The 224,504-nt window shown below is 72.2% G+C and carries 190 protein-coding genes, 7 pseudogenes and 1 riboswitch; of the genes and pseudogenes, 95 read left to right on the forward strand and 102 right to left on the reverse strand.

Translation table 11 applies throughout. The features are described 5' to 3' along the window. Positions 1-100 precede the first annotated feature (100 nt). From ABZ887_RS21080 to rhaI, 6 genes and pseudogenes are all read right to left on the reverse strand, one after another. Positions 101-724, reverse strand: a pseudogene (locus tag ABZ887_RS21080) (LUD domain-containing protein); the annotation flags it as partial. Further along, on the reverse strand, positions 721-2,199 hold the full coding sequence (locus ABZ887_RS21085; RefSeq protein WP_361291585.1) for a LutB/LldF family L-lactate oxidation iron-sulfur protein: 1,479 nt from the start codon (positions 2,197-2,199) through the stop codon (positions 721-723). The pseudogene ABZ887_RS21080 and the gene ABZ887_RS21085, both read right to left, overlap by 4 nt. Further along, positions 2,196-2,951, reverse strand: coding sequence for a (Fe-S)-binding protein (locus tag ABZ887_RS21090; RefSeq protein ID WP_361291587.1), 756 nt, complete (start codon positions 2,949-2,951; stop codon positions 2,196-2,198). The genes ABZ887_RS21085 and ABZ887_RS21090 overlap by 4 nt, the downstream gene beginning before the upstream one ends. A 120-nt stretch (positions 2,952-3,071) precedes the next feature. Continuing rightward, positions 3,072-4,532 carry a rhamnulokinase family protein gene (locus ABZ887_RS21095; RefSeq protein ID WP_361291589.1) on the reverse strand — a complete coding sequence of 487 codons (1,461 nt, stop codon included), beginning with the start codon at positions 4,530-4,532 and terminating at the stop codon, positions 3,072-3,074. Continuing rightward, positions 4,529-6,568 carry a bifunctional aldolase/short-chain dehydrogenase gene (locus tag ABZ887_RS21100; RefSeq protein ID WP_361291591.1) on the reverse strand — a complete coding sequence of 680 codons (2,040 nt, stop codon included), beginning with the start codon at positions 6,566-6,568 and terminating at the stop codon, positions 4,529-4,531. Before ABZ887_RS21100 ends, ABZ887_RS21095 begins: the two co-directional genes overlap by 4 nt. Positions 6,569-6,687: 119 nt before the next feature. After that, positions 6,688-7,848 carry an L-rhamnose isomerase gene (rhaI, locus tag ABZ887_RS21105; protein WP_361291593.1) on the reverse strand — a complete coding sequence of 387 codons (1,161 nt, stop codon included), beginning with the start codon at positions 7,846-7,848 and terminating at the stop codon, positions 6,688-6,690. Between the two features lie 254 nt (positions 7,849-8,102). On the opposite strand from rhaI, the gene ABZ887_RS21110 reads away from it, so the two are divergent. The 9 genes from ABZ887_RS21110 (at position 8,103) to sigJ (ABZ887_RS21150) (ending at position 18,114) form a co-directional block, all read left to right on the forward strand. Then, positions 8,103-9,620 (forward strand): sugar ABC transporter ATP-binding protein, encoded by a 1,518-nt coding sequence (locus tag ABZ887_RS21110; protein WP_361291595.1) that lies wholly within the window; start codon positions 8,103-8,105, stop codon positions 9,618-9,620. Next, positions 9,617-10,657, forward strand: coding sequence for an ABC transporter permease (locus ABZ887_RS21115; protein ID WP_361291597.1), 1,041 nt, complete (start codon positions 9,617-9,619; stop codon positions 10,655-10,657). The genes ABZ887_RS21110 and ABZ887_RS21115 overlap by 4 nt, the downstream gene beginning before the upstream one ends. Continuing rightward, positions 10,650-11,627 (forward strand): ABC transporter permease, encoded by a 978-nt coding sequence (locus tag ABZ887_RS21120; protein ID WP_361291599.1) that lies wholly within the window; start codon positions 10,650-10,652, stop codon positions 11,625-11,627. Before ABZ887_RS21115 ends, ABZ887_RS21120 begins: the two co-directional genes overlap by 8 nt. Before the next feature lie 126 nt (positions 11,628-11,753). Continuing rightward, positions 11,754-12,836, forward strand: a complete 1,083-nt coding sequence (gene rhaS, locus ABZ887_RS21125; protein WP_361291601.1) for a rhamnose ABC transporter substrate-binding protein — start codon at positions 11,754-11,756, stop codon at positions 12,834-12,836. A 17-nt stretch (positions 12,837-12,853) separates the two neighbouring features. Then, entirely contained in the window at positions 12,854-13,174 is a 321-nt protein-coding gene (locus ABZ887_RS21130; protein ID WP_361291603.1) for an L-rhamnose mutarotase, read from the forward strand. A 26-nt stretch (positions 13,175-13,200) separates the two neighbouring features. Further along, positions 13,201-14,625 carry a BNR repeat-containing protein gene (locus tag ABZ887_RS21135; protein WP_361291605.1) on the forward strand — a complete coding sequence of 475 codons (1,425 nt, stop codon included), beginning with the start codon at positions 13,201-13,203 and terminating at the stop codon, positions 14,623-14,625. Between the two features lie 99 nt (positions 14,626-14,724). Next, a complete protein-coding gene (locus ABZ887_RS21140; RefSeq protein ID WP_361291607.1) occupies positions 14,725-15,750 on the forward strand; it encodes a LacI family DNA-binding transcriptional regulator in 1,026 nt (341 codons plus the stop codon). A gap of 97 nt (positions 15,751-15,847) precedes the next feature. Continuing rightward, positions 15,848-17,149: an alpha/beta fold hydrolase gene (locus tag ABZ887_RS21145; protein WP_361291609.1), complete on the forward strand. Its 1,302-nt coding sequence runs from the start codon at positions 15,848-15,850 to the stop codon at positions 17,147-17,149. Positions 17,150-17,217: 68 nt separating this feature from the next. Further along, the gene (gene sigJ, locus ABZ887_RS21150) at positions 17,218-18,114 is read left to right on the forward strand and encodes an RNA polymerase sigma factor SigJ (protein WP_361291935.1); all 897 of its coding nucleotides are present in this window, start codon (positions 17,218-17,220) and stop codon (positions 18,112-18,114) included. On the opposite strand, the gene ABZ887_RS21155 is transcribed toward sigJ (ABZ887_RS21150), so the two are convergent. After that, entirely contained in the window at positions 18,095-18,313 is a 219-nt protein-coding gene (locus ABZ887_RS21155; RefSeq protein ID WP_361291611.1) for a DUF5999 family protein, read from the reverse strand. The two genes, sigJ (ABZ887_RS21150) and ABZ887_RS21155, sit on opposite strands and share 20 nt — an antisense overlap. Positions 18,314-18,548: 235 nt before the next feature. On the opposite strand from ABZ887_RS21155, the gene ABZ887_RS21160 reads away from it, so the two are divergent. Genes ABZ887_RS21160 through sigJ (ABZ887_RS21170) form a run of 3 tightly spaced genes read left to right on the forward strand, consistent with a single transcriptional unit; the run spans position 18,549 to position 20,426 of the window. Then, positions 18,549-19,280, forward strand: a complete 732-nt coding sequence (locus ABZ887_RS21160; protein WP_361291613.1) for an NAD(P)H-binding protein — start codon at positions 18,549-18,551, stop codon at positions 19,278-19,280. Next, positions 19,273-19,449 (forward strand): hypothetical protein, encoded by a 177-nt coding sequence (locus tag ABZ887_RS21165; protein ID WP_361291615.1) that lies wholly within the window; start codon positions 19,273-19,275, stop codon positions 19,447-19,449. Before ABZ887_RS21160 ends, ABZ887_RS21165 begins: the two co-directional genes overlap by 8 nt. Continuing rightward, complete coding sequence (gene sigJ, locus ABZ887_RS21170) at positions 19,446-20,426, forward strand: RNA polymerase sigma factor SigJ (protein ID WP_361291617.1); 981 nt, start codon at positions 19,446-19,448, stop codon at positions 20,424-20,426. Before ABZ887_RS21165 ends, sigJ (ABZ887_RS21170) begins: the two co-directional genes overlap by 4 nt. Here the strand turns inward: sigJ (ABZ887_RS21170) and ABZ887_RS21175 are convergent. Beyond that, positions 20,420-21,502, reverse strand: coding sequence for an aldo/keto reductase (locus ABZ887_RS21175; protein ID WP_361291619.1), 1,083 nt, complete (start codon positions 21,500-21,502; stop codon positions 20,420-20,422). The two genes, sigJ (ABZ887_RS21170) and ABZ887_RS21175, sit on opposite strands and share 7 nt — an antisense overlap. Before the next feature lie 182 nt (positions 21,503-21,684). On the opposite strand from ABZ887_RS21175, the gene ABZ887_RS21180 reads away from it, so the two are divergent. Together ABZ887_RS21180 and ABZ887_RS21185 are read left to right on the forward strand one after the other, a co-directional pair. Continuing rightward, the gene (locus ABZ887_RS21180) at positions 21,685-22,599 is read left to right on the forward strand and encodes an AraC family transcriptional regulator (protein WP_361291621.1); all 915 of its coding nucleotides are present in this window, start codon (positions 21,685-21,687) and stop codon (positions 22,597-22,599) included. Positions 22,600-22,608: 9 nt separating this feature from the next. Further along, entirely contained in the window at positions 22,609-23,445 is an 837-nt protein-coding gene (locus tag ABZ887_RS21185; RefSeq protein WP_361291623.1) for a pentapeptide repeat-containing protein, read from the forward strand. Here ABZ887_RS21185 and ABZ887_RS21190 read toward each other — a convergent pair. Continuing rightward, the gene (locus tag ABZ887_RS21190) at positions 23,401-24,942 is read right to left on the reverse strand and encodes a cytochrome P450 (protein WP_361291625.1); all 1,542 of its coding nucleotides are present in this window, start codon (positions 24,940-24,942) and stop codon (positions 23,401-23,403) included. The genes ABZ887_RS21185 and ABZ887_RS21190 overlap by 45 nt on opposite strands. A gap of 109 nt (positions 24,943-25,051) precedes the next feature. Here ABZ887_RS21190 and ABZ887_RS21195 point away from each other — a divergent pair, with 109 nt between their 5' ends. Beyond that, the gene (locus ABZ887_RS21195; RefSeq protein ID WP_361291627.1) at positions 25,052-25,657 is read left to right on the forward strand and encodes a TetR/AcrR family transcriptional regulator; all 606 of its coding nucleotides are present in this window, start codon (positions 25,052-25,054) and stop codon (positions 25,655-25,657) included. Positions 25,658-25,769: 112 nt separating this feature from the next. Continuing rightward, positions 25,770-26,501, forward strand: a complete 732-nt coding sequence (locus ABZ887_RS21200) for a DUF2470 domain-containing protein (RefSeq protein WP_361291630.1) — start codon at positions 25,770-25,772, stop codon at positions 26,499-26,501. On the opposite strand, the gene ABZ887_RS21205 is transcribed toward ABZ887_RS21200, so the two are convergent. The 3 genes from ABZ887_RS21205 to ABZ887_RS21215 form a co-directional block, all read right to left on the reverse strand. Continuing rightward, positions 26,469-27,686 carry a lactonase family protein gene (locus ABZ887_RS21205; protein WP_361291632.1) on the reverse strand — a complete coding sequence of 406 codons (1,218 nt, stop codon included), beginning with the start codon at positions 27,684-27,686 and terminating at the stop codon, positions 26,469-26,471. The genes ABZ887_RS21200 and ABZ887_RS21205 overlap by 33 nt on opposite strands. A gap of 112 nt (positions 27,687-27,798) precedes the next feature. Further along, positions 27,799-28,833, reverse strand: a complete 1,035-nt coding sequence (locus tag ABZ887_RS21210; protein ID WP_361291634.1) for a hypothetical protein — start codon at positions 28,831-28,833, stop codon at positions 27,799-27,801. Beyond that, entirely contained in the window at positions 28,830-30,110 is a 1,281-nt protein-coding gene (locus tag ABZ887_RS21215) for an FUSC family protein (RefSeq protein ID WP_361291636.1), read from the reverse strand. Before ABZ887_RS21215 ends, ABZ887_RS21210 begins: the two co-directional genes overlap by 4 nt. A gap of 210 nt (positions 30,111-30,320) precedes the next feature. On the opposite strand from ABZ887_RS21215, the gene ABZ887_RS21220 reads away from it, so the two are divergent. From ABZ887_RS21220 to ABZ887_RS21235, 4 genes and pseudogenes are all read left to right on the forward strand, one after another. Continuing rightward, positions 30,321-30,719, forward strand: coding sequence for a DUF3592 domain-containing protein (locus ABZ887_RS21220; RefSeq protein WP_361291638.1), 399 nt, complete (start codon positions 30,321-30,323; stop codon positions 30,717-30,719). A 9-nt stretch (positions 30,720-30,728) separates the two neighbouring features. Beyond that, positions 30,729-31,277, forward strand: a pseudogene (locus ABZ887_RS21225) (reductase); the annotation flags it as partial. A gap of 245 nt (positions 31,278-31,522) precedes the next feature. Next, a complete protein-coding gene (locus ABZ887_RS21230; protein ID WP_361291640.1) occupies positions 31,523-32,812 on the forward strand; it encodes an ROK family transcriptional regulator in 1,290 nt (429 codons plus the stop codon). A 69-nt stretch (positions 32,813-32,881) separates the two neighbouring features. Then, positions 32,882-33,100: a hypothetical protein gene (locus tag ABZ887_RS21235; protein ID WP_361291642.1), complete on the forward strand. Its 219-nt coding sequence runs from the start codon at positions 32,882-32,884 to the stop codon at positions 33,098-33,100. Between the two features lie 7 nt (positions 33,101-33,107). On the opposite strand, the gene ABZ887_RS21240 is transcribed toward ABZ887_RS21235, so the two are convergent. Beyond that, the gene (locus tag ABZ887_RS21240; RefSeq protein WP_361291644.1) at positions 33,108-34,070 is read right to left on the reverse strand and encodes an SDR family NAD(P)-dependent oxidoreductase; all 963 of its coding nucleotides are present in this window, start codon (positions 34,068-34,070) and stop codon (positions 33,108-33,110) included. Between the two features lie 433 nt (positions 34,071-34,503). Between ABZ887_RS21240 and ABZ887_RS21245 the strand changes: the two genes are divergently transcribed. Beyond that, positions 34,504-34,761 carry a hypothetical protein gene (locus ABZ887_RS21245; RefSeq protein ID WP_361291646.1) on the forward strand — a complete coding sequence of 86 codons (258 nt, stop codon included), beginning with the start codon at positions 34,504-34,506 and terminating at the stop codon, positions 34,759-34,761. 19 nt (positions 34,762-34,780) lie between these two features. Here the strand turns inward: ABZ887_RS21245 and ABZ887_RS21250 are convergent, their stop codons facing one another. From ABZ887_RS21250 to ABZ887_RS21265, 4 genes and pseudogenes are all read right to left on the reverse strand, one after another. After that, positions 34,781-36,022: a family 16 glycosylhydrolase gene (locus ABZ887_RS21250; RefSeq protein ID WP_361291648.1), complete on the reverse strand. Its 1,242-nt coding sequence runs from the start codon at positions 36,020-36,022 to the stop codon at positions 34,781-34,783. Positions 36,023-36,188: 166 nt separating this feature from the next. Beyond that, a complete protein-coding gene (locus ABZ887_RS21255; protein WP_361291937.1) occupies positions 36,189-36,875 on the reverse strand; it encodes a VanZ family protein in 687 nt (228 codons plus the stop codon). 270 nt (positions 36,876-37,145) lie between these two features. Next, the gene (locus ABZ887_RS21260) at positions 37,146-37,778 is read right to left on the reverse strand and encodes a DUF4230 domain-containing protein (RefSeq protein WP_361291939.1); all 633 of its coding nucleotides are present in this window, start codon (positions 37,776-37,778) and stop codon (positions 37,146-37,148) included. A gap of 216 nt (positions 37,779-37,994) precedes the next feature. Continuing rightward, a pseudogene (locus tag ABZ887_RS21265) lies at positions 37,995-38,162 on the reverse strand (transcriptional regulator); the annotation flags it as partial. A 9-nt stretch (positions 38,163-38,171) separates the two neighbouring features. On the opposite strand from ABZ887_RS21265, the pseudogene ABZ887_RS21270 reads away from it, so the two are divergent. From ABZ887_RS21270 to tuf, 3 genes and pseudogenes are all read left to right on the forward strand, one after another. After that, positions 38,172-38,699: pseudogene (locus ABZ887_RS21270) on the forward strand (SDR family NAD(P)-dependent oxidoreductase); the annotation flags it as partial. Between the two features lie 59 nt (positions 38,700-38,758). Beyond that, a complete protein-coding gene (locus tag ABZ887_RS21275; RefSeq protein WP_361291650.1) occupies positions 38,759-39,715 on the forward strand; it encodes a ribose-phosphate pyrophosphokinase in 957 nt (318 codons plus the stop codon). A gap of 65 nt (positions 39,716-39,780) precedes the next feature. Further along, positions 39,781-40,974 (forward strand): elongation factor Tu, encoded by a 1,194-nt coding sequence (gene tuf / locus ABZ887_RS21280; protein ID WP_361291652.1) that lies wholly within the window; start codon positions 39,781-39,783, stop codon positions 40,972-40,974. A gap of 32 nt (positions 40,975-41,006) precedes the next feature. On the opposite strand, the gene ABZ887_RS21285 is transcribed toward tuf, so the two are convergent. Beyond that, positions 41,007-41,399: an anti-sigma factor antagonist gene (locus ABZ887_RS21285; RefSeq protein WP_361291654.1), complete on the reverse strand. Its 393-nt coding sequence runs from the start codon at positions 41,397-41,399 to the stop codon at positions 41,007-41,009. A 174-nt stretch (positions 41,400-41,573) separates the two neighbouring features. Continuing rightward, entirely contained in the window at positions 41,574-42,002 is a 429-nt protein-coding gene (locus ABZ887_RS21290) for a MarR family transcriptional regulator (protein ID WP_089103412.1), read from the reverse strand. A 144-nt stretch (positions 42,003-42,146) separates the two neighbouring features. Here ABZ887_RS21290 and ABZ887_RS21295 point away from each other — a divergent pair, with 144 nt between their 5' ends. Beyond that, positions 42,147-43,604 (forward strand): aldehyde dehydrogenase family protein, encoded by a 1,458-nt coding sequence (locus tag ABZ887_RS21295; protein ID WP_361291657.1) that lies wholly within the window; start codon positions 42,147-42,149, stop codon positions 43,602-43,604. Between the two features lie 25 nt (positions 43,605-43,629). Next, complete coding sequence (locus ABZ887_RS21300) at positions 43,630-44,736, forward strand: NAD(P)-dependent alcohol dehydrogenase (protein ID WP_361291659.1); 1,107 nt, start codon at positions 43,630-43,632, stop codon at positions 44,734-44,736. Positions 44,737-44,745: 9 nt separating this feature from the next. On the opposite strand, the pseudogene ABZ887_RS21305 reads toward ABZ887_RS21300, so the two are convergent. Further along, positions 44,746-45,444: pseudogene (locus tag ABZ887_RS21305) on the reverse strand (NADP-dependent oxidoreductase); the annotation flags it as partial. Between the two features lie 373 nt (positions 45,445-45,817). Between ABZ887_RS21305 and ABZ887_RS21310 the strand changes: the two are divergent. Then, positions 45,818-46,666, forward strand: a complete 849-nt coding sequence (locus ABZ887_RS21310; protein WP_361291661.1) for a hypothetical protein — start codon at positions 45,818-45,820, stop codon at positions 46,664-46,666. A 4-nt stretch (positions 46,667-46,670) separates the two neighbouring features. Here ABZ887_RS21310 and ABZ887_RS21315 read toward each other — a convergent pair whose 3' ends face one another. After that, on the reverse strand, positions 46,671-47,237 hold the full coding sequence (locus tag ABZ887_RS21315; RefSeq protein ID WP_361291663.1) for a TetR family transcriptional regulator: 567 nt from the start codon (positions 47,235-47,237) through the stop codon (positions 46,671-46,673). Beyond that, positions 47,234-47,596 (reverse strand): DUF1304 family protein, encoded by a 363-nt coding sequence (locus tag ABZ887_RS21320; RefSeq protein WP_361291665.1) that lies wholly within the window; start codon positions 47,594-47,596, stop codon positions 47,234-47,236. Before ABZ887_RS21320 ends, ABZ887_RS21315 begins: the two co-directional genes overlap by 4 nt. A gap of 348 nt (positions 47,597-47,944) precedes the next feature. Here ABZ887_RS21320 and ABZ887_RS21325 point away from each other — a divergent pair, with 348 nt between their 5' ends. Genes ABZ887_RS21325 through ABZ887_RS21345 form a run of 5 tightly spaced genes read left to right on the forward strand, consistent with a single transcriptional unit; the run spans position 47,945 to position 52,379 of the window. Then, on the forward strand, positions 47,945-49,765 hold the full coding sequence (locus tag ABZ887_RS21325; RefSeq protein ID WP_361291667.1) for an ATP-binding protein: 1,821 nt from the start codon (positions 47,945-47,947) through the stop codon (positions 49,763-49,765). A gap of 5 nt (positions 49,766-49,770) precedes the next feature. Continuing rightward, positions 49,771-50,181 (forward strand): roadblock/LC7 domain-containing protein, encoded by a 411-nt coding sequence (locus ABZ887_RS21330; RefSeq protein ID WP_046733906.1) that lies wholly within the window; start codon positions 49,771-49,773, stop codon positions 50,179-50,181. Then, the gene (locus ABZ887_RS21335; protein WP_361291670.1) at positions 50,178-50,549 is read left to right on the forward strand and encodes a DUF742 domain-containing protein; all 372 of its coding nucleotides are present in this window, start codon (positions 50,178-50,180) and stop codon (positions 50,547-50,549) included. The genes ABZ887_RS21330 and ABZ887_RS21335 overlap by 4 nt, the downstream gene beginning before the upstream one ends. Further along, on the forward strand, positions 50,530-51,135 hold the full coding sequence (locus tag ABZ887_RS21340; protein WP_361291672.1) for an ATP/GTP-binding protein: 606 nt from the start codon (positions 50,530-50,532) through the stop codon (positions 51,133-51,135). The genes ABZ887_RS21335 and ABZ887_RS21340 overlap by 20 nt, the downstream gene beginning before the upstream one ends. Continuing rightward, positions 51,132-52,379 (forward strand): cytochrome P450, encoded by a 1,248-nt coding sequence (locus ABZ887_RS21345; protein ID WP_361291674.1) that lies wholly within the window; start codon positions 51,132-51,134, stop codon positions 52,377-52,379. Before ABZ887_RS21340 ends, ABZ887_RS21345 begins: the two co-directional genes overlap by 4 nt. A 72-nt stretch (positions 52,380-52,451) precedes the next feature. On the opposite strand, the gene ABZ887_RS21350 is transcribed toward ABZ887_RS21345, so the two are convergent. After that, complete coding sequence (locus ABZ887_RS21350; protein WP_361291676.1) at positions 52,452-54,182, reverse strand: hypothetical protein; 1,731 nt, start codon at positions 54,180-54,182, stop codon at positions 52,452-52,454. A 173-nt stretch (positions 54,183-54,355) separates the two neighbouring features. Between ABZ887_RS21350 and ABZ887_RS21355 the strand changes: the two genes are divergently transcribed. Next, positions 54,356-54,535 (forward strand): hypothetical protein, encoded by a 180-nt coding sequence (locus ABZ887_RS21355; protein ID WP_361291678.1) that lies wholly within the window; start codon positions 54,356-54,358, stop codon positions 54,533-54,535. A gap of 30 nt (positions 54,536-54,565) precedes the next feature. Here ABZ887_RS21355 and ABZ887_RS21360 read toward each other — a convergent pair whose 3' ends face one another. The 3 genes from ABZ887_RS21360 to ABZ887_RS21370 all read right to left on the reverse strand — a co-directional run bounded on the left by ABZ887_RS21360 (position 54,566) and on the right by ABZ887_RS21370 (position 58,083). Further along, positions 54,566-54,766, reverse strand: coding sequence for a hypothetical protein (locus ABZ887_RS21360; protein WP_361291680.1), 201 nt, complete (start codon positions 54,764-54,766; stop codon positions 54,566-54,568). A 177-nt stretch (positions 54,767-54,943) separates the two neighbouring features. Beyond that, on the reverse strand, positions 54,944-56,578 hold the full coding sequence (locus tag ABZ887_RS21365; protein ID WP_361291682.1) for an amidohydrolase: 1,635 nt from the start codon (positions 56,576-56,578) through the stop codon (positions 54,944-54,946). A gap of 11 nt (positions 56,579-56,589) precedes the next feature. Further along, a complete protein-coding gene (locus tag ABZ887_RS21370; RefSeq protein WP_361291684.1) occupies positions 56,590-58,083 on the reverse strand; it encodes an APC family permease in 1,494 nt (497 codons plus the stop codon). Between the two features lie 149 nt (positions 58,084-58,232). Between ABZ887_RS21370 and ABZ887_RS21375 the strand changes: the two genes are divergently transcribed. Further along, positions 58,233-58,961: a TetR/AcrR family transcriptional regulator gene (locus ABZ887_RS21375; protein ID WP_361291686.1), complete on the forward strand. Its 729-nt coding sequence runs from the start codon at positions 58,233-58,235 to the stop codon at positions 58,959-58,961. 75 nt (positions 58,962-59,036) lie between these two features. On the opposite strand, the gene ABZ887_RS21380 is transcribed toward ABZ887_RS21375, so the two are convergent. From ABZ887_RS21380 to ABZ887_RS21395, 4 genes are all read right to left on the reverse strand, one after another. Further along, on the reverse strand, positions 59,037-59,378 hold the full coding sequence (locus ABZ887_RS21380) for a DUF4235 domain-containing protein (protein WP_361291688.1): 342 nt from the start codon (positions 59,376-59,378) through the stop codon (positions 59,037-59,039). Between the two features lie 16 nt (positions 59,379-59,394). Continuing rightward, positions 59,395-60,411 carry a glutathione S-transferase C-terminal domain-containing protein gene (locus ABZ887_RS21385; protein ID WP_361291690.1) on the reverse strand — a complete coding sequence of 339 codons (1,017 nt, stop codon included), beginning with the start codon at positions 60,409-60,411 and terminating at the stop codon, positions 59,395-59,397. 298 nt (positions 60,412-60,709) lie between these two features. Continuing rightward, the gene (locus ABZ887_RS21390) at positions 60,710-61,150 is read right to left on the reverse strand and encodes a nitroreductase family deazaflavin-dependent oxidoreductase (RefSeq protein WP_361291692.1); all 441 of its coding nucleotides are present in this window, start codon (positions 61,148-61,150) and stop codon (positions 60,710-60,712) included. A 130-nt stretch (positions 61,151-61,280) separates the two neighbouring features. Beyond that, positions 61,281-61,913, reverse strand: a complete 633-nt coding sequence (locus ABZ887_RS21395) for a LysE family transporter (RefSeq protein WP_361291694.1) — start codon at positions 61,911-61,913, stop codon at positions 61,281-61,283. A 293-nt stretch (positions 61,914-62,206) separates the two neighbouring features. Between ABZ887_RS21395 and ABZ887_RS21400 the strand changes: the two genes are divergently transcribed. Continuing rightward, positions 62,207-63,448: a cytochrome P450 gene (locus ABZ887_RS21400; protein ID WP_361291696.1), complete on the forward strand. Its 1,242-nt coding sequence runs from the start codon at positions 62,207-62,209 to the stop codon at positions 63,446-63,448. 12 nt (positions 63,449-63,460) lie between these two features. Beyond that, positions 63,461-63,661 carry a ferredoxin gene (locus ABZ887_RS21405; protein ID WP_361291698.1) on the forward strand — a complete coding sequence of 67 codons (201 nt, stop codon included), beginning with the start codon at positions 63,461-63,463 and terminating at the stop codon, positions 63,659-63,661. Here the strand turns inward: ABZ887_RS21405 and ABZ887_RS21410 are convergent. Continuing rightward, positions 63,658-63,822, reverse strand: coding sequence for a hypothetical protein (locus tag ABZ887_RS21410; protein WP_361291700.1), 165 nt, complete (start codon positions 63,820-63,822; stop codon positions 63,658-63,660). The genes ABZ887_RS21405 and ABZ887_RS21410 overlap by 4 nt on opposite strands. Before the next feature lie 93 nt (positions 63,823-63,915). Beyond that, positions 63,916-64,467: a TetR/AcrR family transcriptional regulator gene (locus ABZ887_RS21415; RefSeq protein WP_361291702.1), complete on the reverse strand. Its 552-nt coding sequence runs from the start codon at positions 64,465-64,467 to the stop codon at positions 63,916-63,918. 88 nt (positions 64,468-64,555) lie between these two features. Between ABZ887_RS21415 and ABZ887_RS21420 the strand changes: the two genes are divergently transcribed. The 3 genes from ABZ887_RS21420 (at position 64,556) to ABZ887_RS21430 (ending at position 66,632) form a co-directional block, all read left to right on the forward strand. Next, positions 64,556-65,014, forward strand: a complete 459-nt coding sequence (locus tag ABZ887_RS21420) for a nuclear transport factor 2 family protein (protein ID WP_361291704.1) — start codon at positions 64,556-64,558, stop codon at positions 65,012-65,014. A gap of 20 nt (positions 65,015-65,034) precedes the next feature. Next, positions 65,035-65,568, forward strand: a complete 534-nt coding sequence (locus tag ABZ887_RS21425; protein ID WP_361291706.1) for a flavoprotein — start codon at positions 65,035-65,037, stop codon at positions 65,566-65,568. Between the two features lie 95 nt (positions 65,569-65,663). Continuing rightward, positions 65,664-66,632, forward strand: a complete 969-nt coding sequence (locus ABZ887_RS21430) for an aldo/keto reductase (protein ID WP_361291708.1) — start codon at positions 65,664-65,666, stop codon at positions 66,630-66,632. Between the two features lie 63 nt (positions 66,633-66,695). Here the strand turns inward: ABZ887_RS21430 and ABZ887_RS21435 are convergent, their stop codons facing one another. Further along, positions 66,696-67,475, reverse strand: a complete 780-nt coding sequence (locus ABZ887_RS21435) for a phytanoyl-CoA dioxygenase family protein (protein WP_361291710.1) — start codon at positions 67,473-67,475, stop codon at positions 66,696-66,698. A gap of 617 nt (positions 67,476-68,092) precedes the next feature. On the opposite strand from ABZ887_RS21435, the gene ABZ887_RS21440 reads away from it, so the two are divergent. Further along, the gene (locus tag ABZ887_RS21440) at positions 68,093-69,934 is read left to right on the forward strand and encodes an RICIN domain-containing protein (protein ID WP_361291712.1); all 1,842 of its coding nucleotides are present in this window, start codon (positions 68,093-68,095) and stop codon (positions 69,932-69,934) included. 12 nt (positions 69,935-69,946) lie between these two features. On the opposite strand, the gene ABZ887_RS21445 is transcribed toward ABZ887_RS21440, so the two are convergent. The 5 genes from ABZ887_RS21445 to ABZ887_RS21465 form a co-directional block, all read right to left on the reverse strand. Further along, a complete protein-coding gene (locus tag ABZ887_RS21445; RefSeq protein ID WP_361291941.1) occupies positions 69,947-70,435 on the reverse strand; it encodes a universal stress protein in 489 nt (162 codons plus the stop codon). A 166-nt stretch (positions 70,436-70,601) separates the two neighbouring features. After that, entirely contained in the window at positions 70,602-71,861 is a 1,260-nt protein-coding gene (locus ABZ887_RS21450) for an arsenic transporter (RefSeq protein ID WP_361291943.1), read from the reverse strand. A 69-nt stretch (positions 71,862-71,930) separates the two neighbouring features. Further along, on the reverse strand, positions 71,931-73,187 hold the full coding sequence (locus ABZ887_RS21455; RefSeq protein ID WP_361291714.1) for a hypothetical protein: 1,257 nt from the start codon (positions 73,185-73,187) through the stop codon (positions 71,931-71,933). 191 nt (positions 73,188-73,378) lie between these two features. Further along, positions 73,379-74,089 carry a DUF4232 domain-containing protein gene (locus ABZ887_RS21460; RefSeq protein WP_361291716.1) on the reverse strand — a complete coding sequence of 237 codons (711 nt, stop codon included), beginning with the start codon at positions 74,087-74,089 and terminating at the stop codon, positions 73,379-73,381. 126 nt (positions 74,090-74,215) lie between these two features. Continuing rightward, positions 74,216-75,613, reverse strand: coding sequence for a serine/threonine-protein kinase (locus tag ABZ887_RS21465; protein WP_361291718.1), 1,398 nt, complete (start codon positions 75,611-75,613; stop codon positions 74,216-74,218). Positions 75,614-75,659: 46 nt separating this feature from the next. On the opposite strand from ABZ887_RS21465, the gene ABZ887_RS21470 reads away from it, so the two are divergent. From ABZ887_RS21470 to helR, 3 genes are all read left to right on the forward strand, one after another. Next, a complete protein-coding gene (locus ABZ887_RS21470; protein ID WP_361291720.1) occupies positions 75,660-76,208 on the forward strand; it encodes a sigma-70 family RNA polymerase sigma factor in 549 nt (182 codons plus the stop codon). 171 nt (positions 76,209-76,379) lie between these two features. Next, entirely contained in the window at positions 76,380-77,582 is a 1,203-nt protein-coding gene (locus ABZ887_RS21475) for a glycosyltransferase (RefSeq protein WP_361291722.1), read from the forward strand. A gap of 290 nt (positions 77,583-77,872) precedes the next feature. Further along, a complete protein-coding gene (gene helR, locus ABZ887_RS21480; protein ID WP_361291724.1) occupies positions 77,873-80,041 on the forward strand; it encodes an RNA polymerase recycling motor ATPase HelR in 2,169 nt (722 codons plus the stop codon). Between the two features lie 64 nt (positions 80,042-80,105). Here the strand turns inward: helR and ABZ887_RS21485 are convergent, their stop codons facing one another. After that, positions 80,106-82,490 (reverse strand): SpoIIE family protein phosphatase, encoded by a 2,385-nt coding sequence (locus tag ABZ887_RS21485; RefSeq protein WP_361291726.1) that lies wholly within the window; start codon positions 82,488-82,490, stop codon positions 80,106-80,108. Between the two features lie 272 nt (positions 82,491-82,762). Between ABZ887_RS21485 and ABZ887_RS21490 the strand changes: the two genes are divergently transcribed. The 4 genes from ABZ887_RS21490 (at position 82,763) to ABZ887_RS21505 (ending at position 88,701) form a co-directional block, all read left to right on the forward strand. Beyond that, positions 82,763-85,864, forward strand: a complete 3,102-nt coding sequence (locus ABZ887_RS21490; protein WP_361291728.1) for a glycoside hydrolase family 2 TIM barrel-domain containing protein — start codon at positions 82,763-82,765, stop codon at positions 85,862-85,864. A 102-nt stretch (positions 85,865-85,966) separates the two neighbouring features. Then, positions 85,967-86,206, forward strand: a complete 240-nt coding sequence (locus ABZ887_RS21495) for a hypothetical protein (protein WP_089103774.1) — start codon at positions 85,967-85,969, stop codon at positions 86,204-86,206. 3 nt (positions 86,207-86,209) lie between these two features. Continuing rightward, entirely contained in the window at positions 86,210-86,587 is a 378-nt protein-coding gene (locus tag ABZ887_RS21500; RefSeq protein WP_361291730.1) for a toxin Doc, read from the forward strand. Positions 86,588-87,054: 467 nt separating this feature from the next. Continuing rightward, complete coding sequence (locus ABZ887_RS21505) at positions 87,055-88,701, forward strand: RICIN domain-containing protein (protein ID WP_361291732.1); 1,647 nt, start codon at positions 87,055-87,057, stop codon at positions 88,699-88,701. A gap of 92 nt (positions 88,702-88,793) precedes the next feature. Here the strand turns inward: ABZ887_RS21505 and ABZ887_RS21510 are convergent, their stop codons facing one another. Next, positions 88,794-89,324 (reverse strand): hypothetical protein, encoded by a 531-nt coding sequence (locus ABZ887_RS21510; RefSeq protein ID WP_361291734.1) that lies wholly within the window; start codon positions 89,322-89,324, stop codon positions 88,794-88,796. Between the two features lie 323 nt (positions 89,325-89,647). On the opposite strand from ABZ887_RS21510, the gene ABZ887_RS21515 reads away from it, so the two are divergent. After that, the gene (locus ABZ887_RS21515; RefSeq protein ID WP_361291736.1) at positions 89,648-90,070 is read left to right on the forward strand and encodes a subtilase-type protease inhibitor; all 423 of its coding nucleotides are present in this window, start codon (positions 89,648-89,650) and stop codon (positions 90,068-90,070) included. Positions 90,071-90,204: 134 nt separating this feature from the next. Here the strand turns inward: ABZ887_RS21515 and ABZ887_RS21520 are convergent, their stop codons facing one another. Further along, complete coding sequence (locus ABZ887_RS21520; RefSeq protein ID WP_361291738.1) at positions 90,205-90,588, reverse strand: STAS domain-containing protein; 384 nt, start codon at positions 90,586-90,588, stop codon at positions 90,205-90,207. Positions 90,589-90,954: 366 nt separating this feature from the next. Then, the gene (locus ABZ887_RS21525) at positions 90,955-92,460 is read right to left on the reverse strand and encodes an MFS transporter (RefSeq protein ID WP_361291740.1); all 1,506 of its coding nucleotides are present in this window, start codon (positions 92,458-92,460) and stop codon (positions 90,955-90,957) included. 124 nt (positions 92,461-92,584) lie between these two features. Here ABZ887_RS21525 and ABZ887_RS21530 point away from each other — a divergent pair, with 124 nt between their 5' ends. The 3 genes from ABZ887_RS21530 (at position 92,585) to ABZ887_RS21540 (ending at position 94,422) form a co-directional block, all read left to right on the forward strand. Further along, positions 92,585-93,409 (forward strand): alpha/beta fold hydrolase, encoded by an 825-nt coding sequence (locus ABZ887_RS21530; RefSeq protein WP_361291742.1) that lies wholly within the window; start codon positions 92,585-92,587, stop codon positions 93,407-93,409. Between the two features lie 135 nt (positions 93,410-93,544). Next, a complete protein-coding gene (locus ABZ887_RS21535; RefSeq protein WP_361291744.1) occupies positions 93,545-93,892 on the forward strand; it encodes a metalloregulator ArsR/SmtB family transcription factor in 348 nt (115 codons plus the stop codon). Positions 93,893-93,897: 5 nt separating this feature from the next. Beyond that, positions 93,898-94,422, forward strand: coding sequence for an SRPBCC family protein (locus ABZ887_RS21540; RefSeq protein ID WP_361291746.1), 525 nt, complete (start codon positions 93,898-93,900; stop codon positions 94,420-94,422). Between the two features lie 4 nt (positions 94,423-94,426). Here ABZ887_RS21540 and ABZ887_RS21545 read toward each other — a convergent pair whose 3' ends face one another. From ABZ887_RS21545 to ABZ887_RS21565, 5 genes are all read right to left on the reverse strand, one after another. Continuing rightward, positions 94,427-97,243 (reverse strand): NHLP bacteriocin export ABC transporter permease/ATPase subunit, encoded by a 2,817-nt coding sequence (locus ABZ887_RS21545; protein WP_361291748.1) that lies wholly within the window; start codon positions 97,241-97,243, stop codon positions 94,427-94,429. A 1-nt stretch (position 97,244) separates the two neighbouring features. Beyond that, positions 97,245-99,467 (reverse strand): NHLP family bacteriocin export ABC transporter peptidase/permease/ATPase subunit, encoded by a 2,223-nt coding sequence (locus tag ABZ887_RS21550; protein ID WP_361291750.1) that lies wholly within the window; start codon positions 99,465-99,467, stop codon positions 97,245-97,247. Then, on the reverse strand, positions 99,464-100,270 hold the full coding sequence (locus ABZ887_RS21555) for an HlyD family efflux transporter periplasmic adaptor subunit (protein ID WP_361291752.1): 807 nt from the start codon (positions 100,268-100,270) through the stop codon (positions 99,464-99,466). Before ABZ887_RS21555 ends, ABZ887_RS21550 begins: the two co-directional genes overlap by 4 nt. Positions 100,271-100,385: 115 nt before the next feature. Beyond that, the gene (locus tag ABZ887_RS21560) at positions 100,386-100,601 is read right to left on the reverse strand and encodes a type A2 lantipeptide (protein WP_351711832.1); all 216 of its coding nucleotides are present in this window, start codon (positions 100,599-100,601) and stop codon (positions 100,386-100,388) included. Between the two features lie 490 nt (positions 100,602-101,091). Further along, positions 101,092-101,505, reverse strand: a complete 414-nt coding sequence (locus tag ABZ887_RS21565) for a PaaI family thioesterase (RefSeq protein ID WP_361291754.1) — start codon at positions 101,503-101,505, stop codon at positions 101,092-101,094. Positions 101,506-101,712: 207 nt separating this feature from the next. Between ABZ887_RS21565 and ABZ887_RS21570 the strand changes: the two genes are divergently transcribed. Continuing rightward, a complete protein-coding gene (locus ABZ887_RS21570) occupies positions 101,713-103,110 on the forward strand; it encodes a S1 family peptidase (protein ID WP_361291756.1) in 1,398 nt (465 codons plus the stop codon). 102 nt (positions 103,111-103,212) lie between these two features. Here the strand turns inward: ABZ887_RS21570 and ABZ887_RS21575 are convergent, their stop codons facing one another. Next, positions 103,213-105,369, reverse strand: coding sequence for a SpoIIE family protein phosphatase (locus tag ABZ887_RS21575; RefSeq protein ID WP_361291945.1), 2,157 nt, complete (start codon positions 105,367-105,369; stop codon positions 103,213-103,215). A 305-nt stretch (positions 105,370-105,674) separates the two neighbouring features. Between ABZ887_RS21575 and ABZ887_RS21580 the strand changes: the two genes are divergently transcribed. The 6 genes from ABZ887_RS21580 (at position 105,675) to ABZ887_RS21605 (ending at position 112,559) form a co-directional block, all read left to right on the forward strand. Next, complete coding sequence (locus ABZ887_RS21580) at positions 105,675-108,119, forward strand: SpoIIE family protein phosphatase (RefSeq protein WP_361291758.1); 2,445 nt, start codon at positions 105,675-105,677, stop codon at positions 108,117-108,119. A gap of 59 nt (positions 108,120-108,178) precedes the next feature. Further along, the gene (locus tag ABZ887_RS21585) at positions 108,179-108,454 is read left to right on the forward strand and encodes a hypothetical protein (RefSeq protein WP_361291761.1); all 276 of its coding nucleotides are present in this window, start codon (positions 108,179-108,181) and stop codon (positions 108,452-108,454) included. A gap of 152 nt (positions 108,455-108,606) precedes the next feature. Further along, positions 108,607-109,674, forward strand: coding sequence for a glucose-1-phosphate thymidylyltransferase (locus ABZ887_RS21590; protein WP_361291763.1), 1,068 nt, complete (start codon positions 108,607-108,609; stop codon positions 109,672-109,674). After that, positions 109,671-110,669 (forward strand): dTDP-glucose 4,6-dehydratase, encoded by a 999-nt coding sequence (rfbB, locus tag ABZ887_RS21595; RefSeq protein ID WP_361291765.1) that lies wholly within the window; start codon positions 109,671-109,673, stop codon positions 110,667-110,669. Before ABZ887_RS21590 ends, rfbB begins: the two co-directional genes overlap by 4 nt. Further along, positions 110,669-111,550 carry a dTDP-4-dehydrorhamnose reductase gene (rfbD, locus tag ABZ887_RS21600; RefSeq protein ID WP_361291767.1) on the forward strand — a complete coding sequence of 294 codons (882 nt, stop codon included), beginning with the start codon at positions 110,669-110,671 and terminating at the stop codon, positions 111,548-111,550. The genes rfbB and rfbD overlap by 1 nt, the downstream gene beginning before the upstream one ends. A gap of 196 nt (positions 111,551-111,746) precedes the next feature. Then, a complete protein-coding gene (locus ABZ887_RS21605; protein WP_361291769.1) occupies positions 111,747-112,559 on the forward strand; it encodes a class I SAM-dependent methyltransferase in 813 nt (270 codons plus the stop codon). A gap of 54 nt (positions 112,560-112,613) precedes the next feature. Here ABZ887_RS21605 and rfbC read toward each other — a convergent pair whose 3' ends face one another. From rfbC to ABZ887_RS21625, 4 genes are all read right to left on the reverse strand, one after another. Then, positions 112,614-113,207, reverse strand: a complete 594-nt coding sequence (gene rfbC, locus ABZ887_RS21610; protein WP_361291771.1) for a dTDP-4-dehydrorhamnose 3,5-epimerase — start codon at positions 113,205-113,207, stop codon at positions 112,614-112,616. Positions 113,208-113,212: 5 nt separating this feature from the next. Beyond that, positions 113,213-115,234 carry a glycosyltransferase family A protein gene (locus ABZ887_RS21615; RefSeq protein ID WP_361291773.1) on the reverse strand — a complete coding sequence of 674 codons (2,022 nt, stop codon included), beginning with the start codon at positions 115,232-115,234 and terminating at the stop codon, positions 113,213-113,215. 184 nt (positions 115,235-115,418) lie between these two features. Continuing rightward, positions 115,419-116,003, reverse strand: coding sequence for a hydrolase (locus ABZ887_RS21620; protein WP_361291775.1), 585 nt, complete (start codon positions 116,001-116,003; stop codon positions 115,419-115,421). Positions 116,004-116,120: 117 nt separating this feature from the next. Further along, entirely contained in the window at positions 116,121-116,558 is a 438-nt protein-coding gene (locus ABZ887_RS21625) for a MarR family transcriptional regulator (RefSeq protein WP_361291777.1), read from the reverse strand. A 110-nt stretch (positions 116,559-116,668) separates the two neighbouring features. On the opposite strand from ABZ887_RS21625, the gene ABZ887_RS21630 reads away from it, so the two are divergent. Further along, the gene (locus ABZ887_RS21630; RefSeq protein ID WP_361291779.1) at positions 116,669-117,169 is read left to right on the forward strand and encodes a metallophosphoesterase; all 501 of its coding nucleotides are present in this window, start codon (positions 116,669-116,671) and stop codon (positions 117,167-117,169) included. A gap of 9 nt (positions 117,170-117,178) precedes the next feature. Here ABZ887_RS21630 and ABZ887_RS21635 read toward each other — a convergent pair whose 3' ends face one another. From ABZ887_RS21635 to ABZ887_RS21670, 8 genes are all read right to left on the reverse strand, one after another. Continuing rightward, a complete protein-coding gene (locus ABZ887_RS21635; protein WP_361291947.1) occupies positions 117,179-118,573 on the reverse strand; it encodes a DUF6351 family protein in 1,395 nt (464 codons plus the stop codon). 180 nt (positions 118,574-118,753) lie between these two features. Continuing rightward, positions 118,754-119,401, reverse strand: a complete 648-nt coding sequence (locus ABZ887_RS21640; RefSeq protein WP_361291781.1) for an SRPBCC family protein — start codon at positions 119,399-119,401, stop codon at positions 118,754-118,756. A 28-nt stretch (positions 119,402-119,429) separates the two neighbouring features. Next, positions 119,430-120,536: an XdhC family protein gene (locus ABZ887_RS21645; RefSeq protein ID WP_361291783.1), complete on the reverse strand. Its 1,107-nt coding sequence runs from the start codon at positions 120,534-120,536 to the stop codon at positions 119,430-119,432. Next, positions 120,529-121,704 carry a VWA domain-containing protein gene (locus ABZ887_RS21650; RefSeq protein WP_361291785.1) on the reverse strand — a complete coding sequence of 392 codons (1,176 nt, stop codon included), beginning with the start codon at positions 121,702-121,704 and terminating at the stop codon, positions 120,529-120,531. The genes ABZ887_RS21645 and ABZ887_RS21650 overlap by 8 nt, the downstream gene beginning before the upstream one ends. A gap of 6 nt (positions 121,705-121,710) precedes the next feature. Then, positions 121,711-122,586, reverse strand: coding sequence for a MoxR family ATPase (locus tag ABZ887_RS21655; protein ID WP_361291787.1), 876 nt, complete (start codon positions 122,584-122,586; stop codon positions 121,711-121,713). A gap of 15 nt (positions 122,587-122,601) precedes the next feature. Further along, positions 122,602-123,456: a xanthine dehydrogenase family protein subunit M gene (locus tag ABZ887_RS21660; protein ID WP_361291789.1), complete on the reverse strand. Its 855-nt coding sequence runs from the start codon at positions 123,454-123,456 to the stop codon at positions 122,602-122,604. After that, a complete protein-coding gene (locus ABZ887_RS21665; RefSeq protein WP_361291791.1) occupies positions 123,453-125,825 on the reverse strand; it encodes a xanthine dehydrogenase family protein molybdopterin-binding subunit in 2,373 nt (790 codons plus the stop codon). Before ABZ887_RS21665 ends, ABZ887_RS21660 begins: the two co-directional genes overlap by 4 nt. Then, positions 125,822-126,346, reverse strand: a complete 525-nt coding sequence (locus tag ABZ887_RS21670) for a (2Fe-2S)-binding protein (protein WP_361291793.1) — start codon at positions 126,344-126,346, stop codon at positions 125,822-125,824. Before ABZ887_RS21670 ends, ABZ887_RS21665 begins: the two co-directional genes overlap by 4 nt. Before the next feature lie 277 nt (positions 126,347-126,623). On the opposite strand from ABZ887_RS21670, the gene ABZ887_RS21675 reads away from it, so the two are divergent. Both ABZ887_RS21675 and ABZ887_RS21680 read left to right on the forward strand, forming a co-directional pair. Next, positions 126,624-128,654, forward strand: a complete 2,031-nt coding sequence (locus ABZ887_RS21675; protein ID WP_361291795.1) for a translation factor GTPase family protein — start codon at positions 126,624-126,626, stop codon at positions 128,652-128,654. A gap of 67 nt (positions 128,655-128,721) precedes the next feature. Further along, positions 128,722-130,578 (forward strand): cellulase family glycosylhydrolase, encoded by a 1,857-nt coding sequence (locus tag ABZ887_RS21680; protein WP_361291797.1) that lies wholly within the window; start codon positions 128,722-128,724, stop codon positions 130,576-130,578. A 59-nt stretch (positions 130,579-130,637) separates the two neighbouring features. Here ABZ887_RS21680 and ABZ887_RS21685 read toward each other — a convergent pair whose 3' ends face one another. Further along, the gene (locus tag ABZ887_RS21685) at positions 130,638-131,885 is read right to left on the reverse strand and encodes a YncE family protein (protein WP_361291799.1); all 1,248 of its coding nucleotides are present in this window, start codon (positions 131,883-131,885) and stop codon (positions 130,638-130,640) included. A gap of 182 nt (positions 131,886-132,067) precedes the next feature. On the opposite strand from ABZ887_RS21685, the gene ABZ887_RS21690 reads away from it, so the two are divergent. Continuing rightward, a complete protein-coding gene (locus tag ABZ887_RS21690; protein ID WP_361291801.1) occupies positions 132,068-132,733 on the forward strand; it encodes a TetR/AcrR family transcriptional regulator in 666 nt (221 codons plus the stop codon). A gap of 75 nt (positions 132,734-132,808) precedes the next feature. Here the strand turns inward: ABZ887_RS21690 and ABZ887_RS21695 are convergent, their stop codons facing one another. Further along, positions 132,809-134,038, reverse strand: coding sequence for a glycosyltransferase (locus tag ABZ887_RS21695; protein ID WP_361291949.1), 1,230 nt, complete (start codon positions 134,036-134,038; stop codon positions 132,809-132,811). 238 nt (positions 134,039-134,276) lie between these two features. On the opposite strand from ABZ887_RS21695, the gene ABZ887_RS21700 reads away from it, so the two are divergent. Next, positions 134,277-136,256 carry a ricin-type beta-trefoil lectin domain protein gene (locus ABZ887_RS21700; RefSeq protein WP_361291803.1) on the forward strand — a complete coding sequence of 660 codons (1,980 nt, stop codon included), beginning with the start codon at positions 134,277-134,279 and terminating at the stop codon, positions 136,254-136,256. A 102-nt stretch (positions 136,257-136,358) separates the two neighbouring features. On the opposite strand, the gene ABZ887_RS21705 is transcribed toward ABZ887_RS21700, so the two are convergent. Both ABZ887_RS21705 and ctaD read right to left on the reverse strand, forming a co-directional pair. Next, positions 136,359-136,694: a hypothetical protein gene (locus ABZ887_RS21705; RefSeq protein WP_361291805.1), complete on the reverse strand. Its 336-nt coding sequence runs from the start codon at positions 136,692-136,694 to the stop codon at positions 136,359-136,361. After that, the gene (ctaD, locus tag ABZ887_RS21710) at positions 136,691-138,289 is read right to left on the reverse strand and encodes a cytochrome c oxidase subunit I (RefSeq protein ID WP_361291807.1); all 1,599 of its coding nucleotides are present in this window, start codon (positions 138,287-138,289) and stop codon (positions 136,691-136,693) included. The genes ABZ887_RS21705 and ctaD overlap by 4 nt, the downstream gene beginning before the upstream one ends. A gap of 105 nt (positions 138,290-138,394) precedes the next feature. Between ctaD and ABZ887_RS21715 the strand changes: the two genes are divergently transcribed. Next, the gene (locus ABZ887_RS21715; protein WP_361291809.1) at positions 138,395-138,937 is read left to right on the forward strand and encodes a sigma-70 family RNA polymerase sigma factor; all 543 of its coding nucleotides are present in this window, start codon (positions 138,395-138,397) and stop codon (positions 138,935-138,937) included. Continuing rightward, on the forward strand, positions 138,930-139,904 hold the full coding sequence (locus ABZ887_RS21720) for a CU044_5270 family protein (protein ID WP_361291811.1): 975 nt from the start codon (positions 138,930-138,932) through the stop codon (positions 139,902-139,904). Before ABZ887_RS21715 ends, ABZ887_RS21720 begins: the two co-directional genes overlap by 8 nt. A gap of 123 nt (positions 139,905-140,027) precedes the next feature. On the opposite strand, the gene ABZ887_RS21725 is transcribed toward ABZ887_RS21720, so the two are convergent. Further along, entirely contained in the window at positions 140,028-140,195 is a 168-nt protein-coding gene (locus ABZ887_RS21725) for a hypothetical protein (protein WP_361291813.1), read from the reverse strand. Then, positions 140,183-140,548 (reverse strand): nuclear transport factor 2 family protein, encoded by a 366-nt coding sequence (locus tag ABZ887_RS21730; protein WP_361291815.1) that lies wholly within the window; start codon positions 140,546-140,548, stop codon positions 140,183-140,185. Before ABZ887_RS21730 ends, ABZ887_RS21725 begins: the two co-directional genes overlap by 13 nt. Positions 140,549-140,721: 173 nt before the next feature. Between ABZ887_RS21730 and ABZ887_RS21735 the strand changes: the two genes are divergently transcribed. Further along, entirely contained in the window at positions 140,722-141,018 is a 297-nt protein-coding gene (locus ABZ887_RS21735; RefSeq protein WP_361291817.1) for a hypothetical protein, read from the forward strand. Between the two features lie 103 nt (positions 141,019-141,121). On the opposite strand, the gene ABZ887_RS21740 is transcribed toward ABZ887_RS21735, so the two are convergent. After that, positions 141,122-142,891, reverse strand: a complete 1,770-nt coding sequence (locus tag ABZ887_RS21740) for an ABC transporter ATP-binding protein (protein ID WP_361291819.1) — start codon at positions 142,889-142,891, stop codon at positions 141,122-141,124. Positions 142,892-142,970: 79 nt separating this feature from the next. Continuing rightward, positions 142,971-143,561 carry a rhodanese-like domain-containing protein gene (locus ABZ887_RS21745; RefSeq protein ID WP_361291821.1) on the reverse strand — a complete coding sequence of 197 codons (591 nt, stop codon included), beginning with the start codon at positions 143,559-143,561 and terminating at the stop codon, positions 142,971-142,973. A 71-nt stretch (positions 143,562-143,632) separates the two neighbouring features. On the opposite strand from ABZ887_RS21745, the gene ABZ887_RS21750 reads away from it, so the two are divergent. Beyond that, positions 143,633-143,920: a metal-sensitive transcriptional regulator gene (locus ABZ887_RS21750; RefSeq protein WP_361291823.1), complete on the forward strand. Its 288-nt coding sequence runs from the start codon at positions 143,633-143,635 to the stop codon at positions 143,918-143,920. 104 nt (positions 143,921-144,024) lie between these two features. Here the strand turns inward: ABZ887_RS21750 and ABZ887_RS21755 are convergent, their stop codons facing one another. From ABZ887_RS21755 to ABZ887_RS21765, 3 genes and pseudogenes are all read right to left on the reverse strand, one after another. Further along, the gene (locus ABZ887_RS21755; protein ID WP_361291825.1) at positions 144,025-144,789 is read right to left on the reverse strand and encodes a sulfite exporter TauE/SafE family protein; all 765 of its coding nucleotides are present in this window, start codon (positions 144,787-144,789) and stop codon (positions 144,025-144,027) included. Then, positions 144,786-145,181, reverse strand: coding sequence for a rhodanese-like domain-containing protein (locus ABZ887_RS21760; protein ID WP_361291951.1), 396 nt, complete (start codon positions 145,179-145,181; stop codon positions 144,786-144,788). The genes ABZ887_RS21755 and ABZ887_RS21760 overlap by 4 nt, the downstream gene beginning before the upstream one ends. Next, positions 145,179-146,525 (reverse strand): annotated as a pseudogene (locus ABZ887_RS21765) (MBL fold metallo-hydrolase); the annotation flags it as partial. The pseudogene ABZ887_RS21765 and the gene ABZ887_RS21760, both read right to left, overlap by 3 nt. Before the next feature lie 215 nt (positions 146,526-146,740). On the opposite strand from ABZ887_RS21765, the gene ABZ887_RS21770 reads away from it, so the two are divergent. Together ABZ887_RS21770 and ABZ887_RS21775 are read left to right on the forward strand one after the other, a co-directional pair. Beyond that, complete coding sequence (locus ABZ887_RS21770; protein WP_361291827.1) at positions 146,741-147,829, forward strand: S-(hydroxymethyl)mycothiol dehydrogenase; 1,089 nt, start codon at positions 146,741-146,743, stop codon at positions 147,827-147,829. Continuing rightward, positions 147,829-148,458, forward strand: a complete 630-nt coding sequence (locus ABZ887_RS21775) for an MBL fold metallo-hydrolase (RefSeq protein ID WP_361291829.1) — start codon at positions 147,829-147,831, stop codon at positions 148,456-148,458. The genes ABZ887_RS21770 and ABZ887_RS21775 overlap by 1 nt, the downstream gene beginning before the upstream one ends. A 64-nt stretch (positions 148,459-148,522) precedes the next feature. Here the strand turns inward: ABZ887_RS21775 and ABZ887_RS21780 are convergent, their stop codons facing one another. Beyond that, the gene (locus ABZ887_RS21780; RefSeq protein ID WP_361291831.1) at positions 148,523-149,059 is read right to left on the reverse strand and encodes a hypothetical protein; all 537 of its coding nucleotides are present in this window, start codon (positions 149,057-149,059) and stop codon (positions 148,523-148,525) included. Positions 149,060-149,109: 50 nt separating this feature from the next. Between ABZ887_RS21780 and ABZ887_RS21785 the strand changes: the two genes are divergently transcribed. Next, a complete protein-coding gene (locus ABZ887_RS21785) occupies positions 149,110-149,928 on the forward strand; it encodes an SDR family NAD(P)-dependent oxidoreductase (RefSeq protein WP_361291833.1) in 819 nt (272 codons plus the stop codon). Here ABZ887_RS21785 and ABZ887_RS21790 read toward each other — a convergent pair. Continuing rightward, positions 149,914-151,308: a pyridoxal-dependent decarboxylase gene (locus ABZ887_RS21790; RefSeq protein WP_361291835.1), complete on the reverse strand. Its 1,395-nt coding sequence runs from the start codon at positions 151,306-151,308 to the stop codon at positions 149,914-149,916. The two genes, ABZ887_RS21785 and ABZ887_RS21790, sit on opposite strands and share 15 nt — an antisense overlap. 193 nt (positions 151,309-151,501) lie before the next feature. Between ABZ887_RS21790 and ABZ887_RS21795 the strand changes: the two genes are divergently transcribed. Then, positions 151,502-152,197 (forward strand): L,D-transpeptidase, encoded by a 696-nt coding sequence (locus ABZ887_RS21795; protein ID WP_361291837.1) that lies wholly within the window; start codon positions 151,502-151,504, stop codon positions 152,195-152,197. A 48-nt stretch (positions 152,198-152,245) separates the two neighbouring features. Here ABZ887_RS21795 and ABZ887_RS21800 read toward each other — a convergent pair whose 3' ends face one another. Then, complete coding sequence (locus tag ABZ887_RS21800) at positions 152,246-153,445, reverse strand: Gfo/Idh/MocA family oxidoreductase (protein ID WP_361291839.1); 1,200 nt, start codon at positions 153,443-153,445, stop codon at positions 152,246-152,248. A gap of 178 nt (positions 153,446-153,623) precedes the next feature. On the opposite strand from ABZ887_RS21800, the gene ABZ887_RS21805 reads away from it, so the two are divergent. After that, positions 153,624-154,781 (forward strand): ROK family transcriptional regulator, encoded by a 1,158-nt coding sequence (locus ABZ887_RS21805; protein ID WP_361291841.1) that lies wholly within the window; start codon positions 153,624-153,626, stop codon positions 154,779-154,781. Positions 154,782-154,934: 153 nt separating this feature from the next. Continuing rightward, on the forward strand, positions 154,935-155,090 hold the full coding sequence (locus ABZ887_RS21810) for a hypothetical protein (protein WP_167450010.1): 156 nt from the start codon (positions 154,935-154,937) through the stop codon (positions 155,088-155,090). A 105-nt stretch (positions 155,091-155,195) separates the two neighbouring features. On the opposite strand, the gene ABZ887_RS21815 is transcribed toward ABZ887_RS21810, so the two are convergent. Next, the gene (locus ABZ887_RS21815; protein WP_361291843.1) at positions 155,196-156,572 is read right to left on the reverse strand and encodes a S1 family peptidase; all 1,377 of its coding nucleotides are present in this window, start codon (positions 156,570-156,572) and stop codon (positions 155,196-155,198) included. A gap of 189 nt (positions 156,573-156,761) precedes the next feature. Here ABZ887_RS21815 and ABZ887_RS21820 point away from each other — a divergent pair, with 189 nt between their 5' ends. The 3 genes from ABZ887_RS21820 to ABZ887_RS21830 all read left to right on the forward strand — a co-directional run bounded on the left by ABZ887_RS21820 (position 156,762) and on the right by ABZ887_RS21830 (position 159,221). Next, complete coding sequence (locus ABZ887_RS21820) at positions 156,762-157,934, forward strand: aminotransferase class I/II-fold pyridoxal phosphate-dependent enzyme (protein WP_361291845.1); 1,173 nt, start codon at positions 156,762-156,764, stop codon at positions 157,932-157,934. 31 nt (positions 157,935-157,965) lie between these two features. Beyond that, positions 157,966-158,724: a type 1 glutamine amidotransferase domain-containing protein gene (locus tag ABZ887_RS21825; protein ID WP_361291847.1), complete on the forward strand. Its 759-nt coding sequence runs from the start codon at positions 157,966-157,968 to the stop codon at positions 158,722-158,724. Between the two features lie 101 nt (positions 158,725-158,825). After that, positions 158,826-159,221, forward strand: a complete 396-nt coding sequence (locus ABZ887_RS21830; protein ID WP_361291849.1) for a PPOX class F420-dependent oxidoreductase — start codon at positions 158,826-158,828, stop codon at positions 159,219-159,221. A 49-nt stretch (positions 159,222-159,270) separates the two neighbouring features. On the opposite strand, the gene ABZ887_RS21835 is transcribed toward ABZ887_RS21830, so the two are convergent. From ABZ887_RS21835 to ABZ887_RS21850, 4 genes are all read right to left on the reverse strand, one after another. Then, positions 159,271-162,057, reverse strand: a complete 2,787-nt coding sequence (locus tag ABZ887_RS21835; protein WP_361291851.1) for a hypothetical protein — start codon at positions 162,055-162,057, stop codon at positions 159,271-159,273. 133 nt (positions 162,058-162,190) lie between these two features. Continuing rightward, complete coding sequence (locus tag ABZ887_RS21840) at positions 162,191-163,201, reverse strand: FAD-dependent oxidoreductase (protein WP_361291853.1); 1,011 nt, start codon at positions 163,199-163,201, stop codon at positions 162,191-162,193. Between the two features lie 166 nt (positions 163,202-163,367). Further along, positions 163,368-163,787, reverse strand: coding sequence for a zinc ribbon domain-containing protein (locus tag ABZ887_RS21845; protein ID WP_361291953.1), 420 nt, complete (start codon positions 163,785-163,787; stop codon positions 163,368-163,370). 162 nt (positions 163,788-163,949) lie between these two features. Then, positions 163,950-164,720, reverse strand: a complete 771-nt coding sequence (locus ABZ887_RS21850) for a TetR family transcriptional regulator (RefSeq protein WP_361291855.1) — start codon at positions 164,718-164,720, stop codon at positions 163,950-163,952. A 186-nt stretch (positions 164,721-164,906) separates the two neighbouring features. Between ABZ887_RS21850 and ABZ887_RS21855 the strand changes: the two genes are divergently transcribed. After that, positions 164,907-165,653 (forward strand): peptidoglycan-binding protein, encoded by a 747-nt coding sequence (locus ABZ887_RS21855; protein ID WP_361291857.1) that lies wholly within the window; start codon positions 164,907-164,909, stop codon positions 165,651-165,653. Positions 165,654-165,740: 87 nt separating this feature from the next. Here ABZ887_RS21855 and ABZ887_RS21860 read toward each other — a convergent pair whose 3' ends face one another. From ABZ887_RS21860 to ABZ887_RS21880, 5 genes are all read right to left on the reverse strand, one after another. Further along, complete coding sequence (locus tag ABZ887_RS21860; protein ID WP_361291859.1) at positions 165,741-166,124, reverse strand: hypothetical protein; 384 nt, start codon at positions 166,122-166,124, stop codon at positions 165,741-165,743. Between the two features lie 440 nt (positions 166,125-166,564). Then, positions 166,565-167,488, reverse strand: a complete 924-nt coding sequence (locus tag ABZ887_RS21865; RefSeq protein ID WP_361291861.1) for a MurR/RpiR family transcriptional regulator — start codon at positions 167,486-167,488, stop codon at positions 166,565-166,567. Between the two features lie 186 nt (positions 167,489-167,674). Next, a complete protein-coding gene (locus ABZ887_RS21870; protein ID WP_361291863.1) occupies positions 167,675-169,378 on the reverse strand; it encodes a phospholipid carrier-dependent glycosyltransferase in 1,704 nt (567 codons plus the stop codon). Positions 169,379-169,472: 94 nt separating this feature from the next. Then, positions 169,473-171,404 carry a phosphatase PAP2 family protein gene (locus tag ABZ887_RS21875; RefSeq protein WP_361291865.1) on the reverse strand — a complete coding sequence of 644 codons (1,932 nt, stop codon included), beginning with the start codon at positions 171,402-171,404 and terminating at the stop codon, positions 169,473-169,475. A gap of 276 nt (positions 171,405-171,680) precedes the next feature. Beyond that, on the reverse strand, positions 171,681-172,586 hold the full coding sequence (locus ABZ887_RS21880) for a BadF/BadG/BcrA/BcrD ATPase family protein (protein WP_361291867.1): 906 nt from the start codon (positions 172,584-172,586) through the stop codon (positions 171,681-171,683). A gap of 327 nt (positions 172,587-172,913) precedes the next feature. Here ABZ887_RS21880 and ABZ887_RS21885 point away from each other — a divergent pair, with 327 nt between their 5' ends. The 6 genes from ABZ887_RS21885 to ABZ887_RS21910 all read left to right on the forward strand — a co-directional run bounded on the left by ABZ887_RS21885 (position 172,914) and on the right by ABZ887_RS21910 (position 181,173). Then, positions 172,914-174,047: an ROK family transcriptional regulator gene (locus ABZ887_RS21885; protein WP_361291869.1), complete on the forward strand. Its 1,134-nt coding sequence runs from the start codon at positions 172,914-172,916 to the stop codon at positions 174,045-174,047. Positions 174,048-174,321: 274 nt separating this feature from the next. After that, on the forward strand, positions 174,322-175,644 hold the full coding sequence (locus ABZ887_RS21890) for a sugar ABC transporter substrate-binding protein (RefSeq protein WP_361291871.1): 1,323 nt from the start codon (positions 174,322-174,324) through the stop codon (positions 175,642-175,644). A gap of 123 nt (positions 175,645-175,767) precedes the next feature. Beyond that, a complete protein-coding gene (locus ABZ887_RS21895) occupies positions 175,768-176,679 on the forward strand; it encodes a sugar ABC transporter permease (protein ID WP_361291873.1) in 912 nt (303 codons plus the stop codon). Next, positions 176,676-177,578 (forward strand): carbohydrate ABC transporter permease, encoded by a 903-nt coding sequence (locus ABZ887_RS21900; protein ID WP_361291875.1) that lies wholly within the window; start codon positions 176,676-176,678, stop codon positions 177,576-177,578. The genes ABZ887_RS21895 and ABZ887_RS21900 overlap by 4 nt, the downstream gene beginning before the upstream one ends. Before the next feature lie 2 nt (positions 177,579-177,580). Next, a complete protein-coding gene (locus tag ABZ887_RS21905) occupies positions 177,581-179,338 on the forward strand; it encodes a hypothetical protein (protein WP_361291877.1) in 1,758 nt (585 codons plus the stop codon). Positions 179,339-179,355: 17 nt separating this feature from the next. Next, a complete protein-coding gene (locus tag ABZ887_RS21910) occupies positions 179,356-181,173 on the forward strand; it encodes a hypothetical protein (protein WP_361291879.1) in 1,818 nt (605 codons plus the stop codon). An 88-nt stretch (positions 181,174-181,261) separates the two neighbouring features. On the opposite strand, the gene ABZ887_RS21915 is transcribed toward ABZ887_RS21910, so the two are convergent. Next, the gene (locus ABZ887_RS21915) at positions 181,262-181,912 is read right to left on the reverse strand and encodes a nucleoside/nucleotide kinase family protein (protein ID WP_361291881.1); all 651 of its coding nucleotides are present in this window, start codon (positions 181,910-181,912) and stop codon (positions 181,262-181,264) included. 77 nt (positions 181,913-181,989) lie between these two features. On the opposite strand from ABZ887_RS21915, the gene ABZ887_RS21920 reads away from it, so the two are divergent. Together ABZ887_RS21920 and ABZ887_RS21925 are read left to right on the forward strand one after the other, a co-directional pair. Beyond that, the gene (locus ABZ887_RS21920; RefSeq protein WP_361291883.1) at positions 181,990-182,724 is read left to right on the forward strand and encodes a beta-phosphoglucomutase family hydrolase; all 735 of its coding nucleotides are present in this window, start codon (positions 181,990-181,992) and stop codon (positions 182,722-182,724) included. Further along, entirely contained in the window at positions 182,721-185,066 is a 2,346-nt protein-coding gene (locus ABZ887_RS21925; RefSeq protein WP_361291885.1) for a glycosyl hydrolase family 65 protein, read from the forward strand. The genes ABZ887_RS21920 and ABZ887_RS21925 overlap by 4 nt, the downstream gene beginning before the upstream one ends. A 229-nt stretch (positions 185,067-185,295) precedes the next feature. Here the strand turns inward: ABZ887_RS21925 and ABZ887_RS21930 are convergent, their stop codons facing one another. Together ABZ887_RS21930 and ABZ887_RS21935 are read right to left on the reverse strand one after the other, a co-directional pair. Beyond that, positions 185,296-186,147 (reverse strand): SDR family NAD(P)-dependent oxidoreductase, encoded by an 852-nt coding sequence (locus ABZ887_RS21930; RefSeq protein WP_361291887.1) that lies wholly within the window; start codon positions 186,145-186,147, stop codon positions 185,296-185,298. A gap of 44 nt (positions 186,148-186,191) precedes the next feature. Then, positions 186,192-186,548, reverse strand: a complete 357-nt coding sequence (locus ABZ887_RS21935) for a nuclear transport factor 2 family protein (protein ID WP_361291889.1) — start codon at positions 186,546-186,548, stop codon at positions 186,192-186,194. Positions 186,549-186,718: 170 nt separating this feature from the next. Here ABZ887_RS21935 and ABZ887_RS21940 point away from each other — a divergent pair, with 170 nt between their 5' ends. Then, positions 186,719-187,537, forward strand: a complete 819-nt coding sequence (locus ABZ887_RS21940; protein ID WP_361291891.1) for a MerR family transcriptional regulator — start codon at positions 186,719-186,721, stop codon at positions 187,535-187,537. Between the two features lie 107 nt (positions 187,538-187,644). Here the strand turns inward: ABZ887_RS21940 and ABZ887_RS21945 are convergent, their stop codons facing one another. Further along, on the reverse strand, positions 187,645-188,541 hold the full coding sequence (locus ABZ887_RS21945; RefSeq protein ID WP_361291893.1) for a M56 family metallopeptidase: 897 nt from the start codon (positions 188,539-188,541) through the stop codon (positions 187,645-187,647). Beyond that, complete coding sequence (locus ABZ887_RS21950; protein WP_361291895.1) at positions 188,538-188,921, reverse strand: BlaI/MecI/CopY family transcriptional regulator; 384 nt, start codon at positions 188,919-188,921, stop codon at positions 188,538-188,540. Before ABZ887_RS21950 ends, ABZ887_RS21945 begins: the two co-directional genes overlap by 4 nt. 145 nt (positions 188,922-189,066) lie before the next feature. Here ABZ887_RS21950 and ABZ887_RS21955 point away from each other — a divergent pair, with 145 nt between their 5' ends. Then, entirely contained in the window at positions 189,067-190,014 is a 948-nt protein-coding gene (locus tag ABZ887_RS21955; protein WP_361291897.1) for a lysylphosphatidylglycerol synthase domain-containing protein, read from the forward strand. Positions 190,015-190,086: 72 nt separating this feature from the next. Then, entirely contained in the window at positions 190,087-190,941 is an 855-nt protein-coding gene (prcB, locus tag ABZ887_RS21960) for a proteasome subunit beta (RefSeq protein WP_361291899.1), read from the forward strand. A gap of 1 nt (position 190,942) precedes the next feature. Here the strand turns inward: prcB and ABZ887_RS21965 are convergent, their stop codons facing one another. After that, the gene (locus ABZ887_RS21965; protein WP_361291901.1) at positions 190,943-191,626 is read right to left on the reverse strand and encodes a phosphatase PAP2 family protein; all 684 of its coding nucleotides are present in this window, start codon (positions 191,624-191,626) and stop codon (positions 190,943-190,945) included. 277 nt (positions 191,627-191,903) lie between these two features. On the opposite strand from ABZ887_RS21965, the gene efeU reads away from it, so the two are divergent. The 3 genes from efeU (at position 191,904) to ABZ887_RS21980 (ending at position 196,694) form a co-directional block, all read left to right on the forward strand. Then, the gene (gene efeU / locus ABZ887_RS21970; RefSeq protein ID WP_361291903.1) at positions 191,904-194,066 is read left to right on the forward strand and encodes an iron uptake transporter permease EfeU; all 2,163 of its coding nucleotides are present in this window, start codon (positions 191,904-191,906) and stop codon (positions 194,064-194,066) included. A 47-nt stretch (positions 194,067-194,113) separates the two neighbouring features. After that, the gene (efeB, locus tag ABZ887_RS21975; RefSeq protein WP_361291905.1) at positions 194,114-195,388 is read left to right on the forward strand and encodes an iron uptake transporter deferrochelatase/peroxidase subunit; all 1,275 of its coding nucleotides are present in this window, start codon (positions 194,114-194,116) and stop codon (positions 195,386-195,388) included. Positions 195,389-195,536: 148 nt separating this feature from the next. Further along, the gene (locus ABZ887_RS21980) at positions 195,537-196,694 is read left to right on the forward strand and encodes a HoxN/HupN/NixA family nickel/cobalt transporter (protein ID WP_361291907.1); all 1,158 of its coding nucleotides are present in this window, start codon (positions 195,537-195,539) and stop codon (positions 196,692-196,694) included. Positions 196,695-196,722: 28 nt separating this feature from the next. Here ABZ887_RS21980 and ABZ887_RS21985 read toward each other — a convergent pair whose 3' ends face one another. Continuing rightward, a complete protein-coding gene (locus ABZ887_RS21985) occupies positions 196,723-199,854 on the reverse strand; it encodes a tetratricopeptide repeat protein (RefSeq protein WP_361291909.1) in 3,132 nt (1,043 codons plus the stop codon). A gap of 311 nt (positions 199,855-200,165) precedes the next feature. Between ABZ887_RS21985 and ABZ887_RS21990 the strand changes: the two genes are divergently transcribed. Beyond that, positions 200,166-202,040, forward strand: coding sequence for a hypothetical protein (locus ABZ887_RS21990; protein WP_361291911.1), 1,875 nt, complete (start codon positions 200,166-200,168; stop codon positions 202,038-202,040). A 215-nt stretch (positions 202,041-202,255) separates the two neighbouring features. Here ABZ887_RS21990 and ABZ887_RS21995 read toward each other — a convergent pair whose 3' ends face one another. From ABZ887_RS21995 to ABZ887_RS22015, 5 genes are all read right to left on the reverse strand, one after another. Further along, the gene (locus tag ABZ887_RS21995; RefSeq protein ID WP_361291913.1) at positions 202,256-203,215 is read right to left on the reverse strand and encodes a hypothetical protein; all 960 of its coding nucleotides are present in this window, start codon (positions 203,213-203,215) and stop codon (positions 202,256-202,258) included. A gap of 12 nt (positions 203,216-203,227) precedes the next feature. Further along, the gene (locus ABZ887_RS22000) at positions 203,228-204,700 is read right to left on the reverse strand and encodes an APC family permease (RefSeq protein ID WP_361291915.1); all 1,473 of its coding nucleotides are present in this window, start codon (positions 204,698-204,700) and stop codon (positions 203,228-203,230) included. Between the two features lie 296 nt (positions 204,701-204,996). Continuing rightward, positions 204,997-206,400: a Si-specific NAD(P)(+) transhydrogenase gene (gene sthA / locus ABZ887_RS22005; RefSeq protein WP_361291917.1), complete on the reverse strand. Its 1,404-nt coding sequence runs from the start codon at positions 206,398-206,400 to the stop codon at positions 204,997-204,999. A 116-nt stretch (positions 206,401-206,516) separates the two neighbouring features. Further along, the gene (locus ABZ887_RS22010) at positions 206,517-207,140 is read right to left on the reverse strand and encodes a nucleoside deaminase (RefSeq protein WP_361291919.1); all 624 of its coding nucleotides are present in this window, start codon (positions 207,138-207,140) and stop codon (positions 206,517-206,519) included. A 19-nt stretch (positions 207,141-207,159) separates the two neighbouring features. After that, positions 207,160-207,366: a hypothetical protein gene (locus ABZ887_RS22015; RefSeq protein WP_361291921.1), complete on the reverse strand. Its 207-nt coding sequence runs from the start codon at positions 207,364-207,366 to the stop codon at positions 207,160-207,162. Positions 207,367-207,536: 170 nt separating this feature from the next. On the opposite strand from ABZ887_RS22015, the gene ABZ887_RS22020 reads away from it, so the two are divergent. Beyond that, positions 207,537-209,381: a glycoside hydrolase family 15 protein gene (locus tag ABZ887_RS22020; RefSeq protein WP_361291923.1), complete on the forward strand. Its 1,845-nt coding sequence runs from the start codon at positions 207,537-207,539 to the stop codon at positions 209,379-209,381. Positions 209,382-209,384: 3 nt separating this feature from the next. Here the strand turns inward: ABZ887_RS22020 and ABZ887_RS22025 are convergent, their stop codons facing one another. The 5 genes from ABZ887_RS22025 to ABZ887_RS22045 form a co-directional block, all read right to left on the reverse strand. After that, positions 209,385-212,132 (reverse strand): SpoIIE family protein phosphatase, encoded by a 2,748-nt coding sequence (locus tag ABZ887_RS22025; RefSeq protein ID WP_361291925.1) that lies wholly within the window; start codon positions 212,130-212,132, stop codon positions 209,385-209,387. An 81-nt stretch (positions 212,133-212,213) separates the two neighbouring features. Further along, entirely contained in the window at positions 212,214-214,772 is a 2,559-nt protein-coding gene (locus tag ABZ887_RS22030; protein ID WP_361291927.1) for a SpoIIE family protein phosphatase, read from the reverse strand. A gap of 232 nt (positions 214,773-215,004) precedes the next feature. Further along, positions 215,005-215,286 carry a YkvA family protein gene (locus ABZ887_RS22035; RefSeq protein WP_089103535.1) on the reverse strand — a complete coding sequence of 94 codons (282 nt, stop codon included), beginning with the start codon at positions 215,284-215,286 and terminating at the stop codon, positions 215,005-215,007. Positions 215,287-215,326: 40 nt separating this feature from the next. Continuing rightward, a complete protein-coding gene (locus ABZ887_RS22040; protein ID WP_361291929.1) occupies positions 215,327-216,475 on the reverse strand; it encodes a hypothetical protein in 1,149 nt (382 codons plus the stop codon). A gap of 240 nt (positions 216,476-216,715) precedes the next feature. Beyond that, complete coding sequence (locus ABZ887_RS22045) at positions 216,716-218,080, reverse strand: FAD-dependent oxidoreductase (RefSeq protein WP_361291931.1); 1,365 nt, start codon at positions 218,078-218,080, stop codon at positions 216,716-216,718. 268 nt (positions 218,081-218,348) lie between these two features. Here ABZ887_RS22045 and ABZ887_RS22050 point away from each other — a divergent pair, with 268 nt between their 5' ends. After that, on the forward strand, positions 218,349-219,407 hold the full coding sequence (locus ABZ887_RS22050; RefSeq protein WP_361291933.1) for an NAD-dependent epimerase/dehydratase family protein: 1,059 nt from the start codon (positions 218,349-218,351) through the stop codon (positions 219,405-219,407). A 32-nt stretch (positions 219,408-219,439) separates the two neighbouring features. On the opposite strand, the pseudogene ABZ887_RS22055 reads toward ABZ887_RS22050, so the two are convergent. Next, positions 219,440-219,793, reverse strand: a pseudogene (locus ABZ887_RS22055) (C40 family peptidase); the annotation flags it as partial. 2,011 nt (positions 219,794-221,804) lie between these two features. After that, positions 221,805-221,981: riboswitch (cyclic di-AMP (ydaO/yuaA leader) on the reverse strand. A 417-nt stretch (positions 221,982-222,398) separates the two neighbouring features. Here ABZ887_RS22055 and ABZ887_RS22060 point away from each other — a divergent pair. After that, the gene (locus ABZ887_RS22060; RefSeq protein WP_361291955.1) at positions 222,399-224,372 is read left to right on the forward strand and encodes a DUF1996 domain-containing protein; all 1,974 of its coding nucleotides are present in this window, start codon (positions 222,399-222,401) and stop codon (positions 224,370-224,372) included. Positions 224,373-224,504 lie beyond the last annotated feature (132 nt).

Here is a 224,504-nt window from a genome sequence, read left to right on the forward strand (position 1 = left end):
TCTGTGGGTGACCGGCCCGACCGGCATCTTTCCCCCCGGCCCCCCGGGGGTGTCGCCGCCCGCCGGCCGGGGGGCCCCGCCGGGCCGGCCGGTCGTCGCCGACGAGGATCACCTCGAGGGTGCGTGGGCCGTGTACGCCCTCGACCCGGTCCAGTTCGATGTCGCTGGTGGCCGAAGGGCCGGAGATCCAGGTCAACGGGCGGGCCGGGTCGAGTCGTTCGAGGGCCTGGGGTACGGAGGAGACGACCTGGTCGGGGACCCGTACGACGCAGATGTGGTGGTCGGGGATCAGGGTGATCCGGCGGCGGCCCTGGTCCGGGCCGCCGTCCAGCACGATCGTCCCGGTCTCGGCGACGGCGACCGCGCACGCGGTGACCACGCTGGTGACCTGGTCGAGTTCGTGCGGGGTGCTCCCGGCGCTGTCCGTGACCTGCTCGGCCTCGGTCGCCGCCAGCCACTGCGGGGGGAGTCCGGTGGGTACGGCCACCGACCTCGAACCGCGCTCGGCGACCAGCCGCCCGATCGTGGCGGCCAGTTCGTCCTGGGTGCACCGGTGCACGAGCGCCCGGTAGTCCGCCAGGTTCTCGGCCAGCAGGTCGACCGTCTCGGCGGCACTGCGCGTACCGTGCTCGCGCAGATACGTCCGCTCGACGGGCCTGTCCTGGTCCCGTACCCCGTCCAGCGCCCGCCGTACCCGGCCCAGGATCTGTTCCCTGCTGTTCACTTCGCGCCGTCCTTTGTGCCGCCGGTCCGCTGCCACCAGTCCCTGAACGGCTCCGCCGGTACGGCGGGCAGGTCCCGGGTCCCGCTCCACGCCCGGCCGGGGCCCGGCAGCGTACGGGGATGCAGGCGGCGGCTGCGGGACGCGAGCCGCTGGCCGGTGCGCAGGGCGGCCGGGTGGGAGAGGGCCCAGCGGGCCGCGCGCATCGCCGCCCGCTCGGCCGCGTGTCCCTTGGCCGGCTTGAGCAGCACCTTGTTGCCGTTGCGGACCGCCTCGCCGCCCTGAACGACCCGCTCGCGCAGGTGCACCAGTACCTCGGGGATGTCGATGGCGACCGGGCAGACCTCGTAGCAGGCCCCGCACAGCGACGACGCGTACGGCAGGGAGGCGTCGATCTCGCTTGCGGTGCCCCGCAGCTGGGGGCTGAGGATGGCGCCGATCGGGCCCGGGTAGACCGAGCCGTAGGCGTGGCCGCCCGCCCGCTCGTAGACCGGGCAGACGTTGAGGCAGGCCGAGCAGCGGATGCAGCGCAGGGCCTGGCGGCCGACCTCGTCGGCGAGGGTGTCGGTGCGGCCGTTGTCCAGGAGCACCAGGTGGAAGGTCTGCGGTCCGTCCCCGTCGGTGGTGCCCGTCCAGGTCGAGGTGTACGGGTTCATGCGCTCGGCGGTGGAGGAGCGGGGGAGGGTCTGCAGGAAGACCTCCAGGTCCTGCCAGGTCGGCACGATCTTCTCGATGCCGACGACCGAGATCAGCGTCTCGGGGAGGGTGAGGCACATCCGCCCGTTGCCCTCGGACTCGACGACGACCAGGGTGCCGGTCTCGGCGACCATGAAGTTGGCGCCGGAGATGCCGACCTTCGCGCGCAGGAACTTCTCGCGGAGGTGGAGCCGGGCCGCCTCGGCGAGTTCGGCCGGGGTGTCGGTGAGGCCCTCGGGCGCCGGGCGCCCCCACGCGCCCATCTCCTGGCGGAAGATGTCCCTGATCTCGCCCCGGTTGCGGTGGATGGCGGGGACGAGGATGTGCGAGGGCCGGTCGTGGCCCAACTGCACGATCAGCTCGGCGAGATCGGTCTCGTAGGCCCGGATGCCCGCGGCCTGGAGCGCCTCGTTCAGCCCGATCTCCTGGGTGGCCATCGACTTGACCTTCACGACCTCCGACTCACCGGTCGCCTCGATGAGTTCGGTGACGATCCGGTTCGCCTCGTCGGCGTCGGCGGCCCAGTGGACCGTACCGCCCGCCGCCGTCACCGCCTCCTCCAACTGGACCAGATAGCGGTCGAGATGACGGAGCGTGTGGTCCTTGATCTGCTTGCCCGCCTCGCGCAGGGCGGCCCAGTCGGACACCTCGGCGACCGCCTTGGCCCGCTTGGCGCGGATGGTGTGCGTGGCGTGGCGCAGGTTCCCGCGCAGGGTGGGGTTGTTGACGGCCTCGTGCGCGGCCTTCGGAAAGGCCGGCATTCCGACGAACGTTCCGCTCATGCGGCCGGGTCCTCCTTGGTGCTCGCCAGGATCTCCGCGATGTGCACCGGCCGCAGCCCGCTGCCGAGCCGGGTCATGGTGCCGCCGATGTGCATCAGACAGGAGTTGTCGGCCGCGCACAGCACCTCGGCGCCGGTCGACTCGGCGTTGCGCACCTTGTCGGTGCCCATCGCCGCCGAGACGTCCGCGTTCTTCAGCGCGAACGTGCCGCCGAAACCGCAGCACTCCTCGGCGCCCGGCAGCTCCACCAGCTCCAGGCCCTTGACGGCCTGGAGGAGGCGGCGGGGGCGGTCGGCGAGGCCCAGACTCCGCAACCCGTGGCAGGTCGGGTGGTATGTGACATAGTGCGGATAATATGCCCCGACGTCCGTCACCCCCAGGACGTCCACCAGGAACTCCGTCAGCTCGTACGTCTTCGGCACCACCGGCGCCAGCGCCGCCGCCAGCCCGCTCCCGCGTCCCTCCGCCCGCGCCCGCTCGCCCATCCTCGGGTACAGCTCCCGCACCATCGCCCCGCAGGACCCGGACGGGGTCACGATCGCCTCGTAGCCTCCGAAGACATCGGAGAAATGCTGAGCAAGCGGTTCCGCCTCATGGCGGTAGCCGGTGTTGTAGTGGGCCTGTCCGCAGCAGGTCTGCGCCATCGGGAAATCGACCTCGACGCCCAGCCTGGTCAGGAGTTTCACCACGGCACGGCCGGTGTCCGGATAGAGCGTGTCGTTGACGCAGGTCAGGAAAAGAGCGACACGCATCGCGGCTCCTCGAGGTCGATCATCGGATGAGTGCAGCGTAATGGGCCGGTGCTATCAGCGGGAGACCCGGTTGCGGTGCGGCGAGTCGGGAGCCGTCACCGGGTGACCGGTGCGGCCCGGTCACCGGGCGGTCAGCCGTGCCTCGGCCGCCGCCCAGCGGGCGGTGCCGCCGCGTGGCGCGTACCGGGTCAGCGGCTGGGAGCGGACGAGCAGCCGCCGCATGCCGGCGAGATCACCGACCAGACCGTGCGCACGGGCCTGGACCAGCACGTTCCCCAGAGCCGCCGCCTCCGTCGGGCCCGCCACCACCGGCAGCCCGCAGGCGTCTGCGGTGAGCTGGCAGAGCAGCGCGTTGCGGGTGCCACCGCCCACCACGTACACCGTGTCCACCGGATGGTCCGCGAGCCGCTGCGCCTCCGCGACCGCCCGCCGGTGGGCGAGCGCCAGGGAGTCGAGAATGCACCGGGTGATCTCACCGGGCGTCCCGGGCACCGGCTGCCCCGAGGCCCGGCACGCCTCGGCGATCCGCTCCGGCATCCGGCCGGGGGCCAGGAACGCGGCGTCCCCCGCGTCCACCACCGACCGCAGCGCCGGCACGCCGGCCGCCTCCCGCAGCAGCCCGCCCAACTCCGGCTCGCCCCAGGCCCGTACGCACTCCTGGAGCAGCCACAGCCCCATGATGTTGCGGAGATAGCGGACCGTGCCGTCGAGCCCCAGTTCGTTGGTGAAGTTGGCGGCCCGGCTCTCCTCGGTCAGCACCGGGGCGGTGAGTTCGAGACCGGCCAGCGACCAGGTGCCGGTGCAGATGTAGGCGAACCGCTCCCCGTCCGCCGGTACGGCGGCCACCGCGGACGCGGTGTCGTGCGAGCCGACGGCGGTCACCGGCACCGGCCCGGTCAGCCCCGTCTCCTCCAGCACCCCGGGCCGCAGCACCCCGGCCGGATCCCCGGGCCGCCGCAGCGGCGCGAACAGCCCGAGGTCGATCCCCAAGCGGTCCGCGACCTCGTACGACCAGTCGCGTGTCCGGGGATCGATCAGCTGGGTGGTGGAGGCATTGGTCAGCTCGGTGCCCTGCTCGCCGGTGAGCCAGTAGGAGAGCAGATCCGGGATCAGCAACAGGCGCCCGGCCAGGGCGAACTGGGCGTCCGACCGGGCGGCCGCCAGCTGGTACAGGGTGTTGAAGGGCGCGTACTGCAGGCCCGTACGGGCGTACAGCTCCGGCGCGGGCAGCGTCGCCCACACCTGCTCGGCGACGCCCTCGGTGCGGGCGTCCCGGTAGTGCACCGGGTTGCCCAGCAGCGCGCCGTCGCCGTCCAGCAGCCCGTAGTCCACGGCCCAGCTGTCGATGCCGACGGAGTCGAGCCGTCCACCGCAGTGGGCACCTGCGGCCCGCAACCCCTCCAACACCCCGGCGTACAGGGCGAGTACGTCCCAGCGCAGCCCCTCCGGCACCCGCACCGGCCGGTTCGCGAACCGGTGTGCCTCGGTGAGCTTCAGCGAGTCCGGGCCCACCCGGCCGACCATCACCCGCCCGCTGGACGCGCCCAGGTCGACCGCCGCATACGACTTCGGGGAGCTCATCGCAGGAACGCGGCCGCCACACCCGCGTCGACGGGCACGTGCAGCCCGGTGGTGTGGGTGAGTTCGCCACCGGTCAGCGCGAACACGGCGTTCGCCACGTGCTCGGGCAGCACCTCGCGCTTGAGGATGGTCCGCTGGGCGTAGAACTCGCCCAGCTTCGCCTCCTCCACCCCGTACACGGCGGCCCGCTGAGCCCCCCACCCCCCGGCGAAGATCCCGGATCCCCGCACCACACCGTCCGGGTTCACCCCGTTGACCCGGATCCCGTGCTCACCCAACTCGGCGGCGAGCAGCCGCACCTGATGCGCCTGATCCGCCTTCGTCGCCGAATAGGCGATGTTGTTCGGACCGGCGAACACGCCGTTCTTCGACGCGATGTAGACGATGTCACCGCCGATCCCCTGCGCGATCATCACCCGGGCGGCCTCCCGCGACACCAGGAAGGATCCGCGGGCCATGATGTCGTGCTGCAGGTCCCAGTCCCGCGCCGAAGTCTCCAGCAGCGGCTTGGAGATGGAGATCCCGGCGTTGTTGACGACGAGGTCGACCCCGCCGAAGGCCAGCGCGGCGGCCCGGAAGGCGGCGGCGATCTGCTCCTCGTCCGTCACGTCGACGGTGACCGCGACCGCCTTGTCGGCCCCGCCCAGCTCCTCCGCGACGGCAGCGGCCCCCTCGGCATTGAGATCGGCGACCACGACACACGCCCCCTCGGCCGCCAGCCGGTGCGCGATCGCCTTCCCGATCCCGCTGCCGGCCCCGGTCACCAGCGCCACCCGGGTCGCCAGCGCCTTCGGCCTCGGCAGCCGCCGGAGCTTGGCCTCCTCCAGCGCCCAGTACTCGATCCGGAACTTCTCCGACTCCTCGATCGGTGCGTACGCCGACACGGCCTCGGCCCCGCGCATCACGTTGATCGCGTTCACATAGAACTCACCCGCGACGCGGGCGGTCTGCTTGTCCTTGCCGAAACTGAACATGCCGACGCCGGGCACCAGCACGACCGCCGGGTCGGCGCCGCGCATGGCGGGGGAGTCGGGCAGGGCGTGCCGCCGGTAGTAGGCGGCGTACTCCTCCCGGTACGCGGCGTGCAGCTCGCGCAGCCGCGCGACCGCCTCGTCCAGCCGGGCGGTGGCCGGAAGATCGAGCACGAGGGGCCGTACCTTCGTCCGCAGGAAGTGATCCGGACACGACGTCCCGAGCGCCGCGAGCCGTGGATGCTCGGCCCGCGCCAGGAAGTCGAGGACGACCTCGGAGTCGGTGAAGTGGCCGACCTGCGGCCTGTCCTGGGAGGCGATCGCCCGGACGTACGGCGCGAGCGCGGCGGCCCGCTCCCTCCGCTCGCCCTCGGGCAGCGCGCCGTACCCCTCGACCACGGGCCCGAAGGGCTCGGGCCTGCCGCGCTCGGCGAGGAACGCCTCGGCGGTGCGGATGATGTGCAGCGAGTTCCGCTCGCACTCCTCGGAGCTGTCGCCCCAGGCGGTGATCCCGTGCCCGCCGAGGACGCATCCCACGGCCCGTGGGTTGGCGGCCTTGACGGCGGCGATGTCCAGGCCGAGCTGGAACCCGGGCCGGCGCCACGGCACCCACACCACGGTGTCCCCGAAACACTCGGCGGTGAGCTTCTCCCCGTCCGCCGCACACGCCAGCGCGATCCCGGAGTCCGGGTGCAGATGATCCACGTGCGCGGCCTCCACCAGCCCGTGCATGGCGGTGTCGATGGAGGGCGCTGCCCCGCCCCTGCCGTGCAGGCAGTAGTCGAAGGCGGCGACCATCTCGTCCTCGCGCTCGACGCCCGGATAGACACCGGCCAGCGCCCGGAGCCGGTCGATCCGCAGCACGGCGAGCCCGCCCTCGGTGAGCGTCCCGAGGTCCCCGCCGGACCCCTTCACCCACATCAGCTCGACCTCACCACCGGTGACGGGGTCGGTGGCGGTGCCCTTGGCGGACGTGTTCCCGCCGGCGTAGTTGGTGTTGCGGGGGTCGGCACCGAGGCGATGGGACCGGGAGAGGAGGGCGGAGGCTTCGGGATGGGTGGTCACAAGAATTCCTGATTCGTTGAAGGAGCGGGACTGCAACGCGCCCCTTCAGGGGCGCGGGGAACTGCGCGACCAGCCACATCCGGCCCGCAGTCCGCGACGAAACAGTTCAGGGCAGACGCTTACGCACCCCAACCAGCCTGCTGTCCTCCAACTCGCTCAGCGACAATTCTCTCGGCCCACCCGGACCGGCGGTACGCCCCCAGCGGGTCGGGGTCCAACCCCATCTCGCCCCGCACCTCCCTGAGCAACGGCCGCACATCCGTGTCATATGCATCCATCAGCACCGCATTCGCCCCCAGCACATCCCCGGCGGCCTGCGCCTGCGCCAACGCCCCCCGGTCCACCAGCAACGCCTTCGCCGTCGCCTCCTGCACGTTCATCACCGACCGGATGATCGCCGGGATCTTCGCCTCGATGTTGTGGCACTGGTCGAGCATGAAGGCCACCTCCGCGGTGAGCCCGCCCCCGCGCGCCACCTCGTACATGATCCGGAACAGCTGGAACGGGTCCGCGGCGCCCACCATGAGATCGTCGTCCGCGTAGAACCGCGAGTTGAAGTCGAAGCCGCCGAGCTTCCCCTCCCGCAGCAGCGTGGCCACGATGAACTCGATGTTGGTGCCCGGCGCATGGTGGCCGGTGTCCACCACCACCTGTGCCTTCGGCCCCAGCTTCAGACAGTGGGCGTAGGCCGTCCCCCAGTCCGGAACGTCGGTCGTGTAGAAGGACGGCTCGAAGAGCTTGTACTCCAGCAGCATCCGCTGCCCCTCGCCCAGCCGGTCGTACACCTCGGCCAGCCCCTCGGCGAGCCGGTCCTGGCGTGCCCGGATGTCGTCCTGCCCCGGGTAGTTGGTGCCGTCGGCGAACCACAGCTTCAGGTCCGTCGACCCGGTCGCGTCCATGATGTCGACGCACTCCAGCAGATGGTCGACGGCCTTGCGGCGCACCGCCGCCTCCGGGTGGCAGATGCTGCCCAGCCGGTAGTCGTCGTCCTGGAAGGTGTTGGAGTTGATCGCGCCCAGCTCCAGCCCCCGCTCCTCGGCGTGCTTGGCAAGGTCCGCGTAGTCGTCGACTTTGTCCCACGGGATGTGCAACGCGACCGTGGGCGCGACCCCGGTCACGGCGTGCACCTGCGCCGCGTCGTCCAGCTTCTCCTTCGGCGAGCGCGGTACGCCCTGCTGGGCGAACACCTTGAAACGGGTCCCCGAGTTTCCGTACGCCCATGACGGCGTCTCGACGGCCTGGGTCTTCAGTGCGGCCTTCACCGCGACGAGGTCGGTCACTTAGGGGCTCCCGGAGTGAATGATGAAACGATTCAGAACGGCAAAGTATGAGTCCGCCGAAAGGGTGTCAAGCACTCCGGTCAACCCCGTTCTCCGTGACTCCGCCGTGACCTTAGGCTATCGAAATTTTTTCGATACGGACCCATTGACGTGACATGCCCGTGGTGCCTACGGTCCCGGCAATCCAGTTGAAACCTTTCACGACGCGGTGAGGGCGGCCAGAGCCGTCCCGCCGGTGTCGTCGAGGAGCCCCCATGACCCACCCGTCCGACACGGGACCGGCCCCGGTGCTGGCGCTGAAGGACGTCTCCAAGTCCTTCGGTGCCGTCCGCGCCCTGCGGGACGTCTCCCTGGAGCTGTTCCCCGGCGAGGTGCACGCCCTCGCCGGGGAGAACGGCGCGGGCAAGTCGACGTTGATCAAGACCCTCGCCGGAGTGCACCGGCCGGACGCCGGCCAGGTGCTGCTCGACGGCGAGCCCGTCGTCTTCCACGGCCCCGGCGACGCCCGCGACGCCGGAATCGCCGTGATCTACCAGGAACCCACGCTCTTCCCCGACCTGTCGATCGCCGAGAACATCTTCATGGGCCGGCAGCCCCGGCGTGCCCTCGGCCGGATCGACCACAAGGCCACCCGCGCGGCCACCACCGCCCTGATGAAGCGGCTCGGTGTCGCCCTCGACCCCGACCGCCCCGCCCGCGGCCTGTCCATCGCCGACCAGCAGATCGTCGAGATCGCCAAGGCACTCTCCTTCGACGCCCGGGTCCTGATCATGGACGAGCCGACGGCGGCCCTGACCGGCAGCGAGGTCGCCCGCCTCTTCGGCGTCGTCCGCACCCTGCGCGACCAGGGCGCCGCGGTGCTCTTCATCTCGCACCGACTCGAGGAGATCTTCCAGATCTGCCGGCGCGTCACCACCCTCAGGGACGGCGCCTGGATCGCCAGCGAGCTCGTCGACGGCATGACCGAGGACGACCTCGTACGCCGGATGGTCGGCCGGGACCTGGCCGAGCTGTATCCCAAGCAGGACGTCCGCCCCGGCGAAGTCGCCCTGAGCGTGCGGCGGTTGACCCGTGAAGGGGTCTTCACCGACGTCTCCTTCGAGGTGCGGTCCGGCGAGATCGTCGGCCTCGCCGGACTGGTCGGCGCCGGCCGGACCGAGGTCGCCCGTGCCGTGTTCGGCGTCGACCGCTGGGACGCCGGCGAAGTCGAGGTCAGGGGACGGAGACTGACCAGCGGCGCACCCTCCGTCGCGATGTCCGCGGGCCTCGCCCTCGTCCCCGAGGACCGGCGCGCACAGGGCCTCGTGATGGACATGTCCATCGAGCGCAACATCGGCCTGACCGGGCTGCGTACGACCGTCAGGGCGGGCCTCGTCGACCGGGGCGCCGAACGCAGCAGGTCCCTCGACTGGGCGGTCCGGCTCCAGGTGAAGTACGCCCGGATCGCCGACGCCGTCTCCACCCTCTCCGGCGGCAACCAGCAGAAGGTCGTCCTCGCCAAATGGCTCGCGACCGGGCCCAAGGTGCTGATCGTCGACGAACCGACCCGGGGCATCGACGTCGGCACCAAGGCCGAAGTCCACCGCCTCCTCGGCGAGTTGGCCGCCGACGGGGTCGCCGTCCTGATGATCTCCTCCGACCTGCCCGAGATCCTCGGCATGGCCGACCGCGTGCTGGTGATGCACGAGGGCCGGATCACCGCCGAGATCCCGCGCTCCGAAGCCAGCGAGGAAACCGTGATGGCCGCAGCCACGGGGAGGGCCGCCGCATGACGGTGACCACCTCCGAACCGACCCCCGTCGCCGAGACGCCCGAGTCCGCCGGGACCCGGCTCGTCGACCGGGTGTTCAAGATGCGCGAACTCGCCATCCTCGTCGTCTTCCTGGTGATGATCGCCGTCACCCAGGCCGGCAACAGCGAGTTCCTCTCCGAGCAGGGCATCAAGGACCTGCTGCTCAACGCCACCATCCTGGTGCTGGTCGCCACCGGCCAGTCCCTGGTGGTGATCACCCGGAACGTCGACCTGTCCGTCGGCTCCACCCTCGGCATCACCGCCTTCGCCGCCGGCGACTACCTGCACGGCGGCGGCAGCACGGTCGTCGCGATCGTCCTCGCCGTCCTGCTCGGCATCGGCTGCGGACTGCTCAACGGCCTGCTCGTCAGCCTCGGACAGGTCCCCGCGCTCGTCGTCACCCTCGGCACGCTGTACATCATCCGGGGCGTCGACTCCATCTGGGTCGGCTCCCGGCAGATCACGGCCGGCGACCTGCCCGGCTCCTTCGTCGACTTCGGCTCCGGCGGCCTGTCGGCCGTCCCCTGGCTGGCCCTGATCGCCCTCGCCGTCCTCGTCGCCACCGCCTACTACCTCAAACACTTCGGCAGCGGACGGGAGTTGTACGCCCTCGGCTCCAACCCGGAGGCCGCACGGCTGGCCGGCATCCCGGTCCGCAGGCGGATCCTCACCGCCTACACCTTCTGCGGCGCCCTCGCCGGGCTCGCCGGGGCCATGTACCTGGCCCGGTTCGGGAACGTCGACTCCAGCACCGGCAACGGCTACGAACTCACCGTCGTGAGCGCCGTGGTGGTCGGCGGCGTGGTATTCACCGGCGGCTCCGGGAGCGTGTACGGCGCCGCGCTGGGCGCGCTGCTGCTCACCTCCGTCAACAGCGTGCTCCCGGCCCTCGGGGTCAGCTCCGTGTGGGTCCTCGCCATCAACGGCTTCCTGCTGCTGCTCGCCATCGCCGTCGACCGGATCGTCGCGTCGCGGGTGGCCTCCGCCCTGAAGAAGAGGAACGCCCGCCATGCCTGACTCCCTGACACGCGCGGTCCGCTGGGACACGGTCGTCGGTGCGCTGCTGATCGTCCTCCTGCTGCTGTCGTTCGGTTTCGTCGACGGCTTCGGGAACTCGCTCAACCTGTCCTTCCTGATCGGCAACACGCTGCCCATCGCGCTGATCGCCCTGCCGATGACGCTGCTGGTCGTTGCCGGCGAGATCGACCTCTCGGTCGCGTCGACCGCCGGACTCTCGGGCGCCGTCATGGGCAAGCTCTGGAACGAGGGCATGGCGATCGAGACGATCATCCCGCTGTGCCTGCTGCTGGGTGTGGTCTGCGGGCTGGTCAACGGACTGCTGGTGACCCGGCTGGGACTGCCCTCGCTCGCCGTCACCATCGGCACGCTCGCGGCCTACCGGGGCATCGCGCAGATCGTCCTCGGCTCCGACGCGGTGACCGACTTCCCCACCCAGTACCTGGACTTCGCGGCGGGGCGGCTCGGCGGCACGTTCCTGCCACGTGCCTTCCTGCCGTTCCTGGTGCTGCTGGTGATCGCCGTGGTGGTGCTGCACGCCACGCCGTTCGGGCGGTCGCTGTTCGCCGTGGGGGCGAGCGAGGAGGCGGCGCGGTTCGCGGGTATCCGCGTCAGGCGCAACAAGCTGATCCTGTTCGTCGCCACCGGCTTCATGGCCTCGCTCACCGGGATCTTCTGGGCGCTGCACTACGCGAGTGCGCGGTACGACAACGCGACCGGGCTCGAACTGAGCGTTGTGGCGGCCGTGTTGCTCGGTGGCATCGACTTCGACGGGGGCCGGGGGACGCTGGGCGGGGCGATTGCCGGGGTGTTCCTGCTCGGGGCGTTGCAGAACGTGATGAGTCTGCTGAACGTGTCCGCGCAGTCCCAGATCGTGGTGACCGGTGTGTTGCTTGTTGTCTCGGTGCTTGGGCCGAGGGTTGCCCGGCAGATCTCTCTTGCAAGGCACAGGGCGGCCAAGACCGTCTGAATGCTGCGGGCCGTATGTGGCTGGTCGCGCAGTTCCTCCCCCAGCCTTCGGCCGGGGGTACCCCCAGCGCCCCTGAAGGAAGAAGAAGGGGCGCTTCCAGAGCCGTTACTTCAGAAGGAACCCGTCATGCGTAAGTCGTCCCTCCGGCGTGCCTGTGTGGCACTCGCCGCCGTGTCCTCCCTCGCCCTCGCCGCCACCGCCTGTGGTGGTACGACCAAGAACAACTCCGGCAGCGACGAGTCGGCGGCGGCCACCTCCACCGCCAAGGCCGACCCGAACGCGGCGCTGAAGAAGGGCCTCACCGTCGGGTTCCTGCCCAAGCAGGTCAACAACCCCTACTTCACCTCCGCCGACAAGGGCGGCGAGACGGCGCTCACCGAACTGGGCAGCAAGTACAAGGAGGTCGGGCCCTCCAGCGCGACCGACACCTCCGGGCAGGTCTCGTACGTCAACACCCTGACCCAGCAGCAGGTGAACGCCATGGCCGTGTCCGCGCAGGACCCCGGCGCCCTGTGCACCGCCCTCAAGCAGGCCATGAGCAACGGCATCAAGGTCGTCACCTACGACTCCGACACCAACGCCGGCTGCCGCGACGCCTTCGTCTCGCAGGCCAGCGCCGAGGACCTCGGCCGTACCGAGGTGCAGCTGCTCGCCGAGCAGATCGGGTACAAGGGCCAGATCGCGATCCTCAGCGCCGCGCAGACCGCGACCAACCAGAACACCTGGATCGGGTACATGAAGGAGGAGCTGAAGGACCCGAAGTACAAGAACGTCAAGCTGGTCAAGATCGCCTACGGCAACGACGACGCCCAGCAGTCCTTCCAGCAGACCCAGGGCCTGCTCCAGCAGTACCCGGACCTCAAGGGGATCATCTCCCCGACCACCGTCGGCATCAAGGCGGCCGCCCAGTACCTGTCCGGCTCCAAGTACAAGGGGAAGGTCAAGCTGACCGGTCTCGGCACGCCCAACGACATGCGCCAGTACGTCAAGAACGGCACCGTCGAGGGCTTCGAACTGTGGGACCCGGCCAAGCTCGGCGACCTGGCCGCCCGTACCGCCGTCGCGCTCGTCTCCGGGCAGATCACCGGCAAGGAGGGCGAGACCTTCAAGGCCGGCGACACGACCTACACCATCGGCAAGGACGGTGTGATCAACCTCGGCAAGCCGACCGTGTTCGACGCGAAGAACATCGACCAGTTCAACTTCTAGCAGCCGGGCGGTACTTCATGCAGCGCGTCTGTTTCCTCCTCAAGGTCCGGCAGGACCGCCTCGCCGAGTACCGCGAACGCCACGCCGCCGTGTGGCCGGAGATGCGTGCGGCGCTCTCCGCCACCGGCTGGAACAACTACTCGCTCTTCCTGCGCGACGACGGCCTGCTGGTCGGCTATCTGGAGACCGAGGACTTCGAGGCCGCCCGCGCCGGTATGGAGGCCACCGAGGTCAACTCCCGCTGGCAGACCGAGATGGGCCCCTTCTTCGAAGCCCTCGACGGCGCCCGTCCCGACGAGGCGATGAAACCGCTCACCGAGGTGTTCCACCTCGCCTGACCCGTCCCCCCTTCCAGGAGCCGCTCGTGAAGAGACGTACCGTGCTGGGTGCCGCCCTCGTCGGAGCCGTGGCCACCCCCGCACTCGCCGCCGGCACCGCCCGCGCGGCCGACCCAGGACCGTCGGTGAACAAGCAGCAGAGCACCCAACTGGACGCCCAGGCCGTCTTCTTCGTCTCCTACGACGGCCTGGTCAACAACAACTCCTTCCAGAAGAACGGCCTGTTCACGTACAAGGGCTACCAGTACGCCGGCTGGTACACCTCGACCGGCTACGCGGTGATCGGACGCCGGGTGCTGGGCGGGTCGTCCTGGTCCACCGTCACCCTCGCCCACCAGCTCAAGTCCAGCGACTCGCACAACGTCATCTCCATGGGCGTGTCGAAGACCGACGGCCGGCTCCACCTCAACATGGACTCGCACAGCGACGGCTTCTTCTACGTGAAGTCGGTGGCCGCACTGCTCGACAACCCCGGCTCCACCGCTTGGACCTCGGCCGTCTTCGGCGCCGTACAGACGTCTCTGGACGGTGTCTCGCTCACCTCCCAGTTCACCTACCCACAGTTCGTCTCCACCCCCGAGGGAAAGCTCCAGCTCAGCTACCGGGTGGGGGTCTCCGGGAACGGCCGCAACGCCCTCGCGGAGTACGACGGTTCGAATTGGACCGCGCTGGGGGAGTGGAGCAGCTCCACCGGGACGTACACGAGCGAGCACGGTTCGTCGACCGCCCGCAACATGTACCTGCACGGCATCGACTACGACGTCAACGGGCGGCTGCACGCCTTCTTCACCTGGCGCGAGCAGAACGCCGCCGTGATGTGCAACAGCGGCGGCATCACCAACCACGACACCGGCTACGTCTACTCCACGGACCGCGGCCGGACCTGGCGCAACGACGCCGGGACCCTGGTCGCCACCACCGGCAGTTCGGACACCGTCGCCGTCACCGACTCCGGGCTGGTCGTCGACTCCCTCAACCCCGACCACTCCCTGATGAACCAGGAGAGCCAGTGGACCGACTCCACCGGACTCCCGCACGCGATCATCAGCTACGTCCCCGGCCGCTTCGGCCAGTGCACCACCGACTACGTCGCCGACCGCACCGCGAACGGGCGCGCCTTCCACGTCCGCAAGAACGCCTCCGGCACCTGGCAGAAGACCGAGATCCCGGTCGCCCTGAACTCCAGCCAGCGCACCAAGCTGGTCCTGGACAAGTACGACAACGCCTACGCCGTGTTCCCCCACGGCCGGATCGCCGGCGCGTCCAAGGCCTCCGGGTACTCCGACTGGGCACTCCTGCACGACGGCAGCGACCTGAACGCCTTCGGCGAGGTGGTGATCGACGAGCTGCGCGTCAAGGCCGACAACGTGCTGTCGTTCATGTATCAGGAGACATCGAGCGGTACGACACCCTCCGCGCTCCATGTCGTCGACTTCGCCCTGCCCGCCTGACCCGGACCGGTGTGCGAGTCATGTCGTAATGTGAAGCCCTTCCCGATGTGCCCTTCCGCGTGGTGAAGGCGCCGTCCATGTTCCTGGAGGTCTCGCCCGATGGTCCAGTCGGTGGGTATCAAGGACGTCGCCCGTGCCGCCGGAGTCTCGGTGGGTACGGTCTCGAACGTCATCAACCGTCCGGACACCGTCGCCGGCGAGACCCGGGCGCGGGTGCAGTCGGCGATCGACCGGCTCGGCTACGTCCGCAGCGAGTCCGCCCGCCAGCTGCGCGCGGGCCGCAGCCGGATCATGGGCCTGCTCGTCCTCGACATGGGCAACCCCTTCTTCGTGGACGTGGCCCGGGGCGCCGAGCGGGCGGCCCGGGACGCCGGGCTCGGCGTGATGGTCTGCAACAGCGCGCAGAACGCCGGCGAGGAGGCCGAGTACCTGTCGCTCTTCGCCGAGCAGCGGGTGCGCGGCGTCCTGCTCACCCCGGCGGACGCCACCGGCCGCAACATCGAGTCCTTCCGCCGGCACGGCATCCCCTTCGTCCTGGTCGACCGGGTCGCCGAGGGCACCACCGAGTGCTCGGTCAGCGTCGACGACGTGGCGGGCGGCGCGCTGGCCGTGCGCCATCTCGTCGACGCCGGGCATCGCTCGATCGCGTACGTCAGCGGCCCGCCCGGCTTCAACCAGGTCCGTGACCGCCGCACCGGCGCCCTGAACGCCCTCGCCGAGGCCGGACTCGGCCCCGAGGCGCTGCGCGAGCTGCCGACCGAGCGGCTCGACGTGGCCGCCGGCCGGGACGCGGGCGCCCGCCTCCTCGGCCTCGCCGACCGGCCCACCGCCGTGTTCTGCGCCAACGACCTCCTGGCCCTCGGCGTCCTGCAGGCCATGTACGCGGCCGGGGTGGTCGTCCCGGACGACCTCGCCATCGTCGGTTACGACGACATCGAGTTCGCCGCCGCGGCCGCCGTACCGCTGACCTCGGTCCGCCAGCCCGCCGTCACCATGGGGGCGATGGCCGCCGACCTCCTCCTGGAGGAGACCGAGGACCGGGAGGGCCGGGCACCGCACGAGCACCGCCGGGTGGTCCTCCAGCCGGAACTGGTGGTGCGCCGCTCCAGCCTCGCCGCCCGCTGATCGGGTATTCAGTAACGATTTCATGATCCCGGGGGTGGACCGTCCCAGGACGTGTGCTGAACTGGGGCGCGACCATCCGTCCGTCCCGGGAGAACCGTTGAGCCTCAGCTACCGCCAGCCCGGCGTCGTCCTCACCGACCGCCACTTCACCGTCCCCCTCGACCACGCGGACCCGGACGGCGAGACCATCGAGCTGTACGCACGGGAGGCGGTCGCGAGCGACAAGGCGGACCGGGAGCTGCCCTGGCTGCTGTATCTGCAGGGTGGACCCGGTTTCGGGGCGAATCGTTTTGTCGGGCGCCAGGCCTGGCTCGACCGGGCCCTGCAGGAGTACCGCGTGCTGCTCCTCGACCAGCGCGGCACCGGCCGCTCCACCCCGGTCAACCGGCAGACGCTGCCGCTGCGCGGCGGCCCGGCCGCCCAGGCCGACCACCTGGCCCGGTTCCGCTCCGACTCGATCGTCCGGGACTGCGAGGCGATCCGGCCCCAGGTCACCGGGGGCGCCCCGTGGACGACTCTCGGGCAGAGCTTCGGCGGCTTCTGCACGGTGACGTACCTGTCGTTCTTCCCGGAGGGCCTCAGGACCTCCGTGATCACCGGTGGCCTGCCGTCCCTCGACGCGCACGCCGACGACGTGTACCGCGCCGCCTACCCGCGCATCGAGCGCAAGGTCGCCGCGCACTACGACCGCTACCCGATGGACGTCGAGCGGGTCCGGCGGATCGCCGAACACCTCCTCGACCGCGAGGTGCTGCTGCCGGGCGGCTACCGGCTCACCGTCGAGGCCTTCCAGTCCCTCGGCCTGATGCTGGGCACGAGCGACGGCAGCCACCGCCTGCACTTCCTCCTGGAGGACGCCTTCGTCCGCACCCCGTCCGGCCCCGAACTCTCCGACGCCTTCCAGGAGCAGGCCCTGGGCCTGCTGTCGTACGCGAGCAACCCGCTGTACGCCCTGGTCCACGAGCCGATCTACGGCCAGGACGCCCGCCCCACCGCCTGGGCGGCCGAGCGGGTCCGCGCCGAGTTCCCGCAGTTCGACGCGGCGAAGGCGCTCACGGACGACGCCCCGGTGCTGTTCACGGGCGAGACCGTGCACCCCTGGACGTTCGAGAGCGACCCGTCCCTGCGCCCGCTGAAGGAGGCGGCGGAGCTGCTCGCCGCCCGCACCGACTGGCAGCCGCTGTACGACCCGGCCCGCCTCGCCGCCAACGAGGTCCCGGTCGCAGCCGCCGTCTACCACGACGACATGTACGTCGACGCCGGGCACTCGCTGGCGACCGCACGGGCCGTCCGGGGCCTGCGCACCTGGGTCACCGACGAGTTCGAGCACGACGGGCTGCGCACCGGCGCGCCGCGGGTCCTGGACCGGCTGCTGAAACTCGCCCGCGACGAGGCGTGACGTCCCGCAAAAGAGGTTGCGGGCGTGGCGGGTCCGCATAGTCTGCGGCCGTGGCGAAACGGGGGGACATGACCATGGACGCGGAACTGCTGGCCGGCCGTTTCCAGGAACACCGCGGTCAACTGCGCGCGGTGGCCTACCGGATGCTCGGCTCGCTCGCCGAGGCCGAGGACGCGGTCCAGGAGGCCTGGCTCAGGCTCGGACGGACCGACGCGGACGAGATCAGGAACCTGGGGGGCTGGCTGACCACGGTGGTCGGCCGGGTCTGCCTCGACATGCTGCGCTCCCGTACGGCGCGCCGCGAGCAGCCGATCGACGAGACGTTCGTCCCGGACCCGGTGATCCGGCCGCTGTCGGGCGTCGACCCCGAACAGGAGGTGCTGGAGGCGGACTCCGTCGGGCTAGCCCTCCTCATCGTCCTGGAGACGCTGGAACCCGCCGAGCGGCTGGCGTTCGTCCTGCACGACATGTTCGCGGTGCCCTTCGACGACATCGCGACGGTCGTGGAGCGCAGTGCGGCGGCCACCCGGCAGCTGGCCAGCCGGGCCCACCGCCGGGTCCAGGGGGCCACGCCCGCCGCCGACCCCGACCTCGGGCGGCAGCGCCAGGTGCTGGAGGCCTTCCTGGCCGCCTCCCGGGGCGGTGACTTCGAGGCGCTCGTCGCCGTGCTGCACCCCGATGTGGTGCTGCGTGTCGACTCGGGGGCGCTGGTGCGCGGCGCCGCCGCGTCCAAGGTGCTGCGCGGTGCCCGGGCGGTGGCCGAAGGCGCGTTCACCTTCCGGCAGTTCGCGGGCTGGGCGCGGCTCGCGCTGGTCAACGGTGCCGTCGGCATGGTCACCGCGCCCGAGGGACGCCCGCTCTCCGTCATGGCGGTCACCATCGCCGACGGCCGGATCACCGAGATGTACATCCTGGCCGACCCCGAGCGGCTCGACCGCCTGGACTTCACCGCCGAGGAGGACTGACAGCCACTCGGACGGCGGCGGCCGGGGGCCGATGAGGGCTCACGGTCCGTCCGTCGGGCAGGAGTTCACCGGTGTCGTCGAAGACGATCGTGCCGTCGCACAGCAGGCTCCAGCCCTGTTCGGGATGGGCCGAGACGACGACGGCCGGGTGGCTGCCGGGGTGGTCGGCGCCGGGGCACGGGGGCTGATGCCTGCACATGGTCCGTCTCCTGTCCTGCGGGTTCCTGCCTCTGTGGTAGCCGACTTTGTTTTCCGCCGGATGAAGAGGACCCCCACCGGGCCGGAAACTCCGTGGTGAGTTCTGCTCGTGTGGTTCACGTCTCACCCCAGAGCGGGGTGTCACACTCGGCGCCCCCGGACCCCTCCCAGTGACAGAAGCGGCTTGGCCGACGCCGTCGTGCGCACACCCAAGCCCGGCAGGAGAGGGGAAGTACGTGAAACTCGTGATATTCGGCGCCAACGGGCCGACCGGGCGGCAGGTCACCGCGCAGGGGATCGCCGAAGGGCACACGGTCACCGCCGTCACCCGCCGCCCCGAGGCGTTCCCGCCGAGCGGCCCGCGGCTGCGGGTGGCCGGTGCGGACGTGCTCGACCCGGCCGCCGTGGCACGTGTCGTGGCCGGTCAGGACGCGGTGATCTCGACGCTCGGCGTGCCGTACGGCCGAAACCCCGTCACCGTGTACTCGCAGGGCATCACCCACATCACGCGGGCCATGACGGAACACGGCGTGCGGCGCCTGGTGTGCGTGTCCTCGACCGTGCTCTTCGGCGTGCCGGCGCCCGGCGAGACCTTCCTCTTCCGGAAGGTGCTCGAACCCCTCATCGCGCGCACGATGGGGCGCACCGTGTACGAGGACATGCGGCGGATGGAGGAGATCGTGCGCGACGGCGACCGCCGGTGGACCGTCGTCCGTCCTGCCGGCCTCTTCGACACGGCTGCCGTCAGCGCCTACCAGGTCGGCACTTCGCGCCTGCCCGGCCGGTTCACCTCGCGGGCGGATCTGGGAAACGTGCTGCTGCGCGAGGCGGTCGGTGACGGCCACGTGCGCGCCTTCGTCGACGTCCGCACCACGGAGGGCGCTCCGAGCCTCCTCGACGTCATCCGGAAAGAGGCGTTCGGCGGCAGGAAGCCCACACCGGGCGAGAAGGAGCGCGCGCGTGCCTGAAGACCGTTTCATCCTGCCGGCACCGGAGGCCACCAGGCCCGGCCGGATTCCGCTGCCGCCCGCGTTCGCGGTCAAGGCGACGACCGACGACACCGAGGGGCGCCTGGATCCCGCCAGGATCAATCCCGTCGCGGCCACGTACCACATCACCTACGAGGAACAGGGATGAGCACGTCACCCGGCACCGAAAACACGTTCCCCGGTACCGGAGACCGGCAGGACAGCCCCGAGCACACCGCGACCTGGCTCTTCACCGACCACCGCGAGCTGCTGTTCTCCGTCGTCTACAACATGCTCGGCAGCGTCGCCGACACGGAGGACGTGCTCCAGGAGACCTGGCTGTCCTGGTCCGGCAAGAACCGCCGGGCGCCGCTGGCGGAGATCGGCAACCCGCGCGCCTACCTCGTCCGGATCGCGGTGAACCACGCCCTCGTCCGGCAGACGGCCATCGCCTCCCGCCGTGAGACGTACGTGGGTCCGTGGCTGCCCGAACCCCTGGTCACCGACGCCGGCACCGGCCTCGCCCCGGACACCGCCGACCGCACGGTCCGCAACGACTCGGTCTCCCTGGCGATGCTGGTGGTCCTGGAGACCCTCACCCCGCTGGAGCGGGCGGTGTTCGTCCTCCACGAGGTGTTCGGCTATCCCCACACCGAGATCGCCGCAATGCTCGACCGCAGCCCCGCCGCCGTCCGTCAGGTCGCCCACCGGGCCCGCGCCCATGTACACGCCCGCCGCCCCCGCTACCGGGCCCGTCCCCGGGTCCGGCGGGAGGCGACCGAACGGTTCGTCGAGGCCGCCCTCGGCGGCGATCTGCAGGCGCTCCTGGAGATCCTCGCCCCGGACGTGACGGTCTGGATCGACGGCGGCGGCGCCCGGCAGGGGGCCGGGCTGCGACCGGTCCACGGCCGGGAGAAGGCCGCCCGCATGCTGGCCGGCTACGCCTCCCGGCGCGCCGGGGACCTGGAGGTCCGCTACCGCGGTGTCAACGGCGACGACGCGGCGGTGCTGTTCTCGGGCGACTCCCCGTACGCCGTGATGGTCATGGACCTCACCCCGGACGGCGACCAGGTCTCCGGTGTCTACGTCGTCACCAACCCGGCCAAGCTCACCCACATACGGTCGGACGACGACCCTGATCAGTAGCGGGCCGTGCTCTCCAGCAGCGGCGGATACACCGCGCTCGGCACGCCGTCGACCGTGGCGCCCGCGTACTGGAGCATGGTGCCGACGCGGCGGTTGAGGTCGTGGGGGAAGTTGAGGGCCGGGGCCGACACCTCGTCCAGCCGGGCCGTCTGCTCCGGCGTCAGGCGGACGTCGAGGGCCGCGACGTTGGACTCCAGGTGGCCGAGGGTGCGCGGGCCGATGAGGGTGGAGGTGACGCCGGCGCGGTTCTGCACCCAGGACAGCGCCACGGCGGCCGAACCGGTGCCGATCTCCTCGGCGACGGCGGCGAGCGCCTCGATCACGGTGAACTCGGCCTCGTCGGGCTGCCCGAGGACGGCGGCCCGCGGGGCGTCGGCGGGCGCGCCCCGCCCCTTGCGGTACTTCCCGGACAGGAAGCCGCTCCTGAGCGGGGACCAGGGCAGCAGCCCCATCCCCGCGTCCTGGGCGAGCGGGATCAGCTCGCCCTCGATGGTGCGCTCCAGCAGCGAGTACTCCATCTGCAGCGCCGTCACCGGCGTCCAGCCGCGCAGCAGCGCCATGGTGTGGGCCTTGGCGGTGAACCAGGCCGGGGTGTCCGAGAAGCCCACGTACCGGATCTTGCCGGCCGTCACCAGGTCGTCGAGCGTCCGCAGGGTCTCCTCGACCGGGGTGGACCGGTCGTGGTTGTGCAGCCAGTACACGTCGATGTGGTCGGTGCGCAGCCGGCGCAGCGAGTCCTCCAGCTGGCCGACGATCGCCTTGCGCCCGGCGCCGCCGCCGTTGGGGTCGCCGAGGTGCAGGTTGCCGAAGAACTTGGTGGCCAGCACCAGGCGGTCGCGGCGGCCGGGGCGGGCGGCGAGGAAGTCGCCGAGGATCGCCTCCGAGTGGCCGTTGGTGTAGAAGTTGGCGGTGTCGACGAAGTTGCCGCCGAGGTCGAGATAGGTCTGGAGGATCTTCTCCGACTCCTCGACCGAGCAGCCGAAGCCGCCGTCCTCGCCGAAGTTCATCGCGCCGAGGCAGAAGGGGCTCACCTTGAGCCCGGACCGGCCGAGACCGACGTACGAGTCGAGTGCCATGAAGTGCTCCGTGAAGGTCGCGGTGGAAGTCGCCGGGGGATCCGGTTCTTCGAGCAAACCAGTCTGAGCTGCGGGAACGTTAGGGCGATCGCACCGGAGGCTTGCACGATCCTGCCGAGTTTCCGGGGGAGGGGGAGGGGAGGGCGTTGCGGACGTCCCCGGCCGGCGTTTGAATCGGGAGCGTGTCCCTCGACGAACTGCGCTCCCTGATCGACCGGCACGCCCCGCGCGACGCCGACGCCGTCCCCGCGATCGACGGCCTCATGCTGACCCGTGCCGAACGGCCCACCGGGCCGCGCTCGGGCATCGTGGACCCCGTCCTCGCCCTGGTCGCCCAGGGCGCCAAACGGCTGACGCTGGGCGGCCGGATCTACGACTACGAGGTCGGCCAGTACCTGGTCGTCTCGGTCGACCTGCCGGTCAGCGGGCAGTGCACCCGGGCCACCAGCGAGACGCCGTTCCTGGGGTTCGGCTTCCGGCTGCGCCCCGCGCGCATCGCCGCGCTGCTCCTGGAGACCGGAACCGACCCGCACGCGGGCGGTGTGCGCCGCCGCACCGACCTGCCCGCGCTCGCGGTCGGCGACGCGCCCGCCGACCTGGTCGACGCCGCCCTCCGGATGGTGCGGCTGCTCGACCGGCCCGCCGACATCCCGGTGCTCGCTCCGATGATCGAGCGGGAGATCCTGTGGCGGCTGATCACCGGCGAGCAGGGCGCGCTCGTCCGGCAGATCGGGCTCGCCGACAGCCGGCTCACCCAGATCGGCCGGGCCGTCCGCTTCATCCGTGAGCACTACCCCGACCCGCTGCGCATCGAGGACCTCGCACGGCTCGCCGGGATGAGCGCCTCGCCGTTCCACCGGTACTTCCGGGCGGTCACCGCGATGACCCCGATCCAGTACCAGAAGCACATCCGTCTCCAGGAGGCCCGGCTGCGCCTGATGAGCAGCACCGACGACGTGGCCGACGTGGGGTACGCGGTCGGCTACGACAGCGCCTCGCAGTTCAGCCGCGAGTACCGGCGGCAGTTCGGCCGGCCGCCGGGGGCGGACGCGGCCCGGCTGAGAAATGCGGACGAGGAGGTCCTCGCCGGTCAGTAGGCTGACCGGGTGCCAGAACAGATATCCGAACGGGCCCGGCTGAGCGGCGACTGCGCGCGCTGTTTCGGGCTGTGCTGTGTAGCCCTGCCGTTCACCGCCTCGGCGGACTTCGCGGTCGACAAGCCCGCCGGAAAGCCCTGCGGCAACCTCCGCGGCGACCACCGCTGCGGCATCCACGCCGAGCTGCGGCAGAAGGGGTTCGGCGGCTGCACGGTCTACGACTGCTTCGGCGCCGGCCAGCAGGTCTCGCAGGTGATCTTCGGCGGGCAGGACTGGCGCACCGGCTCCCCGGAGCACGCCCGCCGGATGTTCGAGACCTTCCCGGTCGTACGGCAGCTGCACGAACTGCTCCGCTACCTCACCGAGGCGCTGGACCTGCCCGCCGCCCGCCCGGTCCGCACCGAACTGGGCAGGCTCCTCGAGGACACCGAGGAACTCACCCGGGGGACGCCCGGGGAACTCGCCGCCCTGGACGTCGCCGCGCACCGGGAGAAGGTCAACGTCCTGCTGCTGCGCACCAGCGAGCTGGCCCGCGCCGGAGTCCGCGGCCGGAAGAAGGACCGCCGGGGCGCGGACCTGGTCGGCGCCCGCCTCAGGAACGCCGGCCTGCGCGGGGTGAGCCTGCGCGGGGCCTGCCTGATCGCCGCCGACCTCACCGGCGCCGACCTGCGGTACACCGACCTGATCGGCGCCGACCTGCGGGCCGCCGACCTCACCGACGCGGACCTGACCGGCGCGATCTTCCTGACCCAGCCGCAGGTCGACGCGGCCCGGGGCAGTGCCGGCACCCGGCTGCCGGCGTCAGTCGCCCGTCCCGTGCACTGGACAGCCCCCGCCGCTCCCTGACGCGGGCGCCTCCGGCACGGTCACCGGCGCCGGGGCGGGGGTGCGGCGCTGCAGCCGCAGCCGCAGGCCGTCCGGCATCAGCGTGAGCCGCTCGGTCACCCGCAGCCGGTAGTCCGGGTCGGCCCCGAGGCCGTAGCGGCGCAGCAGCAGGCCGAGGACCAGGGTGGCCTCGTGCAGCGCGAACTGGCGGCCGATGCAGGCGCGCGCGCCGGTGCCGAACGGCTTGAAGGTGTGCGGGGCCCGGCCGCGGGCCGCCTTCGCGTCGAACCGGTCCGGGTCGAAGCTCTCGGCGTCCGGTCCCCACACCTCGGGGTCCCGGTGCAGCATCGGGGTCAGCACCAGCGCCCAGGCGCCCCGCCGCATCGGGTACCGCCCGGCCAGCACGGTGTCCTCACGGGCCTCGCGGGCGAAGGCGGGCGCCGTCGGCCACAGCCGCAGCGACTCGTCAAGGACCCGGCGGACATAACGGAGCTTTGCCACCTGGTCGTAGCCCGGCGCGGGTGTGTCGCCCCAGACGCGGTCCACCTCGGCGGCCGCCCGGGCGGCGATCTCCGGGTGCAGGGCGAGGTAGTGCAGGGCGAAGGAGAGCGCGCCCGAGGTGGTCTCGTGGCCGGCCACCAGGAAGGTGATCACCTGCCGTCGCACGTTCTCGGCGGACAGCCGTTCGCCGGTCTCCGGATGGGCCGTCTCCAGCATCCGGTCGAGCAGGTCGCCGTCCCCGCGGCCGGTCCTGCGCCGCTCGGCGACGAGGTCGTCGACCGTGCGGTTGAGGTGGTCGATGTCGGCCGCGTTGCGCCGGGAGGCCTGCCGCAGCATCAGCGGGGCCAGCGGCCCGGGCACGCTGTTCAGCCGCTGCGCATAGGTGAGCGTGCCGATCATCGAGGTCACGAAGGGATGCGGCCGGTCCCGCTCGAACGAGCCGAAGTCGTGCCCGAACCCGGTGCGGGCGATCGTCTCCAGGGTCAGCTTGGTCATGTCGCCGGGCACGTCCACCCAGCGGTCGGCGGCCAGTTCGCGGTCCCAGTGGTCGGTCAGCCGCCCGGCCACCGCCAGCATCATCGCGTGGTAGCCCTCCATGGCCTCCCGGCTGAAGCCCGGGGCCAGGACGTCGTGCGCCAGCTGCCAGTTCGGCTCGTGGTTGTACGCCGTGAACAGGCCGTCCCCGGCGACCGGGCGCAGATTGGCGACCCCGAGGCCCACATGCTTGGCGAACCGTGACTCGTCGGCCATGTCGGCGGCCAGTTCGGCACCCCACACGAACACGAACTCGTTGCCGAACGCCCTGCGCCGGAAGATCGGGCCCAGCTGCCCGCCGATCCGCATCGAGTCCTGGAGCGGGGTGCGCCGGTCGACGCCCAGGACGTCGCCGAGGAGCGGCAGCCGGCGCGGCGGGTGCGGGATGCGGTGCAGCTCCGGCCAGCCCTGCTCGGCGCCCCGGAACCCCTTCGGCAGCGGGCCGTCCGGCCCCGTCCCAGGCTGCGTGACCGTCTCCGCCATGACGCGATCTCCCTCGATGCTGCGGCACGTCGATCTAGTTGTACGTGGGTTCAATAGGCCGGTTTCAGTCTCGTCCCGTTGTTGAACCCACGTCAAGTAAAGTGCGGACATGGTCCCGAACCAGGGTGAGCGCAGCCGCCGCAGGCTCAGCACCACGGCCCGCCGTGAGCAGCTCCTCTCGGTCGGGGCCAGGCTCTTCTCCGAGAGCCCGTACGACGAGGTGTGGATCGAGCAGGTCGCGGAGATCGCGGGTGTCTCCCGAGGTCTGCTGTACCACTATTTTCCGACGAAACGTGATTTCTTCGCGGCGGTCGTGGAGCGGGAGAGCGAGCGGATGCTGCGGATGACGGCGGCCGAGCCCGGGGTGCCCGCCCGTGAACAGCTCACCGCGGGCCTCGACATCTACCTCGACTACGTCCACACCCATGCGCACGGCTTCCGGGCCTTCCATCGCGCGGAGGCCTCCGGCGACCAGGCCGTGCGCCGCGTCTACCGGCAGGCCCAGGCCGCCCAGGAGCGCCAGATCCTCGCCACCCTCGCCGCCGACCCCGAGTTCGGCCCCGCCCTCGGGGAGCGCCCCGACACCAGGCTCGCGGTGCGCGGCTGGCTCGCCTTCACCACCCACGTCTGCCTGGAGTGGCTGCGCACCGAGGAACTGACGCGGGAACAGGTGCGGGACCTGTGCGCGCGGGCCCTGCTGGGCGTCATCTCCTGACCGCCCCGGCTGCTTTGCTCACCCTGTTCTTCACCTGTGTGACGCGCTCCGTACTTGGCGTACTCCCCGATCTTCGATAAGTTAGGTGAGCCTTACCTAAGGAGGATGCGGGATGGGTGACGAACAGGCAGCCTGGGCGGCCGGACCCGGTGCGGCGGAGCAGGCCCGGTCCCTGCTGGCCGTCGCGTGGTCGTGCATGGTGACCGCGGACGGCGGACGCGAGGAGTACGTCGGCGCGCACGCCGTCGCCGACGACGGCCGGGTGCTGCTGCACGTGCCCGAGGACAGCGCCCTGCTCACGGCCGCGATCTGCGCCCCGCGCGGTGAGCCGTCCGCGGTGCTGGAGTTCGCCGACGTGGCGCCCGTCCCGGTGCGGGGCCGGATCCGGGCCCGGCTCTGGATGGCCGGCTGGTTCGCCCCCGTCGACGAGCACCTCGTCTTCCACCCCACCCGGGTGGTGCTGCGCCGGCCCTCCGGCGCGGTGGTCGTCGATCTCGACGAGTTCGCCGTCGCGCAACCGGACCCGCTGGCCGGCGCCGAGGCCAAACTCCTGACCCACCTGGCCGACTCCCACCCGGACGCCGTCGAGCGGCTCACCCGGCTCGTCGAACCCGAGAGCCTGCACGCCGCGACCCGCGTTCAGCCCCTCGCCGTGGACCGGCACGGACTGACCCTGCGCATCGAACGCACCCGCGCCCACGGCGACGTACGGCTCGCCTTCCACGCGCCCGCCGACGACATCGCCCAGCTCACCGAGCGCATGCACGTGCTGCTGGCCCAGGCGAGCGCCGCCGCCTCCTGCCCGCGGACGCTACAGCGGCAGCGCGCAGACGGCGACCGGTGACGCGAACGGCTCGCCGGCGAGCCGGAGTTCACCACTGTCCGGGGCGACGGTGAAGACGCTCACGGTGCCGGACCGCTGGTTCGCCGCGAACAGCAGCCGGCCGTCCGGGGAGAAGGCGATCTGACGGGGGAAGTCCCCGTGCACCGGCACCGTGTCCAGCAGCCGCAGCCGGGCCCCGTCGGCCTCGATCGCGTACCGTGCGAGCGTGTTGTCGCCCCGGTTGGCCAGATAGGCGTAGGAGCCGTCCGCGGTGACCAGGAACTGGGCCGGGTAGTTGGTGGTGCCGGCCGTGCTGCCGGAGGACTGCGGCGCGCCGATCGTCAGCCGGCCGGTGGCCGGGTCGTAGGCGCAGACCGCGACCGTGTCGCCCACCTCGTCGGCCAGGTACGCGTGGCGTCCGCCGGGGTGGAAGGTCAGATGGCGCGGGCCCGCCCCCGGCTTCGTGTGCGCCTGGGCGACCTCGGTGAGCGTGCCCCGCGCGGGATCGAGGCGGTAGCTGTAGACCGTGTCGGTGCCCAGGTCCACGGCGAGGACGTGGCCGCCGTCCGGGCTGGTGATGAACTGGTGGGCGTGCGGGCCCTGCTGGCCGGGCCCGGGCGCCGGACTGGAGTGCGTCACCAGGGCCGTGCGCTCGCCGAGGGCGCCGGTGGCGTCGATCGGGTGCACGGCCACGGTGCCCGAGCTGTAGTCGGCGCTCAGCAGCCAGCGGCCGGTGGGATGGACCGAGAGGTGACAGGGGCCCGCCCCGCCCGTGCTCCGGCTGCCCAGGATCCTGCGGTCCGCCAGGCGTACGGCGGTCACGCTCCCGTCCGCACGCTCGTTCACCGCGTACAGCGTGCGGACGTCCGGGTGGACGGCCAGGTACGACGGGTCGGCGACCCCCGTGATCGTGCCGGTGCCGGTGATCCGGCCGGTCGCCGGGTCGTAGGTGGCGAGGCCGATGCCGGTGCCGCCGCCGTCCACGGAGGTGTACGTGCCGAGGTAGAGCGGGCGGGGAGCCGAGGGGGTCTTCGCCGGGGTGGTGGCAGCCGGGCGCGCCGCCGGGGCCGACCGCTCCGCGGACGGTGCCGCCGAGGGCGGTGCCGCCGGGGCCGGGACCGCGACCACCGCGGCCGCGCCCGCCAGCGCACCGACGAACCGGCGCCTGCTCCAGCCGCCGCGCGTCCCTTCCGTACCACTGCCCATGCCACGCACCTCAGGTCGTGAATCACCCCGGACCTGACACACCTTGACGTGGAGCGAGGGGGCAGCGCAAGAAAAGCAACGCCTGTTGCATCCAGTGCAATGGCGCTTGCTATCAGTCGCCGTCCTCCACCGGTTCGCCCGCCGCGTCCTTCAGGGGGACCACCTGCCCCGGGGACGGCTGCTGCCACGGCTCCAGGTCGTCGCCGAGCCAGTCGCCGACCGGCTTGACCGACTCCAGGGCGTCCGTGGGGGCGAGATCCCGGGCGTCCTGGTCGTAGTAGTCGTACCAGGGCAGCCTCGCGCGGGTGTACGCCGCCCGGTCCACCGGCGACGGCGGGGGCGCCTCGCCCGTGATGCGGTGCCACTGCGGGGGCGTGACCAGGTGCACGAAGACGCGCCCGGCCGGGGCCTCGGCCCAGTCGCCCAGCGGTCGGTCGTCCTCGTACACCTCCTGGCGCATCGAGCCGCCGACTCCGAGGCCCATCCCGGCCGACCTGGCCGGCGGGGCCGCGCCGGGTGCGGCCGGTGCGGCGGCCATCATCGGCAGGGCCGCGCCGTAGCCGCCGCCCAGCGGTTCCGCCGTGCGCCGCTGCAACTGCCGCAGCCGCTGCCGGCGGCGCCACTGCGCCAGCGGCTCGTCCTTGAGCCCGAAGGACTCCAACTGCACCCCGCCCCACACCTCCTCGCCGGTGACCTGCCCCTCCACCGTCGCACCCAGCCCGAGCGGCACTGCCACGAACTGGCGGACCGTGCCCTTTCCGGAGTTGATGCCGTCCAGCCACGGCTGCCGGGGGAGGACCAGGTAGTTCTGCGGCTTCCGGGACAGCCGGTCGCGCCACGGCTCGCCGGACACCGCGCACACCTTGCCGACGCCGACCTGGAGCGCGGCCGGCTCCGTCGTGCCCGCGAAGCTCAGCCACATCGCCTCGCGCAGGTACACCGGCAGCATCACCCCGCCCCGCGCCCGCCACTCGGCCGGAACCGTGTCCGGGTAGTCGCCCACTCGCCGGACCGGGAACTCGCCCAGCCCCGGCGGCAGCGGATGCGTGCCCGTCTCCGGCAGCCGCAGCGTGCGCACGAACCGCACCGCCACCCCGCCCGGCAGCCGCAGTGTGTTCCCGTCGATCCGTACCGCCGCGTCCGTCATCGGCGTTCCCCTTTCCCCGTCCCGGAGGGAGAACGCACCGCACCACCGGCCCGGTTCCGCCGCAGCCGCTCCGGTACGCCCACCCGCTCCCGCAGCCAGGTCAGCCGGGGCAGCCTGGCGCGCTGTTCGCCGGAGACCCGGTCCAGCTCCTCCAGCAGACGGCGCGTGCGGTGCTCGGTGTCCAGCTCGTCGAGGAGCCGGTTGACCTCGGTCAGGACGGCGCCGAGCAGCTGCCAGTTCCGGTCGTCGCGGCGGATCTCCTGCTGGAGCAGATCGGCGAGCTTGTCGCGGGTGCCGCGAGCCGTGTGCAGCTCGGCGGCGAGCCGGGCCTCGGCCGACTCGGCGCTCTCGCTGATGCTGGTGGTCACCAGTACCGCGAAGCTGACCACGGCGTCGGCGATCTGGGACAGCAGCTGCTCGACGGCCGCGCCCGCGTCCGGTGCGAACAACGGTTCGGGTTCGCGGGCCTTGGCCAGGTCGGTGAATGTCCGGGCCAGCACCCGCAGCACGACCGTGCAGATCTCCAGCGTGTCCAGGCCGGTGCGCAGCACCACCCGGTGCAGCAGGCCCTCCCTGACCCGCGGATTGAGCCGCAGGCTGTCCTCCGCCTGCCGCAGCGCCGCGTCCACCTCGACGATGGCGTGGTCCAGGCGGCGGGCCTCGTGCAGCCGGGCGGCGGCCTGCTGCCAGGGCATGACCTCCGCCGCCTCCTCGCCCATCCGCAGCATGAGCTGCCGCAGCCGGCGGGCCAGGCCCTCGATCGACTCGCCGGCCTCGTCCACCCACACCGGGGGCGGGAGCAGGAGGTTGCAGCCCATGCCGACGACCGCGCCGATCAGGGTCTCCACGATCCGCGCCCACGCGGTGCTGCTGATGGTGGTGACCCCGAGCACCAGCATGGCGCTGATCGCCACCTCGGGGATGTACTCGTCGACGCGGACCAGATGCCCCACCGCCAGTGAGGCCACGATCAGCAGGGCGAGACTCCACCAGGTCAGCCCCACCAGCTGGCTGAAGGCGATGGCGACCAGCACGCCGGCCACCACCGAGTTGACCCGGCGGAAGCCGTTGGTCAGGGTGGCGTACAGGGTCACCTGGACGACCAGCAGCGCGGTCAGCGGTGCGGTGAGCGGCGCCGGTTCCGGGCTCAGATGGAGCGCGAGGACGTAGGCGATCGTGGCCGCGGTGGCCGACCGCAGCGTCTGGACGACCACCGGGTCCCGATGCCGCCGCAGCAGTCCCGACAGTCCCTCGGCCCACTTCCGTACGTGTTGCATCCCTTGGCCTGTTCCCACTCGCGTGTCACGTCGAACGTATTGTCCACAGATCGCTCGCGCGCGCTAGTGGCTGGTTGACCAGAGTTGATTACGGAGCGTCCCCGAAGTGCCGGCGGAGCCGGGGCGCGGCCCCGGAAACCGAACGCCGGGCCGACGCGTCTTCTGCACCCGAGGTGCCGAACGGTCGGGCAGGGCAGAAGGGTTGGGACATTGAACATCGGCGCGGTGCTGTGCACGGTGGCCGGCCTGGGGCTGTTCGTGGCCGCGGCGCACGAGGGCAGGGTGGTGCACCGGTTGCGGCGGCACGGGGTGCACGCCCGGGGACTCGTCGTGGACAACGTGCGCACCACCGACAGCGACGGGCCGAAATGGGTCCCGGTCATCGCCTTCACGGACCGCCTGGGCTACCGGGTGGAGTTCTCGCCGCGGGTCCAGGGGTCCGGCATGGGGCTCGCGACGGGACGGCAGGTGGAGGTCGTCTACCTGGCCCAGAACCCGCAGGTCGCCCGGGTGCGCATGTGGCGGCACGTCGTGGGGCCGGTGGTGCTCCTGACTCTCGGCGCGCTGGTCTTCCTGGGGGTCGGAGTGCTCATCGCCGTCACGAGCTGACCCCGCATCTACCGGGGCACCGGCTCCGGCCACCTGACCGCCCTGCGTCCCGGCGACACGGTCCACGCCCGTGTCCAGCCCTGCCGGGAGGCCTTCCGCATCGACGGCACCGCACCGGTCGTCATGATCGCCGCCGGCACCGGCCTGGCCCCCTTCCGGGGCGCCGTCGCCGACCGCACGGCAGCGCTCGCGGCAGGCGCCGAACTCCCGCCCGCCCTCTGCTACTTCGGATGCGACGCAGCCGACGCCGACTACCTGCACGCCGAGGAGCTGCGAGCCGCCGAGAAGGCTGGCGCGGTCTCCCTCCGCCCCGCCTTCAGCACCGCGGGCACCTTCGTCCAGCACCGCATCGCGGCCGAGGCCGACGAGGTGTGGGAGCTGCTGACCGCGGGCGCCCGGGTGTACGTGTGCGGCGACGGCGCCCGCATGGCACCAGGCGTACGGGAGGCGTTCCGCACGATGTTCCGTGACCGCGTCCCCGAGGGAAATCCCGACGAATGGCTGAACTCCCTGGTGGCGGACGGCCGTTTTGTGGAGGATGTATACGCGTCGAGCTGATTGACGCCGCCGCCTGCAGCGCCCCGTCAGGGGCGCGGGGCTGTACTGGTATGCGGCTCCGCCGCGTGGGCGCGAGCAACCACGACGAGCCGTTCGCCCGGGTGCGTCCCCACCCCGATGGCGCGACCCGGTATCAACCCCTCCTTAGCTCACAGCGTGAACTAAGGGTTGGGAAAATATCGCTTCCGGCCCCCCGAAGGAGTATGTTGCAGGTCGGGCAGGGTTCGTGAAGGGAGCGGAGCCACATGGCGGGGCGGAACGGGCGCACGGTACGCGACCTCAGGAGGGCCAACCGCACGGCCGTACTGCAGCGGCTCTACTTCGACGGCCCCCTGAGCCGCTTCGAGCTGGGCCCGGCGACGGGCCTGAGCTCCGGATCGGTGAGCAACGTGGTCGCGGACCTGGTCGCCGACGGCCTGGTCGAGGAGGCCGGCAGCGTCGACTCCGACGGCGGCCGCCCCCGCACCCTGCTGCGTGTCGCCCCGCACAGCGGTCACATGATCGGCGTGGACGTCGGCGAGACCCGGGTCCGGGTCGAGCTGTTCGACCTCAACCTGACCGAACTGGCCCGTGTCGAGCGGCCGTTGGAGCAGCAGGGCTACGACGTCGAGGTGATCGTCGGCCACATCCGGGACGGTATCGACGAGGTCCTGGCCATCGACGGAGGTTCGCCCGAGCTGCTGCTCGGCGTCGGTGTCGGCGTCCCCGGCATCATCGAGCACACCGAGGACCGGGGTGCCGTCGTGCACGGCCAGACCATCGGCTGGGACGCCGTCCCCCTGGAGGAGCTCCTCCGCTCCGGCTGCCGGCTCCCGGACTCCGTGCGGTACTTCATCGACAACGGCGCCAAGACCCTCGGCCAGGCCGAGATGTGGTTCGGCGCCGGGCGCGGCGCGGACAACGCGGTCGTGGTGCTGTTCGGCTCCGGCGTCGGCGCCTGCCTGGTCTCCGCCGAGGTGGAGCACGGCCGGGCCGTCGAATGGGGACATCTCACCGTACGGGTACGGGGCCGCCGCTGCCGTTGCGGCGCGCTCGGCTGCCTGGAGGCGTACGCCGGTGCCGAGTCGCTGCTCGCCCGCTGGCGCGAGGAGGGCGGCCGCCCGGCCGAGGGCCTCGACGAGGAGACCGCGCTCACCGCGATGCTCGCCGCCGCCTACCCGCCCGAGGGCAGCGAGCCCGACCCGGTCGCGCTCGCCGTCCTGGAGGAGACCGCCGAGTACCTGGGCGCCGGCCTCTCCGACCTGATCAACCTCTTCCAGCCCGAGCGGATCCTGATCGGCGGCTGGGCCGGGCTACAGCTCGGCGCCCGGTTCCTGCCCGCTGTACGCCGGTATGCGACCACCTACGCGCTGCGCCACCCCGCCGAGCAGGTCACCATCGACCTCGGCCGGCTGGGCCCGGACGCGGTCACCGTCGGCGCCGCGATCCTGCCCCTCGCCGACTTCTTCAGCCGCGGCGGCCGCCGCGCGGAACCGGCGACCGAGGACCGGCTCCCCGCGTGGCGCAGGGCCCTGGAGGAGCGCAGCCCGCGCTGACCCGCGTGTTTCGCCGCGTGCGGGCGAGGTACTCGCCTGACGCTCGGAACGACGCGAGGGGAGTGTGCCGTGGACGAGAAGCAGGGCGGCAAGCCGGTCCCCAGGGACCTGCCGGACCAGCAGGCCGGGTCCGGCCGGGACCCCTGGGAGGCGGCGGAGATCCGCCCGCCGCAGGACCGCGACGAGGACCTCCCCGACCCCGACGAGGCCGGCGCGGGCCCCCGGGGAGCACCGCGCTCGGGGGCGGTGCACCCCGAGGACCCGGTGCCCGACGAGCCGTCGGCCTGAGCACGGCTCAGGCGAACGCGTCGACGCCCGTCAGCTCCGCCGACAGGTCCCACAGCCGGGCGGCCTGCTCCGGGTCGACCGCCCAGGCCTTCACCCCGGTCGGCTCGCCCTCCGCGGCGGGCTCGGCGATGTCGCAGTCCTCCAGGTACACCCCGCCCATGCCGTCCAGCTGCGGGGAGGTGGCCGCCCAGGTCTGGGTGGCCGCACCCTGCTCCGGCGTCTTCAGGCCCGCGACCTCCAGCAGGTTCCCCTGCTCGTCCGCCCAGCCGCGCTCGATCTTCTCCGCGAGGGGGATGTGCCGCTGCAGCGGGGTCATGATGCCGCCTGGGTGCAGCGCGAGGGCCCGTACGCCGGAGTCCCGGCCGAGCCGGTCGAGGTGCACGGCGAACAGCACGTTCGCCGTCTTGGCCTGGCCGTACGCCTCCCACTTGTCGTAGCCGTGCCGCCGCTGGACGTCGTCCCAGCGCATCCCGGAGAAGTGGTGGGCACGCGAGGAGACCGACACGACCCGCGCGCCGCCGGGCTCGACGGCCGGCCAGAGCCGGTTGACCAGGGCGAAGTGACCGAGGTGGTTGGTGGCGAACTGGGCCTCCCAGCCGGGCCCGACCCGGGTCTCCGGGCAGGCCATGATCCCCGCGCTGTCGATCATGAAGTCGACGGTCCGGCCGGAGGCCAGGAACCGCTCGGCGAAGCCGCGCACGCTCTCCAGGTCGCCGAGGTCCAGCTCGTCCACCTCGACCCCGTCGAGGCCTGCCAGCGCCTCGCGGGCGGCCTCGACGCGCCGTGCGGGGACGACGACGCGGGCGCCCGCCCCGGTGAGGGCCCTGGTGGTCTCCAGGCCCAGCCCGGAGTAGCCGCCGGTGACGATCGCGAGCCGGCCGCCGAGGTCGAGGCCCGCCAGGACCTCGTCGGCCGTGCTGCCCGCGCCGAAACCGGAACCGATCTTGTGCTGAGGTGTCGTAGCGCTCATGACTCGAACGCTACGAAATGGAGTGCTCTCGAAGTCAAGCGGACCTCCCTGACCGTCCCGAGCGGTCGAGAGCGGTCGCGAACGGTCCCGAACAGCGGAAAGCCCCGGTCGCGACGGGGGATTCGCGGCCGGGGCGGCCAGATGGTGGGCACGGATGGCGGTCGCCTCTCGGCGAAGTGCTCCACAGGGCTTCAGCCGAACGATCGTCCCTGTGGGCGAATGGTGAGGCCCGGGGACACTGTCCCATCCGCACCCACGGCTGGTTCAACGGACAACTACCTCGGGGTGTTCCGAGCCTGTGAGTGATGCGCGTCACCTCATCCCCAAGTGTGTGCAAACGTCCGGGCAAATCCCCGGCCGACGGCCCCTCGGACGGCCGGGCCGAGCGACTCAAACCGGTCACTTCCGCCCGGACGGATCTACCCTCGATTGCATGACCGAGATAGCGAGCCCGTTCATCTCCCAGCCACGGATCCTGGTGCTCGGGGTCATGCCCGGCAAGCCCGGCACCCCGCCCTTCCGCATCGTGGAGATCGACGGTGAGGTGGTCTGCCAGGCGCGCACCGTCACGGATGTGCTGGAGGTCGCCGCGTCCTACGGCATCAAGGTCCACGACCTGGACGACCCGAACGTGGTCTGCTGGGTGGGCGGGGACAAGTTCACCTGGACGCCCCGCCCGGCGCGCCGCTAGCCCGCGGCACGCCCTGTGCTCAGCCGACCGTCCACTTCTGGTTGGCGCCGCCCGTGCAGGTCCAGATCTGCAGCCGGGTGCCGTTGGCCGAGTTGTTGCCCGTGACGTCCAGGCACTTGTTCGCCTGTGGGTTCACGATGTCGTTCGCCGACGAGACGGCCCACTTCTGGGCGGCGGTGCCGTTGCAGTCGTAGAGCTGGACCGTCGTGCCGTCCGCCGTGCCGCCACCGGTGACGTCCAGGCACTTGCCCAGGGCGCGGACGGTGCCGTCGCTGCCGACCGTCCACTGCTGCGCGGCGGTGCCGTTGCAGTCGTAGAGGTCGACGGGCGTGCCGTTGGCGGTGTTCGCCCCGGCCACGTCCACGCACTTGCCGGCCAGGCCCTTGATCGCGACCCCGGTCGCGCTGTCACTGGTGGTCACCGACACGGAGTCCACGACCAGCTGCGCCGGGAAGACGGTCGAGCTGTTCGGGTCGCCCGGCCAGTCGCCGCCCACGGCCAGGTTGAGGATCAGGAAGAACGGCTTGTTGAAGGCCCAGGTGTTGCTGCCCACGTCGGCGGGGGTGCGCGTCTGGTAGACCACGCCGTCGACCGACCACTTGATCGAGTTGGGCGCCCAGTCGACGGCGAACGTGTGGAAGGCGTCCGCGAAGGCCTGCCCGTTCGACAGCGAGTAGGCGGCGCCTATCCCGTTGGAGCCGGAGTAGCCGGGGCCGTGGATGGTGCCGTGGATGGTGGAGGGCTCGTAGCCGACGTTCTCCATGACGTCGATCTCACCGGAGTTCGGCCAGCCGACCGACCCGATGTCCGTGCCGAGCATCCAGAACGCCGGCCACATGCCCTGCCCGCGCGGGATCTTCATCCGGGCCTCGACGTGTCCGTACTGCGCGCTGAACTTCCCGGAGGTGTTCATCCGGGCCGAGGTGTACTGGCAGGTGCCGTACCAGCACTGGTAGTTGGCGGGGTTCTCCTTCTTGGCCGTGATGACCAGGTGACCCTGGCCGTCGAGGGCCGCGTTGTTGGTGCCGGAGGTGTAGTACTCCCGCTCGTGGTTGTTGACGTTGTCACCGGTCTCCAGCGTCCACTTCGAGGAGTTGACCGCCGAACCGGCGGCCCCGTCGAAGGTGTCGGAGAAGGTGACGGCGTCCGCGCTCGCGCCGGCGGCCTCGGCCCGGTGTGCGGGACCGAACGCGACGGACCCGACCAGCGCGGCGGACAGGGCGGCGAAGAGACATCTGCGGAGCAGTCGTGGGGAGGCCATGGCGCTCCCTTCCGTACGGCGGCCGGGCGCGGGGAGGCGTCCGGCCGGGGTGGGGGGTAAGGGCGATGCCTCTTGACTTAAGGAGTGAGATAAGGGACGCGTCAATACTTTGGTACGGACCAGTACAGGACGATCTGATGGCTGGTTCCGGCCGCCCTTCCGGCTGTCACACCTTGCGCTTGCGGGCGTGCACCGCGCGGCCCAGCCGCCGGCCCAGCAGCAGCCAACCGACCAGCGCCCCCGTGGTGTTGAGGATGACGTCGTCCACGTCGAACGCCCGGCCGGCGACCAGCGCGCCCTGCGCCATCTCCACCAGCAGCATCACGATCGCGGTGAGCAGCAGCACCCGCAGGACGCCCCGGGCGCCGGGCGCGAGGACCGGCACGAGGATCCCGAAGGGGACGCCGAGCAGGACGTTCCCGCCGATCTGTTTCACGGCGTCACGGAACGCGGGCTGGTCCAGATAGATCCTGAGAGTGGCGCCGGGGTGCAGATTGGTGTGGGCGATCGACACCGACGCGGGGGACGGGTCGAGCGTCAGCTGGGCCAGTACGACGGCGAACGCCACCATGGCGACGAAGGCGCACGTCATGGCCAGCAGCCGCAGCGGGAGCGGCAGCGGCCGGCGCTCGACACCGCCGGGCTTGGCGGTGGGCTTGGTGGAGGGCTTGGTGGAGGCTTTGGCCGCGGCCTTGCCGGGAGCCTTTCCGGGGCCGGTCGCCTTGCCGGCGGTGCCCTTCTTGGCGGCGCTCTTCCTGACGGCGCCTGCGGGCTTTGTGGCGCCTCCCTTCTTCGCGGTGGACCCGGGCGCGGTGGGGCGGGCCTTGACCAGGCGTGCGGCCTTGGTGAACAGCCCGGCGCCCCGGCCGGTGCCCTCGTCCTTCTTCGTCCCCTCGTTCGGGTCGCCCTTGGCGGTGCGCGGGCGCGAGGCGGCGCTGGCCATGAGGTCCTCCACTCGTCAATTCGGCGGCGTGGTAACGCTGTTACCCGCCGAGCGCCGGGAGATGCCGACCTCTTTGCCGACACCCGCGCCCGACAGGTCGGGCGACGGGAAGGCAGCGGACCCCGGTCGCCCTCCACCGGGGAGCGACCGGGGTCCTGCCGGGCTGTCACCCGGTGTCGATCAGACCGTCCCGTAGGACACGTGCACCTCCGTGAAGCCGAGGGAGTGCAGCAGGCCCTCCAGCATGTCGGTGGTGTTGGTCTCGGCGCGGGTGGTCAGCCCGCTGTCCTTGGCCGCGGCCGAGATGTGCTTCACCGCCAGCTTCTGCACCGCCTGCTCGCTGTTCGGGTTGTCCGAGAACAGGTCGCCGATCCGGTCGAGCAGACCGCGCTGCTTGGAGACGGCGTACGAGTGGTCGGCGTCGAGGGTGGCCTTGCCCAGCTGCGCGTGCGGCAGCCGGATGGTGGCCTCGGTCCGGTCGTCGTTGACCGTCACGTCCTTCTGGGCGATCCTGCCGAGGTCGACATAGGAGTCGACGGTGCCCGCGCCGACGTACAGGGTGCGGGTGCCGCGGATCGCGCTGGGCAGGTACTTGGCGTCCTTCTCCAGGTCCACGACGACCTGGAAGTTGCCGGAGGCCGCGTCGTAACGGCTCATGTCCTGGATGGACTTGAGCAGCGCCGGGCCGGTGTTGTCGCGGGTCTCCGTGCCGAACAGGTCCTTGATCCCCGGCAGCACCGCCAGTTTGATGCCGGCGAACAGCACCACGAGCACCAGCACCAACCCGGTGACCAGTTTCGCCCAGCCGGGCATGCGCCGGGGCCGGGCCGTGACGGGAGCCTCCTGCGTGGAGCTCGCCTTGCTCTCCTTGGTGGAACTCGCCATGTGACGGTCCTCCTTTCCAACGACACGAATGCCCGCCAAAAGCCTTGTCAGACCGTGTTGTCGGCGGATTGAGACAGCTGAGGCGGGACTGATACATGCGATGCCTCAGCGCGATCTTCGCAGCTTCTCCGTCCGGGGGAACGGTCAGGCCCGGGCGGCCAGTTCCGCGATCCGGCGCGCCGACGCCGAACCCGGATCCGCGGTGACGAGGACGACCTCCTGGTCGTCCTCCGGCACCAGCAGGACGTCGCAGTTCAGCCGCAGGCGTCCCAGCTCCGGATGGTCGAGGACCTTGGTGCGATGCCCCGGTGCCCCGGCAGCATCGAGCGGGCCGCCGCCTCCGTCGACCGCCTCGACGTCCTGGTCAACAACGCGGGCGTCCAGCCGGTGACCGGCACCCCGTCTGAAACCGGCGTCGAGGGCTTCCGGCAGACCTACGAGACCAACGTCTTCGGCGTCATCGCGGTCACCAACGCCTTCCTGTCGGCCCTGCGCCGCTCCGCCCGCCCGCGCGTCGTGAACGTCTCCAGCGGCACCGCGTCCCTCGCCTGGAGTACCGGACCGAATCCGCAGTTCACCGAGGGTGTCCCCAGGTCCGCCGCCTACCGCTCCGCCAAGGCCGCGCTGAACGCGCTGACCGTCCTGTACGCCCAGGAGCTGGCCGGGGACGGGATCAAGGTGAACGCCCTCGCCCCCGGGCGGCGCGCCACCGACCTGGTGCCCGGTGCCGCCGTCGGGGGCGGCGATCCGGCCGAGGGCGCGCGGGGTGCCGTACGGCTGGCGCTGCTGCCCGACGACGGGCCCACCGGCGGGTTCTTCTCCTTTGACGGCACACCCGTGCCGTGGTGAGAGCCGCCCGGTCCGTAGCATGAGCCCGTAGCCCGTATTGATCATGCGAGGAGCGGATCGTGCGAGACATCGCCGTCTTCAGCGGCAGCGCCCACCCCCAGCTGTCCGAGGAGGTCTGCGCGCACCTCGGGGTGCCGCTCAGCCCGACCCGGGTCAGCCGGTTCGCCAACGACTGCCTGGAGGTTCAGCTCCAGGCCAACTGCCGGGAGCGGGACGTCTTCCTGATCCAGCCCCTGGTCCGGCCGGTGCAGGAGCACCTGGTGGAGCTGCTGCTGATGTGCGACGCGGCCCGGGGCGCCTCCGCCGGCCGGATCACCGTCGTCATGCCGCACTACTCCTACGCCCGCTCCGACAAGAAGGACGCCCCGCGCATCTCGCTCGGCGGCCGCCTCGTCGCCGACCTGCTGGTGGCCGCCGGCGCGAGCCGGGTCCTCGCCATGACCCTGCACGCCCCGCAGGTGCACGGCTTCTTCTCGGTGCCGGTCGACCACCTGCACGCGCTGCGCGAGCTGGCGGCGCACTTCCGGCGGTACGACCTGTCGCGCACCACCGTCGTCTCGCCCGACCTCGGCAACGCCAAGGAGGCCGCCGCCTTCGCCCGGCTGATCGGCGCCCAGGTGGCGGCCGGCGCCAAGCAGCGGTATCCGGACGACCGGGTCACCATCAGCTCGGTGATCGGCGAGGTGGCCGACCGGGACGTCATCGTGCTCGACGACGAGATCGCCAAGGGCAGCACGGTCATCGAACTCCTTGAACGGCTAAGGGAGTTGGGGCCGCCCCGGTCGATCCGGATAGCCTGTACCCACGGGCTGTTCGCGGCCGGGGCGCTCAAGCGGCTGAGCGAGCAGCCCGACGTGCTGGAGATCGTCTGCACCAACACCGTGCCGGTGCCCGCCGAGGAGCACACCGACAAGCTGCGGATCCTGTCCATCGCCCCGGCGCTGGCGGAGGCCGTACGCCGTATTCACAACGGTGAGTCCGTGAGCGCCCTGTTCGACGAGCCGCGCAACCTTTAGACAGGAAGGAGGAGTTGTAGCGCTGAACCGCGCTCGGCGGCACCGACGCGATCAGGAGGCCCCCAGTGGCGAAGGCCAGGTTCGAGCGGACGAAACCACATGTGAACATCGGCACCATCGGGCACATCGACCACGGCAAGACCACACTCACCGCGGCGATCACCAAGGTGCTGCACGACAAGTTCCCCCAGCTCAACCCCTTCACCCCGTTCGACCAGATCGACAAGGCACCCGAGGAGCGGCAGCGCGGCATCACCATCTCCATCGCGCACGTCGAGTACCAGACGGAGCGCCGGCACTACGCGCATGTCGACTGTCCCGGCCACGCCGACTACATCAAGAACATGATCACCGGGGCCGCCCAGATGGACGGGGCGATCCTGGTGGTCGCCGCCACCGACGGGCCGATGCCGCAGACCAAGGAACACGTGCTGCTGGCCCGCCAGGTGGGCGTGCCGTACATCGTCGTCGCGCTCAACAAGACCGACATGGTCGACGACGAGGAGATCCTGGAACTGGTGGAGCTGGAGGTGCGCGAACTGCTCACCGAGTACGAGTTCCCCGGCGACGACATCCCGGTGGTCCAGGTCTCCGCGCTCAGGGCCCTGGAGGGTGACCCCCGGTGGACCGCGGCGCTGCTCGAACTCCTCGACGCCGTCGACGAGTTCGTGCCCGAGCCGGTGCGGGACGTGGACCGGCCGTTCCTGATGCCGATCGAGGACGTCTTCACCATCACCGGCCGGGGGACCGTCGTCACCGGCCGGATCGAGCGCGGCGTGCTGCGGGTCAACAGCGAGGTCGAGATCATCGGCATCCACCCGCAGAAGACGCGGACCACGGTCACCGGCGTCGAGATGTTCCGCAAGCTGCTCGACGAGGGCCGGGCCGGGGAGAACGTCGGACTGCTGCTGCGCGGGGTGAAACGGGACGACGTCGAGCGCGGCCAGGTCGTCATCAAACCCGGAACGGTCACCCCGCACACGGAGTTCGAGGCCCGCGCCTACATCCTCTCCAAGGACGAGGGCGGCCGGCACACCCCGTTCTTCGAGAACTACCGCCCCCAGTTCTACTTCCGCACCACCGACGTGACCGGGGTGGTCACCCTGCCCCCGGGCTCCGAGATGGTGATGCCGGGCGACAACACCACGATGCACGTCCAGCTGATCCAGCCGATCGCGATGGAGGAGGGCCTGAAGTTCGCGATCCGCGAGGGCGGGCGGACCGTCGGCGCGGGTCAGGTGACGAGGATCATCACCTAGCCGATCCGGGAGCGAGCAGGGTGGCAACGGTGTCATAAGGTGCCGGACGTGGCCTCGGGCTGCCCCAGGGCCGCGTCCAGCGTCGCCCTGGGCGGCAGCAGCCGCGACAGGCCGGTCACCTTCAGCACGCGCAGGGTCAGCGGGTGCGCGCAGACCAGCTGGAGCTGTCCGCCGCGCTCCAGCACCCTGCTGCGCGCGCGGTAGAGCAGCCGCAGCCCCGAGCAGTCGAAGAACTCGACGTGCAGCAGGTCGATCACCACCCGGGCGTTCTCCCGGGCGGTCACCCGGTCCAGGTAGGGCATGATCTCCGTCGCCGCCGCGATGTCGATCTCGCCCCGCAGCTCCAGCACCGTGTGGCCGCGATCCTGGTGGACGCGCAGGTGCCGGGAGAGCGGCGCGGGATCCTGCCGGGAGTCCTGGCGCACGGCGACATCACCTCCCACCCCTGCCGGTTCAATTCCGTTCCCCGCCTTGCAAGTTACCCTCGATGGAGGGAATTTGAGCATGTTCGATTGACATATGTCTGCTGCTTCGGCTCGCCATTTTCTGTGGCGTGCGCGACAGTCGGGGAACGGGCACGTGAGAGCCCTGACGCACGGCTAGGACAGCGCGTGCCACGCCTTGCTCAGCGCCTGGCGGAACTGCTCCTCCTGATGCGCGGTGAGCTCGCGGACCATCCGCTCCTCCAGCTCCCGCACCGGCCCGGCGACCCCGGCGAGCAGCTCGCGCGCGGCGTCGGTCAGCAGGATCAGCAGCTCCCGCCGGTTGCGCGGATTGCGCTCCCGTCGGATGAGCCCGCGCGTCTCCAGGGACCGTACGAGGTCGGCCATCGACTGGGCGGTGACGAACGAGTCCCGGGCCAGCTGGGCCGCCGACAGGCCGTCGTGGCGCTCCAGGACGGTCAGGGCCGTGTACTGCAGCGCGGTGATCCCGGCGGGCTTCACCAGCTCGTCGAGATGGGAGCGCACCACCAGCTCCACCTGCTTGACCATGTACAGCAGCGAGGGGCCTGTCTTTGTACCGACCATGCGTTCACCCTAGCCCATTGACAGGAATCCTGTCTGTAATCAGACTGCGGACCAGATGCTCTACCAACAGGAATCCTGTTTGTTGAAAACTTGGCGGCCAAGGTGCTCCGCGCCGGCCGCGCCATCGACGCTGGGGAGTGGGCAATGACGACCACCTTCGAGAACGGACCGGGGCAGCTGTTCATCGGCGGCCAGTGGCGGGAGGCCGCCGACGGGGCCCGGACGGAGGTGACCGACCCGGCCACCGGCCAGGTGGTCACCACCGTCGCGGAGGCCGGGGCCGCCGACGTCGACGCCGCCGTGCGCGCCGCCCGCGAGACCTTCGACGCGGGGGACTGGTCCGGACTCAGCGGCCGGGAGCGCGGCCGGGTGCTGCACCGCGTCGCCGAGCTGATCCGGGAGAACGCCGAGGAGATAGCCGCCCTGGAGAGCCTGGACGTCGGCAAGCCCATCACGCTCGCCGGAGCCGTCGACGTCACCAACGCGGCCAACGACTACGAGCACTTCGCGGCCCTCGCCCACTCCCTGGACGGCGCCGTCCGCGACATCCCGCTCAACGCCCTCGCCTACACCCGGCGCGAGCCGATCGGCGTGGTCGCCGCCATCACCCCGTTCAACTTCCCCCTCATCCTGGCCGGTTCGAAGATCGGCCCGGCCCTCGCCGCCGGCAACACGGTCGTCCACAAGCCCGCGGACGAGACCCCGCTCAGCGCTCTTTACATGGCACGCCTGTTCCAGCAGGCGGGGGTTCCGGACGGTGTCGTGAACGTCGTCACCGGCGCCGGGCCGGTCGCGGGCGAGGCGCTGCTGCGCCACCCGGGCGTCGACAAGGTCGCCTTCACCGGCTCCACCGCCATCGGGCGGCACGTGGCGAGCACGGCCGGGGAGGCGCTCAAGCCGGTCACCATGGAACTCGGCGGCAACGCGGCCCACCTGGTCTTCGAGGACGCCGACCTGGAGAAGGCCGTCGGCGCGGTCATCAAGGCCTTCGTCTTCAACACCGGCCAGTTCTGCATGGGCGGCCCCCGGCTCCTGGTCGCCCGCCCGGTCTACGCCACCCTGCTCGGCATCCTCGCCGAGGCCGTCCCCGGCGTCCCGGTCGGCGACCCGCGCGACCCGGCCACCGTGGTCGGCCCGATGGCGGGGGAGAAGCACCTGCGCAAGGTCGAGGAGTACGTCGAACTCGCCCGCAAGGAAGGTGCCCGCATCGTCTGCGGCGGCGAACGCCTCGACCTGGACGGCGGGTTCTACTACCGGCCGACCGTCGTCGCCGACCTGCCCAACGACTCCCGGGTGATCCAGGACGAGATCTTCGGCCCGGTCCTCACCGTGCAGCCCTTCGACTCCGAGGACGAGGCCGTCGCCCTCGCCAACTCCACGCCGTACGGCCTGGCTTCGGGCATCCAGACCGGCAGCCTGGCCCGCGCGCACCGGGTCGCCGCGCGCCTGCAGGCCGGGATCGTCTGGGTCAACGACTGGGCGATGCTCGACCCCGCGGTCCCCTTCGGCGGCGTCAAGGCCTCCGGCTTCGGCCGCGAGTACGGCCCGGAGTCCCTCGCCGCCTACACCAAGGTCAAGTCCGTCGTCGTCTCGCTCGACTGAGCCCCGCAGACCAGGAGTTCCTACGATGTCCCTCACCACCCGAGCCGCCGTGGTCGAGTCCGGCGGCGCCTCCTTCACCCTCAGCGACGTCGAACTCGACGCGCCGGGGCCCTACGAGGTGCTCGTCCGCATGGTGGCCACCGGTCTGTGCCACACCGACCTCAGCGTGGCGAGCGGCGGACTTCCCTTCCCGCTGCCCGGAGTCCTGGGCCACGAGGGCGCCGGCGTCGTCGAGGCCGTCGGCTCCGCCGTCACCGGCGTGGCCCCCGGCGACCACGTCGTGCTGTCCTTCACCTCGTGCGGCACCTGCCGCAACTGCAACGGCGGCCACCCCGCCTACTGCACCACCTGGCTGCCGCTGAACCTGATCGGCGGCCGGCGCGCCGACGGCACGGCCACCGTCAGCCGCGGCGGCGAACCGCTCGGCGGCCACTTCTTCGGCCAGTCCTCCTTCGCCGAGCGGGCGCTGGTGGACGAGCGCAGCCTGGTCAAGGTCGACCCGGACGTGCCGCTGGAGTCGATCGCCCCGCTCGGCTGCGGGGTGCAGACCGGCGTCGGCGCCGTGTGGAACGTCCTGGAGCCGACCACGGGCAGCACGATCGTCGTCCTCGGCGCCGGAGCGGTCGGCCTGTCGGCCGTGATGGCCGCCGCGCTCACCCCCGCCACCACGATCGTCGCCGTCGACCGGGTGGCCGAACGCCTCGAACTGGCGAGGGAGGTGGGCGCCACCCACACCGTCGACGCCACCCGGGAAGACGTGGGGGAGGCCCTTGGGCGCATCTCGGGCGGAGCCGGCGCCGACGGCATCGTGGAGACGACCGGCAGCGTCGCCGTCCTCCGCCAGGGCGTCGACGCGCTCGCCGCCCGCGGCACCCTGGTCGTGGTCGGCGCCCCGCCCTTCGGCACCGAGGTCCCGCTGGACGTCAACGGGTTGCTGGCCGGCAAGCGGATCGTCGGCCTGACCCTCGGCGACAGCGAGACCCAGGCCTTCATCCCGGCCCTGGTCCGGCTGGTCCGCGAGGGACGGCTGCCGCTGCACCGGCTGATCAGCACCTACCCGTTCGCCGAGATCGACCGGGCCGTGCAGGACATGAGCACGGGCAAGGTGATCAAGCCCGTGCTCACCTTCTGACCGCGCAGGTCAGTCGACGACCAGGACCAGCTTCCCGGTGGTCCGGCCGGTGCCGCCCAGCTCGTGCGCCTTGGCGGCATCGGCCAGCGGGAAGGTCCCCGCGACGGTCGCCCGCAGCTTCCCCGCCTCCACCAGCTCCGCGATCGCCCGCATCCCCGCCCGGTCGGCGTCCACCAGCATCCGCACCGCCCGCACGCCCAGCCGCTCGGCCTCCTCGTGGAACCGCGGGCCGCCCACGGGCAGGATCGACACCACGACCCCGCCCGGCCGCAGCACCCGCAGCGAGGCAACCGAGGTGTCGCCGCCGATCGTGTCCAGGACGACGTCGACGTCCCGTACCGTCTCCGTGACGTCCACGGACTGGTAGTCCACCGGCTCGTCCACGCCGATCTCCCGCAGGAAGCCGTGCTTGGCGGCGCTCGCCGTGCCGATCACGTACGCGCCGCGCGCCTTGGCGATCTGCACCGCCACATGCCCCACCCCGCCGGCCGCCGCGTGGATCAGCACCCGCTGCCCCGCCTGTACGTCGGCGTTCTCCACCAGCGCCTGCCAGGCCGTCAGCGACACCAGCGGCAGCGCGGCCGCCTGCACATGGTCGATCCCGGCCGGCTTCGGCACCAGGGCGCGGGCGGGGAGGGTCACGTACTCGGCGTGCGTGCCGTGCCCGTACGGGTAGGACGCCATGCCGAAGACCTCGTCGCCGGGCCGGATCACGAAACTGGGTTCCGGTGTCGCTACTTTGAGTTAGACTCGGTTTCAGCGCGTTGCGAGAGCCAAGCGCGCGCTGTTTGCCGACGCTCACGTCAACCGGGCTGGTTCCAACCCGGCTGGTGCTGATCGTGTAAGACTCGGCCGTTCGCTGAGCGGTCAAGCTGCGTGAGCCAGGAATCCCCCTTCCGTGGTTGGGGGAGGGTTCAAGTCGTTCATGGTCACCCAGTTCGTCTGGGCGTACCCGCTGGGGAAAGGGCACGATTCCCAATAGCCCGTGGAATCGTGCCAGCCCCTTCTTCTGACGAGCCTGAACGTTCCGGCCCGCTCCGCCGTCCAAGGACGGCAACGGTGACGAGCGGCGGGGGTTGGCATGCGCAGAGGGCTGGCGGCGGGGACGGTGCTGGTGGCGGCCGTGGCGGTGGGGTGCGACGGCGCGGGCGGGCCGGCCGTCGTGGTCGAGGGGACGCCGCCGGCGACGCCGTACCGCGGGTCGCTGGACATCCCCACGAAGGAGGTCGACGAGAGCACCCCGCAGGCCATGCGCACCGCCTCCGGCGCGGCCGGCCGCGCGCTGGAGTGCGACGGAGAGATCTACTGGGGCAGCGGGCCCGACGGCTGGAACGAGAGCGACGGCGGCGACTCGCCCGAGGACGGCCTGCGGCTCTTCTTCCACATGTTCGACCCGGAGGCGCCGCGCAGCGGCTACCGCGTGGAGCGCCGGGAAGCGGACCGGGTGCTCTACTCCTACGACGTCGGCGGGCGCACGAAAGTGGCCGTCGTGGTCGCCAAGGACCAGAAGGGCAGGCCCGGCTGGGGGCCGGAGACCGACGCCAGCTGCGATCCGTCCGAACTCCCGGCGCGTGTGACGACGGGAGCGGGATGGCCCGAGATCTGGAGCGACGCGCAGGGCCGCCGGGTCCCGGTCTCGAAGATCACCAGCTCCTCCGGCTCCGAGCACTGCGGCTGGCAGTCGGCACACTTCCTGACGGTCGGCGGCAGGACCTACGTCCGTGATCCGCACGGGGTGTTCGCCGGGGGCTCCGAACTCGTCGGACGCTACGTCGGTGACACCATGATGCCAGCCGACGCGCACGACACCGGCTACCGCTTCCGCGACCGGCGGCTGTGGCTGACGGACGACGGCGGCACGGCCTACGTCCGCACCTCGCACGGCGTGGAGGCCTGGCCCGGGGAGCGGCGCGGCTTCGCCTGTGCCTGACCGCTCAGCGGCTCATGTGCAGGGCGACCAGCAACTGCCAGACCTGGTCCGCCACTTCGTCCGGACCGGCGTCGAGCAGGCCGTGCAGCCAGTCGGCCAGCACCCCGGCGAAGGTGGCGGCCACCGCCGAGGCCACCAGCGGGGCGTCCGCCGCGCCCACCAGCTCCCGCTCGGCCAGGCTGCGCGCCCGCAGGTCCCGGTGCAGCACCCGGCCCAGCGGACCCCCGCCGCCGGGTGCGAGCAACTCCCGGTACAGGGCCGCGTGCGGGACCAGCCCGGCGAAGAACTCCGGCAGCGCCGGCGGTGCATGCACCGGGTCCGGCCGGCCGCGCCAGGCGTGCAGCGCGTCCACGGCCTCCCGGACGACGTCCGCGCAGGCGTCGACCGCCAGCGCCTCCAGGCCGTCGTAGTGGACGTAGAAGGTGGCCCGGCCCACCCCGGCCCGGCGCGCCACCGCGGCCACCCCGGCCTCGGCGAGCGGTCGTTCGGCGCACTCGTCGAGCAGGGCCTGCCGCAGTCGCGCCCGGGTGCGGGCGGCCCGTGGGTCCTCGGCGGCCGGGCGGCCGGTCACCGGGCGGCGAGGACGGCGGCCAGTGCGAGCGCGCCGGGCAGCGCCTGAGCGAACAGGATCCGCCGGTTGGCCGTGACCGCGCCGTACACCCCCGCCACCACCACGCACGACAGGAAGAACACCTGGGCCCGGAAACCCGTCGGATCGGCCGCGACCAGCCCCCACACCAGGCCCGCCGCCAGGAAGCCGTTGTAGAGCCCCTGGTTGGCGGCGAGCGGCGCGGTCCGGCGGGCCAGTTCCGCGTCGAAGCCGTGGAAGCGCATCCCCGGGCCCTTCTGCCACAGGAACATCTCCATCACCAGGATGTACGCGTGCAGCGCGGCCACCAGCCCGACCAGCACGTTCGCCAGAATTTCCATGATCGGCGGATCCTCCCCATCTCTTGAACAGGTGTCCACTATAGCTGGACAGGTGTCCATGAGATCTCGGGTCGGTGTGGGATCCGATTGAGGGGTACATGTCGGGAAGTCGCAGCCAGGAATGGGTATTTGTTGATTTGCCGCCAACTGGCGGAGCGTGACGGAACCCTCACTTCCTCTGCTTGTCGAGGTTGATCCTTTGGGGTTCAAACCCGATAAGCTCCCTTCCGTCACAGCGAGTTGACGCACCCTTCGGTGGGTCCGTCCTGCCGTGTGCACTCATGAGTGCGGCCCTCGCGCACTGCCCCTGTTCGTTGCTGTTCGATTGTGTTGCTTCTAAGGATGCAGATGGAACTCGCCACTCCGCCGCCGGCGGCGCGGGCCCCTGTCGCCTGGTACAGCTGGTGGCTGATGCCGCTGGCCTTAGGGGGAGGGACAGTCGCCGCCACGTTCATGAGCTCCGAGCGAATAACCGCCGCCGTCGCCGGCGCCGCGGCCACCGTCGCGAGCTCTGTGTGCGTGCGGCTCCTGATTCGCTCGCAGCGTCAACTGCGCAGCTCCGAAGGGTCGTTCCGCAGCTCGCAGGCCGAGCACTCCCAGCAGTGGCAGCAGCATGTCTCGGGCCTGGAGCGCAAGTTCTCCGCCGAGCGCGCCACGCTGGAGGCCCAGCTCAACGAGCAGTCGGCCACGTTCGACGCCCAGCTCGGTGAGCAGACGTCCGCCTTCGAGGCCCGGCTCACCGACCGGACCGCCCACTACGACGCCCAACTGGCCGAGCAGGCACGGGCGTACGAGGAGCGGCTCGGCGACCAGCTGAAGTCCTCCGAGGCGCAGCTCGCCGACCAGGCCGAGGTCTGGCAGGAGCAGCTCACGCACCAGCGGGCCGCGATCTCCCGGCTCGCCGACGAGCAGCTGCCCGACGGACTGAAGCGGCTGCGGGACGGCGACGCCATCGACGACCTGCTGCCCGTCACCGACCAGTGCGCCAAGGTGGACAAGGACGTCCAGGCCGACCTGCGCCGGATCCTGCGCACCGCGCTGATCGGCGTGGAGGAGGAGTTCAACCGCTCCACCTCCGCCGAGCAGGCCGTGATCAGCGTCGGCAACCGGATCCACGTCCTGACCAGCAAGCTGCGCGGCCGCCTGCACGAGATGCAGGGCGAGCACGGCCGGCTGCCCGCCGTGGCCCGCGGTCTGATGGAGCTCGACCAGGAGCTCGGCCCCGCCGACTCGCTCGCCGGCAGTATCGGCGTGCTCGGCGGCTCGGACCGCCCCGGCCGCCAGTGGCAGGAGCCCCAGCGCCTGCTCAGCGTGGTGCGCGGCGGCATCGGCCGGATCAAGGACTTCCACCGCGTCGAGGTCCGGCACCTGCCCGAACTCGGCGTCGACGGCGGTCTGGTGGACCATCTCACGCTGATCTTCGCCCACCTGCTGGACAACGCGGCCCGCTATTCGCCGCCCACCGAGCCGGTCGTCGTCTCCGGCAAGGAGGTACCCAACGGCGTCGGCATCGAGATCCAGGACTCCGGCAAGGGCCTGAGCGAGGAGAAGAAGCGCGAGGCCGAGCACTCCCTGGCGGGCACCGACGTCGGACCCGGTATCGGGGGCATCTCCGAGGACGCCAACATCGGCCTGCGGGTCGTCGGCATCCTCGCCCGCCGCTACGGCATCCGGGTCACCTTCGCGGACTCGCCCTGGCTCGGCACCTCGGTGGTGGTCGTGGTCCCGCACAAGTTCTTCAGCCCGCTGCCCGCGGCCCCCGCCGCTCCGGCCCCCGTGACGGCCGCACCCGCCGCCGCGTCCCCGGTGCAGGCGCACGGCCCGGTCGCCGTCGAAACCGTCACTCAGCCGGAGTCCGGCGAGGCCCAGGACACCACCCCGGGCGGACTGCCCCGGCGGCGCAGCCGGCGCCGCGAGGAGGAGCAGCCCGAGGAGCGCACCGCGCGCACGGAGGGCGCCGCGTTCCCCGCGGTCCCGCCCGAGGAGTCCTTCGCCGGCCTGGCCGCCTTCGCCACCGCGGGCCGCGCGCCCGTCGCGGACGAAGCGGCGGACAGCGAGGCCGAGTTGACCGGAGACGAAGACGACGCGGCACTCGCGACCCCGGCCGGCGCCGATGACGCCGCCGCCGGGCGCGAGTCCGCCGAGCACCGCACTGAAGAGAGCGACTAGTCCACATGACGCAACAGGGAACCGACGTGAGCTGGGCGCTCCGTGATCTGGTGGAGAGTATCCCGGAGATCCGTTTCGCCCTCGTGGCCTCCAGCGACGGCAAGGCCATCACCTCCTTTGGTGCCGAGGACCCCGACGACGTGGACCGCTTCGCGGCCGTGGTGGCGGGGCTGCAGGCCCTGGCCCAGCCGGTCGCCGAGCAGTTCCCCAAGTACGCGGGGCAGCTGCGGCTGGCGATGATCGAGGTCGACGGCGGTCATCTCTTCGTCGTACGGGCCGGTGTGGAGACGTATCTCGGGGTCCTCGCCCGCGAAGGGCTCGACCAGGGGCTGCTCGGTCACCAGATGAGGGACCTGTCACGGCGGATGGGCGAGCTGCTCGGCACCTCTCCGCGCCTGGAGGAGCACTCTGGATGAGTGCTCCCCACCGGCCCACGGATCCGTCCGGTCTCGAGCGCTATTACGTCCTCACCGGGGGACGCAGCGGACCGGGCGGGTCGGCGTCGAGCCTCGACGTGGCCACCCTCGTCGTCTCCCGCACCGCCCCGGTCCCGGGGATGCAGCACGAGTACGAGGAGATAGTCCGGCGCTGCCGTGATCCGCTGTCGGTGGCCGAACTCACCGCCCATCTCGGATTGCCCTTCAACATTCTCGCGGTGCTGTTGGCGGATCTGCTGGACGCAGGCCGTATTGAAGCCCGTGATCCCATTCCGGCGCACCACGCCGGACGCGGGCCTGACCTCGCGCTCCTCCAGGAGGTACTCAGTGGACTTGAAAGGCTTTGACCATCCCGGCGACCCCGGTGCCGGGGGGACCCGCTCGGTCAAGGTGATGATCGCCGGGGGGTTCGGCACCGGGAAGACCACCATGGTCCGCTCCGTCAGCGACATCAAGCCGCTCACCACCGAGGAGACCCTCACCCAGGCGACCGTCGGCGTCGACAACCTCATCGGCGTCGCGGACAAGACCGAGACCACGGTCAGCCTCGACTTCGGCAAGATCAGCCTCAACGAGAACCTGATGCTGTACCTGTTCGGCACCCCCGGACAGGAACGGTTCTGGTTCCTGTGGAACGGCCTGTTCAAGGGCGCGCTCGGCGCGATCGTCCTGGTGGACACCCGAAGACTGGCCTCCAGCTTCCGGGCGATCGAGGAGATGGAGCGGCAGAACGTGCCCTTCGTCATCGCCCTGAACGTCTTCCCCGACTGCAAGGAACACCCCGTCGAGGAGATCCGGGACGCCCTCGACATCTCCCCGCACACCCCGATCGTGGCCTGTGACGCCCGGGACCGGGCCTCCAGCCGCGACGTACTGATCGCCCTGATACGTCATTTGAAGGAACGCTCCGCCGTCGCACTGGAGCCCCGATGAACGACCAGAGCCTCGACAGTCCCGACGCCCCCCGCGGCTGCCCGGTCGCGCACGGTTCGCCCGAGCTGGCCCGGCTGTACGGGCCGGAGGCGGCGACCGACCCGCACGACATCTACGAGCGGCTGCGCAAGGAACACGGCTCCGTCGCGCCGGTGCTGCTGGAGGGCGACATCAACGCCTGGCTGGTGCTGGGCTACCGGGACAGCCGGCGGGTGCTCGACAACCCCAGCCAGTTCCCACGGGACGCGCGGACCTGGCGGGACTACCGGGAGGGACGGGTCCAGGAGACCTCTGCCCTGATCCCGATGCTCGCCTGGCGTCCCGACTGCGTGTCCCAGGACGGTGAGCCGCACCGCAGGCTGCGCGGCGCCGTCAACGACGTGCTGCAGGCCGCCGTCAGCCGTGGTACCCGGCGCCACGCCACGCACTTCGCCAACAAGCAGATCGACCGGTTCGCGGCCGTCGGCCGCGCCGATCTGGTGGCGGACTACGCCGACTTCGTGCCGATGCTCGTGATGAGCCGCGTTCTCGGGCTCGCCGAGGTGGAGGGGCGCCGGCTGGTCGAGTCCTGCGCCGAGCTGCTCAAGGGCGGCGAGGACGCCGTGATGCACGACGGCAGGATCAGGGAGATCTTCGGCGAGCTCGTCGAGCGCAGGCGGACCGAACCCGGCTCCGACCTCGCCACCGACCTCCTGGACCATCACGCGGCTCTCGACCACGACGAGGTCGTCGACCACCTGCGCATGGTGATGATCGCCGCGGCTGTCACGACCAACCTGCTGGCCCGGGTGCTGCGGCTGGTCCTGACCGACGCCTCCCGGCTCTCCGGGCTGACCAGCGGGCAGCTGAACATCTCGGCGGTGATGGAGGAGGCCATGTGGAACTCCCCGCCGCTGACCGTCCTGCCGGGACGCTTCGCCGCCAGCGACGTCGAACTGGGCGGGCATCTCATCGGTGCGGGCGACCTGCTCGTGCTCGGTCTCGCCCCGGGCAACCTCGACCCCGAGGTCCGGCCCGACCCGGATGTCTCGGTGGAGGGCAACCAGGCGCACCTGGCGTTCGGCGCGGGCCCTCACGAGTGCCCCGGGCAGAGTATGGGTCAGTCCATGATCGAGATCGCGGTGGACGTCCTCCTGCACCGGCTGCCGGGCCTGCGGCTGGCCGTGCCGGCGGACGAGCTCACCTCGACGGCCTCCACCTGGGAGTCCCGGCTGGACAGGCTGCCGGTCGAGTTCCCGGTCTGAGCACGCTGCTGCCCGGCCGGAGGACCGGCCGGGCAGCAGCGTCGTCGGCGGTTCCGGAACAGGATCGAGGCGTCAGCCGTCGAGCCAGTCGCCGGTGACGGTCGTGGGCTGGTGTCCCGTGGCGTTCCAGATGAAATGCGGGTGGGCGCAGCCGAACATGTAGGAGAGCAGTGCGGTGTCCTCCCTCCCGGTCCGAGGGTCGTACAGGGTGTAGAACTTTTCGGATCCGACTGCGCCGGCGTCCTGTTGGATCTGCCGGGCGCGGTCCGGGGACGGTGCGTCCATGGATGCCTCCACGGCGGCGACGTAGGTGCGTCGCAGGATCTCCCAGGTGCTGTCGATGTTGCCCTGCCAGGGGCCGTGCAGTGCTTCGAAGGCATGGAGCTCGGCGTCGAAGAGGGCCCATGTCCGGGGGAACTGGGCTCGGCAGAGCGCGGACAGCTCGGCGGTCCGGGAGCTCAGTGCCGGTGCGGTGGGGCGCGGGCCGATGGTGAGGGTGGTGCCGTGGGTGAGGATGCCGGTGCACGGGTTGGGCTGCAGGTCGCACAGCGGGCAGTCCTCGGCCGGGGGGAGGCCCTCGGTGATGCCGTCGAACCACAGGGCGTGGCGGCCCGTGAGTCCCATCCAGACGATGGTGCTGCTCATCAACCAGGTGTTCCACATCGGCTCATGCGCCTCGGGCAGGCAGCCGTACTTGATGAGGGCGATCGTGCAGGCGGCGTAGAGGGCCTTGGTGTGGGTGGGCAGGTCGGCGAGCCAGAAGTTGCTGATCTCGCCGGTGAGGGAGTCGACCCGTACGTCGCCCATGTCGTCGATGACGCGACACAGCAGCAGGGCGGCGAGGTGTTCCTCCTGCCAGAGTTCGGTGTCGGGCGAGACGTGCCAGAACAGGCAGTCCAGCATCTGCAGGGCCGAGTAGGTGTTGTGGTCGAGCGGGTTGGTCTGGGGAAGCGTGACGCCGCCCGCGTGGTGCTGCTGGAGCCAGTACTCGTCGGCGGATCGCTTGTGGGCCGCGTAGAGTCCGCAGACCAGGGCGCGGGCGCTGTTGACACTGAAACTCTCGGCCAGGCGGCCTTCGACGAGTTGGGTGACGTGCGTGGTGTCGATGGTGTCGATCACGCGCTTGTACTCGTGGAAGACGAGGATGTCGTCCTCGAAGCGGTGGCGGAGGCCAAGATCTCGTTCCAGGTCGTTCAACTGCCGGACCCAGATCCATCCGGCGGTCAGGACGCTGTCGAGTTCCGGGCGGTAGGGCCAGGCCTTGACGGTGAGGGGACGACCGGCGCTCTGCCGCCAGCTGTAGTCGGCCAGCGTGCGTGCGGGGGGCGTGGGCAGCCGACGGCACAGTGGGCAGCCGCAGGCGGTTGCCGGTTCCTCCTCGCGCGGCGGGGCGAGTGCCCGGCTCCGCCACGCCCCCTCCAGCATCGCGCAGGTCAGTCGGCAGAGCTCGACATCGGTGCTGACCTGGGGGAAGGCAGCCTCGATCAGGCGCAGGCCGGTGTCGAGCCGTTTCAGCCGGGCGTAGCCCTCCTCGTCGGGAGGGAGGAACGCGCGCGGCACCAGCTGGAGGGCTCCCTCCACATGCAGCGTGGTACCGGCGCGGGGGGAACCGAGTGCGTCCAGCCGCTCCTGGGCGGCGTCCTGGCACCTGCGGTGCTCCTCCGTGCGCCCGTCGACGCGTTCCAGCAGGAGGCGGGCCAGGGCGTTCGCCGCCTCCGCGGGCTGGAACTGGGCACTTGGCTGCGCCGGGAGCAGGCTGTCGGCGGACGCCTTCGGAGCAGCGCCTACGACTCGATAATTCACACCGGTCTCCTTCGAACTGTGGTCCTGGCAACCGGAATTGACCGGCCGTGGTCGTCGGCCGGTGGTGTCCGGGAATCTGCTGTCCCCGCCGCGACGGCCTCGCCGGACAGCCGGACTCACGCGACCGGATCCGGCTCCTGCCGCGAACGACCGCGAGGGGCACGACTGCTGTGTTGACGGCGGAGGAAGCGGCGCGGGCAGCCGACCAGCCCTACGAGGACCGGTCCTGCGAGGACTGGCCCGACGAGGTCCGGCCCTACGAGGGCGTGCTGCCTCGTGTCCGCTCGGTTCTCGAACGCGGCGAGCCGCCCGCCCACGGCGGATTCATCCTCGACGCCGCCGGCCTTCCATGAACGGGGCCCGCCCTTGCCGAAGCGCCCTTGCTACAGGACGAGCACCTGTGTCGCCGACTCGGCTGTGCCGATCAGAAAGCACGCGCGGCCCGTCGGGCGCGGCGCGACCGCCGGATCCGGGGTGCGCGGACAGGCCCGGGCCGCGGCCTGCGACAGGTCCCGCGACGTGTGCTCCGGATGCTCGATGACGGGGGTCTCGAAGGGCAGGTCGAACGTGACGTCCTGAGGCATGTGTTTCCTTTCGGGCGACAGTGCGCAGAGCCCCCCGTCTCTGCGAACGGGTGGCCTGTCGGCCACCCGTGCACTCGAACTGGCCTTCGTGGCTCGAAAGTTGAGCCGTGAGGCGCTACGAGGCTGCCCAGAGCGTAAATGATCTACGCGTGACCTGGCCGTGACGTGTGTTACTGCTCAGGCCTCCTGAGCTGAGTACACTCGCGCGCCCCCCACGTAGGTGTGCGCGACGCGTGTGTCCGCGATGCGCTCGGGGGGCCCGGCGAACGGATCCCCGTCCAGGACCACCAGATCCGCGAGCGCCCCGACCGCCACCCGCCCGGTGTCGTCGAGGTGGTTCAGGTAGGCCGAACCGGCCGTGTACGCCGTGACCGCCGCCGCCAGGCTCAACCGCTCCGCGGGCAGGAACACCGGCGCGTCGCCGCCCGGTTCGACCCGGTTCACGGCGACATGGATGCCCTGGAGCGGGTCGGGACTGCTCACCGGCCAGTCACTGCCGGCCGCGAGGCGTGCCCCGGACCGCAGCAGCGCCCCGAACGGGTACTGCCACCCGGCCCTTTCGGACCCCAGGAAGGGGATCGTCAGCTCGTCCATCTGCGGCTCGTGCGCGGCCCACAGCGTCTGGATGTTGGCGGTGGCGCCCAGTTGGGCGAATCGCGGCACGTCGGCGGGGTGCACGACCTGGAGATGCGCCAGGTGGGGCCGCGTGTCGCTCATCCCGTTGGCCGCCCGCGCCGCCTCGACCGCGTCCAGCGCGTCCCGTACGGCCCGGTCCCCGAGCGCGTGGAAATGGCACTGGAAGCCGAGCGAGTCCAACTCGGTGACATACGCCGGAAGGTGCTTCGGATCGATGAAGCTCTTGCCCCGATTGCCCGTCGCGCAGCCGCACTTGTCCAGGTAGGGATCGAGCAGCGCGGCCGTGCCGTTCTCGGCCACCCCGTCCAGCATCAGCTTCACCGTGCCCGCCCGGAACCGGCCATGGCTCAACGCGGCCCGCTTCTCGACGAGTTCGGGAACCTGCTCGGCGCCACGCTCCCGGTCCCACCACAGGGCCCCGACCACCCGTGCGGTCAGCGATCCGTCCCGGGCCGCCGTCAGATACGCCTGCGACGGGTCGTCCATGCCGAGGAACTCCCCGACCAGCGCGTCCTGCCAGGCCGTGATGCCGAGCGCGTGCAGATGCCGCTGGGCGTGCAGCAGCGCCGCCAGCCGGTCCGCCGGGCCGGCCGGCGGCGCGAGCCGGCCGACCAGCTGCATCGCCCCCTCCTGGAGTGTGCCGCTCGGCGCGCCGGAGGCGTCCCGCTCGATCCGCCCGTCGGCCGGGTCGGGCGTGTCGCGGCCGATCCCGGCCAGCTCCAGCGCCCGGCTGTTGACCCACGCCCCGTGATGGTCCCGGTTGGGCAGGTACACCGGCCGGTCCGGTACCACGGCGTCCAGCAGCTCCTTCGTCGGCGTGCCGCCCGCGAACGCCTCCATGGACCAGCCGCCACCCTGGATCCACGCCCGTTCCGGATGCGCCTCGGCGTAGGCGCGTACAGCGGCCACGGTCTCCTCGGCGGTCCGCAGCCCGGTCAGGTCGCACTGGGTCAGTTCGAGGCCGGCCGGCACCGGATGGATGTGCGCGTCCTGGAACCCGGGCAGCAGCAGCCGCCCGGCCAGGTCGACCACCTCCGTGCGCGGCCCGGCGAGCTCCCGCACCTCCTCGGCGGGGCCGACGGCGGTGATGCGCTCACCGGTGACGGCGACGGCGGCGTCGGCGGGGCCCGCGGGGGTGAGGACGGGGCCGCCGGTGAAGAGCAGATCTGCGTGCATGTTTCCTGTTCCTAGTTGGAGGTCGTGAGCAGCTGGGGCGCGTCGGCGTCCGTACCCTCGCCGGTGCGGAAGTACGGCGAGCGGCGCACGTACTTCGCCCACCCGGCCGCGACGAACCCGGACGCGATCATCACCAGCGGGGTGGTCAGCAGGAACCAGCCGTTGTCCGCGCTGACCTCGAAGTGGTCGGTGGACGTGTAGAAGGACCAGCCGAGGTAGCCGCCGAGGCCCAGCAGGGCGAGGGCGCTGAGCGCCGGGAGCACCACGGCCCGGACGCCCTGCCGCCAGTCCTCCCGGAGCAGGGCGCGGAAGCGTGCGGCGGCGGCGAGCGCGGTGAGCGCGTAGGACAGGGCGACGACGATGCCGACGGCGTTCACCGTCGCCATGATCATGTCGGCGAGCCGCGGGATCACCAGGGCGAGCGCGGCGACCGCCGTGGCCAGTGCGCCGATCAGCAGCGTGCCGGCCGCCGGGGTGCCGTACCGGGCGCTGACCCTGGACCACACCGGCCCGAGGGTACGGTCCCGGCTCATCGCGAACATCCCCCGGGCCGTCGGGATCACCCCGGCCTGGAGCGAGGCCACCGCCGAGAACATCAGCGCCACCAGCGGCAGCGCGGCCCACGGCTGCGCGGCCAGCCGGTCGCCGAAGAACGCCAGCCCCTCGGCCCCGTGCCCGGCCAGCTCCTTCTCCGACAGCACCCGCTGGAACGCCACCGAGCCGAGCAGGAACAGTCCCAGCATGGTCACCAGGGTGATCAGCCCGGCCCGGGAGGCGTCCCGGGGGTCGCGGACCTCCTCGTTGACGCTGAACGCGGCCTCGAAACCCCAGTAGCAGAACACCGAAAGGAGCAGGCCCTGCGCCAGCGCCGTCGGCGACGGGATCGCGAACGGGTCGAACCAGCTGAGGCTGAAGGGGTGCGGTCCGGTGACGATGCCGTAGCCGCAGAACCCGAGCAGCACGACGTACTCGAAGACGAGCAGTCCGGTCTGGAGGCGGGCGGCGGTTCGGATGCCGGTCACGGCGGTCAGGGTGACGGCGACCAGGACGATGATGCCGACGGCCGTGGTCTGCGCGGTGGAGCCGGGGTCGAGGGCGAGCGAGCCGATCCGGTGCACTCCGGCCTCGCCCGCCAGCTGCAGGATCGCGGAGCCCGTGACCGCCGTGGTGTACGCGAGGAACGCCACCGTCGCGACGATGTTCACCCAGCCGACCATGAAACCGAGCCACGGATTGAGCGAACGGCCCACCCACACATAGCCGTTGCCCGCGTTGGGCTCCACCTTGTTCAGCCGGGAGTAGGCGCCCGCGATGCCGAGGACCGGCAGGAACGCCAGCAGCATGACGGCCGGCAGATGCAGCCCGACCACCCCGGCCGTCACCCCCAGACCGATGCCGATGCTGGTCGTGGCGGCCGTACTCGACGCGGCGACCGCGATGCCGTCGAGGACGCCGAGGGATCTGCGCAACTCAGGGGGGTCTGCTGTGTAGGGCTGGTCGGTCATGGCCGGCACACTCCGCTCGCACCTGGGGGCCGGACTGGTCGGCCCCGGTGACGGGACATGAAACTGCCGGTGCCCTTCACAGGTCAACGGTGTTGTCATAAGGTGCCGGCACGGCCCGGCACGGCCCGGCACACCGCGAGGGAGGTTCCGTGAGCGAACGCGTCGTACCGGCCGCCGCCCGGCAGCGCCGGCGCCCCACCAGACAGGGCGTGGTCCTCTCCGAGGAGCTGATCGTCGGGACCGCGATGCGGCTGATCGAGGAGCACGGCGCCGACGCCCTGTCCGTACGCCGCCTCGGCCGCGCCCTGGGCGCCGACCCCAGCTCCCTGTACCGCTACTTCCGGCACACCGACGACCTGATGCTCGCCATCGCCGACGAGCTGATCGGCCGTACCCTGCGGGTCTGGCGGTCCACCGGCGACTGGCGTGCCGACCTGCGCGACCTCGGCCTGCGCATGCACGCCGGTGCCCTCGCCCACCCCCGGGCGGCGGTGCTCAGTGCCCACCGGGTGACCGGGCGGACGTACGAGATCCGGGCCGTCGAGACCATCCTCGGGGTGCTGCGGAACGCCGGTTTCCCGGATCCCGAGGCGGTCCGCGTCTACCACGCCTTCGTCGACCAGGCCCTGGCGTACGGCGCCCTCGACTCCGCCAACACCGCCCTGCCCAAGGCCGCCCGGGACGCCGAGGCGGACGTGTGGCGGGACACCTACGCCCGGCTGCCCGCCACCAGCCACCCGAACATCGCGGCCACCGCCCGCCACCTCGTGGCCTCGATGCGAGGCAGCTCCTACCCGGCCGCCCTCGACCTGCTGCTGACGGCGGCCGAGGCCCGGCTCGCGCAGCTGCGCGCCGGGAAGCGCCCGGCGGGCGGCTGAATCCGCCGACCGGGGAGAGGCGCCCGGCCTGGCCGTACCAGGAGCGCGGTCACACCGGCCCGGCCGGGCGCTCCGTCACACCGCGTCGGGCCCCGCCCCCGGAGGGCCCACCTGGTCCCGGCCGCCCTTGCCGGCCGTCGGCCACACCCCGGTGGAGCGCTCTATGGCCGTCGCGCCGGTGCGGTCCACGGCGCTGCGCACCACCGCGAAGACCGCGCCCTGGACCGCCGCGGCCAGCAGCACCTCGCCCCAGCCGCGGTTCCGGTCCAGGGCGTCCGGAGCGTCCTCCTCACCGCGCAGCGCCAGCCAGGTCCTGCGGAAGGCCAGTGCGCCCAGCGCCCCGCCGGCCCAGCTCAGCACCAGGCCGACGGGTGCGTAGACGAGCGGGAGTTTCAGCTTCTTCGTGCGCTTGGCCATGCCTGCCTCCGCGTTCTCAGGGCCGCCCCGCGACCGCGACCTCCTCGTCCGCCGGCACCGGGCCGGGCGGCGTCCCGTCCCCGAAGGGCCGGCCGCCGAGCTCCTCCCGGTGATGGGGCGTCAGCCACCCGGCGAGATCCGGGCCGAGGGGCACGATACGGGTCGGGTTGATCCCGGTGTGGACCTGGTAGTAGTGCCGCTTGATGTGGTCGAAGTCGACGGTGTCACCGAATCCCGGCGTCTGGTAGAGGTCCCTCGCGTAAGCCCACAGCACCGGGTTCTCGGTGAGCTTGAAGCGGTTGCACTTGAAGTGGCCGTGGTAGACGGCGTCGAACCGCACCAGCGTGGTGAACAGCCGGATGTCGGCCTCCGTGAGGGTGTCCCCGACCAGGTAGCGCCGCCCGGCCAGCCGCCCGGCGAGCAGCTCCAGCCGCCGGAACACCCCCGCGCACGCCTCCTCGTACTTCTCCTGCCCGTGGGCGAACCCGGCCCGGTACACCCCGTTGTTGACGTCCTCGTACACCTCCGCCATGACCGTGTCGATCTCGTCCCGGTGCCGCGCCGGATAGAGCTCCGGCGCGCCGTCCCGGTGCAGTGCCGTCCACTCGGTGGCCAGGTCCAGGGTCAGCCGCTGGTAGTCGTTGGTGACCAGCCGCCCGCTCGGCACGTCCACGACGGCGGGCACGCTCACCCCGCCCGGGTAGTAGGTCTCCCGGCGGTCGTAGGCCTCGCTCAGGTACCGGATGCCGAGTACCGGGTCACGGCCGTCGGGGTCGAGGGTGAAGCGCCAGCTGCGGTCGTCCTGGATCGGGTCGGTGACGGCGAGCGACAGGGCGTCCTCCAGGCCGAGCAGCCGCCGGGAGATCACCGCCCGGCTCGCCCACGGGCAGGCGCGGCTGACCACCAGCCGGTAGCGTCCGGCCGCCACCGGCCAGCCGTTCCGCCCGTCCGTGGTGATCCGGTCCGTGAAGTGGCTGGGGGACCGGCTGAACGCCTTGTGTCCCAGCTCGCTGTTGCCGTCGCCGCCGCTCATGCGTCCTCCTTGCCCGGGAGCCGCCCGTGGTCGACCGGGGGCTCTGCGGAATGCGTTCCCGCATTTCCGCTTCTCGCACGGAGTGATCGGCCCCTGTCGGCGCGAACGGGGGGTTCGTGGCGCTCGGACAGCAGGAAGCAGACGAAGGTACATGAAAGCCCCGCCGCGACGGGGGAACGCGGCGGGGCCTGTTATTCGGCTGCCCGGCCCGAAGCCGGTTCATGCCCTCCGGAAACAGATTTTTCTAAATTCCGACGGTCCCCGGCCGGAATGGATTCCCGGAATCGTCAGTTCCCCGTTACTGCGCCTCCAGTACGAACACCGGGATCTCCCGGCTCGTCTTCTTCTGGTAGTCGGCGTACGGCGGGTACGCCGCGACGGCCCGCTCCCACCACTGGGCCTTCTCCGCACCGGTGACCTCACGGGCGGTCATGTCCTGCTTGGCCGGCCCGTCCTGGAGCTCGACGACCGGGTGCGACTTGACGTTGAAGTACCAGACCGGGTGCTTGGGCGCACCGCCCTGGGAGGCGACCACGGCGTACTTCCCGTCGTGCTCCACCCGCATCAGCGGCGTCTTGCGGATCTTCCCGCTCCTGACGCCCAGAGTGGTGAGCAGGATGACGGGCATCCCGGTGTCCATCAGGGTGGTGCCCTCCTTCCCGCCCGAGCTCTCGTACAGCTCGACCTGCTCGCGCACCCAGGCGGTCGGGCTGGGCTCGTACTCGCCCTCAAGAGGCATGAGGTCCGTCCCCTCTTCGCTTCCATGACTGACGGCATGATTCAACACCGGGAGCGCTCCCGATCATCCCTACGACACCGGTCCCGTGACGGGATCCCGCCCGTACCCCGAGCCCCGGGCGCACGGCCGGTCAGCCCGGTGACAGCGCCATCCGGGCCGCCAGCCCCAGCATCACGCAGCTCGACAGCAGCGCCGTGACCAGGCGGCCCCGGTGGCCGGTCAGCCCCCGGCCGAGGAGCGCGCCGCCGCCCGCCAGCAGCAGCTGCCAGCTCGCCGAGGCGGCGAAGGCCGCGAGGACGAAGACGCCCTGCTCCAGCGGCCGTACCGGATCGGCGGACCGCGTGCCGACCACCAGGGCCGCGAAGTAGATCACCGTCGTCGGGTTGAGCAGCGTGATCCCGAGCAGGCCGAGATACGCCCGCCCGGGGCCGGGTACCGGCCGCTCCTCCCTGGTCGTGAGCCGCCGCTCCCGGAACTGGCGCAGCGCGACCGTCGCACCGCGCACGGCGAGCCCCACCAGCACCAGCGCCGACACCAGCCGCAGCGGCCCGAGCACCGGCAGCAGGGCCGCCGCCAGCGCGGCCCCGCCGACCGCGGCGAGCAGGGCGTACAGGCCGTCGGCACTCGCGACGCCGAGCGCGGCGCAGGCGCCGGTCCGCAGTGACGTGCGGGCCGTGAGGGACACTAGATATGTGCCGACCGCACCGACCGGGACGGCGATCCCGTACCCGGCAAGCAGGCCGGCGACGAGCGCGGCCGTCACGCGCGTGCGGGCTCGGGCCTCCGGGGACGCCCGGGCTGCTGCTGGACCCGCACCCGACGGACGGTCGCGGTGGTCAGCGGCACAACGGCGTCAGGAGTGTTCATGCGCAGATCCTGGGGCCCGCGTCGCCGCACCGGCAAGCGAATTTCGGCGCGGAACCGTCCCCCGACCGCGTGCGGTTCGGCCAGATCACCCGATTCACCGATCTGGCTGAACTTGCGATCGTCCCATGGGTGCCCCGGGCATCTAATGAAGATCGGCACGACGTACGACATTCGTCTGCGAGGTCTTCCATGAACGAACTGACGGGCGTGACGGAACCCACCGATCCTGTCCACCCGGCCGAACCTGTGGCCTGGCCGCAGGACCGCACGTGCCCCTACCACCCACCCACCGGCTACGACCCGCTGCGGGACGGCAACCCGCTGGCCCGCATCCGTCTCTACGACGGCCGCACCGCCTGGGCGGTGACCGGCCACGGCGCGGCCCGCGCGCTGCTCTCCGACCCCCGGCTCTCCAGCGACCGCCGGCGGGAGGACTTCCCGATGCCGAACGCCCGGTTCGCGGCGGCCCGGGAGCGCCGCCAGGTCGCCCTGCTCGGCCTCGACGATCCCGAGCACCAGACCCAGCGCCGCATGCTGATCCCGGACTTCACCCTCAAACGGGCGACCGGGATGCGGCCCGCCATCCAGCGGATCGTCGACGAGCTGCTCGACAAGATGATCGCCGAGGGACCGCCCGCCGACCTGGTGAGCTCCTTCGCCCTGCCCGTGCCGTCCATGGTCATCTGCGACCTGCTCGGTGTGCCCTACGCGGACCACGAGTTCTTCGAGGCGCAGTCCCGGCGGCTGCTGCGCGGTCCGGAGCCCGCCGACTCCCTGGACGCGCGGGAGAAGCTGGAGGCCTACCTGGGCGACCTGGCCGACCTGAAGAGCCGGGACGCGGCCCCCGGCGACGGCGTCCTCGACGTCCTCGTCCACCAACGACTGCGCGACGGTGCCCTCGACCGTGCCGAGGTCGTCTCGCTCGCCCTCATCCTGCTGGTCGCCGGGCACGAGACCACCGCCAACATGATCTCGCTCGGCACCTTCACCCTGCTCCAGCAGCCCGAGCGGCTCGCCGAACTGCGTGCCGACCCCACCCTGGTGCCGGCCGCCGTCGAGGAACTCATGCGGATGCTGTCCATCGCCGACGGGCTGCTGCGCGTCGCCCTGGAGGACATCGAGGTGGCCGGCACCACCATCCGCAAGGGCGACGGCGTGCTCTTCGCGACCTCCGTCATCAACCGCGACGAGTCCGTGTACGACGACCCCGACACCCTCGACTGGAACCGCCCGGCCCGCCACCACGTGGCCTTCGGCTTCGGCATCCACCAGTGCCTGGGCCAGAACCTGGCCCGCACCGAGCTGGAGATCGCCCTGCGCACCCTGTGGGAGCGGCTCCCGGACCTGCGGCTCGCCGCACCGCCGGAGGAGATCCCCTTCAAACCCGGCGACACGATCCAGGGGATGCTGGAACTCCCCGTGACCTGGTAAGAGGCTCCTGCCATGCACATCGAGATCGACCAGGACGTCTGCATCGGCGCCGGCCAGTGCGCCCTGACCGCCCCGAACGTCTTCACCCAGGACGACGACGGCTTCAGCACCCTGCTCCCCGGCATGGAAGACGGCGGCGGCGACCCGCTGGTCAGGGAGGCGGCCCGGGCCTGCCCGGTGCACGCCATCACGATGAAGGAGCCGACGGGCTAGGCAGCCACCGGCACATCTGGCACCGCCAGTTCCAGCCCGCGCAGTCGTGCCGGGTCGGCGACCACCTCGTAGGCCGCCCCCCGGTCACCCTCGACGGTGACCCGCAGGACGTACCGCAGCCGTCCCCGCGGGGCGACGACGAGGCCGACCCGGCCGTCCACCAGGGCCGGTACGGCGAACCGGGGGGAGGAGGTCGCGGCCTCCCTCGCCGAGGCACGCGCCAGGGTCGCGCGGCTCGTCGCCGTCGGCTGACCTCACCCGGCGCGCAACAGCACCCGGGCCGCCGCGCGGGCCTCCGCCGCGGCCTCCGTGCTCCCGGTGATGCCCGCGGTGACCATCGCCCCCTCGGCGAGCAGGAAGAGCGGCCCGGTGAGCGCGGCGTCCAGTCCGGCGTCGGCCACCAGCTCGGCGAGGTAGTCCCGGAAGGCCTGCTTGTGACCCCGTACCCGGTCCACCACCCGTGGGGAGGTGGCGCCGAGCTCGCCGTACGCGTTGATCCACGCGCACCCCCGGAAGTCCGCCTCCCCGAACCACCCCTCCAGCCAGTCGAAGACCGCGAGCAGCCGCTCCCGGGGGTCCTCGTGCCGCCGGACGTGCTCGGCGAGCCGCTGCCGCCAGCGCACGTCCCGCCGCTCCAGATAGGCCGCGACGAGCTCCTCCTTCGCGGGGAAGAGCTGGTAGAGCCGCTTGAGGGAGACGCCGGAGGCGCCGCGTATGTCGTCCATGCCGACGGACTGCACCCCGCGCCCGTAGAACAGCCGCTCGGCGGCGTCCAGAGCCTGTTCACGCGCCACCGCGCTGTCCATGGGCCACTCCTTGACGAGAGAACGTGCGTTCTCCTACGGTAGCAGCGACCGGGAGAACGCACGTTCTCCCTTCATCGAGGAGGAGACCATGGCCGACCGTCCGCCCCTGCCGCCCTTCACCCGGGAGACCGCCGTCCAGAAGGTCCAGGCCGCCGAGGACGCCTGGAACACCCGCGATCCCGAACGGGTGGCGCTCGCCTACTCCGAGGACTCGGTCTGGCGCAACCGCGACACCTTCGTCACCGGCCGCGCCGCCATCGTCGAGCTCCTCACCGCCAAGTGGGCCCGGGAACTCGACTACGCGCTCCGCAAGGACCTGTGGGCCTTCGACGGCAACCGGATCGCCGTCCGCTTCCAGTACGAGTGCCGCGACGCGGACGGCCGGTGGTGGCGGTCGTACGGCAACGAGCTGTGGGAGTTCGACGGGCACGGACTCATGACCCGGCGCGAGGCCAGCATCAACGACGTGCCGATCGAGGAGCACGAGCGCCGGATCCACGGTCCGCGCCCGGAGTCCGAGCGGGGCCTGTCCTTCCCGCTCCGGTAGTGCCCGCATAGGGTTCCCGGATGACCGATGAGCCCCGCAAGCCCTTCCTCTATCTGGTCGTCTGTGCCGCCGGCATCGCCGCGGACGTCGGCAGGCTCATCACCGCGGCCCGGGGGCGCGGCTGGGAGGTCGGGGTCATCGCCACGCCCGTCGCCATGAACGGCTTCTTCGACACGGCCGACGCCGAGGCGCGCACCGGACGCCCGATCCGGTCGGCCTGGCGCCGGCCCTCCGACCCGCGCCCCTTTCCCGCGCCGGACGCCGTCGTGGTCGCCCCCGCCACCTTCAACACCGTCAACAAGTGGGCCGCCGGGCTCGCCGACACCCTGGCCGTCGGCACCCTCTGCGAGGCCCTGGGGCTCGGCGTCCCGATCGCCGTCCTGCCCTGCGTCGCCGGCGCGCTGGCCGCCCACCCCGCCTACCAGGAGAGCCTGACCCGGCTGCGCGCGCTCGGCGTCCGCTTCGGCGGCCCCTACGCCGGTGCGGCCGAAGCGGACGGCCCCCGCCCCGAGTTCGCCTGGGAATGCGCGCTGGACCTGCTGGAGCGGCCCTGACGGCGTCCGATAACCACCGTCACGACAGGAGGCCGGGCGGACGCCCGACGTACGCTCGCCTCTGTACGACGTGATCTCGACGGTGGGAGACAACGATGGAGTACGTGAAGCTCGGCCGCACCGGTCTGGACGTGTCCAGGATCTGCCTGGGCTGCATGACCTACGGCCTGCCCGACCGCGGCACCCACGAGTGGACCCTCGACGAGGAGGCGTCCCGCCCGCTGATCCGGCAGGCGCTGGAGGCCGGCATCAACTTCTTCGACACCGCCAACGTCTACTCGGACGGCACCAGCGAGGAGATCGTCGGCAAGGCGCTGCGCGACTTCGCCCGGCGCGACGAGATCGTCCTCGCCACCAAGGTGCACGGCCGGATGCGCCCCGGCCCCAACGGAGGCGGTCTGTCCCGCAAGGCGATCCTCTCCGAGATCGACCACAGCCTCGGCCGACTCGGCACCGACCACGTCGACCTCTACCAGATCCACCGCTACGACCACGCCACTCCGATCGAGGAGACGATGGAGGCGCTGCACGACGTCGTCAAGGCGGGCAAGGCCCGCTACATCGGGGCGAGTTCGATGTACGCCTGGGAGTTCTCCAAGGCCCAGTACACGGCCGAGCGGAACGGCTGGACGAAGTTCGTCTCCATGCAGAACCACTACAACCTCCTCTACCGCGAGGAGGAGCGCGAGATGCTGCCGCTCTGCGCCGACCAGGGCGTGGGCGTGCTGCCGTGGAGCCCGCTGGCCCGGGGCCGCCTCACCCGCGACTGGGGCACGGTCACCGAGCGCAGCGCCAACGACAACTTCGGCAACCGCCTCTACCAGGAGGGCGACCGCGCGATCGTCGAGGCGGTCACCCGCATCGCCGACGACCGTGGCGTCCCGCGCGCCCAGGTGGCCCTGTCCTGGCTCCTCCACCAGAACACGGTGACGGCCCCGATCATCGGAGCGTCGAAGCAGAGCCACATCGAAGACGCGGTGGCGGCAGTGGAACTGGAGCTCAGCGACAAGGAGTTGGAGGAGCTGGAGCAGCCCTACAGCCCCCATCCGATCTCCGGCCACTGAAAGTGCCCCGTAAGGGGCGCGGGGAACTGCGCGCTCAACCCCCACTCACCCGCACTCGAACAACTACCGCTCCGTACCGCACGGACCAGCCCCCTTACTCTCCAGCAAAGGAACCCTTTCCCCACCCATGCTCAACGTCCGGTAGAACTCCCCGATCCGCACCGCCGACCGCCCCACGTAGTGCCCGATGAACGACCGCCGGAACCGCCCGGCGGAGCGATTCGGCTGCGACCCGTGCACCAGACTCCCGTTGAAGAACAGCACATCCCCCGCCGCCATATCGACCGGCACCGCCGTGAGCCCCTCCGGCGGTGCCACGTACTCCCGCGCGAACGACAGCTCCGCATCCGACTCCTCCGGGCAGAACAGATCCATCCGATGCGTCCCGGGCACCACCTCCAGGCCGCCGTTCTCCCGGTCGATCGCCTCACAGGCGACCCACGCCGCGACGCACGTCCCCGGCTCGACCCGCAGATAGAAGTTGTCCTGATGCAGCGCCTGCCCCCGGGCCCCCGGCGGCTTGAAGTAGAACATGCTCTGCGCGGCCAGCACCTCCTCCCCGAACAGCGCCTCCAGGATCACCCGAAGCCGCGGGTCCAGCAGGAGCCGCAACGCGAGCGCGCTGATCTCGTGGGGCTGCATCACCCGGGGATACCGGTGCAGCGGATCCGCCGTCGGCTTCGGCTCGAAGTGCCCCGGCACCACCCGCCCCGCCGCGTGCAGCGCCGCGAACTCCGCGCACAGCCGGTCGATCTCGTCGTGCCCGAACAGGCCCCGTACGACGGTGAAGCCGTCCTCCTCGAACTGCCGCAGGTTGGTGCTGTCGATGCCCGTGGCCGTCATGCCCGCCCTCCTCGGTCCGGTGTCCTGGACCTGGCACGCTCACCCGGTCCGCGCGTTCGCCGTCGCGTCCGGAATTCCCTGCCCGTTCCACTTCAACCGGGTTTTCCGAGAAGGACACGGTGTCCCGCCCGCCGGCCACCGCTCCGGTGGGCGTCTCTAATGTCCGCGGTTATTGGTTTCACGGGAGCCGGTGGCCGGGCCGCCTGTGCAGGTCGGGCCGTGGTTCAATGGTTGGTGTCGATACCGGGGCGGTCGGCCCCGAATCCTCGCGCCAATTGCGATGTCGATACAGCGACATAGCGCGGACTCCCTCATTGACGTTTCGTCAAATTACCGCAACCTCCGGGCAATGCGCAAAACCCCGAGATCCCTTGTTCTGCCCTGCTGGCCTGTGCAAAGGTGTGCCGTGTCGGCATGCGGACAATTATTTTCACCGCCGCATGCGCGAGGCCGCTCCCGTACGCCCCCCACGCTTCAAAAGAGCTGCCGACGGCGGACGTCCGCGTCCCGAACCCCCCAACAAGCCCATCCGACCTCGGTGTCGGCCGGGTTGTATACCGGTCGCATACCAGACGGTATGGGCCGAATCCCGCGTTGCGTCTGGAAGGAATGCAGCCGTGAATGACGCAGGCCTGGGGAATTCCCCTACCCCCGCCCGGCCGTTCGACGTCACCGACGAGCAGCTCAGCGCCGAGCTCAAGCAGTGGACGGGCACCGCCCCCGCCCTCCACCCCGTCGGTGAACTTCTCGACCGGCACTGGGAAGCGGCCTTCGCCTACGCCCGTCTGTGCACCGACGGGACGCGCGGCGCGGGAATGCTCACCACCGCCGCATTCACCAGACTCTTCGGTGAATCCCTCCGCCAGGCCGGCCCGACCGCCGCCTGGCGCCCCCAGCTCCTTGTCACCGTCCGCCGTATCGCCGCGGAATGGGACAACGACGGCCGCGGCGAACTGCTCCACCCCCAGCTGCGCGTCGGCAAGGGCGAGCGGGCCGCCTCCCGGCTGCTCCCGCCCGCGAACCGGCGGCTGCTCTCCCGCGCCTTCCAGCGGCTGACCCCGTCCTCGCGGACCGTGTTGTGGCACACCGAGGTCGAGTCGGAGCCCCTGGCGGCCCCCGCCGCACTGCTGGGCCTGGACGAGCAGGACGCGCGTGTCGAACTGCGCCGGGCCCGCGAGCGGATGCGCGAGGAGTGCCTCCAGGTGCACCGCGAACTCGCCCACGAGGACGAGTGCCAGCGCTACGTCCGGATGATCGACGTGACCTTCCGGCGCGGCGGGGTCGACATCGACCGGGACCTCCAGCAGCACCTGAACGGCTGCAAGCACTGCCGGTACACCGCCGACCAGCTCCAGCAGTTCAACGGCGGACTTGGCATCGCCCTCGCCGAGGCCGTGCTCGGCTGGGGCGCCCGCGCCTACATGGAGTCCCGGGCCGCCGGCCCGGCCGAGCAGCCGGCCGAGCCCGCGACCGCGCCCACCGCGGGTTTCACGGGCGGCGAGGCGTTCGTGCGGCCGGCCGCCCCGGGCAAGGACATGGTCGTGCACCCCGTCGCCTCCCGCCGCGCCCAGCAGCGGGCCGCCCGCCGGGTACGGCGCCGCAACCTGACCGTGGCCGTGGCCACCGTGAGCGGTCTGGTCGTGCTGCCGCTGGTGCTGTGGTCGGTGCTCGGCTCCGGCGACGGCGGCACCTCGGCCGGCGCCAAGCCGTCCGCCACGCCGGCCGGCAAAGCCACCTCGGGCCCGTCCTGGATCGGCACCAGCCGGACCACGCAGGGCACCCTGCGCGGCCGGCTGCACAACATCGCCTCCGGCCTCTGTATCGGCGTGGTCGGCAAGAAGGCCGTCAAGGGCGCCGAGACCGAGCTCGCCGAGTGCTCCTCGGTCGCCAGCCAGCAGTGGACGTACGAGGGCGACGGACTGCTGCGCAACGCCGCCGCACCCGACCTGTGCCTCGACTCGCACCTGGGCTACTCCGTGCAGCTCGCCCCGTGCACGGCCACGACCGGGTCCAAGGCCGGCAAGAGCGTCCACTACGACTTCACCCTCCAGGGCGCGCTGGTGCCCCGCTGGGACCAGGACCTGGCGCTCGCACCGGCCGCCACCGACGGCGGCGGTGCCCTCGTGGTCAAGACCCGGGCGAACGTCAGCTCGCAGCGCTGGGTGATGGACACCTCCCAGCCCGACCTGCAGATGCAGATCGTCAACTGGGACGCCGACACCACCCCGACGCCGACCGCGGCCGCCACCCCGACCACCAAGGCCGCGAAGCCCACGCCGACGCCCACCCCGTCGGCGTCGAAGACGACCGCGCAGCCGACGCCGTCGAGCAGCTCCAGCTACGACCCGTGCGTCGAGTACCCGGGCTACTGCTACGGCCCGGGGGACGGCGGCGGCTACGGCGGCGGTTACGGCGGCGGTTACGACGGCGGGGGCGGCGGCCACCACGGCGGTCGCTGAGCCCGCGCGGGCTCAGGGGTGCGGCGGCGCAGGCGGCATCGTCGTCAGGTCCGGCGCACCCTCCGGCCACACCAGCAGCACCGGGCAGGGCGCGTGGTCGACGACGAACCGCGCGGCCTTGCCCAGGCTGTGCGGCCCGAGCCGGGACCGGTCGCCGTCGCGAGCCAGGACCAGCAGGCCGGCGTCGCCGGCGGCGGCCACCACCTCCCGTTCGACCCGGCCGACCCGCTCCAGCCGGGTGCACGGCCGCCCCAGCCGGGCCTCGGCCGCCGCCAGCAGCTCCGCCCCCGACGCCCCGCCGAGTTCCACGAGCCGCCGCTCCGGGTCCGGTTCCGAGCCGGCCCGGCCCAGCAGCCCCGAGAAGGCGCCGTGCGCGAGCCCGGCCACCCCCGGCTCGGCCACGTGCAGCAGCACCACCTCGGACGCGTCCCGCGTGTAGCCGCGCGCCGTGTCCACACAGGCCGGCCAGGTCCCCTCGACCAGCCAGACGATCACCCGCATGTCCATGGCCTCCCAGCTGTTTCCCGACTACGCGCTCCGCTTGAAGTGCCGCGACCTGCCGCAGGCCGACTGCGGCGCCGTCGTGGCTGGTCGCGCAGTTCCTCCCCCAGCCTTCGGCCGGGGGTACCCCCCGCGCCCCTTACGGGGCGCTTTCGCCCGGACCCGTTCACACCCCGACCACCTGGAGCGCCCCCCACAGTGCCACCACCGCACCGCACAGCGCGGTCGGCACGGCGAGCAGCCCCAGCCGGGTGAACTCCCCGAGGTCGACCCCGTGGTCGTGCTGGTGCACGATCCTGCGCCACAGCAGCGTCGCGAGCGACCCGGCGTAGGTGAGGTTCGGTCCGATGTTCACCCCGAGCAGCACCGCCAGCACCGCGCCCGGCCCGGCCGGCGCGGCCAGCGGCAGCAGCACCAGCACCGCAGGCAGGTTGTTCACGATGTTCGCCAGGACGGCGGCCAGCGCGGCGATGCCGAGCAGTGCCGGCAGGCCGGTCCCGTCCGGCAGCACATGGCCGAGGGCGTCCGCGAGCCCGTTGTCGACGACCGCCCGCACCACGATCCCGAGCGCCAGCACGAACGCCAGGAACGCGGGCGCGGCCGCCTTCACCACCGTCAGCGGGGTCGCCTGCCGCCGTAGCAGCGCCCGCCCGGCCAGGACCAGGGCGCCCGCGCACGCCGCCCACGCCGGGTCGATGCCGACCGCCGAGGTGAGCACGAACCCGGCGAGGGTGCAGGCCACCGTCACCAGCGCGAACACCGGCAGCCGGGGCGGCTCGCCGGGATCCGCGGAGCCCGGGGCCGCCGAGGACAGGTCACGGGCGAAGAACCGCCGGAACACCAGGTACTCGGCGCCGATCGCCACCAGCCAGGGCAGCACCATCAGCGCCGCGAACCGGGTGAAGCCCAGCCCGCTCGCCGCGAACGCCAGCAGGTTCGTCAGATTGGACACCGGCAGCAGCAGCGAGGCCGTGTTGGACAGGTGTGTGCAGGCGTAGACGTGCGGTTTGGCCCGCACCCCGGACCGGGCCGCCGTCGCGAACACCACCGGCGTCAGCAGCACCACCGTCGCGTCCAGGCTGAGTACGGCCGTGATCACCGACGCCAGCGCGAACACCGCGGTCAGCAGGCGCACCGGCCGCCCGCCCGACCACCGGGCCATCCACGCCCCGCAGGCCTGGAACAGGCCCTCCACGTCGCAGAAGTGGGCCAGCACCAGGACGGCGGCGAGGAAACCGACGACCGGGCCCAGCTGCTCGGCCTCCGCCCGCGCGTGGTCGAGGGAGATCGCGCCGGTCGCGACGACGATCCCCGCCGCCGGTACGGCCAGCACCGCCTCCGGCCAGCCGCGCGGCCGGATCACGGCCCAGGCGAGAACGGCGGCGAGCAGGAGGACGGACAGGGTCTCGGCGAGCGGGGTGTTCAGGGCGCGTTCCTCGGAGGTGTGATCAAGTACGGCCCGCCCATGAAAGCAGATGACGGCGGACGGACCCGGTTACGAGGTCCGGGTACCCGCCGCGCCCAGGAACTCTCCCCAGCCGCCCACCGGCTCCTGCCCCGGGTTCAGGGTGCGCAGCTTCCGGATCACCGCCGGGTCCTGCGCCTCCAGCCACGCCACCAGCTGCTTGAAGGAGACGAAGCGCACGTCGTCGTACTCGGCCATCTTTCCGATCGCCTCCTCGACGGCGTCCATGTAGATGCCGCCGTTCCAGCGCTCGAAGTGGTTGCCGATGAAGAACGGCGCCCGGTTGGTGGAGTACGCCCGCTCGAAGCCGGCCACGTAGGTGTCGCGGGCCTGGGTGCGCCAGGCGTCGTACTGGGTCTTGTCGCCCAGCGGGTTGCCGGCGGACTGGTTGTACATCATGTTGTAGTCCATCGACAGGACCTGGAAGGAGTGCCCGGAGAACGGTATGGACTGCAGCGGGAAGTCCCAGATGCGGTTGCCCTGCACCTTGGTCGGCCAGATCTGCAGGCCGCCGGGGGAGCTGGCGTCGTACTTCCAGCCGAGCGCGGCGGCCGTGGGCAGCAGGTTGGCCTGGCCCTCCAGGCACGGGGTGCGGCCGCCGATCAGCTCCTTGCTGTAGTCGAAGGGCAGCGGCTCCAGGTCGGTGAAGCCGGTGTTCGTCTTCCACTTGGTGACGAAGTCCATGGCCTGGTCGATCTCACTGCGCCACTCGGCGGGGGACCAGTTGCGCACGCCGTCGGAGCCGCAGAAGTGCCCGTTGAAGTGGGTGCCGATCTCGTGGCCCTCCAGCCAGGCGGCACGCACCTGCTGGAGCGTGTTGTGGATGTGCCGGTCGGAGAGGTAGCCGATCGCGGAGGCGCCGACCTGGTGCTGCGGCGGGTGGTAGAGGTCCTTCTTGGACTCGGGCAGGGTGTAGATGCCGGAGAGGAAGAACGTCATCCTCGCGCCGTGGTCCGCGGCCACCTTCCGGAACCGGGAGAACAGCTGGTTGCTGAGCTCGCCCGCGCCGTCCCAGGAGAAGACCACGAACTGCGGCGGCTTGCTGCCGGCCGCCATCCGGGTCGCCTTCGGCTGGTGCGGCTGTGCGCCGGTGTCGGCGGTGGAGCCGTCGCCGATGAGCTTCAGCGGCTTGGCCGGCGCGCCGCCGCCCGCGCCGCCGTCCTTGACGCCGTCGCCCGAACTGCTGCCGCCCAGCGTCCAGTTGCCGTTCGAGCAGGCGGAGAGCGCACTCAGGGCCCCCGCCGTCGCGCCCGCCGTCAGCACCCGCCTGCGAGAGATGCCGCTCATGTCCGTCCCCGATTCCGTCGTCCCGGCCCCTCGTGGAGCCCTGTTGCTGTGTGGTCGACGGGTTCGATGAGCGGTCCGGCGAAAAAGATCGGAGCCGGCCGTGCGTGTTGCACGCCTGTGACAGTCGTGGCCCGGACATGACGAACCCCGCTGCCCGGGGGAGTGGGCAGCGGGGTCCGGTCAGGGGGTGGTCAGACGCCGGTACCGGCGCTGAACACGTTCAGGCGCACCGAGGAGGCGTTCCCGGACACCGGGACCGCGCCGTTGTTCCAGGTGACCTTCAGCGAGTCCTTCTCGTCCGGCGGGGTGACCAGCAGGGCGGCCGGCGTCGTGGTCTTGGCGCCGCTGATCTCCGGGTTGGAGAAGGTCAGCCCCGCCCAGGCGCTCCGGCCCGGCTCGAGGGTGACCGTGGTGGCCGTGGTGCCCGACTCGCGCTGCGGGTCGGGGCCGAGCTGGGTGCCGGCGGCGTTCACGAAGGCGGCGCCCGGGTAGCCGCGCACGGTGCAGGTGCGGCCCGACTTGTTGGTGAGCACGATCGGGAAGTTCTCCTGACCGGCCCCCGGATTGTCGGCGCCCACCGAGGCGGTCAGCTCCGAGGTGTGGCAGCGGGTGCCGGCCGCGGCGGCGGTGCCGGTCGTGGTGCCCCCGGTCGACGAACCGCCGCCCGTGGCCGAGGCACCCGTCTGCGACGCCGGCGAGGACCCGTCGCCGGACGGGACGGCGGAGGTGCCCGCGCTGTCCGCACTCGACGCGTTGCCGGTCGCGGGCGCGGCCGTGCCCGACACCGACTCCGGGGACTTGCCCTGACCGCCGTTGCCGCAGGCGGTCAGGAGGCCCAGAGCGGCGACCGTGCTCGCGAGCAGGGCCGCCCCGCGCCGCAAGGACTGGGACGTGTGCGCCATGTGGATCAACACTCCTGGATGTCGTGGCACGCGTGCCGGGTGTGCCCGAGGCGCTCCGTGCGCCGTCACTCCCATCCGATGCGAGAAACGGCGGAAAAGTTCGGGGGCACGCCGAAACTCACCGGGTCAGGTGACCCGAAGGGAGCGCAGGATGCCGTCCGTGGCGGTCTTGTCGACGGCGCCCTTCTGCCGCACCTGCACGTACACCTGCGGCTGGCTGTCCCCGCCGGCCGGGGCGAGGGCCGCCTCCTGGATCGAGCCGCCCGCTCCGGAGCAGTCGCTCCAGCTGCGGACCCGGCCCTTCCACTCGGTGCCGGTGAAGGCGCGGCTGCCGTCGTAGTGGCAGCCGGTGTGGGACAGGGCCTTCACCTTGGCGGCGACGTCCCCGTGCTCGCTCACCCCGATGAACACGCCGTTCACCGCGGCCGTCAGGTCCTGCCACTCCGACACGTCGTCGGCGACCTCCAGACCCGGCTCGTGCGCGGAGGCCAGCCCCAGGGCCTGCGGGTTCCAGCCGGAGTTGCGCAGCTCGCCCGCCCATCCGGACGGCACCTCGGCCACCACCCGGCCGGTGGAGTCGGAGACCTTCGTCTCCGCGCTCGTCGTCCCGTCCCGGTGCGCCAGCGTGACCGCGAGGGCCGTGCCGCCGGCCGCCAGGACCGCGGCGAGGGTGAGCGTGACGATGTTGAGCCGCCGGCGGACGCCGTCGAGCCGCCGCGGCCGGCGGGCCGCCGCGGCCGCCGCCAGCCGGTCCAGCTCGTCCGCGAAGGCCTGCGCCGTCGGCCAGCGCCGCTGCCGGTCCGGCTCCAGGGCCCGCATCAGCGCCCGCTGCACGTCGTCCCCGAGATCCGGCCGCAGCCGCTCCGGCCGGACGACCTGCCCGGGCGCCGCCGGCACCGTGCCGGTGACCAGTTCGTAGCCCACCGCGCCCAGCGCGTAGACGTCGGCGCGGGCGTCGATGCCCTCGCCGGGCTGGGCCTGCTCCGGCGGCTGGTATCCCGCCGAACCGGCGGCCAGGGTCAGCCCCGAGGCCTGCGCCAGGCTCTTGGCCAGCCCCAGGTCGGCCAGCAGCACCCGCCGGGTGCCGTCCGGCGCGGTGCGCAGCAGCACGTTGGTCGGCTTGATGTCCCGGTGCACGATCCCCGCCCCGTGCAGGTCCGCCGCGCCGCGCGCCGCCAGCGCGGTCAGCCGCAGCGCGTCGGGGACCGGGAGCGGGCCGCCGCCGAGCAGGTCGGCGAGGGTGCCCGCGTCGGCGTACTCCATCACGAAGTACGGCCGCCCGTCCGGGAGTTCGCCGATGTCGTAGACCTGCACCACCCGCTTCGAGTCGGCCCGCCGCAGCAGCCGCGCCTCGGACAGGAAGCGGTCGTGGATGTCGAGCCGGTGGGACCAGTTGTCGGCGAGCACCTTCACCGCCACCGGGGCGTCCAGCTGGTCGTCGTAAGCGAGCCAGACCGTCCCGAAGGCACCGGTGCCCAGGCGCCGTTCGAGGCGATAGCGGCCGATCCGCTCCAGGGGTTGCATACGACTATCATGCCTGTCCTGAGATCGACTTCGAGGGGGACCTCCCGTGCCGGACGCCGCGCTGACCGAAGACCTCGCCAGGCGGGCCGCCGCCAGCGACCAGGTGGCCCTGAACCAGCTGCTGTCCGCGGTCTGGCCCGACGTCGTACGACGCTGCGGGCGGTTCCTGCCGTGCCGGGAGGACGCCGAGGAGGCGGCCCAGGACGTACTGCTCCAGATCTCCCGGAAGATCTCCACGTTCGAGGGCCGCAGCCGCTTCAGCACCTGGCTGTACACGGTCGTCGCCAACTGCTCCCGGCAGAAGTACCGGGACCTGAAGCGGCGGGCGGCGGAGCAGCCGGCGACCATCGAACCGACCGAGCACGTCGACCCGCGCACGACGAGCGTGATCGCCGGGTCCCGGATCGATCTGCTCGAGGCGCTGGACCGGCTGGAGCGGGAGCACCCGCAGCTGGTCGCGCCGCTCGTCTACCGGGACATCTGCCAGCTGGACTACGCCGAGGTCGCCGAGCGGGTGGGCATCCCGCTGGGCACGCTCAAGTCCCGGCTGCACGAGGCACGCAAGCAGGTCCGCCCCTGGCTGAGCGCGCCGTAAGGGGAAGAGGCGCCGGGCATGCGTGCCCGGCCAAAAAAATAGGGCGAGGAGTTCACCCACTCCTTGCCACTCTCAACTTATAGCGCACTGGGGGGCTTGCGGCAAGGCCCCCCTCGTCCCGCAGAATCGCAGGCCGAAGCCAGGAACCGCGGTATTTGGGGGATCTGCTACATGCGTGTGCTTTTGATGGGATACGGGTCGCGCGGAGACGTCGAGCCGCTCGCGGGACTCGGGGCGGCGCTGCGCTCGCTCGGGGCCGAGGTGCGGGTGTGCGCACCGCCGGACGCGGAGTTCACCGAGCTGCTGGCCCGCGCGGGACTCCCGCATGTGTCGTTCGGGCCGTCCGTACGCGCGCTGGTGACCAGGCCGAAGCCGTCGCCCGAGGACGCCTTCAGGCTCGCGCCCGAGCTGGTCGCCGCGCACTTCGACACGGTCGGCCCGGCGGCCGAGGGGTGCGACGCGCTGGTGGCGAGCGGCCTGATGCCGGCCGGCGCCCGGTCGGTGACGGAGCAGCTCGGCATCCGCTACGTGTTCGCCTGCCCGCATCCGTTCGGCATGCCGTCCCCGTACTTCCCGCCGGCGGGGCGCCCGGGCCGTCCGGCCCCACCGGACGCCGACCTGCGGACGCTGTGGAAGGTGGACGGCGAGCGGGTGAACGCGCTGTACGGCGAGGCCCTCAACAGCCGCCGGGCGGCGCTCGGCCTGCCGCCCGTCGACAACGTCCGCGACCATGTCCTCACCGGCCGGGCATGGCTGGCGGCCGACCCGGTCCTGGGCCCGTGGCAGGACCTCACGGACCTCGACCTCGTGCAGACCGGGGCGTGGATCGTGCCGGACGAACGGCCGCTGCCCGACGACCTGTCCGCGTTTCTGGCCGCCGGTGAGCCGCCGGTGTACGTCGGTTTCGGCAGCATGGCGCTGCGCGGCGCGCCGGACGCCGCCCGGACGGCCGTCGAGGCGGTGCGCGCCCAGGGGCGTCGGGTACTCGTCGGGCACGGCTGGGCGGAACTGGCACCGTCCGACGACAAGGACGACTGCTTCACGATCGGCGAGGTCAACCACCAGGCGCTGTTCCGCCGGGTGGCGGCCGTCGTGCACCACGGCGGGGCGGGCACCACGACGACCGCCGCCCTGGCCGGCGCGCCGCAGGTGATCGTCCCCCAGATCGTCGACCAGCCGCACTGGGCCGCCCGGGTGGCCGAACTGGGCATCGGCGCGGCCCACGACGGCCCGGTGCCGTCCGTCGACTCCCTGTCGGCCGCGCTCGCGGCCGCCCTCAACCCCGAGACCCGCACCCGTGCGGCCGCCGTGGCCGGCGTGATGCGCACCGACGGAGCGGTGACCGCGGCCAGGCTGCTCCTGGACGAGGCCTGAACATGGCGCGACGTACCGCCTGACGGCCACTGCGGCGCCCCGCTCAGGGGCGCGGGGCCGTATCCATATGCGGCTCCGCCGTGTGGGCGCGACCGGCCACGACGGCCCCGCGGTCTCCCACGCACCGCAACCTGCCATGAGCTCCGGATCACCATCGCCAGCCCCGCGCCCCCGCCCTCCAAGTTCATCCCGCCCTCCAAGTCCATCCCACCTTTCGGGCCCTTCCGGCCCTTCCGGACACCCTGCCGTACGCGCCCCCGGCCGCCCGGCCTCCCCACGGAGCTGATGCCTTGACCCCCCTGACCACCCGCGCCTTCGACCTGCCCGAACGGCTCGCCGCCAAGGCCGACCCCGCCCTGATCGCCGGCGACGAGCGGCACCTCGCCGCCGTGGCCGAATGCCTCGCACAGTCGATCGCCGAGCTGTCCGACCGCCTCGACGCCGAGCTCAGGGCACCGGGCGGCACCGGCCGGGCCGCGATGGACCGGGACAACGAGGTCCACCGGCTGACCGGACGGCTGCGCACCCTGCGCCGCTTCGGCCTGGACCTCTGCCTGGGACGCATGGTCGGTACCGACGACCCCGAGCCCGTGTACATCGGCCGTCTCGGCCTCACCGACAGCACGGGCCGCAGGCTGCTGATCGACTGGCGGTCACCCGCGGCCGAACCGTTCTTCGCCGCGACCCACGCCGACCCCATGGGGCTGCGCAGCCGCCGCCGGTACCGCTGGACGGACGGCCGGATCGGCGACTACTGGGACGAGGTGTTCACCGCCGACGGCCTCGACGGGCACGCCGCGCTGGACGACCAGTCCGCGTTCATCGCCAGCCTGGGCGCCGACCGGTCGGAGCGGATGCGCGACGTGCTCGCCACCATCCAGGCCGACCAGGACGCCATCATCCGCGCGGGCTCCCGCGGCGCCCTCGTCGTCGACGGCGGCCCGGGCACCGGCAAGACGGTCGTCGCCCTGCACCGCACGGCCCACCTCCTCTACTCCGACCCGCGACTCGGCCACCGCCGGGGCGGGGTGCTGTTCGTCGGCCCGCACCGGCCCTACCTGAACTACGTCTCCGACGTCCTCCCGAGCCTCGGTGAGGAGGGCGTGCAGACCTGCGTCCTGCGGGACCTCGTCGAGGAGGGAGCCGCCGCGACGGCCGAGGCCGACCCGGAGGCGGCCCGTCTCAAGTCGTCCGCGGACATGGTCCGGGCGATCGAGACGGCCGTCCGCTTCTACGAGGAGCCGCCCGCCGCGGGGATGACGGTCACGACCGACTGGGCCGACCTCCGGCTGACCGCCGACGACTGGGCCGACGCGTTCCGGGCCCCGGCCCCCGGCACCCCGCACAACGAGGCACGCGACCAGATCTGGGCGGAACTGGCCGCCATCCTCCTGGACAAGTACGCCGGCGACGACGTCACGCCCGAGGAGTTCGGCAGGTCGCTGCGGCAGGACCGCGACCTGGTCGACGGCCTCGACCGCGCCTGGCCGCTGCTGGAGGCGACCGACCTGGTCGGGGACCTCTGGACGGTCCCCGCCTATCTGCGGCTGTGCGCCCCCTGGCTCGGCCGCGACGACGTGCGCAGGCTCCAGCGCGCCGACGCCCAGGCCTGGACGGTGTCCGACCTGCCGCTCCTGGACGCGGCCCGGCAGCGGCTCGGCGACCCGGAGGCGGACCGGCGCATGCGGCGGCAGGAGGCCGTCCTCGCGGCCCAGCGCGAGCGCATGGCGCAGGTCGTCGACAACCTGATCGGGGCCGCCGCCGACTCCGGCGCCGACGGTGACGACGGCGAGGGCCTGGTGATCATGCTCCGCGGCGAGGACGCCAAGGTCAGCCTGGTCGACGAGTCCGAACTGCCCACCCTCGCCCCGGACCTGCTGGCCGGCCCGTTCGCGCACATCGTCGTCGACGAGGCCCAGGAACTCACCGACGCCGAATGGCAGATGCTGCTGCTGCGCTGCCCGTCCCGGAGCTTCACCATCGTCGGGGACCGCGCCCAGGCCCGGCGCGGGTTCCCGGAGACCTGGCGGGAACGCCTGGCCCGGGTCGGCTTCGACCGCGTCGACCTGGCCTCGCTCAGCATCAACTACCGCACCCCGGAAGAGATCAGGACGGAGGCCGAACCGGTCATCCGGGCCGTGCTCCCGGACGCCAACGTGCCGACCTCGATCCGGAGCAGCGGCCTTCCCGTGGTCCACGGATCCGTGGCGGAGCTGGACGAGATCCTCGGGACCTGGCTCGCCGCCCACGCCGAGGGCGTCGCCTGCGTCATCGGCGACCCCCGCTTCGCCCCGTCCTCACGGGTCGCCTCGCTCACCCCCGAGCTGTCGAAGGGACTCGAATTCGACCTGGTCGTCCTCGTCGGCCCGGAGGACTTCGGCACCGGCGTCGAGGGCGGCGTGGACCGCTATGTCGCGATGACCCGCGCGACCCGTCAGCTGGTGGTCCTGACCGGCTGACCGGCGGCGGCCGGGGCCGGGGCCGGGATTGGGGCCGCCGGGACCGGACAGGCCCTAGCGTGCCCTAGACGATGTCGTCCTCGAGGAGGGACAGCTCGGCCCAGATCGTCTTGCCCTCCGCGGTGTGCCGGGTGCCCCAGCGCTGGGTCAGCTGGGCCACCAGCAGCAGGCCGCGGCCGCCCTCGTCCCAGGTCTTTGCCCGGCGCAGGTGCGGGGCCGTGTGGCTGGAGTCGGAGACCTCGCAGATCAGGGTCGTCGTGTCGTGGATCAGGCGGAGCCGGATGGGGTGGGCGCCGTAGCGGATGGCGTTGGTGACCAGCTCGCTGACCACCAGCTCCGCCGTGAAGGCGGCCATGCTCAGGTTCCACACGTCGAGCTGTTCCACGGCCTGCTTGCGGATCGGCGCGACCAGGGCGGGGTCGGCGGGGACGTCCCAGGACGCCACCCGGGACGGCGGCAGGCCCTGGGTGCGGGCCAGCAGCAGGGCCACGTCGTCGACCGCGCCGCCCGGCGGCAGCAGGGCGTGCAGGATCCGGTCGCAGATCTCGTCCAGGGAGTCGCTGTACGCCGCCAGCGCCTCGTGCAGGAGCCGGCGGCCGGTGTCCGGGTCCCGGTGCCGGGAGGTGATCAGCCCGTCCGTGAACATCGCGAGGACCGTGCCCTCGTCCAGCGTCACCTCGGCCGACTCGAACGGAAGCCCGCCAAGCCCCAGCGGGGGACCGGCGGGCAGGTCGAGGCGGTGGGGGCGGTGGCCGGGCCGGAGCAGGACGGGCGGCGGATGCCCGGCGCGGGCGAGTGTGCAGCGCCGGGAGACCGGGTCGTAGACGGCGTACAGACAGGTCGCGCCGACCTCGCCGGGGCTGCCCTCGCCGCCGTGCTCCGCCGAGAGCCGGAGCACCAGGTCGTCGAGGTGGGTGAGCAGCTCGTCGGGGGCCAGGTCGATGTCGGCCAGGGTGCGTACGGCGGTCCGCAGCCGGCCCATGGTCGCCGAGGCCTGCACACCGTGGCCGACGACGTCCCCGACGACCATGGCGACCCGCAGCCCGGACAGCGGGATCACGTCGAACCAGTCGCCGCCCACCCCGGCCCGCGCCGCCGGCAGATAGCGGGAGGCGGCCTGCAGTGCGGCGGTGCGGGGCAGCGTCCGGGGCAGCAGGCTGCGCTGCAGGGCCAGGGCGGTCTCGCGTTCGCGCGAGTACCGGCGGGCGTTGTCGATGCAGACGGCGGCCCGGGCCGTGATCTCCTCGGCGAGCAGCACGTCGTCCGGGCCGAACGGGTCGAGCCGCCGGTGCCGCCTGAACACCGCGACCCCCAGGGTGGTGCCGCGGGCCTGGATCGGCACCGACATCGACGAGTGCACGCCGAACTCGCGCACCCGCTCCCCGCGGGCCTTGTTCCAGGACAGCCACTGGTCCAGCGCGCCGGACGCCACCGAGACCACGATCGTGTGCCCCGCGGTCAGCGAGTCGGCCTGCGGCGAGGAGGCCGGGTAGACCTCGGTCTGCCCGGGCTTGAGGACCGCCTCGGGAATGCCGGGCAGCACGGACTGGTGCGCGGTGCGGCGCAGGGTGACCGGCGCGGCCAGCCGCGCCGGGAGGTCGCCGCCGTGCTCCGGCGGGTCCAGCAGGTCGACGGTGACCAGGTCCGCGAGCGCGGGGACGCAGACGTCCGCCAGCTCCTGAGCCGTACGGATGACGTCGAGCGTGCTGCCGATGCGCACGCTCGCCGCGTTGACCAGCTGGAGTCGCTCGCGGGCGAGGTAGTTCTCGGTGAAGTCGTGGGCGGCCAGGCTCACGCCCCGGACGCGTCCGCCGGCGTCGGTGATCGGTGCCATCCGGGCCAGCCAGGCGTGCGCCCGGTCCTCGCCGCCGGTGCGCATGTACGTCTGCACGTCCAGCGGGCGGCCCGAGGCCAGCACCCGGAGCATGTTCCGTTCCAGGTCCGCGCTCTCCGGCTTGCCGCCGATCTCGGTGACCCTGAGCCCCTGGATCCGCTCCTCGGGCAGCCCGATGACCTCGGCCATCGCGTCGTTCACCCGGCGCAGCCTGAGCTGGTCGTCGTAGACCGCGATGGCACACGGCGACTGCGTCAGCGCGGCCGTCGCCAGCGGGTCGTCCGGGGTCCGCGGCCCGCCGCCTTCCAGGGGGCAGACCACCAGCCAGTGACCGGGCTGTTCGTCCCGCGCCGTGCTGTGGTGCGCGAGCAGCCAGACCGGGACCGTACGGCCGTCCCGGTGGCGGAGTTCGATGGTGCCGTCCCAGCGGGTGCCGACGGGAGCGCGCGGTGCGACGTCCCCGGCGAGCAGCAGCGCCGCGGACCGGCCCACGACCTCCTCCGCCGGGTGGCCGAGGAGCCGTTGCGCGCCCTCGTTCCACTCGGTCAGTGTGCCGTCCTCGCCGATGACAGCCCGGGCCGTCGCCGCATCGTCGAACGGATAGACCCGGCTCATCTCGCCACTCCCAAGCGCACACTCACAGTCAACAGGTGCACCACTCGTGTTAAGCGTAGTGCTTCGGACTCTCTCCTGACCGGCAAGCGACGACGGTCGGCCGGTCGGAATCGGGGCCCGTCCGGGGTGCCGAACACGGACCGGCCGACGGGACGAAAAGGGTGGGCGGCGGCCTCCGGACCCTTGACGGACACAAGTGTCACCCCGTCAGAATCTGTTTGTTCACGATCAGTTGTGAGTAGTTCTGGGCCCTGATGAGGGAGAGCCGCACCATGACGGTCACTCGCAGATCGGTTCTGGCAGCCGCCACGGCGGCCCCGACGGCCGGCGCCCTGCTGGGCGCCCCGGGCGCCTGGGCGGCCCCGGAGGCAGGTACGTCCCCGCAGGTCACCGGCCGCCGCACGGTCGCCCTGCGGGACGGCTGGCGGTTCGTGCTGGTCAACCCGGGCGGGATCACCGACCCGACCGGCGCCTACGCGGCCGCCGCCGACCCCGGGTACGACGACTCGGCCTGGCGGCAGGTCGCCGTACCGCACGACTGGAGCATCGAACAGACCCCCACCACCGAGAACGGCACCACGAGCGGCACCGGCTTCTTCCCGGGCGGTCTCGGCTGGTACCGGCTCGCCTTCACCCTGCCGCCCGGCTGCGCCGGCCGGCGGATCTCGGTGGAGTTCGACGGCGTCTACATGGACTCGTACGTCTACTGCAACGGCACCGAGGTCGGCCGCCATCCCTACGGGTACACCGGCTTCGCCTTCGACCTCACCGACCTGCTGCACACCGACGGCGCCACCGCGAACGTCCTCGCGGTCAAGGTGCAGAACCGGCTGCCCAGCAGCCGCTGGTACTCGGGCAGCGGCGTCTACCGCGAGGCCCGGCTGGTGGTGACCGACCCCGTGCACGTGGCGCGCTGGGGGACGTACGTCACCACCCCGGACGTCACCGACGAGCGCGCCGTGGTCCGGGTGCGCACGGCCGTCGTCGACGAGTCCGGCGCGGGCTTGGACGTGACGGTCCTGTCCCGCATCGCCGACCCCGACGGCCGCACGGTCGCCCGTACCTCCTCCACGGTCACCGTCACCGGCCCCGGCGGGACCACCGCGACCCAGGAACTGACCGTCGGGAAGCCGAGGTTGTGGGACACCGACGCCCCGCACCGCTACACCCTGCACACCGAACTCCGGGTCGGCGGCACCACCACCGACACCCTCCGCACGGTCTTCGGCATCCGCACCTACCGCTTCGACCCCGACGAGGGCTTCTCCCTCAACGGCGTGCCCACCAAGATCAGGGGCGTCGACCTCCACCACGACCAGGGCGCCCTCGGCGCGGCGATCAGCGCCGGCGCGGTGCGCAGGCAGATGACCCTCATGAAGTCGATGGGCGTCAACGCCTTCCGCACCTCGCACAACCCGCCCTCACCGCAGATGATCGAGGTCTGCGAGGAACTCGGCATCGTGATGATGGTGGAGGCCTTCGACTGCTGGAAGACCGGCAAGACCAGGTACGACTACGGCCGTTTCTTCGACGAGTGGTGCGAGAGCGACGCCACCGAGATGGTCCTCGCCGCCCGGAACTCGCCCGCCGTCGTGCTGTGGTCGATCGGCAACGAGATCCCCGACTCCACCTCCACGGCCGGCCTCGCCATGGCCGACCGGATCATCGCCGCCATCAGGGCCGCCGACGACACCCGCCCCCTGGTCATCGGCTCCGACAAGTACCGCAGCGTGCCGAAGGCGGGCTCCGCCGCCGACCTGATGCTCGCCAAGCTCGACGGACTCGGCCTCAACTACAACACCGCCAGGTCCGTGGACGCCCTGCACGCGGCCTACCCGCACCTGTTCCTCTTCGAGTCCGAGTCCTCCTCGGAGACCTCGACCCGCGGCACCTACCAGGAGCCGGAGCACCTCAACACCGGGGAGAACCACACCCCCGGCCGCCGGGCCACCTCGTCCTACGACAACAACCTGTCCTCCTGGACGATGAGCGGCGAGTACGGCCACAAGAAGGACCGGGACCGGAAGTGGTTCGCGGGCCAGTTCCTGTGGTCGGGCATCGACTACATCGGCGAGCCGACGCCGTACGACGTGTTCCCGGTGAAGGCGTCCTTCTTCGGCGCGGTCGACACGGCCGGGTTCCCCAAGGACATGTACCACCTCTTCCGCAGCCAGTGGGTGAGCGAGCCGATGGTGCACCTGCTGCCGATGAGCTGGAACCACGAGGAGGGGGAGACGGTCGAGGTGTGGGCGTACGCCAACGTGCCCGCGGTCGAGCTGTTCCTGAACGGAGAGTCCCTGGGGGTGCGGGAGTTCGACACCAAGACGACCACCGACGGCCGCACCTACCTGGAGACCACCGAGGCCACCGGCGACGACAAGACCTTCACCTCCGGCCCCTACCCCGGCAGTTACACCAGCCCCAACGGCAGCGCGGGCAAACTGCATCTGACCTGGAAAGTGCCCTACCGGCCGGGCGAGTTGAAGGCGGTGGCCCGGCGCGCGGGCCGGGTGGTCGCGACCGACGTCCTGCGCACCGCCGCCGCCCCGCACGCCGTACGCCTCACCGCCGACCGCAGGTCCCTCCCCGCGGACGGGCGTTCACTTGTCTTCGTCACCGTGGAGATCGTCGACGCGCACGGCGTGATGGTGCCCGACGCCGAGCACCTGATCTCCTTCGCCGTGGCCGGCGGCTCGCTCGCCGGGCTCGACAGTGGCCGTGAGGAGAGCGCCGAGCGCTACCAGGCGAGCACCCGAACGGCCTTTCACGGCAAGGCACTCGCCATCGTCCGCTCCGGTACGGAGCCGGGCGCCCTCAGGCTGAGCGCCCGGGTGGACGGGCTGCGCGGGGACACCGTCACCGTGCACACCACCCCCGCCCGCTCGGTGGCGAGCACCCCCGCCCCCGACTTCGGCCCGGACCACCCGTCCCCGCCGGACTACCCGCACGCGGACGCCGGTTACTCCGGCCGTCCGGACACCCTCCCGGCCGCCATGCTCGACGGCGACCCGGCCACCGGCTGGTCCAACGCGTTCGCCAAGTCGGCCACCGCCCTGCTGCCCGCGTTCGGCGGCGCCCGGACCGCGGACTGGGTGTCGGTCGACCACGGGCGCGCCCGCACCTTCGACCGGGTGGAGGTCTCCTTCACCGTGGACGCGACCCACGCCCTCCCCGCGTCGGTCGAGGTGGCCGTCTGGGACGGCACGGCGTACCGGGCGGTGCGGGACACGGCGGTCGACTGGGCCACCGCCTCGGACACCCCGACCGTCGTCACCTTCACCCCGGCCCGTGGCTCCCGGATCCGGCTCACCCTGACCGGCGCCCACCCGGGGGAGACCACGGGCGCGGTACGGATCAGCCGCCTTGACACGTGAGGCCCGGGCGACGTCTCGGTCCGTCCCTGTCGGGTACCTGGGCAAGATGGTCTTGACCTGCGGGTATTTACGGTGGAGTACCCGCGCGGTACCGTGAAGGGCATGCCAGCTCTCAACGTGGAGTTCAGCGACCGCGAACTTGAGGACCTGAGGCAGATAGCCAAGGAACGCGGTACGTCCATGAAGGCCCTCGTCCGTGACGCGGCGGCCGCCGACATCGCGCGCCACCGGGCCCTGCAGGAGGGGGCGGAGGAATTCCGCCGTTTCTTCGCGGCCCATGCCGCCGAGTTCGCCGCCGCGTTCCCCGACGACGAGCCGCCCGCGAAGGGCGAGGCCGCCTGAGCCATGCCGCCGGTCATTCATATCGACGTGCCCTGGCTGCTCCAGCGCCATGAGGAAGTCATGCCGGAGCAGCCCACCATCAACGACTTCTCCGCGCTGGTCGCCGCGGTCGCCCGGCACCGGGTCGATCCGCCCCGGCTCGGCGTGGACTCCGACCCGGCCTGGCGGGCCGCCGCCCTGCTGCACACCCTCGCCCTGCTCAAGCCGCTGCCCTCGGCCAACGCCCGGTTCGCCTGCGCGACCGCCGTGTCCTACATGTACGTCAGCGGCGCCGGCATGGACCCGCCCTACGGCGCCCTCGTCGATCTCGCCCGCGACCTGATGAGCGGCAAGGCCGACGTCTACGCCGCGGCGGACCGGCTCCGTTCCTGGCAGCTCTGACACCTGCCCGGACGTGCAGGTGAGAGAGCTGCCCCGGCTCCTCGGGGCCGCCGGCCGAGGGCGGGAGGAACGGGGCCGGCGGCCTGTTTCGCGTGGAAGAGCCGCCGTTCCGCGCGGGGCCTCTTGAGGAGGGCCGGTCATCAGTGGACCACCCGTGCGGACGGGCCGGGACCGTGCGCGCGGGGCCGCCGCGTGCGCACGGTTCACACGGGGCGCGTGGAAAGGTGAATGGGGCCATGCAGGGGCAATAGCCACCAGCGCCTTTCTGACTTTCTGTCAATGCTGTCGATGTTGTACGGGTGCCTTGTTGCTTGTGTGAGACTTGTGCGAGGGTGAATGCCCGCGCGGGGGGAATGGCCGGGTCCAATTCGACAGTTGAGGAACGCGACCGTCACCGCGTCGGCGAATTCCCGCTCCCGCAGGCGCACCGAAGAGGTACGCACCACCGCACCAAAGGAATCCGCTCCGTGCCCACCCCCCACCCGCCTCGCCCTCCGTTTCCGCCGCCGGGCGGTGGTGCGGGGGAGTCCGACGAGTCCCTCGCCGCCCCGCTGCGAGCCGGATCCGACATCGAGGCCTCACGCTCCGCCGCGCTGCTCATGGCCCGGCACTGGCGGCCCGTTCAGGAATACGCGGTCATCTGCCTGGCCGCCTCCGGGCCCGTCGCGCACATGGTCGCGGCCGCCGCCTTCCACCAGGTCCTCGACCGGGTGGCTCTCGGCGAGACGGCCGACGCGATCCGGCCGCGCCTGCTGGTCTCCGTCCGCGACACGGTCGCCAACTGGTCCGCGGAGGACCGAATAGCGGAGGTTCTCCCCGACCTCGGGAAACCGGCCGGCGGCCGCGGTATGCGCGCCACGAAGTCCCTGACACCGGAAAACCGCACCCTCGCGGAGCGTTCATTCCTGGGCCTTCCGGCGCTCGCCCAGAGCCTGCTCTGGCATGCCGAGGTGGAGGCGGAACCGATAACCGTACCGGCCGGTCTGTTGGGCATGGACACGGCAACTGCATCGGCGGCTCTCGAGGACGCCCGGGAGAAATTCCGCGAGGGCTGTGTCCGCGCGCACCGGGATCTCGCGCCGTCCCAGGAGTGCCGCTACTACAACCGGCTGCTCGACGTGCCGATCCGCCGCGGCGGCGCCCTGCTGCCGGACGTCCAGGAGCACCTGGCGGAGTGCCCGTACTGCCGGGCCGCCGCCGAACAACTCGGCCATGTCGAGGGCGGATTGGGCGTGCTGCTGGTCGAGGCGGTGCTCGGCTGGGGGGCCCGGCGCTACCTCGACACGCGCCCGGGGCGCAAGGGCACCGTGGAGGCCCCCCTCACCCGCGCCGCCGCCCGGCGCGCCGGAGGAGGCGGGCGCCGGCGTGCGGCCGCCCGGACCCGGATCCTCGCCCGCATCCCCGTGCCGGTGCGCCGCCCGCCCGGCTCCTGGTCGTCGAAGACGCTGCTCACCAGCGTCGGCGTGGCCGGCGCGGGACTGCTCGCCTCCGTCCTCGCCGTCAGCACGCTCTCCGGCGGCGGTGACGGCAGCGACGCCGTCGCCACCGCGGGCCTGGTCCCCGGCGACACCGAGCCCGACGCGACGCCCACCTCCGGCACGCCCACCTCCGGCACCGCCGGGCTGCCGGCCGCCGACCACACGACCCGGCTGCGCAACGCCGCCGCGCAGCTCTGCCTCGACATCAACGGCGAGCCCAAGGCCGGGGCGACCGTCGTGCTCGCGGCGTGCTCCTCGGCCTCGACCCAGCAGTGGACGTACGAGAGCGACGGCGAGCTGCGCAGCGCGGCCGGCACGGATCTGTGCCTGGACTCGCACGCGGACGCCGGGGTGGTCATCGTCGGCGTCTGCGCGGACGAAGGCGCCGAGCGCGGCGAGGACGTGCGCTACGACCTCACCGTCCAGGGCGAGCTGCTGCCCCGCTGGGACGAGACCCTCGCGCTCGCCACGGGGGGTGTCGACCCCGGCTCCGACATCGTGGTCAAGGTCCGCGACCACACCAGCGGCCAGCACTGGCTGACCGACAACCCGGCGCCGTCCCAGAGCCGTGGCTCGCTCTCCATCGCCGGGACGGGCGGCCCGTCGGCGCAGCCGGCGGAACTGGCCGGCCACTAGGCGCTGCGCGGGAAGGGCCGCAGTGTGTCGTCGTTCGGCTGCGGCGCCGTCGTGGCTGGGCGCGCAGTTCCCCGCGCCCCTTTGGGGCGCGTTCAGCCCTGGTCAGTGTCCGGGCCCTGGGCCCGGACGCGTTCCACGTGTTCCAGGGAGTCGCGGAGTTCGGTCAGCCAGTCGTCGGTGTGCCGCTGGACCAGCCGCACGCACCAGGCCAGCGCCTCGCTGCGGCTGCGCGCCACCCCGCCGGCGATCAGCGTGTCCAGCACCTGGCGCTCGGGCTGGCGCAGCCGGGTCATCACCGGCGCGGCCACATGCGTGAACAGCGCCCGCTGCCCTGCGCACTCCACGCCCCAGGAGACCTTGTGCCGGAACCGGTGCTCGGCCTCGCGGGCCACCGCCATCCGGGTCTCCCGGGTGCGCTCCCGGAACTCCTGGATCCGGCCCTGCACGGCCGCCTCCCGCTCGGCGTCCGACGCGTCGTCCGCCAGCTTGGGTCCGGGGATGCGCCCGATGACGGTGACCTCCTCGCGGTCGGCCGTCACCTCGACCAGTTCCTCGAAGAGGTCGTCGGGCAGGCGGCCGGCGAACCAGCCGCGGAGCTTGTCTCGTTGCTCTTGAGTAATCATGTAATGACGATTACTCCGTTGCAGCGCGAAGGCAAGGGCTTGCGGGGAAGTCCGCCGACAGCGGAAGCGGAATGTTTCAGGACGATTAACGAGGCGGTGAGATCCGGCCATCCGGCCGCTTCGGACGATCAAGAACCGCTCCGTTGAGCGGTCGACGCGTTCGAACTCCGTGACTTCACGCCACTGATTCAATACGCAAGGTTACTGAAACCTGTGGGTTCGATGTGTGTTTCGGCGCCGGACTCGGCAGAGTGGCGCCCGCCGCCCCGGCACCCACCGGGCCGAGGGCGGCACCCGTCGAATCGAGCGGAAGGATGCACACAATGCGAACCACCGCGCGCTGGGCAGCGGCCCTCGGCCTTACGGCCGCCGCCGTCTGCGGACCCCTGACGGGGGCCGCCGTCGCCGCCCCGAGCTCGCTCTACGCCCCCTCGGCCCTGGTGCTCACCACCGGCCACGGCACAGCGGCGGCCACCGCCACGCCCGAGCGCGCCGTCACCCTGAACTGCGCTCCGAGCGCCTCCGGCACCCACCCGGCCGCCGTCGAGGCCTGCGCCGAACTGCGCGGCGCCGGCGGCGACTTCGACGCCCTCGCGCCCAGAAGCGACGTGTGGTGTACCAAGCTCTACGATCCCGTCGTGGTCACGGTCGAGGGCGTCTGGCAGGGCAAGCGCGTCTCCTATGAGCACACCTTCGGCAACCAGTGCATGAGGGACGCCTACGGGACGAGCGTCTTCGCCTTCTGAGCCCGGGATCGCACGGTCCTCGTGACTGCCGGACAGGTCCGCAACTGGGGAGTGCGGCCCCTGGAACGGGGAACCTGCGATCTCGCACCGGGGGGCGGACGGGTGGTGTGGGGCTGCCCGTCCGACCCCCGGCATCACCGCCGCTCTCCGGCGTTCCCGTCCCGGGGAAGGCCGGGGAGCGGCGGAAAACGTCCCATCAGCCCCGAGGCCCGTAACAGCCGCGGAATCCGGGGCCCCTCGCACACCAGCCGCAGCCGACCGCCCCGCTCCCTGGCGCGCGCCTCGGCCCGGCACAGCACCCGCAGCCCCGAACAGTCCAGAAAGTCCAGCCGCCGCAGATCGACGAGCACATCGGGCTCGGCTCCGGCGGTCACCGCCAGCAGATGCTCGGCGAGCAGCTCCTCGGTGGCGATGTCGACCTCGCCGAAGACCTCGACGACGAGGTACGTCCCGCTGCGGCGGGTGCGCGCACAGGAGTTGGCGGCGGGCAGCCAGGGGTCCACGGCTTCCGACGTCATCTCGGCGCTCCACCTCGCTCGGGCGGACAGGGGCCCGGTTGTTACCCGTTGGGAGCGCCTGCCATCCCTGACGCGGGCGACGCAAGATCAGGTTCACTCGACGGTGTGAACTTTCAGGAAGTGGCTTGACCTTGCGCCCTGATGGCGGCGCGGCGGCTGTTCGGCCGACGGCCGGTGGGGGCTGGCCGCGCAGTTCCCCGCGCCCCTTCGGGGGCGTCACGGCAACGTGCCCCGAAGGGGCGCGGGGAACTGCGCGAGCAACCACGACGCACCCGCAGACGACAGCGGCGACGGACGGCAACGGTGAGGGGCCACCGCCTCCCTGCTGGCGATGACCCCTCGGTCCCTGCGGCTCTGCGACGGCAGTTACATGTGAACAACCGGCGCCGCGTTCGCGTCCTGCTGCGGCACCCCCTTGCGGAACAGCAGGAAGGCGATGACCGCGCCGGCCGCGAACATTCCGGCCGACCACCAGAACGCGGTCGTGTAGCTCTCGATCGTCGCCTGCGCCTGCACCAGCTTGCTGGTCGCGTCCTTCCCGGCCAGGTAGTCCGTCGCCGCGCTCGCCGCGAGCGTGTTGAGCAGCGCCGTACCGATCGAACCGCCCACCTGCTGCATGGCGTTGACCGTCGCCGAGGCGACACCGGCCTCGTCGGCCGTCACCCCGCCCGTGCCCATCTGCATGGCGGCCGGCATGACCAGGCCGAGGCCGAGGCCGGTGATGATCAGCTGCGGCAGCACCGCGCTGAGGTAGCTGGAGCCGACGCCGATATCGGTCAGCCAGGCCATGCCGGCCGCGGAGACCGCGAAGCCCAGCGGGATGACCACCTTCGGTCCGAACCGTGGCACCAGGATCTGGGTACCGATCTGTGCCGTCACCATCAGCCCGCCGATCATCGGCAGGAACGCCACACCGGTCTTCGTCGGGCTGAAGCCGAGGTTCAACTGCAGGTAGTAGGTGAGGAAGAGGAACACGCCGAACATGCCGCCGGCGGAGATCAGTACGGCGAGGAACGAGGCCGCGCGGTTGCGGTCCATCAGGATGCCCAGCGGCAGCAGCGGGTACTTGGCCTTGGTCTGCCACCAGGCGAAGGCCGCCAGGAGCGCGACGCCGGCGATCAGGAAGCCCCAGGTCAGCGGCGAACCCCAGTCGTGCGTCTCGGCGTTGGAGAAGCCGTAGACCAGCGAGAAGAGACCGGCGGCGACCAGGACCGTGCCCGGCACGTCCAGCTTGGCGTTCCCGGCGTCACGGTGGTTGTGCAGCAGCGCCATACCGCCCGCGAAGGCGACGACGGCGATCGCGACGTTCACGTACAGGGTCGAGCGCCAGTCGAACGTGTCGGTGAGGACGCCGCCGAGCAGCAGGCCCACCGCACCGCCGGCACCGGCGATGGCGCCGTAGACACTGAACGCCCGGGCCCGCTCACGGGCGTCGGTGAACGTGGTGTTGAGCAGCGAGAGCGCGGTCGGGGCGAGCAGCGCGCCGAAGGCACCCTGCAGGGCACGCGCCGTGACCAGCATCCCGAAGCCGTTCGCGGCACCGCCCAGCGCCGACACGGCGGCGAAGCCGACGACTCCTATGAGGAAGGCGGTCTTGCGGCCGAACAGGTCGGCGATCCGTCCGCCGAGCAGCAGCAGGGACGCGAAGCTGAGGGCGTACGCGGTGACGATCCACTGCCGGTTGCCGTCGGAGAACCCGAGGTCGGCCTGGGCGGACGGGAGGGCGATGTTCACGATGGTGGCGTCGAGCACCACCATCAGCTGGGCGACGGCGATGACCGCGAGGATCCACCACCGCTTCGAGGAGGCGGCGGCCGGAGGTGCCTCCGCGGCACCGACGCGGGCGTCGTCGGTCAGAGTCTTCTCAGACATGGGGGAACCACTCCAGGGAAGTCGTTCGGGATTTGCGGAGCCGCGAACGAAACGGTTTCGTACACATCGAGACTAGAGCACTTTCAGCGAAACGGCAACGTTTCGCTGGGGACGGAGACCGATCATGACCGACGGCATGCTCGCGGTGACCGGCGCGAACCTCTACTACGAGGTGCGGGGCGCCGGTCCGGCCCTCCTGATGATCAGTGGCGCGGGCGGCGACGCGGGCTACTACTCGACGGTCGCCGAGGACCTCGCGGACGCCTTCACCGTGATCACCTACGACCGGCGTGGCAACTCGCGCAGTACGGGCCGGAGCGGCACCCCGACGACCCTCGGTGAACAGGCGGCGGACGCCCGCGCGGTCGTCGAGGGCCTCGTCGGCGGCCGGGCGCTGGTGTTCGGCAGCAGTGCGGGCGCGATCATCGGCCTCGCCCTGGCCGCCCGGCATCCGGAGGCGGTGTCGGGGCTCATCGCCCATGAACCCCCGGCCGTGAACGTCCTGCCCGAGGGCGACCGGGCCCGCGACTTCTTCCCGGAGCTGGCCGCGGCCTACGCCGAAGGCGGCGCACCGGCGGCCGGCCGCCGCTTCGCGCAGGGGGTGCGCGGCGAGGGGACCTACCGCTGGCCGGACGACCTCTGGAAGCGGTTCCTCGGCAACCAGGACCACCTCTTCATCGCCGAGTGGCCTGCCCTGGCCGCCTTCCTCCCCGACGAGGAGGCCCTGCGCTCGGCCCCGTTCCCGATCGTGCTGGGAGCGGGCAGCGAGGACAGGGGCACGTACTACGCCCGCCCGTCGATCGAGATCGCCCGCCGGATCGGCGCGCAATGGGCGGAGTTCCCCGGGATCCACATGGAGTACCTGCGCGATCCGGCGAGGTTCGCGGCGGCGGTCCGGGTGCTGGTCACGATCCTGCACTGGAAGGAAGAGGCAAGCGCATCTGCCTAGGGGGCGGGGCTGTGTGCATATGCGGCTCCGCCGCGTGTGCGCGACCAGCCCCCACCGGTCTCAAGTGTTCGTGCAAGCCGTCGCACCTCTTTGTATTCCTTGACAGGAATATAGCTTGCTGGGCATATTAAACCCATGGCCACCGACACCCTCTGGGCCGCCCTCGCCGACCCCCACCGCCGCGCCATGGTCGGCCTCCTCCTCGCCCGCCCCCGGCCCGTCGGCGAGATCGTGGACGCCTGCGGCCTCAGCCAGCCGAGTACCTCCAAACACCTCAAGGTGCTGCGCGAGGCGGGCCTGGTCCGGGTACGACAGGACGCGCAGCGCCGCGTCTACGCCCTCGACCCGGCCCCCATCGCCGAGCTGGACGCCTGGCTGGCCCCCTACCGCCGGCTGTGGACCAGCAGCCTGGACGCGCTCGGACGCCGCCTCGACGAGACGGCGGACGACCCGGAAGAAACCTCCTCGAAGGCGAAGGACTGATCCCCGTGTCCGCCGAACTCACCGGTACCTACGTCACCCTCGACGACGGCCGCCCCGCCGTCCGCTTCAGCCGCGTCTACGGCCATCCGATCGACCGGGTCTGGCACTTCGTCACCGACCCCGACGAACTCGCCGCGTGGTTCCCCTCCCGCGCCGAGATCGACCTGCGCCCCGGCGGCGGCATCACGTTCACCGGCGACCCGAACATGCCCGGGTCGACCGGCACGGTCCTGGCCGTCGACCCGCCCCGGCACCTGTCCTTCGACTGGGGCGGCGACGAACTCCGCTTCGACCTCGCACCGGACGGCGAAGAGCACACCCGTTTCACCCTCACCCACGTCCTGGGCGAGGAGAACACCGCCGCCCGCAACAGCGCCGGCTGGGAGGTCTGCCTCTCCGCCCTCGACGCCAAGGCCCGCGGCGAGCGTCTCCAGGGCCCGCATGCCGGCGTCACCGCGCCCTGGAAGGAGTACTACCAGGGCTATCTGGACGCCGGCCTGCCTTCCGGCGCCCCGATTCCCGGCGCCTGACCCGTCACGCCAGCTGGCGTCGCACCAGCTCGTGCAGCCGCCCGCCGGTGTCGGCGAGCAGCTGGGCCGGCGGGCCCTGCTGGGCGACCTTGCCGTCCTCCATCACGATCACCCGGTCGGCGTCCATGACCGTCGACAGCCGGTGGGCGATCACGATCCGGGTGGCGTTCAGCTTGCGCGTGCTCTCGATGACCGTGCGCTGGGTGTCGTTGTCCAGGGCGCTCGTCGCCTCGTCGAAGAAGAGGATGCGGGGGCGCCGGATCAGCGCCTGGGAGATCATCAGCCGCTGCCGCTGGCCGCCCGAGATCGCGCCGCTCCCGGCGACGATCGTGTGCAGTCCCATCGGCATCCGTCTGATGTCCTCGGCCAGGCCCGCCATCTCGGCGGCCGCCATCGCCTCCTCCGGCGTGTACGGCTCGGTGCCGCAGATGACGTCCAGGATCGAGCCGGTGAACGGCTGGGCGTGCTGGAGCACCACGCCGCACTGGCGGCGGACCGCCGACTGGTCGAGGGCGCCCAGGTCCTGGCCGTCGTAGAGGACGCTTCCCGAGACCGGCTTGTCGAAGCCGATCAGCAGGCGCAGCAGCGTCGACTTGCCGCAGCCGCTGGGGCCGACGACCGCCACGAACTCGCCGGGGCGGATGTCGAAGGAGACGTCGTCCAGGACCAGGGGACCGTCGTCCGTGTACCGGAAGGAGAGGCGCCGGGCCTCGACGGCGCCGGACAGCGGGCCGGGGCGGGTGCTGGCGGTGCGGACCTCGGGGGCGGCCTCCAGGACCGGCTTGATCTCCTCGAACAGGGGGAGCGCGGCCACCGCCGACACGAAGGAGCCGGTCAGCTGGGTGACCGAGGTGAGCAGCATCGTCACCGACGTGTTGAAGGTGAGGAAGGCCGCCGCGTCCATGGCGCCCCGCGCCGGGCCGGCGAGCAGCATGAACATCAGGAGGGTGCAGACCGGGAGGTAGACCGAACCCAGCACGCTGGTGAGGTTCTTGATCCGGCCCACCTTCTGCTGGAGCTCCCGGCTGCGCGCGAACTCGCCCGCCCAGGCGGCGTACGCGTAGTTCTCGGCCGCCGCCACCCGCAGCTTGGGCAGGCCCCGCAGGGTCTGGAAGGCCTGGTTGTTCAGCTTGTTGCCGAGCATCACGAGCTTGCGCTGCCAGCGCACCTGCCACAGCCCGAGCCCCAGGAACAGGGCGGCGATGACGACCAGCATGCCCAGGGCCGCGAGCGCCATCGGCACGCTGTACCAGAACAGCAGGCCCAGGTTCATCGCCCCGACGGTCACCGACTGGGCGACCACCGGGCCGACCCCCGCCAGTAGCCGGCGGATCGCGCTGACACCCATCGCCGCGCTGGCCAGCTCACCGGTCGAGCGCTGGGTGAAGAACTTCGTCGGCAGCCTCAGCAGCCGGTCCCAGACGGCCGGTTGCAGGGTCGCCTCGATACGGCCCTCCAGGCGGAGGATGGTGAGGTTCTCCAGGAGGGTGAACGCGGCCGACACCACGGCGCTGATCATCACGGCCAGGCAGACCTGCACGATCAGGTCCGTCTGGGCCTTCGGCACGTAGTCGCCCAGCACCTTGCCGGTCGCGATCGGCACCAGCGAGCCGATCGCCACGGTCACCAGCCCGGCCAGCAGCAGACCGCCGAGGTCGCCGCGGGTGCCGCGCATGCTGAACCGGAGCAGGCCGAGCGGGCTGAGCGCCTTGTCGGGCAGCGGCCGGTAGAACATCACCGCGCGCGGCTCGAACTCCGCCGCGTTCGCCTTCTCGATCGGTGTCTCCCGGCCGGTCGCCGGGTGGACGGCCACATAGCCGCCGCGCCGCCACAGCAGCGCGACGGGAGCGCCGGACAGGGCGCGGTGCCCGACCAGCGGGCCGACGTTGTCGTGCCACCAGCGGCCGTCGAGGCGTACCGCCCGGGTCCGCACCCGGGAGGCGAGGGCCACCCGTTCGACCGGGTCGATGCGGTCGCTCTCGGTGCCGCTCTGCGCGGGCTCCGCGAGGGTGATGCCCGCGGCCTCGGCGACCAGTCTGCAGGCCGCGTAGGAGGCGTCGGCGTCGGCGGCCGTGGTGCGTTTGGCCGCCTTGCCGATGGACGCGAGGAGGGTCCGGTCGGCCTGCGCGCGGACCGCCTCACCGGCCTTGATGCCGGCCGCTGTTCGGGACTCGTGGGTGCGCTCCAGCTGCTCGATCCACCGGTCCAGGGTGGTCAGCAGCCGGTACTGCTGGTCGACCATGCTCTGCCACAGCGCCGGGTCCATCAGCAGGTCGGCGGCGGCCTCCGCGCCGTACAGCGAGCCGTACTGCACACTGCCCGGCGGCACCTGCATCCAGAAGACGTCGTCGTCGGTCGGGGCCGCGGCCCGCTCACTGGCGGTCATCGGGGCCTGGAAGAGGATGGACAGGCCGCGGCCGACGCCGAGGGCGAGGGCGTACTCCAGGGGGCTGGTGGCCGGCGGGACGTACTGGGGGTTGCCGTACGCGTCGTAGGACCAGGTCTGGGTGGGGGCGGGCTGGTGGAGCTCGCGCAGGCCGATGCGGTGCACCACGCAGTCCCGCAACGGGCGTGCCACCAGGGTGTGTTGCGGTCCCGCGACCGGGCCGAGCAGGAGCGAGCCCGCCTCCAGGCGGCCCAGGTGGTGCCAGTGGCCCTGCTGTTCGGCGTCCACCGCGAACAGGTCCAGGGCGCCGGACGCCACCAGCCACAGCGTCTGCGGGCCTTCGAGGTCGAGGCGGTTGATGCCGGCGCAGTCGATCCGGGCGCCCAGCGAGCCGAACGCGCCGAGTACGAGGTCGCCTTGGTCCACGGTCGTCATCTCATCGCTCCCTGACCAGCGCGGCGTACGCCCCGCCGTGTGCCACCAGCTCGTCGTGCCGCCCGCGTTCCACGACCGTGCCGTGCTGGAGCACCACGATCTCGTCGCTGTCGCGCACCGTGCTCAGCCGGTGCGCGATGACGACACAGGCGCAGCCGCGGCGGCGCAGGTTGTCCATGACGGTCAGCTCGGTCTCGGCGTCCAGGGCGCTGGTCACCTCGTCGAGGACCAGGATGCTGGGGCGGCGCACCAACGCCCGGGCGATCTCCAGGCGTTGGCGCTGGCCGCCGGAGAAGTTGCGGCCGTCCTGCTCGACCCTGCTGTGGATGCCGCCGGGCCGGCGCGCCACCACGTCGTACAGGGCCGCGTCCCGCAGCGCCTCTTCCACCGCCTCGTCCGGGATGGACGGGTCCCACAGCGCCACGTTGTCGCGTACCGACCCCTCGAAGAGGAAGACGTCCTGGTCGACGAAGGAGACGGAGGCGGCGAGGGCGCCGCGCGGGATGTCCTCCAGGCGCTGTCCGTCGATGCGGATCACGCCCTCCCAGGGGGAGTACAGGCCCGAGATCAGCCGGGAGACCGTGGACTTGCCGCTGCCCGAGCCGCCCACCAGGGCGACCTGGCGGCCGGGTCCGACGGTGAGGTCGAAGCCGGTGAGCAGCGGCTTGTCCAGCGGGCTGTAGCCGAAGGAGATGTTCTCCAGCTCGACGTGGCCCTGCAGTCGCCGGGTGGAGTCCCCGGCGCCGGGGCGGGCGTAGACCGGGTCCGCCTGGAAGTTCTCCACGTCCTTGAGGCGGGCCACGTCGGCCGCGAAGTCCTGGATACGGCCCGCGACGCCGTTGAGCCGGGTCAGCGGGGCGGTGAAGCGGGTGACCAGGGACTGGAAGGCGACCAGGAGACCGACCGAGATGCCGCCCTCGACCGCCCGCATACCGCCGATCCACAGGATCAGCGCGCTGTTGAGGGTCGCGAGCGTCGGGGCCACCACGCCCAGCCAGGCGCTCGGCACGCCGAGCCGCTGCTGCTCCTCCAGCGTGCTCGCGTGCTGTCCGGCCCACCTGCGGAAGTAGCCGTCCTCGCCGCCGGTGGCCTTCATCGTCTCGATCAACTGCAGGCCGGTGTAGGAGGTGTTGGTGAGCCGGGCGGTGTCCGCGCGCAGCTTGGCGGTCCGGGTCGCGCGCAGCCGTACGACGAGCCGCATCGCCACGATGTTCAGCAGGGCCACGCCGATGCCGAGGAAGGTGAGCTGTGCGTCGTAGGTGTAGAGGAGCACCGCGTAGAGGACGACGACCACCGCGTCCACGCCGGCCGCGGCGAGGTCGCGGGCCAGGGTCTCGGCGACCTGGTCGTTGGACTGCAGGCGCTGCACCAGGTCGGCCGGGCTGCGCTGGGCGAAGAAGGTCACCGGCAGCCGCAGCAGGTGGCGCAGGAAGCGGGCGCTGGAGAGGGTGGAGGAGACGATCCGGCCGTGCAGCAGGTTCGCCTGCTGCAGCCAGGTCAGCACCAGGGTGAGCAGGACGCAGGTGCCCATCGCGGCGAACAGCACGGTGAGCAGCGAGGTCTGGCCGCCGATGAGGAACAGGTCGATGTACTGGCGGCTGAGCGCGGGCACCGCCGCGCCCACCAGCACCAGCAGCAGGCTGGCCAGGACGGCGGCGGGCATGGTGCCTGCGGTGCCGCGCAGCCGGGCCGGCATCGCGCCCAGGACGCCCGGCCGCCGGCCGCCCCGCTCGAAGCCGTCGCCCGGCTCCAGGGTCAGCACGACTCCGGTGAAGCTGCCGTCGAACTCCTCCATGGGCACGAACCGGCGCCCCTTGGCGGGGTCGTTGACGTAGACGCCCCGGCGGCCGAACCGGCGGCCCATGCCGTCGTAGACGACGTAGTGGTTGAACTCCCAGAACAGGATCGCCGGCCCCTGCACGTCGGCGAGGGCGGCCAGGTCCATCTGCATGCCCTTGGCGGTGAGGCCGTAACTGCGGGCCGCCTTCAGCAGGTTGCTGGCGCGCGAGCCGTCGCGCGAGACACCGCAGGCGATGCGCAGCTCCTCCAGCGGGACATGCCGGCCGTAGTGGCCGAGGACCATGGAGAGGGAGGCGGCGCCGCACTCGACGGCCTCCATCTGGAGCACGGTGGGCGTGCGGACCGTCCGGCCGCGGCCCTTGGGGACCGGTCGCTTGGGCGGGGCGGCACGCCGGCGGCCGCGGGTCTCCTGGGCGGTGGTCACGGGAGCAGCCAATCGACGGGACGCTGGTCGGCCAGCCGGATCGAACCCGAGGCCAGGGTCATGGAGTCGAGCCGGAACGGCGGCCCGTCCGCCGAGGACCACTTGTAGCCGCTCTTCGTGCTGCTCGACGTGTCCAGCCGGACCAGGACGGCCACCGGGCGGCCCTTCTTGGTGAACTGCTCGCCCAGCTGGCTGTCCCCGAGGAACGCGGCGATCGACTGGGCCGACTGGGCGGAGCGGTCCACCGACTTCACATGGCCGCGCAGCACGCCGTACTCCTGCGTCGACACCGACGACACGGTCAGGTCGACCCGGGCGTCGGCCGGTATGGAGGAGGCGTTCTCGGCGGGGACGTAGACCGTCGCGTACAGCGGGTCCGAGGCGTGGGCGATCTTCTCCACGGCGGCGACGTTCGCGCCGGTCTGGATGATCTGCCCGATGGTCGCGGCGAGCGCGCTGATCCGGCCCGCGGCGACCGTGCGCACGACCGAGTCGCCCTCGCTGGTGTGCACCTTGAGGACGGGGGAGTTCGCCGGCAGGCGTTCACCCTGTTCGGCGAGGACCGCCGTGACCTGCCCGGCGACCGGGCTCTGCAGGATGTAACTGCCCTGCCCGTGGGTGAGGATGGCCTGCGCGCCCACCGTGGAGGCGACCGAGCCGGTCACCGCCCACACCGAGGCCGCCGCGATCACGACGACCGAGACGGACAGCGCGAGCCAGCCCTGCGGACGGGCGAAACGTACGGGGAGATCGAGCTCCTCCGGTGACTGGAGCTTGGCGAGGGCCTGTTGGCGGAACTGCACGGAACTTCCCTCACCTAGGGGAGAGGCGCTGGAGTTTCAGGGGATGCCCCTGGGCATCCGAGAGTCCCGGAGCAGCCGGGTTGCGGCTCCGGGACTCAACGGCAACGAGGTGCGATCAGAGACCGGCGACCAGGTTGGTGACCGGCTGGGTGTTCAGGCCGGTGACACCCTCGACGGTGCCGACGACCGTGTTGACCAGGCCGGAAACCGGGGCGACGCCGTCCACCAGGCCGGTGACGGTGCCGAGGGCGTTGAGGGACAGGCCGCCGGAGACGTTGTCGAGCTCGGCGTCGGAGATCTCGACGGTCTCGACCTGGGGGGTGGAGTTCATGATGGAACTTCCCTTCATATGGATATTCACAAGGGGGGAGCGGCCCCCCGACGCCCTTCAGGGACGAACAACGGCCCTTGGGGGACGAGCGGACGGCCGTGACCGCGGGCGCCGGACGCCCGTTTCCGGGAGCCTCGGCGGCCCCTGCGGTGCGATGGATCAAAGCACGCCCGCGGTCCGTGCTTCCAATCAACCAGGCGCCTCACCAGGGAACTTGGGCCGCAGAAGGGCTCATCCGTGCAGGCGCGCGCACCGCTTGTCGGCGACTCCTTCACAAGCCGCACGACTTCGCCCCTGCCGCACGGCTTGCCTGCCCCGCGGCGAATCCGGCACTCCGGGCCAAGGGCACGGCAGGGGGCGCGCGGTTGTGCAGATCCGCCACTCCCCGTGCCTTGCTTGGGTATGGGATGTGCAGATTCCCTGAAGCAAGGATTCCGGTCCGTGATCGCAACGGACCGTCATTGACCGGTTGCTGAACGTGTCGGTTCGGTCAGCCCAGAAGTGCGTAGACCGTGCTCGCCCGGGCCGCGAGCGCACCCGACCTGTGATCGCTCATCGTGATGTCGGCGAACGCCATCCGGCGGCCCAGTTTCGTCAGCACCGCTTCGATCAGGACATCCGAACCGGTCACCGCACGCTGGAACGAGGTCGACTGCTGCACGGTCGTCATGGGGACGAAGCCGCCCCGGGCCGCCGAGACCGCGATCACCGTCGCCGTGTCGGCCGCCGCCATCAGCGCCTGCCCCGACAGCCCGCCGCCCTCCCTGGACAGCCGCTCCGACCAGGGCAGACGCAGAGTCGCCCGGTCCTCGCCCAGCGCCTCGACGGCCAGTTGGAGGTCGAGCACCCAGGGGGCGAAGTTGGCGGAGAGGATCTTGTCGGCTTCGGCGGTGGTCATCGTCATATGGGGGATTGTTCCCGCGTCGGCGCCCCGGCACGCGGACCTGGTCCGCCACGGGCGCGCCATGGCCGATTCATCACCGGGTCAAGGAAGTTGGCAAACGGAATTGAACGCACCACGTGACCCGCCCGTACCTATGGCCATCCAGGCGCCGCTCACGAACGACTGCCCCGCAACGGCAGACACTCCGTCCCTTGGAGGTCGAGAAGTTTGAGTCACAAGCGAATTCCGAAGCGCAAGGCCGCTATCGCGGTGGGCGGTGTCGCGGCGCTCGGCGCTGCGGCGTTTCTGCTGCCGATGGCCAACGCGTCTCAGGACAACGCCTCCGGCGCCACCACCGCTGCCCCCAAGACCCTGAAGGCGACCGACGCCTCGGACCTTGCCTCGCAGCTGCAGGACCTGCTGGGCCAGGCCTTCGCCGGGTCCTACTACGACAGCGGCAAGCAGCAGCTCGTCGTCAACGTCATCAGCGGCGACAACAACATCGTCGTCCAGGCCGAGCAGGCCGGCGCGGTCGTGCGCCAGGTGCAGAACAGCACCTCCGAACTGGCGGCCGTCGCCCAGACCCTGAAGACCAAGGCGACCATCCCGGGCACCGCCTGGGCCGTCGACCCGAAGACCAACAAGGTCGTGGTCACCGCCGACTCCACCGTCACCGGCTCCAACTGGGACACGCTGGAGTCGACGGTCCAGAGCCTCGGCTCGAACATGGCGACCCTCAAGAAGTCGTCGGGCACCTTCAAGACCCTCGTCTCCGGCGGCGACGCGATCTTCTCCCAGGTGCAGGACGGCACCGTCCGCTGCTCCCTCGGCTTCAACGTCACCGCCTCGGACGGCACCCCCGCCTTCCTGACGGCCGGTCACTGCGGGGTCGCGGCCAAGGACTGGTCCGACTCCGAGACCGGCCAGCCGATCGCCACCGTGGACCAGGCCCAGTTCCCGGGCGCCGGTGACTTCTCGCTCGTCAAGTACAACGACCCCACCACCCAGACGACGAGCGACGTCAACATAGGCAACGGCCAGACCGTCGCCATCAACCAGGCCGTCGACGCCACCGTCGGCGAGACCGTGTTCCGGATGGGCTCCACCACCGGGCTGCACGACGGCCAGGTCACCGGCCTCGACGCCACCGTCAACTTCCAGAGCGAGACCGACCCCAACGGTGTCGACACCGTCACCGGTCTCATCCAGACCAACGTCTGCGCCGAGGCCGGCGACAGCGGCGGCTCGCTGTTCACCCAGGACGGCGGCGCGGTCGGCATGACCTCCGGCGGCAGCGGCGACTGCACCTCCGGCGGCGAGACCTTCTTCCAGCCGGTGACCACCGCCCTCCAGGCGACCGGCGCGACCCTCGGCGACGCGGGCGCGGGCGCCGGTGACGCCGGTGCCACGGCCGACCCGTCCGCCACCGCCGGTGACGAGACCGGCGCCGGCGACCAGGCCGGCGGCGACCAGATCGGCGGCACCGCCGACCCGTCCGCCACGGCCGGCGACCAGACCGGCACGGGTGACGAGACCGGTACCGGCGACGAGACCGGCACGGGTGACGAGACGGGCACGGGCGACCTGTCCGGGACCGGCGCGGACGGCACCACGTCGTCCAACTGACCCATCGCGCGGCCAACCAGCGGTTCCGGCCGACGGTGGACGGTCCGGCCCTCCGGCGGGAGGGCCGGACCGAATCGCGTCCGGCTCGGGGCCGGGCGAGGTTCAGCCGTCGGCCTCCGCCCGCAGCAACAGCACCGCGACATCGTCGACACGCTCCTGCGCCGCCGCACTGTGCCGCACGAGCGTGTCGGCGAGCTTGTCCAGCGGCTGGTCGCCGCTCTCCGAGAGCAGTTCCCCCAGGTCGACCAGCGCGTCCTCGATGTCCACACCGGGGGACTCGACCAGCCCGTCGGTGTAGAGGGCGAGCACCGAGCCCGGCGCCAGCGACACCTCGGTCGTCGGGTACGTCGCCTCCGCGTCGATGCCCAGCAGCGGGCCCCCGGCCAGGTCGAGGACCCGTACCCGCCCGTCCGGACGCCTCAGCAGCGGCGGCGGGTGCCCCGCCCGGGCCATCACCGCACGCCCCTGCTCCGGGTCCAGCCGCAGGTACAGACAGCTCGCGAACAGATCGGCGCCGGAGTCGATCAGCAGCCGGTTGGTGCTGCGCATCACCTCCGCCGGCGTCTGCCCGACACTCGTGAACGCCCGTACGCCGGTACGGATCTGGCCCATCAGCCCGGCCGCCGTCACGTTGTGCCCCTGTACGTCCCCGATCACCGCCGCTGCCTGCGGCCGGGTGGGCACCAGGTCGTAGAAGTCGCCGCCGATCTCCATGCCGTGCATGGCCGGCAGATAACGGGCGGCCGCCTCGATACCCGACGGCGGAGCCAGCGAGTGCGGCAGCAGGGCCGCCTGGAGACCGTGGGCCAGCTGGTTCTTCGCGTCGTAGAGCAGGGCCCGCTCCAGCGCCTGCGCGATCAGCCCGCCGAGGCTGGTGAGCACGGCACGCTCGTCGGCGGGGAAGGCGTGCGGCTCGGCGTAGGCGAGGACACAGGTGCCCACCGGCCGGCCCGACGCGATCAGTGGCAGATACGCCCAGGCCGCGAACCCGTCCGGGGTCTCGGGCCGGTCCGGATACAGCCGCTCCAGCTGCTGCCTCGACTCGAAGAACGCCGGCACGCCGGTGTTCAGGACATGGGTGCCGGGCGTCCGCTCGGCCAGCGGAAGGCCGTCGAAGCGCTCCACGATCCGCGGATCCTCGTACCCGCGATGCCCCAGCACGTGCAGCCGCCCACCGCGTGACCCGAGGATCACCAGGGCCTGGCTGCCGACGGCCGGGGCGACCTCGTCCGCCACCAGCTGCACCACGTCCTGCACCCCGACGGCCTCGGTCAGCGCCCCGGCCAGGCTCAGCACCTGGGAGATGGTGACCAGCCGGGGGGACGGCGTCGCATCCGCGCGCGGCGCCGCGCCCACCATCTCGGCGACCGCCCGGGCCCGGCTGATCCGGGTGGTCAGCCCGGTCGTGCTCGGATACATCCGGAACGACAGCCAGTCGCCCGGCGGCTTCAGTGCCACGAACGACGTCACATGCTGGCTGATCAGCGCCGCCCGGTAACGGTCCTCGTACATCGGGTCGTTCAGCCACGGCACCGAGACCCACGGCTGGGTGCCGAGCAGATCGTCGACGTGCACGCCGAGCAGCTCGCCCGCCGCCTCGTTGGCGAAGGCGACCCGCCCGTGCAGATCGAGCGAGGCCAGCCCGTACGGCAGCCGCCCGACCATCCGCGCCGCCTCCACCGTGCCCAGCGTGCCCGCCACGCCGGACGGCGGCGCCGCCAGCAGATCGGGCTCGGTACGCAGCAGCCGGTTCTCCCGCGCGGCCCGCTCCAGCCGCACCGCCAGCCGGCCGCACCCCGCGGTCAGCGACGCCCGCTCCCGGTCGGACAGCACCGTCGGATGGGCGCCGGGCCAGGTCACGTACACCGCCCCGTACACCGTGTCCGCCGTCGCCACGGGCAGCGCGGCCAGCGCGAACGCGTACGGCAGCACCACCGCGATGCGCGGGTACCGGCGCGCCATGTCCTCCTCGCCGCCCACCCACACCAGCCGCCGCTCCCGCACCGCCTCCGCGACCGGGATCGGGGAGGTCAGCCCGACCCGCTCCCAGGGCGCCACGAACGCCCGGGGCAGACCCGCCGTCACCGCCATCTCCAGGACCGGCTCGTCGGCCGCCAGCAGATAGACCGCGCCGGAGTGCGCCTGGACCTCCTCCATCATCGAGGCCAGCGCCAGCGACAACAGCGGCCGGCCGGAGCCGGTGCCGGCGGCCGCAGGCACCTCGACGCCCGGCCCCGCTCCCGCCGGAGGCGCCCCCATCCCGTCGGACACGCCCGACCACCTCCTCGTCCGGCCGCGCGTCGCGTCCTCGGGATCAAGGCTCCCTCGTGGCGGCGACCGGCGCACGGCGAGCGGGACGGAGACGCACGCGCCGGGCCACCCGCGGGTACCCCCGTTCGCCCCGGCACATTCCCGCACGGCCGCAGTCACGTCCGGGACGCAGGCGCCGCGCGGGGCGCCCGGGGCACGACATGTTCGGTGCGTTTCGGGCGCACTCGCCCCCCGCCCTCCACGGAACGGTCACAGGGGCTGCGCAGACGCCTCATAAGCGCTGTAATGGCGGCGTGGTCAGTGAGGGCGCTGCGGTACGCGGAACGAGAACCGATCGCGCCGAAATCGCCCTCGAAACGCTCACTGGCGATCCCGGCGCACCCGATCGGCTCCGGCGCGTTCTCGAACAGGCACTGGTGTTCGCCGGCGCGGCCTTCGCCGGGGCGTACGCGCCCGGCGACGACGGCACCGTGCTGCGCCTCGCCGAGTCGGCGGGCCTGCCCCGCACCCTCTACGGACTGCGCGACGCCTACCCGGCCGTCGGGCGGTCCCCGGCGGCCGAGGCGTACGGCACCGGGCGGCCCGTCCTGCTCGGCCCCGACGAGCTGGCCGACTGCCCGGAGGCGCGACGCACCCCGTCCCAGGAGTTCTGGCTGGCCGTCGTCCCGCTGCCCGGCGGCACCGGACTCCTCGTCGCCGTCAGCGAGCGGGACGACGGCTTCGGCCCCGAGGACCGGGCCTGCCTGGACCTGGTCGCCGGGGCGGTCGCCCTGCCCGCTCCGCTCCCCTCGGCCACGGACACCGGCGAACTGCCCGCCGACGCCTTCAGCCTCGCCATGGACACCGGCCGGATCGCCGTCGGCGACGGCATCCTCGACCTGTTCCGGATGGGCCGGGACGAGTTCGACGGCAAGGTCGAGACGCTGCTGGGCCGTACCGTGCCCGAGGACCTGCCCGCCCTCATGTCCGTCGTCGAGGCCGACCACATGTCCATCGGCGACCGCGAGCTGGAGTTCCGGATCCTGCAGCCCTCGGGCCCGCCCAAGTGGCTGCGGCTGCGCGGCCGGCTGGTCCCCGGCGGCGAGGGGCGCCCGGCCCGGCTGGCCGGCACCGTCGCCGACGCCTCCACGCTCCGCTCGGACGTCACCGACGTGGCCCGCGTGCAGCAGCTGGCCGCCGCCCTGGCCACCGCCGGCACCGTCAAGGACGTCAGCCAGGCCGTGGTCACCGCCCTGCGCGCGCCGCTCAAGGCGGACCGGATCGCCCTGGCCGAGCTGGAGAACGAGCGCCTGGTCGTCATCGTCCTCGACCCGCCCGACGCCGAGTGCTGGCCCGAACTCTGGCGCAGGGAGTGGCGCACCGAATGGCCCGACGCACCCGTGCGCGCCATGCCCACCCTCGCCACCGCACTGCGCGAGGGCCGGGCCCAGATCTGGCCCGCGGGCGCCGCCCTGGAACCCGCGCTCGCCGAGGTCGGCCCCGGCGGCCTCGCCATCCTTCCGCTGCCCGCCGGCGGCCGGATGGCCGGCGCCTGCCTGATCGGCTGGGACAGCCCGCACGACTTCGGCCCCGACGAACGCGCCCTGCTCACCGCCTCCGCCGGCCTCGCCGGCGAGGCCCTGATGCGCGCCCACTCCTTCGACGCCGAGCACGAGCTCGTCGGGATGCTCCAGCGCGCCCTCCTGCCGCGCCGGCTGCCCGACCTGCCCGGCGGCGAGGCCGTCGCCCGCTACCTGCCCACCACCGTCGGCCTGGAGGTCGGCGGCGACTGGTACGACGTGATCCCGCTGACCGACAACCACGTGGCCCTCGTCATCGGCGACGTCCAGGGCCACAACGCGAGCGCCGCCGCCCTGATGGGCCAGATGCGCACCGCCCTGCGCGCCTACGCCGCCGAGGGCCACACCCCCGACGTCGTCGTCTCGCACGCCAACCGGCTCCTCCTGGACATGGAGAGCGACCTCTTCGCCACCTGCTGCTACGTCGACGTCGACATGGAGGACGGCACCGCCTGGTGCGTGCGCGCCGGACACCTGCCGCCCGTCCTGCGCCACCCGGACGGCGCCACGCTGATCACCGAGACCGAGGGCGGCCCCCCGCTCGGCGTGCTCGGCCAGACCGAGTTCCCGATGACCCAGCTCAGCCTGCGCCCCGGCACCGTGCTCGCGCTCACCACCGACGGCATGGTCGAGTCACCCGACGCCGACATCGACGACGGCATGGAGCGCTTCGCCCGCGACCTCGCCGGCACCGACCCCGCCCAGCTGGGCCTGGCCGCCGACGCTCTGCTCGGCAACGCACACCGCGCCGACGACGTCGCCCTGCTGCTGATGCGCTACGACGGGATGGCCGTCCGCCCGCTGCGCGAGAGCTGGACGGTGTGGCGGGTCCCCGAGGCCGCCCGGCACGCCCGCCGCTTCAGCCGCCGGGTGCTGCGCTCCTGGGGTGTGACCGACGAGTCGATGGACACCGCCCTGCTGGTGGTCTCCGAACTCGTCACCAACGCCCTCATCCACACCGACGGACCGGTCCGGCTCGACCTGACCCTGGTCGACCACCGGCTGCGGATCGCCGTCGCCGACGCCTCGCCGCGCAGCCCGGTGAAGCCCACCAACATCGGCTGGGAGGCCACCGGCGGGCGCGGCATCCTCCTGGTGGAGGCCATGGCGGTGGCCTGGGGGACGGTGCCGGCCAGCGGCGGCAAGCAGGTGTGGGCGGACCTCGTGCTGGAGGACTGAACCCCGCCGGCCCCCGCTCTCGACAGGCGGCGCGGGCCGACCCTCCTTAGTGTCCTTACGTGGCACACACCTTCGAAGAACTCGTGGCGAAGCACCGCGCGGCCGACGCGGCCCACGACACGGTCCTGGAACTGCGGGACACCTACGGGCCACCGGCCCGGCAGCAGCCCGGCGGCGCCCAGTCGGAGACCTACGAGACCGCCCTGCGCGCCTGGCGCGACCTGGCCCGCGACGAACTGACCGCGGTGAACGAGTACGCCCGGGACGAGGGCCGGTCGCGGGCCGAGATCGAGGCGGCGGTGGAACGCGCGGCGGCCCGGCCGGAGAGCTCTTGAACCATTCCTTAACCATGGGACAAACCGGGCTGGATGCCCACTGCAGGGGCACCTCGCGGTCATGTGGCGTCCGCATCAGAGCCATACTGTCGTAACCCATCAGGAAAACAGAAGAACGTCTCAATCGGATGTTCACCTATAAGGTGTAGCGAATGAAGGCTTTGGTGCTCTCCGGCGGTGCCGGAACCCGGCTGCGGCCGATCACCCACACATCGGCGAAACAGCTCGTACCGGTGGCGAACAAACCCGTGCTGTTCTACGGGCTCGAATCCCTTGCCGCCGCGGGCGTCACCGAGGTCGGGATGATCGTCGGCGACACCGCCGCCGAGATCGAGGAGGCGGTCGGCGACGGGTCGAAGTTCGGCCTGGACGTCACCTACATCCCGCAGGAGCGCCCGCTGGGCCTGGCCCACGCGGTCCTGATCGCGCACGAGTTCCTCGGCGACGACGACTTCGTCATGTACCTCGGCGACAACTTCATCGTCGGCGGCATCAGCGGACTGGTCGACGAGTTCCGCGAGACCCGCCCCGACGCCCAGATCCTCCTCACCCACGTGCCCAACCCGCGCGCCTTCGGTGTCGCCGAGCTGGACGCCGACGGCCAGGTGGTCGGCCTGGAGGAGAAGCCGCAGGAGCCCAAGAGCGACCTCGCCCTGGTCGGCGTCTACCTCTTCACGCCCGCCATCCACGACGCCGTGCGCGCCATCAAGCCGTCCTGGCGCGGCGAGCTGGAGATCACCCACGCCATCCAGCACCTCATCGACCAGCGCGCCGACGTGCGCTCCACGGTGATTAAGGGCTACTGGAAGGACACCGGCAACGTCGTCGACATGCTGGAGGTCAACCGGACCGTCCTGGAGGCCCAGGAGCCGCGCATCGACGGCGAGGTCGACGAGACCAGCCAGATCGTCGGCCGCGTGGTCGTCGAGGCCGGTGCGCGCGTCAGCAACTCCCGGATCGTCGGCCCGGTCGTGATCGGCGCCGGGACCGTCGTCGGCGACTCCTACGTGGGCCCCTTCACGTCGATCGCCGAGAACTGCCGGATCACCGAGAGCGAGCTGGAGTTCTCCATAGTGCTGCGGGACTCCTCCATCGACGGGGTGGGCAGGATCGAGTCCTCGCTGATCGGCCGGCATGTCGAGGTGACCCCGGCGACCGGCACCCCCAGCGCCCACCGCCTCGTTCTCGGAGACCACAGCAAGGTGCAGATCCGTTCATGAACCTCCTCGTCACCGGCGCCGCCGGCTTCATCGGCTCCACGTACGTCCGCGGCCTGCTCGCCGCCGACGCGCCCGACGCGCCGCACATCACCGTGCTGGACAAGCTCACCTACGCGGGCACGCTGACGAACCTGCCCGCGTCGCACCCCCGCCTGACCTTCGTGCAGGGCGACATCTGCGACGCCGAGCTGGTCGACAGGCTCATGGCGGAGGCCGACCAGGTCGTGCACTTCGCGGCAGAGTCGCACGTCGACCGCTCCATCGACGGCGCCGGCGCGTTCGTCCGCACCAACGTGGTCGGCACCCAGACCCTCCTGGACGCGGCCCTGCGGCACGGTGTCGGACCGTTCGTGCACGTCTCCACCGACGAGGTCTACGGCTCCATCGAGACCGGCTCCTGGCCCGAGAGCCACCCGCTCCAGCCGAACTCGCCGTACTCCGCCTCCAAGGCCTCCTCGGACCTGCTCGCGCTGGCCTTCCACCGCACCCACGGCCTGGACGTCCGCGTCACCCGCTGCTCCAACAACTACGGGCCGCACCAGTTCCCCGAGAAGGTCATCCCGCTCTTCGTGAGCAACCTCCTCGACGGCAGGAACGTGCCCCTGTACGGCGACGGCAGCAACGTCCGCGACTGGCTGCACGTCGAGGACCACTGCCAGGGCATCGACCTGGTCCGCACCGGCGGCCGTCCCGGCGAGGTCTACAACATCGGCGGCGGCACCGAGCTCAGCAACAAGGAGCTCACCGGGCTGCTCCTGGACGCCTGCGGCGCCGACTGGGACCGCGTCGACCGCGTCGCCGATCGCAAGGGCCACGACCAGCGCTACTCCGTCGACTGGAGCAAGATCCACGACGAGCTGGGCTACACCCCCAAGCACGACTTCACCTCCGGCCTCGCCGACACCGTCGCCTGGTACCGCGACAACCGGGACTGGTGGGAGCCGCTCAAGGAGCGCGCCGCCCTGGAGTCCCGCAAGGAGCAGGGGAAGCACTGATGAAGTGGCTCGTCGCCGGAGCGGGCGGCATGCTCGGCCACGACGTGGTCGAGGAACTCACCCGCCGGGGTGCGGAGGTCGTGGCCCTCGGCCGCGCCGACCTCGACATCACCAGCGCCGACTCGGTGGAGTCCGCAGTCGCCGGGCACCAGCCCGACCTGGTGGTGAACTGCGCCGCGTACACGGCCGTCGACGACGCCGAGACCGACGAGGAGCGGGCTCTGCTGATCAACGGCGAGGGGCCGCGCCTGCTGGCCCGTGCCGCCGCCCGGCACGGCGCCCGCCTCGTCCACGTCTCGACGGACTACGTCTTCGACGGCGCGGCCCGCACCAGCCCGTATCCCGAGGACCATCCGACGGACCCGCGCACCGCCTACGGGCGCACCAAGCTCGCGGGCGAGCGGGCCGTCCTGGCGGAGCTGCCGGGCGCCAGCGCGGTGGTCCGCACGGCCTGGCTGTACGGCACGCACGGGAAGAACTTCGTGCGCACGATGATCGAGCTGGAGTCCCGCCGGGACACCCTCGACGTCGTCGACGACCAGCGCGGCCAGCCCACCTGGAGCGCCGACCTGGCCGCCCGGATCGCCGACCTGGGCCCCCGCCTCGGCCGGGACGGGCGCGCGCACGGCGTGTTCCACGGCACCAACTCCGGTGCGGCCACCTGGTGCGAGCTGGCCCGGGAGGTGTTCCGGCTGCTCGGCGCCGACCCGGAGCGGGTGCGCCCCACCACCAGCGAGGCGTTCGTCCGCCCGGCACCCCGCCCCGCCTACAGCGCCCTCGGGCACGACCGGTGGGCCGAGGTGGGTCTGGAGCCGCTGCGGGACTGGCGGCAGGCCCTTGAGGAGGGGCTGCCGCTCATCCGCAAGGAGATACCCGCATAAGGCACTTCGCACCGATGCGCCGCAGGGCGGCCGACCGCTCACCGAGCAGGTCGGCCGCCCTGCGGCGTTCGGAAATACCGGAGCCCGCCGGTCTTTTTCACAGGACGCCGTGTTCGCCCCTTGTGGAGTGCCCCACGTCACTACGATGATGCTTTGAATGTCTTGTGGGTCGGGTAGGGAAAGGATTTGTCCCGCGATGTCGATGCGAGCGACCGTGAAGTCCGTACTGGGTGAGAAGAATGTGCGGGTCCTGCGACGACTGAAGCGGCGGTTGTCCGCGCGGCCGGCCCAGCCGGCCAAGCCGACAGGGCTGGACGCGATCTCCGGCGATCTCAACAAACTCGCCCAGCACTTCAAGACGGACAAGTGGGGAATACACCGCTACACCCAGCACTACCAGCGCCACCTCGGACACCTGAGGAACGAGTCCTTCAACCTGCTGGAAATCGGCATCGGCGGCTACAACAGGCCAGGTCAGGGTGGTGCTTCCCTGCGGATGTGGAAGCAGTTCTTCCCGAAGGCGCAGATTTTCGGAATGGACATCCAGGACAAGTCATTTGTCGACGAGGACCGCATCACGACGTTCATCGGTGACCAGTCGGACCCGTCGTCGCTGAACTCGATCGCCGACAAGATCGGTGAGCTGGACGTCATCATCGACGACGGAAGTCACCGCAGTCCGCATGTGCTCACGACCTTCGCCACGCTCTTCCCGCGTCTCAAGGACGGTGGCATCTACATCGTCGAGGACACGCAGTCCTCGTACTGGCCCGAATGGCAGGGCAGCGAGGACCTCGACGCCGCGCACACCAGTATGGGGATGCTGAAGCGGCTGACGGACGGGCTGAATTACGAGGAATTCGTGACCGAGAACTACCAGCCGTCGTACACGGACCTCAATGTCGTCGGCGTGCACTTCTACCACAACCTGGTGATCATCGAAAAAGGCCGGAATGCCGAGGGCAGCAACAAGCGCAGCGCACTGAAGCAGCGCTACGCGAAGTCCTGACACCGCACCACCCACCGGGGAGCCGGGCCACGGCCCGGCTCCCCGGCGCGGTCGTCAGCCGCGCAACTGCTCGTAGTAGGCCACGCAGTCCGCGTACGACGGCAGCAGCCCGGACTCCGCCGCCTCGGCCAGCGACGGCGCCTCGGCGTCCTTCTCGGACAGCACCGGCTCCAGGCCCTCGGGCCACTCGATGCCGAGGGCGGGGTCGAGCGGGTTGATCCCGTGCTCACGGCCGGGCGCGTACCCGGCCGAGCACAGGTACACCACGGTGGCGTCGTCGGTCAGCGCCATGAACGCGTGGCCCAGGCCCTCCGACAGGAACACGGCGTGCCGGTTCTCGTCGTCCAGCCGCACCGCCTCCCAGTTGCCGAACGTGGGGGAGCCGACCCGGATGTCCACGATCACGTCCAGCACGGCCCCGCGCACGCACTTGACGTACTTGGACTGGCTCGGCGGCACGTCGGCGAAGTGGATGCCACGCAGCACACCGCGCCGGGAGACCGAGCAGTTGGCCTGCGCGAGGTCGAGGTCGTAGCCGAGGGCCTCACGGAACTCCCCGGCCCTGAACCACTCGTGGAAGCTGCCCCGGTCGTCGGGGAAGACCTTGGGCTCCTGGACCCAGGCGCCTTCGATGCTCAGCGGTCGCACGGTTCTTACTTGCCTTCCTGTCGTGCGGGCTTCCGGCCCCTGACCAGCGCCCTGACCAGCGCGCGGCGCACCGGCAGCGGGAGCTTGCGGGCCAGGCGGCGGGCGATACCCGGCCGCGGCTTCGGCCGGGGTGCGGCGGCGGCCCTGGGCTTCTTCGGGGTCGGCTTGGCGACCTTCAGGCCCTCGGGGGAGTTGCGGACGACGAGCGGCAGCGTGAAGAAGCGCGGCTCGGTGGCGTCCGCGACCAGGCACAGGGCGAGACGCCAGCCGCCCTGCTGCAGCGACCGCACCGGCAGCGGGGCGTCCAGCACGGCGTGGCCGCCCTCGGCGGGCGACAGCGTGGCCGGCACCTCCAGCACCTCGGCGGCGGGCTTCGGACCGGTCAGCCGGACCGCCGCCTTCACGTCGCCGGTGACGTGGAACGGCAGCACCGCGCGCAACCGGTCGCCGGCGACGGTGAAGTCCGCGGGCTTGAACTCGCCGAAGCCGAGCCGCTTGCCCGCCTGGTCGATGTCCAGGGCGAAGTTGTTCTTGACCGTCCAGTACGGCAGCACCCGGTGGCCGCCGACGACGCCCGGGACGGGCAGTGCGGGCAGCGGGTCCTTCGACACCGGGAACAGCCGGTGCTCCCGGGTCCAGCCGCCGATCGTCAGGCGGACGAACGCGTCCCACAGCCCGGGCGGCAGCGGGGCGCCGCTGGCGGCGGTGGCCGGGTCCACGGTGGCGGTGGCGTTCACGACCAGGCGGACGCGGTCCGGCTCGCCCTCGACGGGGAGGGTCTCGCGGGTGAACTCGACCGGCTGGAAGAACTGGGCGTGCGTCTCGCGCTCGCGCATCATCAGGTCGACCCTGGCGCGCGCGAAGCGGGCGGCGGTGCCGCGCTCCAGCCGGGCGATCGCGTCCGCGGCCGAGGCGGCCGGGCCCTCGGGCTCGGCGCCCGAGGTGTCGGCCGGGTAGGTCTTGGGCGCGCCGTCGACGGCGTACTCGGCGCTGAACCCGATCTTCAGGGCGTCGCCGTCCCAGGTGACGCTCCCCGCGGCCGTCGAGGGGGCGATGGCCGCCTCCCACTCGGCGACGGCGAGCACGTCCTCGTAGCGGCCGGCGCCGGCCAGCTCGGTGACCACCCGGTGGGCCGGCTCAAGGAGGGCGAACACGGAGGGGCCCATGCGCTCGGCGATCACCTTGTGGATCTCGTCGAAGAGCTCCCTGCGGTAGTCGTCCGGCAGCTTCAGGAACCGCTTGCCGCGCAGCCGCTCGCCCATCTCGCTGCGCAGCCAGCGGCGGAACATCAGGTCGCGGGTGTGGCCGGGTTCGGTGTAGCGCTCGACGATGTCGAGGGCCTCACGGAGGTTCCCGAAGTAGCCGACCGGGTCGAAGCGCTGGAAACCGGCGTTGGAGGCGTCGTCCCGCTTGAGGTGGTAGTAGCAGACGTAGTCGCTGAGCACGGAGATGTTCGACGCGCGCAGGTACGCCTCGGCGACGAAGACGTGGTCCTCCAGCCGCCTGCGGCCCTCGGGGAAGCGCAGCCCGATGCGGTCCAGGAAGGACCGGCGCAGCATCTTGTGCGGGGTCAGGCTGTCCATCAGCGGGGCGTTCTCGACGGTGGCCCGCGGGTGGTTGCGGCGGAACAGCTCGACCGGCACCGGGCGGCCCTTGCCGGCCATCTTGCCGATGATCAGGTCGGCCTCGTTCTCGACGCCGTAGTTGTACATCCGCTCCAGGGCCTCGTCGCCCAGGAAGTCGTCGTTGTCGACGAACATCACGAACTCGCCCTTGGACGCGGCGATGCCCACGTTGCGGGGCTTGCCGGACCAGCCGGAGGGCTCCTGGTGGATGACGTGCACGTGCGGGTGCTCGGCGGCGACCGCGTCGAGCCGGGCCGGTGTCTCGTCGCTGGACCCGTCGTCCACGAAGATCACTTCGTACTCGTCGCGCGGCAGCGACTGCCGCAGCACCGAGGCGATGCAGTCCTCGATATAGGGCCCCGGGTTGTACACAGGGACGACAACACTGACTTTGACCGGCATCCGGTTTCCTAGCCCCCTGGATAAGCCGCCCATTTGCCTGGACGGCACCTACTTGTGGCCGAATGCTAACCCGGCCCTGTCCACAGGCGTGTCCCACCTCCGGGTAAGACCGGGTTGTGAAGAGTCATCCGTGCATCAGAAGGGCTGGTCGGACGTAGTGTGCGCGGTGGCCTCGGCGGTGGCCTCAGCCGTGGGTCCTGGCGAGCAGCTCAAGAACCTCCGCCGTGCTGCCGGACTCGCCGAGCCGCGGGAAGATCCGCTCGACGCTGCCCCGGTGGGCCTCGGGGTCGGCGTCGGCCATGGCGTCGGTGGCGAGGGTCACGTGGTAGCCGTGCGCATAGGCGTCGCGGGCGGTGGACTCCACGCCGACGCTGGTGGCGATGCCGGTCAGCACGATCTGGGTGACGCCCCGGCGGCGCAGCTGGACGTCGAGACCGGTGCCGTGGAAGGCGCTCCAGTTGTGCTTGGTGACATGGATGTCGCCGTCGTGGCCGGAGAGCTCGTCGACGACCACGTCCCAGCCCTCCGGGAAGGCGAGGCCGCGCGCCTGGCGCTCGGTGCGGCCCGGGACGGCGTCGGCGAAGTCGGCGGCGAAGGAGACCCGGACCAGGACCACCGGCAGGTCCTGGGCGCGGAAGGCGTCGGCGAGCTCCACCGCGCGGGCCACCACCTCGGGGCCGGTGTACGGCTGGGTGGGCATGGCCACGATGCCCTGCTGGAGATCGATGACGACAAGGGCGGTGCGCGGGTCGAGCGTGCTCAGGGACATGGGATGGATCAGGCCTTTCGGGGGGGCTTGACGGGATTCCGGGGTGAGCCGGGCCGGGGAGCGGCCGGGCAGGGGCCGCGCGGGTGTCCTCGCGGGGGTCCGCGGCGACCCTCGGTGTCACGGGCGCGACAGCCGTTCCAGCAGCTCGATCGCGGTGAGGAGGACCTGGCGCTCGTCCTCGGTGTACCGCTCCTGGAAGGCGCGGGCCAGCCACTCGTCGCGTGCCTGCCGGTTGCCCTCGACGCGGGCCTGGCCGGCCTCGGTCAGGGTGACCAGCTGGCGGCGGCCGTCGGTCGGGTCGGGGCTGCGGCGGATCAGGCCCTGCTGGTCGAGCGCGGCCAGGGTGGCCGCCATCGACTGCGGCCGCACCCCTTCGGCGGAGGCCAGCGCACTGGCCGTGGCCGCGCCGTGCTTCGACACCAGGGTGAGGGCCGACTCCTGCGACGGGGTGAGGTCCGCGTCCTGGGCGACCTCCCGGATACGGCGGCGCATCCTGCTGAACATCACGCGCAGGTCGCGTGCCGTGCGGGTCGCGGAGTCGGAGATCTCTGCCATGCGCCCACCGTAGAACCGTCAGCCGAGACTGTCCAGTCGAGACTGCTCAGTCAAGACTGTTAAGTCTGGGCTGAGGATCTCGGCGGGGTCAGCTGGCCTACGCTGGCCGGGTGCGCCTGCTCCTGATCTCCGACACGCACCTCCCGCTGCGCGCCAAGCGGCTCCCGGACCGGCTCCTCGCCGAGCTGCCGCGCGCGGACGTCGTCCTGCACGCCGGCGACTGGGTCGACGAGGCCACCCTCGACCTGCTGGAGAGCCGCAGCCGTCGCCTCATCGGGGTGTACGGCAACAACGACGGCCCCGGCCTGCGCGCCCGGCTTCCCGAGGTGGCCTACGCGAACCTGGGCGGCCTGCGCTTCGGGGTGATCCACGAGACCGGCCCCGCCCAGGGCCGCGAGGTCCGCTGTGCCGCCCGCTTCCCGGACCTGGACGTCCTGGTCTTCGGGCACAGCCACATCCCGTGGGACACCACGGCCCCGGGCGGCCTGCGGCTGCTCAACCCCGGCTCCCCGACCGACCGCCGCCGCCAGCCCCACTGCACCTACCTCACCGCGACCGCCGCGGACGGCGCGCTCACCGAGGTGACCCTGCACCGGCTGCCGCCACGCTGAGGCGTTCCGTCAGGGCGCGATCCCGACCCCGGCGATCCTGCTCCACCGCTTCTCCTGCGCCGCCGTCATGGCGGGCCAGTGCAGCCCGCCCGGCCGCGGCCGGACCCGGGAGGCATAGGAGGCGGGGTGGAAGTCCGGGTCGTAGAAGCAGCCCGTGGCGTAGGTCCGGTCGAACGCGGCGCACGAGTCCGCGATCGTCCCGGGCGTCGGCTTCCGGCCCGTGCGCACCCAACCATCCAGTGCCGCAATGGAGTCGGCGTACTCCGCGTCGCTCAGCGCACTGTGCTCGGACTCGTGGGTGAACGTCTGCACGAGGTACCGGTCCTGGTGCGCGCCGCGCAGGGTGGCCCGGTAGGCCGCCTCGTGCTCCACGAACGCCGTCGGATCGTCGATCGCGTGCAGCGTGAGCACCGGGATCGACACCTTGCCGGTGAGATCGCTGTCGTAGGACAGGTCGCGCACCGCCGTCGGATCGGCGCCGAACCGCTCGACCCCGGCGTTGAGCGCCGCGTCGTCGTGCGACCCCGAGTACCGGACACCCAGGTTCGAGAACGGGTTACGACCGCTGAGCCGGCCGATCACGATGTCCCGGAACGTGAAGACCGCGAACCGCAGATGCGACTCCAGGGTGCGCTCGGGGACGCCGGTGACGGCGAGGATGTCGTCGAGGTTGCGCTGCTGGAGGGCGGTGCGGTCCTGCGGGGCCGAGGCGTAGCCCGTGCACTCCTGGAGCCGGGCGCGCAGTCCGGCCGTCGTCAGCGTCGAGTCCGCGCGCAGCCCCTGCCACAGCGGGTACTGGGGTTCGGTCGGCCGGGGCATGTTCTGGCAGTAGTACTGGTAGACGACGCGGAGGTCGACGCGGTAGTCGTACCCCCGGGACCCGCCGCCGAGGACACCGCTGGTGAGCAGCGCCCCGTCGTACGGTCCGCCCCGCCTGCCGTACACCTCGACGACCTTGGCGGCGACGTCCCCGCCCCAGGACTGGCCGTGCACATAAGTCCGCCGCGGCTTCCCGAAGTTCGCGACGAACAGCCGGCGCACGTTCTCGGTGTCCTCGGCGGCCATGCGGGTGCCGTAACCGCCCCTGCGGTACGACGAACCGGCCCAGGCGTACCCCTCCTTCACCATCACCGACCAGCGGGCCAGGTCGTCGACGCTGCGGGCCGGGTCCGAGCCGGTGCCGAGGTCGGGGCCGCCGTGGGCGTGCACGACCAGGGAGCCGTTCCAGTGCTCGGGGACGGCGATGGCGTAGTAGGCGCCGTTGGCGTCCTGGCCGGTGTAGCAGGTGGCCCTGCCGTCGAGTTCGGCCGGGCAGGAGACGGCGGCCGGCGGTGGGGTCTCCGCCTGTGCGGGAGGGGCGCCGGCGAAGGCGGCGGTGAGCGCCGCCGCCAGCGAGGCGAGCAGTCCGGTACGCCGGTGGCGGCTCGTCCGGCGGACCCGTGCGGGGGTTCTCGACCTGTCCAAGGCGCGGCTCCCTGTCCTCGTCGGCGCTTCGTCGCGCCGTCCGCGGCGATGCTAGGGAGCGGTCCGGGACCGGAACCATGGCCCGGGCGTTGTGTTCATAGTGTTCGGCGGACGGAACAGTCACCGGTGGCCTGCGCGATGCCGCCGAAGGCGCCGGCGCAGCCGTGCCGCCGCCACCGTGAGCACGGCGAGCACGGCGGCCACCGCGGCGGCCCGCTTGGCCACCGGCACCCCGGCCGTACGCAGCAGGTCGAGCGGCTGCGCCGGTACGGCCTCCCCGAAGTCCTCGCCCGGCGGCTCCGGTTCGCCGCCGGGGCCGGGCACCCGCTCGGCCAGCCGTTCCGCCAGGCAGTCCGCGAACTGCCCCACCAGCCGGTCGCCGACCTCCGACAGCACCCCGCGCCCGAACTGCGCGGGACGGCCGGTCACCGTGAGGTCGGTACGGACCGACACCGCGGTACCGCCGTCGCGTTCGGCGAGTGTCGCGGTGACCGTTGCCCGGGCGGTGCCCTGCCCGCGGGTCTCCCGGCCGTTCGCCACCAGCACCATCCGGTGCGCCGCCCCGTCCTGCTCCTCGAAGACCGCCGTGCCCCGGTAGGTCACCGTGACCGGGCCGACCCTGACCTTCACCGAACCGGTCACCGTCCGGCCGTCGTAGTCCTCGACCACCGCGCCCGGCAGGCACGGCGCGACCCGCTCGATGTCGAGGAGCGCGTGCCAGGCCTCGTCGACCGGGACGGGGACGCCGAACTCGTGGTGCAGTTCCATGACTCACTCCTCCTGACGGCCGGCCCGGTCAGTGGACGGCGGGTGCGTGGATGGCGCCGGTGGTCGTGGCCAGGGGCGCGCCGCTGCCGCCCCAGCGCAGGGCGACGATCTCGGCGGCGACGGACACCGCGACCTCCTCCGGGGTACGGGCGCCGAGGTCGAGGCCCAACGGCGAGCGCAGCCGGGACAGTTCGGCCTCGGTGAGACCGGCCTCGGCCAGCCGTGCGCGCCGCTCGCCGTGGGTCCTGCGGCTGCCCATCGCGCCGATGTAGGCGGCCGGCCGGCGCAGCGCCTCCTCCAGCAGCGGCACGTCGAACTTCGGGTCGTGGGTGAGGACGCAGATCACCGTGCGGTCGTCGGTGTCCGTGCCGCTCAGGTAGCGGTGCGGCCAGTCGACGACGACCTCGACGGCCGCGGGGAAGCGCTTCGGGGTGGCGAAGACCGGGCGGGCGTCGCACACGGTGACCCGGTAGCCGAGGAAGTCGCCGATCCGGGCCACCGCGGCCGCGTAGTCGATCGCGCCGAAGACCAGCATCCGGGGCGGCGGTGCGAACGACTGGAGGAACACGGTGACCGTGTCCTCGCGGCGTTCGCCGTGCGGGCCGTAGTGCCTCAGGACCGAGGCGCCGAGCGCGAGTTCGCCGCGCGCGTCGGCGGTGACGGCGACGTCGAGGCCGGTGGTGCCGAGGGAGCCGGCCGCCCGGTCCGGCCAGACGGCGAGCGTGGCCCCCCGCGGTGCGGGGCCGTCCACCACCGTGGCCACGGTCACCGGCTCGCCCTCCGCGACCGACGCGGCGACCGCGCCGAACTCCGGGTCGGAGTCCGCGGTCACCGGCCGGACCAGCAGGGTGATCTCGCCGCCGCAGGTCAGCCCGACCGCGAACGCGTCCTCGTCGCTGTAGCCGAAGGTCTGCAGCGACGGCTCGCCGGTCGCGACGACCTCCTGCGCCAGCTCGAAGACGGCGCCCTCGACACAGCCGCCGGACACGCTGCCCACCACCTCGTCGTCCGGACCCACGGCCATGGCCGCACCGGGTCCGCGCGGCGCGCTGCGGCTGACCGCCACCACCGTGGCCAGGCCGAACGGGATCCCGGCCGCGTGCCAGCCGGCCAGCGTCGGCAGAATCTCACGCACCGTCCGCTCCCTTCCCCGGCGCAGCACCGTCCTGGGCGCCCCGCACCACTGCGGCGAGCCGCTCGAGAGCGGCCAGGCTGTGCCCGGCGACGAAGGAGTCGACGCTGGGCAGCGCCGCCGCCATCCCGGCCGCCAGCGGTGCGTAACCGGGCCGGGCCTTGCGGGGGTTCGCCCAGACCACCTGGTGCGCCAGGCCGTGCAGCCGGCGCATCTGCTGCCCGAGCAGCTCCGGATCGCCGCGCTCCCAGCCGTCCGAGAGCAGGACGACGATCGCGCCCCGCGCCATGCCGCGCTGCCCCCACCGGTTGAGGAACTCGCGCAGCAGCTCGCCGAGTCGGGTGCCGCCGCGCCAGTCGGGCACGGCCGCCGCGACCTCCGCCATCGCCAGATCGGGGTCCCGGTGCGACAGTTCGCGGGTCACCCGGGTCAGCCGGGTACCGACGGTGAACACCTCCGTGCGGCCCGTGCGCACCGCCGCGTGCGCGAACCGCAGCAGCGCGTCGGCGTACGGCCCCATCGAACCGCTCACGTCGACGAGCAGCACCACCCGGCGTGGTCGTGCCACCCGCGCGTGCCGCCGCAGCAGGGCCGGCTCCCCGCCGCGCCGCAGCAGCTCCCGTACTGTGCGCCGCGGATCGACCTGACCGCGCCGGGCGGGCCGGCGCCGCGCCGAGCGCCTGGTCTGCCCCTCCAGCGTGAACGCGGCCAGCAGACGGCGCAGTTGGTCCCGTTCGGCGGGGTCCAGTTCGGTGACGTCGCGGTGCCGCAGGACTTCGGAGGAGCTGGCCAGGGCGGCGGTGGGCGGGCCCGGCGGCTCGCTCCCGCCGGCGGAGCGGGGTGCGCCGGCCGCCTCCCGTGCGACGAGCCGCAGCCGCGGCGGGGGAGCGGTCCGCACCGGCTGCCGGACGGGTGGTGCGCCGACCGGCCCGAAGTAGGCCGCGAACACCCGCTCGTACCGCTCCAGGTCGTCGTGGCCGCCGCACAGCGTGGCCCGCCCCGCCCAGTACACGTCCGAGCGCAGCCCCGGCCGCAGCGCGGCCACGGCGCGCAGGAACGCGTACCCGCGCTCGGCGCTCGCATCCACCCCCGCCGCCCGCAACGCCCGTACGAAACCGAGCAGTACGGCATCCGCCGGCACCCCGGCGGTCCTCGACGGCGCCGCGCCCATGCCCGCTCACCCGCCCCGGGCCGCGAGGACCGCCGAGAGATCGAGCCCCCGCGCCCGCTCCGTGTCCTCCCGGTACTTCAGCACCGAACCCAGCGTCGCCACGGCCAGGTCCGCGTCCACCTCGCTCGCCCCCAGCGCGTCCAGCGCCTCCGCCCAGTCCAGCGTCTCGGCCACCCCCGGTGGTTTGACCAGGTCCGCGCCGCGCAGCGCCTGCACCAGGGTCGTGACCTGCTCGGCGAGGCGGGCCGAGACCTGCGGCAACCGGCTGCGCACGATGGCCAGTTCGCGGGCGAAGGAGGGGTGGTCGAACCAGTGGTAGAGGCACCGCCGCTTCAGCGCGTCGTGCACCTCGCGGGTCCGGTTCGAGGTCAGGACCACCACCGGCGGCTCCTCGGCCCGCAGCGTGCCCAGCTCCGGGATCGTCACCGAGTACTCGGACAGCAGCTCGAGGAGGAACGCCTCGAACTCGTCGTCGGCCCGGTCGATCTCGTCGACCAGCAGCACCGACGGATGCTGCTGGAGCGCCAGCAGCAGGGGCCGGGCGATCAGGAAGCGCCGGTCGTACAGTTCGCTCTCCAGCCGGTCCGCGTCCTGCACGCCCGCCGCCTCGGCGGCCCGCAGATGCAGCAGCTGGCGCGGGAAGTCCCAGTCGTACAGGGCCTGGGAGGCGTCGATGCCCTCGTGGCACTGGAGCCGGATCAGCGGTGCGCCCAGCGCCTCGGCGAGGGCGGCGGCGAGCGCGGTCTTGCCCACGCCGGCGTCACCCTCGCAGAACAGCGGCCGGTGCAGTCTGAGGGCCAGGAAGCAGGTGACGGACAGCCCCTCGTCGACGAGGTAGCCCGTCTCCGCCAGGCGGGCCCCCACCTGTTCCGGGTCGTCCATCGGGGGAATCTGCACTCACCCCGTTCCGCCGGCGGCCAGCACGGCCCGCCTGGTCAGTACCCGCGCGAGGTGCTCCCGGTAGTCGGGCGAGGCCGACAGGTCCCGGGCGGGCCGGGTGCCCTCGGCCGCGGCCTCGGCGGCCCGGGCCACGGCCCCCGGGCCGTCGGCACCGGACAGCGCCTGCTCGGCCGCGCCGGCCCGCAGCGGGGTGGAGCCCATGTTGGTGAGCCCGATGCGCGCCTCGGCGATGTGCCCGTCGGCGCGCCGCACCAGCGCCGCGACCCCGACGATCGCCCAGGCCTGCGCCACCCGCTGGAACTTCTCGTAGTGGAAGCCCCAGCCGTCGGTCTTCGGGATCCGTACCTCGACGAGCAGTTCGTCGGGCGCGAGCGCCGACTGCAGGTAGTCCACGAAGAACTCCCCGGCCGGGATGGTGCGCCGGCCGCCCGGACCCTCGGCGACCAGTTCGGCGTCCAGGGCGAGCGCCACGGCGGGCAGGTCCCCGGCCGGGTCGGCGTGCGCGAGCGAGCCGCCGAGGGTGCCGCGGTGCCGTACGGCGGGGTCGGCGACGGTGGCCGTGGCCTGAGCCAGCAGCCCGGCGTGCCGCCGTACCAACGGGTCGCGGATGACGTCGTGGTGAGTGGTGAGCGCGCCGATGACGAGGGTGTCGCCGTCCTCGCGCACCCCGCGCAGCTCCGGGATCCGGCCGACGTCCACGACCAGCTCCGGGAAGGCGAGCCGCAGTCGCAGCAGCGGCAGCAGGCTCTGCCCGCCGGCCAGCACCTTCGCCTCCTCGCCCGCGTCGGCGAGCGCGCGCACCGCCTCGTCGACGCTGGCCGGACGGGCGTACTCGAATTCCGGGGGAATCATGCCGACGCCTCCTTCACCGCTCGCCACACCCGCTCCGGGGTGCAGGGCATCCGTACGTCCGTCACGCCCAGCGGACGCAGCGCGTCCACGACGGCGTTGACCACCGCGGGCGTCGACGCGATCGTCCCGGCCTCGCCGACCCCCTTGACGCCCATGGCGTTCGAGGCCGCCGGGGTCTCCGTCCGGTCGGTGACGAAGTCCGGCAGGTCGGCGGCCGACGGTACGAGGTAGTCGGCCATGGTCCCGGAGACGAGGTTGCCCTCGTCGTCGTAGACGGCCTCCTCGTACAGCGCCTGCGCGATGCCCTGCGCGAGTCCGCCGTGCACCTGGCCCTCGACGATCATCGGGTTGACGACATGGCCGACGTCGTCCACGCAGACGTACGACCTGATCCGGGTCCGCCCGGTCTCGGTGTCGACCTCGACCGCGCACAGGTGGGTGCCGTGCGGGTAGGAGAAGTTCTCCGGGTCGACCACCGTCTCCGCGTTGATGGACGGTTCGACGCCGTCGGGCAGGTCGTGGTTGGTGAACGTCTCGAAGGCGATCTCCTGGATGCTCTTCCGCGCCTCAGGGGAGCCCTTCACGGCGAACACGCCGTCCGTGAACTCCAGGTCCTGCTCGCTTGCCTCCAGCAGGTGCGCGGCGACCTTCCGCGCCTTCTCGACCACCTTCACGGCCGCCCGGTGCACGGCCTCGCCGCCCACGGCCAGCGACCGCGAGCCGTAGGTGTCCATGCCCTGCGGGGAGGACCGGGTGTCGCCGTGCACCACCTCGACGTCCTCGAACGGCACGCCGAGCACGTCGGCCGCGATCTGGCTCCAGCAGGTCTCGTGGCCCTGCCCGTGCGGACTGGTGCCGGTGACCACCTCGACCTTGCCGGTGGGCAGCATGCGGATGCTCGCCGCCTCCCAGCCGCCGGCCGCGTACCGGAGATCGCGCAGCACCCGGCTCGGCGCCAGCCCGCACATCTCGGTGTACGTCGACACGCCGATGCCGAGGCGTACCGGGTCGCCGCGTTCGTTGCGCTGCTGCTGCTCGGCACGGAGGTCGTCGTACCCGAACAGGGCGAGGGCCTTCTCGGTGGCAGCCTCGTAGTTGCCGGTGTCGTAGGTCAGCCCGGCGATCGAGGTGTACGGGAACTCCTCGTGCCGGATCCAGTTCCGGCGCCGCAACTCCACGGGATCCAGGCCGAGTTCGGCGGCCAGCTCGTCCATGGTCCGCTCGATGGCGAACGTCGCTTCGGGGCGTCCGGCGCCGCGGTAGGCGTCGGTGGGGGTGCGGGTGGTGAAGACGCCGGTGCAGGTGAAGTCGTACGCGTCCATCTTGTAGATCCCCGGGTACATGAAGGCGCCGAGGATCGGGATGCCGGGGGTGACCAGCATCAGGTAGGCGCCCATGTCGGCGGTCAGGTCCACCTTGAGGCCGAGCAGCCTGCCCTCGCGGGTGGCGGCGACCTCGACGTCCTGGATCATGCCGCGGCCGTGGTGGGTGGCGAGGTAGCCCTCGGAGCGGGACTCCGTCCACTTCACCGGGCGGCCGAGTCTGCGGGCGACGGCGAGCGCGACGGCCTCCTCGCCGTACACCTGGAGCTTGGAGCCGAAGCCGCCGCCCACGTCCGGGGCGATCACCCGGAGCTTCTGCTCGGGGATTCCGGTGACGGTGGCCAGCATGATCCGCAGGATGTGCGGGATCTGGGTCGCGGAGTACACCGTGTACTCGCCGGAGGCGGCGATCGGGGTGACCACGACCGCGCGCGGCTCCATGGCGTTGGGGATCAGCCGCTGCTGGTGGTAGCGCCGCTTGAGGGTGACGTCGGCGCGCTGCCGTACGGCCTCGAAGCTCTCGCCGGTGGCGAGCGGCCAGGTGTAGCAGCGGTTGGTGCCCTTGTCGGAGTGGACCAGCGGGGCGTCGTCGGCCAGCGCGGCCTCCAGGCCGAGGACCGGGGGCAGCGGGTCGTAGTCGACCTCGACCGCCTCCAGCGCGTCGGCGGCGGCGTACCGGTCGCGGGCCACCACGACGGCCACCGGGTCGCCGGCGTGGCGGACCTCGTCGACGGCGATCGGCGGGTGGTCCGGCAGCACGATGTCCTCGGTCAACGGCCAGGCGCAGGGCAGCGAGCCCAGGCCCTCGGCGAGGTCGGCGCCGGTGAACGCGGCGATGACCCCGGGGCGTTCCAGGGCGGCGGAGACGTCGACGCGGGTGAGGCGGGCGTGTGCCATCGGGCTGCGCAGGACCGCGAGGTGGAGCAGCCCGGCGACCTGGATGTTGTCGGTCCAGCTGGTCTGGCCGGTGATCAGCCGGGCGTCCTCCTTGCGCAGCCGGGAGCGGCCGATCTCGCGTGCGGCGGCTTGTACGGCCTGGTCGGTCATGCCGTGGCCTCCTCGGGTACCTGTTGCCCGGAGGGGGCCTGCTGTCCGGCCTGCTGCCCGTCCGGTTGTCCGGCGGCGGCGAGCACCGCGCGGACGATGTTCTGGTAGCCGGTGCACCGGCACAGATTGCCCTCCAGCGCCTCCCGGACCTCGTCGGAGGACGGGTGCGGGTTCTCCCGCAGCAGATCCCGGGCCGCCATGATCATCCCGGGGGTGCAGTAGCCGCACTGCAGCCCGTGCCGCTCGTGGAACGCCCGCTGCAGCGCCGTCCACTGTCCGTCCTCGGCCAGCCCCTGGACGGTGGTCACCGTGCAGCCGTCCGCCTGGACGGCCAGCACCGAGCAGCTCTTGACGGTCGCCCCGTCCAGGTCGACCGTGCACGCGCCGCAGTTCGAGGTGTCGCAGCCGATCGGGGTGCCGGTCAGGCCGAGACGGTCGCGCAGGTAGTGGGCCAGCAGCAGACGGGGCGCCACCTCGTCCTCGTAGGGCGTGCCGTCCACCGTCACCTTGATGTGGGTCATGTGGCCTCCAGACCGTGTGGCGGGAACGAGTAGTTTGAGCCAGACGGCGTGATGTAGGTCACTCTAGAACCGTGTCGAGTGGGCGGCGAGTGCTGCGGCGCGGGCTCTTGTCGAGCGCCGGACGGGGGTCCTGCCGAGCGTTAATCGATTGCGGCCGCCGGGGCCGTCCTGCTGCACTGCTCCTCACCCGACGTCACGGAGAGAGGACCACCGATGCGCACTGCGTGCATGTCCACCGAGGAAGGAATCCCACCCATGGCGAAGGACATCACGACCGGTGCATCTGCTCAATCTCGGAATTCTCGCGCATGTCGACGCAGGTAAGACCAGCCTGACCGAACGACTGCTGCACACCGCCGGCGTCATCGCCGAGCTCGGCAGTGTCGACGACGGCAGCACCACGACCGACTCGCTCGCCCTGGAGCGGCAGCGCGGCATCACCATCAAGTCCGCCGTCGTGTCGTTCCCCCTCGACGGCGTCACCGTCAACCTCATCGACACCCCGGGGCACCCGGACTTCATCGCCGAGGTGGAGCGGGTTCTCGGTGTCCTCGACGGCGCGGTGCTCGTCATCTCGGCCGTGGAGGGCGTCCAGGCGCAGACCCGCGTCCTGATGCGGACCCTGCGGCGGCTGCGCATCCCCACCCTGGTCTTCGTCAACAAGATCGACCGGCGGGGCGCCCGCGGCGACGCCGTGCTCGCCCAGCTGGCCCGCAGGCTCGCCGTGCCGCTCGTCCCCATGGGCCGGGCCACCGCGCTCGGCACCCGCGCCGCCCGCTTCCTGCCCGGCCTCGGCCCGGCCGCGCTGGACACGCTCGCCGACCGGGACGACGCGCTGCTCGCCGCCTACCTCGACGGCAGCGTCCCCGACGCCCGGCTGCGCGCCGCCCTCGCCGAGCAGACCCGGCGGTCCCTGGTCCACCCCGTGTACTTCGGCTCCGCCGTCACCGGTGCCGGCGTGCCCGACCTGGTCGCCGGCATCGAGCGGCTGCTCCCGGCCGCCGCCGGAGACCCGGCCGGGCCGCTGTCGGCCTCGGTCTTCAAGGTGGAGCGGGGCCCGGCGGGCGAGAAGATCGCGTACGCCCGCCTCTTCTCCGGGAGCCTCGCGGTCCGTGACCGGGTCCTGTTCGGGGACGGTCACGGGACGGGGGAGACCCGGGCCGCCGACCGCGGCGCGTCCGGCCGGGCGGCCACCGGCCGGCCGGAAGGGCGGGTCACCGCGCTCAGCGTGTTCGAGTGCGGTACGGACCTCCGGCAGGACAGCGCCGGTGCCGGGCGGATCGTCAAGCTGTGGGGGCTCGGCGGCATCCGGATCGGCGATGCGCTCGGCGCGCCCGGCCGGGCGTACGAGCACCACTTCGCGCCCCCGACCCTGGAGACCGTCGTGGTTCCCGGGCCGGGCACCGACCGGCGCTCCCTGCACGTCGCCCTCACCCAGCTCGCCGAGCAGGACCCGCTGATCGACGTCCGGCACGACGAGGCACGGCAGGAGACCTCCGTCTCCCTCTACGGCGAGGTGCAGAAGGAGGTGATCCAGGCGACCCTCGCCGACGAGTACGGCCTGGACGTGGCCTTCCGGGAGTCGACGACCATCTGCGTCGAACGGCTCACCGGCGCCGGGGCCTCCGTCGAGTTCAACAAGAAGGACGGCAACCCCTTCCTCGCGACGGTCGGCCTGCGGGTGGAGCCGGCCCCGCCCGGCGCGGGCGTCGGCTTCCGTCTGGAGGTGGAGCTGGGCTCGATGCCGTACGCCTTCTTCAAGGCCGTCGAGGACACCGTGCGCGAGACCCTCGGCCAGGGGCTGCACGGCTGGCGTGTCCCGGACTGCACGGTGACCATGACCCACTCCGGCTACTCGCCCCGGCAGAGCCATGCCCACCAGGGTTTCGACAAGAGCATGTCGAGCACCGGATACGACTTCCGCGGACTGACCCCGCTGGTGCTCACCGAGGCGCTGCGGCGGGCCGGCACCCTGGTGCACGAGCCCATGCACCGCTTCCGCCTGGAGGCCCCGGTGGACACGCTGGGCGCGCTGCTTCCGGTGCTCGCCGGGCTCGGCGCGGTACCGCAGCGGACCGGGACCGAGGGGGTGCTCGCGGTCCTGGAGGGCGCGGTGCCGGCGGCCCGGGTGCACGGACTGGAGCAGCGGCTGCCGGGGCTGACCCGGGGCGAGGGCGAGCTGGAGACCGCCTTCGACCACTACGCGCCGGTGGAGCGGGGCCCCGTCCCGGAGCGGCCGCGCACCGACCACAACCCGCTGAGCCGTAAGGAGTACCTGTTGAACGTGACCGGTCGAGTGGCCGGCTGAGCGAACCGGTACTCAACTTACTCGTGAGTCAGAAGTATTGACTGTGTCCGGAAATCACCGGACTGTAATGGACATGACGAATATCCGGGCACGACTGATCGTTGTCCTGGTTGTCCTCTGCGGATTCCTCGCGGTGGCGGGCGTCCCGTCCGCCACCGCAGCCACCCCGTCCGGCTCCCTCTCGTTCGACGGCACCGCGCTCACCGTGCAGAACGGCCGTTTCGTCGACGGCCAGGGCCGTGAGGTCGTGCTGCGCGGCTACAACGTCTCCGGCGAGACCAAGCTGGAGGAGAACAGCGGCCTGCCCTTCGCCTCGGTCGCCGACGCGAAGAAGTCCGCCACCGCGCTGCGCGCCCTCGGCGGCGGCAACGCCGTGCGCTTCCTGCTCTCCTGGGCGCACGCCGAACCCGTCCAGGGCCAGGTCGACACCACCTACCTGGCCAACGCGACCGCGCAGATGCAGGCGTTCCTGGACGCCGGCATCCGCGTATTCCCCGACTTCCACCAGGACCTGTACTCCCGCTACCTGTTCAACTCGGGCAGCTGGTACACGGGCGACGGCGCTCCCGAATGGGCCGTGGCGCTGGGCGACTACCCGACCGAGTACTGCGGCATCTGCTTCCTCTGGGGGCAGAACATCACCCAGAACGCGGCCGTCCAGGAAGGCCAGTACGACTTCTGGCACAACAACTACGGCCTCCAGGACGCCTTCCTGGCCACGGCCCAGACCACCATGACCTACCTGGCCCAGCACCTGACGTCCGACGAGTTCGCCGGCGTGGTCGGCTTCGACCCGTACAACGAGCCGTACGCCGGCTCCTACGACTCGGGCGAGGCCTCCCGCACCTGGGAGCAGAACCGGCTGTGGCCCTTCTACCAGAGGTTCCGCGCCCGGATGGACGCGGCCGGCTGGAGCAGCAAGCCCGCCCTCGTCGAACCGAACCTCTTCTGGAACGGCAACGTCACCAAGGAGGAGGGCGGCCTGCTGGACGCGGGCACGCTCGGCTCGCGCTACGTCTTCAACACCCACTTCTACGACCAGAAGGCGATCTCCGGCATCCTGATGTGGGGCAACGCCGCCGACGGCCAGTACTCCACCGACTTCGGCACCGTCCGGGACCGGGCGTCGGCCGCCGGGACCACGGCGATCGTCAGCGAGTTCGGGCATCCGCTGGCCGGCACCACCGCAGGCAAGGCGCCGACCGTCGACAAGGCCATGTACCAGGCCCTCGACTCCCGCCTCTCCGGGGCCAACTGGTGGTCGACCCCGGCGTCCTCCGGTCCGGTCCTCTCCGGCACCCAGTGGCAGTGGGACATCTACAGCGGCCGCCACCACGAGCTGATGAACGACAACCCCGACAAGGTCCTCACCTCCGGCGACGCCTGGAACGACGAGGACATGTCCGCGGTGAACCTGACCGACTCCGGTACCGTGACGCTCCGTCAGGACGCCCGACTGCTCGACCGGATCTACCCGAGTGCCACCTCCGGCTCCACCCTCGCCTACACCTACGAGGACCGTTCCCGGGACGGTTCCACGACCCTGACCTGGAACCCGGTGCCCAGCTCGCTGCCGAACGTGGCCGCGCTGGTCGGCTCCGGCCAGTACGCCGTCCAGGTCTGGCGCTCCAGCAGCGCCACCGCACCGACCGACCTGCACCTCCCGGCCTCCTTCCCGACCGCGTCCACCACCGTCGTCTCCGACCTGGGCACGTCCTACGCGCCCCCGTCGTACACGTCCTCGACCCCGGTCGGCGTGGCGGCGGAACCGGGTGGGACGGGCAGCCGTCGACTGCTGCTCACCGACTCGGACTCCGGCGTGCTGCACTTCGCGCTGGTGACCAACGGGGCGACCTCGCCCAGCTCCACCCTGCTGAACGCGGCCAAGGCGGAACTGGCCGCCTGGGTTGCGGCGAAGTTCTGAGCAGTGCTTCGGCCTCCGGGGTGCCGCGCATCCCGGAGGCCGAAGTCCATGATGAGCCGTCAACTCCCGGACGAACCCGTCCAGTCGGCCTGCACATGGCCGAGCCGGACGCGCTGCGGGTGGTCGCCCACCGGGACGGAGAGCACCTTCTGACCGGTGCCGAAGTCGATGGCCGTCACCTGGTCGGCACCGGCCTCCGAGATGATGCAGTCCTTGCCGTCGCCGCTCACGGTCGCCCAGTAGGGCGTGGACGCGGTGACGAGCGGGCCCTCCTGGAGCGTGGCCCGGTCCACGACCGTCGCGTAGTTGTCCATCGTCCCGGCGACGCACAGCTTGGTGCCGTCCGGCTTCATCGAGATGCCGTGGTGGCGCGAGTCGAGGAGCCAGGTGGTGCGGTCGGTGCTGGTCGCCGGGTTCGCCGGCAGCGTCTTCACCCGGGTGATCTTGTCGGTGGCGATGTCGTACTCCAGGAAGCCGTTGAAGAACGACACCTGGAAGTACATCTTCGACCAGTCGGGCGTGAAGGCCGCGGGCCGGACCGCGTCCGAGAAGTCCGTCAGGCCGATCGCGTCCAGCCGGTCCCGCATGTCGATGGTCTTGACCTGCTTGTAGGTCGTGGCGTCCGCGACGGTGATGTGCCGGTCGCCCTTCGTCCAGTCCCAGATCGGATCGTCGAGCGAGGTGGTGACCTCGCCGATCGCCATGTTCCAGATGTACTTGCCGTCGGGGCTGAAGACGTTCTCGTGCGGCTTGTCACCGGTGGCGAACTCGCCCAGTTCCTTACCGGTGTTGATGTCCAGCACCTGCACCTTGTTCGCGGTGGACGCCGAGACCGCGACCTTCGTGCCGTCGGGGGAGACGGCCATGTGGTCGGCGCGGTAACCGGCCACCGGGAAGCGCCAGTTGATCGTGTCGGTGGCGAGGTCGATGGAGACGACGTCGGCGAAGCTCGGGCGTGAGACGACCACGGACTTCCCGTCCGGGGTGGAGTACATGTCGTCCACGTACTGGTCGTGGCCCTGGCCGACCTCGTTGCGGATCGACGTGTAGTAGATCCACTTGATGGGGTCGGCGTTGATCTCGGCGATCCGGGCGGCCTTGTCGGGGATGACGTTGAGCTGGCCGACCTTGGCGAAGTCGCCGGTCGAGTTCAGGACGGTCGCGGTGCCGTCCCAGTTGTTGCCGACGAACAGCACCTCGCGCAGGGACGCGTCGGCCGCGGCGGTGGCGGCGGTCGCGGGTGCGGCGACGGTCAGGACGAGGGCGGCGGCCACGGAGCAAAGGTGCCTGGATCTGAAGGCAGGCATGACTGCTCTCTCCTCTGAAGGGGGGTGGGGACGCGCCCGTGCCCGTGCGGTCAATGGGTCACGAAATCTGAACACAGGCGCGTTCAAAGTGAACTTACTGAAAAGTAAGGAGGGGGTGGCTGAGTCCACAAGAGGCGTACGCGAGAAAATTGGCCATCGGGCGGTCGACGGAGGGGGCAATCTTGGCGGGCAGGCTCAAGGCACCGACGGGTCGCTACGGCGGCCGGTCCGCCGAGGAACGCAAGGCCGAGCGGCGTCGGCGCTTCCTGGACGCGGCGCTTCGACTCTTCGGCGACGCACCGGGGTTTCGCGCCACCACCGTCGCCGCGCTGAGCCAGGCGGCGGGTCTGTCGACCCGTCAGTTCTACGAGGAGTTCCGCACGTTGGAGGACGTGCTCGCCGCGTTGCACCTGGAGGTCAACGGGTGGGCGGAGGCGGCGGTGGCGGCGGCGTTCGCGGAGGCGGAGCCGCTGCCGCTCGTCGAGCGGGTGACGGTGCTGTTCCGGGCCTACGCCCGGGACGTCACCTCCGACCCGCGTCGTATCCGCATCGCCTTCGTGGAGATCATCGGGGTCAGTCCCCGGCTGGAGGAGCAGCGGCTGGCGCGGCGGGCGCGGTGGGTGGAGCTCATATGCAGCGAGGCGGACGCGGCGGCGGCGCGGGGGGACGCGGCGCCGCGGGACTACCGGCTGGCGGCGACGGCGTTCATCGGCAGCGTGAACGGGTTGCTGCACGACTGGAGTGCGGGGTGGGTGGACGCGAGTCTGGATGACGTCGTGGAGGAGTTGGTGCGGTTGCTGGTGGGGATCTTGCGGCCGGAGGGGTGGACGGAGGGGGGCTCGCGGTAGTTGTGTGTCTGCGGGTGCCTTGTGGCTGGTCGCGCAGTTCCCCGCGCCCCTGACGGGGCGCCCGGTCTCCGGCATCTATCGGGCTAGGTCGGCTACCGCTGCGACCACCGCGGTCACGCCGTCCTCCGCTTGGATGCTACGGCCCAATTCCGCTGCTCGCTGCGCGAATTCGGGACGTCGGGTCGCCTGCCTGAGCGCATCCGCCAGTGTCTCCACGCGCAACCCCCGCAGCGGAACGGCAGCCGGTGCCACCCCGAGGCCCACCAGCCGCGCCGCCCAGAACGCCTCGTCGAACTGGATCGGCAGCGGTACCGCCGGGACCCCTGCCCGCAGGCCTGCCGCCGTCGTGCCCGCGCCCGCGTGGTGGACCACCGCCGCCATCCGGGGGAACAGGACCGAGTGCGGCAGCTCGCCGATGGTCAGCATGTCGTCGCCGTCGGCGGTCAGGCCGCCCCAGCCGCTCTGGATCACCCCGCGCAGCCCGGCCTTGCGGAGGGCCGCCACGACCTGTCGGCTCAGGAGTCCGGCGTCGGGGACCGTGGCGCTGCCCAGGCCGACGAAGACCGGCGGCGGCCCGGCGTCGAGGAACGCCCGCACGTCGTCGGGAAGTCGGGCCTCGCCGTCGTACGGCCACCAGTAGCCGCACACCCCGAGGCCCGGGCGCCAGTCGCGGGGGCGGGGGACCACCTGGGGGCTGAAACCGTGCTGGACGGGCCACAGCCTGCGCTCCCTGGCCCGGCGGGCGGTGCCGGAGCGCTGCGAGGGCAGGGCCAGGCGGGTGCGCAGCGCGGGGACGGTGGATGCGAAGACCTGTTCCACGGCCAGGGTCACGCCGTGTCCGGCGATCCGGTTGCCGGTGGCGCCCCACGTGCCGCCGCCGAGCACGGGCGGCGCGAACTCCCGGGTGGCGGCGAGTGGTTGGAGGTAGACGCCCATGCTCGGCAGTCGCAGCCCCTCCGCGATGGTGTGGCCGATCGGGGCCAGGGAGGCCGACAGCAGGAGGATGTCGCTGGCCTGTGCGGCCGCGAGCAGGTCGTCCGTCATCCGTCCGACCAGCCGGCGGGCCAGCTCCACCACCCGCAGCAGTTTGCCGACCCCGCTGGCGCTGCGGTGCAGCCCGCGCCCCCGGGCGGACTCCAGCTCGGTCCGGGGATCGACCGGCAGGGGGTGGAAGCCGACTCCGGACCCTTCGACCAGCCCCGCGAAGCGGGCGTGTGTGACCAGGGTGACCTCGTGTCCGGCACGGCTCAGCCCGTACCCGAGTCCGGTGTAGGGGGCCACGTCGCCCCGCGAGCCCGCCGTCATGATCGCTACGCGCACGCCCAGCAGTATGACGGCGCACGCGTCCCGGTGGGGTGAACGACTCGTAGGGAACGGCGACTTCACGCCTGTCACAGCCGTTGACTTCACCCTCCGGCGGCTCTACGGTCGGCGCGCGACATGTTCGGGACATCGATCCATGTTCGTAATCACGAACAACATGGCCAGCGTGCCGAACGTGAGTGAGCCGTACCCCCCTCGTGCACCCCCGTGGAGGAGCCGCATGTACCCCCCGCCCAGATCGACCGGCAGCGGTCTCGTACGACACCTGTGGGCCGCCGCCGTGCGCACCCTCGCCCTGACCCTGACGGCCGCCGCCGCGCTTCTCTTCGCCGCTCCGGGACCGGCCCAGGCCGCGACCGTTCCGCAGGTCTCGGTGCCCACCGCCCCGATGGGCTGGGCCTCCTGGAACAGCTTCGCGGCGAAGATCGACTACGACGTCATCAAGGCGCAGGTCGACGCGTTCGTCGCGGCCGGCCTCCCGGCCGCCGGCTACAAGTACATCAACATCGACGAGGGCTGGTGGCAGGGCACCCGGGACAGTGCCGGCAACATCACCGTCGACACCAGTGAGTGGCCCGGTGGCATGAGCGCCATCGCCGACTACATCCACAGCAAGGGCCTGAAGGCCGGCATCTACACCGACGCGGGCGCGAACGGCTGCGGCTACTACTACCCGACCGGCCGCCCCGCCGCCGCCGACACCGGCAGCGAGGGGCACTACGCCCAGGACATGCTCCAGTTCTCCGAGTGGGGCTTCGACTTCGTGAAGGTCGACTGGTGCGGCGGCGACGCCGAGGGCCTGGACGCGGCCACCACGTACCGGTCGATCAGCTCGGCCGTCGCCACGGCCGCCGCCACCACCGGCCGCCCGCTGACCCTGTCCATCTGCAACTGGGGCTACCAGAACACCTGGAACTGGGCGACGGGCCTCGCCCCCATGTGGCGGACCAGCACGGACATCTACTACTACGGCGGCACGGCGTCGCAGTCGGCCGTCCTGTCCAACTTCGACCAGACCCTGCACCCGGCCGCCCAGCACACCGGTTACTACAACGACCCCGACATGCTCACCGTCGGCATGTCCGGCCTCACGGCGGCCCAGAACCGCACCCACATGGCCCTGTGGGCGATCTCCGGAGCGCCGCTGCTCGCCGGCAACGACCTCACCACGATGACCAGCGAGACGGCCGCCATCCTCAAGAACTCCGACGTCGTCGCCGTCGACCAGGACGCGCGGGGGCTGCAGGGCGTCAAGGTCGCCGAGGACAGCACCGGTCTGCAGGTCTACAGCAAGGTCCTCGCCGGCACGGGCACTCGCGCGGTCGTGCTGCTCAACCGCACCTCCGCCGCCGCGAACATCACCGCCCGCTGGTCCGACCTCGGCCTGACCAGCGCCTCCGCGACGGTCCGCGACCTGTGGGCGCAGACGAACCTCGGCTCGTACGCGACGAGTTACACCGCCAGCGTGCCGGCCGGCGGCTCGGTGATGCTCAAGGTCAGCGGCGGCACGGAGGCGGCGAGCACCAGCTACAGCGCGTCCTCCACCGGCAAGTACACCGGTGTCGGCGCCGCGAGCACCGGCCTGGACGTCGTCGACGTCGCCTACACCAACTCCGGCTCCACCGCCGTCACCGGCACCCTCCAGGTCAACAGCCAGACCGCGACCACGGTCTCCTTCCCGCCGACGGGGTCCGCGCAGGGCACCGTGTCCGTGCAGGTCGACCTGAGCAAGGGGTCGGGCAACTCGCTCACGTTCACCGGGAGTTCGCTGCCGTCGCTCGGCTCGATCGCGGTGAGCCCGATCCCCGGAACCAACGGCACACTCGTCGTGGGCAAGGCCTCCAGCCGCTGTGCCGATGTCTACAACAACACCATCACCAACGGCACCCAGGCCGAGATCTGGGACTGCAACGGCGGTCAGAACCAGGCGTGGACGTACACCTCGCGCAAGGAGTTCGTGGTGTACGGCAACAAGTGCCTCGACGCCTACAACCAGGGCACGACCAACGGCACCAAGGTCGTCATCTGGGACTGCAACGGGCAGAACAACCAGAAGTGGAACGTCAACTCGGACGGGACGATCACGAACGTCAACGCCGGGTTGTGCCTGGATGCGTATGGCGCGGCCACGAGTAACGGGACTTCGCTGGTGCTGTGGGCCTGCAACGGGGGGACCAATCAGCAGTGGAGTCAGAGCTGAGCTGAGTCGGTAGTTGGTCGGGTGCGGGTGGGCTGTGGCTGGTCGCGCACACGCGGCGGCAGCCGCATATCAGTCACAGCCCCGCGCCCCTTTGGGGCGCGCTCATGTAGTCAGCGTCAGCAGAGTCGTTGCCGTCAGCATTGCGCAGGTCAGCAGGGAGCAGGCCAAGATGCGCCGGCGTAGCGACCGGTATCTGGTGTCGTACTCACGTCTCAGTTGTTCGCCGCGTTCCGCAGTGCGGTGCCAAGACGCTCTGGCCAAGTCCAGGTACTCCGCTTCGAAATATCGCTCCACGTCGGCCCGTTGAGTGTCCGTGAGCCAGCCGAAGCGGTCCGCGAGCCGAGCCGCCGCCCTCCGGCCCTCCTCCCTGGTCGCGGACAGCAGCAGATGCCCCTCGATCTGGTTGACCAGTTCCCGTTCCTCCTCCCGCGCCGTCATCGTGCGCTCAACTCCTGCTCCACGGCCGCATGGTGCAGGTCGAACGCCGGTGACTCGCTGCGTATCCGCGGCAGGGTGACGAAGTTGTGGCGCGGGGGCGGGCACGACGTCGCCCACTCCAGGGAGCGGCCGTAGCCCCACGGGTCGTCCGACTCGACCTTCTCCCCGTACCTGGCCGTCTTCCAGACGTTGTAGAAGAACGGGAGCAGGGACGCGCCCAGCAGGAACGAGAAGATCGTCGAGACCGTGTTGAGCGTGGTGAGGCCCTCGGCCGCCAGGTAGTCGGGGATCCGGCGTTGCATGCCCTCGGCGCCCAGCCAGTGCTGGACCAGGAACGTGCCGTGGAAGCCGGTGAACAGGGTCCAGAAGGTGATCTTGCCGAGCCGCTCGTCCAGCATCCTGCCCGTGAACTTGGGCCACCAGAAGTGGAATCCGGCGAACATCGCGAAGACGACCGTACCGAAGACCACGTAGTGGAAGTGGGCGACGACGAAGTACGAGTCGGAGACGTGGAAGTCGATCGGCGGGGACGCGAGCATCACGCCGGTCAGACCGCCGAAGACGAAGGTCACCAGGAAGCCCGTGGTCCAGAGCATGGGTGTCTCGAAGGACAGCGAGCCCTGCCACATGGTGCCGATCCAGTTGAAGAACTTCACTCCCGTCGGGACGGCGATCAGGAAGGTCATGAAGGAGAAGAAGGGGAGGAGCACGCCTCCCGTGACGTACATGTGGTGGGCCCATACGGTCACCGAGAGGCCGGCGATGGCGATGGTCGCCCCCACCAGGCCGAGGTAGCCGAACATCGGCTTGCGGGAGAAGACCGGGATGACCTCGGAGACGATGCCGAAGAACGGCAGCGCGATGATGTACACCTCCGGGTGGCCGAAGAACCAGAAGAGGTGCTGCCAGAGCAGCGCTCCGCCGTTGGCCGCGTCGAAGACGTGGGCGCCGAACTTCCGGTCCGCCTCAAGGGCGAACAGGGCGGCGGCGAGGACGGGGAAGGCGAGCAGGACCAGCACGGCGGTCAGCAGCACGTTCCACACGAAGATCGGCATCCGGAACATGGTCATGCCGGGTGCGCGCATGCAGATGATCGTGGTGATGAAGTTGACCGCGCCGAGGATGGTGCCGAAGCCGGAGAGGGCCAGCCCCATGATCCACATGTCGGTGCCGGCGCCCGGCGAGCGGACCGCGTCCGACAGCGGTGCGTAGGCGAACCAGCCGAAGTCGGCCGCGCCCTGCGGGGTGAGGAAGCCGCCGACCGCGATGGTGGAGCCGAGCAGGTAGAGCCAGTAGGCCAGCATGTTCAGGCGCGGGAAGGCCACGTCCGGGGCGCCGATCTGGAGCGGCATGATCCAGTTCGTGAAGCCGGCGAACAGCGGCGTCGCGAACATCAGCAGCATGATCGTGCCGTGCATCGTGAACGCCTGGTTGAACTGCTCGTTCGACATGATCTGGAGGCCGGGGCGGGCCAGTTCGGCGCGCATCAGCAGGGCCGTCACCCCGCCGAGAAGGAAGAACGCGAACGCTGTGACCAGGTACAGCGTTCCGATCGTCTTGTGATCCGTGGTCGTGAGCCACTTGAGGTTCCGCATGCCCCGCCTGTGTCCGGGCTGTGCCCGCCGGTCACACTCGACGGATGCGACGAGCGTCACGGAGACGGGTGTGACGATCGGGCAGGTGCCGGACAGGAACGGGACATGAGCAACGACGAGGTCTTCGCCGCTGCCTATCGCCGGCACTACTGGGCGGTCAGCCGCTATGTCGCGCGGCGACTGGACGGGCGGACCGGCGAGGTGGAGGAAGTGGTGGCAGAGGTGTTCACGGTGGCCTGGCGCCGCCGCGCCGACCTGCCGGCCGCCCCACTGCCCTGGCTGTACGGCGTGGCACGCAACTGCCTCGCCAACGCGGTGCGCGGGTACGGGCGCCGCCGCCGGCTCCTGGACCGGGTGGGCAACGACGACACCGCGCACCGACGGCACGTCGTGGACAGCCCCGGCAGCGAGCGGCCCGGCGCCTGGGTGCACGAGGCGCTCGCCCGGCTGTCCCCGGCCGACCAGGAGGTGCTGCGGCTGACGGCGTGGGAGGAACTCGGCGTCGACGAGGTCGCCGTCGTCCTGGGCTGCGGGAAACGGGCGGCGGCGATGCGGCTGCACCGGGCCCGCCGCCGGCTCAGAGCCGAGATCGACCGACTGCGCCCCCCTGCCGCCGAGGCTCTCTCCGAGGGACACCGCCATGGCTGACGAACTCGACCTGCTGCGCGCCGCCGACCCGGCCCCCGCCGACGGCCCCTACTTCGGCGACGGCCCCCTCGACCACACCGCCGAACGGCACCTCGCCCGGCTGCTGCACGAGCCGCGCCCCGTGCGCCGGACCCGGCCGCGGCTGGCGTGGGGGCTGGTCGCGGCCGTCGCCGTGGTCGCGACCACGCTGACGCTGCTGCTCGGCGGCTCCTCGGGCACGCCCGCCCTCGCCGCACCCCGGCCACTGACCGTCCGTGCCCACTCCGTGCCCGTACCGCTCGCGGACGTGGCGGAACTGGCCGCCGTCGCGGCCCGGGACGGGACGCCGGCCCTCCGCCAGGGCACCCATGTGCAGTCCTGGAGCCTGGGCATGAGCGACGGCAAGCCGCCCGTCACCCTGCCCGAGGAGAGAGTCGTGCGCTGGCAGGCCGACGGCAGCCACACCGAACTGGTCGTGGCCACCGACCCGAGCCGTCCGGGCCGCCCGGTCCTCACCGACGAAGGCGACACACCGCGGCTCGTCGAGGACGGCCATGTGCTCAGCCGGCGGACCTATCCGCCGATGTGGGGCGACGCCCCACCGCTGGCGACACCCCCGCACGACCCGGCGAAGCTGCGCGCCTACCTCACCGAGCTGAACCACACCGACACCCTCGACACGCCCGAACTCCTCGACGCGGCCGCGGAGTTGCTGGACAACTGGACGCTAGGCGCCGGTGAGTCGGCGGCGCTGGCCGAACTCCTCGCGAAGGCCGGCGGACTGCGCCCGGTGGGGGAGGTCACCGACCGGCTGGGCCGCACCGGGCAGGCGTACGTCTACGACAGCGGCTCCGGGCCGCGCCGGATGCTGATCCTCGACCCGGCCACCGGGACCGTCCTCGGCATGGAGTCCACCCTCACCCGGGACGACCCCGAGTACGGCGTGAAAGCCGGGGCCGTCATGCAGTACAGCGCCTGGATGCGCTGAGCACGCCCCGCGTCACGCCCCGAGCTGCCGGGCGGCCGCCGTCACCGTCTGCTCCGGCAGCACGGCGATGGTCATCGGGCCGCTTGCCGGACACGCGGTTCGCCCCCGTGGGCAACCGAGCCGTCAGCGCTTCCCGCGGCGGTGCGGTGCCCGCAGGACCGTCCACAGCAGAAGGGCGGGCGCACCGCGACGCCGGCGGCGGGCGTGTCCCAGCGCCGCCCGCGCCGAGAAGGTCCAGGTCAACCGGGAGCTGACCTGGACCCTCGCGGTCCTCCCGACTACTCGTCCCATGCCTGGATCATGATCTGCTCGGCGATCTTGCCGTCGCGCAGCGTGATCATCGACTCGGCCAGCACCCGGACCCCGTCCCCGTACTCGCAGGACTCGCTGAAGGCGGCCTTGTCGCCCTGGACGATGCACTGGTCCAGCGTGTGTGTCATGTCGCGGCTGTAGACGTCGTCCAGCAGCGCGGCGATGTCCCTGCGGCCGTGCAGGACCTTGGGGTGGCTGGGCTGGGTGTTGCGGTCGATGATGCGGATCTCCGCGTCGTCCGCGTAGAGCGCCAGCAGACTGTTCCCGGTGTTCCCCTCTATGGCCCGGCGCAACGTGGCGGTGTCGAACGTGGAACCGGTCGCGGTGCCCATGGTGACCTCCTGCGGGAGCCCGCGACCCGATGCGGAGCAGGCCGCGCGAGCCCCTCACATCGAGCGTCCTCCGCCCCGCCGGGCTCGGCAAGCGCAGGCCGCGCACTCCGCCTGACGGGTGAGGGGGAGCGGCTGCCCGTGTCCGGCCCGGTGCCGGGGCCGTTGCTGAGGACATGATCTCAACACGACGTATCGTCGCCGCCGTCGGCCTTGCCGTCGGGGTCACCGGCCTCGCCGCGCCGCTGGCGAACGCGGCCGACGCGAGCGCGCAGCACCCCGGGAAGCTCACCGCGCTCGGCGTGCTCGACTCGCTCGCCCGCAGTGACATCCCGGCGCCGTACAAGGACGAGATCCCGAAGGTCTCGGACCAGCTGCAGGGCCTGAACGGAGTCCAGCGGCTGGGCGAACTGCACCAGGTCACCGACCTGGCCGCGCCCGTCATGGGACTGGTGCCGGCCGTCCAGTCCTGACCCCCTTGGCCGCACCGCGAGGGCCGTCCCGGAACCGGGGCGGCCCTCCGCCGTACCCGGCCCCCGGCCCCAGGACGCCGTGACCTACGGTTGGCTGCCGTGGTCAGTGCTCGGAGGCGAGGAACTGCGTCGCCGCCAGCTCCGCGTACAGCGGGTCCGCCGCCACCAGCTCGCGGTGCGTGCCCACCGCACGGACCCGGCCCGCGTCCATGACGACGATCCGGTCCGCCATGGTCACCGTCGACAGCCGGTGCGCGACCACCAGCACCGTGGTCGACCGCGCCACGTCGGCGACCGTGTCCCTGAGCGCCGCCTCGTTCACCGCGTCCAGCTGCGAGGTGGCCTCGTCCAGGAGCAGCAGCCGGGGCCGGCGCAGCAACGCCCGGGCGATCGCGACCCGTTGCCGCTCCCCACCGGACAGCTTGGTCCCGCGATGCCCGACCAGCGTCTCCAGCCCGTGTGGCAGCCGGGCGACCAGGCCGTCGAGCCGGGTCGTCTTCACCACCCGCGCGACCGCGTCCTCGTCCGCCTCCGGGTTGCCGAGCAGCAGGTTGTCCTTCAACGACCCTGACAGCACCGGCGCGTCCTGCTCGACGTACCCGATCGCCGACCGCAGCAGCGGCAGTTCCCAGTCGGCCACCGGGCGGCCGTCCACGGCGATCGTGCCGGACTCGGGGTCGTAGAACCGCTCGATCAGCGAGAACACCGTGGTCTTGCCGGCGCCGGACGGCCCGACGAACGCCGTCATGCCCCGCGCGGGGACGTCGAAGCTGACACCGTGGTGGACGTACGGCAGGTCGTCGGCGTAGCGGAAGCGCACGTCGGCGAAGGCGACCGAGGCCGGTTCCGCGCCGCCCGCGGGCAACTCGGCGGGCGGGGAAGCGGGTTCGGCGGGCAGCTGCAGTGCCTCCTGGATCCGGGCGAGCGCGCCGGCGCCGGTCTGGTACTGGGTGATCGCCCCGACGACCTGCTGGATCGGCTGCATCAGGTAGAAGACGTAGAGCAGGAACGCCACCAGCGTGCCCACGCCGATCGCACCGGTCGCCACCCGGGCGCCGCCGACCGCGAGCACCGTGATGAACGCCAGCTGCATCGCGAGCCCCGCCGTGTTCCCGGCGGCCGCCGACCACTTGGCGGCCCGCACGCTCTGCCGCCAGGACTCCTCCGCCGCCTCGTGCAGGGCCAGCTCCTCGCGGTGCTCGGCACCCGACGCCTTCACCGTGCGCAGCGCGCCCAGCACCCGCTCCAGCGAGGCTCCCATCACCCCGACCGCGTCCTGCGCCCGGCGGCTCGCCCGGTTGATGCGCGGCACGATCGTGCCCAGCACCGTGCCCGCCAGGGCGATCACGACGAGGGTGACGCCAAGGAGCACGGGATCGACCACCCCCATCATCACCACGGTGGCGACCAGGGTGAGTCCGCCGGTGCCGAGCGCCACCAGCGAGTCCGTGGTGACCTCGCGCAGCAGGGTGGTGTCCGAGGTGATCCGCGCCATCAGGTCACCGGGTTCGGTGCGGTCCACGGCGGTGATCCGCAGCCTGAGCAGGTACGACGACAGGGTGCGCCGCGCCCCGAGCACCACCGACTCGGCGGTGCGCCTGAGCACGTACGAACCCAGCGCGCCCAGCGCGGCGTTGCCGACCACCAGAGCGGCCATCGCGAGCAACTCGGCGGTGATGGAACGGTCGTGGGACAGGTCGTCGATCAACCCCCGGGCCACCAGCGGCAGCAGCAGCCCGGTCGCGCCCGTCACCAGGGAGAGCACCGCGCCGGCCAGCAGGGCCCAGCGGTGCGGCCGTACATAGGAGAGGAGCAGCCGGAACACGGGCTCCTTCGGCTGACTCGTCGGAACTGCGTCTGCGGCGGCGGTCACGGTGCTCCTCGTCCGGCGGTGGGCGGCGCCCTCCGACGCTCCCCAGGCTACGTCGGCCGCTCCCGGTACCGGCGTGCGGTCAGCCGCGGGCGGAACCGGGGGCGGCGAGGGCCGCGAGGGTCGCGTCGAGGTCCGTCGCGCGCGGCCGGTTGTGCGGCAGCTTCGCCAGCAGCGCGGCCATGCCGCACGTGTCGGTGAGCGCGGAGTACACCAGGCCGCCCGCGACCCCCGCCGACAGCAGCAGCCAGGCCGGGTGCAGTTGCCCGAGGGCCAGTCCGGCGAGGACGACCGTCCCGGCGGTGAACCGCACCTGGCGCTCCATGGCCCAGGCCGCCCGGGACCCGCCGCGCGGCCGGTGCAGTTCGTGACCGCGCGCGGCCCAGCCGCGGGTGCCGCCGGTGAGGGTGGCCGCCGGGATGCCGTGCCCGGCGAGGACCGCCCGGGCGTTCTCGGCGCGGGCGCCGGAGGCGCAGACGAGGAGGAGCTCGCCGTGCGCCGCCCGGAGCGCGGGCAGGGCCCGGTCCAGGCTGTCCAGCGGGATGTTGTGGGCGCCGGGGAGATGGCCGGACGCGTACTCGCCCGGGGTGCGGACGTCGACGACGGTGAGTTCGGGGAGCCGGGCGAGGGCGTGGGCGGGGTCGAGTGCCGGGTGTGACGGTGTGGTGGACACGAGGATGCGATCCTTTCGGGAGGTGATGAGCGGCGCGGTACCATACCCCTACGGGTATGTGAGGAGTGGTCGTGGAGCTTCAGTTCGAAGGTGATGAGCTCAAGTCGGTGCTGAACCGGCTGCGCCGGGCGCAGGGGCAGATCTCCGGCGTGATCAAGATGATCGAGGAGGGCCGTGACTGCGAGGACGTGGTCACCCAGCTCGCCGCCGCCTCGCGCGCCCTGGACCGTGCGGGCTTCGCGATCATCGCGACCGGGCTCCAGCAGTGCATCGCCGACCCCGGGCGGGGCGGCGCGGACGGCGAGACCACCGAGCAGATGAAGGCCAGGCTGGAGAAGCTGTTCTTGTCACTGGCCTGAGCGATCTTCTGGAAGTGCTGCGATATGCCGTCTGCTGACTGCGGCGCCGTTGTGGCTGGTCGCGCAGTTCCCCGCGCCCCTTCGGGGCGCTGCCGCCGAGGGCGTCAGCCGATCGCGTCCGCCAGCATGAACGCGGCCACCGCGAGCAGCGCGTAGGCGAAGATGCGCTGGAGGGTGCCCGCGGACAGCCGGGCCGCGAGTCGTCTGCCGTCCCAGGCGCCCAGGATCGCGGCCCCGGCGAACGGGCCCACGGCCGACCAGTCGACGTCCGCCGCCGAACCGGTGCGTGCCGCCAGCGCGGTGAGCGAGTTGATCGTGATGACCAGCAGGCTGGTTCCGATCGCCGCGCGCATCCGCAGCCCGACGACGTTCACCAGGGACGGTACGGCGAGAAACCCGCCGCCCACGCCGAGCACCCCGGTCACCGCGCCGAGACCGGCGCCCGCCCCGGCCACCCGGGACGCCCTGGCCGCTACCGGCACCGCGGTGGACCCGGTGGTGGACCCGGTGGTGGACGGCCGCAGCATCCGCAGTGCCGCCACCGCGGCGAGCACCGCGAACGCCCCGGTCAGCAGCGCCGAAGGCAACTGCCGGGAGATCGCGCCGCCCACTGCCGCCGGCACGATCCCGGCCGCCGCGAAGACGGCCCCGGCCCGCCACCGCACCGCGCCCTCGCGGGCGTGCGCGACGAGCGCCGTGGCCGAGGTGACCGTGACGACGACCAGGCTGGCGGTGGTGGCCGCGGCCGGGGTGAAGCCGAGCAGGTAGATCAGCGCCGGTACGGCCAGCACACTGCCGCCACCGCCCAGGGCCCCGAGCGCCAGCCCGGTGACCGCCCCGGCGCCGAGAGCGAGCAGGAGCGCGCTCATTCGGGGGTGCCCTCGGCGCCGACCGCGAGGCCCGCCGCGCGCCAGGCGGTCATCCCGCCCTCGACGTCCACGGCGTCCAGTCCGCGGGCCGTCAGCAGCGCCACCGCCTCCCGCGACCGCCGCCCCGAGCGGCAGATCACGACGAGCGGGCGGTCCGCGGCGGCCGGTGGCAGCGGAGCCCCGGCCGACAGCCCGGACAGCGGGGCGTGCACGGCTCCCGGCGCGTGTCCGGCCACCCATTCGCCGGCCTCGCGGACGTCCAGCAGCACGGCGTGCGCGTCGGTGCGCACCATTGCGTCCGCGTCCGTGTGCACCACCGTGTCCGCGTCCGTGCGCACCACTGCGTCCGCGCTCGTGCGCTCCCGCGCCTCGGCCGGTGTGAGCCGGGCCATCGGCAGTCCGGCCGCGCGCGCCGCCGCGAACCCGTCGTCGACGGCGACCACCGAACGCCCGGCCGCGTCGAGGAGCGAGGCGGCGACGGCCGCCCGCATCCCGCCCGCACAGTGCACCCACACCGTGCCGCCGGGTATCTCGCCGAGCCGCTCCCGCAGCTGGTGCAGGGGTATGTGGAGGGAGCCCCGGATGTGGCCGCCGGCCCGTTCCGTGTTCCGGCGCACGTCCAGGACGACGACGTCGCGCGTCCCGTGCCCCGCCAGCTCCGCGAACGTGGCCCGCGGGAAGGAACGGGGCCGTTCGCCCGGACGCAGCCAGGCCCCTGGGGTGCCGGTGGCGGCCGCGGCCGGGCGGTCGATGCCGACGCGGGTCAGTTCCCGCTGGGCGGCGGCGAGCTGCGCGGCCGACTCGGCGAGCAGCGTGACCGGCCTGCCCCAGGGCAGCAGCCAGGCCAGATAGGTGGCGAGCTGTCCGTCGGCCTCGAAGTTCAGCGCGCCCGGGACATGGCCCTCGGCGAACGCCACCCGGTTGCGCAGGTCCACCACCCACTCCCCGGCGGCCAGCCGCGCCGCGATCTGTGCCGCGTCCGCCCGGCGCGGCGGCGTGAGGTCGACGGGGGCCGGGCCCCCGGAGTTCAGCGGGCCCATGTGGGCGTAGTACGCCGGGACGTCGTCGAGCCCGGCCAGCAGCTCGTCGACGAACGTGTCGACGTCCTTGACCAGCGCCTCGTTCACCGCGCGCTCCCGGCCGATGGTGGTGGCGGAGCCGGAGGCGTCCCCGGCCGAGCAGAAGCTGCCGAAGCCGTGGGTCGGCAGCACCGCCGTCCCGTCCGGCAGCTCGGCGGCCAGCCGGTGCGCCGAGGCGTGCTGCGCCCGGGCCAGCTCGCCGGTGAGCCGGGGCTCCACCAGGTCGGGCCTGCCGACCGTGCCGATCAGCAGCGAGCCGCCGGTGAAGACGGCCACCGCGCGCCCGGTCTCCTCCAGGACGTACGACGTGTGGTGCGGGGTGTGCCCGGGGGTGGCCAGCGCGCGCAGCGCGAGGCCCGCCTCGATCTCCAGCACGTCCCCGTCGGCCACCGGCACCCTCTCGTACGCCACCCGTGCCCCGGCCGGCACGACGTACGCGGCGCCGGTCAGCCGGGCCAGTTCGAGGCCGCCGGAGACGTAGTCGTTGTGCACATGCGTCTCCACGACCTGCGTGAGCCGCACCCCGCGCCGGGCGACGGCCGCCAGCACCCGGTCCACGTCCCGGGGCGGATCGACCGCGACGGCGCCGTGCGCCCCGCCCGCCAGATAGCCGCGGTTGCCCAGTCCGGGCACCTCGATGGTGTCGACGAAGGACATGGCGGCACACTCCTCTCCTCGTTCCCCGGAAATTACCCCCGGGGGTATATGTGCCATCGTAGCAGAGGTACCCCCGGGGGTATGTGGGGGAGGCGGTGGACAACACGGACGGCGGCCGTACCGGAAGATCCGCGACGAGCGATGCGTGCCGACGCTGATCGTTCCCGCGTAGGGTCGGAGGCAGCACGTCAGCAGAGCGACGAAAGGGCAGGTCCATGGCGCAGGAAGTACGCGGCGTGATCGCACCGGGCAAGGACGAGCCCGTGCGGGTCGAGACGATCGTGGTGCCGGACCCGGGGCCGGGCGAAGCCGTCGTACAGGTGCAGGCCTGCGGGGTCTGTCACACCGACCTGCACTACAAACAGGGCGGGATCAACGACGAGTTCCCCTTCCTGCTCGGCCACGAGGCCGCCGGGGTGGTGGAGTCGGTCGGCGAGGGCGTCACGGACGTCGCGCCCGGTGACTTCGTGATCCTCAACTGGCGTGCGGTGTGCGGGAACTGCCGGGCCTGTCTGCGCGGCCGGCCCTGGTACTGCTTCAACACGCACAACGCGAAGCAGAGGATGACCCTCGCCTCGACCGGGCAGGAGCTCTCCCCGGCGCTCGGCATCGGCGCCTTCGCCGACAAGACCCTGGTCGCCGCCGGGCAGTGCACCAAGGTCGACCCGGCCGTCTCCCCGGCGGTCGCCGGGCTGCTCGGCTGCGGGGTGATGGCGGGCATCGGCGCCGCCATCAACACCGGCAACGTCGGCCGGGGCGACTCGGTCGCCGTGATCGGCTGCGGCGGTGTCGGCGACGCGGCGATCGCCGGGTCCCGCCTCGCGGGCGCCGCGAAGATCATCGCCGTCGACATCGACGACCGGAAGCTGGAGAAGGCCCGCGCCCTGGGCGCCACCCACAGCATCAACTCGCGCGAGAGCGACCCCGTCGAGGCCATCCGCGAACTGACCGGCGGCTTCGGCGCCGACGTCGTCATCGAGGCGGTCGGCCGCCCGGAGACCTACCAGCAGGCCTTCTACGCCCGCGACCTCGCCGGCACCGTCGTCCTGGTCGGCGTGCCCACCCCCGAGATGAAGCTCGAACTCCCGCTGCTCGACGTCTTCGGCCGCGGCGGCGCGCTCAAGTCCAGCTGGTACGGCGACTGTCTGCCCTCCCGGGACTTCCCCATGCTGATCGACCTGCACCTGCAGGGGCGGCTGCCGCTGGACGCCTTCGTCACCGAGACCATCCAGCTCGACGAGGTGGAGAAGGCCTTCGAGCGGATGCACGGCGGCGACGTGCTGCGTTCGGTGGTGGTGCTCTGATGACCACGCGCATCGAACGCCTCGTCACCTCCGGGCAGTTCACCCTCGACGGCGGCACCTGGGACGTCGAGAACAACGTCTGGATCGTCGGTGACGAACGCGAGGTGATCGTCATCGACGCCGCGCACGACGCCGAGGCCATCGCCGCGGCGGTCGACGACCGTGTCCTGAAGGCGATCGTCTGCACCCACGCCCACAACGACCACATCGACGCCGCGCCCGCTCTGGCGGACCTCACCGGCGCCAAGATCTGGCTGCACCCCGACGACCTGCCGCTGTGGAAGCTCACCCACCCCGACCGCGACCCCGACAACCACCTGTCCGACGGGCTGGTCATCGAGGCCGCGGGCGCCGACCTCACCGTGCTGCACACGCCCGGCCACGCGCCCGGCGCCGTCTGCCTGCACGACCCCGGCCTGGGGGTCGTCTTCACCGGCGACACCCTCTTCCAGGGCGGCCCCGGCGCGACCGGCCGGTCCTACTCGCACTTCCCGACGATCATCGACTCCATCCGGGACAAGCTGCTCACCCTCCCGCCCGAGACGAAGGTCCTCACCGGCCACGGCGACCCGACCACCATCGGCGCCGAGGCACCCCACCTGGCGGAGTGGATCGCCCGGGGCCACTGACCCACGTGTGATGTCGGCTTCCGCGGAAGGCCCGCCCGCGGCTTCCGCGGAACCGGCACGCCCCTCAGCCGTCGGACACCGGCCGGGTCGACCAGAGCGCCGGGTGCCCCGGCGGCAGCGCGAGATCGTGGCGTACGGCGGTGTAGTAGCGCTCCCGGCAGGCCCGCTGCCGTGCCAGCAGGTCCTGCCAGGCGCCCGGGTCGACCGTCCCGGCGCGCATGAACCGCTCCATGTCCATCACCGTGGTCACCCACTCCCGGGCCTGCTCCACCACCTCCCGGCTGCCCAGCATGATCAGCGCCTCCCCGGCCGGGTCACGTCCGTCGGTGGCCGCCGCCAGCTGCGGCTCGGCCTCGGCCGGGGAGATCGGGTGCGGATGCGGGTCGTTGCCGAGATGGGCGGCGACGCGGTAGGTGAGGTTCACCGACTTCTTCAGCGCCCGCGCGTACTCGCTGTACACCGTCAGCCGCCGCTCCTCCCAGCGCGCCTCCTGCTCCCGCCGGAACCGCGCCCGGTCACCGCGCACCACCGCGAGATACGAGCCGAGCGCACCGATCACGACGCCCATGAGGGCGGGGAGTTGCTGCAAGAACGAGGACATGTGCGCACGCTATCTGTCCTGTTGATCGTGCGGCCCGTACGGTCGTCGTCATGACCGGACCCGATCGCTTTGCCGGACACGGAGTTCTCGTCACGGGCGCGGCCCGCGGCATCGGCGCGGCCGTCGCCCGCCGGCTCGCCGAGGAGGGCGCACGGGTGCTGGCGGCCGACCGGGACCTCCCCGAGGCGGAGCGGACGGCGGCCGCGCTGCGTGAACAGGGGCTGGCGGTGCAGGCGTTCGCCTGCGACGTTGCCGACCGGGACGCCGTGGAGGCCGCCGTCGAGCACGCCGTCGGTGCCTTCGGCGGGCTCGACGTCCTGGTGAACTGCGCCGCGCACTGCACCCCGGACCTCCCCCTCTTCGAGGACCAGCCGGACGACGGCTGGGAGTTGGACCTCGACATCACGCTCACCGGCGCCCACCGCTGCTGCCGCGCAGCCCTTCCGCACCTGGCCGCCTCCGGCCGGGGCGCGATCGTGAGCATCGGCTCCGTCAACGCCGGGGCCGACTTCGGCAACCACGCCTACAGCGCCGCCAAGGCCGGACTCGTCTCGCTGACCCGCACCCTCGCCGGGCACGCGGCCGCGCGCGGGGTGCGGGTCAACCTGGTGGAGCCCGGCACGGTCCGCACTTCGGCCTGGGCGGACCGGGAGGACGAACTCGCCGCCCTCCGGCCGCTGTACCCGCTCGGCCGGGTCGGCGAACCGGAGGACGTCGCCGCGGCCGTCGCCTTCCTCGCCTCCCGCGACGCCGCCTGGATCACCGGCACCACCCTCCGCGTCGACGGCGGACTCACCGCCGTCAACAGCGGTTTCCACGCGGCACTGCGCCCGCACCGGGAGGCCCGGCGCGGCTCAGAGAGCCGCTGAGGCGGCCGCGAGCACGGCGAGCACCCGCCGGGTGTCGTCCCCGGTGGTCCGCCAGTTGCTGAACGCCGCCCGCAGCGCCGGGACCCCGCCGTACACCGTCGGCGTCAGGAACGCCTCCCCGGACGCGGCGACCGCCCGGGCCAGGGCGGCCACCCGCTCCTGCGTGGGCTGCTCGGCGAGGGTGAAGCAGACCACGTTGAGCCGGACCGGGGCGAGCAGGTGCAGGGCGGGCGACTCCTCGATGCCGGAGCCGAGGCGGCGGGCCTCGGCGACGTTGCGCTCGACGATCTCGCGGTGCCCGTCCCGGCCGTACGCGGTCAGCGCGAACCAGGCGGGCAGCGCCCGCATCCGGCGGGAGTTCTCCGGGGTGAGGTGCAGGAAGTCCGGGGTGCCGGCGGGCGGGCCCAGGTACGGGGACTCGTTCTGGAAGACGGCCACCTGGAGGTCGCGGCGGCGGGTGAACTGGACGGCCGCGTCGTAGGGGACGTTGAGCCACTTGTGCAGGTCCACACAGACCGAGTCGGCCGCGTCGAGACCGGCGACGAGCGGGGCGTGGACGGGGGAGAGGGCGGCGAAGGCGCCGAACGCGGCGTCCACGTGCAGCCAGAAGTCGTACCGCTCCTTCAGGGCGGCGATCGCCCGCAGGTCGTCGAAGTCGACGGTGTTGACCGTCCCGGCGTTGGCGACGACGATCGCGGGCCGCCCGTCCAGCCCGGCCAGCGCCGCGTCCAGCGCGGTCACGTCCACCGCCTCCCGGTTGCCGGGCAGCAACGGCACCGGGCGCAGCCGGTCCCGCCCGATCCCGAGCATCGACAGCGCCTTGCCCACGCTGGAGTGCGGGCTGCCGGAGAGCACGTCGACCGGGCCCAGCGCGGCGGCTCCCGCCCGCGAGACGTCCACCCCGAGCCGCTCGCCGAGCCACTCCCGGGCGATCGCCAGGCCGACCGTGTTCGACATCGTGGCCCCGGTCACAAAGGCCCCGCTGTGTGCCGCGCCGAGTCCGAACAGCTCGGCCAGCCATCCCACGGTCTCGCGCTCCAGGGCGGCACCCCAGGAACCGACGTCGCCGGACAGGTTCTGGTCGTAGGCCGAGGTCAGCCAGTCGCCGGTGAGGGAGGCGGGCGTCACACCGCCGGTGACGAAACCGAGGTAGCGTGGCCCGGCCGAGGCGGACATTCCCGGCGCCCAGCGCTCGGTGAACCGGGCCAGCGCGCCGGCCCCGCCCTCCCCCTGCTCGGGCAGCGGTGCCCGAGCGGGTGCGGGCCCGAGCGCGGCCACCGGCCGCTCGGCCGACCCGGCCGCCGCACGGGCGGCCTCGTCGCGGGCGGACTGGAGAAGTTCGGGAAGCCGCGCGAGATCGTCGGCGAGTGCGGGATGCATGAACCGCAGACTAGGTCGGCCACGACGATGTGGCGCGGTCCACTTCCGGGTAAGTGGACCGGTGCCGGCAGCGGCGGCCGCGGCGGCGAAGTTAACCGTTTCGTCACAGCCTGACCAGGGCTACAACCAATGCCGTGCCTCGGTCGGTCCAGTACGACGAGACCACGGGACAGGAAAAGGAGACATACGTCATATGGGGGACATACGTAGACGAAGTGCCGTCGTGCTCGGTGTCACCGGGCTCGTGGCGCCGCTCACACTCGCCCTCACCTCCGCTCCGGCGCAGGCGGCGAGCTGCACCACGCAGGCCGGGCCGTACCAGAAGCAGGTGGAGAAGTTCCTCGGGCGGCCGGTCGACGGCAAGCAGTCCACCGCCGACTGCAAGGCGATCCAGGCGTTCCAGAACAAGCACGGCATCACGCCCGCCGTCGGGTACGCGGGTCCCGTCACCTGGGGCGTGATGGACCTGATGAACAAGCAGAAGGCCGTCGGGAACAACCCCAACAAGGACGGCAAGTGCCCGACGAACAAGGGGCGCATCGCCTGCGTCAACCTCACGCTCCAGCTGAGCTGGATCCAGGACGGCAACAAGCTGGTCTACGGCCCGGTCCCGGTCCGTACCGGCCGCGACGGGTTCGAGACCCGGACCGGCCTGAAGAAGATCTACTGGCGTGACATCGACCACGTCTCGTCCGTCTACAACGTGCCGATGCCCTACAGCCAGTTCTTCGACGGCGGCCAGGCCTTCCACTCGGTGAACCTCAGCATGTGGAACCCGCCGGGCTCGCACGGCTGCGTCAACATGACCCCCGCCACCGCCAAGAAGTACTGGTCGCTGCTGAAGACCGGCGACGACGTCTTCGTGTACGGCCGCAAGCCGGGCACCTGACGGCACCCGGCCCGGCCCCGGCCGACGGCTGCGGCCGGCGGTTTCGGCTCAGCTCTCCGGGGCGTCCCCGAAGTCCGGGATCTCCAGCCTGGCCCCACCCTGCCGCGCCGACTCGTGCGCGATGATGCCCGGCAGGGTGTAGCGGGCCGCGACCCAGGCGTTGACCGACGGCAGGGTGCGCGTGTTGACGGCGGTCACGAAGTCGTCCACCAGGAAGTGGTGGCTGCCCTCGTGGCCGTTGTGCAGCGCGTCGAACTCCCGGGGCAGCCGCGCCCGGTCGTGCACCGGCGCCGACCCGGAGGTGAAGGCCGCCCGCAGCTCCGGCGCGATGTGCTGGAGCGAGGGGTCGTCGGGGGACATGGTGGGCTTGGGCTCCAGCAGCTCGCTGATGTCCTGCACGCCCTTCTTGTCCTGCCACAGCGCCACCGTCGCCAGCTGCTCCATGCTCGCCTCCGTGCCGAAGAACCGGAAGCGGGACTCACGGATGTGGGACGGGTAGCCCACCCGCCGGAACTCGTTGGTGCGGAACGAACCGCCGCCCGCCACCTCGAAGAGCGCGGTCGCGTTGGACACGTCGTTGCCGAACTGGCTGACGTCCTTGTCGAAGACGCCGTCGCCGCGGTCGTCGACCACGCCGATCGCCGACACGCTCACCGCGTGCGTCTGCCAGGCGCCGAGCACCCCGCCCACCGCGTGCGTCGGGTAGAGCAGCGGGGGATAGCTGGCGGTCTCCTTCCAGTTCTCGCCGCCGCTGTAGCGGTAGGCGTCGTAGAAGCCGAGGTCCATGTCGTGGACGTAGTCGCCCTCGGCGTAGAAGAGCCGCCCGAAGGCGCCCTCGGCGATCTGGTTGCGGGCGTGCACGGTCGCCGGGTTGTACTGGCTGGTCTCGCCCATCATGTAGGTCAGGCCGGTCGCCTTGACCGTGTCGATGATCGCGGCGATCTCCTCGGTCGTGATCGCCATGGGGACCGCGGAGTACACGTGCTTGCCGGCGTTCAGGCCCCGCAGGACCAGCGGGCCGTGCGTCCAGCGCTGGGTGAAGATCGCGACCGCGTCGACATCGGACTCCAGCATGGCCTCGTACGACGGGAAGGTGCCCGCCAGACCCTGGGCGGCGGCGAGTTTCTCCGCCCGCTCGGGCAGCAGATCGGTGACGTACACGTCGCCGACGCCGGGATGGGCCTGGAACAGCGTCGCGAACTGGCCGGAGAACTGACCGGCGCCGACGATGCCGAGCGAGAACGTCATTGGTGCGTGCCCTTCACTGGTTGGGTCTCACGTTGGGCTCCCCTTGGGGCTCCCTTACTTTCGCCATGAAAGAATTCTGGCGTCAAGGGGCGCACACAGGTCTTCCTGGGGCGCAGGGACGGGCATAGTGTTGGCTCCCTTGCTTCCATCGTAGAAGAAAACCATCGAGAGACCCCCCATGACCCCTCCCGCCAACTGGCTGCCGCTGAGCTCGGGCGAGCGCTCCGTCGCGATCGAGGTGCTCGTCCACGGCCCCCTGTCGCGCACCGAGCTGGCCCGTCGGCTGAACCTCTCCCAGGGCAGCCTCACCCGCCTCACCAAGCCGCTCATCGAGTCCGGCCTGCTCGTCGAGGCCTCCTGGGCGGGTGCTCCGGGGGAGTCGCGCCAGGGCCGTCCCTCGCAGCCGCTCGACGTGGTCGCGGAGTCCCGGTCCTTCCTCGGCTTCAAGATCACCGACGAGATGGTCTACGGCGTCGTCACCAGCCTCAGGAGCGACATCGTCGCCCGCCTCGACCGGCCGCTCACCAGCCACGACCCGAAGTACGTCGCCGACCTGCTGGCCGCCATGACCGCCGAGCTCGCCGCCCGTCACCCCGCGGTCGCAGGCATCGGCATAGGCGTCGGCGGGTTCGTGCGCGAGTACGCCGTCGTCGGCGAGTCGCCCTACCTGTGCTGGCGTGACGTCCCGCTGGCCGGGCTGGTCCGGGAGCGCACCGGGCTGCCCGTCGTCGTGGAGAACGACGTGGCCGCCCTGGTCGAGGCCGAGACCTGGTTCGGCGCCGGCCGCGGACTCGACCGCTTCGTCGTGCTGACCATCGGCGCCGGCATCGGCTACGGCCTGGTGCTCGGCGGCAAGCGGGTGCCCTGCGCCGAGGAGGACCGCGGCTTCGGGCGGCACTGGATCATCGACCCGCAGGGCCCGCTCACCCCGCAGGGCGAGCGCGGCAGCGCCGTGTCGCTGCTCACCATCCCCAGCATCCGCTACCAGGTCCGGGCCGCCACCGGCCGGGACGCGTCCTACGAGGAGATCCTCGCCGCGGCCGCCGCGGGCGACCCGATGGCCGCGCGGGTGATCGGCGAGGCCGGCCGGGCGCTGGGCACGCTGCTCGCGCAGATAGCCAACTTCGCCATGCCGCAGAAGATCCTGCTGGCCGGGGAGGGGGTCGGCCTGATGGAGGTGGCCGGTGACGCGGTGCGGGACGCGGTCCGCGCCCACCGGCACCCGCTCGCCGCCCCGATCGGCCTGGAGACCAAGGTCTCCGACTTCCACGACTGGGCGCGGGGCGCCGCCGTACTGGCGATCCAGGTGCTGGTGCTCGGCGGGGCGGGCGGCTGAACTGCCGTTTCCGTTCGGACAGCCGGTGGCGCACCGCATCGAACTCCCGCTTTTCCTTGACACATTGACGTGATGAGTAACACGGTCCGATATGCCCGTATCGGTCGTACTTACTCACGGCGCCTTCACGCCGACCGGCATATGCTTCACGCCATGTCCACCACTGTTGAAGCCGTCACCGAGCGATCGGCCGACGAGGTCAACGAGGAGATCCGGGCCCTGTGGCTCCGGTCGGGCGGGACACTGAGCACCGAGCAGCGCGAGGAGTACCAGCGGCTCGTCCTCGAATGGGCGGCAGCGACCCCGTAGCAGCCGGACCAGGCGGCCTGACCGCCCGTCCCGGGCACCCGTCGGGACGGGTGCCCCTTCTCGTAGGACCTCGCCGAGGCCCCTGACCTCCGCCCCCTGCCCCTGTCAGCCCCAAGTCGCCGAGTAGTAGCGCTGGTACGCCTTGCGGTCCTGCTCCGCGCGGATGTAGCGGGTCGCGACCAGCGCGACCAGACTGCCCCCGATCACCAGCAGCCCCGGACCGACGTTCCGGGTGTCCGTGAGCCGTGCGACCAGGCTGGTGTCGTCCCCGGTCACCGGCGCCGTCGAGCCCGGCGAGGCCGCGCTCGGCGCGATGGCGCTGTGGTTGGCCGAAGCGGACGGCGCCGGCGAGGCGCCCTGGCCCCCGGCGGCCTGCTTCGTCACGATCAGCTGCACGTTCAGCGCCGCCATCGCCCGCGTCACCGGCTGGAAGAACGTCACCCCGCCCGTGGTGCAGTCACCGCTGCCGCCCGAGGTCACCCCGAGCGCGATGCCGTTGGAGAACAACGGACCACCGCTGTCACCCGGTTCGGCGCACACGTTGGTCTGGATGAGCCCGGTGACCGTGCCCTCGGGGTAGTTGACGGTCGCGTTGAGCGCGGTCACCGTGCCGTCGTGGAGCCCGCTGGTGGACCCGCTGCGGAACACCTTCTGCCCGACCGTCGGATCGGCCGCCCCCGTGATGCGCACGCCCTGGCCGTTGCCGATCGCGACCACGTCCGCGTTGTCACCGGCCTTCCCGTTCGCGTACTGGATCAGCGAGAAGTCGCTGCCCGGGAACTGGGTGTCGATCGTGGTGCCCACCTGCTGGTCGTTGCCCTGGCCCTCGTCGAACCAGATGGTGTTGGCCGGACCGCAGTGACCGGCGGTGAGGATGAAGTCGGTCGTCCCGTTGGTGACGTTGAACCCCGCCGAACAGCGGCCGCCCGTGGACAGGATCGGCTGCGCCCCGTTCAGCCGGGTGGTGAACTTCCCCTCGGAGCGCTGCATCTGCACGAAACTGCCGATGCCCGCGGCGACCCGGCTCAGGTCCGACCAGTCGGAGGCCGAGACCGTGCTGTCGGCCTCCACCATCACCCGGTTGGTCTTGTAGTCCACCACCCAGGCGGTGCCGGTCACCCGCGGCGCCGCCTTGAGCGTGGCGGTCGCCGCCTTCAGCTCGTTCATGCTGTGCGACACCATCTTGGGCTCGGCGCCCGCCTGCTTCACCATCGCCGCGGCCTGCGCGTCGGTGACCGCGACCACCGGCTTGCCGTCGGCACCGATCCAGCTGCCCGCCGTACGGGCCGTGCCGAGCTTGGCCACCAGCGCGGCACCGGTGTTGCCGGCCTCGGTCGCGGAACCGGAGCTGAACGGCACGGCGGTCGTGCCGGGAGTCTCGCTCGCCATGGCCGTGGTGACCATCGCACCTCCCAGAAGGAGTCCGCCGACCGCCGCCAGCTGTGTCCCCCGCCGGACGACCCGTCGTCGTGCGTGCCTCATCCATGGCTCCCGAACCCCGAACGCGCGGTGCCTGCACCGCGGGGCCCTCCGGTCGTCGAGCGCCCTGCTCTCCATACGTGGGCGGCGCGCAGGGTGTTCACAGCGTTGGTGATCTTTACGATCCCGTGGCAGTACGGCGTGGCCGCACGCCTCGTTCCCGGGCCCGCCCCGGCCGCCTATCTTGAGCCCATGACCAGCATCCCGCAGGAGAATCCGGGCGAACCGAACCCGCTGCGCGCCCTCACCCTCGACCGGCTGCGATGTCGTACCAGCATGAAATGGCGCACCTACCCCGAGGACGTCCTCCCGGTCTGGGTGGCCGAGATGGACGTGCCGCTCGCCGCACCGGTCGTGCGCGCGGTCACGGCGGCCCTGGAACTCGGCGACACCGGCTACCCGGCCGGCACCGCCTACGCCGAGGCGCTCGCCGCGTTCGCCGCGAAACGCTGGGGCTGGGACGGGCTCGACGTGGCCCGCACCGCGATCGTCCCCGACGTGATGCTCGGCGTCGTCGAGATGCTCCGGCTGGTCACCGGGCCCGGTGACCCGGTGGTCGTCAACTCGCCGGTGTACCCGCCGTTCTACCAGTTCGTCGGGAACATGGACCGGCGGGTGGTGGAGGCCCCGCTCGGCGCCGACGGACGTATCGACCCCGACGTGCTGGAGACGGTGTTCCGCGGGCTCGGCGGCGGCCGGGCCGGCTATCTGCTGTGCAGCCCGCACAACCCGACCGGCACCGTCCACACCGTTGCCGAGCTCACCGCCGTCACCGTCCTCGCCGAGCGGTACGGCGTCCGGGTCGTCGCCGACGAGATCCACGCCCCGCTCACCGCCCCGGGCGTCGACTTCGTCCCCTACCTGAGCGTCCCGGGGGCGGACCGCGGACTCTCGCTGATGTCCGCGTCCAAGGCCTGGAACCTCGCCGGCCTCAAGGCCGCGCTCGCCCTCGCCGGACCCGGCGCCGCCGCCGACCTCGCCCGGCTGCCGGAGGAGGTCAGCCACGGCCCGAGCCATGTCGGCGTCATCGCCCACACCGCCGCGCTGACCGACGGCACCGCCTGGCTGGACGCCCTGCTCGCGGGCCTCGACGAGAACCGGCGCCTGCTCGCCGGGCTCCTCGACCGCCACCTGCCCGGCATCCGGTACCTGCCCGCCGAGGCCACCTACCTCGCCTGGCTGGACTGCCGCGCCCTCGGCCTCGGCGACGACCCGGCCGAGGTCTTCCTGGAACGCGGCCGGGTCGCCGTGAACTCCGGCATCCCCTTCGGGACCGGTGGCGCCGGGCACGTACGGCTCAACCTCGCCACCTTGCCCGAGGTGATCACGGAGGCGGTACGGCGGATGGCCGCGGCGCTCGCGTGAGGCGCGACCGCCCGGCTGACATCATGGCCGTATGCGCGTGCTGATACCGCTTCCCGACCGGGACTTCGACGTGACCGAGGTGGCCGTGCCCTGGCGGGAGCTGACCCGGGCCGGCCACCAGGTCGTGTTCGCCACCGAACGCGCCGGCACCCGGCCCGCGGCCGACCCCCGGCTGCTCACCGGCGTCCTGTTCGGGCAGCTCGGCGCCGCGGACGAACCCAGGCGGTTCTACGAACAGCTCACCGCCGCACCGGAGTTCACCGCCACCGTGGCCTGGGCCGACCTCGACGTCACCGGCTTCGACGGGCTGGTGCTGCCCGGCGGACACGCGCCCGGCATGCGCCAGTACCTCGGCTCGCCCGAACTCCGTGAGCAGGTGCGGACGTTCTGGGCACTGGGGCGCCCGGTCGGCGCGATCTGCCACGGCGTTCTGGTCCTCGCCCGCACCCTCGACCCGGCCACCGGGCACAGCGTCCTGTCCGGCCGCCGTACCACCTGTCTGCCCAAGTACATGGAACGCACGGCCTACTTCACCACCGCCTGGCGGCTGGGCCGCTACTACCGGACCTATCCCGCCTACGTGGAGGACGAGGTGCGCGCCGCCCTCGCCGATCCGGCCGGCCGGTTCGAGCGCGGCCCCCGCGAACTCACCCGGCGCGGCACCGCGAGCGATGACAGCCCTGCCTTCGTCGTCGAGGACGGCAACTATGTCTCGGCGCGCTGGCCGGGCGATGCGTACCTTTTCGCCCGGAAGTACCTCGACCTGCTCGGCCGGAGTGCGGCCGCCTGAGCGCTGCCGCGATGCGCCGTCGTTCGTCTGCAGAGCCGTCGTGGCTGGTCGCGCAGTTCCCCGCGCGCCTTCGGGGGCGCGGTTGCGCTTAGACTCCGGGCATGGACGACACCGTCGGCACGACCCTCGACCGGCTCGGCGCCGGGAAGTATCTGCTGGTCACCAGCTACCGCAAGGACGGTACCCCCGTTCCCACCCCGGTGTGGGTGGTGCGGGACGGGGACACGCTCGGTGTCTGGACGACCGCCGACAGCTTCAAGGTCAAGCGCATCCGCCGCCGCGCCGACGTCAAGGTCGGCCCCTGCGACCTGCGCGGCAACCCGACCGGCGACCCGGTCCCGGCCACCGCGGAGATCGTCGACGCGGCCACCACGGCCCGCTACCGCGGCCTCGTCGCCCGCAAGTACGGCATCACCGGCCGGCTCACCCTCCTCGGCAGCAGGCTGCGCCGCGGCCTCGACGGCACCGTCGGCATCCGGGTGACGCTGACCGCCTGAGACGGCCGCGCCCTGGGGAGACCACGGTCTCCCCAGGGCGCGCGGACCGCTACGAGGCGTCCAGCACCGTTCCGGTGAGCGTCAGGCCGCCGGGCAGCGGATTGCCGTCATCGGCCGTCTGCCGGAAGGTCACCGACTCGGCCGGCTCCCGGACCTGGTCCCGCACGGTGGGCAGAGCCACGTCGATGCCGGTCTGCCCCGCGGGTACGTCCAGCCACAGATACAGGCCGTCCACCTGGGACAGCGGCCGTTCCGGGTCCGGTTCCGCGCCGGAGGCGTCGGCCAGCCAGGCCGGGTCGACGTCCTTGGTGGACAGCTCCGTGCCGCCGCTGCCGACCGGGACGGGGACGAAGAGCGCGCCGATGTCCGTGTCCGCGACCGCGGACAGCGAGATCCGCCACTTCAGGGCCGCGCCCTCGGTCACCCGGTCCGCGAGCGGCGTCACCGTGACCGTGGGCGCCGGATCGTCGTCGTGCACGGTGACCCCGCCCCGGTAGGAGCCGACCACGGCCCCGTGGACGGCCTTGACCAGCACGTCGTACGGCACGTCCGTGCCGTAGCGGGTGTTGCCCCGCACCTCGACCGGCACGTCGACGTCGTGGCCGCCCGGCCGCACGGTGACCAGGCGGTCCGTCGCGGTGCCGGTCGCCGGGTCGACGACGTACACCCGGACCCGGCCGGTGCCCCGCCCCGACACCTGCACCGGGACGTGGTACGTGCGTACGCCCGAGTCGCCCTCGTCGACGGTGAGCCTCCCGACGTCGACACGCGGCAGCACGGCCGCGCGGACCGCCGGGGTGCCCGGCCGCCAGCCCCAGGCGTCCATCAGCCAGGCCCGTCCGGACCCCGAACGCGGTGTCAGCTCAAGGGAGGTGACGGACCGCAGGTCGAGCCCGGCCCGGCGGGCCGCGGTGAGGGGTACGCGCAGTTCGCGCGCCCAGTAGGACGCGGTGCGGTCGCTGCCGGGCAGCCCGTCGACCCGGACCCGGCCGAGCGTCGCCCGCCGGCCGCGGCTGTCGGTGACGGACACGTCGAGCCGGGTGCCCCGGGAGTTCGGCGGGACGAAGACCCGCAGCGCGAGCGCCTCGGCGCCGGAGAGCGGGACCGGGCGCGCCACCCGGACGCGGGTCGGGGATCCGGCGGACGTCCAGTGCAGCGCGACCGCGTGCCGGCCGGTCTCCCGTCCCGTCTCCCACTGCGCGAAGTGCGGCGAGACACCCGTGGTGCCCTCGCCCAGGCAGGCCACCGCCGGGTCGGGATCGACCGCCGAGCACAGCCGGCCGCCGGTCACCGTCACCTGGCCGTCCGGCAGGAACCCGGCACCGCGGTCCGCGCCGACCGCGTGAGCGAGCACCCGCGCCGGGTCCGCCGACGGCGCCCGCCGCCCCGAACCGTCCAGCAGCGGACGGACCTTGTCGTCCCCCGCGACGAACAGCCGGGCCGCCGCCGCGATGTACGTCGAGCCGGCCCGGTGCTGCTGGTCGGCGGTCAGCCGGGTCGCGGCCCGCGGGGAGCAGACCGGGTCCGGGTGGTCCGGGTCGTCGTAGAAGTCGTCCTCCGCGGGGGCCTGCGCCTGCCCCGGCGTCCACTCGGTGTTGAAGAAGTTGTGGTCGGCGCCGATCACGTACACGGCGCTGTGCAGGGCCCTGCCGCTGCTGACCGCGCGGGTGCCGTCGACGTAGATCTCGCCCTGCAGGTCGGAGACGTCGCCGTCGCAGCCCGGCAGGATCGTGAGCGACGGGACGTCCGGCACCGGGTTCTGGCCGAAGATGGTCGGGCCGATCAGCACGGTCCCGCTGATGTGCCAGCGCACCCTGCCGTGATAGCCGTCCTGGGCGGCCGGCGGCGGGTACAGGCTGTCCAGCGCGGCGCGGTTGACGCCCTCGCCGCCCCGCGAGTGGCCGATCAGCAGCACGCGGGAGAGGTCCGCGCGGGGTGACTCGCGCACGATCGGGGGCGCGTGGCGCGGGTCGTGCGCCCAGTCGGCCCAGTGCGCGAGGTGCAGCCGGATCAGGGACGAGCGGGCCTGCGCGCCGCCGTCCTCGGCCTGCCAGTCCTGGCCGTTGATCCCGTTCGCCGAGATCGACACCGTCACATAGCCCTGGGAGGCCAGCAGTTGCTGGTCACGCAGGTAACCGCGGTGGCTCGGGACGGGGAGCGTGCCGGCCGGGCACGGCCAGGCGCCGGAGGCGTCGTCGGAGCCGCCGTGCGGGGCGTAGCAGGTGGCGTGGCGGCCGTGCAGGAACAGCGCGAGCGGGCGGGCCTCGGAGATCCCGGTGGGCGCGACCACCACGGCCTGCATCTCGACCGGGACGGAGAACCCGGGCAGGCGCACCGACTCGAGCTGGTACGAGCCCGTCTTGGTGCGGTACGGGCCGGGCCTGCCCGGGTCCACCGGATTGGCGGGCAGCGGCGCCGGGGGCCGGACCGCCGCCGAGGGCGCGGATGCGCCCGGGCGGCTGTCCAACCGGTGTCCGCCGGACCAGACTTGAAGGTCCGTCAACGCTCCCGCCCGCGCCCCGGCCAGACCGAGCCGGAAGGTGTGCCCGTCCCGCTCCGGCTTCGGCACCCCCAACAGCCGCCCGGCCGACCTGAATTCGACCCGCGCGTCCCCCATCGGCACCCGTCTGCCGGACCGCCAGACCAGCTGGGGTGCCGACCGCCCCTGGTCGATGTGCCAGCCGGGCGGCAGCTCTCCGCCGGACATGGCAGCGGACGTGGCGGCGGACACAGCCGCGGCCGGGGCCTGTTGAGCCTGTGCGGTGGTGCCGGACACTCCTCCCGCGAGCGCGAGCACCGCTGTCGCGATGACCCATATGCGCCGGGTACGGACCAATGTTCCTCCTCCTCGGAAGGCGAGCACGGGCCGTCCCGGCCGTCCCGGGGAGCCCCTCGCCCTCCGGAGGACGGGGAGCCGAGTCTGTGGGTTGCCTGTGGGGCCTGATTGCCTGTGAGGCGTGCGTGAAAGGTCAAGTGCGCGGGAAACGGACCCTGTCGAGTTCGGGGGCGGCCTGTCCGGTGGCGAGTTCTGCCGCGACCAGGCGGCCGACGGTGGGGGCGAGGGTGACCGCGGAGTGGGTGACGGCCAGGTAGGCGGAGCCGTCCGCGGTGAGCGGGCCGATCAGCGGGCCGGCCTCGGGCATTGGGCGGACGCCCACCCGGGACCCGAGCACCCGGAACTCGCCCTCGAACGCCTCGCGGAGGCCGGCGACGGCCGTTTCGTCGTCCGCCTTGGTATGGGTGAGCAGCAGCCGTCCCGCGCTCACTTCGCGTACTTCGAAGTCCGGTCCGGCCACGACGGACCGCACCAGCCCCGGCGGCGCGGCCAGCCGGAGCAGCCGGGCCGGGGAGCCGGTGACGGGCAGGGCGATTCCGAGGGGCGCGGCCAGTTCCACGACGCCCGTTCCGGCGGCCAGGACGACGGCGGAGGCGGGACGGAATCCGGCGGTGGTGTCGACCCCCGTGACGCGCCCGCTCGCCGTCCGCAGTACCGCGCCCGCCGCCTCGTACTCGACCAGGGCGCCTCGTGCCCGGGCCGCCCCGACCAGCGCCGCCGTGACCGCGACGGGGTCCACGCCCGCGTCGGACGGGGTGTGCACGGCCGCGTCGGGGGGTGTCCGGAAGTAGGGCTCCAGCGCCCGGATCGCCGCGCGGCCGACCAGATGTCGTCCCTCGGAGAGCCGGCCCTCCTCGGAGCCGTCCGGCACCGGCCAGGTGAGCGAGCCGGTCCGGCGGACCGCGACGCCCGGCACCTCCCGCTCCAGCCGCCGCCAGTCCGCCAGGACCGCAGGGCGCAGATCCTCGGCACCGCCGGGCCAGTCCCCGCCGGACGTGCCTCCGATCCATGCGAAGGAGTCCCGGGTGACGCCCGCGGCCGGACCGGGACCCCGCTCGACCAGCGCCACCGGTACGTCCCGGCACGCCAGGTGGTACGCCACCGACGCGCCGAGGATCCCGGCCCCCACCACGATCACCGCCACGGCTGTCCCCGGCTCCGCCGCGCTAGTCGACGCCGCGCGGAACGACCGCGGCGTGGTGGCAGTGCACGGCGTAGCGGTAGTACGTCCGCCGGCCGCTCTGATCACTCATGGGCACATCCTCGCCCGGGCAACGGGTCGCCGGGCAACCGGATTTCCGGCCCGGCCGTCAGGTCCAGGCGCGGTACGGCTCGTCGAGCAGCTGGAAGACCGGCTCGCCGCGCACCGGGTCCTTGGCGGTGGAGAGCTTGACCCGGTCGCCGCTGTGGATGCCGATCGGCGGGCCCATGACCCGGCCCCGCACCACGAACCCCTCGGCCATCTCGATCAGGGACACGTTGCGCGCGGCGGGCGTGTTGCGGTGCACAACCGTCGAGTGCCGGACCGTACCGATGCCCTCGCTGCGCTCCGTGCGCAGCTCGCTGCCCTGGCACACCGGGCACAGCAGCCGGTGGTACGTCGCGGTGCCGCACCAGGTGCAGCGCTGGTAGACGATGGCGTCCTTGGCGAGGTCCGCGGGCGCGGGGTCGAGAACGCCCGTCGCGAATCCGACCGCCGACTGCGCGGCGCTCGTCGAGTGGTGGTACACGCTGGTCAACTCCCTGGGCTCGCCCGGAATCCCGCGTGTCCGGACCCGGCCGGGCACGCCCGTGCCCGGTCGGCGGTGCCACCGTGCACGCCGACAGCGTATGGCACTCAGTGTCAGCCGTAAAGGCACTGCGTACCCCCAATATGGGGTTGCCGGAACTTCTCAGGCGCGGCCGAACGCGGTCTCGATCTCCTGCACCACCCGCCACAGCGGGGCGCCGCGCCGCGAGACGAGGACGACCACGTCGTCCGGGTGTTCCACCGGGCCGCCGAACAGCGCCGTCGGCGCCCCGCCCGGGATGGGGTCGGCGGGACCGGCGGGCGCGGCGGATTCGGCGGACCCGGCACCGAACGCGTCCTGCACGTACCCGAGGGCGTGGTCGACCGTCTCGTCCGCGTCGCTCCGCCCGTCCGAACGCAGCCAGGAGCGGAGCGCGTTGTTGTGCGCCGCGACCACGGCCGCCGCGACGACGTCCGCCCGCAGCGTCCCGTCCGGGCGGCCCGCGTACCGGCCCCGCAGGTACGCGGCGAGTGCCCGCTCGTAGCGCCACACCACCGACAGCTCGTACGCGCGCAGCCCCGGCACCTGCTTGGTGAGCCGGTAGCGCTGCACGGAGAACGTGGGGTTCTCGGCGTACATCCGCAACACCAGCCGCGCCGCGTCGCACACCCGCCGCACCGGCTCGCACTGCGGGTCGCCGGCCGCCAGGAAGGCGGTCATGTCGGCGAGGCACCCCTCGTGGTCGGGGAAGACCACGTCCTCCTTGGAGGGGAAGTAGCGGAAGAACGAGCGCCGCCCCACCCCCGCGAGGGCAACGATGTCGTCGACGGTCGTCTGCTCGTAACCGCGCTCCAGGAAGAGCCGGAAGGCCGCCGCGACCAGGGCGTCCCGCATGGGCGGCTTGGCGGGCGGTGCCACGCTGCTGGAGCTCATGGACGCGAACGTAGCACTCCGTCCGCCTGTCTGGCACTCAGTGCACGAGCACGGGGGACTGAGTGCTCTGCCGGTTGTCCCCGGGGCCGCTCTCGTTCCCGGGCTGAACCGGCGGGCCGGTCCTCCCGTATGTGTCCTCGGGGATCGCGGACACCCGTGCGCGCGGGTGCGTGGAAGGAGAGCAGTGTGTCGACACCGCCCGACCCTGAACAGCCGCACCGCGGACCGGTCCTGGAACCGGTCCGGGTGCTGCGCCCCCGCAGGCTCGACACCCTCGCGGAGCTGATGCGCGAGTTCCACGAGGGGACGGAGGCCGACGCGAAGGCGAGGACGCCGAAGAGCCGGGACCCGGCGGACTTCGAGGCCTTCGACCCGGCGTCCGGCTCCGGCACGGAGGACGAGACCCAGGAACTGCCGCCGGTCACCGACGGCCCGCGCACCGCGCCGGGCGGCCGTGGTCACGGATACGGGCACGGTCCTGACGCCCACCCGTCCCGCGCCTTCGGGTTCGGGCCGGGACTGCGCCGGGCCGCCGTGGTGGTGGCGGTCGGAGCGGCCGCCCTGGTCGGCTTCGGCTGCGCCCTGCTGCTGCCCGGCCGCGAGGGCACCGCCGAGGCCGCCCAGCCGTCCGCCTCCGCGACCACGGCACCGGCCACCACCCCACCGGCCTCCGACACCTCCACCGACCCCGACGGCGCCGGCACCCTCCGCCAGGGCGACACCGGCCCCGAGGTCGTCGAACTGGAGCAGCGCCTGCTGCGCATCCCGGACGTCTACCGCGACGGCTCCACCGCCGGCACCTATGACGCCGCCCTGACCGCCGCCGTGGAACGCTTCCAGGTCTGGTACGGCATCAGCGGCGACGAACGCGGTGTCTACGGCGACGACACCCGCAGCGCCCTGGAGTCCCGTACCAGCCTCACCGACAGCTGACCGGTGGCTTCGACCGGCGGGCGGGGCCCCGCCCGCCGGCCGGGGGTCCGGGTGCTGCCGGGCGGGGCGGGCGGCGGACCGGAGCGGTCAGCGGCCGGTGCTGTGTCCGACGAGCGCCTCGGTGACCACGCGGACGCTGCGGGCGATGTGCTGGAGCTGCATGACCTCTGCCGCGTACAGCTTGATCGTGTGCTCGATGACCGACTCCGGCAGGCCGAGCAGGGGCAGTTCGGCACGCGCCGTCTGCAGCGCGGTGCGCGCCACCCGGACCTCCTGCTGGACCTGGATCTGCGCGTGCCGGGCAAGGAGCACGGGGTGCCGGATCAGTGCCGGGTAGCTGGCGTAGCGGGCCGGCACGAGTTCGCGCAGCCACTTGGCGGCGGAGCGTTCCCAGTCGTAGCTGCCCGGTGCCTTGACCTGGCAGGGCCAGTCGGAGCTGATGCGCGCGGTCGTCGTCAGAGTCATGATCATCGCTTCCGGGTGTGCGGCGTCGTGAGGGTGCTCGACGGGGGTCTGGGCGGCTCCGGCCTAGGGGATGGCCGGAGCCGCCGCGGGCGAATCGCGCAGGCGATGCCCGTTCGAACATCCCCGGCGCCGACGCGGGTAGGAGACGGCGGCTGGGGATGTCCGTGCGAGGCCCCGGGCGTCGGCCGCCGGCACTGCGGTTGGTGCTGCGTGCGCATGGGCGGTCCGTCGGCTTTCTCGGGGCGGGTGCGAGCGGTGCGTCCTCGGGTGCGGAACGTGCCCGGAGTGGGCCGGGGGTGATCCGTGAGCAGTATTTATATATGCCGTCCGGTTTGCAAGACGTATGAAAACATTCATGCGTGAAATGTGGTGAATGGTCCCCCTACGGGGTCATGCGGAGAGAGGTCACAGGGAGGAGTTACCCCTGGTAGGCCCGGTTCCCCGGGTCAGTCCTTGAGGAAGAACTGGTGCTCCTCGGCGACCTGCTCGTACTCCTCCAGGCGCGCCTGGGTGCGCTCCGGATCGGCGTCGGTCATGGCCTGGAGCAGGGCGGCGGCCATCAGACCGGGCGCCGCGTAGGTGTCGAAGACCAGGCGGGACCCGATGCCGGTGCTGAAGGTGACGTCGGCCTCGTCGGCCAGCGCGCCGAGCGCCTGGTCGGTCACCAGCGCGACCCGCAGCCCGGCGGTGCGCGCCACCCGGATCGCGGTCAGCGTCTCCTGCGCGTGCCGCGGCATGCCGAACGCCAGCACCCAGGTGCCGCCCGCCTCGCGCGACTGCAGCAGCGCGTCGTAGGCCACGCTGCCGCCCCGGGTCACCACCCGTACGTCGGGGTGGATACGGCGGGCGGCGTAGGCGAAGTACTCGGCCAGGGAGACGGAGATGCGCAGGCCGAGCACGGTCAGCGGGGACGACTGGGACAGCTCGCGGCCGATCCAGATCACCCGGTCCGGGTCGGCGAAGTCACGGCGCAGGTTCTCCAGGTTCTCGATCTCGGCGTCGACGGCCGCCTGCAGCTCGTTGCTGCGCTGCTCCGTGACCGCCCCGGTGCCGCCCGCCAGGGTGCGCAGCGCGATCGACTGGAGCCGCTCCCGCAGTGCGGGGTAACCGCTGAAGCCGACCGCGCCCGCGAACCGGGTCACCGACGGCTGGCTCACCCCGACCCGCTCGGCGAGGTCGGTGATCGACAGGAAGGCGGCCTCGGTGATGTGGTCGATCAGGTACTGGGCGATGCGGCGCTGGCCGGGCGAGAGCCGGGGGCCGTCGAAGAGTTCGCGGAGCTGGGAGGTGGGCGCGGCCTCGGCCTCCGGCACCGTTTTGCCCGAGGTGATCGCGGATGCCTGTGCACGTGCCTGCTGCGGCGATGGCACCGAAGCGCCTCCTTTGTCTCCCACGAGGACTCAACATAGCTCACGGACCGTGGTGACCAGGGGTTGTGCGGTACGCCGGACCGTCCCGGCGCCGAACGCTCAGGATGCGGAAACAGCACCGGGATTCCGGTGCTCACCGGCGACGGATGCGGTGGTCCTCGCCGGTGGATCGGGTGGATCGTACGGTCACCGCCGATAGATGGTGATCGAATGACCGACATCATCGACCGGACGGCTGGTGTCGATCAATTCGGCCAGTGCGCCCCGTGCCTTGGCGGCCGCCGAGTCGGAGACGACCAGCAGTCCGTGCACCTTCCCGGGCGCCACCTTGCGGGGGTCGGCGGCGTGGATGCCGTAGTACGCCGGGACGCCACTGCCCTTGTAGACCAGCCAGATCCGCTCGCCCGGGTAGCGCTCCCGCAGCCGGTCGGCGAGGCGGCCGAGATCCTGCCCCCAGTCCACGTTGGAGTCGTGCAGCCACCGGTGCGTCTTCGCCGGACCCCCGAACGCCTCGTTGGCGTACGGCAGATAGAACGGGAACGTGTGCAGCGAGCTCACCGCGACGAACAGCACCAGCGCCCCGCCCACCGGCCGCGCCCACCGCCGACGCACCGTCAGGACCGCGGCTCCGCCCACCGCGAGGAACATCGGCATGAAGACCGCGTACCGCGTCCCGAAGTCCCGCGACCCGGTCATCGCCGAGGCCAGCAGCACGGCCGGCGGCAGCAGCAGGTACGGCGCGGCCCGCCGCAACCGCCGTACCGCCACCAGCGCGACGGCACCGGCCGCCCACAGCGCCAGCATGCCGAGCGGGGTCTTCACCAGCAGGGCGGCCGGCAGGTAGTACCAGCGGGAGCCGGTGTAGAGGTGCCCGAACAGATAGCCCTGCCAGGGGTAGTCCTCCAGGGCGAACTGCATCCGCATGCCGTCCCGGTAGGCCTGGGGGAAGGGCATCAGGTCGGTCAGGAGGCCCCGCAGTCCGTGCACCGCCGGCACCGGCTCGGCGGACAGCGGACGCAGCCGGGGGTCGACCGCCAGATAGGAGAGCCACACGACGGCGACCGCGGTCACGGCCACCACGGCGGCGGCCGAGAGGACGCGCAGCGCACGGCCCGGGCGTGCTCCCCACACCGACACCACGGCCAGCGCCATGAGCACCGGGACCGCGGGCAGCGCGCTCATCTTCGTCGCCACCGAGGCCCCCAACGCGGCTCCGGCCAGGGGCAGATACAGCCTGGGACGGCGCCGGGCCCGCCACACCAGCCAGGCCGCCGTCAGCACGAACCCGGCCGACGGCACGTCCAGGGTGGCCAGCGAGCCGTGCGCGATCACGTCGGGGGAGAAGCAGTACAGGGCGAGCGCCAGCAGCCCGGCGGCCGTGCCGAGGACCTCACGGGCGAAGGCGAACGCGACCAGACCGAACAGCAGCGTCAGCACGATCACCGGCAGCCGCGCCCACAGCATCACCCGCCAGGGGTCGTTGCCGGACGCGTACAGCAGGTGCTGTCCCACCTGCCCCTGGTCGCCCTTGTACGACGGGTCGTAGTGCGGGTCGGCGACGGCGATGCCGGCCATGATGAGGAGTTTCCCGAGCGGCGGGTGCTCGGTGTTGTAGCGCAGCCGGTGCTCGTGCAGGTAGTCGGTGGCCGTGGCCACGTAGACCGGCTCGTCGATGGTGGGTGTCTGCTGGACGGCGGTGGTCACCATCGCCGCCGCCATCTGGGCGAGCAGCAGCACCGCGAGGACCGGCACCAGCCACCGGCGGCGGGCCCGCAGGGCGACGGCCAGCCGGGCCGCGGCGGTGCGCCGGGGGAGCGGCCCGGGGGCGGCGGGGAGGTCGGGGACACCGGGGACGTCGGGTTCGAGGACCGACTGCTGTTCGCTTGCCATCTTCCGCCCCGCGGGGACACCGGGCCCGCGGTGACGGGAGTGATCACGAGCAGCCATGGGCTCTACTGTCGCATCGCTCCCGCCACCGGGCGCGTCACCGCTTCACGAGTCGTACCGACAGACCGTCTGCCGTGTAGACGGGTACGGCCCGCAGCGTGGCGGAGTTCAGCTCCACCTTGTCGAACTGGCCGCGCAGCCGCGGCGCGTCGACGACCGGGAGGGTGCTGCCCGCGGCCGGCGGGTGCTCGGTGCCGAGGTTCAGCACGAGCGTGCTGCCCCTGCCCAGGACGGCCAGGTGCTTCACCGCCAGCGGCGCCTTGCCGCCCTTGACGAGGGTGACCTCCAGGGCGCCCGCGTCCTGCGTGTACGTGCCGCGCACGAACAGCTTCCCGGCGACCCGCAGGGTGCCGGCCGAGACCCGGACGTCACCGCGGCCCAGCGCGTCCTCGGAGGCGGCGACCAGGGTGCCGGCGGCCAGCACGGTGCCGCCCCGGTAGCCGTTGTCGCCGGCCAGGGTCAGCGTGCCGGTGCCCTTCTTGGTGAGCGCGCCGTGGCCGTCGATGTCGTTGCGCCAGGTGTCGGCCGCCGCGAAGCCGCCGGCCGCCGCGTCTAGGGTGACCGTGACGTCCGTGTCGAAGGCGCCGTAACCGTCCGCCGCGGCGAACAGGTTGAGGCGGCCCCACTGCTCCGGGCCGTCCAGCAGCACGTACCCGGAGGGCAGGCCGGTGCTGCGCAGCACCTCGCGGCGCTGGTCGGCGGTGAGGTACGGCTGGCGGGTCTCCAGCAGCACCTCGGCGCCCTTGGGCACGTCGAACGGCAGTTCGCGGCCCTCCCGGTCCAGGATGTACGTCAGGCGGGGCGTGGCCGCGCGCTCGTTGGCCTCGCGGTCGGCGTACGGGTCGGTGGCGGTACCGGCCGAGTGGGCGTAGGCGTACAGGGTGTCTGCGGTGGAGCCGGTCTGCGCCTCGAAGTAGGCGAGGGCCTGGGCGCGGGCGGCCGCCTTGAGGTCGGCGTTGGCCGGGTCCGCGAGGGTGGCGGCGGCCAGGGCGGTGGCCATGATGCGGCCGCCGATCACGTCGACCGTGTTGTGCATGCCCGCGATGATGCGGGTGTCGCTCAGCTCCAGGGCCCGGGCGACCAGCTCCTGGAAGCGCTCCGGCACCGCGTACGCGTAGGCGAGCCCCGCCAGGTGGAAGGCGTTGGTGTGGCCGGACGGGAAGCCGCCGTCGTCGGTGGGGGAGGTGCTGCGCTGGCGCAGCAGCTGCGGGGCGACGACCACGTCGGACTCGTAGACCGGGTAGCCGTAGGCGTCCGTCGTACCGGTGTCGACGACCTCGCTGTGCTCGTTCATCCGCCACGGACGCGGGTACTGGTAGGCGTACTTGGACGGGTTGCCGGACGCGTAGTTGCCGCGCAGGGTGTCGACCAGGGTGGCCACCTTGCCCAGTGCCGAGTCGTGCGAGCCCGCGCCGAGCGCCGCGCCCGCCGGGGCGCCGGCCGGGACGGCGTCGCTGATCGTGGTGGCGGGCGTGCCGTCGGGGGCGCTGGTGATCGAGGTGACCGCGAGGGAACCGGCCTTGTAGAGGTCGGCGAGCGGGCCGAGGCCGGCGATCATGGCGTAGCTCTGGTGCTGGCGGTCGTAGAGGAACGCCTTCTTCGCGTCGGCGGCGCTCCGCTTTCTGGTGATCTTGGCGCAGTAGCGCATGTTGTCGCGCAGGATGTCGGCGCGCAGCACGCTGCCGGTGTTCCAGGTGGAACCGGTCTTCCAGATCTGCGCGAAGCCGCCGAGGATGCGGACCACCGCGTTGGTGTCGGCGGTGAGGTTGGTGCTGATGTTCGTCTTGTAGTCGTCGACGAACGCGAGGGCCGTGGCGGCCTTGGCGTCGGCGGCCGCGAGCCAGCCGACGAAGGTCGGGGTCGCCAGCACACCCGCCGACGCGCCGAGCGAGGTCTTCAGGAACCCCCGTCGGCCGACGGCGAGTCCACGGGCCGGAGAAGCGGAGTGGTGCCCGGCAGGTGACGGCATGGATGTGCCTCTCTTGAGTTCTGCGGGAGTACACGCGGACGGCCGATGCTCGGGATGCGCGTGAGCGTGTGGGTTCGCGTGGGAAAAGTATTGAACGAGCGAAGTTCTAGGGCGAGTTCGTGTCCCGATGGTCATCGCCCGACGACCGCCGTGTGACCCGGAGTTGAACGGGAGCTCCGTGGTTCACAGGAAGAACCGCCCGGGACCTGCGTGTTCGCAGCCTCGAACGGCCCGTGGTCCAGTGCCGCGGGACCGGACGGGCTGCGGACGGGTTTCTCACAGGACCGAACGCGCCAGCGCCACCGCTCCCTCGACCGGAGGGAGCCGCAACGGCTGTGGCCGCGCTCCGGGTACCGCCTCGGCGAGCGCGGCGGCGAATGCGTCGTACAGCCGCGGCTGGGAGAGGATCGTGCCGCCCGCGACCACCACGTCGTCCACGGCGAGACCGCGGGCGGCGAGCCGGGCCACGAGGCCGGCCAGGGCGCGGCCGCCGTCGGCTATCACGTCCGCGGCGACCCGGGAGCCCGCGTCGGCCGCGGCGAAGACCACCGGGGCGTGCCGGCCCCACTCGGCGGAGACGTCGGAGGCGCTCTCGAGGGCGGCGCCGAGCGCGGGTACCTCCGCCACCTCGAAGGCGGCGACGAGTCCGGTGGCGAGCGCGTCGGGGGCCTCGCCGCGGTCGTGCGCGGCCCAGACGGCGCGGGCGGCCTCCCGGACCAGTCCGGCGGCGCCGCCCTCGTCACCGAGGACCGCGCCCCAGCCGCCCACCTGCACGGGGCTGCCGTCGGGCTGTCGGCCGACGGCCACCGAGCCGGTGCCGGCCACCAGGCCGACGCCCTTGTCCAGGCCGGCGGCGGGGACGAGGAGCTCGGCGTCGCCCACCACCCGGACGGGAACGCCGAGCAGCCCCCGCAGTGCGGCGGCGATGCCGGCGCACTGACGGGGGGTCTCACAGGCGTGTCCGCCGACGGCCAGGGCGGCCGGGCGGGTGCCGGCCGGCAGGGCGTCGTGGACGATCGCGGCCAGCCAGTCGGCCGCGGCGGCCGCGTCGTGCGGCCGCCAGCCACTGCTCGGGCGGACGTGGTCGGCGACCCGGTCCGCGCCGGTGACGGCGCGGAGCTGGGTCTTGGTGCCGCCCACGTCGATGCCGACCACAAGCGGGGAAGAAGGTGCGTCCTGCACGGATCCTCTTTCGTCGTCTGGGCGAGCAGCGCGGAAGAGCTGGGCGCTCAGGGCCGGGCCGGCGGGCGAACCGTGCCTGGACGAACAGGAGTTGAGCAAGTAGGGAAGCCCCGGGACGGGCTTCTTGCGGAGCACGGCAGGCGAGTACCGTGTACTTCGTTAGGAAGTTAACTAACGAAGTACAGTGCGTCAAGAGTTGCCGCGGACTCGATCAACGGGACGCTGTCGAGGCCACAACCGCGCGGCAACAAGGGCACCGCATCGCCGCATCCCGCGACACCCGGGGGAGCGCGGCCCCTGACCCCTGGGGGAACTGTGGAACACGTCGTGGCTGAAGCCCCCCGGCTCACCGAGAGCGCCGGCGCGGTCTTCGCCGTGCTGGCCCAGGCCGGCAGCGCCACCCGGCCGCAGCTGGCGAGCCTCGCGCGCCTGTCCAAGCCGACGGTCTCCGCCGCCGTCGCGGAGCTGGAGGGGGCCGGTCTCGCCACCCACTCCGGCACCGCCTCCAGCGGCACCGGCCGCTCCGCCGCCGTCTACGGCCTCGGGCCCGCCTCCGGCTCGGTCCTCGCCGTCGACCTCGGCCCCGCCCGGACCAGGGTGCGTGGCTGCGCCCTGGACGGCGCCCTGCTCGCCGAGGCGGACACACCCCGCCCGCGCGCCGTCGACGCGGTCCGCGAGGCCCTGGCCGCGCTGCCCGCAGGCGCCCCGCTGCGGGCCATCGTCGTCGCCATCGGTGACGTCAGCGCCCCCGACCTGGCCGGTACCGGGATGCGCCCGGCGACCGCCAAGGCGGGGCCCGTCTTCGACGCGGTCTCCGTCGCCCTGCCACCGGGGGTGCCGGTCCACCTGGAGAACAACGTCAACTGCGCCGCCCTCGCCGAGCTCCACGAGGGTGCCGCCCGGGGCCGCCGGACCTTCGGCTACCTGCGGATCGGCGTCGGTATCGGTCTGGGCATCGTCATCGGCGGCCAGGTGCTGCGCGGCGCCAACGGCGCGGCCGGTGAGCTGGCCCGGCTGCCCTACCCCTGGGACGACGACCGGGAGCCCCGCCAGGAGGCCCTGGAGGCCTACGTCGGCTCGCAGGCCCTGCTGCGCCGTGCCGCCGAGGCCTGGGGGGACACCGACGGGCCCTGCCCCCGTAGCGCCGACCGGCTGTTCGCGCTCGCCGCGGAGGGCCGTGAACCGGCCCGCTCCCTCGTCGCCCGGCACGCCGCCGACGTGGGCCGGCTGGCCGCCGCGGTGGCCGCCGTGCTGGATCCGGGGCTGATCGTCCTCGGCGGCAGCACCGGCGCGGATCCCCGGCTCCTGTCCGGGGTGCGGGCCGAGCTGGGGCGGCTGAGCTGGCCCACCGAGGTGGTCAGCAGCCAGATCGGCGATCTCGGTACCGTGGTGGGTGCCGCCCGGCTCGCGGTGGCCAAGGGAGTCCAAACCGTGACCGAAGGTGTGCAGGCGAAGGATTGACGGCTTCCTTATCGGTCTGCCAATGTCCGGACAAGCGCTTTCTAAGTCGGCCGGGACGCCGGCTTGGGGTGAGCCTCCCAGCCCGTACACGACGTACGGCAACCGCACCAGGGCGTGTCCGTGCGGTGACGGCCAGGACGGCCGGGGATCTCGCCCCGCGTGGACGATGCGGCCGGGCGAGGCCGCGCCCCCGGAAAGCGACTTTCCTTCAAAATGCACCAGTGCCGCCTCAGCCGGCGCCGTGCTCCGTCCGTACGACGAAATGGGATCGAAGATGACCACTGTGGGTGTGCGGCGCTCCAGCCGACTCGGCCGCGGCGGTATGCGCCGCCTGATTCCCCTCGCTGCCGTTGCCTCGGCAGGAGCCCTGCTGCTCTCCGCCTGCGGGTCGGGATCCGGCTCCGGCGGGACCTCCAAGTCGCTGACGTTCTGGATCTCCACGGTTCCGGGGCAGGACGCGGGCTGGAAGAAGCTGGTCGCGCAGTACAAGAAGGAAACCGGCGTCGCCGTCAAGCTCGTCAACATCCCCTACGACGGGTACCCGACGAAGCTGCACAACGCCGCCCAGGCGAACTCGCTGCCGGATGTCGCCGACGTCCCGGCCCTCGACCCGATCTGGTCGAGCAAGCTGATCGACCTCAGCTCCATCGCCAACAACAAGAGCTACAACATCAACGCCAACTTCCTCGCGAAGGACTCGTCCGGGAAGGTGCTGTCCATCCCCTCGGACGTCACCGCGTCCGGCCTGTTCATCAACAAGACGCTGTTCAAGAAGGCCGGCGTCGCCGTCCCGACCTCGCCCTCGGACACCTGGACCTGGACCGAGTTCATCGCGGCGGCGAACAAGGTCCGCGAGAAGACCGGCGCCAAGTACTCCCTGACCTTCGACCAGTCGCCGTCCCGGCTCCGCGCCATGGTGTACGAGATGGGCGGCACGTACGTCCACGCGGACTCCTCCGGCAAGTTCTCGGTGGACGACGCGACCAAGAAGGCCGTGAAGTACTTCGTCGGACTCAACGACGACAAGACCATGCCGAAGTCGGTGTGGACCAGCGGCGCCGACCCGTCCGCCATGTTCCAGAGCGGTGACGTGGTCGCCTACTGGTCCGGTGTCTGGCAGGTCGCCTCCTTCGCGGACAGCATCAAGAAGTTCGACTGGGCGAGCGTCCCGACCCCGGCCCAGCCGGTGCAGGCCAGTGACGTCAACAGCGGCGGCATGATGGTGGGCTTCAACAACAACAGCGCCGCGTCCACCGCCGCGAAGAAGTTCCTGTCCTGGGTCTACGAGCCCGACCAGTACCGCGAGCTGTGCGAGGCGTCCGGGTTCCTGCCCGTCGAGAGCGGCCTGAACCCGAAGTACCCCTTCACCTCCTCGGCGGCGCAGGCGGCGTTCACCCTCTACAACGAGGAGATCCCGCTCTACGCCCCGATCTCGGGCTACTTCAACGGCGCGCAGACCGACTGGGTGCTGAAGGGCAAGAGCCTCACCACCGACCCGACCAAGACGGAGCTGGGCAAGGCGATCAACGGCCAGCAGTCCGTCGACAAGGCCCTCCAGAACATCGTGGACGGCTACAACCAGCAGGTCGGCGGCTGATCGTAGGCCAGAGGGCCCGGGCGGCGGGGTCGAGACACCGCCGCCCGGCCCTGGTCGCCCACATGATGCCGGGCCCACTGTGTGAGCCCACAGCAATCCATCCACCAGCACGGAGTCAGGAAGATGACAAAAAGCGCCGCGGACGTGTCCGTGAGGCAGCCCAGGAGACGCAGCACCTACACCCTCGCGCCGCTCGTCCTCATCGCGGCCAATGTCGTGCTCTTCGCGCTGTTCTTCGCGTGGCCGGCGGTGATCGGGCTCGTCTACTCCTTCACGAACTACACCGGTGTGGGGGCGTTCCAGTTCATCGGACTGGACAACTACCACAACCTGTTCGGGGACTCCGCCTTCTACGACGCGCTGACCCGGACGCTGCTGTACGCGGTCCTCTTCGTTCCGCTGAACTTCGCGCTCTCGCTGCTCGCCGCCAACCTGCTGGTGAGCAAGAACGCCAAGGGCGCGTCCGTCGCCCGTGTCATCTTCTTCATCCCGTGGCTGCTGTCGCCCATCGTCGTGGGTGTCCTGTGGCGGTGGCTGTTCGGTGAGAACTTCGGACTGGTCAACTACGTCATCGAGAAGCTCGGCGGGTCCGCCGTTCCGTGGCAGTCGAACGCGGACCTGTCGCTGCTGGTGGTGGTGTTCGCAGCATCCTGGGCCTGGACGGGCTTCTCGATGCTGCTGTTCATCGCGGCGATCAAGAACGTACCGGTGTCGTACTACGAGGCGGCCTCGCTCGACGGCGCCGGCCCCTGGCGCCAGTTCATCAGCATCACGCTGCCGAGCATCGCGCCCACCTCGTTCATCGTGATCCTGCTCAACACGATCAACGCGATGAAGGAATACCCGGTGTTCGTCTCCCTCAACAACGGCGGACCCGGAACGTCGAACAACCTGCTTGTCCAGTACATCTACCAGACCGGCTTCCAACGGGGCCAGATCGGCTACGCGAGCGCCGCGTCGTTCGTGCTCATGCTCATCCTGATGGCCGTCGCGATCATCCAGCTGATCGTCAACCGACGGGTGGAGAACCGATGACAACCACAGACATGCCCCGCTCGGTCGACTCCGATTCGGGACGGGCCGCCGCCAAGAAGCGGTCCCGCGGCACCGGCAGCGGCGGGCTCCGCCGGGCGGTGCCGGCGACGACTCTGCTGTGGATCATGGCGTGCCTCTACGGGCTGCCGGTGCTGTGGTTCATCCTCAGCTCTCTCAAACCGGCCGGGGACCTGTTCTCCTATCCGCTGACGCTGGTTCCGCACCACCCCACCCTGTCGGGTTACTTCCAGGCGTGGCGCAGCGCCAACTTCTCCCAGTACTTCATCAACACGACCCTCGTGTGCGTGATCACGACGATCCTCACGGTGGGCGTCAGCTGCTGCACCGGGTACGCGCTGGCCAAGTACGACAACAGATGGCTCAAGGCGTTCTTCATCTGCATCCTGGCCACCACGATGCTGCCGGGCGAGGTCATGCTCGCCCCCGAGTTCCTGGTGGTCCGCAACCTCGGCCTCTACAACTCGTTCGCCGGCATCATCCTCCCGGCCGTGCTCACCGCGACCGGATGCTTCATGTTCCGCCAGTTCTTCCTGACGGTTCCCGACGAGCTCGTCGAGGCCGCCCGCATCGACGGCGCCCGCGAACTGTCGATCTTCCTGCGGATCATGGTGCCGCTCTCCCGGCCCATCATGCTGACCCTCGCCATCCTGTCCTTCCAGTGGCGGTGGAACGACTACATCTGGCCGCTGCTGATGCTGAACGACCCCAACAAGTTCACCGTGCAGATCGGCATCCAGAGCATCGTCGGCGCGCAGAACATCAACTGGTCCGTCCTGCTCGGTGCATCGGTCATCTCCATGATCCCGCTGATCATCATCTTCCTGGTCTTCCAGCGCTACGTCATGAGCGCCGACATCAATGCCGGACTGAAGGACTGACCTTGCCCACCCCGCTCGACCACGAGTTCGTCCGTGCGGCGGCCGGGGCGGCCGACCGGCTGGCCGCCCCGCTGGCGGCCGGCCCCGATGCGGAACCCGCCGGTGCGACCCACCGCACCCTGGCCCGCCGGGTGAAGACTCTGGTCGCGGCCTACCGTTCCCCGGACTCGGCATTCCACGGCAGCGGGCAGGCCGTCGCCGCCGCGACGACCCACCTCGGCGCCCTGCGGGCCTCGCAGACCGCCACGGGCCTCTTCGCCGGCGGCGACAACGTGCAGTCACCGCCGGACTCCGCGTTCACCGTCAACGACGTGTGCGACGCGCACGTCCTCGCCGCGGACGCGGGACCGGAACTGCGCGAGGTCACGGCCGCGCTCGCCGAGATCGCCGGCGCCGCCTCCGGCGCTCTCCTGACCGGCGGGGTGCACACCCCGAACCACCGCTGGGAGCTGTGCGCCGCGCTGGCCCGGCTGCACCGGTCGTTCCCGGACAGCAGGCTGCTCGACCGCGTCGACGCGTGGCTCGCCGAGGGCGTCGACATCGACGCGGAAGGCCTGTACTCGGAGCGCAGCGCCGTCTACGCGTCCCACGTGTCCAACCCGTCGCTGCTGCTCCTGGCCGACGTCCTCGGCCGCACCGACCTGCGCGACGCCGTCGAACGCAACCTCACCGCGACCCTGGACCTCATCAGGCCGGACGGCACGGTGGAGACCGTCCACTCCCGGCGGCAGGACCAGCACCACCCGTTCCCGCTGGCGCCCTACCTGCCGCACTACCGGCTGCTCGCGATCCGCACCGGCCGGGGCGACCTCAGCCGCGCGGCCCGGCTGGCGGCCGCCGGCGGCATCGACGACCCCGACCTGCTCGCCCAGACCCTCCTCACCCCCGACCTGTGCCGCGTACTCCCGGCACCGGCGCCGGAACCCCTGCCCCGCGCCCGCTACATCACCACGGCGCGCCTCGCCTCACACGCCTCCGCCACCGCGCACAGCGTCCTCTACGGCGGCTCGGACGTCCCCCGGCACCGGCGTATCCGCTCGGGCCTGGCCTGCAACCCGACCTTCCTGCGGCTGTTCGCCGGCGACGCCGTCCTCGACGCGGTCCGCCTCTCGCGGGGTTTCTTCGACCTGGGCCCGTTCCGCGCCGCGGACCTGCAACAACTCGCCGAGAACCACTACCGGCTCACCGAGACCCTCACGGCCGCCTACTACCAGCCGCTCCCACCGGACCTGCGCCAGGACGACGGCGCCTACCGCGTGACGGACGAGGGCCGCTTCTCGGCCGCGATGGCCTTCCCGGACCGGCCCCGGGACGAGGTCTCCCACACCACCCGCATCGACGTGCAGCTGCGCGACGACGGCGCCGACCTGCGGATCGACATCAGCGGACCACGCGTGCCCTGGGCCCTCGAACTGACCTTCCGGCCGGGCGGCACGCCGGAGGGCGCCGAACCGATCGGCGACGGACGCTGGTGCCTGACGACCGGGCCGCTGACCTACCGGGCCGGTGCCGACGAGATCCGGGTCGAGGCCGACGTCGAGGCGGGCGAACCGCTTGCCGGACCGGACCGGAGCGACGTACTACGGTACGACCCGGGGCAGGACCACACCGTGGTGGGCGGCACCGACGCGACGACCGGGAACCGCGTCTACCTCGGCGGGCTCGGCCCGCACACCCTGACCGTCGAACTGCGCGCCGCCCGCCGTCCCGCGCCGGTCGCCCGACCCCTACGAACCCCGCCAGGGCCACCTCCAGCATGAAGGGCTGACCTCCTCCGATGCACCTGCCGCGCCAGCTCGGCCCGCTGCACGACCTGCCGTCCACCCCCGAGGCGTACGACGCGGTCCTCGCCGACGTCGTCGACCAGGCCCTGGCCCGCCTCACCCCCGAGGGCAACCTCGAACACCCCGACGCCGACGACGACATCGGCGACACCTCGCTCGGCGTCACCTCCCTGCTGGCCCTCGCCTGGCAGCGGTCCAAGGACCCGCGGCTGCCGGAGGCGGTGGCCCGCAGCCTCGCCTTCCACCTGCGCGAACGGGTCTACACCGAGGACAACCCCGGCTACCCGAACCTCACCGTCCGCAACTCAGGCCTGCCGTACGCCCGTTACGTCCTGGCGGCGGGCGCCCACCCGATCGGCGACTGGCCCAGCACGGTCTGGGCGCTGCTCCAGGCCGTGAACATCCTCGACCTCGCGGACGGCCTGGTCGACGACGGCCGGCGCGCCGAGCTGGTCGAGGTGGCCCGCGGTTACTGGCGCTGGCTGACCGAGGCCACCTTCTTCAACCCGCAGGAGGCCGGCAACCAGGCCATCGGGTGCGTGGTCGGCGGGCTGATGCTGGCCCGGCACCTCCCGCCCGAGGAGGCCGAGCCGGTCCGCGAGCGGGCACTGGCCCTGTACACGGACAAGATCCGTGCCCACCGGGTCCCGGACCGGGGCGCACTGCTGCCGCCCGAGCACGGCGGCGCCTACGACAACAACTACGGCCCGATCTCCCTGTCCTTCCTCGCCCAGGCCCACCGGATCAGCGGCGCGGAGATGTTCGCCGAGGACGGCGACGCACTCGCCCGCTACCTCGACGCCCGCCTGCCGGGCGGCGGCTTCGACAACGGCGGCCCCCGCTACAGCGAACAGCACTCCGGCTTCGAATCCGTCCTCGGGCTGCGCTACTTCGGCGCTCGGATCGGCTCCGACCTTGGCCGCTACCGGGGCGACACCAACTGGGGCCGGCACGCGGTCAAGCCGGACGGCGGTGTCGACGGGCACTTCGCCTGGATGCTGGTCTGGCAGATCCAGGACACCACCCCCTGGCACCGCGACCCGGCGACCGCCCCGGCCCGCCACCAACTCCGCGCGGGCTCCGTCTCGGTGGCCTTCGACAGCCGGATGACCCCGTCCCTGGTCGAGGCCGCCGGCACCTACTACCTGTCGGCGGCGGTGAACCGCCAGCACGGCTTCGGCCCGGTCCTGGACGGCTTCCTGTACTGCAGGCCGATGGGCGAGGTCCGGGTCCGGGACATGAGCGCCGACGGCCTGACCGCCAAGCTGGTCAGCAAGCCGGTCGTGGGCCGCGACCACGTGCTGCGCCACGTGCGTTCCCTGTACGTCACGGACGGCACCCGGCTGTGGGTGACGGTGGCCGTGGAGCGGCTCGCCGGGACGCCGTACCTGCTGGCCGGGCTGCCGTACGCCGCGGACGACGGCGACCGGGTGCGCAGGGTCGCCGAGGGCGAGGTCGCCTCGGCGGGCGCGCTGCTGCTCACGCACCCCTCGGCACAGGGCGCCGACCACTTCGACGCGCGCGCCGAACTCACCCAGGAACAGGCCGCGTTCGCCCTCGCCGCCGACCCGCGCGGCTACGGCAACCCGGACGAGGGCTGGCGCCACCTGGTCGCCTCCACGGCGTACGAGGCCGAACCGGCGCCGGGCGCACCGGAGTCGCTGCATGTGTTCGCCGTGCGGTACGGGCCCGGCGGTGACTTCACGCCGTCGTTCGAGGGCGACCTGACGGTGCGCACGGAGGCGTTCACGGCGGCCATCGGGGCGGAGGACGCGCACGGCGTGCCTGAACTGGCCCTTACCGCCTGCTAGGTGCTTCGCTGGAGCTGCCGCGATCTGCCGTCTGCGGAGCCGTCGTGGCTGGTCGCGCAGTTCCCCGCGCCCCTACGGGGCGCTTGATTCACGGGGCGTTGCCCAGTACCGTCTCCGGGATCACCAGGTCCGCGCGGTCCCGGGTGGCGGCTACCAGGTCGGCGTTGAGCTGGTCGGTGCGCGCCACCCAGGCCACCGCCTGGTCGTGCGTCTTGCCGAACTCCTCGTGGCGGGCGACCAGGCGCCGTATCCGCTCCGTCTCGTCGATCTCGCAGAACCAGACCTCGTCCAGGGCAGGCCGTACCCGCGTCCACAGGCCCTCCGCCAGCAGCAGGTAGTTGCCCTCCGTCACCACCAGCCGGGCCGTCGGCAGGACGGGGATCGCGCCCGCGAGCGGCTGCTCCAGGACCCGTTCGAAACCCGGCGCGTACACCACGACGTCCGTCTCCGCGCGCAGCCGCCGCAGCAGCGCCGCGTACCCGGCCGCGTCGAAGGTCGCCGGCGCCCCCTTGCGGTCCCGCAGGCCGAGGCGGTCCAACTCGACGTCGGCCAGGTGGAATCCGTCCATCGGCACGTGCGCGGCCCACGGCTCACCGGCGCCGTTCAGCTCCCGCACCAGGTGTTCGGCGAGGGTGGTCTTGCCGGCGCCGGGGCTGCCGGCGATGCCGAGGAGCGCGCGCGGGGCCCGTCCGGCGAGTGAACGGGCGCGGTCGAGAAGGTCGTCGAAAGTCAGCGGCACGCAAAAAGTGTGACACCGGGCCCGGAATGTGGCGGGCGCCACCCCCTCGAAGCCGTCCGGTGGGGAAGATGCGGGTCATGACTGCACTAGGTCTGCCCGACACCATCCAGGCCTGTCTCTTCGATCTCGACGGGGTCGTCACCAAGACGGCCGTCGTGCACGCGGCGGCCTGGAAGGAGACCTTCGACGCCTTCCTGCGCGACCGCGACGGACAGCGGCCCTTCGACGCGGTCGACGACTACGACGAGTACGTCGACGGACGCCCGCGCGCCGACGGGGTCCGCGCCTTCCTCGACTCCCGTGGTATCCACCTGCCCGAGGGCACCCCCGACGACCCACCGGACGCGCCGACCGTGCACGGCCTCGGCAACCGCAAGAACGAACTGCTGCTGGCGAAGATCCGCACCCAGGGGGTCGAGGCCTACGACGGCACCCTGCGCTACCTGGAGGCGGTCCGCGCGCGCGGGCTGCGCACCGCGATCGTCTCCTCCAGCGCCAACTGCCGTGACGTGCTGCGCTCGATCGGCGCCGAGCACTTCTTCGACGTCCGCATCGACGGGGTCGTGGCCGCCGAGCGCCGGCTGCCCGGCAAGCCGCACCCGGACACCTTCCTGGCCGCCGCCCGTGACCTGGGGGTCGAACCCGCCGCGGCCGCGGTCTTCGAGGACGCCCTCGCCGGGATGGACGCGGGCCGCGCGGGCCGTTTCGGGTACGTCGTCGGCGTGGACCGCGTCGGGCAGAGCGACGCCCTGTACGCGCACGGCGCGGACACCGTCGTGAAGGACCTCGCGGAGCTGGGAGGCAAGGAGTGATCACCCACCGGTCGTACGCCGTGGAGCCCTGGGCGGTCCGCGAGACGCACCTCAACCTCGACGTGCTCGCGCAGAGCGAGTCGGTGTTCGCCCTGTCCAACGGGCACGTCGGCTGGCGCGGCAACCTCGACGAGGGCGAACCGCACGGCCTCCCCGGCAGCTACCTCAACGGCGTGCACGAGGTGCACCCGCTGCCGTACGCCGAGGCCGGCTACGGCTACCCCGAGTCCGGGCAGACCGTCATCAACATCACCAACGGCAAGATCCTGCGGCTGCTCGTCGACGACGAACCCTTCGACCTGCGCTACGGCCGGCTCGTCGCCCACGAGCGGGTCCTCGACCTGCGCCGGGGCGTCCTGGAGCGGACCTGCGAGTGGACCTCGCCGGCCGGCTCCACCGTGCGGGTGCGCTCGACCCGGCTGGTGTCGCTGACCCAGCGTGCGATCGCCGCCGTCTCCTACGAGGTGGAGGCCGTCGACCGGCGCTGCCGGATCGTCGTCCAGTCCGAACTGGTCGCCAACGAGCAGCTGCCCGGGTCCAACGGCGACCCGCGCGCCGCCGTGGCGCTGGGGTCGTCGCTGGAGCAGGAGGACAACTTCGTCTCCGGGCACCGGCTGCGCATGGTGCACCGCACCCGGCGCAGCGGCCTGCGGGTCGCCGTCGCCGCCGACCACACGGTCTCCGGCCCCGAGCGCACCTCGGCCCGCGCCGAGAGCGGCGTGGACGTGGGCCGGCTGACCGTCACCTCCGTGCTGGAGCCGGGGCAGCGGCTGCGGGTGGAGAAGTTCGTCGCCCACGGCTGGTCCGGGGTGCGTTCACTGCCCGCCATGGCCGACCAGGTGGACGCGGCGCTCGCGGCCGCCGCCCACGAGGGCTGGCAGGGGCTGGCCGACGAGCAGTGCGGCTACCTGGACGACTTCTGGTCCCGCGCCGACGTGGAGGTGGACGGCGACGAGGAGGTCCAGCAGGCCGTCCGCTTCGCCCTCTTCCACGTCCTGCAGGCGGGCGCCCGCGCCGAACAGCGGGCGATACCCGCGAAGGGCCTGACCGGCTCCGGGTACGACGGGCACGCCTTCTGGGACACCGAGATGTTCGTGCTGCCCGTCCTCACCCACACCGCCCCCGGCGCCGTCGCCGAGGCGCTGCGCTGGCGCCACAACACCCTGCCCGCCGCCCGCGAACGCGCCGCCCAACTGGGCCTGAACGGGGCCGCGTTCCCGTGGCGGACCATCGCCGGCTCGGAGGGCTCCGCCTACTGGCCGGCCGGTACCGCGGCCTTCCACGTCAACGCCGACGTCGCCGACGCGGTGGTCCGCTATGTCGCCGCCACCGGCGACACCGACTTCGAACGGGACACCGGCGTCGAACTGCTCGTGGAGACCGCCCGCCTGTGGCGCTCCCTCGGCCACCACGACAGCCGCGGCGCCTTCCACATCGACGGCGTCACCGGCCCCGACGAGTACAGCGCGGTCGCCGACGACAACACGTACACCAACCTGATGGCCCGGGCGAACCTGCTGGCCGCCGCCGACGCCGTCGAACGCCACCCGCGGCAGGCGGCGGAGTTCGGTGTCGACGCGGAGGAGAGCGCCGCCTGGCGGGACGCGGCCGAGTCCGTGCACATCCCCTACAACCACGAGCTCGGCGTCCACGAGCAGCACGCCGGGTTCACCCGCTACCAGCGCTGGGACTTCGAGAACACCCGCCCCGAGCAGTACCCGCTGCTGCTGAACTTCCCGTACTTCGACCTCTACCGGAAACAGGTCGTCAAACAGGCCGACCTGGTGCTGGCGATGTACACCTGCGAGGCGTACTTCGACGAGGAGCACATCGCCCGCAACTTCGCCTACTACGAGCCGCTGACCGTACGCGACTCCTCGCTGTCCGCCTGCTGCCAGGCCGTCGTCGCCGCCCAGGCCGGGCACCTGACGCTCGCGCACGCCTACACGGCGGAGGCCGCGCTGATGGACCTCGACGACCTGGAGCACAACACCCGCGACGGACTGCACATCGCCTCCCTCGCCGGCACCTGGATGGCCCTGGTGGCCGGCTTCGGCGGGCTGCGCCACTACGACGACGGCGCCAGGTTCGCCCCGCGGCTGCCGGAGCGGCTGCGGAGGCTGGCCTTCAGCCTGCAACTGCGCGACAGCAGGCTCCGCGTGGAGATCGGCGCCGACAAGGCGACGTACACCCTCCTCGACGGCCCGCCGCTCACCGTCCACCACCACGGGGAGCCGGTGACGGTCGGCACCGACAGCCCCGCCGTGCGTGCGGTGCCCCCGGCCCGCCCGGGCCCGGCTCCGCGGCAGCCACCGCACCGGGCACCGAACCGACCGGCCTGAGGGGCCGGGTCGGCGTCACTTGATGCGGAGATATCGGGGCGAATCTAGACTGGCGAGGAGTGGAAACTGATGGATTAGGGAGATATGTGCCATGGCCAAACGAGGAAACAAGCGACGCGCCCGCAAGAAGAAGAAGGCCAATCACGGCAAGCGCCCCAACGCCTGAGCCGACCTGAGCAGACGGCCTAGGACCCTGTGCCCCGGGTCGCTGCCAGGGTGTGCGCTCGGGCTACGCCGCCGGGGGGAAGTCCGCGGCCCGGGAGGCGGTCTCCTGGGCGCGCAGTTCGTCCAGGGCGCCGCGCAGCCGGTCGTGGACGGCGTCGTAGCCGTCGTTGCCCAGGACGATGCGGCGGGGCGGGGAGTCCTGGCCCATGGCGCCGACCACGGCCCTGACGCCGCGGTGGGGATCGCCGGGCTGGCGGCCGTCCTGACCGATCATGGCCGCCCGCACCGTCTCCACGAACGCCCGGTAGGCCTCCACGGTCTCGGTCACCGGCTCCTCGACGAAGCCGGCGTAGGCCCGGGTGCGGAAGGCGCCCGGCTCCACGGCGAGGACCCGGACACCGAACGGCTCCACCTCGGCGCGCAGCGCGTCCGTCATGCCCTCCACCGCGAACTTGGCGGCACTGTAGAAACCGAAACCGGGCACGCCCGCGATCCCGGCGACCGAGGACATGTTGACGATCCAGCCGCTGCGCCGCTCCCGCATTCCGGGAAGCACCGCGCGGACGAGGTCGACGACGGAGAAGAAGTTCAGCTCGAAGGAACGGCGTACATCCGCCTCCGGGGAGCCCTCCACCGAGCCGTACCAACCGCGGCCGGCGTTGTTGACCAGTACATCGATCCCGCCGAAGTGCGCTTCCGCGGCCCGGACCGTGTCCCGGACCTGCCGGCGGTCGGTGGTGTCCAGCTCCAGCAGCAGGATCCGTTCACGCGCCTCGGCGCCGTGCAGGTCGGCCCATTCCTTGAGCTGCCCGGGCCGGCGGGCGGTCAGCACGACGTTGTCGCCCTGCTCCAGCGCGACGTCGGCATAGGCCCTGCCGAAACCACCGGTACCGCCGGTGATGAACCATGTCTTCACAGTGCTCCTCCTCGGATCCTTGGAGAGTGACAGGCGGCAGCGCGTCAGGGGGCGATGACCAGGCTGCTGATCAGCGTGCCTTCGAGGGTGAAGCGGTAGTCGAGATCGACGCTGCCGCCGGGGAAGTCGCCCTCCAGGTGCTGGGTGAGGGTGAACTCGTGGGTGCCGGTGCGCTCGGCGGCCACCGGCGTGGTGGTGTAGGTGAACTCGGAGGCGGCGTCGGCCATCCACGCGGTGATCGAGGGGATGCCGGTGTGGGTGCGGCCCTCGTCGGTCACGGTCGCCTGCGGGGTCAGGATCCCGGTCACCGCGGTGGTGTCCCGGGTGTCGAGCGCGGTCACGAACTGCCGGACGGCCGCGGGCAGCTCGGTGATGCCGATACGAACGGTGCTGTCGGTCATGGGGTGCCTTACGAGAGTTGATCGGGTGGGGGAGGCCACAGCTTGCGACCGGTTCGGAAGCCCGGGTGCGAGGACCTTCAGGCCGGCCGGGTGGCTCATGCCGATCACGATGGGGCCTCCCCCGGGGAGAGGGTCAAGCGCGTCGAGTCCGGCGGATGCACACTGGGGGAATGCCCCACGGACTGACGATCGGCGAGTTCGCGCAGCTGACGCACCTGAGTGTGCGGACCCTGCGTCGTCACCACGAGTCCGGGCTGCTGGAGCCCGCCTCGGTGGACCCCGTCAGTGGCTACCGCCGCTACTCCAGCGACCAGATCCCCACCGCACAGGTCATCCATCGGCTGCGTGAACTGGACGTGCCGCTGGCCGACGTGGCCAAGATCCTCGCCACCGAGGACGCCGCGGAGCGCGCCGACCTGGTCGGTGACCACGTGCGGCGGCTGGAAGCGGAACTGGACCGCACGCGAGCCGCGGTGGCCTCCCTGCGGAGCCTGCTGCGCCCCGACGGCGGCGGCCTGCAGGTCGAGCTCCGACCGGTGGCAGCCAGAACGGTCGCCGGGGTCGAGGACGTCGTCGGCTACGAGGAGGTGTCCTCCTGGTACGACGGGGCGATGGCCGAACTCGACGCCGCGGTCGCCGGTCTGCCCGCACTGGGGCCGCCGGGTGGGTGCTACGCCAACGAGCTGTTCACCCGCGGTCGCGGAACGGCGCTGGTCCACCGGCCTGTGGCCGACCCGCCGACCCGGGGCCGGGTGCGACCGGTGGATCTCCCGGCCGGCGAGCTTGCCGTGGTCGTCCATCCCGGACCGCATGACGACATCGACGTCACCTACGGCCGGCTCGGCGCCTGGGTGGTCGACCATGCCCTCGCGGTCGACGGTCCGGTGCACGAGACCTATCTCGTCGGCCCGCGCGACGACCCGGATCCGGCAGCCTGGCGTACCGAGATCGGCTGGCCGGTGTTCCGGCTCGCGCCCGCCCCGGATTGACAGCCGACCGAGGCCGCATCGACCGCCGGCCGGTCCAGCCGCTCATCCGCCCGTGGTCCTGGCAGCGACTCGATCGTGCCTTCCGGTCCTCCCGGCGGCCCGCTCGGTCAGGTCAACGCGTTCCACAGCAGCCCCACGAGATCGCTCGTCGCGTCCGCCGCGAACAGGGCCGCCAGTGCGCCCAGGGCGAGAACGGCTGCCGCGGCCGGCCAGAGATGCGGGGGCGGGCTCGTCTGCAGGGCGGCGATCCGGCGCGTGACCGCGCGGTCCGTGAAGTTGAGGGTGCAGGCCGGGCGCGTGGCGCGGCCCGCGCTGAGGGCCGCCCGGGCCAGCGCCCTGGCGGTGGTCCCGCGGTCCCCGACCTCGGTCGCCGCCTGCTCGTCCGCCCACCGCTCGACCAGGAAGGTCACGGCGGAACGGACCGGGCCGAGCAGCGGATTGGCGGCCGCGGCGAGCGTCACCGCCGTCACCAGGCGGCCGTGCCGGTGCCGAAGATGGGCCCGTTCGTGGGCCAGCAGCACCCGCCGCTCCGCGGGTGCCAGCGCGCCCAGCATCGCCGAGGTCACCAGGATGCGGCCCGGCCGGCCCGGGATCGCGAACGCCTGCGGCACCTCGCAGGCGGCCACCACCAGCTCGGTGTCCCGCGGGTGCCCCTCGCACAGCCGCCGCAGCGCCCGCCGGGTGCGCCGCTCGGCCCGGACCGCCCGCTGCACCCGCCAGACCACCACGGCCAGCGCGAGACACGCGGCGACGCCGATCACCTCGGGCACCGGGTCGGCCAGCGGCCGTCCGTCCTCGTGGGCCTCCCGGACCACCGGCGGCGCGTCGCCCAGCAGGGCCGTCGTCAGCAGGATCAGCGACCAGGTGGCCGCGGCCGCGGTGAGCACGGCGGCGGACGCCAGTACGCGTGCGGCCAGCGCGGGGGCCATCCGGCGGCCGACCACCGGGCTGACCAGGGGCAGCAGGAGGGAGACCAGCAGCGGGGTGTAGACGTCGAACCTCATGCGCCGCCTCCGGCGAACAGGTTCCGCAGCGCCCGCTCCTCCTCCGGGCTCAGCCCGGAGACGAACTGCTGGAGCGCGGCGATCGGGTCCGGGCCCCGGTCCAGGGCCTCGTGCATGGCCTCGGCGGTCAGCTGGGCCGCGTTCTTCGCCGGCCGGTACGCGCCGCGCCGCCCGTCGGCGTCCCGCAGCACCAGGCCCTTGTCGTACAGCCGCTTCAGGATGGTGTGGACCGTGTTGTAGGCGAGCCCGCCGCCGATCTCGGTCTGGATCTCGGCCGGGGTCAAGGGGCGTTCGGTCGCCCACAGGGCTGCCAGGACCTCGCTCTCCAGTTCTCCGGCGCTGCGCCGCTCCGCCCTGCCGCGGGACCCTGTGCCAGCCATGGCACAACCTTACAGCGCGTAGTGCCGCCGTTCGTATGGCCGTACCCGCGCTGCCTCCGCCGGTAAGTCCGGTTAATTTGTCAGTGTTTGTCCCTGAGTCCATGAAGGGTCCTGCGCATCGCAGCGGAACAGGGGGGGTGCCTCGATGGTCCCGAACGTGAACGCCACGCCCGTCCTGGGGCGCCGGGGACTCTACTGGCAGGGCGGCGTCTGCCTCGTACTGCTGCTCGGCGTCGGCTGGCTGGTCCGGCGGCACTGGCCGGCCGTGACGCACGGGGCGGTCCGGCTCGCCGTCGCCGACCAGGGGTGGCTGCTGGTGGCGGCCGTCGCGGCGGTCGGGACCTGGGCGTCCTCCGCGCTCGCCCAGCAGGGCGCGGTCACGTGTCGGCTGCCCGGCGGGCGGCTGGTCGCCGCGCAGTTCGCCGCCTCCGCCGCCAACCACGTGCTGCCCGCCGGGCTCGGCGCGGGCGCGGTGAACCTGCGGTTCCTGATGCGCTGCGGACTTCCGGCGGGCCGCGGCGCGTCGGCCCTCGCGGTCAAGGCCGCCGCCGGCGCGGTGGTCAGGCTGGCCCTCGTCGCCGTCCTCGCCCCCGCGTGCCCGGGGCTGCTGCGGATCCCGCACGTGTCCGTGGCCGCGCTCCTCGCCGTCGCCGCGGCGGTCGTCGTGGTCCTCGTCCTCGTCGGGGCCCGCGTGTGGCCCCGCTGCCGGGGCGCGGCGGCCGCCGTGACCGCCGACATCCGGGCCCTGCACGCCCGTCCGGTCCGCGCGGCCGCGCTGTGGGGCGGCTCGCTCGCCTTCGCCGGGCTGCACGCGCTGGTCCTCATCGCCGTCTCCCGGGCCGTCGGACTGCCGCTCGCCCCGGCCCGGGTGGCGCTGCTCTACCTCGCGGCCAGCGGTGCCGCGGCGCTGCTGCCCACCCCGGGCGGGCTCGGCTCCCTCGACGCCGCCCTCGCGCTCGCCCTCACCGCCTCCGGAACCCCGGCCGCCGCGGCCGCCTCCGCCGTGCTCGGCTACCGGCTACTGACCGTGTGGCTGCCGCTGCTGCCGGGCCTGCTGGTGCTCGGGGTGCTGATCCGGCGCCGGGCGCTGTGACCGGGCGGGCGTTTCCCGGCGGCCCGCAGTAGGTAGGAGTCCGGTGTCGTCGGCCGACAGGAGGGGGCTGGTATGCCGGAGAACGACACCGCGGGGCGGCTGGGGGAGGAGTTCTTCACGCCGGGGACCTCGTCCTTCGCCCGGTTCCTCGCCGCGCACCGGCCCGGACTGCTGCCCACCCGCAGCCCGCTGCCCCCGGGCACGGTCGCCGCGCCCGACGCCTTCCCGCACGGCACCACCGTCCTCGCCCTCGCCTACCGCGACGGCGTGCTGATCGCCGGCGACCGCCGGGCCACCATGGGCAACCTCATCGCCCAGCGTGACCTGGAGAAGGTGCACCCCGCGGACGACCGCACGGCGGTCGCCTTCGCCGGCACGGTCGGGCTCGCCCTCGACATGGTCAAGCTCTACCAGGTCGAACTGACCCACTTCGAGAAGATCGAGGGCATTCCCCTGACCCTCGACGGCAAGGCCCGCCGGCTCGCCGCGATGATCCGCGAGAACCTCGGCCAGGCCATGCAGGGCCTCGCCGTCGTCCCGCTGCTCGCCGGTTACGACCCCAGGGCACCGGAGGGGGCGCGCGGCCGCATCTTCAGCTTCGACGTCGCCGGCGGCCTGTACGAGAAGCGCGCGTTCCACGCCGAGGGCAGCGGCTCGCCGTACGCCGGAGGCGCCCTGAAGAAGCTGTACCGCCCCGGCCTCACCCGCCGCGAGGCCGCCCTGGCCGCGCTCCAGGCGCTCTACGACGCGGCCGACGACGACTCGGCGACCGGCGGCCCCGACCTCAACCGCCGTATCTTCCCGCTGGTCTCGGTCATCACGGAGGACGGCTTCGAACGGCTGCCGGAGCCCGAGACGGCGGACCTGACCCGGGAGATGGTCGAGCAGCGCCGCACCCGCCCGGACGGACCCCGCGCCACGTCCTGACTCACGGCGCGGCCACCGGTCTCTCCGGTACGTCGTCCGGTGCCCAGGTGCGCGGAACCCACCGGGCCGCCGCGTACACGCAGATCCCGAGCCACCCGACCGCGAACAGCCAGCCGCCCAGCACGTCGGTGCACCAGTGCACGCCGAGGAACACCCGGGTGGCCCCGACGGCCAGCCCCCAGCAGGCGACGGCCACGCACCAGGGCGTACGGCCGTGCGGGGCCCGCCACCGGATCGCGAGGATCAGGAGGCCGGCGGCCAGCGCGGCCGTGGTGCTGTGCCCGGAGGGGAACGACCAGCCGGAGGCGGACGTCTGCCAGTCGGCCTGCGGCGGCCGGGCCCGGCCGATCAGCTCCATCAGCGCGCTCCGGGCGGTCTGGCCCAGGGCGAGGCACCCCGCGCCGAGCAGCGCGGCGACCAGCCGCTGCCGCCGGGTGCGGCCCACGGCCACCCCGGCCGCCACGACCAGGGCGTACGGCACGACCCCGGTGCCGGTCGCGGTGATCCCGCGGGCCACGGCCACCGCCACGTCCGGCCGGTGCGCGAGGGACCAGTCCAGCAGGGTGCGGTCCGGGCCGAGCGGGGTACCGTGCCGCCCGGTCACGACCAGGGCCAGCACCGCGAACGCCGTCCAGGCCCCGAACGCGACGCTCCCCGCGAACTCCGCGGTCCTCTTGCCTGCCATGACGCCGACGACGGCCCTTTCCGGTGACTACGACGATCCGGTGACTACGAAGGTGTAGTCGGTCTACTCGAATGTAGACGATCGGCGCCCCGCCGGTGTTCCCGTGGGTCCGCGTCCGGGTCCCGTCCGGGTCCGGTCGCGGCCTTTGCCGCACCATTGCCAGTTCATGACCGACTGACTACATGGGTGTAGTCATCATGGTCGGCGGAGTAAGGCATGCCTTCACTAAGTTCGAGCCACAGGGCGGGGACGGGCCTGCCGGGGAGGGCTGCGGCGGATGTGGGACGACGCGTTTCCTAGTTTCCTGATCGGACTGAGGGAGGGTCTCGAGGCCGGGCTGATCGTCTCGATCCTCGTCGCCACGCTGGTGCGGGCCGAGGCCAGGAACCGGCTGGCGCAGGTGTGGACCGGTGTCCTGGCCGCGATCGCGCTGGCGATGAGCTTCGGTGCGGTCCTCACCTTCACCGCCGCCTCCCTCTCCGCGACCGCCCAGGAGGCCTTCGGCGGCACCCTCGGCGTGATCGCGGTCGCCTTCGTCACCGCGATGGTCTTCTGGATGCGCCGCTCGGCCCGCAGCCTCGCCGGCGAGATCAAGGAGAAGGTCACCGGCGCCCTGGCCATGGGCTCGGGCGTCCTGATCCTCACCTCGTTCCTCGCGGTCGGCCGGGAGGGCCTGGAGACCGCGCTGTTCCTGTGGACCACGGCCAAGGCGGCCGGCGAGTCCGCAGGCCCCCTGACCGGCGCCGGGATCGGCCTGGTCCTGGCGGCCGGCCTCTGCTGGGGCCTGTACCGCCGCGTGCTGAAGATCAACCTCACCAGGTTCTTCACCTACACGGGCGCCGTCCTGATCGTGATCGCGGCCGGCGTCCTCGGCTACGGACTGCGCGACCTCCAGGAGGGCGGCGTCCTCCCGGGCAGCACGGCCTACGCCGTCGACCTCGCCGGCCACATCGACGCGGGCTCCTGGTACAGCACCCTCCTCCAGGGCGTCCTCAACATCACACCGACGATGACCTGGCTGCAGGTGACCGGGTACGTCGCCTATCTGGCCGTCGTCATGACCCTGTTCGTGCGGGGAGTGCGGACGTCGGCGCCGAAGCCGGCCGGGCCCGAGTCGCGGCCCGAGTCGCGGCCTGAGTCGCGGCCTGAGTCGCGGCCTGAGTCCGCCGCCGTCGACTCGGCGTCGCGGGCCGCCGCAGGGGAGCCCGAACCGCAGGCCGAGCCGGACCTCGCCGCCGGGCGGCCGGAACCGAGCCCGAAGCCCGCCGGGGAGCCGTGGCGCCGGCCCGCCTGGGTGGTGCCCGTGGCCGTGGTCGCCGTCCCCGCCGTGGTCGCCGGGCTCGTCGTCGCCTTCGCCCGGCCCAAGCCGAGCGGCGGGCAGACCGTCGCCGTCTCCGAGACCGAGTGCGGCAAGGGCTTCACCGCCCCGAAGCCGGGCCGGCAGACCTTCCGGATGCAGAACACCGGCGGCAAGACCGCCGAGGTGTACCTGATCGACCCGAGCAGCAACGCGGTCTACGGCGAGGTCGAGGGTCTCGCCCCCGGTACCACCCGCGACCTGGTCGCCACCGTGGCCGGCGGCACCTACGCCTGGCGCTGCGTCCCCTCCAGCGGCAAGGCCGTCACCTCGCGGTCGGTCACCGTCAGCGGCGGCGGAGGCAGCACCAAGGCGGTCGTACCGGTCTCCGAGAACGACCTCGCCGCACCGCTGACCGCGTACAAGGCCTACGTCGAACAGGGCCTGGCCACCCTCGTCGCCCAGACCCGCACGCTCCAGGACGACATCGCGGGCAACCACCTCGCCAAGGCCCGCGCCGACTGGCTGACCGCGCACCTCACCTACGCCTCCCTCGGCGCCGCCTACGGCACCTTCGAGGACTACGACCAGAAGATCAACGGCCGCGCCGACGGCCTCCCGGGCGGGGTGGCCGACCAGGACTTCGCCGGGTTCCACCGGGTCGAGTACGGGCTGTGGCACGCGCAGACCGCCGGACAGCTGAAGGCGCCGGTCCAGGCCCTCGCGGACGCGGTCGCCGGGCTCCAGAAGGCGTTCCCGTCCCAGGACTTCGACCCGGGCGACCTGCCGCTGCGCGCCCACGAGATCCTGGAGAACACCCTCCAGTTCGAGCTGACCGCCGACACCGACGAGGGCAGCGGCACCAACCTCGCCACCGCGAACGCCAACCTCGCCGGCACCCGCGAGCTGCTGACCGTTCTGCGCCCTCTCCTCACCACCCGGGCGCCGAAGCTGCTGCCGACCGTCGACGCGGACATCGCCCGCCTCCAGAAGCTCCTCGACGCCCAGCACCAGGGCGCGACCTGGACCCCGGTCGAGCAGCTCGACACCGTCACCCGGCAGCGGATCGCCGGAGCGACCGGCCAGCTCCTGGAGGACCTCGCCCCGGTGCCGGACCTCCTGGAGATCAGGAAGTCCGCCTGATGAACCGCGCAGAGCACCCGCACCCGTACGACGAAGGGAACCCTCCGATGTCCGCTGCCGACACCCCGTCCTGCCCGATGGGCGCCGGCCGCCGCTCCTTCGTACGGACCGCGCTGGGCGCCGGGGCCGCGGGCGCGGTCCTGGCCGGCGGCGGCTTCGCGCTGAGCCAGGCCGGCGGCACCGCCGAGGCCCGGGCCGCCGACGCGACCGGCACCACGAAGGTCCCCTTCCACGGCATCCACCAGGCCGGCATCCTCACCCCGGCCCCGGCCGCCGCCACCTTCGTCTCCCTCGACGTCATCGCCGACGACCGGCAGGGACTCACCGACCTGCTGAAGACGATCACCGAGCGGGCCCGCTTCCTCACCTCCGGCGGCACCCCCGAGGACCTCGGCGTCGGCGCCCCGCCCGCCGACAACGGCATCCTCGGCCCCGAGGTCCCCTCCGACGCGCTGACCGTCACCGTCGGCGTCGGCGCCTCCCTGTTCGACGACCGCTACGGCCTGGCCAAGGCGAAGCCGGCCCGGCTGACGCCGATGCGGACCTTCCCCAACGACAACCTGAAGGCCGCCGAGTGCCACGGCGACCTCTCCCTCCAGATCTGCGCCGACAGCACGGACACCGTCCTGCACGCCCTGCGCGACATCGCCAAGCACACCCGCGGCGCCATGCAGATCAGGTGGCGGATCGACGGCTTCCAGAACGCCCCGCGCCCCACCGGCGCCCAGCGCAACCTGCTCGGCTTCAAGGACGGCATCGCCAACCCGGACGTCGCCTCCACCCGCGAGACCGACCGGCTGATCTGGGTCGGCGAGGGGCAGGGCGAACCGGCCTGGACGGCGGGCGGCAGCTACCAGGTCGTCCGGATCATCCGGATGCTCGTCGAGTTCTGGGACCGGGTCTCGCTCAGCGAGCAGGAGCTGATGTTCGGCCGCCGCAAGGACACCGGCGCCCCGCTGGACGGCGCCAAGGAGACCGACATCCCGCAGTACGCCAAGGACCCGGAGGGCAACGCCATCCCGCTGGACGCCCACATCCGGCTCGCCAACCCGCGCACCGCGAAGACCGACAGCTCCCGCATCCTGCGCCGCGGCTACAACTACGACCGGGGCGTCGACAGCGTCGGCAACCTCGACATGGGCCTGGTCTTCTGCTGCTACAACCAGGACGTCCGGCGCCAGTTCGAGGCCACCCAGACCCGGCTCATCGACGAACCCCTCGTCGACTACATCTCCCCGACCGGCGGCGGCTACTTCTTCGCCCTGCCGGGCGTGCGGAACGCCAAGGACTGGCTGGGGAGCGGACTGCTGGCGACCGCCTGACCGCCGCACCGGCCTTTACCTTCCCGTGGGACTCTCTTGGTGAAGGCCTGTCACGGGCATTGATGCGAACGATTTGCAAGTACGGGAGGATGGCACAAGGTTGCCGATGGCAGCTGCCCACCGCTCGACCGAAGGATGTCACCTCCCGATGACGGCCGCCCCTGGTTCCGCTCCGTCCCTCCCCGTCCAGGCCGACGCCAAGCGCTCGGCCTGGCGCCGTGTCCGGGGCTCCATGACACGGCAGGAGTGGATCAGGGTCGGCGGGATGGCCGGCTTCGTGCTCGCCCTGCACGTCATCGGCTGGGGCACGCTGGTCGGGATCATCGCACCGCAGCACTTCAGCGTCGGTACCGAGTCCTTCGGCATCGGCATCGGCGTGACCGCGTACACGCTGGGTATGCGGCACGCCTTCGACGCCGACCACATCGCGGCCATCGACAACACCACCCGCAAGCTGATGGGGGAGGGGCAGCGGCCGCTGTCGGTCGGCTTCTGGTTCTCCCTCGGCCACTCCAGCATCGTCTTCGGCCTCGCCCTGCTGCTCTCGCTCGGCATGAAGACCCTGGCCGGACCGGTCCAGAACGACGACTCGCACCTGCACGAGGTCACCGGCCTCATCGGTACGACCGTCTCCGGCACCTTCCTCTACCTCATCGCCGGCATCAACCTCGTCATCCTGGCCGGCATCTGGAAGGTGTTCCGGCAGATGCGCTCCGGCGCCTACGACGAGGCCGCGCTGGAGACGCAGCTGAACAACCGCGGCTTCATGAACCGCCTCCTCGGCCGGGTCACCGGCTCGATCAGCAAGCCCTGGCAGATGTACCCGCTCGGCCTGCTGTTCGGGCTCGGCTTCGACACCGCCACCGAGATCGCCCTGCTGGTCCTGGCCGGCTCCGGCGCCGCCTCCGGCCTGCCCTGGTACGCCATCCTCACCCTGCCGGTGCTCTTCGCGGCCGGCATGTCGCTCCTGGACACCATCGACGGCTCGTTCATGAACTTCGCCTACGAGTGGGCGTTCTCCAAGCCGGTCCGCAAGGTCTACTACAACCTCACCATCACCGGCCTGTCCGTCGCCGTCGCCCTCATCATCGGCACCGTGGAACTCCTCGGCCTCCTCGCCGACAAGCTCGACCTGCACGGCTTCTTCTGGGACTGGGCCGCCGGCCTCGACCTCAACACCGTCGGCTTCGTCATCGTCGGCCTCTTCGTCGCCACCTGGGCCATCGCCCTGCTGGTCTGGAAGGCGGGCCGCATCGAGGAGAAGTGGACCACGGGACTGGCCCGGCCCGCGGAACAGCCGGAGTAGGCGGTCGGCGCCCCTGGAGCCCCTGGGCTCAGCGATCGCCGAGTGCGTTCTCCAGCCTGCTGCGCACGGCCTCGCACAGCGCGGTATCCACCATGGCCTGCCGCATCCCGCGCAAGTCGTCCAAGGCCTCGCGTATGCGTGCCGGGCTCGGCGCGCAGCGCAGGAAGCGGTCCAGAACATGCCGGGTTCGCTCCGGGCGGGACAACACGCAGTAGACGATTACCAGATTGCCCAGCTCATGCACGTCGGACGTGTCGTCCGCTTTCCTGAACAAGGATTCGGCGGCCTGTTCCACCCGTTCCAGCCGGTCGCTCCGGTCCAGCAGCCGATGCACGACCGCGGTCTCGCAGAGCAGCCAGGCGTCGTCGGGTTCGAGTTCGATGGCGCGGTCGAAATCGGCGAGCGCGTCGTCATACCGCCCCATCAGCCGGTGGACGAAGCCCCGTTGACCGATGGCCCAGGTGTAGCCGGGGCTGAGTTCGACGGCGCGGTCGAAGTCGGTGAGTGCCTCCTCGTACCGTTCCCTCTGCCGGTACGTCTCGCCCCGTTCGGCGAAGGCCCAGGCGTAGTCGGGCTTGAGTTCGATGGCGCGGTCGAAGTCGGCGATGGCGTCCTCGTACCGATCCGTCAGCCGGTGTGAGACCCCCCGCTGTGCGAAGGCCCAGGAGTAGTCGGGGTCGAGTTCGATGGCGCGGTCGAGGTCGGCAAGTGCCTCCTCGTACCGCTCCATGGCCTGGTAGACCTGCCCGCGGCCGGCAATGCCCCAGGCGACGTCGGGGTTGAGTTCGACGGCGCGGTCAAGATTGGTGAGTGCTTCCTCGTACCGGGTCATCTGGCGGTACGTCTCGCCGCGCCGGCCGATGGCCCAGGCGTAGTCGGGCTTGAGTTCGATGGCGCGGTCGAAGTCGGCGATGGCGTCCTCGTACCGCTCCGTCAGCAGGTGGATGAGCCCCCGCTCGGCGACGACCCAGGGGGTGCCGGAGCTGAGCCGGACGGCTCGGCCGAGGTCGGTCAGCGCCTCCTCGTACCGCCCCATCGCCCGGTAGACCTGCCCGCGGCTGGCAATGGCCCAGAAGTAGTCGGGGCTGAGTTCGATGGCGCGGTCGAAGTCGGTGAGTGCCTCCTCGTACTGTTCCAGCAACCGGTACGTCTCGCCCCGTTCGGCGATGCCCCAGGCGTGGTCGGGGGCGATGTCGATGGTGCGGCCGAGATCGGCGAGGGCGTGCTCGTACTGCTCCATCGCCCGGTACGCCAGCCCCCGTTCACGGAGGATCCACACGTGGTCCGGGTCGCTTTCCCGGGAAGTGCGCATGCGGCCGAGATCCTCCAGGGCCTGTTGGTTCTCCCCCAGGGCCCAGTGGCTCTGTGCTCGGCCGAGATAGGTCCAGGGATCGTCCGGCTTCAGTTCGAGTGCACGGGTGAAATCGGCCAGCGCCTGGCGGTGACGACCCATGAGCCGGTGGGTTTCGCCCAGGCCGTAGTGAGCGCGTTCGAAGTCGGATGTCAGGTCCAGAGCCGCTGTGTAGTCGGCGAGGGCCTGAGTGTAGAGACCGGTGTTGCGGTGCTCTCGGCCTCGGACGGTGTGGGCCAGGGTGCGGACCTCGGCCGTGATCTCCTGGAGGGAAGCCGAAAGGACGGCTGTGAGAGCCGCGACGGGTTTCGTGGCGAGGCCGGGTGTGGCGGTCAGACGAGTGGCCCACTGCCCGAGGCCGGGATGATCGGTGTCGTGATAGGCCTGAAGGAGGGTCTGGGTCCAGCGGGGCAGGGCGTCAGGGGTTTCGTCGCAGGCCTTCACGATCTCGGCGAGGACGTCGGACAGCGCTCGGTGAGGTCCGGCACAGAGCTGGTGGTAGATCTCGTTGAAGCGGTGTTCCCGCCATTCGGGATCGTCTCGGTGACGGTCGGACGGCAGGCCGCTCTCGAGGGACCGGCGCTGGTCCGCGAAGGCGTCCGCGAGGCGTGTGTGCCGGTTCTGCCACTCGCTGGGGGACTGGTTGCGCTGCAGCCGGAGCATGGCGGTACGGACGACGTCGTGGTAGCGGGCGCGCCCGGCATGGTCCTGGACGAAGGGCTGGCCGCGCAGCCAGGTGTAGTGGTCGGCCGTGGCATCCGGGACCGCGGCGCGGTAGATGTCCTCGTCCAGTTGCAGCGGGAACGCGCAGGCCTGTGCGGCGGCGCGGCGGTCCGGGGCGTCGGTCCACTTCAGGAAGCGCTCCACGGCGGTGTCCGTGGCGTCACCGATGTCGGCGGGACTGCCCGGCGGGGTCTGGGCGAGCAGATCGACCTGCAGAGGCATGCCGCCGGAGAGGTTCAGGATGATCTGGATGACCTGCTCGTCGGTGACACCACGGCTGGCGAGCAGCTGGCGGGTCTCCTGCTCGGTGAAGACGTCCAGCGGGACCGAGGTGATCAGGTCGAGGTGGTCGTTCCAGTAACGCGGGTTGAGATGTCCCTGTCCGGACAGAACGGCGATCACGTTGAACGGCAGGTCTCCGTACCGGCCGGTGACGAGCAGGTCGCGCAGCCATTCGTCCAGGACCGGGCCGATGCGTTCGAAGACGTCGAAGAAGAGCACGAGCCGGCGGCGCTGCTGAGCCGCGTCCGCCAGACCGTCCAGCAGGACGGGTGTGAGCGCCTTCAACGGTGACATCACCAGCTGGACGTCGTCATGGCTGCGGAACCGGGCACTGAGGGCGGCCCGCAGGCGGTCCGCGCCCAGGGCGAGTTGCTGTGCGTCCAGACTGCCGGTGAAGGCGGTCGCGCCGGGCAGCAGGTTGAGCCCGGCCAGGCCGGCACGGGTGAGGACGGTACTGGACACGGACGCGGCGGGCGGCTGGTCGTCGCCTGCCCCCGGGGGCAGCTGGGCCGGGGCGCCTTCGGCTTCGTGACGGCGCTGCCGATAGAGACCCAGGAGCTTGTCGAAGGCCTTCAGCGGCAGGTCCTGCCGGCCCAGCTGGGCGCCGATCGACTCCATGGCCTCCAGTACGGTGTGGACGTCGTCGTCGATGTAGACGGTCGCGGCACCCAGCTCCCTCGCCGCGTTGTCCCACTGCCGCACCAGCGAGGTCTTGCCGACCCCACCGATGCCGTGCACGTGGAAGAGGTACTGAAAGGTCGGATCGTCCGGGTCGCGGGCGAGGTTGTCGCGAAAGGCGCTCAACTCCCCGTGCCGGCCGACGAATCCCGACCTCCGCCGCCTGCGGTTGAGTTCCTGTCGTGAAGGACTCGCTCCCACCGGGCACCACCCCCTGCGCCCAAGCATGTCCCACCGTCACCAAGGCACGGAAGAACCGGTGCCCGGCGGGCGACGCGGCTCCCCGGAGCGGCGGATCGCGGCGAGTTGACGCGCAGTCATGACTGCACAGCTCCGGCAAGTCCCCGCATTCGCTACGGAACTGCATATTCCGCCATGGATGTGCTCTACGGTGAACTCTGCACCCACGCGAGAGAAGAACGGTCGAGGCTGGTCACGTGGCAGACACCGCTCCCCCCACCGCGGTCATCCTCACTGCCCTGTCTGTGGAGTATGACGCCGTACGGGCCCACCTCACCGACGCCAGGACGCTCGTGCACCCCTCCGGCACCCGCGTCGAACAGGGCCGACTCCGCGGAACCCCCTGGTATGTCGCCCTCGGTGAGATCGGTGAGGGCACCCTCACCGCGGCCGCCCTCACCGAACGCGTCAACTCCTGGCTCGCTCCGCGAGTCCTCTTCTTCGTGGGTGTCGCGGGCGGCCTCAAAGACGACATCAACATCGGCGACGTCGTGGTGGCGACCAAGGTGTACGGCGTTCACGGGGGCAAGCAGACCCCGGAGGGCTTCCGTGTCCGCCCCGAGGCCTGGTACGCCTCCCACCGCCTGGAACAGGCCGCCCGCCACGCCCTGCGCGGCACCGAGTACCAGGCCCACTTCAAGCCCATCGCCGTCGGCGATGTCGTCCTCGCCGACGCCAGGTCCGAGATCGCCCGCCACATCCACGAGCACTTCAACGACGCCGCCGCCATCGAGATGGAAGGCGCCGGCGTCGCCCAGGCCGCCCACCTCACCGGCACCTTGGACACGCTGATCATCCGGGGCATCAGTGACAAGGCCGACCCGGACAAGGGCAAGCGGGACGCAGAAGGCTCCCAGCCTCAGGCCGCCAGGAGCGCAGCCGCGGCGGCCATCGCCATTCTCCACGAGCTGGTACCGGCCGACGCCGCCGGCATCCCGGCGCAGGCCGTCGCCGGACGGTGGCCCCTGCTGGACCGGCGCACGCTGCTGAACGCCGTCGGTGTCCTCGGGCTGACCGTCGCCGACACCATCCTGACGTTCCCCGGCCGTCCTGCCGACCCGGCGGCGGCCTCGGACCCCGGTGCCCCCGGCAAAGCGTCGAACACGGCGGCAACGGCGGCAATGGCCTCGCTGGGACCCCCGCTCACGGGCCACATCGACCGTGTCTACGCGGTGGCCTTCCGGCCGGGCGGGCGTGTCCTGGCCAGCGGCAGCGCCGACCAGACGCTCAGGTTCTGGGACCTGGCCGATCCCTCGCGCCCCAAGCCGATCGGCTCCCCCGTCTCCGGCCACACCGACACGGTCTATTCGGCGGTCTTCCACCCCGAGGGGAACCTTCTGGCCGACGCGAGCGCCGACCAGAAGGTCCGGCTGCTGAACGTGGCCGACCCGGCCAGGCCGGCGCTCCTCAGCCACCCGGTCACCGGCCATACCGACGCCGTCTTCTCGGTAGCCTTCAGCCCCAGCGGGGAACTGCTGGCCGGCGGCAGCGGCGACCGCACGATCCGCCTGTGGAAGATCGCCGACCCCGCGCACCCCGAACTCGTCGGCGAGCCCGTCTTCGGGCACACCGATGCCGTCCTGTCGGTGGCGTTCAGCCACGACGAGAGCGTCATGGGCAGCGGCGGCTCCGACCACGCGGTCCGGCTGTGGAACGTGGCCGACCCCCTGGCTCCCATCGGCCCGGCCCTGCCCGGCCACACCGGCCGCGTCTACAGTGTGACGTTCAGCCCGGACGGGCACCTGCTGGCCAGCGGCAGCGGCGACCGCACGATCCGCCTGTGGAAGGTCAACGACCCCGCGCACCCGGTGCTCCTCGGCAGCGCCACCGGACACGGGGACGCCGTCAACACCGTCGCCTTCAGCCCCGACGGACGTGTACTGGCCAGCGGCAGCAGCGACAACACGATCCGCCTGTGGCGCGTGTCCGACTCCGCCGGTCCGGCCCCCATCGGGCGCCCCCTCACCGGTCACCGCGGCCCCGTCTACGGCGTGACCTTCAGCCCGGACGGAAACCTGCTGGCCAGTGGCAGCGCCGATCAGACGATCCGCCTGTGGAAACGCAGCCGCTGAACGGCCGGCCGTCTCCTGTGCCCACCTGGGGTCCGTCCTTGAACGGATCATGGCCAGTCCTTGACCGGGTGAAGCAGCGCCCAACCATGTCCGCACGGGCCTGGATCTGCGCCAGGACCCGGGTGAACACGCCGTCCTGGCACCAGCGACCGGCCCGCGGCGGCCGCGGTATCAGCGGAGCGAGCAACTCCCACGCTGATCGGTGAAGACGGACTCTAGGACCGCACCTTCAGATCTGCCCGCCACTTGATGATCTGCTTCTCCGCGTCGCCGGTGTACGACCACGGGGTGCGGGTGGCCCGTCGCCCCATGAGCCGCAGCAGGTCCGTGGCGACGTCCGTGACGCCTGCCTGACAGGCCGCGTGTGTCAGGTAGTTGAGGTCCCGCAGCTCGCCCGGAGCCACCAGGCTCTCGCCGCGCTGGGCGATCCACCGCTCCCAGGTGCGCCGTACGTCGCTGACCGCGCCGTCGTGCTTCCAGTGCTGGCTGAGCGCGACCGAGTTCTGCTGACCCTGCGCCGCGTCCAGGGCGTACCGGAACTCCTCGACGCGGGCGTACTGCACCAGGACGGGCAGCGCGCAGCCCGGCGGGGCGACCCCGGCCGCGTCCCGGGCGAAGTCGTACATCAGGCCGTGCGTGCCGTGCCAACGCGCGGAGTAGTAGTGGAGCACCTGGAGGTGGCCCTCCACGTTGTACGGGTCGCGCCGGTGCAACTCGTCCCACCAGCGGGCGAGTTCCTGCCGGCGCACCCCGGTCGGATACAGCCGGGCCACCGAGATCAGGGAGACCCAGGGGGTCGGGTCCTGCGGGTACGCCTCGGCGGCGGCCAGGCAGGCCAGCACGGCGGTGTCGATCCTGGCCCGGTCGATCGGGACACCCCGGCCCGCCGAGATGGCCAGGGTGAACGCCCGGGCCGTCTCGGTCGCCGCGCGCAGCACCAGCGCGTCGGCGCCGTGCGGCTCGGCGGCCAGCCAGGACTCCGCCGTCGAACTGCCCGCGCAGGCCTGCGCCAGCAGCCGTACCCGGTGCCCCCGGACCAGCCAGTCCGGGCCGGTGGTCCGCAGCAGGTCCCGCAGGCCCTGCCAGCGGCCGATGACGATGTCCTGACGGGCCGAGGTGAGGGGCTGGTCCCCGCAGTCCGGGTCGAAGTCGGGGGCGAAGCGGTCACGCGCCATCGGACTCGTACCTCAGAAGTCGGTGGGGAGACCTTCGTAAGCCTGGGCCTGCACGGTGACAGGGTCGTCGGGGACGTAGTCGGCCTCGACCGTGCGGGTGGCGTCCAGCTTGGCCGGCCGGTAGTAGTCGCTGCCCTGCCTCCAGTACCAGAGCATCGGGATCAGGCCGACGGCCAGGCCGCCGATGCCGATCGCGATCGCCGCGGTGCTCAGCTCGCCCAGCGACTCGACGAAGATCCAGAACATGAACAGCGCGCCACACAGCGGCCACAGCCCGCCGAGGAGGAAGTTGCCCGCCGACCTGAACAGCATCTTGCGGTAGGCCACGACCACCGCGAGGCCCGCGAGGCCGTAGTAGACGGCGATCTGCAGGCCGATCGCCGAGATGGCGTCGGAGAGGATCTCGCCCACCGAGCCCAGCGCGTTGGAGGCGATGAACAGGGTCAGGGCCACCGCGCCGACCACGGCGATCGCCACGTGCGGGGTGTTCCAGGTGCGGTGCACCCTGCCCAGGGCGGTCGGCATCGTACGGTCGCGGCCCATCGCGAACAGCGAGCGGGTGACCTGGATGAGGGTCGTCTCCAGGGTGGCGATGGTGGAGAGCATCACGGCGACGATGAGCAGCTTGCCGCCCCAGCCCGGCCAGATCTCCTCGCCCAGCACGCCGAGGACGTTGGCGTCGTTCGCCGCGATCTGGTCCGAGGACAGGATGACGTTCACGGCGATCGTGAACACCTCGAACAGGGCGAAGACGATGCCCACGCCGATCAGGCCGGCGAGGCCGGTGGTGCGCCGGGAGTTGCGGGTCTCCTCGCTGAGGTTGCTGGTGACGTCCCAGCCCCAGTAGTAGAACGCGGCGATGAGCGCGCCCGAGGCGAAGCCGGAGACGCCGTCGAAGTGGGAGAAGCCGAGCCAGGACCAGTCGAAGGCGCGGGCGTTGCCGGTGTGGAACAGGGCCAGCACCGCGAAGAGCAGCAGGATCGCCAGCTCGATGCCGGACATCAGCAGCTGGGCGCGCACGGTGAGGCGGGCGCCGCCGAGCACCACCGCGAGCATGATCAGGAACCAGGCGGCGCCGACCACGGTGGACAGGGCCACGTTGTCGGCGAGGTCCGCGTCGAACAGGGACAGCGTCATCGACCCGGCGGGCAGTGAGCCGGCCACCATGAAGATGGTCGCGGACACCACCAGCGCCCAGCCGCTGACGAAGCCGAGGAACGGGTGCAGGGTACGGCCCACCCAGGAGTAGCTGGCGCCCGCGTTCACGTCGATACGGCCCAGGTAGCTGAAGGCGAGCGCGATGCCCAGCATCGGTATCGCACACCACAGCAGGGCGGCCGGACTGGCCAGCCCCACCGACCCGACCAGCACCGCGGTGGTCGCGGCCAGCGAGTACGCCGGTGCACTGCCCGCGACGGCCATGACCACCGTGTCGAACGTGCCGAGGGCGTTGGCCTGCAGCCCTCTGCCCCTGTTGTTGCTCATAGGTTGTGCTGCTTTCCGGTCGTGCACGGCGCACAGGAGTGCAGGCCCGCGGCGGTACGGGTGGGGGGTGCGCGACCGTCCTCGGGCCCGGTGAGGGATGACCTCGGGGCAGGGGCCGGCCAGGAGAAGAAAGGGGTGGTGAAGGCCGCATGCCGAGAGTCGGCGGACGGTCACACCGCGTGTGTGGGTGTGACTATAGCGGCCCTCTTTGACCTTTCAAGCTGACCGAGCGGTAATCACATATGCCACTTGGGGCCATCAACTCTCACTCCGGAAGCAGACGTTCCGTCAGGCCCTCAGTCCTCCAGCCGGTCGAGCTGCCGCAGCTTGTTGGTGGCGTCGAGGGCCGCGACCTTGTAAGACTCCGCGAGCGTCGGGTAGTTGAACACCGCGTCCACCAAGTAGTCGACCGTGCCCCCGCAACCCATCACCGACTGACCGATATGGATCAGTTCTGTCGCTCCGGTACCGAAGCAGTGCACACCGAGCAGCCGCCGGTCCTCCGGAGAGACCAGGAGCTTGAGCATGCCGTGCGAGTCGCCGATGATCTGGCCGCGGGCCAGCTCCCGGTAGCGGGCCACCCCGACCTCGAACGGCACGCATTCCTCGGTGAGCTGGTCCTCGGTCCGGCCGACGAAGCTGATCTCCGGGATGGTGTAGATGCCGATGGGCTGGAGGTTGTCCATCTGCCCGACCGGTTCCCCGCAGGCGTGGTATGCGGCGACCCGGCCCTGTTCCATCGAGGTCGCGGCGAGCGCCGGGAAGCCGATGACGTCACCGACGGCGTAGATGTGCTCCACCTCGGTGCGGAAGTGCTCGTCCACCTTGATCCGGCCCCGCCGGTCCGCGGACAGGCCCGCCCGCTCCAGGTCCAGGCCGTCGGTCAGGCCCTGGCGGCCCGCCGAGTACATCACCGTGTCCGCCGGTATCTTCTTGCCGCTCTCCAGCACGGTCAGCGTGCCCCGGGGGTGCCGCTCCACGGCGGCGACGGTCTCCCCGAACCGGAAGGTGACGGCGAGGTCCCGCAGGTGGTACTTGAGCGACTCCACGACCTCGACGTCGCACATGTCGAGCATGGCCGCGCGCTTCTCCACCACGGTGACCTTGCTGCCGAGCGCGGCGAACATGCTGGCGTACTCCATGCCGATGACACCGGCGCCGACGATGACCATGGAGCGCGGCACCCGCTCCAGGGACAGCACGTTGTCCGAGTCCATGACGGTGCGCCCGTCGAACGCGACGCTCTCCGGGCGGGCCGGCCGGGTGCCGGTGGCGATGACGATGTGGTCCGCCGTCAACAGCCGTTCGTTGCCGCTCGGTTCGCGCAGGGCGACGGTGTGCGGGTCGACGAACCGGCCGGTGCCGGAGCACAGGGTGACGTGGTTGCGGGAGAGCTGGTTGCGGATGACGTCCACCTCGCGGCTGACCACGTGCTGGGTGCGCGCGGTCAGGTCGGCGACGGTGATCTCCTCCTTCAGCCGGTAGCTCTGCCCGTAGAGATCCCGCTGGGTGAGACCGGTCAGGTAGAGGACCGCCTCGCGCAGGGTCTTCGAGGGGATGGTCCCGGTGTGGATGGACACGCCGCCGACCATGTCGGGGCTGTCGACGACGGCGACCCGGCGGCCGAGCTTGGCCGCGGCGATGGCGGCCTTCTGGCCGCCGGGTCCGGATCCGATGACAAGCATGTCGAAATCGCGCACCCTGCGAAGTCTGTCAGCACGCGGCCCCGCTTCGAAAGGGTGAACGGGCAACCTTCGCGTGAAATCCGGTACGGACCTGGGCCGTTGCGCACCTCGCGGGCTTCGGCCCCGGCCGGCTAGGGCGCCCCGCCGGTACCGCCCGCGCGCAGCAGCTGCGCCCGCCGGAACAGGGCGTCCGTCGTCCCGGCCAGCACTCCGCCGAGCAGGCCGGGGGAGTAGAAGGGGCTCGCGGCCCGCACCACCTCGGCCGCCGGGATCGCGATCTGGTCGAGACCGGTGCGGGCGAGCTCCTCGATCGAGGTCCCCCAGACCACCTGGCCCACCCCCGCCCAGGCACAGGCGCTCATGCACATGGCACAGGGCTCGGCGGTCGAGTACAGCGTGGTCGCGGCCCAGCCGCGGTTGCCGGCCCGGTGCACGTAGTCGGCCATCGCGACCATCTCCCCGTGGTGCGAGGGGTTCTCGGCCGAGGCGTTCACGCCCCGTCCCAGCACCCGGCCGGAGCGCACGAACACCGCCCCGAAGGGGTAGCGCGGGTTCCGGCGCGCCTCGTCGACGGCGAGGCTCATGAACCGGGCGTGCGCCGCGCCGCCGTCGGCCGCGGGTCCGGCGGCGGGTCCGGCGGCGGCCGGAGCCGAGTCCGGTGCGTCGGCAGGTGGCTGCGGTACGACGGCACCGGGCACGGACGGGCTCAGGCCCGCCGTGCCGAGCAGCCCGAGGAGACTGCGCCTGGTCGGCATCGTCGTCGCGCCGCCGGAGTCAGGGCAGGAGCCGCTCGATGCAGTTCGGCCCCTCGCGCTCCATCTTCTTCCTGGCCCATTCGAGCGTGGCCGGGGTGACGTCCCGGCCGGACGCCATCACCAGGTCCTCGGGCGCCACCCCGGTGCCGGGGGCGCTGTGCAGCAGGAAGTCCGGGGTGGCGCGGTCGTCGGACGGCCGGGACGCTTCGGGTTCTGTGGTCGACATGGTCCCTCCTTCACGGAGCGGGGTGCACACTCTCACGATTGCCCGACCGGCCGCACCCCGCATCCCGAGCGGCCCGGGGCGCTGCCCGGTGCCGGCGGCCGGTGTCGGAAGGATAGCGCCCCTTTTAGGCGGTAAGGTAGCGATACATCCGTTCCGGGGAGGCCGTCACGATGGCCGAACAGCCGTTCTATCAGAATGCGCCCGGGAGCCCCCGCTACCTGCCGATCGCCGAGCACGGGCTGATCGGCGATCTGCGCAGCGTGGCCCTGGTCGGCAGCAACGGCACGATCGACTGGTACTGCAGCCCGTCCTTCGACGCCCCCAGCGTCTTCGCCGCCGTCCTGGACGCCGAGCGCGGCGGCTTCTTCGCGCTGGCCGCGGCCGTACCGGCCCGGACCAAGCAGTTCTACTTCCCCGACACCAATGTGCTGATCACCCGGTTCTACACCGACGAGGGCGTTGGCGAGGTCCAGGACTTCATGCCGGTGGCGGGCGAGTCGGGCGAGCCGGCCGAGTGCGAGCGGCACCGGCTGATCCGCCGGGTGCTGTGCGTGCGCGGCACCGTGCCCTTCCGGGTGCGGGTGGCCCCCCGCTTCAACTACGGCGCCGACCCGCACACCCTGCGCCTGCTCGGGGACACCGCCCTGTTCGAGTCCGCGGCCAAGTCCCTGCTGCTCACCTCCACGGTGGTCCTGGAGGGCGACGGCCCGGACGCCTGTGCCGACTTCAAGCTCTCCGAGGGCGAGTCCGCCGTCTTCGCCCTCGACCAGGCCGGCGAGGACATCGCCCCGCGCGGCTGCGCCCGCGCCGAGGCCGAGCGTCAGTTCGAGACCACCGTCTGCTACTGGCGGCGCTGGCTGCACCAGTCCCGCTACCGGGGCCGCTGGCGCGAGATGGTGCACCGCTCGGCGCTCACCCTGAAGCTGCTCACCTACGCGCCCACCGGCGCCATCGTCGCCGCGCCGACCACCAGCCTCCCCGAGCAGTTCGGCGGCGAACGCAACTGGGACTACCGCTACGTCTGGATCCGCGACGCCGCCTTCGCCGTCTACGCCCTGCTGCGGCTCGGCTTCAGCAGCGAGGCGGCGGCCTTCATGAAGTTCGTGACCACCTACATCAGCCCCGGCGACGGCTTCGCCTCCGGCCCGCTGCAGATCATGTACGGCATCGACGGCCGCACCGACCTGCCCGAACGCGAGCTCACGTACCTGGAGGGCCACTGCGGCTCCGCCCCGGTCCGGGTCGGCAACGGCGCGGCGGGCCAGCTCCAGCTCGACATCTACGGCGCCCTCATCGACTCGATCTACCTCTACGACAAGTGGGCCGAGCCCATCTCCAGCGGCCAGTGGGACGACGTCACCCGCCTCGTCGAATGGGTCTGCGACCACTGGGACCAGCCCGACGAGGGCATCTGGGAGACCCGCGGCGGCCGCAAGAACTTCCTCTACTCGCGTCTGATGTGCTGGGTCGCCGTCGAGCGGGCGATCCGCCTCGCCAACCGGCGCGGTCTGCCGGCCGACCTGCCCCGCTGGCGGCAGTGCCGCGACACCATCTACCGGTGGATCATGGACCGCGGCTGGTCCGAGCGGCGCGGCGCGTTCGTCCAGCACGAGGGCGGCGACGTCCTTGACGCCTCGCTGCTCATGATGCCCCTGGCCAAGTTCATCGCCCCCACCGACCCCAAGTGGCTGTCCACCCTGGACGCCCTCACCGAGGACCTGGTCTCCGACTCCCTCGTCTACCGCTACGACCCGCAGGCCAGCCCCGACGGACTCCGCGGCGACGAGGGCACCTTCTCCATCTGCTCCTTCTGGTACGTGGAGGCCCTGGTGCGCGCCGGACGCGTGGACGAGGCCCGGCTCGCCTTCGAGAAGATGCTCACCTACGCCAACCATCTCGGCCTGTACGCCGAGGAGATCGGCCGCACCGGCGAGCAACAGGGCAACTTCCCGCAGGCGTTCACCCATCTCTCCCTCATCAGCGCCGCGTTCAACCTCGACCGCGCGCTGGGCTGAGGGTCACGGCAGCGGCTGCTCCGCCCAGATGACCTTCCCGGCGGGCGTGTACCGGGTGCCCCAGCGCTCGGACAGCTGCGCGACCAGGAAGAGGCCCCGGCCGCCCTCGTCGGTGCTCGCCGCGTACCGCAGATGCGGCGAGGTGGTGCTCGCGTCGGAGACCTCGCAGATCAGCGACCGGTCGCGGAGCAGCCGTACCCCGATGGGCGGCCGGCCGTGCCGGATGGCGTTGGTGACCAGCTCGCTGAGGATCAGCTCGGTGGTGAACGACAGCTCGTCCAGGTCCCACTCCGCCAGCTGCCGGGTCACCTTGGCGCGGACCTCGGAGACGGCCGCCGGATCAGCCGGCACCTGCCACTCGGCGATCCGGTCCGCACCGAGCGCCCGGGTGCGGGCGACGATCAGCGCCACGTCGTCGCTGGGGCGGGCCGGCAGTCGCTCCAGCACGGCCGCACAGGTGTCGTCGGGGGTGGCGCCGACCGCCGACTCCAACGCGCCGGCGAGCAGTTCGAGGCCCTCGTCGATGTCCCGCTGCCGGTCCTCGACCAGGCCGTCGGTGTAGAGGACCAGACTGCTGCCCTCGGGAAGCTCGAGCTCGGCCGTCTCGAAAGGCAGTCCCCCCACGCCCAGCGGCGGGCCCGCCGGCACGTCCGGGAACTCCACGCCGCCGTCGGGTCTCATCAGCGCCGGCGGCGGATGACCGGCCCGGGCCACCGTGCAGCGCCGGGACGCCGGGTCGTAGATCGCGTACAGACAGGTCGCCCCGGTGATCGTGGCCGCGGTGTCCGCGTCGTCCGCGGGGGTCTCGTCCTGGTCGATACGGCTCACCAGCTCGTCCAGCAGCCCCATCAGCTCGTCGGGCGGCAGGTCGAGCGCCGTGAAGTTGTGCACGGCGGTGCGCAGCCGCCCCATGGTCGCCGCCGCGTGCAGCCCGTGCCCCACCACGTCCCCGACCACCAGCGCCACCCGGGCCCCGGACAGCGGCAGCACGTCGAACCAGTCGCCGCCCACCCCCGACTGGGCCGGCAGATAGCGGTAGGCGATGTCCAGGGCGCTCTGCGCGGGCAGGCTGCGCGGCAGCAGGCTGCGCTGCAGGGTCACCGCCATGCTGTGCTCGCGCGTGTAGCGGCGGGCGTTGTCGATGGAGACGGCGGCCCGTGCCACCAGCTCCTCCGCGAGGGCCAGTTCCTCGGTGTCGAACGGCGCGGGCTTCTCCGAACGGCAGAAGTTGGCCAGGCCCAGCACCAGGCTGCCGGCCCGCAGCGGCACCGTGATCAGCGAGTGGATGCCGAACTCCAGGATCCGGCCGGTCAGTTCCACGTCCTGGGACCGCCAGCCGGGCGAGTCCCGCAGCCGCGGCTCGACGACGGACTCGCCGGTCTCCAGACTCCGGCCCTGCGGCGAGGACGCCACGAACTGGAACCGCTCGCCGACCGGGTACAGCGGGGCGTCCTTGCGGATGCCGGCGAACGCCACCCGGCGCAGCGCGTCCCCGGGCTTCGGCTCCTCGCCCTTGAGGACCGCGTCGTACAGGTCGATGGTGGCGTAGTCCGCGAACCGCGGCACGGCCAGCTCCGCCAGCTCCTCGGCGGTGCGGGTGACGTCCAGGCTGGTGCCGATGCCCACCCCGGCGTCGTACAGCATGTTCAGGCGCTCGCGGGCCACCTCGGCGCGCCCGGACAGGGCCCGCAGCTCGGTGGTGTCGCGCAGGGTGGTGACGCTGCCTGGCGGGCCGCCGCGCACCTCGATGGGGCGCTGGTTGACGGCCAGCAGCCGGTCCTTGACCCGGTGCACCTCGTCGGTGGCGACCCGTCCCGAGGCGATCAGCGCCGCCGTCGCCGGATCCAGGCCGAGGTCCGGGACCCGGCGGCGCTCGGCGTCCCCGGGCAGGTCCAGCAGGCGCTGTGCCTCGTCGTTGGCGAGCATCAGCCGGCCGTCGCCGCCGACGATCAGCACACCCTCCCGCACGGAGTGCAGCACCGCGTCGTGGTGCTCGTACATCCGGGTCATCTCGTCCGGGCCGAGGCCGTGCGTCTGGCGCAGCAGCCGCCGGCTGACCAGCGCCGTCCCCGCGGTCGCCAGGGCCAGCGCCGCGGCGGCCGCGGTCAGCAGCAGCGGCAGCTGCTGGTCGGCGGTGCCGCCCACGTGCGCGGTGGTGATGCCGGCCGACACCAGGCCCACCACCTTGCCGTCCGCGTCCCGGACCGGGACCACGGCCTGCACCAGTTCCCCGATGGTGCCGTGGACCTCCTCGGTGACCGTCCCGCCGGCCAGCGCGGGCCCGATCGTCCCGACGAACTTCTTGCCGATGCGGTCCGGCTTGGGGTGCGTGTACCGGATCCCGTCGGTGTTCATGACGACGATGAAGTCCACGCCGGTCGCCTTGCGGGCCGCCTCCGCCCGCGGCTGCAGCACCGCCGTGGGGTCGGGCAGCCGCAACGCCGCCGCCGTGCCGGGGGCTTCGGCGAAGGTCTGGGCGACGGCCAGGGACCGGTTGCGGGCCTCCATGGTGCTGTCGTGCCGTACCTGGAGCACCAGGGCCACCACGGCCGACACCACCAGCAGCAGCACGATCACCACTTGCAGCACGAAGACCTGACCGGCCACGCTGCGCCCGCTCAGCGCCGACCACAGCCGTCCGGACCGGATGCGCCCCGGGCCGCTCGGCTCCCGCTCCCGCTCGGCGAGCGGCGCGTGCGGAGTCCCGGATCGGGACGGCCGAGTGTCGGACCGGCCGGGCTGACGGACCATGAGCCCATGTCTACACTGCCCCGCCCCGCGAGGCGAGAGCGCCCCCTGAGGTAACCGGTGGGATACCCCGCTGTGCCCCGGTCACCCTCCGGGCGCGGGTTCCGGGCGGCGGGTGGCGAGCAGCAGTGCCACGTCGTCGGGCCGGTCGGTGGCGTGCCGGGCCGTGGCGGTCAGCCGGTCGGCCACTCCGGTCAGGGTCCGGCCGCCGGGCCGCCCCGGCGCCGCCCCGGCCTCGGACAGGGCCGCCGCCAGCGCGGCTATGCCGTCGTCGATGTCCGCGCCCGGCCGCTCCACCAGCCCGTCCGTGTACAGGGCGAGGATCGCGTCCGGCGCCAGCTCCAGCTCGGTCACCGGATACCGGGCCCGCGGGTCCACGCCCAGGACGACACCGCCGGGTATCTCCAGGACGCGGGTGCGGCCGTCCGGATCGCGCAGCAGGGGCTGCGGATGACCGGCCCGGGCGATCCGGACGAGCCCGGTGGCGGGGTCCAGTCGCAGATAGCAGCAGCTTGCGAACTGACCCGGGTCGAGGTCGATGAGCAGCCGGTTGGTGCCGCTCAGCACCTCGTCGGGCGGCCGGTCGCCGAGCGCGAACGCCCGCACCGCGCTGCGCAGTTGCCCCATGGTGGCGGCCGCCTGCACGCCGTGCCCCTGGACGTCGCCGATGACCAGGGCGAGACCGTCGCCCGCCCCGACGACGTCGTACCAGTCGCCGCCCACGTCCATGCCCTGGGTGCCCGGCAGATACCGGCCCGCGGTCTCCACCCGGGGGTGCGCCGACAGCCGGCGCGGCAGCAGCGCCTGCTGGAGGCCGCGGGCGAGGGCGGCCTCGCTGTCGTAGCGCCGGGCCTTCTCCATCGCGTGCGCGATCAGGCCCGCGAGGGCCGTGAGGACGGTGCGCTCCTCGGTGCTGAAGCCGCGCTCCACGTCGAAGCCGAGGATGCAGGTGCCGACCGGGCGCCCCGAGGCGATCAGCGGCAGGAAGGCGCGGGCGCCGACGTCGGCGTCCAGGGCGAGGCCCGGATAGGTCCTTGCCAGCTGCCGCATCGACTCGAAGAACAGCGGCCTGCCGGTGGTGAGGGCCTCGACACCGGGGATACGGGCGTCCAGGCCGACCCCGTCGAACGGGGCGAGGAAGCCCGGCGGGAAGCCGGTCTCCCAGGCGAGGTAGAGATGCCGGTCCTGGAGCAGGTAGATGGCCAGCCGGCGGCCGCCGAACGCGGGGAGCAGCTCCTGCATCACCACCGCGGACACCTGCTGGGCGGTCACCGCGTCGGTCAGCGCGATGGCCAGGGCGATCGGCCGGTACAGCGGGGCCATCGAAGGACCGCCGGGAACGCCGGGCCCAGCGGGCCGCCCGAGCCCGGCCGCCGCGCCCGGCTCGGCGACCGCGCCCGGCTGGGCTGTCGCGTCCGGTTCGGCGGGGCGGGGCAGGTGCACGGCCGGGTCGATCCGGCTCGCCGGGACGACCGTGCAGGTGATGAGGTCCGAGCCCGGGTGCAGGGACAGGGCGAGGCACTCGCCCTCGGCGACGTCCTCGCACCGGACCTGGAAGTGCACCGGACCGCGGGCCAGCAGCGCACCCCTCCAGTGGTCGTCGTAGGGCGGCCCGCTCAGCCACGGCATCGCCTCCCAGACGGGCCTGCCGAGCAGCTCGGAGCGCGGCCGGCCCGCCAGATGGACGAGGGCCGGATTGGCGTAGCGGACGATTCCCGAGCGGTCCATGCAGAAGACGCCCTGGGGGAGCAGATCGGCCGCTCCGTCGGCGGCCGCGGCCGGGCCCGGGTCGACGACGATCCCGGAGACCAGGGACGGGTCGGCGGTGCCGGGCGGCGGCCACATTTCCAGCAGGAGCGGGGCACCGTCCACGGCCCGCACCCGCAGCGGGGAGTGCGGCGGCTTGCCGGCCGCGGTCTCGTGCAGCGCGGTCAGCACGTCGTCGGCGTCGTCTGGCGTCACGGCCACGGCCAGCTCGGCACCGGTACCGGGGAAGTCCTCCGGCGCCATGCCGAGCAGGGCGTGCAGCCGGTCGTCCGCGCGCACCGCCGAGGTGACCGGATCCCAGGTGAAACGGCCCACCCGGGCCGCCCCGGGCCGCGGCGCGGGCGGCCGTATGCACACCGGCTCGCCCTCCCAGGCGACCGCCGCGTCGCCCTCCTCGGCCACCAGCTCGCGCAGCCCGGCCCCCAGCCGCTCGGCCAGCCGGCCCAGCCGGTCCAGGTCGGGCAGCTCGTCCACGGTGTCCGGGGTCGCGGGCCGCAGCACGGTCAGCACCCCGAAGGACGGCTCCGCACCGGGCACGGGCGTGTACACCGACCCGAACTGGAACGGCAGGCCCGCCGCGAACTGGGGATAGCGGCGCACCATCTCGGTGGCGTCGGGCAGCACCACCCGCACGCCGAGCCGGTAGGCGTCCGCGACCGGGAACGGCCGGTCCACGTGCAGCCGCCACCAGGGCCGGAACAGCGGGCCGGGAAGCCCCACCAGTGTGGCCAGCCGCAACAGGCCCGGGGTACCGGAGCGCAGGTACACCCCGGCGACGTGGCCGCCCGCCGCGCCCAGGGCGCCGGTCGAGGCCTCGACCAGCAGCGCGGTCAGCCGCTCACGCGCCCGGCCCATGTGCTCGCCGCTCCCAGTCATCGGGTCCTACCTAGTCCGCGCACCGCCGGGTGGGTGACACAGCAAGAATGCGTCACGACGGCCCGAAAACGCACCTCCGCGACACGGAACCACGGCGGTTGCGGCGCCGGCGGCGGCCGGTTCGCCCCGCGCGCACCGGCCGAAGCGCCAGGTGACCGTCCTCACAGGCGTCACGGACGCCCCCGGGACACCGGCGAATGTGTCGTGCATCACCCTGCTCATGCCGGGCGGGTCAGAGTTCCGGGTCCTCCGCCGGGAGGGCCGCGCGCATCGAGCGCAGGGCCAGCAGCAGGACGCCGATGTCGTCCAGGTAGATCGGGTCGGGCAGCAGGTCGGTGGGGAGCACCAGGTACAGCACGGCACCCCAGAACACCCAGCGCGAGCCGGTCGGCAGCCCGGCCCGGCGCAGGGTGCGCCGGGTGCGGACCAGCCGTACGAGTACGGCGACGGCGCCCGCCAGCAGGGCCGCGGCGACGATCGCGCAGATCACGAGCACGGTCGTGGTGGTGTCCATGGCTGTCCTGTCGTCCGGCCCCGATCCGGTCCGGGGTCTCTCACTGGTCCGTGTTCCCGGTTCGGTCCCCGGGCATGGCCGTCGGTTCGGCATTCTCCTTCGGGGCCCGCAGTCCCTTGAAGGCGCGGGTCAACTGCTGGAAGGGGGAGGCGGGTTGGGGCGCCGCTGCGGCCGGTGCGGGGGTGTCGCGGAGGGCGGCGAGCGCCTCGCCGGCCCGCTCGGCGGCCTCCCGGTACAGGTCCCGGGACCTGGTCATGGCCTCCAGCGCCTCTGCGTACTGCGCGACGCGCTTCCGTTCGCGCGCCAGCTCCTCCTCCAGCGTCATCAGGGTCCAGTTGTCCCGCAGATCGGCCAGCGCCTCCTCGGCGCCCTGCGGCGCGGGCTTCGGCAGCGCGGCGAACCGGCGTACGGCGGCGATCAGTTCGGTGGGCTCCGAGCCGTCCAGGAAGACGCTGCGCACCGCGTACTGCTGCGCGTCGTAGTCCGACGGCGCCGGGTCCGGGGGCAGCAGCACGGCGCCGCCGCGCGGGACCTCGGCACCGAGGTCGCGCAGCGCCCAGTTGACGGCACGGAACTGCTGGGGCGCGGCCCGGTGTTCGACGACGCGGTGCGCGAGGCCGGGCGGCAGCTGCCGGACCAGTGGCAGCCGGCCGAGTGCGTCGGGCGTCATCGCCTCGTGCACGACGAGGTTGACGCACCAGGCGTCCTTCGCCGCGTCCCGCAGCACCCGGCGCATGTCCTTGTCGTCGGCGGGCAGCGGGTTGACCGTGCGCAGCCGCACGCCTGCCACGGCCGGGTGGTAGTCCCAGGCGGCCTCGCCGCCGTCACCGGCCTCCTCGCCGTCCGGCCAGAACATCTGCGCGGGGGAGGGCCAGGCCTCGTCCCAGGGCCGGTCGGCCTCGGCGACGAGCTGCCACTCGCGCCCGGCCTGATGGCCGCGCGGGTCGACGAGGGTGAGCCGGGCGCGCACCGTCACGGTGCCGTCGTCGACGCGCCAGCGCGCCTCGAAGACCCGTCGGGCAAGGTCGTCGGGGATCGGGGGTTCGGCGAAGTCGTCGAGGGCGCCGGTCTCCTTGCGGCGGCGCAGGATCCTGCGGATCACCTCTTCGGAGTTCGGGCCCGTGTGGCGGCCGCGTGCGGGCCAGACGGTCGGCGGAAGGACGGCGCGGTCGGTGGCGGAGTTCGACATGGGCCAATCTGCTGGTGGGAGCGGGCTGCGTCTTCCAGTATCCCCGCTCGGGAGTGTGCCCCGCCGAGCGGGGCCGCCCGCGCACGGGGTGTGCGCCCCGCACCCGGGGCGCACACCGTGTGCGTCGTACGACGCCCGTTCACCCGTGCCCTTGATCCGGCACGCCCCCGCACAATGGTGCGGCGAACGGGGCCCGCCCGACCATCCGCTCAGGGGCGGGCCCCGTTCGGCGTCAGTGCCTCACGCGCCGCTCTCGCGGAGCATGTCCTCGCGCTCCACGAGCTTGACGCGCTCGCGGCCCTGCGGCTCGCCCAGCGCCTTCTCGGCGGCGTCCAGCCGGTACCAGCCCTCCCAGGTGGTGAAGCGGACCTCGCGCTCCGCGAGGAAGGCCTCCACGGCCTCCGGCGCGGGGGCCTCCGGGGTGTGCAGCCGGTCGTTCGCGTAGTCGTCCAGCAGGTTCGACACCGTCTCGTTGGCGTCGCCCTTGGTGTGGCCGATCAGACCGACCGGGCCGCGGCGGATCCAGCCGGTGACGTACGTCGACGTGAGGTGGCTGCCGCTCTCCTCGATGACGCGGCCGCCCTCGTCCGGGACCGTGCCCGACTCGATGTCCCACGGCAGCTTGGGGAGCTTGTCGGAGAGGTAGCCGACGGCGCGGTAGACCGCGGTGAGGTCCCAGTCCTTGAACTCGCCGGTGCCCTTCACGTTGCCGGTGCCGTCCAGCGCGGTGCGCTCGGTGCGCAGGCCGGTGACCCGGCCGTCCTCGCCGAGGATCTCCGTCGGCGACTCGAAGAAGTGCAGGAAGAGCTTGTGCGGGCGGTCGCCGACGTCGCGGATCGCCCAGTTCTCCAGGGTCTTGGCGACCATGTCGGCCTGCTTGTTGCCGCGCCGGGTCTCGATCGAGCCCTCGTCGTAGTCGATGTCCTCGGGGTCGACGATGACCTCGATGTTGGGGGAGTGGTCCAGCTCCCGCAACTCCATCGGGGAGAACTTCGCCTGTGCCGGGCCGCGGCGGCCGAAGACGTGCACCTCGAGCGCCTTGTTGGCCTTGAGGCCCTCGTGGACGTTCGGCGGGATCTCCGTCGGGAGCAGCTCGTCGGCGGTCTTGGCGAGGATGCGGGCCACGTCCAGGGCCACGTTGCCGACGCCGAGGACCGCGACCTTCTCGGCCTCCAGCGGCCAGGTGCGCGGCACGTCCGGGTGGCCGTCGTACCAGGAGACGAAGTCGGCGGCGCCGTAGGAGCCGTCCAGCTCGATCCCGGGTATCCGCAGCTCGCGGTCGGCGGTCGCGCCGGTCGAGAAGATCACCGCGTCGTAGAAGGAGCGCAGGTCGTCGAGGCTGATGTCGGTCGGGTAGTCCACGTTGCCGAAGAGGCGGATCTGCGGCTTGTCGAGCACCTGGTGCAGGGCGGTGATGATGCCCTTGATGCGCGGGTGGTCGGGGGCGACGCCGTACCGGATCAGGCCGAACGGGGCGGGCATCCGCTCGAAGAGGTCGATGGACACGCCGGGCTCGGCGGCCACCGCGGACTTGAGCAGGGCGTCGGCGGCGTAGATCCCGGCGGGGCCGGCTCCGACGATGGCTACCCGCAGGGGGCGCGGCATGATCAGGTTCCCTTCGAGTGAGGACAAGCGATCTCGAACGGGAAGCCTAAACTAAGGCAGTCCTAAGTTAGTACGCGGGTCCGCCCTATGACCTCATAAGGCGATCTTATGACTTCTGTCGGGCCCGGCTTATGGCTCCAGGTGGCATCCGGGTGGCTCGTGGGACGCCACAGGGGCCGCCGGGCGCTTGGCGGGTGCCCCGCCCATGCACCAACCTGTCCTCTGCGGCGCACCGAGGCGCGGTGGCCCGAGGGCGAGGGGTGGAAGCGTGGACGCACGCGGGGAGACGACCGTCGCGGTGACCGGCGGCAGCGGATTCGTCGGCAGCCATCTGGTACGGCGGCTGCTGGAGCGCGGGTACCGGGTCCGTGCGACGGTCCGCCGTGCCTCCGACGCGACGAAGGTACGACCGCTGTGGGAGCTCCAGGAGGCCTTCCCGGGCCGACTGGCCCTGTTCGAGGCCGACCTGCTCGGCGACGGGTCCTTCGACGAGGCGTTCCGGGGCTGCGCGACCGTCTTCCACGTGGCCTCGCCGTTCCTGATGCCCGAGCGGATCAAGGACGGGCAACGGGACGTGGTGGACCCGGCGTTGCTCGGCACCCGCAACGTCCTCGGCAGCGTGGAGCGCACCCCGGAGGTGACGACCCTGGTCTTCACCTCCACCGTGGGCGCGATCTTCGGTGACTACGCCGACGTCCGCGAGATGGCCGGCGAGGTGCTGACGGAGAAGTACTTCAACACCACCAGCACGGTGGCGAACAACCCCTACCACTACGCCAAGACGGTCGCCGAGCGCGCCGCCCGGGACGCGGAGGCCGCCCAGGAGCGCTGGCGCCTGGTCTCGATCAACCCGGGACTGATCCTCGGCCCCTCCCTCACGCCCGCCTCCGAGTCCGGCAGCCTCTTCCTGCTCGACGAGCTGTTCAAGGGCTACTTCTGCTACGGCGCCCCGGACTTCAGCTTCACCACCGCCGACGTCCGCGACGTGGCCGACGCGCACATCGCGGCAGCGGAGAACCCGGCGGCGAGCGGCCGTTACATCGTGGCCAACGAGACGATGACGTCCTTCCACGAGATGTCCCGGATCATCCGCAGCCGACACCCCTGGGACCCGCGCCTGCCGCGCACCGCGCTCCCGCACGGGCCGGTGCGGGTCCTCGGGCCGCTCTTCGGCCTCACCCAGGACTACATACGCAAGCACCTCGGCATCCGCTTCCGCGTCGACAACGGCCGGAGCGTCCGCGAACTGGGCCTTGCCTACCGGCCCGTCGAGGAGACCCTCCTGGACCACCACGAGAGCTGGCGCACGCGGCGGCGGAGGGTCTGAGCCCGACGGGCAGGGGCAGGGAGGCCAGGTGGTCAGGCCGGGCGGATCACCCGGTGGATCGCCGACTCCCCGGCGTTGTAGATCGACTCCTCGCGGATCAGCGCTCCGGGGCTCGGCGCGTGCACCATCGTGCCGCCGCCCGCGTAGATTCCGACGTGGCTGTCGTCGTCGAAGAAGAAGACCAGGTCACCCGGCTCGATGGCGGCCAGCGTCATCGGGGTGCCGGCCAGCGTCTGCTCCGGCGCGCTGCGCGGCAGCGTGACACCGGCGGCGCGCCAGGCGGCCTGGGTGAGGCTGGAGCAGTCGTACGCCCCCGGACCGGTCGCCCCCCAGACGCACGGCCGGCCGATCTGCTCCCGTGCGAACGCCAGCGCCTTCATGGCCTTGCCCGGCTCGGCCACGGCGCCGGGCTGGACGAAGACACCGGGCGCGGGCGCGGCTGCGGCCACGGTGGGGACCGGGGCGGCGACCTGCGGGGGTGCGGTCGGCAGGGGGGTGGTGGGGAGCGGAGCCGTCATGACCGGGGCGGCGGTGGCCATCGCCATGGCGGGCGCGGCCATCATCATCGCTTCGGGCGGCGCGGCCATGGCCATGGGCGCCGCGGCCGTCGCGGCGACGGGGGGCGCCTGCATCGGTGCGGCCATCGGTGCGGTCATGGGCGCTGCCATGGGTGTCGGAATCGGTGCTGCCATGGGTGCCGACATGGGCGTGGGCATCGCTGCCGTCATGGGCGCCTGCATGGGTGCCGCCATCGGTGCGGGCATCGCGGCAGGGGGCGCTGCCATCGCTGTGGGCATCGCGGCAGGGGGCGCTGCCATCGCTGTGGGCATCGCGGCGGTGGCGTACGCGTAGGCGGCGTCGGCAGGTGGCATGGCTCCGGCGTACGCGTAGGCGGCGTCGGCGGGTGCCATGGCTCCGGCGTACGTGTACGCGTTGTCGGCGGGCGGCATGGCTCCGGCGTACGCGTAGGCGGCGTCGGCGGGCGGCATGGTTCCGGCGTACGCGTAGGCGGCGTCGGCCATGTCCGGGGCGGGCGCCGCGGCGTAGGCGGCGGCCGGCTGCATGGGGGCCATGGGCGCGGGGGTGGCGGGTGCCGCCGTCGCGTATCCGGCGGTGGCGTACGCGTAGGCGGTGTCGGCGGCGGCCTGGGGCACCTCGGTGTAACCGGCGGTCGCGTTCGGCGACATGACCCGGAAGCCGCCCATGTCCATCGGAGCCGGAGCCGGGGCAGCGGCGGCGGGCGCCATGGTCGGGAAGGCGCCGGAGTCGGTGGGGGCGGCGGTGGGGAAGACGCCGGTGCTCATGGGGTCCGCGGTCGGGAAGGCTCCCGCGTCGGCCGAGTTCGGCATCGGGAACGAGCCCGTGGCGCCCGGCGTCATGATGCGGAAGGAGCCGGTGTCCCCCACGGCCGGAGCCGCAGCCTGGCCGGGGGTGGTGTCCATGTCCAGGGGAGACACACCCGGGAACACCGCGGTGCCCGAGCTGCCCGGGGTCATGATGCGGAAGCCGGTCATGTCCGCCGGAGCCGGAGCCGGACTCTGAGCCGCGACCGGAGCCATGGTCCGGGCGGGGGCGGGGCCCGCGTCCATCGGGGGCACCCCGGGGAAGCTGCCGGTGCCCGGGCCGCCCGGCGTCATGACGCGGAAGCCGGTCGGGTCCGCCGGGGGCGTGGCACGGCTGGCGCCGGTACCGCCCGGGGTCATGATGCGGAACGTACCCGTGTCGGTGGCGGACACGATCGGGATGCCGCCCGTCTCGGTCACCGCGGGGATCGCGCGGGTGGCGGCGAGGGCGTCGCTCCGGAAGGAGCCGCTGTCGGTCCGCTGGCTCGGTATGCCGACGGCGGGAGCCGCCGCCCACTGCTGCGCCGCGGCCTGGGCCTCGGGCGTGGGCCACGGGGTCTGTGCGGTCGGCACGGGCTGTGCGGACGGAACCGGCTGGGCGGCCGGGGCAGCTTCGAGCGCGGCCACCGCGCGCTGCTCCGGCCTCGGAGGCTGCGGCAGCTCGCGGACGACCTCGAAGTCGGTCTGCGCGGACGGACCCGCGGTCAGCTCCAGCCGGGCCGGGCCGGAGCCCTCCAGCTGGCCGAGCAGGTCGGCGGCCATGGCGCTGACGGGACGCCGCGGGCCGGACCGGGCCGGCTGCCGGTCGGAGGGGAGTGCGGCCGGGACGCTCGGTCCCAGCTTCGAACGGGCGCCGTCGAACCACTCCCGGGCGATGTTGTCGAGGCCCGGGTCGTCGCGACGGGTCCGCTTGAGCGGGACACCGCGTGAGCGTGAACCCCCGCTCATCGCGCGCGTGGCGTTGTAGTTCCCGGTGGCGTTCTCGGCCTGGTCGTAGAGGCTGTTGATCCGCTGTCGAACCTCGTCACGGCTCTCGGGCGCCATTGAGGGGTCGTGCTCCTTCCGTACTCCGCCTACCGAGTTAGCTGTCGGGTTCGGGCGGTGAAGTCCGGAAGGCATGCCCTACGGCCGCCGTCCTCATGGACGTCCGGCCGATTCACCCCAGTGGTTCGGTTGGGTCCCCGGTTCCGGATTCGCCTCTGGAAGGCACCGGATTCGGCGGAGGCCGCGCGGCCCGGCGGGATTCGCCGGAGGGAGCCGAGCGGCTTGCCCGTCAACTTAGCCAACTTGTGTCACTCGTGTGAAGGTTGAAGTGCGTAATGTCCGATACGTATTTGTGATGTTCGTCTTAGCGTTCGGAACTCGACCGTACGGGACGGCATTTCGCGCGCATCCATTGCTTTCGCAGGGTCACCAGGGTGTTGCCGTCGGTTGCGTCCCCCTGTTTCGTGACCGTTCCGGGACACGCGCTTTCTATGAGGTAGCCGTGAATTCGTGGGTCTGTTGAACACGATGGCGCCGCAGCCCGTATAGGGCGGGGGATTTCCATGCCCGGCCGCCCACGACATGCAGGGGAACGACCTTGAGACGCAACAGGCGCAGACGCCCGACCGGCGCACAACGCGCGACCTTCGCAGCGGTCGCCCTGATGCTCGGCGGCGGTGGACTGGTCGCGGTGAACGTCTATGCCTCGGCCACCGAGGGCGGGGACCAGCAGGCATCGGTCGCCACCGGCCAGGTGCTGTCCGCGCCCACCATCTACTGCCCCGACGTCGGCGGCCGGCTGACGGAGGTACCCGACGGGGCGCGGGCCGACGTCGACAACGAACTCGCCCAGCTGGACCAGCAGGTCGCGGCCGCGTACCAGCAACTCACCGAGTCCGCCGCGGAGATCGAGCAGAACCCCGGCCTCGCCGACCAGACGATCATGAGCCCGCTGAAGGAGAAGCGGTCCGAGTCGCTGCAGCGCATCGCCGACGCCATCGGCCGCGAGGGCGACCGCCCGCAGGGCTTGGACGACCTCGCCGCGTGCACCCTGCGCTCCTCCACCCAGGGCGACGGGCAGTCCGCGACCCCCCAGGGCGGTGCCACGCCGAGCCAGAGCGGCCAGGGCAGCGCCGCGCCGAGCCAGGGCACCGGCGCCGGCGGCCAGGGCGGCAACGGGCCGGTCGCCGCCGACTACGCGGACATCACCTCCGTGCAGCCCAATGTCACCACCCCGGCCGAACAGTCGGGCGGCTCCACCGGCACCTTCTCCTCCAGCTGCGGCGTCAACGCGAACGGCCTGTTCAACTCGGACAACGTGATCGTCGCGCCCGGCGTCTCCAACGGCGCCCACCACTTCCACGACTACATCGGCAACCAGTCCAACAACGCCTTCGCCAGCGACGACGACCTCGCGAACGCCGACACCAGCTGCGCGGACCAGGGTGACAAGTCGACGTACTACTGGCCGGTGCTGCGGCTGCAGAACGGCAAGCAGGAGCGGGACGCCGACAAGCCGGGCGGCGGCACCGAGGGCAACGCCGGGCAGATCGTCACGGCCAAGGAGGTCACGCTGACCTTCGAGGGCAACCCCACCTCCAAGGTCACCGAGATGCCGCGGCTGCTGCGCATCATCACCGGCGACGCCAAGGCGTTCGTCAACGGCCCGGGCAACGCCAACGCCTCCTGGAGCTGCACCGGGTTCGAGGACCGGCAGCTCAAGGACAAGTACCCGCTCTGCCCCTCGGGCAGTGACGTCGTGCGCACGTTCAGGTTCCAGAGCTGCTGGGACGGCCGGAACATCGACAGCGCCAACCACCGCACCCACGTGGCCTTCGAGGCCCCCGACGGCAGCTGCCCGGCCGGCTTCCAGGCCATCCCGCAGCTGGTGCAGCGCATCGTCTACGACGTGGACGCGCCGAGCCTCCAGGACGGCGGCCGTACGGTCCCGCTGTTCGCGGTGGACTCGTTCCCCGAGCAGCTGCACAAGCCCGTCACCGACCACGGCGACTTCATCAACGTCTTCGACGAGAGCCTGATGCGGAAGATGGTCGACTGCATCAACTCCGGCCGCACGTGCGGTGCGGGGGCCGACGAGCAGCCGCCGTCCCAGAGCGCGGAGCCGTCCGAGCCGTCCGGGCCGAGCGACACCGCGAGCCCGGTCGCCCCGCCGGCCGAGACGCAGAGCGCCGAGCCGTCCGAGCCGGTGACCGAGCAGCCGTCGACCGAGCCGCCGGCCGACACCCCGGCCACCGAGACCGCCCCCGCCTCGGACGACGCCTCCACCCCGGCCTCCGGCGGCACCGAGCTGCCGAGGGTCTACGCGAGCGCGTCGCCGAAGAAGACGTCGACCACGAAGCCGTCGGGCGGCGGCGTCATCAGCAAGCCGACCGAGCGGCCGGACACCGAGGCGCCGACCGAGGGTGCCGCCGCCACGCCGGCCGACACCGCGGCCGCCGTCCCGGCCGGCCAGGAGACCCCGGGCACCGGCTCCGGGACGCAGCCCCAGACCGAGCCCCAGGCGGTCCAGGGCGGTCTCGCCGAGACCGGCGCCCACCTGTGGCCCGCGATCTTCGGCGGGCTGCTGCTGGCCTCCGGGGGCGCGCTGCTGTGGCGCACCCGGCGCAACTCCGTCTGACCCTTCCGACCCTTCTCGAACGCCGCGCGCGGCGCGTCCCGGGCGGGGGGGCCGGGGGGGGGGGGCTGAAAAGTGGGGCGCCCCCGGGGGCCGCGCCGCGGGGGGGGGTGCGGGGCGCCCGGGGGCGCGGCC

Source organism: Streptomyces sp. NPDC047061 (assembly GCF_040643955.1).
In the GTDB taxonomy this organism is placed as follows: domain Bacteria; phylum Actinomycetota; class Actinomycetes; order Streptomycetales; family Streptomycetaceae; genus Streptomyces.

Bases quoted from the DNA above. Each gene is read 5' to 3' on its own strand.
- ABZ887_RS21795 (WP_361291837.1), top strand. From the start codon at position 151,502: ATGGGGGACATACGTAGACGAAGTGCCGTCGTGCTCGGTGTCACCGGG.
- ABZ887_RS21365 (WP_361291682.1), bottom strand. From the start codon at position 56,578: ATGCACGCAGATCTGCTCTTCACCGGCGGCCCCGTCCTCACCCCCGCG.
- ABZ887_RS22010 (WP_361291919.1), bottom strand. From the start codon at position 207,140: ATGCCGACCAGGCGCAGTCTCCTCGGGCTGCTCGGCACGGCGGGCCTG.
- ABZ887_RS21525 (WP_361291740.1), bottom strand. From the start codon at position 92,460: ATGTCTGAGAAGACTCTGACCGACGACGCCCGCGTCGGTGCCGCGGAG.
- ABZ887_RS21290 (WP_089103412.1), bottom strand. From the start codon at position 42,002: ATGGTCGGTACAAAGACAGGCCCCTCGCTGCTGTACATGGTCAAGCAG.
- ABZ887_RS21200 (WP_361291630.1), top strand. From the start codon at position 25,770: ATGGGTGACGAACAGGCAGCCTGGGCGGCCGGACCCGGTGCGGCGGAG.
- ABZ887_RS21250 (WP_361291648.1), bottom strand. From the start codon at position 36,022: ATGGCCTCCCCACGACTGCTCCGCAGATGTCTCTTCGCCGCCCTGTCC.
- ABZ887_RS21130 (WP_361291603.1), top strand. From the start codon at position 12,854: ATGCAGCGCGTCTGTTTCCTCCTCAAGGTCCGGCAGGACCGCCTCGCC.
- ABZ887_RS21785 (WP_361291833.1), top strand. From the start codon at position 149,110: ATGACCGGACCCGATCGCTTTGCCGGACACGGAGTTCTCGTCACGGGC.
- ABZ887_RS21860 (WP_361291859.1), bottom strand. From the start codon at position 166,124: ATGATCATGACTCTGACGACGACCGCGCGCATCAGCTCCGACTGGCCC.
- ABZ887_RS21650 (WP_361291785.1), bottom strand. From the start codon at position 121,704: ATGGGCGCGGCGCCGTCGAGGACCGCCGGGGTGCCGGCGGATGCCGTA.
- ABZ887_RS21210 (WP_361291634.1), bottom strand. From the start codon at position 28,833: ATGACGGACGCGGCGGTACGGATCGACGGGAACACACTGCGGCTGCCG.
- ABZ887_RS21260 (WP_361291939.1), bottom strand. From the start codon at position 37,778: ATGCCCGGCTGGGCGAAACTGGTCACCGGGTTGGTGCTGGTGCTCGTG.
- ABZ887_RS21205 (WP_361291632.1), bottom strand. From the start codon at position 27,686: ATGGGCAGTGGTACGGAAGGGACGCGCGGCGGCTGGAGCAGGCGCCGG.
- ABZ887_RS21430 (WP_361291708.1), top strand. From the start codon at position 65,664: ATGGAGTACGTGAAGCTCGGCCGCACCGGTCTGGACGTGTCCAGGATC.
- ABZ887_RS21535 (WP_361291744.1), top strand. From the start codon at position 93,545: ATGGCCACCGACACCCTCTGGGCCGCCCTCGCCGACCCCCACCGCCGC.
- ABZ887_RS21825 (WP_361291847.1), top strand. From the start codon at position 157,966: ATGCGCGTGCTGATACCGCTTCCCGACCGGGACTTCGACGTGACCGAG.
- ABZ887_RS21120 (WP_361291599.1), top strand. From the start codon at position 10,650: ATGCCTGACTCCCTGACACGCGCGGTCCGCTGGGACACGGTCGTCGGT.
- ABZ887_RS21800 (WP_361291839.1), bottom strand. From the start codon at position 153,445: ATGACGTTCTCGCTCGGCATCGTCGGCGCCGGTCAGTTCTCCGGCCAG.
- ABZ887_RS21500 (WP_361291730.1), top strand. From the start codon at position 86,210: ATGCCGCCGGTCATTCATATCGACGTGCCCTGGCTGCTCCAGCGCCAT.
- ABZ887_RS21820 (WP_361291845.1), top strand. From the start codon at position 156,762: ATGACCAGCATCCCGCAGGAGAATCCGGGCGAACCGAACCCGCTGCGC.
- ABZ887_RS21195 (WP_361291627.1), top strand. From the start codon at position 25,052: ATGGTCCCGAACCAGGGTGAGCGCAGCCGCCGCAGGCTCAGCACCACG.
- ABZ887_RS22020 (WP_361291923.1), top strand. From the start codon at position 207,537: ATGGCCGAACAGCCGTTCTATCAGAATGCGCCCGGGAGCCCCCGCTAC.
- ABZ887_RS21870 (WP_361291863.1), bottom strand. From the start codon at position 169,378: ATGGCAAGCGAACAGCAGTCGGTCCTCGAACCCGACGTCCCCGGTGTC.
- ABZ887_RS21955 (WP_361291897.1), top strand. From the start codon at position 189,067: ATGGTCCCGAACGTGAACGCCACGCCCGTCCTGGGGCGCCGGGGACTC.
- ABZ887_RS21435 (WP_361291710.1), bottom strand. From the start codon at position 67,475: ATGACGGCCACGGGCATCGACAGCACCAACCTGCGGCAGTTCGAGGAG.
- ABZ887_RS21900 (WP_361291875.1), top strand. From the start codon at position 176,676: ATGACAACCACAGACATGCCCCGCTCGGTCGACTCCGATTCGGGACGG.
- ABZ887_RS21155 (WP_361291611.1), bottom strand. From the start codon at position 18,313: ATGTGCAGGCATCAGCCCCCGTGCCCCGGCGCCGACCACCCCGGCAGC.
- ABZ887_RS21720 (WP_361291811.1), top strand. From the start codon at position 138,930: ATGGCTGACGAACTCGACCTGCTGCGCGCCGCCGACCCGGCCCCCGCC.
- ABZ887_RS21295 (WP_361291657.1), top strand. From the start codon at position 42,147: ATGACGACCACCTTCGAGAACGGACCGGGGCAGCTGTTCATCGGCGGC.
- ABZ887_RS21390 (WP_361291692.1), bottom strand. From the start codon at position 61,150: ATGCCTCTTGAGGGCGAGTACGAGCCCAGCCCGACCGCCTGGGTGCGC.
- ABZ887_RS21330 (WP_046733906.1), top strand. From the start codon at position 49,771: ATGACGCAACAGGGAACCGACGTGAGCTGGGCGCTCCGTGATCTGGTG.
- ABZ887_RS21670 (WP_361291793.1), bottom strand. From the start codon at position 126,346: ATGACCCACATCAAGGTGACGGTGGACGGCACGCCCTACGAGGACGAG.
- ABZ887_RS21735 (WP_361291817.1), top strand. From the start codon at position 140,722: ATGATCTCAACACGACGTATCGTCGCCGCCGTCGGCCTTGCCGTCGGG.
- ABZ887_RS21775 (WP_361291829.1), top strand. From the start codon at position 147,829: ATGACCACGCGCATCGAACGCCTCGTCACCTCCGGGCAGTTCACCCTC.
- ABZ887_RS21995 (WP_361291913.1), bottom strand. From the start codon at position 203,215: ATGGCGCGTGACCGCTTCGCCCCCGACTTCGACCCGGACTGCGGGGAC.
- ABZ887_RS21460 (WP_361291716.1), bottom strand. From the start codon at position 74,089: ATGGCGCACACGTCCCAGTCCTTGCGGCGCGGGGCGGCCCTGCTCGCG.
- ABZ887_RS21465 (WP_361291718.1), bottom strand. From the start codon at position 75,613: ATGCAACCCCTGGAGCGGATCGGCCGCTATCGCCTCGAACGGCGCCTG.
- ABZ887_RS21700 (WP_361291803.1), top strand. From the start codon at position 134,277: ATGTACCCCCCGCCCAGATCGACCGGCAGCGGTCTCGTACGACACCTG.
- ABZ887_RS21815 (WP_361291843.1), bottom strand. From the start codon at position 156,572: ATGAGGCACGCACGACGACGGGTCGTCCGGCGGGGGACACAGCTGGCG.
- ABZ887_RS21545 (WP_361291748.1), bottom strand. From the start codon at position 97,243: ATGACGACCGTGGACCAAGGCGACCTCGTACTCGGCGCGTTCGGCTCG.
- ABZ887_RS21655 (WP_361291787.1), bottom strand. From the start codon at position 122,586: ATGGACGACCCGGAACAGGTGGGGGCCCGCCTGGCGGAGACGGGCTAC.
- ABZ887_RS21695 (WP_361291949.1), bottom strand. From the start codon at position 134,038: ATGACGGCGGGCTCGCGGGGCGACGTGGCCCCCTACACCGGACTCGGG.
- ABZ887_RS21560 (WP_351711832.1), bottom strand. From the start codon at position 100,601: ATGAACTCCACCCCCCAGGTCGAGACCGTCGAGATCTCCGACGCCGAG.
- sigJ (WP_361291617.1), top strand. From the start codon at position 19,446: ATGAGCACGTCACCCGGCACCGAAAACACGTTCCCCGGTACCGGAGAC.
- ABZ887_RS21095 (WP_361291589.1), bottom strand. From the start codon at position 4,532: ATGAGCTCCCCGAAGTCGTATGCGGCGGTCGACCTGGGCGCGTCCAGC.
- ABZ887_RS21620 (WP_361291775.1), bottom strand. From the start codon at position 116,003: ATGTCCCTGAGCACGCTCGACCCGCGCACCGCCCTTGTCGTCATCGAT.
- ABZ887_RS21190 (WP_361291625.1), bottom strand. From the start codon at position 24,942: ATGGCGGAGACGGTCACGCAGCCTGGGACGGGGCCGGACGGCCCGCTG.
- ABZ887_RS21920 (WP_361291883.1), top strand. From the start codon at position 181,990: ATGACTGCACTAGGTCTGCCCGACACCATCCAGGCCTGTCTCTTCGAT.
- ABZ887_RS21415 (WP_361291702.1), bottom strand. From the start codon at position 64,467: ATGGACAGCGCGGTGGCGCGTGAACAGGCTCTGGACGCCGCCGAGCGG.
- ABZ887_RS21310 (WP_361291661.1), top strand. From the start codon at position 45,818: ATGCGCAGAGGGCTGGCGGCGGGGACGGTGCTGGTGGCGGCCGTGGCG.
- ABZ887_RS21520 (WP_361291738.1), bottom strand. From the start codon at position 90,588: ATGACGTCGGAAGCCGTGGACCCCTGGCTGCCCGCCGCCAACTCCTGT.
- ABZ887_RS21370 (WP_361291684.1), bottom strand. From the start codon at position 58,083: ATGACCGACCAGCCCTACACAGCAGACCCCCCTGAGTTGCGCAGATCC.
- ABZ887_RS22000 (WP_361291915.1), bottom strand. From the start codon at position 204,700: ATGAGCAACAACAGGGGCAGAGGGCTGCAGGCCAACGCCCTCGGCACG.
- ABZ887_RS21770 (WP_361291827.1), top strand. From the start codon at position 146,741: ATGGCGCAGGAAGTACGCGGCGTGATCGCACCGGGCAAGGACGAGCCC.
- sigJ (WP_361291935.1), top strand. From the start codon at position 17,218: ATGACCATGGACGCGGAACTGCTGGCCGGCCGTTTCCAGGAACACCGC.
- ABZ887_RS21730 (WP_361291815.1), bottom strand. From the start codon at position 140,548: ATGGGCACCGCGACCGGTTCCACGTTCGACACCGCCACGTTGCGCCGG.
- ABZ887_RS21725 (WP_361291813.1), bottom strand. From the start codon at position 140,195: ATGGGACGAGTAGTCGGGAGGACCGCGAGGGTCCAGGTCAGCTCCCGG.
- ABZ887_RS21510 (WP_361291734.1), bottom strand. From the start codon at position 89,324: ATGATTACTCAAGAGCAACGAGACAAGCTCCGCGGCTGGTTCGCCGGC.
- ABZ887_RS21515 (WP_361291736.1), top strand. From the start codon at position 89,648: ATGCGAACCACCGCGCGCTGGGCAGCGGCCCTCGGCCTTACGGCCGCC.
- efeB (WP_361291905.1), top strand. From the start codon at position 194,114: ATGTCCGCTGCCGACACCCCGTCCTGCCCGATGGGCGCCGGCCGCCGC.
- ABZ887_RS21660 (WP_361291789.1), bottom strand. From the start codon at position 123,456: ATGATTCCCCCGGAATTCGAGTACGCCCGTCCGGCCAGCGTCGACGAG.
- ABZ887_RS21945 (WP_361291893.1), bottom strand. From the start codon at position 188,541: ATGAGGTTCGACGTCTACACCCCGCTGCTGGTCTCCCTCCTGCTGCCC.
- ABZ887_RS21400 (WP_361291696.1), top strand. From the start codon at position 62,207: ATGAACGAACTGACGGGCGTGACGGAACCCACCGATCCTGTCCACCCG.
- ABZ887_RS21530 (WP_361291742.1), top strand. From the start codon at position 92,585: ATGACCGACGGCATGCTCGCGGTGACCGGCGCGAACCTCTACTACGAG.
- ABZ887_RS21115 (WP_361291597.1), top strand. From the start codon at position 9,617: ATGACGGTGACCACCTCCGAACCGACCCCCGTCGCCGAGACGCCCGAG.
- ABZ887_RS21495 (WP_089103774.1), top strand. From the start codon at position 85,967: ATGCCAGCTCTCAACGTGGAGTTCAGCGACCGCGAACTTGAGGACCTG.
- ABZ887_RS21780 (WP_361291831.1), bottom strand. From the start codon at position 149,059: ATGTCCTCGTTCTTGCAGCAACTCCCCGCCCTCATGGGCGTCGTGATC.
- ABZ887_RS21830 (WP_361291849.1), top strand. From the start codon at position 158,826: ATGGACGACACCGTCGGCACGACCCTCGACCGGCTCGGCGCCGGGAAG.
- ABZ887_RS21685 (WP_361291799.1), bottom strand. From the start codon at position 131,885: ATGCCTGCCTTCAGATCCAGGCACCTTTGCTCCGTGGCCGCCGCCCTC.
- ABZ887_RS21715 (WP_361291809.1), top strand. From the start codon at position 138,395: ATGAGCAACGACGAGGTCTTCGCCGCTGCCTATCGCCGGCACTACTGG.
- ABZ887_RS22045 (WP_361291931.1), bottom strand. From the start codon at position 218,080: ATGCCGCGCCCCCTGCGGGTAGCCATCGTCGGAGCCGGCCCCGCCGGG.
- ABZ887_RS21380 (WP_361291688.1), bottom strand. From the start codon at position 59,378: ATGGCCAAGCGCACGAAGAAGCTGAAACTCCCGCTCGTCTACGCACCC.
- ABZ887_RS22060 (WP_361291955.1), top strand. From the start codon at position 222,399: ATGCTCGGCGGCGGTGGACTGGTCGCGGTGAACGTCTATGCCTCGGCC.
- ABZ887_RS21640 (WP_361291781.1), bottom strand. From the start codon at position 119,401: ATGGAACTGCACCACGAGTTCGGCGTCCCCGTCCCGGTCGACGAGGCC.
- ABZ887_RS21950 (WP_361291895.1), bottom strand. From the start codon at position 188,921: ATGGCTGGCACAGGGTCCCGCGGCAGGGCGGAGCGGCGCAGCGCCGGA.
- ABZ887_RS21085 (WP_361291585.1), bottom strand. From the start codon at position 2,199: ATGAGCGGAACGTTCGTCGGAATGCCGGCCTTTCCGAAGGCCGCGCAC.
- ABZ887_RS21345 (WP_361291674.1), top strand. From the start codon at position 51,132: ATGAACGACCAGAGCCTCGACAGTCCCGACGCCCCCCGCGGCTGCCCG.
- ABZ887_RS21895 (WP_361291873.1), top strand. From the start codon at position 175,768: ATGACAAAAAGCGCCGCGGACGTGTCCGTGAGGCAGCCCAGGAGACGC.
- ABZ887_RS21680 (WP_361291797.1), top strand. From the start codon at position 128,722: ATGGACATGACGAATATCCGGGCACGACTGATCGTTGTCCTGGTTGTC.
- ABZ887_RS21420 (WP_361291704.1), top strand. From the start codon at position 64,556: ATGGCCGACCGTCCGCCCCTGCCGCCCTTCACCCGGGAGACCGCCGTC.
- ABZ887_RS21475 (WP_361291722.1), top strand. From the start codon at position 76,380: ATGCGTGTGCTTTTGATGGGATACGGGTCGCGCGGAGACGTCGAGCCG.
- efeU (WP_361291903.1), top strand. From the start codon at position 191,904: ATGTGGGACGACGCGTTTCCTAGTTTCCTGATCGGACTGAGGGAGGGT.
- ABZ887_RS21890 (WP_361291871.1), top strand. From the start codon at position 174,322: ATGACCACTGTGGGTGTGCGGCGCTCCAGCCGACTCGGCCGCGGCGGT.
- ABZ887_RS21565 (WP_361291754.1), bottom strand. From the start codon at position 101,505: ATGACGATGACCACCGCCGAAGCCGACAAGATCCTCTCCGCCAACTTC.
- rhaS (WP_361291601.1), top strand. From the start codon at position 11,754: ATGCGTAAGTCGTCCCTCCGGCGTGCCTGTGTGGCACTCGCCGCCGTG.
- ABZ887_RS21335 (WP_361291670.1), top strand. From the start codon at position 50,178: ATGAGTGCTCCCCACCGGCCCACGGATCCGTCCGGTCTCGAGCGCTAT.
- ctaD (WP_361291807.1), bottom strand. From the start codon at position 138,289: ATGCGGAACCTCAAGTGGCTCACGACCACGGATCACAAGACGATCGGA.
- ABZ887_RS21705 (WP_361291805.1), bottom strand. From the start codon at position 136,694: ATGACGGCGCGGGAGGAGGAACGGGAACTGGTCAACCAGATCGAGGGG.
- ABZ887_RS21360 (WP_361291680.1), bottom strand. From the start codon at position 54,766: ATGCCTCAGGACGTCACGTTCGACCTGCCCTTCGAGACCCCCGTCATC.
- ABZ887_RS22025 (WP_361291925.1), bottom strand. From the start codon at position 212,132: ATGGTCCGTCAGCCCGGCCGGTCCGACACTCGGCCGTCCCGATCCGGG.
- ABZ887_RS22040 (WP_361291929.1), bottom strand. From the start codon at position 216,475: ATGTCGAACTCCGCCACCGACCGCGCCGTCCTTCCGCCGACCGTCTGG.
- ABZ887_RS21445 (WP_361291941.1), bottom strand. From the start codon at position 70,435: ATGCGGGTGATCGTCTGGCTGGTCGAGGGGACCTGGCCGGCCTGTGTG.
- ABZ887_RS21455 (WP_361291714.1), bottom strand. From the start codon at position 73,187: ATGAGCGGCATCTCTCGCAGGCGGGTGCTGACGGCGGGCGCGACGGCG.
- ABZ887_RS21875 (WP_361291865.1), bottom strand. From the start codon at position 171,404: ATGCCGTCACCTGCCGGGCACCACTCCGCTTCTCCGGCCCGTGGACTC.
- ABZ887_RS21385 (WP_361291690.1), bottom strand. From the start codon at position 60,411: ATGAGCGGCGGCGACGGCAACAGCGAGCTGGGACACAAGGCGTTCAGC.
- ABZ887_RS21405 (WP_361291698.1), top strand. From the start codon at position 63,461: ATGCACATCGAGATCGACCAGGACGTCTGCATCGGCGCCGGCCAGTGC.
- ABZ887_RS22030 (WP_361291927.1), bottom strand. From the start codon at position 214,772: ATGACTGGGAGCGGCGAGCACATGGGCCGGGCGCGTGAGCGGCTGACC.
- ABZ887_RS21590 (WP_361291763.1), top strand. From the start codon at position 108,607: ATGAAGGCTTTGGTGCTCTCCGGCGGTGCCGGAACCCGGCTGCGGCCG.
- ABZ887_RS21245 (WP_361291646.1), top strand. From the start codon at position 34,504: ATGACCGAGATAGCGAGCCCGTTCATCTCCCAGCCACGGATCCTGGTG.
- ABZ887_RS21810 (WP_167450010.1), top strand. From the start codon at position 154,935: ATGTCCACCACTGTTGAAGCCGTCACCGAGCGATCGGCCGACGAGGTC.
- ABZ887_RS21175 (WP_361291619.1), bottom strand. From the start codon at position 21,502: ATGGCACTCGACTCGTACGTCGGTCTCGGCCGGTCCGGGCTCAAGGTG.
- ABZ887_RS21110 (WP_361291595.1), top strand. From the start codon at position 8,103: ATGACCCACCCGTCCGACACGGGACCGGCCCCGGTGCTGGCGCTGAAG.
- ABZ887_RS21490 (WP_361291728.1), top strand. From the start codon at position 82,763: ATGACGGTCACTCGCAGATCGGTTCTGGCAGCCGCCACGGCGGCCCCG.
- prcB (WP_361291899.1), top strand. From the start codon at position 190,087: ATGCCGGAGAACGACACCGCGGGGCGGCTGGGGGAGGAGTTCTTCACG.
- ABZ887_RS22035 (WP_089103535.1), bottom strand. From the start codon at position 215,286: ATGGACACCACCACGACCGTGCTCGTGATCTGCGCGATCGTCGCCGCG.
- ABZ887_RS21850 (WP_361291855.1), bottom strand. From the start codon at position 164,720: ATGAGCTCCAGCAGCGTGGCACCGCCCGCCAAGCCGCCCATGCGGGAC.
- ABZ887_RS21760 (WP_361291951.1), bottom strand. From the start codon at position 145,181: ATGGCCCGGCTCACACCGGCCGAGGCGCGGGAGCGCACGAGCGCGGAC.
- ABZ887_RS21790 (WP_361291835.1), bottom strand. From the start codon at position 151,308: ATGCATCCCGCACTCGCCGACGATCTCGCGCGGCTTCCCGAACTTCTC.
- ABZ887_RS21325 (WP_361291667.1), top strand. From the start codon at position 47,945: ATGGAACTCGCCACTCCGCCGCCGGCGGCGCGGGCCCCTGTCGCCTGG.
- rfbD (WP_361291767.1), top strand. From the start codon at position 110,669: ATGAAGTGGCTCGTCGCCGGAGCGGGCGGCATGCTCGGCCACGACGTG.
- ABZ887_RS21605 (WP_361291769.1), top strand. From the start codon at position 111,747: ATGTCGATGCGAGCGACCGTGAAGTCCGTACTGGGTGAGAAGAATGTG.
- ABZ887_RS21910 (WP_361291879.1), top strand. From the start codon at position 179,356: ATGCACCTGCCGCGCCAGCTCGGCCCGCTGCACGACCTGCCGTCCACC.
- ABZ887_RS21425 (WP_361291706.1), top strand. From the start codon at position 65,035: ATGACCGATGAGCCCCGCAAGCCCTTCCTCTATCTGGTCGTCTGTGCC.
- ABZ887_RS21140 (WP_361291607.1), top strand. From the start codon at position 14,725: ATGGTCCAGTCGGTGGGTATCAAGGACGTCGCCCGTGCCGCCGGAGTC.
- ABZ887_RS21300 (WP_361291659.1), top strand. From the start codon at position 43,630: ATGTCCCTCACCACCCGAGCCGCCGTGGTCGAGTCCGGCGGCGCCTCC.
- ABZ887_RS21615 (WP_361291773.1), bottom strand. From the start codon at position 115,234: ATGCCGGTCAAAGTCAGTGTTGTCGTCCCTGTGTACAACCCGGGGCCC.
- ABZ887_RS21090 (WP_361291587.1), bottom strand. From the start codon at position 2,951: ATGCGTGTCGCTCTTTTCCTGACCTGCGTCAACGACACGCTCTATCCG.
- ABZ887_RS21485 (WP_361291726.1), bottom strand. From the start codon at position 82,490: ATGAGCCGGGTCTATCCGTTCGACGATGCGGCGACGGCCCGGGCTGTC.
- ABZ887_RS21240 (WP_361291644.1), bottom strand. From the start codon at position 34,070: ATGAGCGCTACGACACCTCAGCACAAGATCGGTTCCGGTTTCGGCGCG.
- ABZ887_RS21965 (WP_361291901.1), bottom strand. From the start codon at position 191,626: ATGGCAGGCAAGAGGACCGCGGAGTTCGCGGGGAGCGTCGCGTTCGGG.
- ABZ887_RS21980 (WP_361291907.1), top strand. From the start codon at position 195,537: ATGACGGCCGCCCCTGGTTCCGCTCCGTCCCTCCCCGTCCAGGCCGAC.
- ABZ887_RS21230 (WP_361291640.1), top strand. From the start codon at position 31,523: ATGGCGGGGCGGAACGGGCGCACGGTACGCGACCTCAGGAGGGCCAAC.
- ABZ887_RS21215 (WP_361291636.1), bottom strand. From the start codon at position 30,110: ATGCAACACGTACGGAAGTGGGCCGAGGGACTGTCGGGACTGCTGCGG.
- ABZ887_RS21665 (WP_361291791.1), bottom strand. From the start codon at position 125,825: ATGACCGACCAGGCCGTACAAGCCGCCGCACGCGAGATCGGCCGCTCC.
- rfbB (WP_361291765.1), top strand. From the start codon at position 109,671: ATGAACCTCCTCGTCACCGGCGCCGCCGGCTTCATCGGCTCCACGTAC.
- ABZ887_RS21625 (WP_361291777.1), bottom strand. From the start codon at position 116,558: ATGGCAGAGATCTCCGACTCCGCGACCCGCACGGCACGCGACCTGCGC.
- ABZ887_RS21940 (WP_361291891.1), top strand. From the start codon at position 186,719: ATGCCCCACGGACTGACGATCGGCGAGTTCGCGCAGCTGACGCACCTG.
- ABZ887_RS21320 (WP_361291665.1), bottom strand. From the start codon at position 47,596: ATGGAAATTCTGGCGAACGTGCTGGTCGGGCTGGTGGCCGCGCTGCAC.
- ABZ887_RS22015 (WP_361291921.1), bottom strand. From the start codon at position 207,366: ATGTCGACCACAGAACCCGAAGCGTCCCGGCCGTCCGACGACCGCGCC.
- ABZ887_RS21755 (WP_361291825.1), bottom strand. From the start codon at position 144,789: ATGAGCGCGCTCCTGCTCGCTCTCGGCGCCGGGGCGGTCACCGGGCTG.
- ABZ887_RS21935 (WP_361291889.1), bottom strand. From the start codon at position 186,548: ATGACCGACAGCACCGTTCGTATCGGCATCACCGAGCTGCCCGCGGCC.
- ABZ887_RS21805 (WP_361291841.1), top strand. From the start codon at position 153,624: ATGACCCCTCCCGCCAACTGGCTGCCGCTGAGCTCGGGCGAGCGCTCC.
- ABZ887_RS21575 (WP_361291945.1), bottom strand. From the start codon at position 105,369: ATGGGGGCGCCTCCGGCGGGAGCGGGGCCGGGCGTCGAGGTGCCTGCG.